We start from the raw sequence: 230686 nt of genomic DNA, 5'->3' as shown, positions 1-230686 counted from the left end.
AGAAAGTGGTTGTCTTATCTTTATATTGGCTTGATTTCTTAGCATTCTTCCTGCAGTTACGATTTCTCTTATTATTTCCATGTTTTCTTCTAAGGTAGTGTCAATTAGCTCATTTATTTCATTAGGATAATCACATAAGTGGACACTTTCAGGAGAGTTTTTCTCTGCTACTCTTATTACTTCTTGATAAATCTTTTCGGCTGTGAATGGTATAAATGGAGCTATTAACTTAGTAAGTTCTTTTATAACGGTGTATGTAACAGTATAAGCAGCCCATTTGTCTTTATCTTTTTCAGATTTCCAAAATCTTTCTCTATTCAAACGAATGTACCAATTACTGAGATCATCAATAACAAAAGATTGAATTGCTCTTGCTGCTTGAGTTGCATTGAAATTTTCCATATCATTTTTTACTTTAGCAATTAGAGAGTTTAAGCGGGAGATTATCCACTTGTCAGATAGATCTTCAAGTTCCTTTAGGGAGACAGAGTATTGATTAGGATCATACCCATCAATTTCAGCATAAATAGAGAAAAATGATACAGTATTCCATAAGGTTAACAAAAACTTCTTTAAAGCTTCATTTACGGCATCAGGAGCAAACCTTAACGGTACCCATGGAGGGCTTACGGTGAAGATATACCATCGGAGAGCATCAGCCCCGTATTTATTTAATATTAGCCATGGGTCTACTACGTTTCCTTTGTGTTTGCTCATTTTTTCGCCTTTTTCATCAAGGACCAGCTCTGTGACAAGAACGTTTTTATAAGCAGGTTCGTTAAACACAAGAGTCGATATAGCAAGTAAGCTATAAAACCATCCCCTGGTCTGGTCTATAGCTTCACATATAAAGTTTGCAGGGAAAGAAGCTTTAAATTCTTCTTCGTTTTCGAAGGGATAATGCCATTGAGCTACAGGCATTGCTCCTGAATCAAACCAGCAATCAATAACCTCAGGTACTCTATGCATTGTTCCGCCACATTTAGGGCATTTAAGAGTAATTTGATCTATATAGGGTTTGTGAGGATCAAAATTTTTAGTGTCTGTAATGCCTAATTCTTTAAAACTTCCAATACATTCTTGATGTCCACAAGAATCACATACCCATATAGGAAGAGGAGTCCCCCAATATCTCTCTCTTGATAAAGCCCAATCAATGTTATTAGCAAGCCAATTACCAAATCTTCCTTCTTTTATATGCTCTGGGTACCAGTTTATTTTTCTATTGTTATTGATCAAATCTTCTTTTACGGCTGTGGTTTTAATATACCAAGATGCTCTTGCATAATATATAAGAGGAGTATCACATCTCCAACAGAAAGGATAGCTATGAAGATATTTTTCTGCTTTGAATAGAAGATTTCTCTCTTGTAAGTTTTGAATAATTAAAGGATCTGCATTCTTTATGAACATTCCTGCCCAAGGTGTTATATCCTTGATAAATTTCCCGTTTTGGTCTACTGGTTGTAGGAAGGGAAGATCATATTTCTTGCCTAACTGAAAGTCTTCATCTCCAAAGGCCGGAGCAATGTGTACTATTCCTGTACCATCTTCTAAGGTGACAAAATCTCCTAAGACTACGTAATAGGCATCCTTATCTACAGGGATAAAACTAAATAAAGGCTCATAATAGGTTTTTTCAAGCTCTTTTCCTTTTTTCTTCTCTATTATTTCATAGCTTCCTTCTTCAAATACGTGTGGTAATCTTTTTTCTGCAAGGATATAGTATTCATCAGAGTATTTAATTTTTACGTAATCTTCATCAGGGTGTACTGCGAGAGCTACATTAGAGATCAGAGTCCATGGAGTAGTAGTCCATGCAAGGAAGTATGTGTTTTCCTGATTTCTAATTTTGAACTTTACAAAAATTGATGGATCTTCTGTCTCTTTGTAGCCTTGAGCTACTTCGTGATCCGAGAGAGCTGTTTCACATCTCGGGCACCATGGTACAATTTTATAACCTTTATACAATAAACCTTTTTCCCATATTTTTTTAAGAAGCCACCAAACAGATTCAATATAATCATTACTTAGAGTAATGTAGGGATTGTCCATATCTATCCAAAATCCGATTCTTTCTGTAAATCTTCTCCATTCTTTCTCATATCTAAATACGCTTTCTTTGCATTTTTTGTTAAATTCCTCTATACCGTACTTTTCTATATCCTGTTTACTATTAAGTCCAAGTTCTTTCTCTACTTCTAATTCTACAGGTAAGCCGTGAGTATCCCATCCTGCTTTTCTTGGTACGTAATACCCTCTCATGGTTTTGTATCGAGGGAAAAGATCTTTGTATATTCTGGGTAAAACGTGTCCAGCATGGGGTTTTCCATTGGCAGTTGGGGGGCCTTCGTAAAAGTTAAATCTTGGAGAACCCTTTCTTATCTCTAAAGACTTTTTAAAGGTATCGTTGTCTTTCCAGAATTTTAGGATCTCTTCTTCCATTTGTGGAAAATTTATCAATGATGGAAGTTTCTTAAACAAATTATCCCTCCTTCCAATATTTAAATGCTGTTAACTTAGGTTAAGTATATTACAAACAGGTCCTATGTCAAGCTTTACAATTTTCTTAAAAAATAAAAAAAGGTGAGGGACTATAAAAATCCCTCACCTTTCAATTATATTTTGGTCTAATGGAAGAAAATAGGTAAGAAAACTAAGGAGATAACAGCCATGAGCTTAATCAAGATGTTGATAGAAGGACCAGCTGTGTCTTTAAATGGATCTCCTACTGTGTCTCCTACTACTGCTGCTTTGTGAGCATCGGATCCTTTTCCACCAAATTTGCCATGTTCTATGAGTTTTTTAGCATTGTCCCATGCTCCACCGGAATTTGCCATAAATATAGCAAGAAGACCACCTGATATGGTTGCACCGGTTAGCATTCCACCAAGAGCTTCTTTTCCTAGAAGGAAAGCAATTATGAATGGAGAGAGGATCATGATTAAGCTTGGTAGAACCATTGCTTTTAAGGCTCCTCTTGTACTTATATCAACACATCTTGCATAATCTGGTTCTGCTTTTCCTTCTAGTAAACCTTTAATTTCTCTGAATTGTCTTCTTACCTCTTCTACCATGTGAGTTGCAGCTTCTCCTACAGCTCTTAATGCCAAGGATGAGAATAGGAATGGTAACATTCCTCCTATAAGCGCACCTGCAAGGACACTTGCCTTTGATACATCAATATAGTTTATTCCTGCCCACTCTTTAAATGCAGCAAATAGGGATAGAGCTGTAAGTATTGCTGATCCAATTGCAAAGCCCTTTCCCATTGCTGCTGTTGTGTTTCCATAAGCATCAAGAGAACTTGTTATTTCTCTTACTTTTTCTCCTTGATGGGCCATCTCAGCTATACCTGATGCATTATCTGCAATAGGGCCATAAGCGTCTACAGACAGAGTAATACCTAAGGTTGCAAGCATTCCAACACCAGCTATTGCTATTCCCCACATACCATTGGCAAGGTAAGCGAGGTAAGTTCCAATTGCAAGGACAATTATAGTCAAGAATGTACTTTCCATTCCAACAGCAAGTCCAGTTATGATGTTTGTGGCTGGTCCTGTAGTACTTGCATAAGCTATTCTCTCTATGGGTTTATTAGAAGTATAGTACTCACTTATTAATCCTACTCCAATTCCTGCAAGGACACCTATGAGAGATGCCCAGAAAGGTCCTAGGTTCCCTACTAAACTTTGAGAGAGAAAGTAAGATCCAATTATGGTTATTCCTGCGGCAAGAAAGGTCCCATTTCTTAACGCGCTAGCTGGATCTGCGTTCTTTCTTGATGCATAAACTTTTGTGAATATTATACCAATTATGGATGAATATAAACCTATCACTGCTAAAAGGAATGGGAATAATAGTCCTTTTAAGTCCATATATGCAAATCCCAGCACTGCTCCTGCATGGATTGCTCCTACATAAGATTCATATAAGTCTGCTCCCATTCCTGCCACGTCTCCCACGTTATCGCCTACATTATCTGCTATAACTGCGGGATTCCTTGGGTCATCCTCAGGGATTCCTGCTTCTACTTTACCTACTAAGTCTGCTCCTACATCGGCAGCTTTAGTATAAATTCCACCACCTACACGGGCAAAGAGAGCAATGAAGCTTGCTCCTAATGCATATCCACTGATAATTTCAAGTTTTAATCTTGGATCTGGCATGAATCTGCTAAGAATCAGATAAATCAAGCTTGATCCAAAGATTCCTAAACTTGCTTCCATAAGTCCCATAACAGATCCGCCGGAGAAAGCAATGTCTAATGCTTTTCCAGGACCGTATTTGGCTGCTGCATAAGTGGTTCTACCATTGGCTCTTGTGGCTATTTTCATACCAATGTATCCTGTAAGCATTGAGAAAGAAGCACCTATAACAAAGGAGAGGCCTAAAAGAGGTTGTAAAACTATAGCCATAAAGATTCCAAAAAGGATAACAAAAATTGCTACAGTTTTAATTTCGCGATTTAGGAATGCATCTGCGCCTTGCTGTATTGCCCTCATGATTTTTCTTATTTCCTCTGGTCCTTCTTCTTCTTTCAGGATACCACGAGCAATAATATAGGCTACTATAAAGCCAATGACACCTGAGATGGGGACAATCCAGAGTAGATTTTGCATTTTTCAACCTCCCTTTAAAAAAATTTCTCCTTAGTTTATGATAAGTTTAGATATTTTAATGTCAAGTTAAAATTAGTTTAAAGTAAGATTAAGTTCTTTAATAATATTTGTAAATTCTTCTAATAAATCCTGTGATTCTTTAAGAGTAGGTGATTCTGCATAGACCACAAAAGAAGAGTCCTCCGGGTGCGGTAAAATTAATACCCAAGAATGGTCAAAATATATTTTTATTCCATCGATATATTCAATTTGTTTTTCGGCGAATCTTTCTATAAGCTTTCTCATTATTTTACCTTTATTTTCCCAAAAACAATCTACTATACTACTTACTTTGTAGTATCTGGGCATACTCTCAACAATTTCAGTTATGGGCACATTGACTATAGAAGATAATTCTAAAAATTTTATCAAGGCAAAAATACCGTCAAAGGACAATTGGAATTCGGGGAAGATAAATCCATCTTCACTTGCACCAAATTTTGCTTCAGATCTCAATATGGTTTTTGTTATTTCTGCCGGGGCCGTTTTACTACGTATTATACTTCCTCCTAAATTTTCGGCTATTTTTTCTACTGATTTTGAAATAGTTACTGGTATTACGATTTGAGCTTTAGGATCTCTTTTGAGAACAAGATAGGTCATTACTGCAATTAAGTCATCTTTTGATATAACTTTGCCCTCGTTAGTTATCAGAGAAAAACTTTCGCTATCGTTGTCAATTACCATTCCAAAATCAGCTCTTACTGATTGAGTTATTTTTAATACCTCTTCTTCAGGGATTAGAAGTTTTTTGGTTTCTTCTCCATATAAGTTTAGTGCTATATTTTCTATCCCGAGTCTCGAAAAGATATTTGGTAGAAATAGAGATGCACTATTACCTTGGTAATCTATTACAATTTTAAATTTTCTTTTTCTAATTAGAGAGGAATCTATTTTGTTAAGTAATCCTTCCACATAGTATTCGATTATGTGAGGAGGAAACCTTATGACTCCTATATCTTCGGCATAAGTTCTTCGAAAATCTTCACGGAAAAAGATATTCTCTATTTTTCTCTCAGTATTTTTGTCAATGTTTGTGCCTTTTTTATCTAAAAACTCAATTAATATCTTTTCAGAATTATAAGGGGATATCCTTATATGTACTCCAGCAACAGCATGTAGATTTTCTATGGAATATCTAGATACAGGGATAGGTAGGGTTCTAATGTCGAAGACGTTAACTCCAGTAGATAATATTCCTGTGAGAATTGCTCTCTTTATCATTCTGCAAGCAGGCTTTTCGTCTCTACTCATTACTACAAAGGAATTTTTAGGAAGTATAGTTCCAAAGGCAGCACCAATCTTAGTAGCGATCTCTGGCGTTATATCTATGTTTATCTTGCCTGAAATTCCTCTATATCCAAATAGAGTTTTCTTCCATTGGCTCCCCCATATTATGCTAGTATTTACAATAGTTCCCGTTTCAATGACTTTATTAGGCCATATTTTTACCCCACTGTTTATAAATACTCTTTCTCCAATGTTGGTATTGTCGCCAATGGTAACTCCCTCTTCGATCTTAGTAGAGTTTTTAATATTGCATTTGCTTCCTATTATGGAAGAATAAATTGTAACTTTTTTACCTATATAAGTATTGTTAAAGATTACACATCTTTGTAGTTTTGATTCATTGTCTATGTAAACGGAATCCCCAATAACGGTAGGTCCTAATATGGTAGTATTGTTACTGATTTTAGTAAATTGTCCTATATATACTGGAGGTCTTATAAAAGCTGAGGTGGCAATTTCCACCTCTTCATTGGTATAAATGCCAGGTAAAATCTCTCTTCCTGGGATTTTGATTTTTACTTTTTTATTCAAAGCGTCAAAGTTAGCTTGTAAAAACTGTTCTAAATTTCCAATATCACACCAATATCCTTGTGCCAGGTATCCATATAGGGGGGCGTTTTTTTCAAGGAGCATTGGAAATAGATCTTTACTGAAGTCGAAGGGTTGGTTATCTGGGATATAGTCTAAAACCTCTGGTTCAAGAATATATATTCCTGTGTTTACACTGTCACTAAAAACCTCTCCCCAGCTTGGTTTTTCAAGGAATTTTATTATCTTTCCATCTTCCTTTGTTATCACTACTCCATACTCTAATGGGTTTTCTACACTGGTTAATACAATGGTAACTAAAGCTCCATTTTCTTCATGGAATTTTATGGCTTCTCTAAGATTAAAATCAGTAAGAGCATCACCACTTATTATTAATATGCGATCTTTAGGTTTATTTTTTAAGGCATATTTTACACTTCCTGCTGTTCCTAAGGGGGATTCTTCTATGGAGTAGTCTAAGTTTACATTCCAATTTGAACCATCATCGAAATATTCTTGTATTATTTCGGGAAGATAATAGAGAGTGGCTGTTAACTCTCTAAATCCTTGTTCAGAAAGAAGGTTAATTATATGTTCCATTATGGGTTTTCCTACAATATAAGTCATTGGTTTAGGGCGAGTTAGGGTAAGGGGTCTTAATCTCGTCCCTTCACCTCCAGCCATTATTACAGCTCTCATTAAATAATACCCCCTTTACCAATCGGTTTTTAAATATTCTGTATAGACTTTAAAATATAGATTTTTAGTCTCTTCAGCTATTTTCTCCCAGAGGTATTTTTCTTTCACTTTTTTTATGGCATTATTTTTGATAATTTGAATATGATCCTCATTTGTCAAAGCCCAGATTATCTTCTCTGCTAGATTTTGGACATTTCTAGGTTCAAAAAGAATACCATCTTTTCCGTCCTCGATTATCTCAGCAAATCCTCCAAGGTTACTTGCTATTACAGGCTTTCCAAGAGCCATAGCTTCTAAAGCTACTATTCCAAAAGGCTCATAAATACTGGGGAATACACATATATCTGCAATATTTAATAGGGCATTTCTTAGGTTGTCATCTATAAAACCTGTAAAAATAACTCTCTCATTTATACCTAAGTATTTAGACTCTTCTATTAGGCTGTTGAGTTGAGGACCTGTTCCCACAAATATAAATTTTACATTTTGAAATTTTTGAAGAACAATAGGAATACTTCTTAGAAGATATTCAGCACCTTTTTGAGGATGCATGCGTCCAATAAATAGGATAATTTTCTCCCCATTAGGAGCGTAGATCTTTCTTAGTTCTTCAACATCAATAGTTGTTCTTAAGTTTTCAGTGTCAATTCCATTGGGAAGAACAATTATCTTATCTTCAGGTAAACTAAATAGATGTTTTACTTCTTCTTTCATATTAAGACTACATACAATAACTTTCCAAGATTCGTAAGTAAGCCACCATTCCACATTGTGGATAAATCTTTGCTCATCGGTATAAATGCCCTGGTTTCTTCCGTATTCTGTTGCGTGGATAGTAGAGATTAAAGGTTTTTTTAATGTATGCTTTAAAGTGTAAGCCGAGAAAGTTGTTAGCCAGTCATGAGAATGGATAATATCAATAGGCTCTTTTTTGTTTACTTCCATTGCTTTAACTATCATAGATATATTAAGAAGATAAATCCAAGAGATAAAATTGTAAGAATCTATTAATTTTTCAGGTACTCTATATATGGATAAATTGTCAAAATGCTCTTCAAAAGGTGTATCTGGAGCTTCACAGGTTATCACAGACACTTTTATATTTTGTTTTGCTAAGTGCTTACTTAAATCATAAACATGTCTACTAAGTCCTCCTACAATTCTTGGAGGATATTCCCAGGTTAACATTAGAATATGCAGCTTCTTTTCTTTATTTCTTATGAGATATAAATCATATGCTCTTCTTAGAATTTCTCTTTCTTGATCAAAAGTAAGAAAATTATATGCTTCACGGAAATTAAAAAATCTTCCCTCTAAAAAAGTATCTTCCTCTACCTTAATGTGCTCTTCCTCAGTTTCCATTAGAAACCATATTACAGTTTTTTCTTCCTCGGGATGTTTTTCGGTGGCAGGGGCAAAATAATGGGTTTTTCCAATATAATCTATTATTTTTACATTTAAACCTGTCTCTTCTTTTACTTCTCTGATAGCTGTTTCTTCTGGGTTTTCACCTTCTTCAACATGACCTTTTGGAAGTACCCAATTACCGTTTTTCTTTTTAAGGAGAAAAATTTCTTTAGATCTCTTGTTTATTATTACCCCGCCGGATGCCAAGGCTTTTTTCATAATTCTTCTCCTGTAATGTCTCTAAGAAATCTTTCTAAGAGATCCTTAGGAAGATTTGTTTTGAGAAGTTCATTTAAGATTTCTTCTTTGCTTAATCCCTTGGATTTTAAACTTTCGTACATTTTTTGTACAAATTCTTTTCTTTCCCAGGGAAAGACTATCCAAGCTTCTGTTTCACTTATATAAAAGTCAGGTTTTATTATAGACCAAGGTTTATAATAAATAGTTGCTATCTTCACTTGTGAGGCACCACACTGTTCAAGATGTTCTTTGGCTACTTTAAGACTCTTTCCACTATCTGCCACATCATCGGTGATTAATACTTTTTTACCTTCTACTATCGTGGAGATGGTCTGAGTTATTACTGGCCTATCTTTTGTTTCTCCGACTCCTCTGTAAAAGTCAATTTTTAAGTTTGCAGTATAAGAGTTGCCAAGGAGATCAGAAAGAATCCTTGCGGGGATCCACCCACCTCTTGCTATTCCTACAATTATTTCAGGTTCATATTTTTGTTGTTTTATCCTATCTGAAAGGTCAAGACATAGATTGTAAATCTCTTCCCAGCTTGGTGCTATGAATTCCATTTTTAACCTCCTTTCAACCTTTTTTGTTTTAATTCTATTCTATCTTAATAGAAATAAATTTAAAAGAAATTTTAAAAAATAAAGTTTTCTTTAATGTTATAATACTTCTGTGAGTTCATTTAAAAAGATAAATAAAAAAGCTAAATCAGGAGGTGTAAAGATGCCTGCGATTTTAGATGTTCGTGGAAGAGAAGTGTTAGATTCACGAGGAAATCCCACTGTAGAAGCAGAAGTATATTTAGAAGATGGTTCTGTTGGTAGAGCAATCGTACCTTCTGGAGCTTCTACTGGCAGTAGAGAAGCTCTTGAATTAAGAGATAATGATCCTAAGAGATATAAGGGGAAAGGGGTTCTTCAGGCTGTAAAGAATATTAATGAAATTATAGCTCAAGAACTAATAGGGCTTGAAGCCCTCGATCAATATACCGTGGATAAGACTATGATTGAGCTTGATGGGACTGAAAATAAATCAAGACTTGGAGCCAATGCAATCCTTGCTGTTTCTCTCGCAACGGCGAGAGCTGCTGCTGCATCTTTAGGAGTACCTTTATATCTTTATCTTGGGGGAGTTCAAGCTAGAGAACTTCCTACTCCTCTTATGAATGTAATAAATGGTGGAAAACATGCTGATAACCCATTAGATTTTCAGGAATACATGATTGTTCCTCTTGCCTCTACTTTTAAAGAGTCTTTAAGATGGGCAGTTGAAGTATTTCACACCCTGAAAAGCATACTTAAAAGTAAAGGTCTTAATACTAATGTGGGTGACGAGGGAGGTTTTGCTCCTTACCTCGAGAAGAATGAAGATCCTCTTGCAATACTTGTAGAGGCAATACAAAAGGCAGGTTTTGAGCCTGGAAAAGATGTTGCATTAGCTTTAGACCTTGCTGCAAGTGAGTTTTATGAGAATGGTAAATACATATTGAAAGCTGAAGGAAAAGAATTAACTTCTGATGAGATGATTTCATTCCTTGAATATCTCTGTGATAAATATCCCATTGTGTCTATTGAAGATGGTTTATCGGAAAAAGACTGGGATGGTTGGAAGAAGTTAACGGACAAGTTAGGAAAAAGGGTACAGCTTGTAGGTGATGATATTTTTGTGACGAATCCCAAGATTTTAGCTGAAGGAATCGAGAAAGGAATAGCTAATGCTATTTTAGTAAAAGTTAACCAGATCGGATCTCTTACTGAAACATTAGATACCATAAGAATAGCTCACCAGGCAGGGTATAGGACTGTTATCTCCCATAGATCAGGCGAAACTGAGGATACCTTCATAGCAGATCTTTCTGTGGCAGTAAATAGTGGGCAGATAAAGACAGGATCTCTAAGTAGAACAGATAGAATTGCAAAGTATAATCAGCTTTTAAGAATTGAAGAGGAACTTGGTGAGGCAGCATTATATAGAGGAATATTGAACTTTAAGAGATAAGTTAATATAATTGAATGAGGTCTCGTATAATCCCGGGAATATGGCTCGGGAGTCTCTACCAGGCAACCGTAAATTGCCTGACTACGAGCGGAAGCGCTCCTTAGGGTCTAAGGATCCAAGCGGAGCGGGCAAGATTGTGAAATCTTGCTACACCGAAGGGATAAAAGCCCAGGCGGGTAGGTTCCCTCGTAAGGAGAACCTATAGGCCTGGGCTTTCATTTTAAGGAGGTATAAAAAGTGTTATTAAGGTATAGCAGGAAAGAGTTGAGAGATTTATGGTCAGACGAACATAGGTATGCTCTATGGTGGAAAGTAGAAGAAGCAGTGTTAGAGGCAAGAGCAAGGTTAGGAGAAATTCCATTTGAAGTTTTGAAAAATATAAAAGAGAGAGTAAGGTTTAGTGTTGAGGAGATAAGGGAGATAGAAAAAGAGAATAACCATGAGATGATAGCTTTTCTTACTAATGTGGCCCAATATGTGGGTGAGGGTTCAGAGTATATTCATCAAGGATTAACCTCTTCTGATGTTATGGATACTGCCTTCTCTTTGCAAATTATTGAGGCTTTGAATTTTATAGAGGATGATCTGATAAAGTTGATGGAAGAAGTTAAAAAGAAGGCTATAAAGTATAAAGATCTTCCAATGATGGGAAGGACGCATGGAATGCATGCAGAACCTATAACTCTAGGTTTTAAATTTTTAGGATGGTGGGCAGAATTAAAGAGGGATTTAGAGAGGTTGAAAAAAGCTAAAGAAAATATTAGTTTTGGAAAGTTTTCTGGAGTTGTTGGTACTCTTGCCCATTTGTCTCCAAAGGTAGAAGAAGAAGCATGTAAAATATTAGGTCTTAGACCAGAGCCTGTGGCAACTCAAGTTATACCAAGAGATCGGCATGCAGAAGTTATTTATGCTCTCTCTATGATCGCTTCCACGTGTGAGAGGATGGCTTTAGAAATAAGGCATCTTCAAAGAACGGAAGTTGGAGAGTTAGAAGAACCTTTTAGGGAAAAACAAAAAGGATCTTCTGCTATGCCTCACAAGAGGAATCCTGTTCTTTCTGAGAGAATTTGTGGTCTGTCAAGAGTAATAAGAGGGTACATAAGTTCAGCCTTAGAAAACATTCCATTGTGGCATGAGAGAGATATAAGTCATTCATCGGTTGAAAGAGTTATATTTCCTGATGCTACTTCTCTGACAGATTATATACTTAACCTTCTTATTGGTATTGTTAGAGATTTGAGGGTAAATGAGGAAAGAATTAGGGAAAATATGATGATGAACTATCGTATTTACTATTCTCAGAATGTCCTCTTAGCCCTCACCGAAAAGGGGGTTTTAAGAGATGTAGCATATGTTTGGATACAAGAAGATGCTTTTAAGGCTATGGAACAGAAGAGAGATTTTATGGAGATTGTTTTAGAGGATAGTCGTATTAGGGAATATTTAAGTAGAGAAGAGATTGAGCGTTGTTTTTCTCCTGAAATTTTTCTTAAGAATATTGATGTAATTTTTGAAAGGTCAGGAATATATGATAGTTAAAGTTGTATAAGGAGGATTTAAAAAGTGAAAAAGTGGACGGTAATTTTAGAAATATTTCTGAAAGAAGGTATATTTGATCCACAAGGAAAGACTGTTAAGAATGCTTTATATAATTTAGGTTTTGGGGAAGTAGAAGACGTAAGAATAGGAAAAGTACTCAAGATAGAGATCTTAGGGGAGAATAAAGAAGAGGTTGTGGGTAAAGTAAGAAAAATGAGTGAAATATTTCTTGTGAATCCTGTTACTGAAGATTTTAGCATAAGGGTGGAAGAATGATGAGGGTAGGAGTAGTAATTTTTCCAGGTACTAATTGTGATATGGATACTTATCATGCTTTAAAAGTTGTAGGGATTGATCCAATTTACTTATGGCATAAAGAACATGATTTAAAAGATTCGGAGGTAATTATTCTTCCAGGAGGTTTTTCTTATGGAGATTACTTAAGAGCAGGTGCTATTGCAAGATTTTCTCCCATAATGAACGAAATAATAGATTTTGCAAAAAGAGGCGGTTATGTTCTTGGTATATGTAATGGTTTTCAAATTCTTCTTGAAGCTGGTCTTCTTCCTGGAGCTATGCTTCCTAATGAGACTAACTCCTTTATATGTAAAGAAGTTTTGTTGGAGGTAGTAAATAACAATACTCTGTTTTTAAAGAATTACAGGGTGGGAGAAATTCTTAAAATGCCCATAGCGCATAAAGAAGGAAGATATTATATTCCTGATAGAGGTCTTGAGGAATTGAAGGAATATAATCAAATAGTTCTTAAGTATCATGGAGAGAATCCTAATGGATCGGTGGAAAATATTGCTGGGATCATAAATAGAAAAGGAAATGTGATGGGGCTTATGCCTCATCCTGAGAGGGCTGTAGAAGAGATTCTTGGTAGTACTTCAGGCTTAAATTTATTTTTATCTTTACTAGAAAAAGTTTAAGGAGTGAAAAGAAAAATGGGTGTATTTGGACTTAAGGAAGAAGAAATAAAACATGCCATTGAGCTTTTAGGTAGAGAACCTAATGATGTGGAATGGTCTGTGATATCAGTTATATGGTCCGAACATTGTAGCTATAAGCATTCAAGAAAATATTTAAAAGATTTTCTTACAAAGGCAGAATGGGTAGAACAGGGCCCAGGGGAAAATGCAGGAATAATAAATTTAGGTGATGGATATAGGGTGGTTTTTAAAATAGAAAGTCATAACCATCCCTCTGCGGTAGAGCCTTTTCAAGGAGCAGCCACAGGTGTGGGAGGAATAGTAAGAGATATACTTGCTATTGGGGCAAGACCTATAGCTTTACTGGATTCTCTTAGGTTTGGTCCTATAGAAAAAGGAAGGAATAAGTATCTATTTGAGGGGGTTGTAGGGGGAATTAGTTTTTATGGAAATTGTATAGGTGTTCCTGTTGTTGGTGGAGAAATCGTCTTTGAGGATTGTTATTCTTCAAACCCTTTGGTTAACGTCATGTGTGTTGGTTTATTGGGTCCTGAACAGAAATCTTATAGGGGAAAAGCTGAAGGCAAGGGAAATCTTTTACTTCTTGTGGGAGCAAGAACGGGGAGAGATGGCTTGCAGGGTGCAAGTTTTGCTTCTGAAAAGTTAGATGATGAGGTGCACAAAAAGAGGCCTTCTGTACAAGTTGGGGACCCATTTTTAGGAAAACTCCTTATTGAGTCTTGTTTAGAGGCAGCTTCTACTGACGGTGTAGTTGGAATTCAAGACCTTGGTGCTGCTGGACTTGTTAGTAGTCTTTCAGAATCTGCAAGAAGGGGAAGAAGTGGAGTAAAGGTATATTTGGATAAGGTTCCTCAAAGAGAAGAGAATATGACTGCTGAGGAAATCTTACTTTCAGAGTCTCAGGAGAGGATGCTGCTTGTTATAAGGCCAGAGAAAGCAGAAGAGATAATAAGTATATTTAAGAAATGGGATCTTGAGGCAGAGATTATAGGAGAAGTAATAGAAGAGGAAAAATTTATTGTTTACTTTAAAGGAGAAAAAGTGGTTGACCTTCCTACAGAGCTTCTTGTAGATGGATCTTTAATATTTGACCCTCCTTATAAGGAATATAAGGTTCCAAATTTATCCTCTGATCTTAGGTCATTAATAAAAAAAGAACATATAGAGAAATTTATGAATAATGCTATTAATGATCTATCTTTGAAAGAAAAAATATATAGGCAATATGATTACTCAGTGCAAACTAACACAGTTCTTCCTCCTGGATTTGGTGATGCTTCTGTATTAAGAATAAAAGGAACCAACAAAGGTATTGCAGTGGTTACCGATGGAAACGGAAGATATTGCTATCTTAACCCTAAAAGAGGTGCAATGTATGCTGTTGCAGAAGCTTGTAGGAATATTTTATGTGTTGGGGGTAGACCTTTAGCAATTACAGATGGACTTAATTTTGGTGATCCTGATGAGCCTGAAGTCTTTTATCAGTTTAGGGAAGTAGTTAAAGGGATAAATCTTGCCTCAAGGACTCTTGAAATACCAGTCGTAAGTGGAAATGTTAGCTTTTATAATGGCCAAGGAGAAAAGAAGATATTTCCAACACCAATTATAGGAATGGTTGGGGTTCTTGAAGATTTGAGTTATCTAATAAAGCCTGGCTTAAAGGTTGTTGGAAATCGTCTTTATTTAATTGGTGACTTTTCTTGGCTCTCTTTAGAAGGTTCTAGATTTATAAAAGATGTTTTTGACAAGATAGAAGGAGAAGCACCCTATGTAGATCTTATATGGGAAAGAAAATTAAAGTTATTTATGGAGGAAATAAGGAAAGAAAGAGACATAATTGTATCAGCCCACGATGTGAGTGAGGGTGGTATATTGGTTGCTCTTCTTGAAATGGCTTTTTGGGGAAATAAAGGGGTAGAAGTTAGCCTTCCTTCAGAGAAACTGGATAACTTGGTTGGAGAAGGATCTGGATTGATAATAGTTGAGGTTAACAAAGATAGGGAAGATGAATATATGGAATTTATAAAGAAATATGAGTTAAAAACTCACAAAATGGGAGAGGTTGTAGAAAAAGATTTCATCATAGAGCCTTTTATTAAAGAGGATATTAATGAATTTTATCAAAGAAGGTGAAATCTATGAAGCTAAAAGAGGAGTGTGGGGTTGTAGGTGTATTAACTAGGGATAAAGTACAAGCAAGTTTTATAGCATATAGAGGCCTTTTGAAACTCCAACATCGAGGTCAAGAAAGTGCAGGAATTGTCACTTTTTCTGGGAATGAGTATTACTTATATAAAGATTTTGGCCTTGTATCTCAGATTTTTAACGGAGAAAAATTAAAGAAATTGAAGGGTAAAATAGCTGTAGGACATGTAAGGTATTCTACTTCTGGAAAAACTGAAAAAGAAAACATTCAACCTTTCCTAGTAAATTTACCAAGATATGGATATGTTGCTCTTGCTCACAATGGGCATATTTCAAATGCGGTTTCTTTGCGAAGGGGTTTAGAGAAAGAGGGTGTTATTTTTCAGAGCACCTCTGATACAGAGGTTATTTTACATTTAATAGCTAAATCTAAGATGAGTGATTTAAAAGAAAGAGTAAAGGAAGCACTCTCTAAGGTGGAAGGTAGTTACTCTTTGGTTATAGGATCTCACGAAGGAGTATATGGAATAAGAGATCCTTACGGATTTAGGCCTCTTTTTTTAGGAAAATTGGAGGATGGAAGTTATATCTTTGCTTCAGAGACTTGTGCCCTAAAAGAGTATCCTCTTTCCGAATTGGTAGAGGTAAAGCCTGGAGAAATGATTTATATTGATAAGGATGGAAGAGTAAGCAGAGAAAGCTTTGCAGAAAGCAATATTTCGCGGTTTTGCCTTTTTGAATTCATCTATTTTTCGAGACCTGATAGCATATACGACGGAAAGACTGTATATCACTACCGAAAAGAGATGGGAAAAGTTCTTGCTAAAGAGGCTCCTGTTGATGCAGACTGGGTTGTGCCAGTGCCTGATTCGGGTATTCCTGCAGCAATAGGATATGGTGAAGAATCAGGAATCCCTCTTCAGATGTTACTAATGCGAAGTCACTATGTAGGGCGAACTTTTATTCAGCCTAAGCAGAAAGAGAGAGAATCTGGAGTTAGAATGAAGTTTCTTTTTATCAGTGATCTGATTAAGGGAAAGAGAATTGTTTTAGTGGATGATTCCCTGGTTAGAGGTACTACTGGAAAGATTCTTGCTGAGAAGCTTAGGGAAGAGGGTGCAAAAGAGGTACATTTGAGACTTTCTTCTCCTCCTCTTATTCATCCTTGCTATTATGGTGTTGATATTCCCAATACTAAAGAATTGATTAGTTATTACTACTCTCCTGAGGAGATCTCAAGAATTTTGGGATTTGATTCGGTGGCCTTTTTAAGTATAGAAGGGCTTTTGAGTATTCTTCCAGAAAGGGGATATTGTGGAGAATGTTTCGGAAAGAAAATAGTAAAAAAAGAAAAGGGAAAAGTATTACTTATAGTTTGAGTGGGGTAAGTATAAGTAAAGTAGAAAAAGCTCTTAGTGAGGTTAAAGATTTTATTGTTTCTACATATAAGCCTTATGTTTTTAGTTTTTGGAACAGTTTTGCAAGTATGCTGAAAATTCCTCTTAAGGAATATGAAAATCCAATTCTTGTGGCAAGTACTGATGGAGTAGGAACAAAATTAATGATAGCTCTAAAATACAAAAAATTGGATACTATTGGAGAAGATCTTTTGGCAATGAACGTTAATGATATTCTTACGGCTGGAGCAAAACCTTTGTTTTTTATGGATTATTTTGCAGGAGGCAGGATAGATCCAGAGGTATATAAAAAAGTTCTTGTAAGTATTGCCAATGCATGTAAAAAGGCTGATTGTAGCCTTGTTGGAGGAGAAACTGCAGAAATGCCTGGTGTGTATAAAGGTAAGGAGATAGATCTTGCGGGTTTTGTGGTTGGAATTGTAGAAGAAGAAAATCTACTTCCTAAAATGGGTAAAATCCAGGAAGGGAATATTTTAATAGGAGTTTCTTCCTCAGGGCTACATAGTAATGGGTATTCATTGATTAGGTATATCTTAAAGAAAAAGAGAATTTCTATTAGGAAGAAAATAGATGGTCATGATTTACTGGAGGAACTATTGAAACCCACTAAAATATATTCACCTGTTATTCTGCCATTACTAGAGAAGTATAGGGATAATATCTTAGGTATAGCTCATATAACTGGTGGAGGAATACCTGGAAATTTACCAAGGATTTTGCCTGGGCATATCCAGGCAGAAATTGATCCCTCTTTATGGGAGATTCCTTGGATTTTTAAGTTTCTCATTAAAAAAGGAAATTTGACATGGAAAGAAGCTTTTAAGGTGTTTAATATGGGAATAGGTCTAATACTTATTGTATCGGAAAGAGAGAACGAGATTTTAGAAGACTTAAAGAATTCAGGTGAAAAGGCGTATGTTATTGGTTCATTAAGTAAAGGAGAAAGAAGTGTGAAAATCAGATGGAAAGAAAGCGTCTTGGAGTCTTAGTTTCAGGAAGAGGGTCAAATCTTCAAGCTCTTATTGATGCTTCTAAGGATAAGGATTATCCTGCGGAAGTTGTTGTGGTTATAAGTAATAATCCTTCTGCTTATGCCATAGAGAGGGCAAAAAGGGAAAATATTCCCGTTTTTGTAGTGGAGAGGGAAAATTATAAAAATAAAAAGGAGTATGAAGAAAAGATAAAAGAAATTTTGCAGAGTTTTAGGGTCGATTTAGTAGTTCTTGCTGGATATATGAAAATTGTAGGAAAAACTTTGCTTGAGGCTTTTCCTAATAGGATCATAAATATTCATCCTTCACTCCTTCCTTCTTTTCCTGGGCTTGAGGCGCAAAAACAGGCCTGGGAGTATGGAGTTAAAATATCGGGTTGTACTGTCCATTTTGTAGATGAGGGGATAGATTCGGGACCCATTATTGGTCAAAGAGCTGTTCCTGTTTATGACGATGACACTCCAGAGACTTTAGCAGAAAGGATTCTTCAAGAAGAGCATAAGCTTATAGTGGAGTCAGTTAAGAAAGTATTAACAGAAGAATACGAAATAATTGGAAGAAGAGTAGTTTTTAAAAAGAGGGGGTAAAAACATGAAAGTATTAGTTGTAGGAAGCGGAGGTAGAGAACATGCTATTTGTTGGAAGCTTTCACAAGATAAGAACATAGAAAAGATATATGCAATTCCTGGTAATCCAGGTATAAGTGATATTGCTGAGTGCATACCTTTTAGAGTTGATGATATTGAGTCCATAGTAAGGTTTGCTAAAGAAAATAAAATAGATTGGACTATAATAGGGCCTGAACTACCTCTTGCCCTAGGGATAGCCGATAAGTTCAAAGAAAATGGTTTAGAAATATGGGGACCTATCAAAGATTTGGCAAAATTCGAATCTAGCAAGGCTTTTGCAAAGGAAGTTATGAAGAGGGCTGGAATACCAACCGCTGATTTTAGAATTTTTGATGATTTTAATGATGTAAGAGAATTTTTGAAAAAAGAGAGGTATCCCTTGGTGATAAAGGCGGACGGACTTGCAGCTGGGAAGGGAGTGTTTATTGTAAATAGCGAAGGAGAAGGATTGGATATAGCAAATAAGCTTTTAAATGAAGGAATACTTGGGGAGGCAGGGAAGAAGGTAGTTATTGAGAAATTTCTTGAAGGTAAGGAGTTTTCTCTCATAGCAGCCATCAAAGGTGAAAAGATTTATTATCTTCCGCCTGCTCAAGATTATAAGAGAGTAGGAGAAGGTAATACTGGACCAAATACAGGAGGAATGGGATCTTACGCTCCTGTACCTTGGATAGATGAGAAACTTATTAATGTATGTGACAAAAAGATTTTTAAACCTCTTATGGAAGAGATTTACAAAATGGGTTTTAAATATGAGGGATTTTTATACGGTGGGCTTATTTTGGTGAATGGTGAACCTTATGTTTTAGAGTTTAATGTGAGACTTGGGGATCCAGAAGCTCAAGTAATTTTACCACTTTTAGATTTTTCTTTACTCTCTTTTAGAGAAGAAGTTTGGAGAAATCAGAAGGTAAAAGATAAAAAGGCTGTGTGTGTGGTAATTGCTTCAAAGGGATATCCTGATAAGTATGAGGTTGGGAAAGAGATTAGTATAAGAGAGAGCAAAGAAGTAATAATATTTCATGCTGGAACTAAAGTTATGGATGGAAAATTAGTTACTGCTGGCGGAAGAGTTCTTAATGTGGTTGCTCTTGGAGAAAGCTTTAAAGAAGCCAGAGAGAAAGTATATAGAAATATTAACAATATCAGTTTTGAGAATATGTATTACCGCAGGGATATTGCTATTGAAGTCGAGAATCTATAAAAATTTTTCCCAAAATTATTGACATAGGGGTCTAATTGTATTATATTTAGCGTTGAACATAATTTTGAAGAAAGGGGAAGTAAGGAGAAGAGATGTTAGGACCGCATTTAGTTTTAGATTTATATGGTTGTCCTAAAGAGAAGTTAGAAGACGTAAAATTTATTTATGATCTTCTGGACGAACTTCCAGAACAGATCGGTATGCAGAAGATCATGCCTCCATATGTTATGAGGTATGTTCCAGAGGATGATCCTTTGGATTGGGGAATTTCAGGTGTAGTATTAATTGCGGAAAGTCATATAGCAATTCACACATGGCCAGATCTTAATTATGCAAGTGTGGACATCTTCTCCTGTAAGACCTTTAATATTGACCTTGCTAAAGAAATTATTGAGAAAAAATTATCTGCAGAAAAGACAGAATGGGAAATATTAGTAAGAGGTAGAGAATTTCCTATTAATCTCCTTAAAAGAGGAAGGAATGCAACAATATAGACCACTGCCATCTTTTGGGGGCCTTCCTTTTACCAATCCTGAAAAAGCAAAAGTACTTATTATTTCTTATCCTCTCGAAGTAACAACTACTTATAAAAAAGGCACAAAGGAAGGCCCCCAAGCAATTTTATCTGCTTCTTATAATTTAGAACTCTACGACGAAGAGCTTGATGATATTCCAGCAGAAATTGGTATATATACCTATCCAGATCTTTTATTATCTTTGGGAAATGTTGAAAAAGTTCTTGAAGAGATAGAAGAACTTACTTTTAACATTATTGATTACGATCATTTTCCTATTTTTATAGGCGGAGAGCATACAATTACTAAGGGAATATTAAGGGCTTACAATAAGAAATACAAGCATTTTTCAGTATTACATCTTGATGCCCATTCAGATCTAAGGAATGAATATGAGGGGACTAAAAATAATCATGCTTGTGCTTTGCGAGAAGCCTCAGAGACATTAGATATAGTTCAGGTTGGTATAAGAAGTATGTCAGAAGAAGAGAAGAAATATGTAAAGGAAAGAGATAACATAAAGGTATACTTTGATTATAAGTTTCAGGAAAGGTTTAATACAACCTTGATTGAGGATATTTTAAAAAGTCTGAAGGATGAAGTTTATATAACTCTCGATTTTGATGTGTTTAATCCTGCTGAAATGCCTGCAGTAGGTACACCAGAGCCAGGTGGTCTTTCTTGGTATCAAGTTCTTTCATTGCTAAGAGAAGTTTTCAAAAATAAAAAAGTCATAGGGATTGATCTGGTAGAGTTTTCTCCAATTCCTGGACTTATATATCCGGATTATATGGCAGCAAGGTTAATTTATAAGATCATAGGATATTATAAGAAATATTCTTTAGAGAAAAGACTATGAAGAAGAAAATTTCTCTTGTATTTGGTACAAGACCTGAAGCTATAAAGATGGCTCCTGTTGCAAAGATCATAAAGGAATCAGAATTCTTTGATTTGCAAATTATACTTACAGCTCAGCATAGAGAGCTTTTAGATCAGGTAATTGAGATATTTGGTTTAAAAAGTGATTATGATTTGAATATTATGCAAGAGAAACAAACTCTTACTCACATCACAGTAAAGGTTCTGCAAGGTCTTGATATTATTTGGCAGAAGGATCCTCCTGATATGGTTCTTGTTCATGGTGATACAACTACAACTTTTGCAGCAAGCTTAGCAGCATTTTATAAAAAGTTACCTATAGGACATGTGGAAGCAGGTTTGAGAACTTATAATAAATATCAGCCTTATCCTGAAGAGATGAATAGACATCTTACTGGTGTTCTTGCTGATTTACATTTTGCTCCAACACAAAGAGCGAAAGATAATTTAATAAATGAGAGGGTACCTAAAGAGAATATATTTATCACAGGAAATACTGTTATAGATGCGTTGCTTTTTGTTCATAGGAATATGAATCAACTAAAACCTCAAGATTTAGTTAAAAATCTTCCCGAAAAATTTATTCTTGTTACAGCCCATCGTAGAGAGAATTGGGGTGAACCTCTTAAAAATATTGTACTGGCTTTAGATGAGATTTTGAAGGAATTTGAGGATTTTTACGTAGTTTTTCCAGTTCATCCCAATCCCTTGGTTAGAGAACAAGTATATTCAGTCCTTAAAGATAACAAGAGGGCTATATTGATTCCTCCTGTAGACTATGTAACTATGGTATACCTCTTAGATAAGTGTTATCTAGTCTTAACGGATTCTGGGGGATTACAGGAGGAGGCTCCTTCTTTAGGAAAGCCTGTGCTTGTTTTAAGAGAAGTTACAGAAAGGCCTGAGGCAGTAGAAGCAGGAACTGTGAAGATTGTAGGTACTTCTAAAGAGAGTATTGTAAGAGAGGTGAGAAGACTTATTCTTAATAAGGAAGAGTACGTAAAAATGTCTAAGGCGATAAATCCTTATGGTGATGGAAAGGCAAGTGAGAGAATAAGAGATATTCTTCTTTATTATTTTGGGTTTATTGATACTCCACCCTCAGAGTTTAATCCATGAGTTTTTTTCTAAAAGATCTACTTTTTGAAATCCTATTTCCGACACGATGTATATTTTGCGGTAAATATTCTGAGGGTTTTGTGTGCAAGAGTTGTTTTGAAAAGTTGAAGTTTCCTAAGAATTATTGTGGGATGTGCGGAAGGCCTCTTACTGGTAGTTTAGAAATTTGTTATAATTGTAGTAAAGAGAAAAAAGTGTGGGATAGTTATGAGTTTGTAGCCTATTATGATGGCATGTGGAAAGAGATTATAGCTTCCTTTAAATTTAAGAATAAACCTTATTTAGCAGATTTTATTTCTCAAATAGGAAAAGAAAAAATCTTAAAAAGAGAGTGGAGAATTGATTATATAACTTATGTACCGCTGAGTTATAGGGCTTTAGTATATCGAGGATATAATCAGTCCGAATATATTGCTCATTTCTTAGGTAAAAATTTGAAAATTCCATACGGACCTTTACTTTATCTAAAAAAAGATATAAAACCTCAGAAGAGTTTGAATCTGAGAGAAAGAGAGAAGAATGTTTTAAATGCTTTTGGAGTAATTGAGGATAAAAAAGTTAGTGGGAATATACTTCTGGTGGATGATGTCTATACAACTGGGGCTACTTTAAAGGAGTGTGCAAAAACTTTAAGAGAAAATCTTTCTCTAAATAAGATTTATGTTTTTACAGCTGTGAGGGCTCTTATTTAAAAATTTTGTAGGGAGGTTTTATTATGCAAATAAATTATGTGTCTAAAAATGTTAACATTACTGATAATCTTCAGCAATATGCTGAAAAGAAGCTTTCTAGATTATCCAGATTTTTTGACAATATTGAAAATATCGAGGTTTTATTTTCAGAAGAGGATTGGAAAGACGGTAGTAAGAGACATAGAGTTGAAGTTACGATAAAGGCTAATGGAAGAATAATAAAAGCTTCAGAAGCCAATCAAGATTTTAGAACTAGTATTGATCTCGTAGTAGATAAGCTTGAGACTCAATTAAAGAGATTAAAAGAAAAGTTAGTAGATAAGGGCAGAAGAGCAGAGAGTATTAGAGAGATTTTGGCAGAAAAAGAGGTAGAAGAAAAACCTCAAGTAGTTAAGGTAAAGAGGTTTTTATTAAAGCCAATGGATGTTGAAGAAGCTATTTTGCAAATGGAACTCTTAGGCCATGACTTCTTTATTTTTAGAGATGCAGAGACAGACAGAATAGGAGTAGTGTACAAGAGAAAAGATGGAAAATATGGTTTAATCATAGGAGAGGAGGAATAATGGGCTTTTTATCGAAGCTATTTGATTCTAACGCTCGTACATTGAAAAAACTAGAAGAATACGTTAAGAGGATTAACGCCTTAGAGCCTGAGATAAGTAAATTATCTGATGAAGATTTAAAGAGAAAAACACCTGAATTTAAACAGAGATTAGAAAGAGGCGAAAGTCTGGATGACCTATTAGTTGAGGCTTTCGCGGTTGTAAGAGAAGTGGCTAAGAGAACCATAGGAATGAGGCATTTTGATGTGCAGCTTATGGGAGGTATTGTACTTCATCAGGGAAAGATTGCGGAGATGCAGACAGGAGAAGGAAAAACTTTAGTAGCAACTCTGCCAGCTTACCTTAATGCTTTGGAAGGAAAAGGAGTTCACATAGTTACAGTAAATGATTATCTGGCTAAAAGAGATAGGTATTGGATGGGGCCTATCTATGAATTCTTAGGTTTGGAAGTAGGCCTTTTGCAGAATGACACTCCTACTTTGGAAAGAAGAAAGGCATATATGGCTGATATTACCTATGGTACTAATAATGAATTTGGTTTTGATTATCTAAGAGATAATATAGCTTTATCTCCTGATCAACTTGTTCAAAGAGAGCTTAATTATGCTATTGTGGATGAGGTAGATAGTATATTAATAGATGAGGCAAGAACACCTTTGATTATATCTGGACCTGCAAAGGGTGAAAGTCATATTTATAAGCTTGCTATAAGGGCTGCAAGGTACTTAAAGAAGGACATAGATTATACAACTGATGAAAAAACAAGGACTGTATCCTTAACTGAGGAGGGTTTGAGAAAGGCTGAGAAATTCCTTGGGGTTAAAGATCTTTATGATTTCAAAAATATGGATCTTGCCCATGCCCTTCTTCAGTGTTTAAAGGCTTTGAATTTTTATCATAGGGATAGAGATTATATTGTGAAAGATGGTGAGGTAATAATTGTAGATGAGTTTACGGGCAGATTAATGTTTGGAAGAAGATATAGTGATGGATTACATCAGGCAATAGAGGCAAAGGAAGGGGTAAGAATAAGAGAGGAGAATGTTACTCTTGCTACTATTTCTATCCAAAACTACTTTAGAATGTATAAAAAACTTGCGGGTATGACAGGTACAGCTGCTACGGAAGAAGAAGAATTTGTTAAAATATATGGCTTAGAAGTGGTAGTAATACCTCCTAATAAACCCCTAAGAAGAATAAATTATCCTGATGTTATCTTTAGAACGGAAGAGGAAAAGTTTGAAGCAGTGGTAAAAGAAATTGAAGAGATGTATAAAATAGGTAGGCCTGTTCTGGTTGGTACTACTTCTATTGAGAAATCTGAAAGGCTGAGCAAGATGCTTAAGAAAAAAGGAATTCCTCATAATGTACTAAATGCTAAGTATCATGAGAAAGAGGCTGAGATTATAGCTAAGGCAGGACAAAAATATGCTGTAACTATTGCTACCAATATGGCTGGAAGAGGTACAGATATAGTTCTGGGAGAAGGAGTAGCGGAACTTGGAGGACTTCATGTGATTGGAACAGAAAGACATGAAAGTCGAAGAATTGATAATCAGTTGAGGGGTAGAGCAGGAAGACAGGGAGATCCAGGTTCGTCAAGATTTTATCTTTCTCTTGAGGACGATCTTTTGAGACTTTTTGGAGGAGATCAGATAAAGGCTTTAATGGAAAGATTAGGAATGGAAAGAGGACAGCCTATTGAGTCACCGCTTCTTACTAGGATTATTGAGAATAGCCAAGCAAAAGTGGAAAGAATGAATTTTGAAATAAGAAAACAATTGCTCGAATATGATGATGTACTAAATACTCAAAGAGATATTGTTTATAAAGAGAGAAGAAAAATATTACTTATGGAAAATCTAGAAGATATTGTACAGAGGATAATGAATAGAGTACTCGATAGATTTTTCAATGTTATGTTTAATCAAGAAGATAAAAGCAGTTGGAAGAACATGTTTTTAGAAACTTTTGGTTTCTTGCCTTTTGATTGGGAAGATATAATTAACGAAGATGACCCTGAAAAGATAAGGGAAAAATTAGAGAATAAAATAAGAGAGAGATATGAAAGGAAAAAAGAAGAATTTGGAGAAGAAATGTGGAAAGAGATACAGAGAATTGTTCTTCTTTATGTAATTGATAAATTATGGATAGAACATCTTAATGATATGGATGCATTAAGAGATGGTATTGGACTCAGAGCTATAGCTCATCACGATCCTTTGGTAGAATACAAAAAGGAAGCTTATCAAATGTTTCAAGATATGGTAGAGAGCTTTGAATGGGAGAGTATAAGATACTTATTCAATATTCATATCTCTACTCAAGAAAGTAAAACTACAGCAAAAGGGAGGAGAACTTAATTGGTAGTATCTATAAATGAGTTAATAGCCAAATACGAAGAACTAATTGATATATTTAATAAGTTAGGGGGGTATCTTTGACCTTGAGGACAAGAAAAAAGAACTTAGAGCACTTGAAATGGAGATTGCTAATCACAGATGGGATGATGCAGAGAAAGTAAAGCCAATTCTTACTAAATATAATAAACTTCAAAAAGAAATTGAAAATTGGGAAAAATTAAAGGCTGATATAAAAGAGCTGTCGGAGTGGAAGGACCTATTAGAAGAGGGAGATGAATATAAAGAAGAATTTGAAAAAAAATTAAAAGAAGTAGAAAATAGTTTAAAAGAGTTTGAGATTGAGATGATTCTACAAGATCCTCATGATGAGGCAAATGCTATTTTATCTTTGCATGCAGGAACAGGTGGTACTGATGCTCAGGATTGGACTGAAATTCTTCTAAGAATGTATATAAGGTGGGCGGAAAGAAAGGGATATCAGGTAAAAATACTTGATATATCTCCTGGCGAGGAGGCAGGGATAAAGAGTGCTACTTTATTGATTGAAGGAGACAAAGCCTACGGTTATCTTAAGGGTGAAAAAGGGGTACATAGGTTAGTTAGAATTTCGCCTTTTGATGCTAATCATAGAAGACATACATCTTTTGCCTTGGTAGAAGTAATTCCAGAACTTCCTGAGAGTACCATTGAAATAAGGCCCGAAGATTTGAAAATAGAGACTTTTAGAGCTGGAGGAGCGGGTGGACAACATGTGAATAAGGTGGAATCAGCAGTGAGAATTACTCACATTCCAACGGGTATAGTAGTTCAATGCCAAAACGAAAGATCTCAACACGCTAATAAGGAAATGGCCTTAAGGGTTTTAAAAGCAAGATTAGAAGAGCTTGAAGAAAAGAAGAGAAGGGAGAAGATTGCATCTTTAAAAGGGGAAGTTCAGGAGATAAGCTGGGGTAATCAGATAAGATCCTATGTTTTCCATCCTTATACCTTGGTTAAAGACCACAGAACAGGTCTTGAAATTGGAAATGTGCAAGCTGTTATTGATGGTGAAATAGATCCATTTATAGAAGCTTATCTTTATAGTGAGTTTAAGAAAAAGAGTAAGGCTTAAAATGTTAAAGTTACTCCTTTTTGGATATTATGGAGAGGGAAATTTGGGTGATGAACTGCTTTTAAGGAGTTTAATTTCTGTTTTTAGAAAAAATCATAAGGTTGGAATTTTGACAAATAAGGTAAACAAAGGTCAAAAAGATGACATTGTAGAATTCAACAAATTTTCTATCGAAATTTTGAAAGGAATAAGATGGACTGACGTGGTTATAGGTGGAGGAGGAGGTATATTTCAAGATAAGACTAGCAGTAAATCTTTTTACTATTATCTTTTTATTATTTTTTTATCTCTGCTTTTCAAAAAAAAAGTTTATTTAATTGGTCAAAGTTTTTCTCCTTTAAAAAAGAGAATAAACGGGTTTCTCCTGAGATTTTTTCTTAACAATGTAGAGAAAATATATGTGAGAGATTCCTTTTCAAAAAACTATCTTGAAAAACTCGGGGTTAGGTCTGACAAGATAATACTTTCTACAGATCTAGCCTTCTTATTAGATATACCCTTTCCTAGTAGAGAAGAAGATAAAAAAATATTAGGTATTAATCTTAGAAAATGGGGTAATTTAAATTTAGAAAACCTAAACTCTACTCTTGAGACTTTAATATCAAAATATGACTCTTTTTATTTTTTTTCTTTCCAGCAAGAAGACTCACAATTCTATGAAATCTTAAAAGATAAATTTAAGAAAATTGACTTGATAGAGCCTCAAGATCCTAATTTTTATGATTATTATTCTTCTTGTAGATTGTTTATAGGAATGAGGCTTCATAGTTGTATCCTGAGTGTTCTTTCAGGTATTCCTTTTATTGCGATATCCTATGATGAAAAGGTAGAGGCCTTTTGTCATGATATAGGATGGAAATTTATAATTAAGGACTTTTCATGGGATAAAATTTTGTGCTATGTTAATGAAATAGAAGAGAATTATAAAGACTACAAGGATTATTTGCTCTCAAAAGGGAAGATACTGAAAGAAAAAGCTAAAGAGGATATTGCTAATTTTGAAGAGGTGTTATGCAGATTGTAAATATATTAGGCATTAGGTTTTATGCTTTTGATAGTACAGAAGAATTTAAAAATGAGATTACAAAGTTCTTTGTAGGAGATAAGTGCATAAGTATTTTTACTCCTAATGCTGAAATGATTGCAAGGGCTACGGAAGATGAGAATTTTAGAGGGATCCTAATGAGATCTGAAATTAATTTACCTGACGGGGTTGGAGTTTTACTTCTTAGTAAGAAGATGGGATTTAATGTGAAAAGATTTCCTGGAATTGAAGCTATGCTTGAAATTTTGACTTTGGCAGAGACTTTAAAAGTGCCAGTTTACTTTTTAGGGGCAAAGAAGGAAGTAGTAGAGAGTATGGTAGATAGGTTGAAGTTGAGGTATCCTAATTTAGTGATTGCGGGTTATAGGGATGGATATTTTAAGGAGGAGGAAGAAGATAGTATTATTGAGGAAGTTAATAACTCAGGAGCAGGTATATTGTTTGTAGCTTTAGGTTTCCCTAAGCAAGAGATTTTTATCGATAGATATAAAAATAGATTAAATGTTAAAATAGCAATGGGAGTTGGAGGGAGTTTTGATGTTCTTTCCGGTAAAAAAAAGAGAGCACCTGAAATAATAAGGAAATTAAATTTAGAATGGTTATATAGGATATTACAGGATCCGAAAAGGATATTAAATAGAGTTCCAAACCTTATAAAGTTTATAAAATTTTATTTTAAGTATGAGTATTATGAGAAAAACAATTGAATTCTTAGGAATTTCTTTTGGAGCTTTTCTTATAGCTCTAAGTATAGATATCTTCTTAGTGCCCAACAAGCTTGTTGGAGGTGGAGTTAGTGGTATCGCCATTATTTTATATCATGTTTTCAAAACCCCTGTTGGTATTGTAATGCTTCTTTTAAATATTCCTATATTTTTGCTTGGTGTAAAAGTTTTGGGGCTTCATTTTGGGATAAAAACTATCTATGGTACGGTGATCCTTTCTTTATTTATTGATCTCTTAACTCTTTTTGGGCTTCCTCAAGTAAAAGATCCTATCCTTGCTACTGTATATGGAGGTATATTGGGGGGTATTGGGCTTGGAATTGTTTTCAAGTATGGAGGATCTACAGGAGGAACTGATATACTGGCTCAAGTGTTATCTCATTTTACAGGACTTAATCTTGGACAAGCTTTACTTATTATTGATGGTATAATTGTTCTTTCTGCTGGTTTTATTTTTGATTTTGTCTTAGCTCTTTATGCCTTACTTGTAATTTTAATTCAAGGTTATGCTATTGACCTAGTGCAACAGGGTCTATCTTATACGAAAGCGGCTTTAGTTTTCTCTGACAACCCTAGAGAAATCGGTGAAAAAATACTTAAGGGGCTTGGAAGAGGAGTAACAATTTTTTATGGTAAAGGTATGTATACTGGAAAAGATAGGGAAATTTTGTATTGTGTAGTAAGTCAATCTGAGGTTGGCAAATTAAAAGAGATAATTCATAGTTGTGATCCGAAGGCTTTTGTAGTGATTTCTCCAGCTCACGAAGTATTAGGGGAGGGATTTAAGTCTTTTCAGAGATGAAGAAAGAGATAATATTAGCATCTAATTCGCCAAGAAGAATTGATCTATTAAAGCATATGGGTGTTGATTTTAAAGTTGTTTCTCCAAATGTTGAAGAAGAGGGTAATGGAGAAAAAAGGTCTCCTGTTGAAGTAGTAAAAAAGAATGCCATAATGAAGGTTCAAAAAGTAGCTGAAGATTATAGAAATGCAATAATAATTGGAGCAGATACAGTGGTGGTTATTGATGGAGAGATAATAGGAAAACCTACTAATGAAAAGGATGCGAGGAGAATTTTAAGAAAATTGAGAGGTAGGTATCATTTTGTTTTTTCAGGTGTTGCTGTTATGGAAACGCCAGAAGATAAAGTATTAGTTTCGGTGGTAAGAAGTAAGGTGAAGATGAGAGATTACTCTGAGGAAGAAATAGAAAGATATATAGCTACTGGTGAACCTATGGATAAAGCTGGTGCCTATGGAATACAAGGGAAAGGTGCACTTCTCGTTGAAAAAATAGAAGGTGATTACTATAATATAGTTGGATTGCCTTTAGTAAGATTAAATTCTCTTTTAAATAGGTTAGGTTATAGCCTTTTATAGTTAGTCAAATTCTAAAAGGGAAAGAAGGAGGAGTTATGGCATTTAATTTTTTATCAGGACTTTTTTCAAAAGACTTAGGAATTGATCTTGGAACTGCTAATACAGTGGTATATGTAAGGGGAAAGGGAATTGTGGCTTTTGAGCCCTCTATGGTGGCTATAAGAAGAAGTGACAAGAAAGTTGTTGCAGTAGGGGAAGAGGCAAAAAAGATGTTGGGAAGGACCCCTGAAGAGATAGTTACTATAAGGCCATTAAAAGATGGTGTAATAGCTGATTTTGATGCAGCAGAAAAAATGATTCGTTATTTCATTGAGAAAGTACATAATAAGAGAGATTTTTTAGTGAGTCCTAGGATGGTTATAGGAATTCCTTCGGGTACAACGCCTGTTGAAAGGAGAGCTGTTATTGATACAGCATATTCAGCTGGAGCAAGAGATGTTTTGCTAGTTACTGAGCCTATAGCTAGTGCTCTTGGAGCAGATCTCCCTATTTGGGAACCATCAGGAAATATCATTGTAGATATAGGTGGTGGAACCACAGAGATAGCAGTAATTTCTTTAGGGGGAATAGTAGTGAGTACATCCATAAAAGTTGCAGGGGACGAAATGGATGAGGCAATAATTCATTATGTTAAGAAGAAGTACAATCTTTTTATTGGTGAGCGTACTGCTGAGGAAATTAAGATTAAGCTTGGTAATGTTGCTTTTGGAGAAGAAAATAAGGATTATATGGAAGTAAAAGGGAGAGATCTTTTGACAGGTGTCCCAAGAAATATTGAGCTTACATCAGAGGAGATAAGGGACGCTTTAAAAGATACTGTTGATATTATTGTAGAGTCTATAAGGGAGACTCTTGAGAAAACTCCTCCAGAGCTTGCTGCAGATATAATCGATAAGGGCATAGTACTTGCAGGAGGAGGAGCACTTTTGAGGGGGTTAGATAGTTATATCTCTGAACAGATAGGTGTATCAACTATAGTAGCAGAGGATCCACTTTTATGTGTAGTAAAGGGTACAGGAAAGATTATTGAAGAATTTGAGAAGTATAAGCAAGTTTTATCTAATGCGTCGGAAAACTATTAATGAAGAAAGATAAGAATATATGGAGACTATTTTTATTCCTTGTTTTTTTGTCCATAATTCTATGGGGTGCTGGTTATTTAGAAAATTTAGCTTTTTGGGTACAGTACTCTTTTAATCATTTTTTTACCAGTTTAGAAGATTTTTGGAAGGATTTTAAATCTTATATTACTGTTACTGAAAACTTGCAGAAAGAAATCTCGGATCTGCAAAAAGAAGTACTTAACTTATATAAAGAAAATCAAAATCTCAAACTTATTTTAGAGAATATAAAAAAGAGAGAAGATTATCTTCCATGGCTGAAAGACTTAGTTGATAGAAGAATTGAGATAGTTTATGCAGATGTTGTAGGTAGGGATCCTGTTAAGTGGAACTTGGAGTTAAAGATAAATAAAGGATATGCTGATGGAATAAGAGTAGGAATGGTGGTTTTATATAAAGATCAGGTGGTTGGTAGAATTATAAAGACGGAAAAATATTATTCCGTAGTAAGAACCATCTATGATCCTAATTTTATAATCGGTGTCACTGTTTTAGAAACTAAAGATCAAGGTATACTGAGGGGTGGGTATGACCATTTAGAGATGTCTTATCTTTTTTCTGATCATGGTATAGAGAAAGGAAATACTTTGATAACTTCTGGTACCGAGGATAATATTCCTTATGGCTTAAAAGTTGGCTACATAGCTGATCTAAGGGAGAAGGCAATATTATCTTTTTCTAGTATAAGAATACTACCTTTCGAAGATGTATCAAATATAAAGGGGGTTGCGGTTTGTCTAAGATTCTAACCTTTATTCTTGTTTTTTTGTTGGGAATTTTCCAAACTCAATTTAAGATTGGCAACGTGGTACCTGATTTATTGTTATTATTTTTCGTTTTTTTAGTTTTCAAGAAAATATATTTTCAAGGGATTTCTTTATTATTTATTCTGGTTTTGATGGCGCTTTCCTCAGCCTCTACCATCAGTATAATTCTATACTGGATAATCATAGAGATTATAATAAACATGTGGAGAAGAAGTTTTATATCTATCCATAAAAGTGCCTCCTTCTTTTTGATAATAAGTCTAAGTGTTTATTCTTTTATATTTTGGAGAACAGGTTATGCATTAGGTTTTAACTATTGGCTGGATTTATTAAAGTTCTTGAGTTTTAATTTATTGTTTTTTATTCCTTTTTATTTCTTACTTCCTGAGATATATTCTAATGAAGAACAAAAATGAGTAAAGAATTAGTGTTTAAAAGAATTATAGAGTTGGGATTAATACTGATCTTATTACGTCTTTTCTATCTGCAAGTGTACAATAAAGATTTCTATGCAGATCTTTCTGAAAGAAATTATTTAAAATCAATGGTGCTTCCAGCTCCTAGAGGTATCATTTATGATAGGAATAATAACATTTTAGCTGAAAATAAAATAGTTTATTCTTTATATTTGATTCCTCCTTATAAATTTGAAAAGAGTAAGATTAGTAAATTATCTGAAATAGTAGGGGTTAAGATCGAGGATATTCAAAAAATATACGAAAAAATATCTCCCTATATGCCGGCTTATTTATTAAAAAGGAAGCTTACTCCTAAGGAAATTATTTTATTAGAAGCGAATCGAGATAGTTTACCTTCTTTTACCATAAATATGGAATTTGATAGGTCTTATCCTTACGGAACTATTGCGGCTCACGTCTTAGGTTATATGGGAGAGGTTAGCAAAGAAGAATTAGAGAGTGAAGAGGCAGATTATTCTTTAGGAGAGAAAAGCGGAAAATATGGTTTAGAGGCAAGTTACGAGAAGGTATTAAGAGGAAAAAAAGGGTTTAGGGGAGTTTCTTTATATGCATCTAAGGATAAAAGAATCATTACTGCACAAAAAGATCCTATTCCTGGTAAATCAATTGTAACAAGTATTGATATTGAGCTTCAAAGGGTTGCTGAAGAAGCATTAGGAGAAGAAAAGGGAGTAATAATTGTTTCTAACCCATGGACTGGAGAAATTTTGGCTCTTGTTAGTCATCCCTCTTTTGATCCTAATAAGTTTATTGAGGGGTTTACCAAAAAAGAATGGGAGGATTTGATTAAAAACCCTGATAATCCCTTAAATAACCGTGCTATATCCTCTCTGTATCCGCCTGGTTCAATTTTTAAATTGATAGTTGCGCTTTCTGCTCTTGAAAATAAAAAAGTCTCTCCTGATGATAGGTTTTTTTGTCCTGGAGAATATTGGATGGGAAAGTATATATTTAAATGTTGGAAAAAGGGAGGCCATGGTCGTTTAGATTTCATTGATGGAATTGCTCAATCTTGTAATGTGGTATTTTTTAATGTAGGATTAAGGGTTGGTGACAGAGTTATCGAAGATTATGCCCGTAGATTTTTTTTAGATTCTAAGACAGGAATAGATCTGCCTGGAGAGTTAAGGGGTTTTATTCCTTCTCGAGAATGGAAAGGGAATAAACTAAAGGAACCTTGGTATCCAGGTGACACCCTTAATCTTTCTATTGGTCAGGGGTATGTACTTGTCACGCCTATAGAGATACATGCAATGATGAGTATTATCGCAACTGAAGGAATGCTGTATAAACCTCATTTAGTCTCTAAGATTATAGGGGTAGATGGGAGTGAGGAGATCGTCAAACCTGAATTAATAGGAAAAGTGAACATAAGCCCAAGCTCTTGGTCTGTATTAAAAAAGGGCATGAGAAAAGTAGTAGATGAAGGGACGGGTTTGGCTACTCGCATACCTGGAGTTAATATTTCGGGAAAAACTGGAACCGCAGAAAATCCTCATGGTGAAAGTCATGCTTGGTTTTCTTGTTTTTTCCCTTCGGAGAATCCTCAATATGTGGTTACTGTGTTTGTAGAACATGGCAAGAGTGGTGGAGGTAGGGCAGCACCTATAGCTAAAAAAGTGATAGAATACATAGTCAAGGGGGGAATAAAAAATTGAGTAAGATATTTTTTAAAGGCGATTTAAAAGAGGGAATAAAAATTGTTCTTGATCCAAGTCTTAATTGGGATGATATAAGAAGTTTAATTATTGCTGAAATAGAAGAAAAGAGTAGTTTTTTAAAAGGTAGTAGTATATATGTGGATTTTCAAGGTAAGGAAATAAAAGAAGAAGATTGGCAAGAATTTAGAAAAGAAATCTACGATAAATATGGTATAATGTTAAGCAAGGAACTTTTTAAGTTAAAAATTTCCAATTCTAATACTGCTAAGATAGTTTTAGGTCCTATAAGAAGTGGAAAACTTTTAAACGTTAAGGATAGCCTGCTTATTATAGGTGACGTTAATTCAGGATCAGAGATAATTTGTAACAGGAATGTTTTTGTTTTAGGAAAAGTTAGAGGGTCTATCTGGGCTGGATATGAGAATAACGATAAAGCTACGATTTTTGCTCTTGAGCTTGAGCCTGAAAAAATACAGATAGCAGGTTATATTCTAGACCTTTCTAAATTAAAAAAGAAAAACAATGAATTTGGATATTGGGTTTATGTGGAGGATGGAGAGATAAAAATAAGTAAATATTCAGGGGGTAAAAGGGATGGGTAAGGCTATCGTAATAACTTCAGGAAAAGGTGGTGTTGGAAAAACAACCGCGGTGGCAAATATTGGTACTGGACTTGCTATGAGGGGGTTTAAAACGGCTCTTGTTGACACTGATATTGGGCTAAGAAATCTTGATTTATTGCTTGGTCTTGAGAATAGAATAGTCTATAATCTTGTAGATGTGGTGGAGGGAAGGTGTAATTTAAGGCAAGCTCTTGTAAAAGATAAAAGATTAAACAATCTTTATCTTTTACCAGCAGCTCAAACGAAGGAAAAGGAAGCAGTAAGCATAGATCAGATGAGATCTCTTATTAATGAATTAAAGAGAGACTTTGATTTTGTCCTAATAGATTCTCCTGCTGGTATTGAACATGGATTTAGATCTGCTATATCTGGAGCTGATGAGGCTATAGTTATTACTACCCCAGAGGTTTCCTCTGTGAGAGATGCTGATAGAGTTATTGGCCTATTGGAAGCTAACGGATTTGGAGAGCCAAGGCTTATAGTGAACAGGGTAAGGTTTGATATGGTAAAAAATGGAGAGATGCTTGGTGTTGATGATCTTTTGGAGATATTGTCTATAGAGCTTTTGGGTATTATTCCCGAGGATGAGAATCTAATAATTAGTGTAAATAAGGGGGAACCTATAATATATGGTGCTGATAAATATAAATCTGGACTTGCTTTTAGTCTCATAGTAAAAAGGCTTCTGGGAGAAGATGTGTCTTGGGATGAACTTGAGAAAAATGAGACGTTCTTAGAAAGAATTTTTAAGTTCTTTAGAGGGTAAGAGGAGGGTGAGATGTTGCTGAGTACAATTTGGGGAAAGAGGGTTACCTCAAAAGATGTTGCAAAAGAAAGGCTTCAAGTTGTGTTAGTGTATGACAGGGCTAAAATCGAGCCCCAGCTTGTTGAGAAGTTGAAAGAGGATCTTATGAATACAGTGTCTAAATATTTGACCTTCGATTCAGATAACATAAAAATAGAACTGTCTAGTGAGGATAATAAATCAATTCTTAGGATAGATATACCACTTAAAGATTAGGAGTATGGATTTTCTTAAAGAACTAAATAAGGAACAATTAGAGGCTGTTCTTGAGATAGAAAGACCTGTTCTAATTTTAGCCGGTGCTGGATCTGGAAAGACCAGGGTTATTACCTATAAGATAGCTTACCTAATCAAAAATAATATTGCGAAGCCAGAAAATATTGTTGCACTAACTTTTACAAATAAAGCCGCAGAAGAGATGAAAAAGAGAATAAATAACATGTTAGGAGCAAAGGATGCCGATAAAGTATGGGCGGGTACTTTTCATGGATTTGGTCTATACCTCTTGAAGAATTTTGGAAAATATTGGAGTTTATCACCTTATTTTGTTATTTACGATGAGAATGATCAAGAAGATTTAATAAAGGATATTCTTAAGGATCTTAATAGAGCTAAAGATTATAATGCAAGAGATATAAAGGAGAAAATATCTCGTCTTAAAGATCAATTAATTACCCCTCAAGAATTTTCCAGTCTTATTTCCAATTCTTTTGATGAAATAGTTTTAGAAGTCTATAAAAGATATGAAAAAGAGTTGAGAAGGAATAATGCTTTGGATTTTGCTGATCTGCTTTTATATTCCATTAGGTTATTGCAGGAGAAACCGGCTATATGTGGCTTTTTACAAGATAAGATAGAATATGTACTAGTAGACGAATATCAAGACACTAATAAGGCTCAGTATGAGTTATTTAAAATTATTGTTCTTGATAAGCAAAAATTTTCTGTAGTAGGAGATGATGACCAAAGTATATATAGCTTTAGAGGAGCGGATTATCAAAATATCTTTAGACTTGAAAAGGATTTTAAGAATTTAAGAGTTATTTTTTTGACAAAGAATTATAGATCAACCCAACAGATTCTTGAAATTGCAAATGTGCTTATTGCTAACAATGATAAAAGATATCCAAAAGAACTTTGGAGTGACAAAAAAGATGGTACTTACCCTGTACTTTTTAGAGCATTAAATGAGGAAGATGAGGCTAATTTCGTTGCGCGTCAGATAAAACTTGAGGTGGCAAAAGGTAGAAGATGGTCTGAGATAGCTGTTTTATATAGAACTAATCGACAGTCAAGATCCTTTGAGGAGGCATTAATAAGGAATAATATACCCTATAAAGTTATAGGAGGAATGAGTTTTTTTGATAGGAAAGAAGTAAAGGATATAGTTGCTTATTTGAATGTTATATATAACCCTAATGATATAGTGAGTATGAAGAGAATAATCAATGTTCCACGTAGAGGAATAGGAGATGCTACGTTTAACATGATAAGGGAATATTATAATAAGGGCTATTCTCTGTTAGAGGCTGTGAAAGAAGTTTCAAAAATTAAAAAAGAAGTCAAATCTTTTTATGAGCTTTGGACTTACCTTTTAGTGTTAAAAGATAGTCTAACTTTAAGGGATCTAATTTCTACAATTATTAACAAGACAAATTACTTGTCGGAATTTGAGAACCAGGAGAAAAAAGAATTAGAAAATAGAATGGAAAATTTAATGGAACTTATGGATTTTGCAGATAATTTTTCAGGTAAAGCCCAAGATACTTTGGGAGAGTTCTTAACTCATTTAAGTCTAACTAATAGCAAGCTTGAAAGTACTTTAGAAGAAGGTAAGGTATCGCTGATAACTCTTCATAGTGTAAAAGGTCTGGAATTTGAGGTAGTTTTCTTGGTAGGTATGGAAGAAGGAATATTACCTCATTATAATGCGACCACAAAGGAAGAGATACAAGAAGAGAGAAGATTATGTTACGTGGGAATAACCAGAGCAAAAGAGAAGCTTTACTTATCTTATGCTGCCAAGAGATACAGCCGTTATCAGGAACCATCAAGATTTCTTGAAGAAATTTACCATCTTTTAACTGTTAAAAAATAGATAATTTATGGTATAATATTCCAAGAAAAGTCGGGGCGTAGCGCAGGGGAAGCGCGTCCGTTTGGGGTGCGGAAGGTCGCTGGTTCGAGTCCAGTCGCCCCGACCATTTTTTAATCGGGGCGTAGCGCAGTTGGCTAGCGCGCCTGCTTCGGGAGTAGGAGGTCGCTGGTTCAAGTCCAGTCGCCCCGACCACTTTCAGGGATGAAGAAATATTTTCATGCGTATATTTCAGGAATAGTACAAGGAGTGGGATTTAGATATTTTGCCTATAAATGGGCAAAGAGATTGGGTATTTCAGGTTATGTTAGAAATTTGAGAGATGGAAGAGTAGAAGTTGAAGCAGAAGGAGAAGAAGAAGCCTTAAAGGAACTTATTAAGAAATTAGAAGAGGGTCCATTAGGGGCTATAGTTGAAAGGGTTGATGTTAACTGGGGAGAGTATGGAAATAGATTTGTTGATTTTGAGATAAGGTGAGTAAAGATGCATGACTATGAATGGTATGTAGATTTGGTTGCTGAAGATCAGATGCATTGTTATAAGGTAGAAGAGGTGATAGTAGATCTTATATCCCCTTATCAAAAAATACAAATTATCAAAAACCCGACTTATGGTAAATGTTTAATAATAGACGGAAAAATGCAATCTGCTGAAAAAGATGAGTTTATTTATCATGAAACCCTTATTCATCCTGCTTTGATTTTACATCCTAATCCTAAGAATGTTCTTGTTATAGGTGCTGGCGAAGGTGCAACTTTAAGGGAACTTCTCAAATATGAAAACTTAAGTATCGTGGCAGTGGAAATAGATCCTAATGTAGTGGATTTTGCTGAGAAATATTTATGGGAATGGCATCAAGGTGCCTTTAGGAGTGATAGGGTGAGATTAGTTTTTGAGGATGGTTGGAATTTTGTTAGAGATACCAACGAAAGATTTGATGTAGTAGTTCTTGATTTGCCAGAACCTTATCCAGATACTCCAGCTTATAGATTATATACTGAAGATTTCTATAAGATGGTTTATAATATCCTTAACCCTTCAGGCATAGTGGTTACTCAAGCTGAAACTGTTCAATTAGGTCAAGAATACAAACATTTTAATATTAAAAAAAGTTTTAGTGCGGTATTTAAGAGTTCTTATTCTTATCAAACTTTTATTCCGTCTTTTGATGGAAGTTGGGGTTTTCTTATAGGTTCAAGGGATAATTTAGATCCTTTTAAACCTGTTGATGTTATTAATAAATTAATTAGTCAAAGAATAAAAGGTGAATTAAGGTATTACGATGGAGAAACCCATAATCATCTTTTCCATTTACCAAAGTATTTAAGAGGGGCTTTTTAAAGGCCTTGGATTTTAAAAAGTTTGATACTCCAGAGTATGAACATAAAAGAAGAAAATTAGTTGAGATTTTAAAAGACGAAGGTATAAAATCTCAAAAAGTGCTGAATGCTATCTTAAAGATACCAAGACATATGTTTGTTCCTCAAGAGTATTTGAGTTTGTCCTATGAGAATGAAGCTTTACCTATAGGATATGGTCAAACAATCTCTCAACCTTATATTGTAGCTTTGATGACAGAAGCTTTAAATCTTCAGGGAAACGAAAAAGTTTTAGAGATAGGAACGGGATCTGGTTATCAGACCGCTATACTTGCAGAGCTCGCTCTTGAAATCTATACCGTTGAAAGAATAAAAGAATTATTAGAGGAAGCAAAGAAAAGGTTAAGAGTATTAGGTTATAATAATGTTTACTTTAAACTGGGGGATGGTACTTTAGGATGGGAAGAGTTTGCTCCCTATGATAGAATTATAGTTACAGCAGCTTCTTATGACATTCCAGAACCTTTGAAAGAACAACTAAAAGATGGTGGGATAATGGTTATTCCCATAGGAGGAAGAGATTTTCAGTATCTTTATAGGATAACGAAGAAAGGTGATAACTTTTATAGGGAAAATTTAGGAGGTGTAAGATTCGTTCCATTGAAAGGGGAATATGGATGGAAAGATTAACTAAGATTGATGAGTTGGAGATTTTAAGAAGAGAAGCTGAAAATTGTAAGAATTGTTCTCTATGGCAGCAAAGAACCAACTTGGTTTTTGGAGAAGGGAATCCAAATAGCTCTATAATGTTTATAGGTGAGGCTCCAGGGTTTCATGAAGATCAACAGGGAAGGCCTTTTGTAGGAGCTGCTGGAAGGCTTCTTACAGAACTCATAGAATCGATGGGCTTGAAAAGAGAGGATATATACATAGCAAATGTTTTAAAATGTAGGCCTCCTAATAATAGAGAGCCTCTTCCTGAAGAGATAAAAGCATGTTTTCCCTTTCTGAGACGTCAGATTGAGATTATAAATCCGAAGGTTATATGCACTTTGGGTAGATATGCTGCTTATGCCATATTAGGACACTCGGTAAATATCTCTAATTCTCACGGTAAGGATTATGTTGTTGATGGGAAGAGGATTTTTGTTACTTATCATCCTGCTGCTGCTCTTTATCATGGAAAACTTCTTGAAAATATTAGAAAAGATTTTGAAAAATTAAAAGAATTATATGAATTAACGTTGAAGTCAGAAGAAGAGCAAAAGGAGACAAATAAGAAAGAGAAAGAACAGCTTTCCTTTTGGTAAATTCTTAAAAATTTACGAAGGGAGATGATCTTTGTCATGGATAAGGAAGCAATATTAAAAGGATTAGATGGTTTTTCAAAGTTAGCAAAACAGGATATGCTTATGAGTATTCATACAAAAGATCCTGAGTATTGGAAAAAAAACGCTGAGGCAAGACATGATAAATATAAGGAATTGTATAAGCTTGTAGAAGAATTAGGATTAGAGGCAGCTATCGAGAAAACGGTTGAAGAATATAAAAGTCTTAAAGATGAAAGTGATCCTGTTGTAAGGGGAAAAAAGAGAGCTTTAGAGAGTTTCTTTGTTTTGGTTGGGATAGATCCCTCACAATTATAATTTAATTTTTCAAGGTGATTAGGGTATATGAGTTTTGTACATCTTCATGTACATACAGAGTATAGTTTGCTTGATGGAGCTTGTCGCATTGATGAATTGATAGATCAAGCTCTTGAGTTTAATATGCCTGCTGTAGCCATCACTGATCATGGCGTAATGTATGGAGTTATAGATTTTTATAAGAATGCTAAAGAAAAAGGAATAAAGCCAATTATTGGATGCGAAGTCTATGTAGCTCCAGGATCAAGATTTGATAAGAAACAAAGGACTGACCTTTATCACTTAATACTTCTTGCAAAAGATTTTGAGGGGTATAAAAACTTAATAAAGATTGTAAGCTTGTCTTTCTTAGAAGGATTCTACTATAAACCAAGGGTTGATAAGGAGTTACTTAGAGAATATTCAAAGGGTATTATTGCTTTATCAAGTTGCTTAGCGGGTGAGATACCAAGTTATATCTTGCAGAATAACTTAGAAAAAGCAAAAAATGCGATTAAGGAGTATTTGGATATATTTGGGGAAGATTTTTATTTAGAGTTACAAAACAATGGAATGGAAGAACAAGAATATGTGAACAGTTATTTAATAAAACTTTCAAGAGAACTTAATGTTCCACTTGTAGCTACAAACGATGTTCATTATCTTAGAAAGGAAGATGCCGAGATCCACGATATACTTCTCTGTATACAAACGGGGTCCAAGTTAAATGATAAAGATAGGTTAAGATTTAAAACTAATGAATTCTACTTTAAGTCTCCAGAAGAGATGAAAGCTTTGTTTAAAGATGTTCCTGACGCTATAGAAAACACCCTAAAGATAGCTGAAAAATGTAACGTTGAGATTCCTCTTAATAATGTTATTCTTCCTGTGTTTGAGGTTCCCGAAGGGGAGACCTTAGATTCTTATTTTGAAAGATTATGTTGGGAAGGGGCGAAGAAGAGGTTTGGCGAGGATATACCTGAAAACATAAGAGAAAGACTATCTTATGAGATCTCAGTTATAAAGCAGATGGGTTTTTCGGGGTATTTCCTTATTGTTCAAGATTTTGTTAATTATGCAAAAAGCAGAGGAATACCTGTAGGCCCTGGAAGAGGATCCGCAGCAGGTTCTCTAGTCTCTTATGTTTTAGGTATAACAAATATAGAACCTACAAGATGGGGATTAATTTTTGAGCGATTTTTGAATCCTGAGAGAGTGACGATGCCAGATATAGACATTGACTTTTGTTTTGAGAGAAGAGAGGAAGTAATTGAATACGTTAGGAATAAGTACGGTAAAGAACATGTGGCACAAATTATAACTTTTGGAACAATGGCTGCAAGAGCATCGGTAAGAGACGTAGGAAGGGTTTTGGATGTTCCATATAATGAAGTAGATAGGATAGCAAAGCTTATACCTCCTAATACAAGTATTGAAGAAGCCTTAAATACATCTGAGGAGTTGAGAAACTTAGTAGAAAATAATCCACAGGCAAAAAGAATTATAGAAATTGCGAAAAGAATAGAAGGAAATGCAAGGCATGCATCAATTCATGCTGCTGGGATAGTAATTTCAAAGGATCCTTTGATGGAGTATGTTCCTTTACAGGTTATGAACGGTACTGATGTGGTTACTCAACTTCCAATGACTAATCTCGAGGAATTGGGACTTTTAAAGATGGATTTTTTGGGACTTAGAACTCTTACTGTAATATACGATACTATTAAGAAAATCAAAGAAAATTATGGTATTGAAATAGATATAAACAATATTTCTTTAAGTGACGAAAAAGTATATGAACTTTTACAAAAAGGAGAAACTATTGGGGTGTTCCAATTGGAAAGTAGAGGCATGAGAAATCTTCTACGAGATATTAAGCCTGAGAAGTTTGAGGATCTTATAGCAGTCCTTGCTTTATATAGACCTGGTCCTCTTGGTAGATTAGAAAGTTATATAAAAAGGAAAAGAGGAGAAGAGAAAGTTGAATATATGCATCCTGCCTTAGAGCCTATCTTGGCTGAAACTTATGGAGTAATAATTTATCAAGAACAAGTTATGGAAATTGCCCACAGACTTGCAGGATTTACTCTGGGGCAGGCCGATGTATTGAGAAGAGCCATGGGGAAGAAAAAGCCCGAAGTTATGGAGGAACAGAGAGGTATTTTTGTAAAGGGAGCTGTAGAAAGAGGTATTCCTGAAAATGTAGCTATAGAGATTTTTGAGGACATGGCAAAGTTTGCAGAGTATGGTTTTAACAAATCTCATAGTGCAGCTTATGCTTTTGTCTCTTTTCAAACGGCTTATCTTAAGGCCTATTATCCTAAAGAATATATGGCATCTCTTCTCACAAGTGTCAAAAATAGTACTACTAAATTGAGTAAATATATAGCTGAAGCTAAAAGAATAGGTATAAAGATTTTGCCACCTGACGTTAATGAGAGCGTAGTAGACTTTACTGTTACTCCTCAAGGCATAAGATTTGGATTATCTGCTATTAAAAATGTGGGTGAAAGTGTGGCCGAAGCAATAGTAGAGGAAAGATCAAGGGGTAGATTTAAGTCAATATTTGATTTTATAAAAAGATTAAGTTCAAAGGTTATTAATAAGAGAGCATTAGAAAGTCTTATAAAGAGTGGAGCTTTTGATAGTTTTGGTTATAGTAGAAGGGCACTTTTAGAAAATATAGACAAAATTCTTGAATCAGCTCAGGTGATGAAAAGGGCTCATATAGGCCAGGTTTCTCTTATTGATTTGGAGTCATTGCCTCAGGAGGAAATTATCAATAATATGCCTGAGTTTTCTATAGATGAGATTTTAGAGATGGAAAAAGAGATGCTAGGATTTTATGTATCTTATGATCCACAGGAGGAATTGAGAAAGATTTCAGAAAAACTTTTTGATTATACCATCGATGATCTGGTTGAGGTTGAATCTGGTTCTCAGGTGATTGTTCCAGGTATTTTAAAGAATGTAAGAGAAGTAATTGATAGGAAAAATCAAAAGATGTTGTTTGCCACACTTGAGGATTTTACTGGTGAGGCAGAGATTACAGTTTTTTCAAGTGTTTATGGTAACTACAAAGATATATTAAAAGAAGGTAAAAAAGTAATTATTAGTGGAAAGTTGGAGATTGATAGGGATGAATCTGAAGAGAGAATAAAAATAATTGTAGATCAGGTAGGAGATCTAGAGAGTAATATTTTAGTGATTCAATTGGATAATAAAATTGGTTATGAGGTGCTTTTTAAGGTGAGAGAAATTTTAAAAAACAAAAAAGGCCTTGTGCCTGTAATTATAAGATTTGATGAACACGCTATTCTTACTGCTCCGGATTTTTGGGTTTTTTATGATGAAGAACTCAGAAAAAATTTAGAGTCTCTAAGAAAGTATGGAATTGAGTGTAGAATTGAGAGTATAAATAAGCTTTTGTAGTTTATGGTAAAATAATTGAAATTTGAATTTCTGTGAGGAGGGGATATGTTCAAGGACTGGTTAAAAAAAGATGATAAGAATAAGTATCGAGATATTCCTGATGGTTTATGGATAAAATGTCCTCAATGTTCTCAGATAATTTATTCGAAAGACTGGAATGAAAATTATAAAGTTTGTATTAAGTGTGGTTATCATGATCAGCTGAATGCTTATGAGAGAATAGATTTGCTAATAGACTATGGTACTTTTAATGAATTAGATAAAAATATTGTTCCGATCGATATTTTAGGATTTACAGATACAAAGTCCTACACTCAGAGACTTAAAGAGGCCCAAGAGGCAACAGGTTTAAAGGATTCTATTGTTACTGGTAAAGGTGAGGTCAATGGAATTCCTGTTTACATTATGGTAATGGATTTTAGGTTTATAGGCGGAAGCATGGGGTCAGTGGTTGGGGAAAAGGTCGTAAGGATTGCGGAAAGAGCGATTGTTGATAAAATTCCAGTAGTAGCTGTGATTGCTTCGGGTGGTGCAAGAATGCAAGAAGGATTATTTTCACTATATCAAATGGCAAAAACAAGTGCTGCTATAGGAAGACTTGGAAAAGCAAAAGTGCCTTATATAAGCATTCTTACTCACCCGTCTACAGCAGGTGTTCTTGCTAGTTTTGGTTCTCTTGGAGATGTGATTATAGCAGAACCAGGAGCGTTAATTGGTTTTACAGGTCCAAGAGTTATTGAGCAAACTATAAAACAAAAACTTCCTGAGGGATTTCAAAGATCTGAGTTTCTTTTGGAGCATGGTATGGTAGACATGGTTGTAGAAAGGAAAAAACTTAAAAGTGTATTGTATTTAATATTAAATCATCTTTGGAGGAAGGTATGGTAAAGCTATCACCATGGGAAAGAATTTTGATTGCCAGACATCCTAAAAGGCCTACCTTTATTGATTTTCTAAATGAACTTTTTGACAATTTTGTAGAACTTCATGGTGATAGACTTTTTGGGGATGATCCTGCAATAATTACTGGTTTGGGAACTTTTGAAAATGAAAGTGTAGTTATAATAGGGCAGGAGAAAGGAAAATCTATTCAGGAAAAAATGAAGAGAAATTTTGGTATGCCTCATCCAGAAGGTTACAGAAAAGCTTTGAGAGTTATGAAACTAGCAGAAAAATTTTCTTTGCCCGTTATATCCTTTATTGATACTGCTGGTGCTTATCCAGGGATAGGAGCAGAAGAGAGAGGACAAGCCTGGGCTATTGCTAATAATTTGAAGGAGATGTCGCTTTTAGAGACTCCTATAATAGTTGTGGTTTTAAGCGAGGGAGGAAGTGGTGGGGCTCTTGGGATAGGAGTCGGGGATTATATTATGATTCTCGAAAACGCTTACTACTCTGTCATATCTCCTGAGGGGTGTGCCTCTATCTTGTTTAGAGATTCTTCAAAGGCACCTGAGGCTGCGGAGGCTTTAAAGATTACATCAGAAGAACTTTTAAAATTAGGGCTTGTGGACGAAATCATTTCAGAGCCTAATGGTGGAGCTCACGAAGATTTTCGTGGTACTGTAGAGAATTTGAAAAAATCATTAAGTAAAATTATTAGGAAGTATAAAAATAAGGATGTAAAAACCTTACTTGAAGAGAGATGGATAAAACTAAGAAATTATGGAAGGTTCTTGGAGGAAGAGGAGAAATGATTAAGAGAATAGGTGTTCTTACAAGCGGGGGAGATGCTCCTGGAATGAATTCTGCTATAAGGGCTATTGTAAGGTTCGGAATATCTAAGGGAATAGAAGTTATAGGAATTGAACGAGGATATCAGGGATTAATTGAAGAAGAGTTTAGAGTACTTCATAAGGATGATGTGAGTGAGATAGTTCAAAGAGGTGGTACTATTCTGCGTACTGCAAGATCTGAGGAATTTAAAGAAGAGGAAGGACAAAGAAGGGCTATTGAAAATCTAAAAAAACATGGAATAGATGGTTTAATTGTTATTGGTGGTGAAGGTTCTCTTAAAGGCGCTTATGATCTATTTAAGAAAGGTGTCAATGTAGTAGGGATTCCTGGGAGTATTGACAATGATATATGGGGTACAGATTTTTCTATAGGTTTTGATACTGCATGCAATAATGTTATAGATGCAATAAACAAGATCAGAGATACAGCTGCTGCTCATGAGAGGACTTTTGTTATTGAGGTTATGGGAAGGGAATGTGGTTTTATAGCCTTTACTTCAGGACTTGTTAGTGGTGCAGATATAATTCTCATACCTGAGGTTCCTATAGATTTTCCTTATATTACTGAGAAATTGAAAGAAAGACAGAGAAAAAATAAAAAACACAATATTATTGTAGTTGCAGAAGGAGTAGGAAGTGCTTATTTTATTGGTAAGCAGATTGAGGATAGACTTGGAATATCCACAAGAATTGTAGTTCTTGGACATATCCAAAGAGGAGGTTCTCCCTCGGTCTTTGATAGGAGTATAGCTACCTTTATGGGGGTTGATGCAGTGAAAAGACTTCTTGCTGGAGAAAGTGGAGTGATGATAGGGTGGCAAAATAATTCTCCTGTTTCTGTTCCTCTTGAGGAAGTTGTAAAAAATAAAAAGCGAGTTTCACCAGAACTTTACTGGGAAGTGGAATCTTTATGGTAAAGTACTGGTGCCGAAGGCCGGAGTCGAACCGGCACGGGTGTCACCCACCCACCAGATTTTGAGTCTGGCGCGTCTGCCAATTCCGCCACTTCGGCACTCTTGATAAATGATAACTTTTAAAGTAATTTTTTGTCAAGATCTAAAATTTTTAGGGAAAGGGGAAATAATTAATGAAAAGATTATTTTGTCCTTGGAGAATAAAATATATCACATCTGAAAAAGAGAAAGAATGTATATTTTGTAAAAAACCCTCCGAAAACAGAGATGAAGAAAATCTTATTCTCCTCAGAGGGAAGTTCAATTTCATTATACTAAACTTGTATCCTTATAATAATGGTCATCTTATGATTGTGCCCTATGAACATACCAATGACATAACTAAGTTAAGTATCGAGGTTTTGACCGAGATGATGGAGCTCTTACAAATATCTGTGGAGGCCTTAAAAGAAACAATGAAACCTCATGGTTTTAATATAGGTTTCAATATAGGAGAGGTGGCTGGAGCTGGAATAGCAGAACATTTACATATGCATGTGGTCCCAAGATGGAGTGGAGATACTAACTTTATGTTTGTTTTTGGGGAGACAAAAGTGATTCCAGAAGATTTGCAAAGTACGTATAAAAAGTTAAGACCAGCATTAGAAAAATTGTATGAAGAAAAAAAGAAGAGATCTTAAAAGCCTTTTCAAGTATATTTATCTCAAGCTCTTAAGGTTTAAAGATTCTCCTGAGAAAATTGCTTTAAGTTTTAGTATAGGTGTTTTTATAGGAATTTTTCCTACATTTGGTATTGGAGGAATTTTAGTAATACTAATCTCTTATATCTTCAAGCTAAATTATATAGCAGGATTATTAGGAACTTTTATTATGAATTATGTTACATCCCCGTTTTTTTGGGTTTTGAGCTACTTTGTGGGGGAATTTATTGTCAGTGGAAAACTTGAATGGAAAGGATTTGAAAGAAGTAGCTTAAAAGGCTTTGCCATATCTTATTTAATTGGAAACCTCTTTGTATCTACTGTTTTTTCGATAATCTCTTATTTTGTGGTAAAGAATATAATAATAGCTTATAGAAAAAGAAAAAAAAGAGGAAGGCAAACGCCTTCCTCTTCTTGAGTTTTCTTACTTATTAAAGAAAGTTTTTACGCTTTCATAAAAGGCAGGATCAACATTCTTTGTTTTCCCTTCAATTAAAGTTATATCTACTGGTACTAATTCGTTTCCTTTTACAGCAACAAATAATCCAGATTTTCCTTCATGTACTAAGTCTACAGCCTTCTTGCCAAGGAGAAGCCCCATGATTCTATCTCTTATCGATGGACTTCCTCCTCTTTGTAGGTGGCTTAAGATTACTGCTCTGGTTTCAATTCCCAAGTTTTTCTGTATTTCTTCAGCCAGTACATTACCTACACCACCTAAACGAATGTGACCAAAGGCATCTACCATTCCCTCTTGTCCTTTTTGATAAGTAAATCCTGGTAGTTGTACTCCCTCAGCGATAGCTACAACTGCGTGATTTCTTCCTCTTGCGTATAGTTTTCTTATGTGATTGTAAAGATCCTCAAGATTAGGTTCTACTTCAGGGATTAAGATATAATCTGCTCCTCCTGCAAGTCCCCCATAAAGAGCTAACCATCCTGCATGTCTTCCCATTATTTCTACTACGATAACTCTTGCATGAGATCTTGCAGTATCTCTAAGTCTTTTAATTGCATCTACCACTACTTCAACAGCAGTGTCAAATCCAAGAGTATAGTCAGTTTCTTCTAAATCTTTATCAATAGTTTTTGGAACTCCGATCATTGGAAGACCAAGTTTGCTAAATTTTGATGCAACTCCTAGAGTGTCTTCTCCACCTATAGCAATTAAGGCATCTAAGTTTAACTTTTTGAAGTTCTCAACACATTTCTGAACATCTTCTTCTTTTTTGAATGGGTTTGTTCTAGAACTTCCAAGAATTGTTCCGCCGATTTCAAGAATATCTTCTACCATTTCTAAGGTTAAAGGCATAGTATCTGCCTTAAGAAGACCAGCCCATCCATACTTCAAACCTATAACTTCGTCTCCATAATCTAACGCTCTCATGACAATACCACGGATGGCTGGGTTTAGACCTGGGCAATCGCCTCCACCTGTTAATACACCAATACGCATTTTACTCATTTTTCCTCCTCCTTCTTAGATTTTGTTTTTGGTTAATTATGATTTTATTATTTAGAGTAAAAATTGACAAGCTTTTTAAGGATTGTTAGACTTTATAGTCGTAGATTAATAAATATTTGAGGGGTAGAAGGTATGAGGAAAAATCTTAAGCGTGATAATAAGCATGGTTTTTTGGATCATTATTTTAGATTGTTTGTTTTTGCCTTTTTACTTCTGATGATTTTTTTAGTTCCAATTGCACAACCTAGTTTTTTAAAACTGCATGACATATCTGAAATTCCAAAAGTTACTCTTATTAGGGTACTGACAGGCTTTGCTTTATTACTGTGGGCGATTTGGGTTTATGTTTCAAGAAAAGAATTGAATTTGCCTCCTAAGGTCATTTCAGCTAGTGTTTTTCTTTTTTTAATTTCTTGGATTATATCTACCATATTTTCTACTAACTTTTATTTAAGCTTTTTCGGTTCTTACATGAGGCAGATGGGTTTTTTGACTTATTTTTTTTATTTTGTGATTTTCTTTCTTCTTTATAATGTGGTGGAAAACTATACGGAGCTTAAATATTTTTACTGGACTGTTTTTATTACTACAGTTATTGTCGATTTTTTTGGAATATTACAGCTTTATAGGTTAATGCCTTGGTATGAGAGGGTTAGGACAGAATCTAGAATAATCGCTACATTAGGTCATGCTGATTTTTTGGGGCATTTCTTAGTAATGGTTATGCCAATAATTTTGTCTTTCATTTATTATGTAAAGAACAATGTTTTAAGGGTTTTACTTTATGTTTTATTTTTAGCTTCTTTTTTAGTTTTACTTGGAAGTTATACTCGTGGTTCTTGGGTGGCTTTTTTGGCTGGAATTATAATTTACTATGTTTTTGTTCTGTGGAAGGAGAAAGGCTTTTTTACTAAAAAGAATAAGATTATAACTTTAGCTCTGGTTTTAGGATTAGCCCTTACAGTGGGCATTTTTTACATAACCGAGAATAAACTATATATCGAGAAAAAGGATGTAGGTTTATTTTCTCTTAAAGAGAGATTTGAGAGCATAGGGGCAGGACTTAGAGTAACTCAACAAAATCCAAGAATCTTGACTTGGAGGGATAGTATAAGGCTTTTTGAAGATAAAATTTTAAAATCACCAAGAATAATATATGGTTTAGGTCCTGAAACCTTCTCCTTTAATTTTACTCCCTATAAGTCTTTAGATTTGGCAAGATATGATGGTGGAAAAGGCTATCCCGATAGAGAGCATAATGAATTTCTAGACATATTATTCCCTCAAGGTTTATTGGGGTTGTTGTCGTTTATTTTTGTTTTATTAAGTGTTTTTCTCTACAGTATTAAGAATTACAATAAAATTGGAGCAGAAAATAGAATTCTCTTTTTAGGAACCCTTATTGGGTGGTTATCTTTCTTAATACAAGGTCTTGTGCTTTTTGGATTGTCAGCAACATATTTATATTTTTGGATGCTTACTTCTTTTATTATGCTATTTTTTAAATTGGAAAAACCAGATTCTATATGGAAGATATCTATTTCCTTCCTATTCAGAGTTTTTATTCTGATAATCTTTACCTTTATAAGTATTTTCAGTATATGGATTTCTCTAAGATTCTTTAGAGCAGAGATCTATTATAGATATGGACTTGACTATTTAAATAGTGGAGAGGTTGGAAAAGCAGTGGCTGTGTTAGAGGAGGCAATAAAACTAAGACCTCAGGAGACAGCTTTCCACGAGGCAGTAATAAAAGCATATTTAGGAGTTATGGGAGGAGCAGAAAATGAGGATATAAAGATGGAGGCGTTTAGAAAAGGAGAAAGTCATATTAATGGACTTTTGAAAAATGATTATTATAAATCTTTAAGTAATAACCTTGTCGGAGCTTTTTATGCTCAAGCTTACCATTATTTGGGCCAAAAAGATAAGAGCTTAATAATAAAAGCAGAGGAGTACCTGAAAAAAGCATTAACTTATGATAGGTATTGTGTTCCTCCTATGGAAAACTTATTAAAGATGTATTCTACAGACTTAGTAGATGAGAAAAAGGCTCTTGAAATGGCTAATAGGATTCTTGAAGTAGATCCTTATCATTCTCAAGCAGCAAATTATGTTGCTAGAGTTTATTTTCAAGAAGGAAAATTTGATAAGTCTAAAGAGATTTATGAAAGACTTTTAAGTAGAAATTCAAATGATAAAGACACTTTGTATAATCTTGGGGTGGTAATGTATAAATTAGGTGATTTAAATAAAGCAGAGGAATATCTTTTGAAAGTTATTAATCTTGATCCTACTTACGAGAGTGCTCTTAATCTTTTAAGAGTTATTTACAAGCAGCTTGGAAAAGAAGATAAGATTAAAGAAATTCCACTAAATGATAAAGTTTATGTTCAAAAGGGCCTTGAGGCTTATAACAATAAAAATTATAGTATAGCTATTGAGTATTTTAAAAAAGCTCTATCTTATAATCCCAATTCTCCTGAAATTATGAACAATATAGGAGCCTGTTTATTTATGCTAAATAAATACGATGAGGCTATAGCTTGGTTTAAAAAGGCTTTAGAACTTAAGAAGGACTATGTTCAAGCTTATGGAAATCTTACTTATGCTTATATTCAAAAGGGTGATCTTATTTCTGCGGAAGACACAGTAAATGAAGGATTGAAATATGCTCCTAACGATGAAAATTTAAAGGAGTTAAAGAAAAAAATAGAAGAGCTTAAAAGGAGATGAGATCAATGAGAAAAGTGGAATTAACTGAACAAGCCTTGATGATCCTTGAGAAAAGATACTTAAAAAAAGATGAAAAGGGTAATGTTATTGAAACTCCAGAGGAGATGTTTGAGAGGGTAGCAGAGACTATTGCTAAAGTAGACTTAATATACAATCCTAAGGCTGATTTAGAAGCCATAAAAAATACATTTTATGATATGATGGTTTCTCTTGAGTTTTTGCCAAACTCTCCAACTCTGATGAATGCAGGAAGACCTTTAGGACAACTTTCGGCTTGTTTTGTGATACCCATAGAAGACTCATTAGTGAGCATATTTGATGGGTTAAAATATGCTGCTCTGATACATCAGTCAGGAGGAGGTACAGGTTTTTCTTTTTCTAAACTTCGTCCTAAAGGAGATATTGTTAAGACTACAGGAGGAATAGCATCAGGACCTGTAAGTTTTATGAAGGTTTATGATGCAGCTACGGATACTATAAAGCAAGGTGGAGTTAGAAGAGGAGCCAATATGGGAATTCTAAGAATAGATCATCCTGACATTGAGGAATTCATAACGTGTAAAGATCAAGAAGGAGTTCTTTCCAATTTCAATATTTCTGTTGCTATAACCGATAGCTTTATGGAAGCGGTCTTAAAAGATGAGGATTTCCCTCTTATAAATCCTAGGAATAAGGAAGTAGTTAGAAAAGTAAAAGCAAGGGATCTTTTTGATCTTATAGTGAAGCAGGCGTGGAAAAATGGAGAGCCAGGTGTGGTTTTTATTGATGAAATAAATAGAAAGAACCCAACTCCTGAGGTTGGAGAGATTGAGTCTACCAATCCTTGTGGTGAGCAACCTTTGCTTCCTTTTGAGTCTTGCAACTTAGGTTCTATAAATCTTGGCAAGATGTTAAAAAGGGTAGGAGAAAAGTACGAAATAGACTGGGATAAGTTAAAAATCACAGTACATAATGCGGTACATTTTCTGGATAATGTTATCGACGCTAATTTTTATCCATTAAAACCTATCGAGGAAATGACAAAGGCAAATAGGAAGATTGGGCTTGGAGTAATGGGTTTTTACGATTTGTTGGTGAGGCTTGAAGTACCTTATAATACTAAAGAAGCAAGGGATATAGCAGAGAATATAATGAGTTTTATTCAAAGAGAAGCAAGTGAGGCATCCCAGAAACTTGCAGAAGAAAGAGGAGTATTTCCTAATTGGGATAAGAGTATTTACAAAGATATGGGACTGAAGCTTAGAAATGCAACTTTGACGACTATTGCTCCTACTGGAAGTATAAGTATTATTGCTAACTGTTCCTCTGGAATAGAACCTATCTTTGCTCTTGCTTTTAAGCGAAAAATAAGTCTTGGAGAATGGAATGAGGTATATCCGTTATTTAAGGAAGCTTTAATCAAGGAGGACATTTATTCTGAAGATTTAATAGAAAAGATAGTTCAAGAAGGAACTATACAGCATATGGATGAAATTCCAGAAAGACTCAAAAGACTTTTTGTAACAGCTTTAGATATTGATCCTGAAGATCATGTATTAATGCAGGCAGCTTTTCAAAAATATGTAGATAATGCAGTATCTAAAACGGTAAATTTAAGAGAGAGTGCTACTTTAGAGGACATAAGAAGAGTATATTTAATGGCTTATGACCTAAAGCTTAAAGGTATAACAGTATATAGAGATAAATCAAGGGCTTCACAGGTTTTGTCTGTTGAAAAAGAGAAAAAAGAAGAAGGTAAAGAAGAAAGAGAGCCTCACAAATTAATCCCTAGACCAAGGCCTATAATAACCAAGGGGGCGACTATAAAGATAAAAACTGGATGTGGAAATTTGTATGTTACCATAAATGAAGATGAATTTGGTATATGTGAGGTTTTTTCAACCCTTGGAAAGGCTGGAGGGTGTGCAGCCTCTCAGACAGAAGCTATATCCAGATTGATATCCCTTGCATTAAGAAGTGGTGTTGATGTAAGAGCTATAGTTAAGCAGTTAAAGGGAATAAGATGTCCTAATCCAGCAAGAACTGAGGACGGTGACTTTATCCTTTCTTGTTCTGATGCCATAGGAAAGGCAATAGAAAAATATCTTGATATAAAAGAAGGCAAAAACAATACCATTAATAACTTTGTTGTAAAGAATAAAGATAACATAGAAAAGGATGAAAGTTACTCTGGAATGCCTTGTCCTGAATGTGGTTCGCCATTGCAAGTTGCAGAAGGATGTTTGACTTGTAGAGTTTGTGGCTATTCAAAGTGTTATTAATCATAAATTAAAATAGGGAAGCCTAAAAGGCTTCCCTATTTTTTTGGTTTAATTTCAGAGATACCAATATAGGGTTGAAGAACTTTAGGTATTAATATACTTCCATCTTCTTGTTGATAGTTCTCCAAGATTGCAATTAAAGCTCTTGAAATGGCAATGGCTGTTCCATTTAGCATATGTACATATTCTACTTCGCCTGTAACTCTTCGGAAGCGGATATTTAGTCTTCTTGCTTGATAATCAGTGCAATTTGAACAACTTGTTACTTCTCCAAAGTCTCCTCTTCCTGGCATCCATGCCTCAATATCAAATTTTCTTGCGGCAGGAGCCCCAAGATCACCTGAACATATGTCTACTACTCTATATGGAATTTCTAATTTTTGGAAGATTTTTTCCTCAAGGCTTAATATGTATTCGTGCATTTCTTCGGAATCTTCAGGCCTACATATTATAAAGATCTCTGCTTTACTAAATTGATGCACTCTATACAATCCTCTATTGTATCTACCGTAGGCACCAGCTTCTGTTCTAAAACAGTGAGAAAATCCCAAATATTTTAAAGGTAAGTCAAGTTCATCAAGAATTTCGTCCTTATGATATCCTCCTAGAGTGATTTCTGCTGTAGCAATTAGCCCTAAATCTGTATCTTCCACTCTATATATTTGGGCTTCAGGTCCTCTAGGTTGGAAGCCAATTCCATCTATTATTTCCATTCGTGCCAAATCAGGGGTTATGAACAATTTAAAGCCTTCAGGAAGGAGGGTATCTATTACCAATCTAAAAAGAGCAAATTCTAAGAGTACAGCTTCATTCTTTAGATAATAAAAATTGGATCCTGTAACCTTACTTCCTCTCTCAAAGTCTACTAGGTCATTTAATAAGGCAAGATCTAAATGGTCTTTAGGAGTAAAGGTAAAAGTTTTTATATTTCCCCATCTTTTTATCTCTATATTGTCTTTTTCGTCTTTTCCTTTTGGGGCTTTAGGAGACAAAAAGTTAGGAAGTTGCCATAATTTTAAGTATAGCTCTTTCTCTATTTTTTCATATTCTTTCTCCAATTCTTCTATTTTCTCTTTTAGGGTTTTAGCTTTTTTAATTAATTCTTCTCTTTCTTCACCTTTGCGTTTCCCTATTTCTTGTGATATTTTATTTCTTTGAGCTTTTAAAGTGTCCAATTCTTTTTGTAAAGATCTTCGTTTTGCGTCTAATTCTAAAATGTAGTCTACATCATATTTATTAGGATCTAGGTTTCTTAGTACTATATTTTCCTTCATGAGCTCAGGATTCTCTCTTAGAACTTTAATATCAATCATTCTTGTACCTCCTTCTTTTATTGAAGTATATTTTTTAGAAAAAGAACAAAATTTGCAAGGTTTAATATGTAAAATAAAATTTTTTCTTGAGGAGAGTTAGTTCTAAATATTTTTAAGGATAGTCTCCATTTAGCGGGATAAAAGGGCCTTATCCCTTGATAGGTAAAGGAATCTCCAATAATGTGTCCTATATATCCTATATTTATACCTACATAGAAACCATTGTATAATTTTACAAAATTTATCGGCAAGTTTTTGAGATTGTTTATATAGAATATTAAGAACAATATATTTAGAAAAATTAAACCCGTCAAACTGTGTAAAAACCCTCTATGTTCAAATAATGGTTTTAGTAATATATTAAAGAGCAAGTTTAGTAAAGCCACTATTATCATAAAGAGCATTAAGAAAGTAATTGATTTTCCTTCCGTAGTTGTCAGTTTAAAACTTTGGTGTAAAAAGGTGAAGATAGAAAATGTTAGGATAATGCTTAACAATGGAATGAATAAATTTAACAAAGTTTTAGCTGGTAAGAGTCTTTTAGATATTTCAGATTTTGGAGCATCAATGTCGGGAATGAAGCTTCCTACAATTGTCCCAGAAAGTATTCCAATGCCCCAAGGTGTCATTATTTCTTGAAGCTGAACATTAGATGTTCTTAAAATTACTTGTAGAAACAATATATTTAATGATATGTGGGTTTTGTATATCATAATTATTTACTATTGCCTCCCTATGTGCTATATTTATAAAGTATAACAGGAATTCTATAAAAAATCATGCTTTATATTGGGGGGAGGATAATAATGGTAATAAATATAGCGAGAATCTTGGATTTTGTTATTTTTGGAGTAATAATAGTGTTTCTTATTTTCTTATATAGGCTTTTAAGTTCTTCGCAAGGAAAAATTGCTGATATTTATGAGATTCATAAAAAAATAGATGAGCTCTCAGAGAAAGAGGAATATTTAAGAAAGGAAATTAGAGAAATAACAGATCTTATTAGGAGTCTTAGAGCTCAAGAAAATGCATTGTTAGAAGAGGTTAAAAAAGTTACAGAGAAACAAAGTACTGGTGTAAATTTACAAGAATTGGAACAGAAGATAAACCTATTAGATAAAAAACTTACAAGAATCTTGGAATTGTTAATGTCTAAGTAAGAATCCCCCTCTTTTGCTCTTGAGTTTTGTAATAAGAGGGGGATCCTAATGCATTCTACTCATTATTTTTTAGCTTTAAAAGCTCACCTAGAGTCAATGGGGGTGGAGCATATTCACTTAGATATTTTTTCATTTCTTGATCAAGCTTTTCTTTTATTAAAGCTTTAATTGAGAGGGTTATTCTTCTAAACCTTGGATTTATTTTAACTATTTTTGCTTCGACCTCTTCATTTTCTTTAAATCCTTGTATTTCATTTTCTTTTTCAAAGTTGATTTGAGTATAAGGTAAAAATCCTTCTATTCCAGGTTCCAATTCCACGATATACCCATCTTTTAATTTTTCTATTATTCTTCCCTTAATATTTTGTCCTTCTCTATATTTTTCATCTATATCTTCCCATGGATCTTTTAATAAGTCTCTTCTACTAAGAGTTAGCTTTTTATTCTCTTTGTCTATCTCTATAATTTTCGCTTCTATAAAATCTCCAGGTTTAAATATGTCTGAGATATTGCTTATCCTTTCCCAAGAAATTAGTTTTCTAGGTATGAGTCCTTCAAGCCCTGGCTTAATTTCGATAAATATTCCAAAGTCGGTGATATTGGTTACCTTTCCTGAAACAATCTCACCAATCTTATAATTTTGATCTATTACTTCCCATGGATTCGGTTCTACTTGTTTTATACTTAGAAATATTTTTTGGTTTAAGTCATCTACACTAAGAACTTTTGCTTTGACCTTGTCCCCGACTTTTAAGCTATTTTTAACATCCTGAGGTCTTCCCCAAGATATCTCACTCATGGGAACATATCCTATAAGGTTATCTACTTTTACTACAATACCTCCAGATATTTTTATTATTTCGGCCTTTATAATAGAACCTTCAGGATATTTTTCCTTGAATAATGACCATGGATTTGGTTGTGCCTGTTTTATACTTAGTTGAGCTGTTCTACTATTCTCATCTAAAGATAGTACTCTTGCTTTTACTATGTCTCCGGTATTGTAATATCTTCTTATGTTTTTAATAGGAAACCAAGATATTTCATCTTTTTCCACTATACCTATAATTCCTAAGCCTAAGTCTACAGTGAGTTTATCTTCGTCAACTTTTATTATTCTGCCTCTTACGATCTGAGAATTTTTTATTTTTTCCCAAAGGTTTGATCTTTCTTCTTCTTGTTTTTGTTCAAGGAGTTCTCTTGCAGAGATTATTAACTGATTCTTTTCAGGATTTATCCTCTTAATTTTTCCCTCTATTCTTCTGTTTATATAGTATTTAGGAGGTTTAATAGGAGGGACATCAATTTCTTTTGCAGGAATAAAACCTTCTACTTCGTTGTTGATCTCCAGGATAAAACCCCTGCCATTATAATTGATAACTTTCCCTTGAATAGGTTGATTATTTTCATAAGCCCATAAGAGTTCTTCCCATATTTTATTTTCTACCGCCTTTTTATTTGAAACGGTGATGACTCCATCCTTATAATTTACATGTTTAATGACTACGGGAATACTATCAATTTCTTGCTTTTTTTCAAGTTTTGCCTTAAGTTCCTTAGATAATTCATTGTAAGGTAGAAAGGCATCATATTTTTTCCCAATGTCTAACCATAGTCCATCTTTGGTTATGTTGAGGATATTCCCATATACAAGGGTATCAATAGAAATTGATAAATCGGTTTCTTCAAGTTTTATGTCTGAGAGTTCTTCCATGTTTTTCCCTCCCTTTTTTATAAAGATAATTAATTATGAAAAAGTACTTTTCAAATTATAACATAAAATGTTTGTAAAGATAAAAAGATAGATCTTGACTTAGTATAGATTTATGTATATACTTTTCAATGGTTAGCCGAGGTAGCTCAGAGGCAGAGCAGCTGATTTGTAATCAGCGGGTCGTGGGTTCGAATCCCTCCCTCGGCTCCATAATAGTAGTTGGGGAGGTACCCAAGTGGCCAAAGGGGGCAGACTGTAAATCTGCTGGCGGGTGCCTTCGGGGGTTCAAATCCCTCCCTCCCCACCATTGTGATCGCGGGGTAGAGCAGCCAGGTAGCTCACCGGGCTCATAACCCGGAGGTCGAGGGTTCAAATCCCTCCCCCGCAACCAATTGGGCCCACGTAGCTCAGTTGGCAGAGCGTACCCTTGGTAAGGGTAAGGTCACCGGTTCGATCCCGGTCGTGGGCTCCATTTGATTATCATCTCTTTTTTATTTATTAAATTTAGGCTATAATCTTTAGAGATTTTTTAAAATATATTCTTTAGGAGGAGATAAAGGATGGCGAAGGAGAAATTTGTAAGGACGAAGCCACATGTGAATATAGGTACGATAGGGCACGTAGACCATGGAAAGACGACATTAACATCAGCGATAACGATGACGCTAGCGGCTGAAGGATTAGCGAAGCCCTTGAAGTATGAAGACATAGACAAAGCGCCAGAGGAAAGGGCAAGGGGAGTGACGATAAACCTTGCGCATGTAGAGTATGAGACGCACAACAGGCATTATGCGCACATAGATGCGCCTGGTCATGCTGACTACATAAAGAACATGATTACTGGTGCTGCACAGATGGACGGAGCGATACTAGTAGTATCAGCTGCGGATGGTCCGATGCCTCAGACGAGGGAGCACATATTACTTGCGAGGCAAGTCAATGTGCCATACATAGTAGTATTTTTGAACAAGATAGACATGGTAGATGATCCTGAGATAGTGGACTTAGTAGAGATGGAGGTAAGGGATTTATTAACGAAGTATGGATATCCAGGGGATGAGGTACCGGTAGTAAGGGGGTCAGCATTAAAGGCATTAGAGGCGTTATTCCAGAACCCTCAGATAAAGAGAGGGGAGAACCAGTGGGTAGATGCGATATGGGAGTTAATGGATGCTGTAGACAATTACATACCGATACCGGAGAGAGATGTAGACAAGCCATTTTTGATGCCGATAGAGGACATATTTAGCATAACAGGGAGAGGAACAGTAGTGACGGGTAGAGTAGAGAGAGGAAGGGTGAAGGTAGGGGACGAAGTAGAGATAGTAGGATTAAGTGATGAGATAAAGAAGAGTGTAGTGACGGGAGTAGAGATGTTCAGGAAGCAATTAGATGAAGCGATAGCTGGTGACAACATAGGGATACTATTAAGAGGGATAGACAAAGATGAAGTAGAGAGGGGTCAAGTAGTAGCTGCGCCAGGTACGATAAAGCCGCACACACATTTCAAGGCGCAGGTATATGTATTGAAGAAGGAAGAAGGTGGAAGGCACACGCCATTTTTCAGTGGATACAAGCCACAATTTTACTTTAGGACGACAGATGTAACAGGGGAGATAAAGTTACCAGAGGGAGTACAGATGGTTATGCCAGGTGACAACCTAGAGATGGAGATAAAGTTAATCAAGCCTGTAGCGTTAGAGGAAGGTTTAAGGTTTGCTATAAGAGAAGGTGGAAGAACAGTTGGTGCAGGCGTCATAACTAAAATTATTGAATAAGGATAGTGAGGTGTTATAATAGTTATGAGAGTAGTAATTACGTTAGCTTGTACTGAGTGTAAGGAAAGAAATTATACTACGGAGAAAAATAAGAAGAATGATCCAGATAGGTTAGAATTAAGAAAATATTGTCCTAGGTGTAGAAAACATACTATTCATAGGGAAGTGAGGTAGGCCCGTAGCTCTAATAGGGAGAGCACCGGACTCCAAATCCGGGGGTTGCAGGTTCGAGCCCTGCCGGGCCTGCCAAAAATTTTTATATTAATGGGAGATGGCTTATTATGAATAAGAGAAGATCTATTATAGACAAGATAAAAGATTTTTGGGCTGAAGAAAAATTAGAGTTAAAAAAAGTTATGTGGCCCGATAGGAAGAAGGTTTTACAACTTTCTTTGGCTTTAGGTATAACTTTAATTTTATTGATATTGATCATATCTCTTTATGATTTTGTGTTTGTTTTGTTAAGTAGATTGATTCTTGGAAGCTTTACTGGTTAGAAAATGGAGGTAATTCAAGTGGCTGAGCCAAAGTGGTTTGTAGTACATACTCTTGCAGGGCATGAGCATAAGGTTAAGGCTATATTGGAGAGGCAAGTAAAACTTAATCACTTGGAGGATAAGGTTTTTGAGATAGTGGTTCCTGAAGAAAAGGTGATGACTGTAAAAGGAGGAAAAAAGAGGATACAGGTTAAAAAAGTGTTCCCTGGATATTTATTTATAAGGATGGTAGAGGATGAGGATGTGATAAGATTAATCCGAAATACTACAGGGGTGACGGGATTTGTAGGTACACCTGGTAGGCCAAGTACCTTAAATCCACAGGAGGAACACTGGATAAAGAGATTCTTAGAACAGAAGGAAATAAGACCAGAGCTTAAAGTTAAAAAAGGTGATAGAGTATACATAAAATCTGGTCCATTTATGGGATATGAAGGTTTTGTAGATGAGGTATATCCTGAAAAAGGAACTGTAAAAGTTTTATTGTCTATTTTTGGAAGAGAGACTCCTACAGAGATAGATCATACCCAAGTAGAGAAGACTGATTAGAAAGGGAGGGAATATAATTGCCTAAAAAAGTTGTAGGAAAAGTAAAACTTCAATTGCCTGCAGGTAAGGCGACACCTGCCCCACCAGTTGGACCAGCATTAGGTCAGTATGGGGTTAATATTATGGAGTTTTGTAAAGCTTATAATGCTGCTACGGCTGGTCAAGAGGGAATGATAATACCTGTTGAGATAACTATTTATGAGGATAGATCTTTTACTTTTGTGACTAAGACTCCCCCTGCTTCTGATCTTTTAAAGAAAGCTGCAGGAGTGGAAAAAGGGTCTGGAGAGCCTAATAAGGTAAAAGTAGGAAAGGTAAAAAGGAGTAAAATAAGAGAAATCGCAGAACTAAAGATGAAAGATTTAAATGCTAATGATATAGAGGCAGCTATGAGAATGATTGAGGGTACAGCAAGGAGCATGGGTATTGAAATAATTGAGGGTTGATGAGATGGTGGGAGAGGCTTCCCCTCGTTAATACCACTTAATTAAGGAGGAATTTGGGCATGGCAAAGAGAGGAAAAAGATATCAACAATTGCTTTCATTAATTGAGAAAGGAAAACTGTATTCTCCAAAAGAGGCTGTAAGTTTAGTTAAAAAGCTTGCAACTGCAAAATTTGATGAGACAATAAATTTAGCAGTTAGGCTTGGGGTAGATCCAAGACATGCTGATCAACAAGTAAGAGGTACGGTGGTTTTACCTTATGGTACGGGTAAAGAAAAGAAAGTTTTAGTGTTTGCCGAGGGTGAAAAAGCTCAGGAAGCAAGGGAAGCTGGAGCGGATTATGTGGGTGGAGAGGATTTAGTAAAACAGATTGAAAGTGGCTGGCTCGATTTTGATGTGGCAATAGCTACTCCTGATATAATGGGAACTTTGAAGATACCCTCTCGTTTAGGTAAGATTTTAGGTCCAAGGGGACTAATGCCTAATCCTAAGACAGGTACGGTTACTAATGATATTGCTAAAGCTGTTAAGGAATATAAGGCTGGAAGAGTAGAGTTTAGAACAGATCGATACGGAATAGTACATGTTCCAATAGGAAAAGCATCCTTTTCAGAAGAGGCATTATATAAAAACTTGATGACTGTCTTAGGTACACTTTTAAGATTAAAGCCTGCTGCAGCTAAAGGGCAATATTTCAAGAGTATTTATATATCTCCGAGTATGGGACCAAGCGTGCCAATAGATACTAAGAATATTGCAGATCTTATAAAACAAGAGGAGGCTGCATAAGGCAGAAGGAAAAGTAAAAAGTTAATATAAATAGGGCCGAAGACCGTAGGTTCTTAAATTTCCTACGTAGGCCTTACTGGTTTTCGAAAATTAAATAAAAGCAATTACTTAAGGGAAAGCCAGGAGGCTTTCCCTTATTTTTGAATAATAGGGATAAGGAAGGAGGTGAAAAGATTGCCAAAGCCAGAAAAGGTACAGAAGGTTGAAGAACTGTATCAAAAAATGTTAAATGCTAATGCCTTGATTTTTACAGAATTTAAGGGATTATCTGTGGCTGATTTGACCCAGTTAAGAGGCAAGATAAGACCTTTAAATGCAGAATATCGAGTAGTAAAGAATACTTTAGCTCTTCTTGCAATCCGTAAAATTTATCCTGATAAGGATTTGGAGAAATTTTTTGTGGGGCCTACTGCTATAACCTACTGTTATGGTGATCCTTTTGGAGTTTTAAAGGCTCTTGTAGATTATGCTAAAGAGCATGAATTGTTAAAATTTAAAGGTGGAATAATAGAAGGAGAAGTATACTCTGCTGATGAGGTTAAGGAATTAGCAAAACTGCCACCAAAAGAAGTTTTACTGTCTCAAGTTGTTGGTGCTATATCTGCACCTTTGTCATCTCTTGTTTGGAGTTTAAAATGGCCTGTTAATAAATTGGTCTGGACTTTAGATGCTATTGCTAAAGAAAAAGAAAAAATTTCAATAAATCAATAAAAGGAGGTAATGTGAAATGAATAAAGAGGAAATTATTCAAGCTATAAAAGAGATGAAAGTAACTGAACTAGTTGAGTTAGTAAAAGCTCTCGAGGAAGAGTTTGGAGTTAGTGCGGCAATGCCTGTTGCAGCAGTGGGATCTCCTGTTGCTGGCGCAGCGGCAGCAGCTCCAGTTGAAGAGAAAACTACTTTTGATGTAATTTTGAAGGATGCAGGAGCAAATAAGATAAAGGTACTTAAAGTTGTAAGGGAAATAACAGGACTTGGCTTAAAAGAGGCAAAAGATCTTGTAGACTCTACTCCAAAACCCATTAAGGAAGGAGTATCTAAACAAGAGGCAGAAGAGATTAAGGCTAAATTAGAAGCAGAGGGAGCAGTAGTAGAAATTAAGTAAAAAAATTTAAAAGGGGGAGGGGATTATTCCTCTCCCCCAAGATTAAACCCTTCATGTAATGCCTTCACTGCTTTTTCTACTAGATCTCTCTTTATTATACATGTGATTTTAATCTCAGATGTTGTTATCATCTCTATATTTATGCCTTCTGAAGCTAAAATACCAAACATTTTTGCAGCAATTCCTGGAGTACTTTGAATTCCCCATCCAACGATAGACACTTTTCCTACGTTGTTATCATATATTACTTCTTTAGCTCCAATTTCCTTAGCAGTTTTTTCAACTATTTTTAGGGCTTCATTTAATTCCTTTTCTGATACAGTGAAGGAGAGATCAGTTATTCCATCTTTGCTTACGTTTTGTACAATGTCATCCACATTTATTGATTTTTCTCCAAGAGGCGCAAATATCTTGTGAGCTATACCAGGTTTATCAGGTACACCTACCACTGTTATCTTAGCTATACTTTTATTATGGGCTATTCCCTTTACTTTTTGTTTGGATTCCACTTCTTTTACCTCCCCTATTAGAGTCCCAGAATTTTCATTAAAACTTGATCTTACTACTACTGGTACATGGTGTGTGGCTGCAAGGTCTACAGAGCGGAGCTGCATCACTTGTGCACCTTGACCTGCCATTTCAAGCATCTCCTCATAAGAGATAAAATCAAGTTTTTTAGCATTTGGTACAACCCTTGGATCAGCTGTAAAAATACCATCTACGTCAGTATATATTTCACAAATATCTGCTTTTAGTACGGCTGCAAGAGCTACAGCAGTAGCATCAGAACCTCCTCTTCCAAGGGTTGTTACATCTCCTTTTTCAGGTTCGTATCCTTGAAAGCCTGCTACGATGACAACATTTCCTTTTTCCAATTCTTCTAATATCCTTTTAGGTTCTATTTTCTTTATGTTTGCCTTTGTGAAAATAGCATCAGTCATGATTCCTGCCTGTTTTCCAGACAGTGCTATAGCAGGAATTCCTAAGCTTTGCAAAGCCATTGCAGTAAGTGCTGCAGATATTCTTTCGCCAGAAGATAATAGGAAGTCCATCTCTCTGGGGTTGGGATTAGGATTTATTGCTTCTGCCATTTCTATAAGATCATCAGTAGTGTCGCCCATAGCAGATACTACTACAACTAATTTATGCCCTTCTTTGTAATACTTTGCTATTCTCTGAGCTACGTTTTTGATTCTGTCTATAGATCCCACAGAGGTTCCGCCATATTTCTGTACTATTAAGCCCACTTTTTGATCTTCCTCCTTATTTGTTATTTATCATATATTCAAGAATTTGTACTGCATTCAAAGCGGCACCTTTCCTAATGTTGTCCGATACAACCCACATATTTAGGGCTTTAGGTTCAAATAAGTCTTTACGGATTCTTCCCACAAAAACCTCGTCTTTTCCGTCGCAAAATAGAGGCATTGGATAAACTCTATTTGATGGATCATCTAACACTTTTACTCCAGGTGCGTTGGATAATACCTCAAAGACCTCCTTTAATGTAAACTCCTCTTCAAATTCGGCATTAATGACTTCTGAGTGTCCTCTTAATACGGGGACTCTTACACACGTTGGAGAGACCTTTATAGTTGGATCATGTAATATTTTATGGGTTTCTCTTACCATTTTCATTTCTTCTCTTGTATAGTTTTCATCTTCAAAACTATCAATGTGAGGAATTAGATTAAAAGCAATGGGGTATGGAAAAACTTTAGGAGAATAATCTTCTTTTTTGAGGAAAGAAGAAGTTGCTGTTAAGAGTTCGTCTATAGCATCTTTTCCTTTTCCGGATACCGATTGGTAAGTGGCTACAAATATCTTTTTGAGCCTCCATTTTTTATGTAAAGGGTTTAAAGCTACAAGCATTTGAATGGTTGAACAATTAGGATTTGCAATTATATTTTTGTGGTTCTTTAGATCTTCTGGATTTATCTCTGGTATTACAAGAGGCACATCAGGATTCATTCTAAATGCGTTGCTATTATCTATAATTATTGTTCCTCTTTTTGCAATCTCAGGTGCAAGCTCGAGACTAATTTCTTCTCCAATGGAAAACAGTGCAAAATCTGCTTTTGAAATTCCATCTACAGTAGCTTTTTCAACCTTTATTTTTTCATCTCCAAACTCTACATAGGTTCCTTCTGATTTTGCAGAAGCAAAAGCGTATATTTCTGAAACAGGAATTTTTCTTTCATAAAGTATTTTTAACATTTCTTGACCTACAAGACCTGTTGCTCCTACTACAGCTATCTTATATCCCATTCAATTACCTCCCTATTTACAGACTTTCTATTTCAATACCTTTGTTATTAAGTTTTAAGATCCTAAAGGTTCCTTCAATTTCATTTCTTAAATTATTTTCTAGATTTTTCAAAATTTCAAGAGCTTTTTGGTAAGATAAAGTTATGGTTAGCAACGATGGTCCAGCACCACTTAATACTACTTTCTTCTTAAACTTACCATTTAGTAACTCACTAATTAAGGTATACTCTTTTATCAAGTTAAATCTATAAGGTTGATGAATTTTGTCTTCCATTCCCATATCTATTAAATCTTCGTCTCCTTTAACTAAACCTGTGATTAAGAAACTAAGTTTCTGTAGGTTAAATATCACGTCTTCTTTGGGATAGTTTAGAGGTAGGATTTTTCTTGCAGATTCTGTGGCTATAGTATAAGTTGGAATATATATAACTCCATAGATATCACATTTTATAGGTAATCTAGTAAATGAAAGTTCATTTTCGTTTTTTAAGCATGTTACAACGCCTCCCTCTAAACAAGCTGATAGGTTATCAATATGATTCTCGAAGTTTAGGGCAATTTTTATTTTTTCAATTTTGTCAACTTTTTTTGTTGAAATTATTTCTGCTGTAGATATTCCTCCTAAAATTGCAGCAGCACTACTTCCAAGTCCCTTTCCTATGGGAATTTCAGAGTCTAATTCTATTTTGTAGAATTTATTTGGAATATTGAGATACTCTAAGGTATAGTTTAAAGCTTGAATAAATAAGTCGTTCTTTTTTATCTCTTGCTTGTTTTTGTTAATGACTACTTTTTCATTAGAGTTTAAATCCACATATATCTTTAGAAAAAGATCCCAGCAAATACCAAGGGTATCAAAACCAGGTCCTAAATTAGCAGATGTAGCTGGAACTTTAATAAGATATTTCATTTTTCTATTATTTTTTGAAATTCTTCTATTTTAGGTTCAATGGAGATATCGATTTTGGCTTGTTTTATAGCTATGTCTGGATCCTTTAAACCGTGCCCTGTGAGAACACATACCACTTCTTCTCCTGGAAATCTATTTTCTTTTAAAAGTTTCTTTACTCCTGCCCATGAGGCTGCCGAGGCTGGTTCTACAAATACGCCTTCTTTTGAGGCTAACTCTTTTTGGGCTTCTAATATTTCTTCGTCAGAAACTGTATCGATTAAACCTGAAGATTCTCTAACTGCATTTATAGCCTTGTCCCAACTTGCAGGATTTCCTATTTTTATCGCAGTGGCTATAGTTTGAGGATTGGGGATAGGATGACCTTTCACTAGAGGTGCAGCGCCTTCTGCTTGAAATCCAAGCATTTTAGGTAATTCCTTTATTTTTCCTATTTTATAATATTCCTTAAACCCCATCCAATAAGCTGAAATGTTTCCAGCATTTCCTACAGGAATAGCTAAGTTTTCAGGATTTCTTTTTAGAACATCGCAGATTTCAAAAGCTGCTGTTTTTTGCCCTTCCAACCTATAGGGATTTATAGAGTTTACCAAGGTAATAGGAAACTTTTGAGAAATCTCTCTTACCAATTTAAGAGCATCGTCGAAGTTACCTTTGACGCTGATTATCTTTGCTCCGTACATTATGGCCTGGGCAAGCTTGCCTAAGGCAATTGCTTTTTCTGGTAGTACTACAAAGGCTTTTAGGTTTGTAAGAGCAGCATAAGCGGCTGCAGAGGCAGCAGTATTTCCTGTCGAGGCGCATATGACCATCTCACTTTTTTCTTCTAAGGCTTTAGCGATTGCTACAACCATACCCCTGTCTTTAAAAGACCCTGTAGGATTCATACCCTCATATTTAAGCCATACATCTATTCCATATTTCTTTGATAGATTGTTAGCGTATATTAATGGTGTATCTCCTTCGTGTAGGGTTATCATAGGTGTATTTTCGGTTATAGGAAGAAGCTCTTTATATCTTATTAATACGCCACTCATTTTTACCCCTCAATTCTTATAAGACTTCCCCATTCTTCAAGAATAGGTAATAATTTTATCTCTTTTATTGCTTTTATCATATTCTTTTCGTACGTTTTATGGGTTAGAATTACTAATTCTGCCTTTCCTTCTTTTTCCGATGTTTCTTTCTGGACTACCGATGAAATACTTATATTATTTTCTCCTAATATTTTTGCTATTTGGGCAAGTACCCCCGGCTGATCTTTTACCCATAGTCGCATATAATATCTTGTATATATTTCATCGCTTTTTTTAATCTTTGATGGATATAGATAAGCAAAGGAATAATATCTAGGAACAGAATATAATATGGTATGGCTTGCTTCTAATATATCAGAGAGAAGTGCCATTGCAGTAGGATAAGGTCCTGCACCTTCTCCATAAAGAAGTACATCTCCTCTTTTTTCTGCTTTTAGTAATATGGCATTGTATACTCCATTTACAGAAGAAAGGGGAGAGGATAAGGATATCATAGTAGGATGAACTCTGACCTCTATTTCCCCATTATAAAACTTACTTATTGCAAGAAGTTTTATTTTATATCCCAGCTCTTTTGCATATTGAATATCTCTTAAAGAGATTTTTTCAATTCCTTCTGTGTAAATATCATTTGGCTTTATAGTAGTGTGATGAGCAAAAGAAGAAAGTATTGCTAATTTGAACCTTGTATCAAGTCCTAGTATGTCTTTTGAAGGATCAGGTTCGGCATATCCTAATTTTTGAGCCTCTTTTAATACTTCCTCAAAGTCTCTGTGCTCTTCTTCCATCTTTGTTAATATATAGTTGGTAGTTCCATTTACAATCGCCCATATTTCCTTGACTTTATCTACGGCCATAGCTTCTTTAATGGTTTTTATCAAAGGTATACCTCCTCCTACACTTGCTTCAAAGGCTATATCAACGCCTTTTTTCCTTGCTATCTTATAAAGTTCATCTCCATGGAGGGCAATAACCTCCTTATTAGCAGTAACTATAAATTTTTGTTCTTCTAAAGCTTTTTTTATATAAGTATGAGCAGGTTCTTCTCCTCCCATTACTTCAACTACAAGAGATATTTCTTTATCATAAATTATCTCATCAGGATTATTAGTTAGAAAGTCTCTTGGTATATCTCTTTTTTTATTCAAGTCCCTAACAAGTACTTTTTTAATCTCTAAAGGTTCACCAAGAATATTTAATATGTTTTCTTTCTCCGCATAAATAGTATTCCAAAGGGCTTGGCCTACTTGTCCTCCTCCTAAGATTCCAATCTTCATAGTTGTCCCCTCAAAAGATCTTCATAATTCTCTCTTTTTACTATAAGTTTTTCTTTTCCATTTTCTACCAAAACAACAGCAGGTCTTAGGGTAGCATTATACCATGTATACATAGAAAAATTATAAGCCCCAGTGGTAAAAGTTATCAAATAGTCTCCAGGATTAGGCCATGGTCCCTTAAAGTCTTTTATTAATATATCTCCTGATTCACAATGTTTTCCAGCTATAGAAAATATTGTTTCTTTTTCGTTTTTAGTGATGACTAAGGCGGAATATTTTGCTCCGTATAGTGATGGTCTTATGTTATCTGACATTCCCCCATCTACTGAGACATATTTTCTTATGTTAGGTAATTCTTTTCTACTTTCAATTCTATAAAGAGTTATTCCTGCTCTACCTACAAGAGACCTTCCTGGTTCGCAAATCAGGGTAAAATTGTGTCCAATAGTTTCTTTAAATTTATTGGATACTTCTCGAGCAAGGTCTTCTATATTTGGCGGATTGTCTTCTTCAGTATAGGCTACTCCTAAGCCACCTCCTATACTCATTTCTTCCACAGCTATATTTTGACTTTTTAGTTCGTTATAAACCTCACTCAATACCTCAGAAAGCTTTACATAAGCAGAGATATCAAATATTTGAGAGCCTATGTGAGAGTGAATTCCTTTAAAAATTATGTTCTTCTCCTTTTTAATCTTTTGTATAAGTATGAGGGCTTGATCTATAGGTAGCCCAAATTTAGTGTCGGTTTGCCCTGTACGTATGGATCTATGAGTATTGACCTCTATGTTGGGAATAATTCTTACTAGGACATTTATTTTTGCATCCTTTTTAGATAACAAATATTTTATCTTTTCGTACTCATCAAAGTTATCTATAATCAATGCGCCTATGTTTTGATCTATGGCATATTCGATTTCTCTTAGAGTTTTTGCATTCCCGTGGAAATATATATTCTCAGGTGATACTCCCGCAGAGAGAGCTATATATAGCTCTCCTCCTGTAGAGACTAGGGCTCCTAAACCATGATTTTTGAATATTCTAATTACTTCTAAAATTGGTAAGGCTTTTATTGCAAAAAGTACTTTATAATTGTTTTTATAATATTTCTTCCAGGAGTCCATATACGTATTAGCTTGGAATGAGAGAGTTGATTTATCTAAGATATAAAGGGGAGTATTGTGCTTTTCTCCTAAATATGGAATACTTACTCCCCCTATTTTGTAGTCTTGATCGTCTTTGCAAAAGGTTATAGGATAAACTTTACTTTCCATATACAGGGCTCCCTGCTACACCCGAGTTTGCATAATCATGGAAAACCCTTCTTATTTTTTGAGTAATCTCTCCAGGTTTCCCATTTCCAATAATTCTCTCATCAATTTTTATAACAGAAATTATTTCTACAGCGGTACCAGTTAAGAAAACCTCATCAGCATTATATAGATCATATCTTGTAAAGAACCCTTCTACTACTTCGAGTCCAAGTTCTTTTTGGGCAAGTTCCATTACTGTAGCTCTTGTTATACCTGGAAGAGCTCCTAAAGTTACTGAGGGAGTAAACAATATACCTTTTTTTACAAAAAAGATATTATCAACAGTTGCTTCTGTTACGTATCCCTGATGGTTTAACATTATTCCCTCTGCAGCTCCAGCAATTCTTGCCTCTATCCGAGCAAGAATGTTACTCATATAATTTAATGATTTTATCCTTGGATCTAAGACATCAGTAGGAGCTCTCCTTGTAGCAACAGTAACAGCATTTAGACCTGTTTGATAGAATTCTTCAGGGAAGACTTTTATCTTATCTGCAATAATTATCACAGTACCCTCTTTACACTCCCAAGGATCAATTCCAAGTCCGTATTGTCCTCTTGTGACAATGAGCCTGATATAGGAATCTTTTAAGTTATTTACTCTTACCGTTTCTATTACCGCCTCTTCCATCTCTTTAAAGGATAAAGGTATGTTAAGCCATATTGCTTTTGCAGAAGCATAAAGTCTTTCTAGATGTTCTTTTAGTTTAAATACACTGCCATTATAAGACCTTATACCTTCGAACACTCCATCTCCATAAAGCAACCCACGATCAAAAACAGAAATTTTTGCATTTTCTGTTGGAACAAATTCTCCATTAATATAAACTAACCCCATTTTGCCTTTCCCTCCTTTTTTTAAGGTAAAATTATACATTTATAATGAAAATTTTTCAATTGAAATCTCTTGGCATTTTGTTAAAATAATAGTATAATTTTTGAGCTAATCCTGCTCCATACATAAAGGTATGGGGCCGAAAAAGTCCAAAGGAGGTAGGAGATGCGTAAGTACGAGATTATGTGTTTAATGAGTCCTGAATTATCGGAGGAAGAGTTTAAAACTCTGTATGAAAGCATTCACCAAGATATTCAAAGTTTAGGTGGAGAAGTGCAAAATGTAGATGTGTGGGGTAAGAGAACTCTTGCTTATCCTGTGAAAAAATTTACAGAAGGTTATTATGTGGTTATGAACTTTTTATTTCCTCAGAACCAGCTTCCAGAATTTGAAAGAAGGTTGAAACTGAGAGAAAAACTTCTGCGATATATGATTACTCTTTTAGAGAAAGAAGAATGAAAAATGCTGAACAAAGTTTTACTTATTGGACATTTAGTTAGAGATCCTGAGATGAGGTACACTCCGTCAGGTGTACCTGTGACCACATTTAGAATTGCTGTTAACAGGCCAAAGAACAGCAAGGGTGAGTCTACTGCAGATTTTATTGATATTGTAGCATGGAGAAGATTGGCAGAAATATGTGGTGATTATCTTAAAAAGGGTAGGCTTGTAGCTGTCGAGGGAAGACTTAGAACAAGAACTTATCAAACTCCTGATGGTCAAAGAAGAAGAGTTGTCGAAGTAGAGGCAATAAATGTCCATTTCTTGGGAAGAAAAAGTGAAAATACTGAGAGCATCTCAATAGAAGAGCCTATTGAGGAGATTCCTGATGTAGATATAGAGAATGAGGAGGAGATATTAAACGAAATATTAGAGGAAAGCGAGGAGGAAGATAATGAGTAACGAAAAGACTTCAACAAAAGCTCCTAAGTTTACTTATTCATCCAAAAAGAAATTTTGTGTTTTCTGCAGTGAGAAAATAGACTATATTGACTATAAAAATGTAGAAAGATTAAAGAGATTTATGACAGAAAAAGGAAAAATAATCCCTCGTAGAATTAGCGGAAATTGTGCAAGGCATCAAAGACAATTAAGTACAGCAATTAAAAGGGCAAGATATATGGCCCTTCTACCTTATGTGGTTAAGTAATTTAGAAGAATTTTTTAAGAATTTTTAAGGGAGGGCATATATGCCCTCCTTGTTTTTTGTATTAATAATTATTTGGAGTGAGGTTTATGAATAAAAAACTTCAAGGATTAGTTGAGGGAAGTCTGATCACTGCTATAAATGTTGTTCTTGCGTGGCTATCTTATTGGTTTTTTCCTATAACCTATTTTATTCCTCTGCCATCTTTGATTTTGACTTATAGAAATGGTTTAAGAATATCTTTTTTATCTTTAATTATATCTATTATTATTCTTTCTCTGGTATTAAGCCCTTTTAGTGCTGTTTTTCTTATTCTACCCTCGGGGTTGCTTGGATTATATTTGGGATATGGATTATCTAAGAGATTTAATTTGAAATTGCTTCTTGCAGGGAGTTTTATTTTACTTCTTGCTCTTCAACTTTTAGGTATATATCTCTCTATGGTTCTTTTTAAAATGCCCTTTGAAAAGATTATAGGAATTGATGCTATGAGAGAGGGCTGGAAAAAGTCTTTGGAGATATTTAAAAATTATTTGGGTAATACCCAAAATGAATATATCGAGATGCAAAATAAATTTATGGAGAATTTACATCTTTTTGTGCCTTCTTTCTTAATAATGTCTGCTTTGTTTCAGGTTTTTCTCAATTATGTAATTATAGAGAAAGTATTAAAGAGATTCAGAATAGAAGCTCCATCTTTACCAAAGCTTGAAAATTTAAGAGTACCCAAAAAGTTAGTTTTCATTATTTTTATTTTATATATCTTGTTTGCTTTCATTAATATTCCTCTTAGAGATGTAATTCTTTCAAATTTGTCTCTATGCTTGCAATTTTTTATACTTATAAATGGCTATATTTTGGCTTGGATTTTGTTGAGATATTTTATAAAAAATATAGTTTTAAGAATACTTCTTTTCATAATTTTTGTCTTGAATCCTATTTTTGGGAGTATAATATTTATAACAGGTTTTATTGATATATTTTTTCCTTTAAGAGAAAAAATAATACCAAAAGAGGGGTAGTTTTATGAAGAAAATAAAAGTTCTACTTCTAAAGGATGTAAACAATCTAGGTAAAAAAGGGCAGATAATAGATGTAAGCGATGGGTATGCAAGAAATTATCTATTCCCAAAGGGATTAGCTCAGGAAGTTAATGAAGGAATGCTTGAACATTTAAGATTGCAGGAAGCTTCTCAAAGAAAGAAGGAAGAAAAATTATTAGAGAGATTTAGAAAAGAGAAAGATAATATTGAGAAAGAAACTTTTGTAATTAAGGCCAAGGTAGGAGAAAGAGGGAAACTTTTTGGATCTATAACCAGTAAAGATATTGCAGAAATAATTTCTAAAAAGCTAAAGATAGAAATAGATAAAAGGCAGATAAATCTTGAAGAACCTATAAAGTCTTTAGGAGAATATAGTGTTGAGGTGAAATTACACCCACAAGTTGTAGCTAAAGCGAAAATTTTAGTTGAGGCTGAATAATTATGAAAAATAAGGAGGATATTCTTGGAAGAGTACCCCCTCATAATGAAGAAGCGGAGCAGGCTGTACTTGGGGCGATGCTTCTTTCAAGAGATGCTATAGCTAAGGTTATCGAAATATTAAATCCTGATAGCTTTTATTATGAGCATCATGGAATAATCTTTAGAGTTATTGTAGAACTTTTCGAGAAAGGTCTTCCTGTAGATTTAGTTTCTGTGACTGAGGAACTAAGAAGTAGAAATCTTTTGGAAAGGGTAGGAGGGAATGTTTATATTGCTTCTTTGCTTGATGTGGTTCCAACTGCTGCGAATGTAGAGTACTATGCTAATATTGTGGCAGAAAAAGCACTTTTAAGAAGACTGATCTCAGCTGGTACTGAAATAGTTTCTTTAGGATATAGGGAAAATGAAAACCCAGAATTATTGGTTGATAAGGCAGAACAATTGATTTTTGATATAGCTCAGCATCATAGATTTAGGACCCTGGTTCCGCTGAGAGATGTGCTTGCAAAAAGTTTTAAAGAGATAGAAAGAATTCATCAAACAGGAAAGCCTTTTACAGGTATTCCTACAGGATTTTGGGACTTAGATAGAAAGACAGGAGGTTTTCAGCCTTCAGATTTGATTATAGTCGCGGCTCGCCCTGGAATGGGTAAAACTTCTTTTTGTTTGAATATTGCACAGCATGTGGCTTTAGAAGAGCATTTACCAGTAGCAATATTTAGTCTTGAAATGTCTAGTTTTCAGTTGGCTTTAAGACTTTTAGGTTCTGAAGCTCAGATAGACATTCATAGGCTGAGAACGGGACAAATTCGGGAGCAAGAATGGCCAAAACTTGCTAGAGCTTTTGGGAAGTTAGCAGAGGCGCCTATTTTTGTGGACGATACGCCTGACTTAAATGTTATTGAGATGAGGGCAAGAGCAAGAAGGTTGAAGGCAGAAGTAGGGCTTTCTCTTATTATTGTGGATTATCTACAGCTGATAAGACTTTTAGATAGGGATAAGAGTGAACATCAACAAATTTCTGAAATTTCTAGAGGGCTTAAGTCTTTGGCGAGAGAACTTGAGGTTCCAGTTATTGCTATATCTCAGTTATCAAGAGCTGTGGAGACCAGAGCTGAAAGGAGGCCTCAACTTTCAGATTTAAGAGGTTCAGGTGGGCTTGAACAAGATGCAGATGTGGTGATATTTATCTATAGAGAAGGATATTATAAGGCTCAAGAGGCAGAGGTGGAGTCTGATTTACCTGAAGAGGTGGAGATAATAATAGCTAAACAGAGGAATGGTCCTACTGGAACAGTTAAGTTATTATTTATGAAGAATTCTACTTCCTTTAAGTCTTTAAGTCTAAGAGACGAAGTCTAATGAAGTTTGACTATATTTTTTTAAAGATTTATAATTTTTTTCAAGTTAAGAAGTGACAAAATTTTAAATTTTTTTAAGGAGGGTTATTAATGGACGAAAGAGAACAGATTTTATCACTAGTAATTTCATTGGAGGATCAGGAAGAGATAGAGAGATATCTTGGTCAATTTCTTGCGGAATCTAAAGCTAAAGCTGCTCTTTTAATAGATAAAAGCGGTACTGTTATTGGCGGAAGAGGAACGGCTTCGCAGTTTGATTTTGTGACTATATCTGCTTTAGCTGCAGGAGCTTTTTCTGCTACTCAAGAGCTTGCAAAACTCTTGGGTGAGGAAGAATTCTCATTAATTTTCCATCAGGGGAAGAGGAATCACCTTCATATCTCTCATATAGAGAAGCAAGTCTTGTTGCTTGTGATTTTTGATGATTCTACTACTCTTGGTATGGTAAGACTCTTTGCTCAAAAAGCTTGTGAGAATCTTGCAAAGATAATAAAGAAGATTAAGGAAAAACAAAAGGATATACCTAAAGCAGAGTTTAATTTTAGCGATATAGAGGATTTCTTTAAAAAGTAAAAAATAAAAAAATATAGAAAGGTGAAGAAAAATGGCGGTTTTAAATTATGCTGCAAGGGAGATCACTTGTAAAATTGTTTATTGTGGCCCAGGTTTGAGCGGGAAAACAGTAAATTTACAACAGATTTATAAGATGGTCTCTCCTGATAGACGTGGAGAGCTTGTTTCTCTTGCTACTGAAACAGAGAGAACTTTGTTTTTTGATTTTTTGCCATTAGATCTTGGAACAGTACAGGGATTTAAGTTAAGATTTCAATTATATACTACACCAGGGCAAGCTTTATATGAGGCAAGTAGAAAATTGATCTTGAGGGGTGTTGATGGTCTTGTCTTTGTGGTGGATTCTCAAAAGTCGAGATTAGAAGAGAATGTAAGGATATTTGAGGCTCTAAAAAAAGAACTTGCTGCTGTGGGTTATGATTTTAACACTCTTCCATTCGTTTTTCAATATAATAAGAGGGATCTACCGGATATTGTGAGTGTTGAAGAGCTTAACCAAAGGTTGAATCCTGAAGGAAAGTATAAATATTTTGAAGCTGTTGCAATCGAAGGAAAAGGAGTAATGGAAACTTTGAAAGCTATATCTCAGGAGGTATTATTAAAGCTTACCCGTGGATAGAAAAGGTTTAATTCTTGTAAAAATTGGTGGTAATACTTTAAGTAAACTTTCTCTTTTTTTGTCGTTTATTAAAACCCTTTATGAATTGGGTTATGATTTTGTTTTATTGCATGGAGGGGGAAATGAGATAAATTCTTGGATGGAAAAACTAGGTTTTGAACCAAAGTTTGTAAAAGGTAGAAGAATAACTGATGAAAACACATTAAAAATAGTTGAGATGGTCCTTTCAGGAGATATACAAGGAAAAGTTATATCTGAAGTAAAAAAAGCAGGGTTAAAAGTTTTGGGATTAAATGGAAAATCCATATTTAAATGCAAGAAATTAATTATTGATAATATAGACTTAGGATATGTAGGAGAAGTTGTAGAAGTAGATGTCTTACCTATTAGAAGGCTCCTTGAGGAAAGATATGTTGTAGTTACCACGTCTTTAGGAATGGATGAGAGTGGTGTTTCTTATAATATAAATGCTGACTCTGCTGCCTTAGCTTTGGGTATTTCTCTCAAGGTAGACAGATTAATATTTTGTACCGACGTTCCTGGGGTTATTTTGAGAGAAGATGATAAGGATAAGGTGTTGAATAAGTTATCTATAGAGGAGGCTAAGAAATTAATTGAGGAAGAAAAAGTTTTTGGTGGAATGATTCCTAAACTTGAGTCCGCAATTAGAGCTATAGAAAATGGGGTAAAGACGGTACAAATATGGGGAGGAGTAGATTTTTCAAGGGCATGGAATATGGAGGAAGGAACTTTGGTGTATAAAGCTTTGTAAATAAAATAGGGGGAAGTTATGAACGAAGAAAAAATGTATGAGGATGAAATTAGCTTGGCTGAGCTTTTTTACATTATATGGAAGAGAAGGGTTTTAGTTATCATATTATTTATAATCTCTGTACTAATAGCATTGGTTTATAGTTTATTAGCCCCCAAAATTTATGAGGCTAAGACTGTGATTTTAATTCCTCAACAATCGGGAACTTCCTCTACTTTGAGTGCTCTTCTCCAAAATTTACCTATTCCAATTGGAATCACATCTTCAACTCCATCAGCAAATATGGTTGCTATTCTGAAGAGTAGATCTGCTGCTGAGTATGTTTTTAAAAAACTAAAACTTGATGACTATTTTAAAGCAAAAACCTATGAGGATGCTTTAAAACAATTGATGGACAGTATAAAAGTAACAACTAATGAGAAGGAAAACACCATTACTATAACTGCAGAGGCTAAAGATCCTAAGTTGGCTGCTGATATTGCTAATACTTATGTTGAGGCTTTGAGTACTATAAATGCTTCTCTTGGAGTATATACTGCAAAGAGAACAAAGGAGTTCTTGGAAAAACAGATAGAGAGAGTTAAAAAAGATTTAGATCAAGCAGAAAATAAACTGAAGGAATTTCAGGAGAAGAATTTAATATTTAGCATTGATGATGAGGCAAAAGCCATAGTAGATGCTCTTGCAAAACTTGAATCGGAAAAACAGATGACAGCTATAACTTTGAAAGTATCAAAAGATAATTTTGAAAATTTAAAGAAAGAACTTGTTAATCAACAAAGAATTCAACAAAAGGATTTGCTTGCTATTACCTCTCTTACTGCTACCTCTACTGTTCTTTCTGACCTAAGAAATAAATTGATTTCTCAGGAATCAGAACTTGCTCTTCTTTCTATTGATTATGGTCCAGAACATCCAAAAGTTGTTTCTATGAAGTATGCTATTGAGGAGACAAAAAAGGTGATCAGGGAGGAACTTGATAGGGTTTATAAGGCTATTAATAACTCCTCTTTATATGATCTATTCAATCTACAGATGAGTATCTTAGTAAATGAGTCTAAACTTAAGGCTCTTTCTGATGTTATTGATCAGTATCAGAGTAAACTTTCTAAATTACCGGAGCTTGGTCTTACATTATCTAAACTTCTGAGAGATGTGAAAGTTCAGGAGACTATTTATACTATGCTTCTTTCTCAATATGAGCAAGCAAAAATTGATGAAACTAAAGAAGTAGCTGTAGTTTCAGTTCTTGATCCTGCTGTGCCACCTTTAAAAAAATCAAAACCTTCCACTGTTTTGAATGTTCTTATAGCGGGAGTGAGTAGTGTATTTTTAGGGGTATTTTTAGCCTTTTTCCTTAATTTTTGGGAAAATTTTAAGAAGGAGTGGCAGAGAATAGGAGGATAAAATGAAAATTCCAGCCTTTGATTTGACTAGACAGTATAAGAAAATTTCGAATGAACTTTTGCCTCTTTTAGAACAGACATTTTCAAAAGGTCAATTTATCTTAGGGGAGAATGTTAGTTTGTTGGAAAAAGAACTGGCTAATTATTGTAATACAAAATATAGTTTGGGTGTTGCGTCGGGTACTGATGCTCTGCTTATATCTTTAGAAGCTTTAGGAATAAAAGAAGGGGATGAGGTCATAACTACTCCCTTTACTTTTTTCGCTACTTCAGAGGTAATATCCTTGTTGAAGGCGAAACCAGTTTTTGTAGATATCGATCCTGTTACTTATAACATAGATCCAGAGAAAGTTGAAGATGCTATTTCTCCTAAGACAAAAGGGATAATCCCTGTACACCTCTTTGGTCAAATGGCTGAAATGGATGATTTAACTTATCTTGCAGAAAAATATGATCTTTTTATTGTTGAAGATGCTTGCCAAGCAATAGGTGCGGAGTACAAAGGGAAAAAGGCGGGTAGTATTGGAGATACTGGTTGTTTTAGCTTTTTTCCTACAAAAAATTTAGGTGGCTATGGAGATGGTGGTCTTATTACTACTAACAACGAAGAAGTTTATGAAAAAGCCAAACTTTTGAGGGTACATGGTAGTTCTAAGAAGTATTATCATGAAATGATAGGTCATAATAGCAGATTGGATGAAATTCAAGCAGTAATATTAAGAGTAAAATTAAGGTATTTAGATTCTTGGATAGAGAGAAGGAGAGAAATTGCAAGAATATATTCTGAAAACTTGAAAGAGTTGGACATAATAGTTCCAGAAGAAAAGCCTTATTTAAAACATGTTTATCATCAGTATGTAATAAGGGTAAAAAAGAGAGACGAACTTCAAAATTATTTGGCTTCTAAGGGTATTGGAACAGCAATATACTATCCATTGCCATTACATTTGCAAAAATGCTATGAGGATTTAGGATACAAGAAGGGTGATTTTCCTGAGGCAGAAAAGGCAAGTGAAGAGGTATTAGCACTACCCATGTGGCCTGAACTTACTGATGAAGAGGTATATTATGTAATCGAATCTATAAGAGAGTTTTATAAGAAAAATGGAGGGTAGTTATGGGAGTTATACTCGTTACAGGTGGAGCAGGATATATAGGAAGTCATGTGGTAAAAGAGCTACTTAAAAAAGGTTATAAAGTTGTAGTGCTTGATAACTTACAAAAAGGTCATAAAAAAGCAGTTCTAACACCTTATTTTGAAAACGTAGACCTAAAGGAAAAAAATCTTTTGAAAGGTGTTTTTGAAAAATATGAGATTGATGCGATAATGCATTTTGCTGCACTAAGTACTGTAGGTGAGTCTATGAGAGAGCCTTTCAAGTATTACGAGAATAATATATTGGGCGGTTTAAATCTATTAGAACTAATGAAAGATCATAACATAAAATACTTTATCTTTTCTTCTACCGCTGCTGTTTATGGGGAACCTCAAGTAATTCCGATACCCGAAGATCATCCTAAGAATCCTACTAATGTCTATGGTTCTTCTAAGTTAATGTTCGAAGAAATACTTAATTGGTATGACAGAATATATGGCATTAAATACGTTTCTTTGAGATATTTCAATGCTGCAGGAGCAGATCCTGAAGGAGAGCTTGGTGAAGATCATAGACCTGAAACTCACCTAATACCTATAGTTTTGAAGACTGCGTTAGGTCAAAGGGAGTATGTGGAGATATATGGAACTGATTATCCAACTCCTGATGGTACATGTATAAGAGATTATATTCATGTAGTAGATCTGGCTGAAGCTCATATTCTTGCTTTAGAGGCGCTCTTTGATGGGATGAGCTCAGAAATTTTTAATTTGGGCAACGAGAGAGGATATTCGGTGAGGGAAGTAATCAGTATTGCTGAAAAAGTTGTAGGACAAAAGATCCCAGTTAAGGAAGGACAGAGAAGACCAGGGGATCCTGCGGTACTTATTGCGAGTTCTAATAAGATAAAAAAGAATCTTAAATGGAAACCTAAATTTAATGATTTGGAAACCATGATTTCAACTGCTTGGAATTGGATGAAAAAGCATCCTTTTGGATATTCTGAATAAAATTTGATATAATTAATATCGGAAATGGCAAAGGGAAAAAAGATTGTAGCGGTTAATAGAAAAGCAAGACATGATTATTCCATCCTAGAGACCTTTGAGGCTGGAATAGCTCTGACGGGTACCGAAGTTAAATCTCTTAGGAACGGTAAGGTGAGTTTGCAAGATAGTTATGCAGATGTTAAAAATGGTGAGGTTTGGATTTATAATTTGCATATAAGTCCTTATGAACATGGAAATATTTATAATCATGATCCTAAGAGACCGAGAAAGCTTCTTCTCAATAAAGATGAGATTGCATATCTGGTAGGGAAAGTAAAAGAAAGAGGCTTGACTTTGATACCACTTTCTATATACTTTAACGAGCGGGGTTGGGCAAAGGTAGAATTGGGTCTTGCAAAGGGTAAGAAGCTTTACGATAAAAGAAGAGATATAGCAGAAAGAGAAGAAAGACGTGAATTGGAGAGATTATATAAGTTAAAATATTAGTGGGGGCGATTGGTTTCGACAGGGAGTACAAGGATCAAAAGCTGCAAGCCGAGGTGCCGTTACCTCGTAAAACAACGGCAAAAAAGAAGTGCCAACACAAATTTAGCATTAGCTGCTTAATTTAGCAGCTACGCTCTTCTAACCCGGGCTGGCAGGGTTAGAAGGGTGTCATAATGAGCCAGCTGCCCCTTCCGACTCCCCTAAGGAAGGGAAAGATGTAGGGGATAGGTGCTTACAGAATCCTGCGGGAGGGAGTCTGTAAGTGCCGAAAAGTTAAAACTCCCGCTAAGCTTGTAGAGGCTTTTGATTCTTGCTCTCTGGACGCGGGTTCGACTCCCGCCGCCTCCACCAAAAATATTAAAATGAAGTTTATAGTGGGAAAGGAAGCGTTATTAAGAGAATGCACTGTAGGAAATGGTCATTTGTTTTGTTTTTTATTTTGTTTTTACTAGTTAGCAATTATATCCTTGGTAATGAATTATCCTTTCTCGAAATCGACTATTTAGGAGAAAGAGTTAAAATTCTTACCACCCTTAAGGAGATAAATAACGATATTTATATTCCTTTACCCTTATTCTCTTCAACTTTTGGCTATTTTTATAAACAAATTGATGATAAAGTTTATTTCTACGAGTCTAATAATGAATTTTTCGTAGCTAAAATAGGAGAAAAAAAAGTATCTTTGTATGGAAAATCTGCAGCTCTGATAAATCCTCTTTTAAAAGAAGATAACACTGTCTATTTTCCTCTTTCTTCCTTCTATAGGCTTTTGGGATATAGAGTTTATCTGAAAAATAACATTCTTTACATAGTAAACGAATTATCTGGCGTGAAATATTCAAAGGGCGTATTAACGATAAATCTGAGAGGAAAATCCAAGATAAACTTTAACACTTTAAATTTAGACTCTCCTCCACGCTTTGTGTTAGATCTCCAAAGTGTAGTTTTTATTGACAACAAAGGAGAAGTGAAGTTAAATGATCCATACATAAAAAGTATAAGATATTCTCAGTTTACTGTGGCTCCATACGTAGTAAGAGTAGTCATCGAATTCAAGAAACAAGTTTTAGAACCGAATATAAAAAAGGAATTAGGAAAACTGATATTAGAATTTCCATTAAAATATGGGGGAGATGAAGAAAAAAATGATAGTAAAAATTTCGTGAAACTTTCTGATATGACATGGAAGGAGGAAGATAATACTTTAAATTTTTTTTTGATCTTTTCTGATACCTTTACCTATACTAAAAATTTCCTTCCTAACCCTCCAAGGTATTACTATGATGTCTTAGATGCTGAATCAGCACTAACATATACTAGTATCTCTATTCAGAAAGAACCTGTTAATTTAGTAAGAATCGGGGAAAAATTGGAAGATTCCCGTAAGCTGAGGATTGTTTTTGAAACATATACTGACACTGTTTATTTAACCGAAGAGGTATATTCAAATACGTTGAAGATTTCTTTTAGGATTCCTAAAAAAGAAGAAAACCTATCAAATAATAACTCCTTAACAGAGAAGAATTCTACTAGATATACGGTTTTTATTGATCCTGGACATGGGGGATCGGATCCTGGAGCAATATATGGAGATATTAAAGAGAAGGATATAAATCTCAAGGTTTCTTTAAAGCTTGCAGAAAAGCTAAGAAATAAAGGATATATAGTGTATATTCTTAGAGAAAATGATATTAGCTTATCTTTAGATGATAGAGTTAGTTTTATCAATAAGAAAATAAATTTGGATAATGTCCTGTTAGCTTCGTCAATTCTAATAAGTATACATACTAATGCTGCTTTTTCGTCTGATGTAAGAGGTATAGAAGTATGCTATGCTAATGATCTTTCGGAGGGTTTGGTAAAGACTATTGTTGATATTTTTAATTCTAATGGATTTGTAGTACGAAGGGCTATTAAGGGTAAGTTTTATGTTCTCTCTCGTGTGCCTATTCCTTCTGTTATTATTGAGATGGGATTTATTACTAATGATGTTGATAGAAGTTTATTATTAAATGAGGATTATCAAGACAAATTAATAGATAAAATAATAGAAGCAGTAGAAAAATATTTCGAGGGAGGTAAAAATGAGTAAAATAGGTATTTTAGATTCTGGTGTTGGTGGCCTTTCGGTTCTTAAGGAGGTTTACTTCAATAATTTAGCCGATGAAGTCTATTTTTTAGGGGATACAAAGTATTTTCCTTATGGGATTAAACCTGTAGAGTTTATTCAAGAAAGAGTTTTTGAAATAGTAAGTTTTTTTAAAAACTTTGGCGTGGAAGAGGTGATTGTGGCTTGTAATACCGCATCCTCAGTAGCTTATGATTTTCTGGTAGATAATTTTAGAGATATAAAAATTCATAGTATTGTGTTAGGAGCTATAGAGGGTATTAAAAGTTATACTTTTAAGAAAGTAGGAGTGTTAGCTACAAAAAGAACAAAAGAAAGTAATATATATCCTAACTTAATTCATGAAAGAATTTCAAAAAATGTTGAGGTTTATGTTCAGTCTTGCAGTGAGGGGCCTCTATTAGAAACTATTGAGAAAGGTATTGTAGAAGGTGAAATTATTGAAAAAGAAATAATAAAATGTACTGATCCTTTAGTAGAGAATGGTATTGAAGGACTTATTCTAGGATGTACTCATCTTCCCTTCATAAAAGGAGTAATTAAAAATCTGTACCCAAATCTCTTTATAGTTGATCCCTCTTTAGAGGTAGTAAGATTTTTAAGCAAAACTAACAGTATTGATGAGAAGAATGTGGAAATTTTTGTAACTGGCGAGGCTGAGGAATTCCAGGCTATTCTTAATAAACTCCTGGGGACTAACTGGACTGTTAAGAAAGTGTCTTTAGACAGGAGGGATATAAGTGTTATCAAAGGATAGATTAATTAATACTTTTATGGATTTGGTTAAGATTTCTTCTCTTTCCTTAAAAGAAGGAGATTTTTCCTCTTTTCTGAAAAGTAAACTTGAAGATTTAGGATTAAGAGTTGTGGAGGATAACGCTGGAAAGATTCTGGGTGGAAATTCTGGAAATTTATATGCTTATCTTGAGGGAGATGGAGATCCAATTCTAATTTCGGCTCATATGGATACTGTTTCTCCTGGAGAGAATATAAGTCCAAAGATAGCTAATGGATATATTGTGAGTGATGGAAATACGATCTTAGGGGCTGATGATAAAGCGGCAATATCAGCAATAATAGAAGCTTTACAAACTATAAGAGAAAGAAGTGAGAATACAAGAAGGGTTGAGTTTCTTTTTACCATCGGAGAGGAGATTGGGCTTGTTGGAGCTAAAAATGTAGATCGTTCTTTAATAAAGTCGCAAGAGGGTTATGTGTTTGATGGGGAAGGTGAAGTTGGGACTCTTATACTAAGGGCACCAACTCATGATAGGTTTTATCTTACTATTTATGGTAGAGCATCTCATGCAGGAACTTCGCCTGAGAAGGGTATAAATGCTATATTATTAGCCTCTGAATTTTTGCTTAAATTTTCTTGGGGAAGGGTCGATGATTTTACTACTGCGAACGTAGGGATTATAAGAGGTGGTAGAGCTACAAACATAGTGCCCGATGAGGTATATTTGGAAGGTGAATTTAGAAGTCTTAATGAGGATAGAATTTACTCTTTGTGGCAAGAATTTGAAGAAAAACTTCGTAAAATGATAGAAAAAGGTGCTAAATATGATTTAAGGAAAGAAAATCTTTACAAGGGATTTAGTATTGATGAAAATGAAGAGGTTGTAAGAAGGATAGTAAGAGTTTTAAATAACATGGGAAAGAAAGTTGAACTAACTTATACTATGGGTGGAAGTGATGCTAATATTTTAAACTCTTATGGAATAAGAACGATAAATGTAGGTATAGGAATGGAAAATGCACATTCTAAGGAAGAACGTATTAGTATAGATAATCTCTATGATACAGCAGTACTGATCTATAATCTTATAAGAGGGTGATTTATATGGGGGAGAGAACTGTTGTTTTAGGGGTTATTGGAGCAGATGTTCATGCTGTGGGATTGAGGATTCTTGATTATGTTTTAAGGAACGCAGGATTTGATGTGGTCAATATCGGAGTTCTATCTTCCCAAGAGGATTTTATAAAAGCTGCCATAGAATCTGGGGCGAGGGCTATTTTAGTCTCATCTCTTTATGGTCATGCAGAACTTGATTGTAGAGGATTTAAGGAAAAATTAAAAGAAGCAGGACTTGAAAATATAATTCTTTATATAGGTGGCAATCTTGGGGTAGGGCAAAAGGATTGGAGTGAAGTAGAAAGGAAGTTCAAAGATTTGGGATTTCATAGGGTTTATCCTCCCAAAACTTCTCCCGAAGAAGTAATTAGAGATTTGAAAAAAGATTTAGAATTGGAATAAAGATATGAAGGCATTAATATTTGATATTGGTAGTACCTTCACAAAAGGTGTGGCATACGATCTTGATAAGGGTGAAATTATAGGTAAAGCGAAACATCCTTCTACTGTGAATGAGGATGTGAATATAGGTTTAAGTAAAGTAATAGATGAAATAAAAGTCCAGACAGGATATGATATTAGAGACTTTGAGATAAAAAGAGCTACTAGTAGTGCTGCTGGAGGTTTAAAGATAGTTGCTATTGGACTTGTTCCTGATCTAACGGCTGAAGCTGCTAAAAAGGCTGCGCTTTCTGCAGGAGGAAAAGTATTAAAGGTGTATGCTTACGAACTTACTAAAGCTGATCTTGAAGAAATTTCCTCTTTAAAACCTGACATAATAATCCTTTCAGGTGGAACAGATGGTGGAAATCGCTATTATCCCCTGATAAATGCTAAAAAACTCTCTACCCTACCCTTAAATGTACCCTTTATTTATGCTGGAAATAAAGATTTAAGGGATGAGATAGAAAAAATTTTTAAAGGAAGTAATAAAGAAATATACATTACAGAAAATGTAATGCCAGAGTATGGTGTGATCAATATTGATAAAGTTCAAGAGCTGATTAGGGAGATTTTTCTTCGAAATATCATTCACGCAAAAGGACTTGATAAAGTTAAAGAAATTATCGAGGGTGTAGTAATGCCTACCCCTCTTGCAGTTTTAAAAGGTTTAGAAGTATTTGCGGATATTTATGGAGAAAGTTTACTTGTAGATGTAGGAGGAGCCACCACTGATGTTTGTTCTGTAGCTGAGGGAGCACCGACTCAGGCAGGAGTTGTGTGGAAGGGATTAAAAGATCCAAGAGTAAAGAGAAGTGTAGAAGGAGATCTTGGTGTAAGAGTTTCTGCTTTATCTCTATTGGAAGTAGTTGATGAGAAGGAGTTAAAGAGATTTTTAGATACATCAAGAATAAATCCTAAAGAGAAGGCATATTTCCTGACTAAGAATACTGGGTTTATACCTAAAGACAATGAGGATTTGTATTTTGACGCAGTACTTGCCTATTTTGCTGTAAAAATAAGTGTGGAAAGGCATGTGGGGCATATAGAAGTGGTCTATACTCCTATGGGGACTTTATATTTTCAATATGGAAAAGATTTGAGAGAAGTGAAAAATTTATTATTTACTGGTGGACCTTTAATCTATAATCCTCATAAAAAAATGATAATAAAAGGAGCTGTTTATTCCAAGGATGAACCTTTTGTTTTAAAACCTGTTTCTTCAGAGATATTTATTGATAAAGAATACATATTGTTCTCTATAGGTGTAATTTCTGAAATTGATAAAGAGAAGGCTAAAGAGCTTATTTATAGATATGTAGAGAAAATGGGGGATTATTATGGTTTTGAAGAACAAAAAATGGGATCATAATTATTTTCTAAAAATGAGAGAGGAAGTCTTAAATTCTTGGGAGACTGGAAAAGAGGTGAATTTTGAAGAAGCAGTATCATATTTAAAGTCATTACCTAAGGAGAAATATGCAGATTATGTTTTGAAAAAGGCTGATGAAGAAAAAAGAACCTTGTTACAACCTAGGGCAGGAGTTCCTATATTGAGAGAGCATATTCTTCTACTGCAATATCTTCAAAAAGAGGGTGGTGCAGATATATTACCTACTACTATTGATAGTTATACTAGACAAAATAGGTATAGGGAGGCTCAGATTGGCATTGAGGAAAGTTTAAGAGAAGGCAAGTCATTACTTAACGGTTTCCCAGCGGTAAATTATGGAGTTAAGGCCTGTAGAGAAATAATAGAAAGCGTTGATGTACCTGTAGAGATTAGACATGGAACGCCAGATGCAAGATTACTTGCAGAGATTACCTTGGCGGCTGGATTTACCTCTTTTGAGGGGGGCGGTATTACATACAATATTCCTTATGCTAAAGATGTCTCTTTAGAGAATTCTATTCTATATTGGCAATATGTAGATTACCTTGTGGGACTTTATGCTGAGAATGGTGTAATAATAAACAGAGAATCCTTTGGACCGTTGACAGGTACTCTTGTGCCTCCATCTATTTCTATAAGTATTGGGATTATAGAGGCTCTTTTTGCTGCTGAACAAGGGGTAAAAAGCTTTAGTGTAGGGTATGGGCAATGTGGAAATGTTATTCAGGATGCTGCTGCTATAAATGTGCTCGATAGATTAACAAAAGAGTATTTGGCAAGTTTTGGATATTATGATGTACATATTACTACCGTTTTACATCACTTTATGGGCGGTTTTCCAGAGGACGAAGCTAGAGCATATGCAGTAATAAGTTTGGGTACAATTCCTGCGGTATTATCAAAAGCTACAAAGATCATAGTAAAAACTCCTCAAGAGGCAGTAGGAATTCCATCAAAGGAAGCCAATGCGGCAGCTTTAAGGAATACAAGGCAGGTTCTGCAAATGTTAGATTGTCAAGATTTTATTGATAAAAATAAAGTTCAAGAAGAAGAATATATTATTGAGAGAGAAGTGAGAAGCATATTAAATACAGTATATTCTGTTGGAGAAGGGGATTTTGTATTAGGTACTGTGAGGGCTTTTGCTTCTGGTTTGCTTGATGTTCCCTTTGCTCCAAGTAGATTTACTCTTGGAAGAGTAATGCCGGTGAGAGACAACGAAGGAGCAGTAAGATTTTTTGATTTTGGAAATCTACCTTTTGATGAAGAGATAAAGAGTTTTCATAGGAAGAAACTGGAAGAAAGAGCTAAGTATGAAAAAAGGGAGATTAGTTTTCAGATGGTTTTAGATGATATATATGCTATAAGTAAAGGCAGACTTGTAGGAAGGCCTAGATAGTTAGGAGAATTGTCATGATTAAAGATGCTTTTTATTCGATAGGACTTTCAGGATTTTATTTTGATGATCAGAGGGCTATAAAAGCAGGAGCTAAAGAGGACGGTTTTGCTTATAGAGGAGTTCCTTTAACCTCAGGATATGAGGCTGTAAGGCAAAAAGGGGAGAGTATATCAGTAATGTTATTTCTTGATGATGGTCAAATTGCTTTTGGGGATTGTGCTGCTATTCAATATTCAGGAGCAGGAGGAAGAGAACCACTATTTAAGGCAAGGGATTTAGCAAAAGATTTGGAAAAAGTGGTTTTTCCGTTTCTTATGAATGAGAAGTGGAGTAGTTTTAGAGAGATGTGTCAAAAATTAGAGGATTTGAGGGTTAATGGAAAGAAGCTTCATACTGCTATAAGATATGGGGTTTCCCAAGTTATTCTTGATACTTTTGCAAAATATTACAAGAAAACAATGACAGAAATTATTAGAGATGAGTATTCACTAAATTTTGAAATTAAAAAAGTTCCAATCTTTGCTCAGTCAGGAGATGAGAGGTATATCAATGCAGATAAGATGATCCTTAAGCGGGTAGATGTTTTACCTCATGCTCTTATTAATAATGTAGAGACAAAATTAGGATGGCGAGGGGAAAAATTGATTGAATACTTAGGATGGTTAAAAGAAAGAGTAAGAATTTTAGGAGGCGATAATTATTATCCTGTATTTCATATAGATGTTTATGGGACTATAGGAATTGCTTTTCAATACAATGTAGATGAGATAGCGGAATATCTTGGTAGACTTGAAAAAATTTGTTATCCTTATAAGTTGAGAATTGAAGGCCCTGTGGATATGGAAAGTAAAGAGTTGCAAATAGAATTTTTAAGCAAACTTAGAAAAAAATTAAAGGAGAAAGGTATAAAGGTAGATATTGTGGCAGATGAATGGTGCAATAGTTTGAATGATATTAAAGATTTCATAAAGGCAGAAGCTGTAGATATGATCCAGATAAAGACTCCTGTATTAGGTAGCATACACAACTCTATTGAGGCTGTTCTTTATTGCAAGGAAAACAATATAGGGGCATATTTAGGCGGTAGTTGTAACGAAACTGATAGATCTGCTCAAGTTTCTGTCCATGTTGCATTAGCAACTCAGGCGGACCAAATATTGGCAAAGCCAGGAATGGGTGTAGATGAGGGGCTTATGATTGTTTACAATGAGATGATGAGAACTTTAAGGATATTGAAGAGGAAAGGACTAAATGTAATAGATGATTAAAATATTCTCTCCTACAGCTATTTTAGGCTACGGTTTTCCTGAAGAGACTTACTATAAGGCTTTTTCAGAAAAGCCAGATGTTATAGCTGTGGACGCAGGTTCAACGGATCCTGGGCCTTATTATTTAGGAAAAGGCATTTCTTTTGTTGACAGAGAAGCTACCAAAAGAGATTTAGAGTATTTAATAAAAATGTCTTTAAAACTTGATATTCCATTACTAGTTGGAAGTTCGGGGGGATGTGGTACAAAGTCTTCCTTAGATTGGACCTTTGATATAGTCAAGGAGATTTTAGAAGCTAATAATCTTAAGGCTAAAATTGCTAAAATATATAGCGATGTTGATAAAAATATTGTCAGAAAAGCCATATTAGAAAATAAAATTAGAGAACTTGATGGATCATCAAAGCTGACTTTAGAAGGTCTTGACGGTATAACTAATATTGTAGCGCAAATAGGTATTTCACCTTTTATCGAAGCTTATGAAAAAGGTGTAAATATTATCTTAGCTGGAAGAAGCTACGATCCAGCACCCTTTTCCGCAATTCCAATTTATAAAGGATATTCAAAAGGTCTTTCATATCATTTAGGAAAAATTCTTGAGTGTGGAGCGATTGCTGCCGAACCTGGTAGTGGAAGGGATGGACTTATGGGGGTCATTTTTGAGGACCATTTTGAGGTTTATCCTTTGAATGAAAATAGAAGATGTACTGTTCTGTCAGTTGCTGCTCATACTTTATATGAAAAGAGTGATCCTTATCATCTGGTCGGTCCTGATGGAATTATTGATCTTACCCAATCAGTGTTTATACAGAAAGATGATAGAACTGTTTTGGTAAAAGGATCGAAATTTGTAGAGTTTGAAGAAAAATGGATTAAAATAGAAGGAGCGAAGTATCTTGGTATAAGAGGAGTATGTATAGCAGGTGTTAGGGATCCTATCATGATTTCTCAAATAGATGAGGTCTTAGAAAAACAAAAAATTCTTTTAAAAGAAAATTTTAAAACCCTAAATGAAGATTATAATATATTTTTCCACGTTTATGGAAAAAATGGTGTTATGGGGGATTGGGAAAAAGAAAAAAAATTGTCTCATGAGCTTGGTATTGTCATTGAAGTTGTTGGTAAAGATCAAGACCATGTGAAAACAATAGTTGGTTTTTTGAGGTCTTCGCTTCTTCATTATGGGTATGAAAATAGAATTTCTACTGCTGGAAATCTTGCTTTTCCTTTCTCTCCCTCAGAGACTATTTGGGGGGAAGTCTATGAATTTGGAATCTACCATCTCATAAAACCTGAAGATTGTGAATTTCCCATAAAGATTGTAGAGGTTTAGTTATGAGATATAAGTTAATGGATTTAGCAAAAGTAATACGTACTAAAAATAGTGGTCCTTTCATATTGACTATAGATATCATCTTCAAGGATCCCCATATATATCACAAGCTAAAAGAGCTAGATTATTTTTCAAAAAAGTGGTGGGCTGAGATTTATGGAATAGATATAGAAGATGTTATTTCTGTAATATATTTTGATCCTGTAAATGCTGTGAAGGCTAATATAAAAAGGAAGGTTCCGTCAGGAAGTCCAGGTGATACTGACGTATATGGTGCGCAGCAACATGCTCCCCTTTTAGGGGTGGAATTAGATGTTTAGAGTAATCACTCAAGAAGAAATCTATAAAGAGCTGGTGAAGTTAATAGAAGAAATAAATTTTTCCCTTCCTAAGGATGTAGAGAGCGCTTTGGTAGAGGCAAGGAAGAAAGAAGATAACAAAAATGCTCAGATCGTTCTTGATATTCTTATAGAAAACTCGAAAATTGCAAAAGAGAAGAAACTTCCTTTATGTCAGGATTGTGGAATGGTGGTAGCATTTGTAGAAATTGGTAGAGAATTATGTATTAGTGGGAGTATAGAAGATGTTATAAATAATGCGGTAAGAACGGTTTATGTGAATGATTTTCTTAGAAAATCTGTAGTTAAGGATCCTTTAAGAAGGATTAATACAGAAGATAATACTCCTGCTGTTATTCACTATGATATAGTTAATGGGAATAAGTTAAGGATATACGTATTGATTAAAGGTTTTGGTAGCGAGAATGCAAGCGCGGTAAAGAATTTGCTTCCTACCATATCAAGAGAAGAGTTAATGGATGAGATCGTAGACCATGTAAGGTTATTTGGTCCTAATGCTTGTCCACCTTTAATTGTTGGGGTTGGAATAGGTGGTACTTTAGAAAAGGCTGCAATTTTATCTAAAAAAGCATTGTTAAGACCTATTGGAGAGCATAATCAAGATCCTTTTTGGGCTTCTTTTGAGGATGATCTCTTAGAGAGAATAAATGCTCTCGGTATAGGTCCTGGTGGACTTGGGGGTAAAACTACGGCATTAGCGGTAAATGTAGAGATTTATCCTGTGCACATTGCAGGATTTACTCTTGCTATAAGTCTTCAATGTTGTGCAGTAAGGCATGGGTGGATTGAGCTATGAAAAAGATTCATCTTCCTGAAGATATTGGTAAGTTAGAGGAAATTAGCGTAGGAGAGTGGATATTGTTAAACGGAGCATTGTATTCTGCAAGAGATCAGGCTTGTAAGAGGATCGTAGATATGCTAGAAAAGGGGCTGAAGCCTCCTATTAATCTAAAAGATATTATTATTTACCATATGGGACCTTCGCCTGCACCTCCTGGTAGGGTGGTTGGATCTGCAGGTCCTACTACGAGTAAAAGAATGGACCCTTTTGTGGCAAAGCTTATGAAAAATGGAGTGAAAGGTTTTATTGGGAAAGGCTTAAGGGGTAGAGAAGTAATAGAAGCAATCAGAAAATATAAGGGTTTTTATCTTGTAACAGTAGGGGGAGCTGGCGCTTATTTAGGGGATAGAATCAAAAGTATGAAAGTTGTGGCTTTTCCTGAACTTGGTCCTGAAGCTGTTTACTATTTAGAGGTTCTTGATTTCCCTGTTTTGATGGCTATTGATTCTAAAGGGAATTCTTTCTGGGAGATTTGATGATACATCCTAAGGTTCTACTGAGGGAAGCAGTTTATTATGCTCCAAGAGGGGAAGCTCGTCTTCAGCTTCTTGGGTCTGTTATTGGTCAAAATTTTCTATCCCACGAAGATAAATTGATAGGATTAATAGGTGATTCTGGTTCAGGCAAATCTCTTTTAATTAGAGGAATGTTCCCTGGGCTTAATTTAACAAATGATGATGAGGGAGTATATAGAAGACCTTTACCTCTTCTTGAGGATTATGAGAGGGGAAAATTTTATGAATATATATATCATGTCGATATAAGATTCGAATTGGCCTTTTATCCTATATATCTCATAGCCGAGGCAATTTTGAAAGCATTAGAGGAAGATAAAAAAATTGTCTGTGAACATTTTGAGTTGATTTATCCTTATATAAAAAGAAATGCGGATCTACTTATAGGTATAGGTGAGGAAGTTATTGTCTCAAGGCCAAATATTTTTGGTCCTTTACCAGAAGATATTGTTAAAATTGTTTTTACTTCTTTGAAGTATAGGTTACAAGCCCATACTGCTGAGGATCTAACGGGAATGGTCTTAGAAGATCATGGGTATTTTCGTTATATTGAAGGGCATAGCGATGTTAGACATGGATTTGTAATAAGATTGAGAGAAAAAATTAAGATAGATCCCTCTGAAATAGAAGAAGAGGTTAAAAAATACATTGAGAGTGGTATAGAAGTGTCTTATGTGGATAGGCAGCATATTAAGATAGGTGATCGTATTATATCCTGTACAGGTCCAAGACTACATGTAAAAAATACGAAGGAGATAAGAGAGTTTTGTCTATATCCTGATCTTATCTTTGATGAAGAAGAGGGAGATTACTTGCTCGTTGGATTCGTTGATATAGAGGAATATGATAAAATAGTTAATAAACTTAAAGAAAGGGAAGGTAGATATGATAAGGATTGATAAAAGATCTAATGTAGATTTAAGGCCTGTAAAGATAACGCGAAAATATTTGAAATACCCCTTAGGTTCTGTCTTAATTGAGATGGGAGAAACAAAAGTTATATGCACGGTCTCTATGGAAGAGAAGGTGCCTCCGTTTCTCAAAGGTACAAACCAAGGTTGGCTAACAGCTGAATATGGAATGCTTCCTGGCTCAACCCCAGAGAGAAAAGTTAGAGATGTAGTTAAAGGAGTAATTAATGGAAGATCTCAAGAAATTCAGAGACTCATAGGTAGGTCGTTAAGGGCAGTTATTGACTTTAGTAAGCTTGGTGAGAGAACAATATGGATTGATACTGATGTAATTCAAGCAGATGGAGGTACAAGAACTGCTGCTATAACAGGTGCTTTTGTAGCCCTTTATGATGCTTTAGAGAAACTAAAGAGAGATGGAGTTATAAAAGAGATACCTATAAAAGAATTTGTGGCTGCTGTGAGTGTTGGAATTGTAGATGGTGAAATACTTCTTGACCTTTCTGCTAATGAGGATATGAGAGCAGAAGTTGATATGAATGTAGTTATGACAGAGAGTGGTAAGTTTGTTGAAATTCAAGGAACAGCTGAAAAGACTCCTTTTACTTACGAGCAACTTCAGCAGATGCTTAACCTTGCTAAACAGGGTATTATGAAGTTAATTGAGATACAAAAGAAGGCTCTTGGTCTTTTGTAGGTATGGATAAGAGAATTATTGTATTAGCAACAAAAAATGAAGGTAAAGTGAGAGAGATATTAGAGATTCTTTCTGAATATAAAGATCAAATAAAAACTTTGAAAGAATTGGAATTTGATATGGATCTTCCTGAAGAAACAGGAAAAAGTTATGAAGAGAATGCTTTTATTAAAGCAAAATATGTTGCTGAGATTACGGGCTATCCTGTAATTGCTGAGGATTCAGGTCTTGAAATTGACGCTCTACAAGGGGAATTAGGGATTTATTCCGCAAGATTTGGTGGAAATGTGGGATATAAAGAAAAGATAAGTCTGGTTTTAGAGAAGATGAAAGATACTCCTTGGGAAGATAGAAAAGCAAGATTTATATGTAAAGCTGTATTTTATGATATGAAAGAGGATGTAAAAATCATCACGGGAGGAAAAGTAGAAGGATATATTGCCTATGAGCCAAAAGGTGAAAAGGGGTTTGGTTATGACCCTATATTTTATTTTCCGCTTCTTGATAAAACTTTTGGAGAAATAGACAAGTCTGAGAAAAATAAATACAGCCATAGATTTTTGGCTTTTAGTAAGTTAAAATTATTTTTAGATGCTTATTGTAAAGGGGGTAAAATATGAAAGAGATAATTTCAACTTCTAAGGCTCCTGCTGCTATTGGTCCCTATTCTCAAGGAGTGAAAGTTGGAAATATGGTTTTCATTTCTGGGCAAATTCCTATTGATCCAGAAACAGGAAATATAGTAGAAGGGGGGATAAAGGAACAGACAAGGAGAGTTTTGGAAAATATAAAGGCTATATTAGAATCTATAGGTGGAAGTCTAAACAATATAGTAAAAACTACCGTATTTATGGTGGATTTATCAGAATTCTCTGAGATGAATGAGGTTTATAAAGAATATTTTTCCAGTAATTTTCCGGCAAGATCAACTGTACAAGTTTCCGCTTTACCTAAGAATGTAAAAATTGAAATTGAAGCAATAGCGATTTTTTAAGTTTGCTAAGCTTTATTGAAGCGAGGTTAAAATAAGACAAATGATTCCTTTAAAAGATGATGTTCCATCAAGAAGGTATCCTATAGTTAATACAATTCTTCTTATTTCAAATATTCTTGTATTTTTATGGGAAATCTCTTTGCCACAAAGGGTTTTGGAAAACATAATATTTAAATATGGTGTGATACCTTATAGGTTTTTTAACATAGCTCTGCTTCCGCATGGTATTTTAACCCTTTTTACTTCTATGTTTCTACATGGTGGGTGGTCTCATGTTATTGGTAATATGCTTTATCTGTATATCTTTGGAGATAATGTGGAGGATGCTATGGGACACTTTAGATATTTAATTTTTTATCTTTTGTCAGGAATTTTAGCAGGAATAACTCAGGTCTTTTTCAGTAGTAATCCTTATATTCCCGCTATAGGAGCAAGTGGAGCAATAGCAGGGGTTTTGGGAGCCTATATGAGATATTTCCCTTTAGCAAGAGTTTTGACCATTACTTTCTTTATTTTCTTTATTGATTTTATTTACATTCCTGCATTTTTGTATATAGGACTTTGGTTTTTACTTCAGGTTTCCTCAGGTTTATTTTCGCTCTTAATTGATATTAGCGGGGGTATAGCTTGGTGGGCACATATTGGGGGGTTTGTGTTTGGTTTTATTTTAGCGAAATATTTTAGAAGAAGAAAATATTGGTTTTATTATTACTTAGGTTAGAAGAGGAGGTGTTTTTGAATGGGTTTTTGGGATATTTTTTGGATCATATTTATATTAAGCAGTCTTTCTCCGATAGTCAGACAAAGAGTGATAGAGGCTGAAAGGTTTCGTCTAATTCAGACTCTTGAGAAAAAAAGAGGATCAAGGGTTATAACCCTTATACATAGGCAAGAAACTATGAACTTTTTAGGTATTCCCATCGCAAGATATATTAATATTGAGGATTCAGAAGAAGTTTTGAGAGCTATAAGATTGACTCCTGAGGATATGCCTATCGATTTAATTTTACATACTCCAGGTGGATTAGTCTTGGCGGCTGAGCAGATAGCTCATGCATTAAAGAATCATAAAGGTAAAGTTACTGTTTTTGTACCTCATTATGCTATGTCAGGAGGTACATTTATAGCTCTTGCAGCAGATGAAATTGTAATGGATGAGAATGCAGTTCTTGGTCCTGTGGATCCTCAACTTGGAGAGTATCCTGCTGCATCGATTTTAAATGCTATTAATAAAAAAGGAGTGGAGAAGGTTGAGGATAAGACCCTAATTCTTGGAGATGTGGCAGAAAAGGCAATTAGACAAGTGAAGGAATCGGTTTTTGAATTGTTAAAAGATAAAATGTCTGAAGAAAAAGCAAAAGAGATTGCAGAAATTCTTTCTACAGGTACCTGGACTCATGATTATCCTATAACGGTTGAAGAGGCTCAAAAATTAGGTCTTCCAGTAAAAGTTGGTTTGCCAAAAGAAATTTATGCTCTTATGAGTTTGTATCCTCAATCTCCTGGAACAAGACCTTCTGTTCAGTATATTCCTGTACCTTATCAACCTTATAAAGGAGGTAGTACACCTAAACAAAGTACATAATTTTTAAAATTTATAACTATTATCAATTACTATTGACATATAGTAAAATTAAGTGCTAATATTTTATTGGATATTTTAGCAATTGAATAAGGAGAGTGCTAAATTTGTTAGACGAAAGAAAAAAGATTATATTAAAAATAACTGTAAAAGATTATATAGAATCGGCTCATCCAGTAAGCTCAAGGGTACTAGCTAAGAAGTACCTATTGGGGTGGAGTCCAGCTACTATACGTAATGAAATGGCAGATCTTGAGGAAGAAGGGTACTTGATACAGCCTCATACTTCGGCTGGAAGAATTCCTTCAGATAGAGGTTATAGGTTCTATGTGGATTTTTTGCTGGATGGGTACGAATTACATGAGGAAGATGTTAAGATCGCAAATAGTATAATCTTTTCGGTTCTTGATTGGGAGAGTCTTCTTAGAAAAGTGGCTGAATTAATGTCTGAAAGGACGTCTTTTATTGGGGTTGTTTTGTACCCACAATTAAGGGAGGCAACTCTTAAGAAGATAGAGTTCGTAGATTTGAGAGAAGAGACTGTAGTTATTATCGTAACCACCTCAACAGGTGTAGTTAAGGAAAAAATTATAAAATTATCAACTCCTATTACGGAAGATGAGTTGCAAAAGGTAAAGTTAGAGTTGAATAGAAAATTTGGAAATAAAGAATTACAAAAAATATATTGGGATTTAGATAGAGAGAGTAAAAAACTTAGCATTCCTTCCGAGATTATTAAAACATTAAAAGATATATTAAAAGAGCTAATTTATGCAGGAAAAGAAGAAGGAGTATTTGTAGCTGGACTTTCTAAAATCTTAAATCATTTAGAATTTCAGGATATTAACAAAGTAAAAACTTTAGTAGATGTATTAGAAGAAGAAAAAACTCTATCATCTTTATTGTTCACTGCTTTTTTGAATAAGGGGCTTACCATACTTATTGGACAGGAGATAAATATTCCAGAGCTCAGTGATTGTAGTGTTATAACTACGATTTATTCCTTAGGCGAGAATATTACTGGGTCTATAGGGATGATAGGACCTAAGAGAATGAAATATGAAAGAATGCTTGCTTTTGTAGAATTGATCGGTAAGACTCTATCAGAGAAGCTTACGCAGATTTTGGGTGAATGATTGATAGTATGTCACCTACGTTTTTTGCCACTTCTTTTAAAGAACCAGACTTACTTTATATAGAGGACAAAGAGGATATTTTTCATCTTGTTAATGTTTTAAGAGTAAGAGAAGGAGAAAAAATCAATGTAAATTACAACTTAAAAATATATGAGACTTATGTAGAAAGAATAGAAAAAGACAAGATAGTATGCAGAATTATAGGGGAGTTGGAGGATAAAGAATCTAATGTTGAGGTCTATCTGTGTCAAAGTCTACCTAAGAGAGAATCCTGGGAAATTATTTTAGAAAAATGTACCGAAATTGGAGTTGTAGGTTTTATTCCTTTACAAACTCAAAGGAGTATTGTAAACTTATCAAAAGACGGCTTAGTCAAAAAATATGAAAGATGGAATAAGATCATAAGAGAAGCAGTTAAACAGTGTGGAAGGAATAGGTTGCCATTATTGTATCAAGTTAAGAGTTTGGAAGAGTGTTTAAGTTTAGCAAGGGAAAAAGATTTTGATATAGTGGTTGCGTGGGAAGGGGCCGAATTAGGTTTAAAAGATATTATGAATAGGAGAGAAATTAAAGATAAGATTTTTCTTTTTATAGGTCCAGAGGGAAGTTTCGCTGATGAAGAAATTGAGCTCATGAAGAAATACGGAGGTATTTTTTTTAATATGGGACCGAGAATACTGAAGGTTGAAACAGCCGCAATCGTAGCTTCAGCTCTCCTTCTCTATGAGAAAGGAGGCTTAGGCTTAATTTAATATCTTGAGAAAGATTGCTTTTTATACTTTTGGGTGTAAGGTAAATCAATATGAAACTGAGCATTTAAAAATATTGGCAAGGAATTTAGGCTTCGAAGTTGTTCCATTTGGACAAAAAGCTGATTTAATATTCATAAATAGTTGTGCTGTAACTCATGTAGCTGAGAGAAAAGCAAGAAGGCTAATTAATTTTATTAAAAATCATTTCCCTGAGGCTAAAATTATCCTTGCAGGATGTTATTCTGAAAGACTCAAATTATCTTCAGAAATTATTCCTGTAGATTTAATACTGGATAATAAAGAGAAATGGAGATTTTTTGGGGGAGATGAGAATTCAGGTTTTGTTAGTTCAGAAGATCGAGCGAGGGCAATTCTGAAGATTCAAGATGGTTGTAATAATTTTTGCTCATACTGTATAGTGCCCTATTTAAGAGGTAGAGAGAGGAGTAAACCCTTAGATAAAGTAGTTGAGGAAGCAAAGAAACTTGTTGAGAGTGGTTTTAAGGAAATTATTCTAACAGGTATAAGATTGGGGACTTATGGAAGCGATTGGGGAGATAAGGATGCTCTTTATAAACTTCTTTTAAATCTTTTTGAAATAGATGGATTAGCAAAAATAAGATTGAGTTCTATAGAGCCTATGGATATCACAGAAAATCTTATAGAACTTGCAGATCATCCTAAGTTGTGTAAACATTGGCATATACCTCTCCAAAGTGGTGATGATGATATTTTGAAAAAGATGAATAGAAGATATGATACAAAATATTTTGAAAATATTATCTATAAACTAAGAGAAAAGGTGCCTAATATAGCTATCACTACCGACATAATAGTAGGTTATCCTGAGGAGAGTGAAGAAAATTTCAACAATACTTATCTTTTTGCGGAAAAAATAGGTTTTATGAGAATACATGTATTTCCTTTTTCGCCACGTCCTTTTACTAAGGCGTATGATCTTAAGCCTTTGCCTTATGAAATAATTACAAAAAGAAAAGAAAAATTGATAAAATTAAGTAGCAAGTTATGGAAAACATATGTAAGTAAATTCTTAGGTAAAGAAATAGAGGTGATGGTTGAGGAAAAAGAAGGAGATGTGTACAGGGGTACCACTGAAAATTATATAAAAGTAGAGTTTAAGAGTAATCTGTTATTGAAAGAGGGTGATTATACAAAGGTAAGATTATTGACGATAGATGAAGAGAATGAGAAAGTGTTAGGTGAGCATTTAGAAAGCAAAGTAAAAGCTAAATTATAAGAAAGGAGGGAAGATTGTGACTGAAGTAAGAGTAGGAAAAGATGAAAGCCTTGATAGTGCATTAAAAAGATTTAAGAAAAAATTGCAGGAAGATGGTGTTCTTGCAGATATTCGCAGACACGAGTATTATGAAAAACCTAGCGAAAAAAGAAATAGAAAAAAAGCTCAATCTAAAAAAAAGAAGTAAATAAATTTTTATGGAGAGAGCATTAACAAGGACAGAGATAGTAATTCCAAAAGAGGTAGCAATTTATAAAGAAGATATATTGAAAAACCTCGAGTCATTAGAAGAAATAGATAATGTAAAAATTAAGTTAGAAGACAATAAGGTAGTGATTTACGGAGAGCCAGAGTCCGTAAAAAGGGTGGAAGCTTTTCTTTTGGATCAAATATCTGTTTCTAAGAAAGGTGAAACTTTTCAAAGTCATAGGGTATTTGTTTTTGATAAGAAGATAGTAAGGATACTAACCCCAGGGCAGAAAAGATATGTAGAAGAAATTGAAAAAAATCATATAGTGTTGGCAAAAGGTCCTGCAGGCACAGGAAAAAGTTTTCTTGCGATAGCAGTAGGCTTGAATATGTTAAAGAATAATCTTGTACAGAAGATGATCTTAACAAGACCAGTAGTAGAAGCAGGGGAAAAGTTAGGTTTTCTCCCTGGGGACATTCAGCAGAAAGTAGATCCTTATATAAGGCCTCTCTATGATTTCTTAGAAGAGTTGTTGGGATTTGAGAAACTTACTAAGTATGTAGAGAAAAATATAATTGAAGTTGCCCCTCTTGCTTATATGAGGGGAAGGACTTTTAAATATTCTTTTATACTTTTGGATGAGGCTCAAAATACTACTCCTATGCAGATGAAAATGTTTCTTACAAGATTTGGAGAAGGCAGTAAAATGGTTGTTACAGGGGATATAACACAAACAGATCTTGATATAGGTAAAACTTCTGGATTGAATCATGCTTGGGAAGTATTGAAAGGTATAAAAGGTATAGGTTTTGTGGAACTTACTGAAAAAGATGTAGTAAGACACGATATAGTGAAGGAGATCATAAAAGCTTACGAAAGATGGGAGACAAAATAAATGAGTGTTAATGTATTTGATTTAAATGGGTATTTTGAAAAGAAAGAGAATGAGAGGATTAAAAATTTTGTTAAGGAAGTTTTAAAGAAGAAGGGACTTCTTCCTAACAAGTATGATATATCAGTAGTTTTCGTGAATAATGAAAAGATAAGAGAGCTTAATAGTAAATATAGGAAAAAAGATGTGCCTACCGATGTTCTTTCTTTTTCTCTTGGAAAGGATCCTAAGGGGAGAATAATTGGAGAAATCTATATATCTATAGATACTGCTCGCGTTCAATCGGAGGAAAATAATAAAAATCTTATAGATGAAGTTGCTTTTTTGACCTTACATGGACTTTTGCATATACTTGGTTATGATCATGAAAAGGAAGAGGACTATAGGGAAATGGAAAAGGAAACTAAAAATCTGATTTCTCTTTGGAGATAATGAGAAATAGAAATCTTATTGAAAGTGTGTCAAAAGCTATAGAGGGTTTAGTTTTTGGCTTGAAATATGAAAGAAATATAAAAATTCAAGCATTTATAGCAATAATTGTCATAATTTTATCAATAGTTTTAAATTTTGATTCAACAGATAAGCTATTAATAATTATGTGGTGTGGTGATTAGTGCTGAGTTTTTTAACTCATCTATTGAAAGGGCAATGGATGTTCTCTCCGAAGAGTATTCTCCTAAAATAAAGGTAGTTAAAGATCTCTCTGCTTCTGCTGTTTTTATTTTGGCTTTGATGGCATTGGTATCAGGGTTATTAATATTCTTTAGATATATCTCCAGATTAATTTAAAGGGGCGTGAGGTTAAACTGGAATATTTATCACTTTTTATTTTATTAGTTATTTCAGGATTTTTATCGGCTCTTGAAACTTCTCTACTTTCTCTTCCAAAAATTAGACTCCATCATTTAGCAGATAACGGAGATAAAAGAGCACTTAGACTTATTAAGCTTATGGAAGACAGTCAAAAAGTGCTTAGTACAATTCTTATTGCCAATAATCTTGTAAATGTTTTGATCTCAGCAATAGCGACCAAGATAGCTCTTTCTGCATTTAAAAATTTTGGTATTGCGATTGCTACAGGATTAAGTACTTTTTTCATTGTAGTATTTGGAGAGGTAATTCCTAAGAGTTTTGGTTTGAAACTAAAAGAGAAATATGCTTTGAGGGCAATTAATATTTTCTATCCTTTTTATATAATTTTTCTTCCGATAACAAGATTAATTCTAGGTTTTAGTAATATCTTTTATAAATTTATGGGTAAAACTCGAGAAAATATATCTCCTTTTGCAACTGTGGATGAGTTTTTAACCCTTGTAAATGTAGGAGAAAAGGAAGGTATTATTGAGAAGGAAGAAAAAGAGCTTATAAGTAATGTTTTAGAATTTACTGATACTGAAGTTCATGAAATCATGGTTCCTAGAATAGATATGGTTTGTGTTAGTGTGGATAGTCCTCTTAAAGAAGTTTGGAAGAAAATTATAGAAGAAGGACATTCGAGAATTCCAGTTTATGAGGGTAGTATTGATAATATAGTAGGAATAGTACATGCAAAAGATGTCTTGAAGGCTCTCGCAGAAAAAGATCCTAATGTAAAAATAAAAGATATTCTAAGAGATGTAATATATGTTCCTGAGAATATGAAAATAAATGAGCTTTTTAATGAAATGAGAAAAAAGAAGGCTCATTTAGCGATAGTAGTAGATGAGTACGGTGGTACTGCTGGACTTGTAACTCTTGAAGATGTGTTAGAGGAACTTGTTGGTGAAATAGAAGATGAGTATGATAAAGAAGAAAACAAGTTTAATTTTCTAGATGAAAATACGCTAATAGTGGATGCTAAAATGAATATTTATGAGTTAAATGATATCCTTGAGGAAACTTGGGGTATAACTTTACCTGAGACAGAATATGATACGTTAGGTGGGCTTATATTAGACTTATTAAATAGAGTACCATCTCGTGGAGAACAGATAGATCTTGGAGACTTGATTATAGTGATAGAAAGTGTTAGAAGACAAAGGATAGAAAAAGTAAAAATAATAAGAAAAACTAAAAAAGAAGGAGAAGAGGAGAAAAATGAGTAGTACTAAATTTATATTTGTAACAGGTGGAGTCATATCTTCTCTTGGAAAAGGATTAACTACTGCTTCTTTAGGAAGAATATTAAAAAGTAAAGGCTTTAATGTTACAGCTCTAAAGTTTGATCCTTATATAAATGTGGATGCTGGTACTATGAATCCTTATCAACATGGGGAAGTGTTTGTGACGGAAGATGGTGCTGAAACTGATCTTGACTTAGGACATTATGAAAGATTCTTAGATGTTAATCTTTCTGCAATAAATAATGTAACTACCGGAAAGATATATTCTTCGGTTATTAAAAAAGAGAGAGAAGGGAAATATCTTGGATCCACAGTACAGATAATTCCTCATATCACCGAAGAAATAAAAGAGAGTATTAAATTAGTGGCGAGAGAGACAAAAGCTGATATTGTTCTTGTTGAGATTGGTGGTACCGTGGGAGATATTGAGGGCTTGCCATTTTTAGAGGCGGCAAGACAATTTAGAAAAGATGTGGGAAGAGATAATGTCATATATCTTCATGTAACTCTGGTACCATCTCTTTTCCCTACAGGGGAATTGAAGACGAAACCTACTCAGCATAGTGTAAAGGAGCTTAGAAGTATTGGCATACAGCCAGATATAATTTTATGTAGGGCAAGAACCAAACTTCCAAAGAGTATTAGAGAAAAGATTGCTCTCTTTACCGATGTAGAACCAGAGGCGGTGATTACAGGAGTGGATGTAGAGGATTTATATGCCATTCCTCTTTATTTTGAAGAAGAAGGATTAGGGGATTTAGTGTGTAAATTGTTGGGTTTAGAAAATAGAAATAGCGATCTTGAAGATTGGAAGAAAATGGTTAATAAAGAACTCGATGGAGAAGTGAATATTACGATTCTTGGAAAGTATGTTACTTTACCTGATGCTTATATAAGTGTTGTACAGGCTCTAAAGCATGCTACAAGATTTTATGGGGTAAAACTGAATATAAGATGGGTAGAAAGTGATAAAGTTAATGCTGAAAATGTAGAAGAGGTTCTTAAAGGGACTGAAGGTTTATTGGTTCCTGGAGGCTTTGGAGCTCGAGGAGTAGAGGGTATGATAGAAGGTATTCGCTGGGCACGAAAAAATAATATACCTTTTTTAGGTCTATGTTTAGGACTTCAATGTGCTGTAATCGAGTTTGCGAGAAGTATAGGACTAAAATATGCTAATAGTAGTGAGTTTGACGAAAATACTCCGGATCCTGTAATTGATTTAATGCCTAATCAAAAAAATATCAATGAAAAAGGCGGAACTATGAGACTTGGTGCTTATCCATGTGTATTAGATAAATCATCTCTTTCTTATAAATATTACCAGCAAGAGTTAATATATGAGAGACATAGACATAGATATGAGGTAAATAATAAATATAGGGAAATCTTTGAGAAACATGGATTAAAAATCGTAGGAACATCTCCCGATGGTGAATTGGTGGAAATTATCGAGATACCTAGTCATCCCTTCTTTGTGGCTACACAGTTTCATCCAGAATATAAGTCAAGACCTTTAAATCCTCATCCTTTATTCAAAGGTTTTATAGAAAATGTAATAAAAGAGAAAGAGAAGAGAAATGGATAATAAGAAACTTTACGAATTAGCAATGAAGGCTTTAGAAAATTCATATTCTCCTTACTCTAATTTTCCTGTAGGAGCTGCTTTGCTTACTAAAGATGGAAATGTATATCTTGGAACTAATATTGAAAATGCATCCTATGGTTTAACAATTTGTGCAGAAAGGTTAGCTATATTTAAGGCAGTGAGTGAAGGTAAAAGGGAGTTTTCAAAAATAGTCATAGTAGGAAAAGATGGAAATGGAGTTCCACCCTGTGGAGCGTGTAGACAGGTAATGTTCGAGTTTTCACCTGAAATGGAGATTTTACTTTATAACAAGAAGGAAGATACATTTTTGATCTATAAAGTAAGAGATATTTTACCTTTAGGATTTAATTTGGAGGTTGACAAGTAATGGCAAATACAAAACTTGCTTACATAGGAATAGTGGGTAAACCTAACGCCGGAAAATCAACTTTGATTAATCTCTTGGTAGGGGAAAAGGTCTCTATTGTAGCTGACAAGCCTCAAACAACAAGACAAAGAATTCTCGGTGTTCTCACCCTTGAAGATGCACAATTTATTTTTCTTGATACTCCTGGTTGGTTTCCTCCTAAACACTTGTTGGGAGAATATATGCAGAAAACAATTAAGAAAACAATCGAAGATTCTGATATTGTTCTTTATGTTATTGACTCATCGGTAGAACTAGATGAGGATAACAGAACTTTACTAAAATTTGTTAAAGATCAAGGTAAACCTTATTTAGTATTGTTAAACAAGATAGATATGGTATCACCAAAGGTTCTCGAAGAAAGAAAGAAGGAGGTTATTTCTTTAGGGGTTGAAGAAGAAAGGATTATGGAAATCTCAGCACTTTATGGTACTAATAAAGAATTGCTTATAGAAAAACTTAAAGAAATTGCTCCTGAGGGTGATTTTTTATATCCTCCCGATATGTTAACTGATCAAACCGATAAGTTTTTTATTTCGGAGATAATAAGGGAGAAAATAATTCATCTAACTTATCAAGAGGTTCCTCATTCAGTAGCGGTTTACGTAGATGAGATTGAGGAAAGAAAAAATGGTAATTTACTATATATTAGAGCAACTATTGTTGTGGAAAGGCCAACTCAAAAAGCAATTATTATTGGAAAAGATGGTCAGATGCTCAAAAAAATAGGTACTTTAGCTAGAATGGAGATTGAAGCTTATTATCAAAAGCAAGTTTATCTTGATCTCTGGGTAAAGGTAAGAGAGAAGTGGAGAAAAAAACCAGAAATGTTAAGAGAGTTAGGATATGAATGAGGTGAAAAAAATGAATAAATATGAGCTTGCTCAAAAGATAGACCATACTCTTTTGAAACCAAATGCTTTATTATCCGATATTGAAAAATTGTGTAAAGAGGCAAAAGAATATGGCTTTTATTCTGTGTGTATAAATCCCTATTATATTTCTTATGCAAGGGAGTTTTTGAGAGGTTCTAATGTTAAGATATGTACGGTTGTTGATTTCCCCTTGGGAGCAGGAACTATTAACATGAAGGTATGCCAAGTACAAGAAGCCCTTAAGCTTGGAGCTGAAGAGTTTGATATGGTTATAAACATTGGAGCTTTGAAAGATCGAAGAAAAGATTATTTGGTTTCTGAGGTTAAAGAAGTTATGAAAGCGGCAGAAGGTAGAATAGTCAAGGTGATAATTGAAACATGCTATTTGACAGACGAAGAAAAGATATATGCTACAGAAATAATAAAAGAAGCAGGTGCTCATTTTGTAAAAACATCTACTGGGTTTGGTCCTCAAGGAGCCACAGTCCAAGATGTTAGATTATTAAAATCTGTGGCTGGAGATAAATTAAAAGTAAAGGCTGCAGGGGGTATCAGGACCCTTGAACAGGCTTTAGAGATGATAAATGCAGGAGCAGACAGGATTGGTACTTCTAGCGGAGTGAACATAATAAATGAGCTTAGAGAGTAGATATTACTATGAAGAAGGGATAATCTTGTTCAAGAAGAAAATAGGAGAAGGTGATCTTTTATTGACAATTTATGGTAAAGAGAAGGGAAAATTTTTCGCAATTGCAAAAGGGGCTTTGAAAATCAAAAATCGTTTGAGGGGAAAAGTAAGTATTTTTTCTGTTGGAAGAGGGCATTTCGTAAAGAGAAGAGAAGTTGATTTACTAATTTCCTGGGAATCTTATGAGAAATTCTTAGAGATATTAGAAGATGTAGACAAGTTCATTTTAATATCTGACTATATTAGAAGGGCTGATAAATTTATACCTTTAGAGGTTAAAGATTTAGTTATTTATAGTTATTTTTATGATTTTTTAAAAAGTTGGCGACTTATAGATAGATATTTAGGGGATGTCTTTTTAATAAAGCTTTTACAAAGGTTAGGATATATGGGTAAGTTGGAATTGAAATGCAAAAAATGTGTAAAAGATCTGTCAAAGAATGATTATATGTATTTTAATCTTAGAGATAATGTAGTTTATTGTGAAGAATGTAAGGACATAGGTTCTGTAAAAGTAGATCTAAGAGAGGTTATGGAATTTAATGAAATCCTCGATAAAACTTTTGATGAAATAGTAAGAGAAAAGTATATAAATAGTCTTGATAACTTGAACTTAATAGGTAGGATGATAGAAAGAATTGAACAGGAGGTATAATTATGCTTTTTCAGGAAATTATATTCAAGCTAAATGAGTTCTGGCATAAGCAAGGATGTATTATTCAGCAGCCTTACGATATAGAAGTGGGCGCAGGGACTATGAATCCTGCTACTTTCTTTAGGGTATTAGGTCCTGAGCCTTGGTATGTTGCTTATGTGGAACCGTCTAGGAGACCTACCGATGGTAGATATGGAGAAAATCCTAATAGACTCCAACATTATTATCAATACCAAGTAATCTTAAAGCCTTCTCCTGCTAATGTTCAGGAAATTTATATTGAAAGTTTAGAGTATCTTGGAATAGATATAGAAAAACATGACATTAGATTTGTAGAAGACAATTGGGAGTCTCCAACCTTAGGTGCTTGGGGAATAGGATGGGAAGTTTGGCTTGATGGGATGGAAATTACTCAATTCACATATTTTCAGCAATGTGGTGGATTTGATCTCTTTCCAATTTCAGCTGAAATTACTTACGGTCTTGAACGTATTGCTATGTATATCCAAGGTATAGATGATTTCAAGGATATAAAATGGCAGGACGGTATAACTTACGGGGACATTCATCTTCAAAGCGAGGTAGAGAATTGTATTTATAACTTTGAGTTGGCAGATGTAGAAAGGTTAAGACTTCTGTTTAATGAATATGAGAAAGAGGCAGAAAGACTATTAAATGAAGGTTTGACTTTTCCAGGTTATGACTATGTATTAAAGTGTTCTCATACTTTTAATTTACTTGATGCTAGGGGGGCTATAAGTGTAGTACAAAGAAGCCAGTATATATCTCGCATCAGACGCCTTGCTGCCAAGGCTGCTGAGAATTATTTAAAGAGTAGAGAGGCATTAGGTTTTCCTCTTCTTAACAAGGCATGGAGAAAGGAGGAAGCTCAAATTGGGTAAGAATTTTCTGTTAGAGATAGGAACTGAAGAGATGCCTGCTCATTTTATTGATCCTGCTATAAGGCAAATGTATGACTTCTCGTTGGAGTACTTTAAGAATAAAAAGATAAGTCTTGAAAGTGTTAAAATTTGGGCTACTCCAAGACGACTTGTGGTTTATATAGAAAATCTCGGTGAAAAACAAGAGGCTCAAGAAGAAGAAATTAGGGGACCAGCAGCTCATATTGGTTACAAAGATGGAATGTGGACTGAAGTTGCAAAAAGATTTGTGGAACAGTATGGAGCATCTTTAGAGGATCTTCATATAGAAGAGACACCAAAAGGTAAATATATTTTTCTAAGGAAAGTTAAAGAGGGAATGAATACCTTAGAGATACTTCCAGATTATATAACATCTCTTCTAAAAAGTATAAGATTTCCTAAAATGATGAAGTGGGGAGATGTGGACTTCTATTTTGGCAGACCCATAAGATGGATTGTAGCTTTATATGGGGACACTGAAATAGAAGTTGAGATTGCAGGGGTTAAATCCTCTAGGTACTCAAGACCGCCAAGATTTCTGCCACAGATTCCTATTGAGATAAGAGATGCTGACTCTTACCTTAATGTAATGAGAGAAAATTATATTATTGTAGATCAAGAAGAGAGAAAGAATGAGATTTTAAAGCAAATTAATAAAATTGCTAATGAAAATTCTTTTATCCTTGATTATGAAGATGATCTTCTAAAGGAGGTTAATTATTTAGTAGAATATCCTACAGCACTCTTAGGGGAGTTTGATAAAAAATACTTAGCTCTGCCTGAAGTTGTACTTATTATTACCATGGAAAAAAAGCAGAGATATTTCCCTTTGAGAGATGCTGATGGAAATTTGACTAATAAGTTCATTGTGATAAGAAATGGTACTGACAATTATAAAGATATAGTAATACAGGGTAATGAAAAAGTTTTGAAGGCAAGACTTTCAGATGCGGAGTATTATTATCACGAGGATACTAAGCATCCTTTGGAAAAGTATACTGAAAAGCTATCAGGGATTATATTTCAGGAACAATTAGGGACTATAAAAGATAAAGTAGAAAGGGTAAGAATTCTTGTTAGAGAAATAGCTAATATTTTAGGTTTAAGTTCTGAGGAAAATAAGATTTTAGAAAGATCTGTAAACCTTTACAAGGCTGACTTAGGTACTTTGATGGTTAGTGAATATCCTGAACTGCATGGTATTATGGGAAGAATATACGCTAAAATTAGCGGGGAGAAGGATCCTATACCTGAAGTAATAGGAGAGTACATTTATCCCCGCACATTAGATGATAGGCTTCCTAGTAATTTTCTTGCCTCTATTTTAGGCATAGCCGACAGAATAGACAGTCTTACTGGATATTTTGCATTAGATCTATTTCCCACAGGATCTGAAGATCCTATAGGGTTAAGGAGGATAAGTGGAGGGCTTTTGAGGCTTCTTTTAGAGAGCAGTCTTAAATTAAACTTGAGAAATCTTTTTGTTAAATCTTTTGAGATTTACAACTTTGGGGAGAAATATCCTTTATCTCAAATTGATAAAGGTATGGGTTTTATTGGACAAAGGTTAAGAAATCTATTATTAGATAGGTATTCTATTGATATAGTGGACGCTGTAATGGAAGTGGGATATGACGAGATGTGGAGATTAAAAAGAAGATTAGATTTTATAAGTAAGTTTAAAGAAAAAGAATCTTATGAGAAACTAAAGAAAGCATTAAATAGGCTTTATAGGATACTTCCAAAAGATTTTACCCCTAAAGAAGTTAGTGAGAATTTGCTTAGCTCTCCTTTTGAGAAAAAACTTTATGAAGATTATTTAAAAATAAAGAATGAGATCTTCAACGATATATTAGAAGGTAATTACGAAGTACTTCTCAGTTATGACTTCTTAAATGAGTTTTCCGACGATATTGAAAAATTCTTTGACAATGTACTTGTTATGTCTCCTAACGAAGATGAGAGGATTAATCGATTGTCACTTTTGTCCTTAATAAAATTGTTATTTTGGGAAATTTTAGATTGGAGTAGGTTGAGTTAGTTTTTTAAAGTTTTATTAAAATAAGTTCCATAAGGATTATGGTATAATTCTTTAAGATAAATTTAAAAGTCTTAAAAAATAAAAAATATAAAAGGTAAGGAGGATGGAATATGTCAAAAAAGAGGGTATATTTATTTGAAGAGGCTGATGGTAAGAATCGTTTGCTTTTTGGTGGTAAAGGTGCTGGATTAGCTGACATGACCAAAGCAGGCCTTCCTGTCCCTCCAGGGTTCATAATCACCACAGAAGTGTGTAAAGAATATTATGAGAATGGCAAAAAACTTCCTGAAGGATTAATGGAAGAAGTATTAGAAGCGATGAAAAAATTAGAGGAAAAGACAGGAAAGAAATTTGCTGATCCTGAGAACCCACTTCTCGTTTCGGTAAGATCGGGAGCACCAGTCTCTATGCCAGGTATGATGGATACCATTTTAAACCTTGGCTTGAACGATGAGACTGTAAAAGGATTAGCCAAGAGAAGTAATAATGAGAGGTTTGCCTATGATTCTTATAGAAGATTCATTCAGATGTTTGGTAATGTGGTTTTAGGTATTCCTCATGAGAAATTTGAGGAAATTTTAGATCACTATAAAAAGGAGCAAGGTGTTAAACTCGATAGTGAACTTTCAGCAGAGACTTTGAAGAAAGTAGTAGAGGCATATAAAGAACTTGTAAAGAAGGAGACAGGAAAAGATTTTCCACAAGATCCTTATCAACAATTAGAGATGGCAATTAGGGCAGTCTTTGATTCTTGGAATAACGAAAGAGCAATTATTTATAGAAAACTCCACAATATTCCTGAAGATTATGGTACTGCAGTAAACATTGTCACTATGGTATTTGGAAATATGGGTAATGATAGTGGAACAGGTGTGGCATTTACTAGAAACCCATCCACAGGAGAGAAGGAATTTTATGGTGAGTACTTAACCAATGCTCAGGGAGAGGACGTAGTAGCAGGTATAAGAACTCCACAACCTATCTCTAAGCTTGCAGAAGAGATGCCCGAAGTATATAAACAGCTCCTTGAAGTAAGAGACCTTCTTGAAAAATACTATAGAGATGTTCAAGATATCGAATTTACAGTTGAAAAAGGTAAGTTATACATGCTCCAGACAAGAAATGCGAAGAGAACTGCAAGAGCAGCAGTGAAAATTGCAGTAGATATGGTTAAAGAAGGATTGATTACTAAAGAAGAGGCTATTTTAAGAGTATCACCTGATCAAATAAATCAATTACTCCATGCTCAGATAGATCCAAAGGCGGAGAAAAAGGTAATTGCAAAAGGACTTCCAGCCTCTCCAGGGGCTGCATCAGGTAAAGTGGTATTCTCTTCTCGTGAGGCTGAAAAGAGAGGAAAAGAAGGAGAGAAGGTTCTACTTGTTAGACCTGAGACAACCCCCGATGATATCGGAGGACTCGCTGCCGCTCAAGGTGTTCTAACAAGTAGGGGTGGAATGACAAGCCATGCTGCAGTGGTAGCAAGAGGAATGGGTAAACCTGCTGTAGTAGGATGCGAAGCCATTAAGATAGACTTAGAAAAAGAACAATTTGTAGTGGGAGACGTAGTAGTAAAGAAAGACGATGTTATAACTATAGATGGTTCTACTGGAGAGGTAATACTTGGAGAAGTTCCAATGATTCCACCCACATTAAGTGATGAGCTTAAGGAGCTTCTTTCCTGGGCTGATGAGATAAGAAAGATTGGAGTAAGAGCTAATGCTGATACGCCTGAGGATGCTAAGAAAGCCTTTGAATATGGAGCAGAGGGTATTGGACTTGCGAGAACCGAGCATATGTTCCTTGGAAATAGACTTCCTCTTGTTCAGGAAATGATTCTTGCAGAAACAGAAGAGGATAGAAGAAAAGCTCTCGATAAACTTCTTCCTGTACAAAGAGAGGATTTTATTGGGCTCTTTAAGGCAATGCAAGGTAAGCCTGTAACTATAAGATTGATTGATCCTCCCTTACATGAATTCTTACCACCACTTTTAGATCTTACTGTTGAAGTAGAGGTAATGAAGGCAAAAGGCATCACAGGTAAAGAGTTAGAAGAAAAAGAAAAATTACTCGCTGTGGTTAAGAGATTACATGAATTCAACCCAATGTTAGGATTTAGAGGATGTAGATTGGGTATGGTATATCCAGAAATATTTGAAATGCAAGTTAGAGCAATTATGGAAGCTGCAGTTGCAGTAGCTAAAGAAGGCTTACCTGTAAAGCCCGAGATAATGATTCCTCTCGTGGCTTTGGAATCTGAAATGAAAGTACTTGGAGAACTTATTCATAGAGTAGCAAAACAAGTAATTGAAGAAAGTGGAGTTAATGTTGAGTATAAGGTTGGTACAATGATTGAGGTTCCAAGGGCAGCTATAATAGCAGATAAACTTGCAAAGGTTGCTGAATTCTTCTCCTTTGGAACCAATGACTTAACTCAGATGACTTTTGCATTTAGCCGTGACGACGCAGAAGGTAAATTCTTAGGAATATATAGAGAAAAAGGATATATTGAGGAAGATCCATTTGAACATTTAGATGCTGAAGGTGTAGCTGAACTAATGAAGATCGGAATTCAAAAGGGCAGAAGTACTAGACCAGATCTAAAAGTAGGTATATGTGGAGAGCATGGTGGAGATCCTAAGTCTATTGAATTGTGTTATATCCTTGGTCTTGATTATGTAAGCTGTTCTCCATTCAGAGTTCCTGTAGCAAGATTAGCAGCAGCTCAAGCTACATTGAAGCATCAAAAGAAGATGGAATTTGTAGACAGAACTGCATAGAGAGGTGATAGTGGAAGGGGAGGGAGGTTCCCTCCCCTTAAGGATGACTATTAGGGAAAAATTAGAAGAAAGAGAAAGATTATTCTTATCCCCTTATGCAACTCTAAGTTGTAACAGTAAAGGTAGATCTTCTTTTGAGGAAGAATGTCCTATAAGAACTCGTTTTCAAAGAGATAGAGATAGAATCATCCATTCGAAAGCTTTTAGAAGACTAAAACATAAAACCCAAGTATTTCTTGCGCCTGAAGGAGACCACTATAGAACTCGTTTAACTCATACTCTTGAAGTCTCTCAAATAGCAAGGACTATATCAAGGGCTTTGTTTCTAAATGAAGATCTAACAGAGGCTATAGCTTTGGGGCATGATCTTGGCCATACTCCCTTTGGACATATGGGAGAGGATGTTTTGGATGAAATATCTAAAGCTTACGGTCTTTCAGGTTTTTCTCATGCAGAGCAAAGTTTGAGGATTGTGGATAAACTTGAAAATAACGGTAAAGGACTAAATCTAACTTATGAGGTGAGGATGGGTATCCTTCAACATAGCAAGGGACAGCAAGATTTTAGAAAATGTTTTAGTACTCGAGTATGTGAAACTTTGGAGGCTGAAGTTGTGAGATTCTCTGATGTTATTGCATACTTAAACCATGATCTTGATGATGCGATAAGGGCTGGTGTTATTAGAGAGAAGGATATTCCTAAAAAAGTTTTAGAGGTTTTAGGAAGGACTCATAGAGATAGAATCAATACTATGGTACAAAACCTTGTGGCAAATAGTACAGATAAAGATAGGCTAATGTTTGACTATGAGATATTAGATGCTATTGAAGAAATGAGAGCCTTTTTATATGAGACGTTATATGTAAATCCTCATGTGAAATCTGAGAATGAAAAAGTTAAACTTTTATTGACAGGACTTTTTGAATACTTTATGAAGAATCCTCAAAAACTTCCCAAAAATCTTCCCGAAGAGGAAAATATTATAATAAAAATAAGAGACTTTTTGGCAGGAATGACCGATAGATATGCTATAGAACTTTACGAAAGTATATTCATACCAAAACCGTGGAGGTTCTTTTAGATGGGTTTAGTATGGGAAGATTTTGTGGATGAGGTAAAGCAAAGAGTTAATATAGTTGATGTTATATCAAGGTATGTCAACTTAAAAAAGACAGGGAAAAATTATGTAGGCTTATGTCCTTTCCATCAGGAAAAGACACCATCTTTTTATGTTAGCCCTGATAAGGGACTTTATCACTGTTTTGGATGTGGAGCGGCTGGTGATGTTTTTACCTTTCTCATTAATTATAGAAATCTTACTTTTCGTGAAGCTCTTGAAGAACTTGCCCGTGAGGCTGGTTTAGAAATTCCAAAGAAAGAAGAGCAGATCTCTACCGAAGCTAATATTGTTTTAGAGATAAACAAAGCTGTAGCAACCTTTTATCATATATATCTTAATAGTAAGTATGGTGCGGAGGGTAAATTATATCTAAAAAAGAGAGGAATCTCTTCAGAGATTCAAGAAAAATTCTTGTTAGGCTATGCTCCTTTAAATCCAACTTTACTATTGAGGTATCTTGAGAAAAAGGGTTTTTCTAAGGATGATATTATTAAGGCGAAGGTGCTTTATTTTGTAAGAGATGAGTGGAAAGATCCTTTTGCTGGGAGGGTAATTTTTCCAATAGTAAATCCTAGGGGAAAAGTAATAGGTTTTGGTGGTAGGAGTCTAACTGGTGAAGAGCCGAAATACTTAAATTCTCCAGAAAGTGAGTTCTTTAGTAAAGGGAAGAATTTATATGCTTTATATCAGGCTAAGGAGAGTATTAAAAAAGAAGGAGAAGCTATTTTAGTTGAGGGATATATGGATGCTATTTCTTTGCATCAGGCAGGTATTACTAATGTGGTTGCCTCGTTGGGTACTGCGTTTACTTCTCACCAGGCTAAATTATTAAAGAGTTATACTAACAAAGTTATATTGAGTTATGATCAGGATTCTGCGGGATATCAGGCGGGAAAGAGAGCTTTATCTTTGCTTGAAGTAGAAGGTATTGAAGTTTATTGGCTTTCTTTACCTAAGGATGTAAAAGATCCTGATGAATTTATTCATAAGTATTCAAAAGAAGAATTTTTAAAATTTGTTAAAGAGAGTAAACCTTCTTTGGATTTTTTAATTGAAAATACTTTAAGCCTTCCTATGAATTTTAAAGAAAGATTAGAAGAAATTATAGAAATATTGACATCTTCCATTCTTCGTAGTAAAAATATACTAGTCCAACAAGAAAAAATAAAGCAATATCTTCCGTTAATAAGTAAGAGGTTAGGAGTACCGGAAGAAGGTATTCAAAAAGAGATTCAGAAAAGAATTTTTTCTGATAGGAGTTATAAGAGTAATGTTAAAATTGAGATAACGCGCTATTTTGGAGTATCAAAGACTGAAGAGGTATTATTAGGATTGATTTTATTAGGTATAAATAATTCTCAAATTAAAAATATGAGTCCTGAAGATTTTTCTTTTCCTTTGTATCAGGAAGTTTTAAAGAAGTGGAGGGTTTGGGAAGGAAGTTTGGAAGAGTTTTTGAATTTGTGGGATGAAGATAAGAGGGTACTTATAGATAGAGCTATATCTTCAGGAGAAGAGTTTATTAATCAGGAAGATATTATTCCTTTTTTGTGGGATCATTTTCAAAAGTTAAGAATTAAGAAGGAGATTAATAGGTTGATAGAAGAATTGTCTAAGTTGGATGATCCTATAAAAGAAAAAGAATTAATGGAAGAAATTTATTTTCTGAGGAGTCTTTTAGAAGTAAAAGGATAAAAATTTTTAAGGAGGAGATGATTTTCATGCCTAAAAAGAAGGTTAAAAAAGTAACTCCCGAGGAGGTCCTTGCGGAGTTCCCATATCCTGAAGAAAGTATAGAAGAAGTTGAAGAATTTCTTGAAGATCATGAACTTGTGGATAGTGAAGATCTTTATGTAGATATTAAAGAAGATAAGATTCCTGAAAATATTGAGGAAGAAGTTGAGATTCCCGAAGATATTGAACTGGATGATCCCGTTAAGATGTATCTAAAAGAAATAGGGAAGATTCCTTTATTAACTCCGGAGGAGGAAATAGAACTTGCTAAAAGAGTTGAGCAAGGAGATGAGGAGGCAAAGAAGAAGCTTATAGAAGCAAACCTTAGGCTTGTAGTAAGCGTGGCTAAGAGGTACATTGGAAGGGGTTTATCTTTTCTTGATTTAATTCAAGAGGGTAATCTTGGTCTTATAAAAGCTGTAGAGAAATTTGATTGGAGAAAAGGATATAAATTTTCTACTTATGCTACTTGGTGGATAAGACAGGCAATAACTAGGGCTATTGCTGATCAGGCGAGGACTATACGTATTCCTGTTCACATGGTTGAGACAATGAACAAGATTCATAAAATAACTAGGCTTCTTACTCAAAATTTAGGTAGAAAGCCTACAGAAGAAGATATAGCAAAATTTTTGGTTATACAGCAGAAATTGCAAGAGTTCGGAGTATATCAAGAATCGGGAGAGAAAATTTCTGATGATGAAATTATTGAGATAAGTAAATTATCTTTGGAAGAAATAGCTAAAAAACTTGTGGAGATGCATCTTAAGGCAAAAAATAATAAGGTACCAACTAAAGAGGAGATAAATGAAAAAGCTAAAGAACTGAAGCATGTGCTTGAGGAAGAAATAAGGCAACAAACTGAAAAAGTAAGAGAAATAAGCATGATGGGACAAGAGCCTCTTTCTTTAGAGATGCCTGTAGGTGAAGACGAAGACAATAGATTGGCTGATTTTGTAGAGAATAAAGATTTAAGTCCTGCAGATATTGCTGTTCAAAAATCTCTAAAAAAGGATATAGAAGAACTATTAAATGAGCTTTCCGAGAGAGAGAGGGAGATATTGAAGTTAAGGTTTGGGTTAGAAGATAATCAGCCAAGAACTTTAGAAGAAGTTGGTAAACTTTTTAATGTGACTAGGGAGAGAATAAGACAAATTGAAGCTAAGGCTTTGAGAAGACTCCGTCATCCAAGTAGAAGTAAAAAGATAAAAGATTATTTAGAAGATTAAAATTTTTTCAAGGAGGTGTTTTTCAATAGACAAAGATTATAGAGTTAATGAGAAAATAAGAGCAAAGGAGGTTAGGGTGGTTGATGAGGATGGAAAACAACTAGGTATAATGTCAGTGAGTGAGGCTTTAAAAATTGCAAGGGAGAAAAACTTAGACTTGGTGGAAGTAGCTCCAAATGCTAATCCTCCTGTATGTAGAATAATGGATTTTGGTAAATTTAAATATGAACTTGCAAGAAAAGAAAAGGAAGCAAAGAAAAATCAAAAGATAGCATCAGAGGTCAAAGAGATAAAGATAAGACCTAATATTGAAGAACATGATTATCAGGTTAAGCTTAGAAAAATAAGAGAATTTCTTGAAAAAGGATATAAAGTACGTTTAATTATACTTTTTAAAGGAAGGCAATTGATTTATAATGAATGGGGTGATAAACTTTTAGAAAGAATTTTGCAAGACATATCTGATTTAGGCACAGCTGAAAAGAAAGGACAGCAAGTTGGTTCTTCTTTAATTACTATGTTGGTTCCAGGAAAGAAAACTTCTACAAAAAAAGCTGTATTAGAGGAGGTAAAAAATGAGTAAATTAAAGACAAGATCTTCTGCTGCAAAAAGATTTAAAGTTACTGCGACTGGTAAAATTTTGCACAAGAAGGCTGGTAAAAGGCATAATTTAAGTAAAAAGTCAAAGGCAAGAAAAAGAAGACTTGATATTCCTGGTGAAATTAAAAGTGTAGATCGCTGGAAGGTTGAAAGAATGCTTCCATACAATCTATAAGATAGGGAGAGATGAGAGATGAGAGTAAAGGGTGGAACAATAACAAGAAAGAGACATAAGAAGGTATTAAAATTAGCAAAAGGATACAAAGGAAGAAGAAGCAGGATTTTTAAAATTGCAAACCAATCTGTAATTAAAGCATTATATCGTGCTTATATAGACAGAAGAAGAAAGAAAAGAGAATTTAGAAGACTTTGGATTGTAAGAATAAATGCAGCTTTGAGAAATTATGGTTTATCCTATAGTAAGTTTATGGGATTACTTAGAAAGGCAAACATAAAACTTAATAGAAAAGTTCTTGCAGATTTATGTGTAAATGAGCCTAAAGCCTTCGAGGCATTGGTGAACAAAGTAAGATGAGATGAAATTTATCTCCAGTCCTTCTAATGAAGTAATAAAAGAAGTAATAAAGCTCCATGATAAGAATAAGAGAAAAAAATTAAATAAATGTCTAGTAGAAGGCTGGAGATTGATACAGGATGCTAAAGAAAATGGGATTTCCATTGAAAAATTAATAATCTCAAAAAGTTTATGGAATAAAAAAAGAGAAGAAATCTTAGAAAAATTTTCTTCTTGCGATTTATATATTGTAGAAGATAACTTAATGAATAAGATCTCTCTTATGGAAACACCCCCGGGAATTATGGGGGTGTTTCCATTATTTTTATCTCCTAAGTGGGAGATTTTGAAAAATAAAGATAATAAAATAGTGCTTTATTCCGATGATATACAAGATCCTGGAAATTTGGGAACCATTATTAGAGTAGCCGATGGTGTTGGTGTAGATGCCTTTATTCTTAGCGAGAATACGGTTGATCCTTACAATTATAAGGTTATAAGGGCTTCAACAGGTTCTATCTTTAGGGTTCCTATATGGATTTCAGATGATAAAACTTTTGTAGAATTTTTTAAGGATTGGAAAATAGTTATTGCGGATCCTAAAGGTAGTAAGCTATATTTTGAGGAAAATTTTAAAGAAAGTTTTGTCCTTATTCTTGGAAATGAGGCATGGGGAATTAAAAAAGAGAAGTATTTAGATTTAAATCCTATATTATTAAGAATTCCTCTGAGAAAGGGTGTGGACTCATTAAATGTTTCTGTTGCAGCCTCGGTTTTCCTTTTTGAAGCTCAAAGACAAAGATATATTACGAAGGAGGAATAAAGGATGAGCGAAGAGTATACTGAAAAATTTAAGGAAGCGAAGGATAAAATCTTAAAAGCTCAGAGTTTAAATGAGCTAGAAGAGGTTAAAAGGATTTATTTAGGAAAGCAGGGTTTTCTAACTCAAATCTTGAGATCTATAGGTAAAATGCCTCAAGAAGAAAGAGCCAAATGGGGAAGACTTGCTAATGAGTGGAAGGAAGAACTTGAGACTTTATATGAAAATAAAGAAAGAGAATTAAAATATTTGACATTACAGAAAAAACTTGAGGGGGAAAAAATTGATATAACTTTGCCAGGAAGACGGAAGATTCTCGGAAGGATTCATCCTATAAATCAGGTTATAGAAGAAATAGTTACAGTTTTTAAAGAGATGGGTTTTCAAGTAGTTTATGGACCAGAGCTTGAGACTGATTATTATAATTTTACTGCTCTAAATATTCCTAGTGATCATCCTGTGAGAGAATCTCATGATTCTTTTTATATAGATAAAGAGCACTTATTAAGGACTCAAACCTCTCCTGTACAAATAAGAGTTATGGAAAAAAAGAAACCTCCTCTTAGGGTTGTGGCTCCAGGAAAATGTTATAGAAGAGATATGCCTGATGCGACTCACAGTCCAATGTTCCATCAAATTGAAGGGCTTGCGGTGGATACTGATATAACTTTTGCTGAGTTAAAGGGAGTTCTTACTATTTTTGCTCATAGATTGTTTGGTAAAGAGAGAAAAGTTTATTTTATACCTAGTTATTTCCCATTTACAGAACCAAGTGCAGAGATGTACGTAGAATGTGGTGTTTGTAAGGGTGTTGGGTGTAAGGCCTGTGGATATTCGGGAGTCTTAGAAATTCTTGGATGTGGCATGGTTCATCCAGAGGTATTTAGAATTGTAGGAATTGATCCAGAAAAATATACGGGCTTTGCCTTTGGTATGGGGCCCGATAGGATAGCAATGCAAATCTATGGTATTGATGATATAAGGCTTTTCTATGAAAATGACATAAGATTTCTAAAACAATTCTAAAGGGGGTATAAAATGTTAGTCTCATATAGATGGTTAATGGATTATTTAGAAGAGGAAATTCCAGTTAAAGAAGTTATAAATGCTTTAAGAAATCTTGGTCTTTATGGTACTATTCAAAAAAGTATAGGAGCAAATTGGGATAAAATCATAATTGGGGAAATTAAATCTATTGAAAAGCATCCTCATTCTGAAAATCTTTTGATATGCAAGGTAGATGTAGGAGAAAAATTACTAAACATTGTAACAGGAGCAAAAAATGTTTTTGTGGGAGCAAAAGTACCTGTGGCTTTACCAGGGGTAGAAATATTAGGAGAGGTAATAGGAATAAGAGAGTTTAATGGAATAAAGTCTGAAGGTATGCTCTGTTCTGAGTATGAATTAGAGTTTTCTGAAGATAAGGAAGGTATTATGATCCTTCCCGAAGATTTTAAGATTGGTTCTACCTTTGATACCTATTTTGGAAAAGGTGACTTCTTAATAGATGTTGAAGTTCCTTCAAATAGAGGAGACTGTCTAAGCTATTTAGGGATAGCTAGGGAAATTTCAGGATATTTTGGGGTTCCTTTGAAATTTGAATTTAAAAAGGCCCAAGAGAAGGACGATATTAGTATAAAGGATTTTGCTTCTTGCGAGGTGCTTGATTTTGACTTATGTCCAAGGTTTACTTTGAGATTTATAAAAGATGTAAAAATTGGTCCATCGCCTCTATGGTTAAGATGGAGACTTGAAAGAGTTGGTTTGAGATCTATAAATAATGTGGTTGACATTACTAATTTTATAATGCTTGAGACGGGTCAACCTCTTCATGCTTATGATTTTGATCTTTTAAAGGGTGGTAAATTAATTGTTAGGAGAGCAAAAGAAGGCGAAAAAATAGTTCTAATAAATGGTGAAGAGAAGATATTAGATAATGACATACTTGTAATAGCAGATGCAGAAAGGGCGGTAGGAATAGGTGGAATAATGGGAGGTAAAGATACTGAAATAAACGATAATACTAAGAACGTTCTTCTTGAAGCAGCATATTTTTCTCCCGTTAATATACGAAGAAGTGCAAGAAAACTTGGTATTCGTACTGACGCATCGTTAAGATTTGAAAGAAATGTAGATATTCATAGAACAGCAGATATTCTTGATTATGCTGCTGAGATGATAAGATTAGTCGCAGGAGGAGATATCGCAAAAGATAAAATTGATATTAATAAGGGATTACCAAGCTTAACAAAGGTATTTTTACGCCCAGAAAGGGTCAACAAAATTCTTGGAACTAATTTAAAAGAAGACGAGATTGTAAGAATTCTCTCAAAAATTGGATTTGATATAAAATCAAGAAATCCTGTTCTTGAAATAGAAGTTCCTTCTTATAGACAGGATATAAAGGAGGAAATAGATCTTATTGAAGAAGTTGCAAGATTTTATGGGTACAATAACATACCTTCAGTTCCTCTTCAGAAAGGGCATATTGTAGATCCTCCATTAACAGAAGAGATTATAGAAAGAAGAATTAGGGAGACTTTACCAAGTTTAGGTTTGTACGAAGCTATAAATTACAGTTTTATGTCAGTTAAAGATTTAGAAAAGGCTGGTATTTTAAATACAGAGCCATTTAATCTCTTTATTCAAATTTCTAATCCCTTAAGTGAGGAAAATAGTGTATTAAGAACATCGCTTTTACCTTCTTTATTGAATGTTGCTCAGGTGAACAGTAATAGGCAACAAAAGGATGTTTTTGTTTACGAGATTGGAAAAGTTTTTTATAAGGGAAAGGATGAATATATAGAAGAGAAACACTTAGGAATACTTATGACTGGTGAGGCTTATAAAGATCCTTGGAGTGTTCCTTATGAGATAAGAAAAGTAGATTTTTATGATCTCAAGGGTATTGTTGAAACCATTTTTGAGAGGATATGGAAAGAAGAACCTACTTTTAAGAAGAGTAATTTTGAGTTTATGCATCCTTCTAAACAAAGTTATATTGCCTTTAGAGATGAAATTGTAGGATTTATGGGAGAAGTTAATCCCTGGATAACTCAAAATTTAGATATAAGAGAGAGAGTATATTTTGCAGAAATTAACCTAGATAAGTTAAATTTTGAGAGTCCAAAGCCTAAATATAAGCCTCTTCCTATATATCCTGGAATAAGAAGAGATCTTGCTTTAATCATTCCTGAAGATATGCCAGTAGAAAATGTGGAAAAAGATATTCTTGAGACTTCAGGTGAATTATTAAAATGGCTGAGAATCTTTGATTTATATCAGGGTGAAAAGATTGAAAAAGGATACAAGAGTATAACTTTTTCTCTCTTCTTCCTTGCTGAAGATCATACTCTTGAGGATAAGGAAGTAGATGAGATAATTAATAAGGTACTAATCAAATTATCTGAAAAAGGAGTCTATCTGAGACAGAAGTAATGGAGAAGGCATTAAAAACCCTTGAGTGGGAGAAAATAATAGATGAGATAGAAAAAAAGGCTGAAACAGAAGGCGGTAAGATAAGAATCCGTTCTCTGAGGCCTATAACTGATTATCAGATTATAGAAAGATGGCATCTGTTAAATGATGAGGCTTTTAAAACTGTATCCTCTTTTGGATATCCTTCTTTTTCGGGGATTAAAAATCTGGAGATTTATATTGATAAGGCCGAAAAGGGTGGTATTGTATATCCCGATGAATTTGAAGAAATAGTAAGAACTATAGAAATATGGAGCAAATTAAGAGATTACCAAGAAAAAGTTAGAAAGATAGCACCTAATTTATGGAGGAATACTTTACACAACCTTCATGACCTTTACATTCAAATAAGGAGGTGTATTCAAGATGGAGAGGTGGTAGATTCTGCCTCTCCTGAACTTAAGCAGATAAGGCAAAAGAAGGAGAGACTTAATCAAAAAATAAAAGAGACTTTGGAGAATATAATTCAAAAAGAATGGCGAAGTTATTTACAAGATCAAATAATAACTATAAGGCATGGAAGATATGTAGTTCCTATAAGGCAGGAGTTTAGAGGAAAGATTCAAGGGATTGTACATGATCAGTCCACATCTGGCCTTACTGTTTATGTAGAACCTCAAGTAATTGTGGAGTTAAACAATCAAATAGCTCTACTTGAGAGTGAGGAAAAAAGAGAAATTGAGCGAATACTAACAAGGCTTACTTCCATATTGCTTAGTTATAAAGAGGAAATATTAGAAAATTTAAGAACTTCCTTTGAGCTTGACTTTGTTTATGCAAAGATAAAATGGGCAGAAAAGCATAAGGCTATTACTCCTATTCTTGAAAAAGAGAAGCCTTTAATAATATTAAGAGAAGCAAGGCACCCTTTTCTTGGAGAAAAGGCGGTACCTATTAGTCTTGAGGTAGGTCGCACTTTTAATACTCTTGTGATCACAGGTCCCAATACTGGTGGAAAGACTGTAACCTTAAAGACTATTGGACTTTTTGTTCTTTTGAATCAGGCTGGAATTCCTGTACCTGCTAAGGAAGGTACAGTTTTAGGTATTTTCAATCAAGTATTTGCTGACATAGGAGATGAACAAAGTATTGAACAAAATTTAAGTACTTTTTCCTCTCATATGACAAATATCATCTCTTTTATAGATTATTTGGAAAGAACGGGAGATAAAAGAGTACTTATTCTTATAGATGAATTAGGTGCTGGAACTGATCCTCAAGAGGGTGCAGCTCTTGCTGTAGCTCTTTTAGAATATTTTCATGAAAAAGGAACTATAAATGTTATTGCTACTCATTTTCCTCAGTTAAAGGTGATTGCTTCTAAATATCCAGGTATGGAGAATGCTTCTATGGAATTTGATGAGATTTCCTTAAAACCCTTGTATAAAGTAGTCATGGGGATTCCTGGAAAAAGTAATGCTATATTGATATCCAAAAGGTTAGGTCTTCCTAGAAAAATTCTTGATAGATCTCTAAGCTTACTATCCGAAGATGAGATAAAACTAGAAGAAGTAATAGGAGAACTTCAGAGGGATAGGAGAAGATATGAGGAAGAGATTGAAAAGATTAATAAGTTAAAGAGAGATTTGCAGGAGGAAAAAAGAAAGATTCAAGAGGAAAAGGAAATGTTGGAAAAAGAAAAAGCGCAGTTGAAGGCTAAATATAAGGAGGAATTATTCAGGGATATATCAAAGGTGGAGGGTAAAATTAGGGAAATTATAAGAAAACTGCAAGAAGAAAGCTTAACTATGAAAGATGCACAGAGTTTGCAGGAGGAATTAAGAAACCTTAGAAAAGAATTAACTATAGAGGAAAAAAGAGAGCCTGAGAACTTAACCTATATTCCTCATATAGGTGATAGGGTACTGTTAAGATCTACGAAAAAAGAGGGTTATGTGATTGATGTGGATAATGAGAAAAAGACTGCTTTAGTACAAGTAGGGCTTTTGAAGATAAATGTTCCATGGGCAGAGCTTGCTCCCTCATTGAAAGAAGAGATATCAGTTCCTTCTTATGTTAAAGTTGAAAGGGTAAATCAGGAAGATGTACCCAGGGAGATAAGTATAAGAATGATGACTGTAGATGAAGGGTTAGAAGAGGTTAAGAAGTATCTTGAAAAAGCCTTTTTGGCAGGATTAAAAAGAGTGAGAATAGTTCATGGGAAAGGTACTGGTAAATTAAGAAATGCAGTTCATGAATATTTATCTAAAGTACCCTATGTAAAGGAATATTATCTTGCTCCTCCTAATGAAGGGGGAGAGGGTGCGACAATTGTAATTCTTGACAGTCCAGTTTAAAAATTATGAAGATAATTTCTAAATATTTTCTCCAAAATTTTATACCTGTTTTTTTTGTAGGGTTATTACTTTTTACCACAATCCTACTGGTTTCTCCTCTTTTCATTATAATGGATCTTGTAGTTGCAAGATCTATCCCTTTAAAGGTTGCTTTTGAGCTTTTTTTAACTAAGATTCCTCCTTATTTAACTTATACTTTTCCTATGGCAATATTCCTTGCAGTAGTTTATGTTATAGGGCAGTTTAGTGAACATGGCGAGATAATGGCAATGAAAGCTTCTGGAGCATCTATAAAGTATTTTTTGCCTGCTATACTTGTATTTTCTTTTTCTGTCCAATTAATTATGTTTTACGTGAACGAATTTGTTGCTCCTAAAGCCTATGAAAGGGAAAAGTTTTTGTTAAGTAAATCTTACAATAACATTGCTGTACAAAGTAGAGAAAATGTGTTTTTTAATGAAAATAATAATTTTTATTTCTTTAGGAAAGTTGATCCTAAGAATAAGAGATTTGAAGAGATTCTTTTAATAGAACTCCTTGAGAGAGGAAATATTAAATTAATAATATATGCCAAAAAAGCAACGTGGGATGAGATTAAAGGTTGGACTTTTATGGATGGAGAGGTTTATTCCTTAAATAAGGAAGGAGATATGATTTTCCAAGGAAGATTTAAAGAATACAAAGTGGTGTTAGATAGAAATCCTTATCAATTAGTTCCATCCTCAAAACCTATAGAGGAGATGAGCATATTTGAGATAATAGATCAAATTAGACTCTTAGAGGGTACAGGATTAAATTTGAACAATTTGAAGACTGAATTTCATATTAGAATTGCATTGCCATTTACTTGTCCTATATTTGCAATTCTTGCTCTTGGTCTTGGATTGAATATGGGAAGGGGAGGAAGATCACTAAGTTTTGGTTTAAGTGTTATATCTATTTTTGTATATTATGTTCTTTTCTCTATAGGAAGATCTCTTGCAAAGGCAGGCATTGTTTCTTATTTTTTAGGCGCTTGGTTAGGGAATATTATCTTTCTTATAATTGGTATTTATCTTTTAAATAAAAAGCGATAATCAATAGTGATAAGGTTCATTTCTCTGTATCTTAAGGGCTCGGTAGATTTGTTCTAACAAGATTAAAAGAGCAAATTCGTGGGTAAAAGTCATAGAAGATAAGGATAGAATAAAATTTGAGCTCTGTTTAATCTTTTCTGATACTCCGTATATGCCCCCAATTATAAAGGTGATCTGTGAATTTTGTGAGATTGGAAGTTTAAAAAGCTTTTTTGAAAATTCCTCAGAAGATATCTTCTCTCCATCTTTGTCTAATGTGATTATAAATTCACCATTTCTTAGGTTTTTAAGAATAATTTCTTCTTCCTTTAATAGAGCTATTTTTTCGGAGAGTTCTGAGAAACTTGGTAAGAATTCAATTTTTATATTTATAAAAGGCAGGAGTCTTTTCAGATACTCATTGACTCCTGCCTTTATGAATTCGTTTCTTATCTTCCCTATTACTATAATTTTAATGTTCAATTTTATCCACTTAAATCTTCAGGCATTGCCTCTAATTTTACTTTTACAGTATATTCTTTTCCACCTCTTATGTATGTAAGGACTACAGTATCTCCAACCTTTCTCTTTTGAATTTCTGCTCTCAGTTCTTCCATACTTTCTACAGGTTTTCCATCGATTTTAGTGATGATATCTCCACCTACGATAATTTGGGTACTATCCACATATATGACTCTGTTTCCTCCTTTTAGTCCTGCTTTGTCTGCTGGACTCCCAGGTACTACTTCGGCTATTACAACACCTTTATTTACTGGAAATTTAATATAATCAAGCATATCAGGAGTAATAGCATATCCACGTATTCCTATCCATGGATAAGTTATTTTTCCTTCTTTTATCAGCTTATCTGCAATTTGTTTTGCCTTGTTTATAGGAATAGCAAATCCAATTCCTTGGGCATCGCTTTTTATGGCTGTGTTTATTCCAATGACCTCACCTTTGATATTTATTAGTGGACCTCCACTGTTTCCAGGGTTAATTGCTGCATCAGTCTGAATAAGATTTTCAAGTCTTACACCGTTGGGTTCTACAATAGTCCTATTAAGAGCACTCACAATGCCAAGGGTTACTGTTCTGTTTAGCCCATATGGGTTTCCAATTGCTATAGCAAATTGACCAGGTTCTAATTTATCGGAGTCTCCCAAAGGTAATGCTGGTAGATTTTCGGCATCAATCTTTATTACCGCAAGGTCAGATCTCTTATCATATCCAACTACTCTTCCTGGGTATTTTTTTCCTTCAGATAAGGTTACATCAATTTTTTTTGCTCCTTCTACTACATGGTAATTGGTCAAGATATATCCCTTAGGATCGATAATGAATCCTGAACCTACCCCTGAAGATGGGTATACTCCAAAAAAGAAATCCTCAACTAAGGTTATGGTACTTATATTTACCACTGCAGGCATTGATTTCTTAATTACCGTGACAATGTCCTTTTCAAAGGCTCCAAGAGAACTTGGTATATATACCTCTTGGGTAGGAACTACATTGTTTATTTTCGTTTCACTTGATGCAAAAGAATTTTTATGTAAAAAATAATAGCCTCCTACGCTTCCAATAAAACCTCCTATCAGGGCTCCCAATATAAATATAATCAATAAAACTTGCCATACTCCCTTTTCTCTATTCATAATTCTCCCTCCTCTAAATTTTTGCTTATTTCTTCGCCTCTCAATTTAGCTGACGTTATTGCTTCCATAATTATTCCCGTTACTCCTTCTTTATAAAGTACTTCTAAACCCATAATAGTTGTACCAGCTGGAGAACTTGTCATTTTTATAACATCTTCAAAAGATAAATTTTTCTCTTTTATGTATTCAATTACACCTTCAAAAAGCTTTAACACCATCTCTTTTGAAGTATCGTAGGGGATTCCTCCTTTTACACCTGCTAAGGTAAATCCTTGTAAAATTGTAGAAACAAACGCAGGACCACTTCCAGTTAATGCTGTTATAGTATTAAAATATTTCTCTTCAATAATCCAAACATCACCTATGGTAGAAAATAGATTTTTTACAAATTCCACGTCTTCTTTTTCATATTTATCGAAAGTTAAAGCAATAACACCTTTTTTTATAGTGCAAGATAGATTAGGCATTACTCTTATAACACATCTGGAATTATTTAAGTATTTTTTTATTAGAGATATTTTAACCCCTGCGGCAATTGAAATTATGGTTTTGCTTTCATCTACATAAGGACTAATCTCTTTTAAGACTTCTTTTATATTCTGAGGTTTTACAGCAATAAGAATATATTTAACCTTTTGAGCAAGAGATTTGTTATCTGTAGTAACTTCTACATTATACTTTTCTCTTAAATGATCTTTTCTTTTTTCTATCTTCTCTGACACTATTATTTCATCTTTTTTTAGGAAATTGCTCTCAATTATTCCAGCAAGTATTGCTTCCCCCATCATTCCTCCACCAATTATTCCTAGTATCATAAAGGGTCCTCCTTATTCGCGTATTTGCCCCTCTCCAAAGATTACATATTTTGTTGTAGTTAATTCTTTTAGTCCCATAGGGCCTCTTGCATGTAATTTCTGAGTAGATATTCCTATTTCCGCACCTAAACCGAATTCTCCTCCATCAGTGAATCTTGTAGAAGCATTTACATATACAGCTGCAGCATCCACCATTCTTAAAAATTTTAATGCCTTATGATAGTCTTTTGTAATAATTGCTTCTGAATGTTTGGTGTTGTATTTATTGATGTGCGCAATGGCCTCATCGATAGAATCCACAACTTTTATGGCAATTATGTAATCCAAGTACTCCGTATACCAATCCTCCTCAGTAGCAGGTATGGCATCTTTTACGATTTTTAATGTTTTTTCACATCCTCTTATCTCTACGTTGTATTCTCTCAAATCCTTTACTATTACTGGTAAAAATTCTTCTGCAATATTTTTGTGTACTAGTAGTTTTTCAATAGCATTGCATACTGAAGGACGTTGAACTTTTGCATTTATTATTATCTTTCTTGCCATTTCAAAGTCTGCATCTTCTTCCACATAGATATGGTTATTTCCAGCTCCAGTCTCAATTACAGGGACTTTAGAAATATTCATGACATGTTTGATGAATTTTGCACTTCCTCTAGGTATGGCTACATCAATATAATCAGTCATTTGTAGAAGCTCTTCTACTACAGAATGTTCTGGAGATTCAATTATTTGGACTGCATCTTGAGGAATTTTTGTATTTGATAGAGCTTCTTTCATAATGTTTGTAAGAATAATATTTGAGTTCAAGGCGTCAGAACTTCCTCTTAAAACAATAGCATTTCCTGATTTCAAGGCAAGAATAGTAGCATCAACAGTAACATTTGGCCGTGCCTCATAGATTATAGCAATAACTCCAATAGGTACTCTCATTTGTCCTACAAGAATTCCATTGGGTCTTTTTTGCATGGACACTATTTCTCCTACAGGATCTGGAAGTTTTATAACATCTTCTATACTCTTTACTATATCTTTAAGTCTTTTTTCGTTAAGGAGTATTCTATCAAGAATTGCTTTACTTAAACCTTTTTCTTCCCCTCTCTTAATATCTTTTTCATTTTCTTTTATGATCTTATCTATGTTTTTCTCTATATTATTTGCTATAGCGCGTAAAGCTTCATTCTTTTCGTTAGTATTTAAGAGTGATAGAATATAAGTCGATTCTTTAGCTTTTTTAAGCTTTTCTACGAGATTCTCCACTCTTAATCACCCCTATTCTTCAAAATTTTGACTTTCAAGTAGTTTTTGAGCTTCTTCAAATTCTTCCTCAGGAATTATGATGTAGACGGGTAATCCTCTTCCCATGTAAACAGGATCTGTATAGGGAAAAGCAGAGGAAATTATCTGGGGGTGGAAACCTTCGGTTAACAGCAAATTATATATAAGTTCTCCTATTATGTAATTAGGAGCTACTTTTAGTACTTTATACCCTTGTGGGGGAGTAAATTCTTTAAACAATTTTTTTTGCCACGGGAATAAATTTTTGTTTTTTGGAAAGCCGCTTATAGATAAGCCTTATTAAAGGATAACTCATGAGAGTAAAGAGTAAACCTATTATAAAGCCTAAAAGCTGTGGATCAAAATTATATCTTTCTCCAGTTAAGTATCCTAATATAACTCCAAGAATAAAGGCAATTAAAGGGAACAAATATATTAAAAAAGTAGCTTGGAAGAAGTCTTTTCTTTCTACTTCCACTACCACAAAGTCTCCTAAATTAGCATTGCATTCATCTATAGCATTGAGGGTTAAATTATCTTCGTCTACTTTGCATAAACCACAACTATGGCATGCTTCTGAAGAGCTAAACTTTATTTTTAAAATCTTTCCATTTTTCTCAATGACTTGACCAATTTCTTTCATGTATAATACACCTCTTAAGTTCTTTCCAATTGGAGCCGGAGGCCGGACTCGAACCGGCGACAAGCCGATTACGAATCGGCTGCTCTGCCACTGAGCTACACCGGCCCCAACGTTTCAAAGTAATTATAGCTTTAATTAATACTTTAAGTCAAATTTGTTCTTGAAAACTCTTATTTTTCACTCTAAGGTAAATGTATGCATCTCAATTTATTCCTTTAATTTTTTAAACTTTAGACCTCTATATAATCAAGCGAGTTCAAGAGGAGATTATTTATGCTGTAGTTTTAGTCGATCAAAGGGAATTGATGTGTGATTTGTAAGAATGAGAGTTTAAGTGAAGAGTACAAGGTTAAAAATACCTTATCGTAATATAGAAAACATAGTTTAATAGGCTAAGTATATAAATTAAAAAATGAAGAGTAAATTCATTAAAACTAAGATTTTACTTTTTTGGCGGGGTCGACGGGATTCGAACCCGCGATCTCCTGCGTGACAGGCAGGTGTGTTAAACCGGGCTACACCACGACCCCGCATTATTTATTATATCACATTTTTAGTGGTGGGCGGAGCAGGACTTGAACCTACGACCTCCTGCTTGTAAGGCAGGCGCTCTAACCACTGAGCTATCCGCCCACTTATGGCGCCCTCAGGGGGATTCGAACCCCCGTCACCGCCTTGAAAGAGCGGTGTCCTAGGCCGGGCTAGACGATGAGGGCATCTTATCTGGTGAGCCGCACAGGAATCGAACCTGTGACCCCCTGATTAAAAGTCAGGTGCTCTACCGACTGAGCTAGCGGCTCACACGAGTATTTTTATATACTATATTTATCTTGTTTTGTCAACAATTTCAAGGTACAAAATTCACCTTACATTCTCCGTCAAGTATTCTATCAAAAAAAAGCATAATTTTCAATAACTTGCTTTTTGTTATAATAAACTTGATTTTAAAAGGTAGGAGGATAATAAAGACATGAAAGTATGTATAATTGGCTCCTCAGGACATGTGGGATATGCAATTGAAGGAATAAAAGCTGCGAAGGATTGTGAGATAGTGGGGGTTGCTCCTGGCTCTGAAGGGGAGAGTATGGACAAAGTTTTGAGTATGCTTAGGGATAATTTTAAGGGTAAAATCTATGATGATTATGAATTAATGTTAAAAGAGCTTTCTCCAGATATTGCGGTGGTAGCTTGCCATTTTGGAGATATAGCTAAGGTAAATATTAAAGCATTAAGTTATGGCTGTCATGTTTTCACAGAAAAGCCTCTGGCTACTACATTAGAAGATTTAGAAAAATTGAGGAAAGTTTATGAGAATTCTGGAAAAAGACTCTGCGCTATGTTTGGTATAAGATATAGACCTTGGTTTTTTACTGCCCATAAACTTGTAGAAAGTGGAGCTATAGGAGAGATAAGATTAATAAATACTCAAAAATCTTATAAATTAGGTAAAAGAGAGGAATTTTATAAGCAAAGAGAAAGTTATGGGGGAACTATTCCTTGGGTAGGTATTCATGCCATAGACTGGATTTATTGGTTTACTCATAAAAAATTTAAGAGCATATATGCAACTCATTCAAGAAAATATAATAAAGATCATGGAGATCTTGAAGTAACAGCTCTTTGTCATTTTACTTTGGAAGATGAAATCTTTGCCTCTTTAAGTATAGATTATTTACGTCCTGAGAATGCTCCATCTCATGATGATGATCGGATGAGAATTGTGGGAACTAAGGGCGTGATAGATGTTATATTCAATAAAGTGTTTCTAATCAATAAAGACTATAGTGGGCAGGAGATTCCTCTTGAAGATGGAGGAAATATATTTGTAGACTTTTTGAAAGATATAAAAGGAGAAGGAAGCTGTATGGTTACAGCAGAGGAGTCTTTTTATGCCACGGAGATAGCTCTTAAAGCAAGAGAATCTGCAGATGAGAATAAGATTATTTATCTTCCATAATTTTCTTTATAGCTTGTTTAGCCATATTAGCTCTTGGGGGACATCCTTGTACATATAGTCCTTTATCTTTATATGGGAAAGTACAATTACCAAAAAGTATTATTTTATCTGTAAGTTTATGTTTATTAAGCTCTTCTACAGGACCAATTACTAGAGTTATATCTTTTAAATCAGCCTTAGGGTTTTCTTCAAAAATACCTGCAATTCCACTTGCCATTGCTCTTTTACAACCTAAGCAGTTTTTCGATGGATCAATGATATTAATTTTATCCCTGAATTCTTCGTAGTCTAATACTGGCCTTACAATTTTCTCCCGCCATTCAAGAGATTCTATAGGCACTCCTGATAGTTCTATCTCAGGGAGATCTATAGGGCCAAGACCTAATTTATTAGCAAGGGTTAAATGTCTTATTTCATAAGGATCTACCTTTAATATCTTAGCAGCTATTGCATCTACAGCGACCACGTTATCTCCTACAATTAAAGTATTACTTTCTATACCGTAACCACTGACAGGAAAGTTTCCAACAAGAGTATGTATAGCTGTAGTTACCACAAGATCGCTTTTTCTAAATCGATTTAAGTCCACTATAGCATCTTCCAATCCTGACACATGTATCAATAAAGTGGTTTCTTTGGGCATGATTCCCATCATATTTTTCATTCCATTTGAGATTATGGTTAAGGCATGGAATCTTAGGCCAGGAACATTTATAAAAACATCACATTCTTCTACGATTTTAGGAATAGGTACGGCAGATTTGATTACTTCTGCTTCAGGTAAAGTCCTTAAGTTATGAGGAGGATCATCAAAACATACTATTTTTGCAAAGTTTATATCTTCTTTTTTATACCACTTGAAGACTGTAGGGGTTCTCTCTCCAATATATACCTCTTTTGCTCCTTGCTCTTTACAAAGCTTAGCAAGGGATAGCACAACTTTAGGATCAGATATAAATCCTTTTTCTTCCTTATTGATAAAGGCGTTAGGTTTTATTAAAACTGTGTCTCCTTTTTTTACATATTTTCCTATTCCACCTATTAAATCAATAGCATCACCTACTGATTTATATAGGTCTTCATTTGTTCTTGTTATAGCAACCTTACTCATGGAAGACCTCCTATTTTTGATATTATGCAAAATATATGCACTATATTAAACCAACAGTAAAGTATAATGCTCTATTTTATAAGTGTCAATCTTATAGAATTTCCTCTTATTTTTTTATTAATGCTTGACAAAAGCAGTGATAAAGTGATAAATTGTAGTGTTGATTAAATTTTAAAAATTATTCCTTAGATATTATAGGAGGTTGTTAGAAAATGTTTGTGGTAGTAGAGACAGGAGGAAAGCAATACAAATTAAGTGTTGGAAGTACTGTAAGAGTGGAGAAATTACAAGCAAATGTTGGTGATGAAGTGGTTTTAGATAAGGTACTTTTAGTAGGAAAGGATGATGAAGTGCTTATTGGTCAGCCTTATGTAGAAGGAGCAAAAGTTATAGCAGAAGTGGTTAAACAAGATAAGTATCCTAAAGTGATTGTTTTCAAATTCAAGAGAAAGAAGCATTATAGAAGAAAGTATGGCCACAGACAACCTTACACTCAACTCTCTGTTAAAGAAATAGTTCTACCTCAGTAAGGAGAAAAGGAGGTGAAATTTTATGGCTCACAAGAAATCAGGTGGTGCAAGTAGGAACGGAAGAGATAGTAATCCTAAGTACTTGGGTGTTAAAAGATTTGAAGGGCAAATAGTAGATGCAGGTAATATTCTTGTAAGGCAGAGAGGTACAAAAATTTATCCTGGTATAAATGTAGGGCTTGGTAGAGACTTTACTCTTTATGCTCTAAAACCTGGAATAGTAAAATTCTCTATAAAACACGGTAAAAAATACGTAAACGTACTTCCTATTCAATAGATTAGTCGATGTTTATTGATAGAGCAAAGATATATGTAAAAGCTGGAGATGGGGGTAATGGGTGTGTAGCTTTTAGAAGGGAGAAATTTGTACCAAGAGGTGGTCCTGCAGGTGGTGATGGAGGCAAGGGTGGAGATGTAATAATCGAAGCCGATGAAAATTTAGATACTCTTCTTGATTTTCATTATAAAAGGCATTATTACGCTGAGAGAGGAGAACACGGCAAAGGGAAAAATCAAAAAGGAAAAGATGGAGAAGATCTTATTATCAAAGTCCCTACGGGGACTTTGATTTTTGATGCTGAGACAGGAGAACTAATTGCAGATTTAGTGAGTCATGGGCAAAGGGTTGTAGTAGCACGTGGGGGAAAAGGGGGAAGAGGTAATACTCATTTTGCTACCTCTACCCGTCAAGCCCCTTATTTTGCTGAAAAGGGAGAAAAAGGAGAAGAAAGGTGGCTTTATCTTGAATTAAAACTTCTTGCTGATGTAGGCCTTGTAGGACTTCCTAATGCTGGTAAATCTACTCTTCTTTCAAAAATTTCTAATGCAAATCCGGAGATAGCTCCATATCCCTTCACTACAAAAACTCCTAACTTAGGTGTGGTAGAAAGAGAAGACATTACTTTCACTGTTGCTGATATACCAGGGCTTATAGAGGGAGCCCATGAAAACAAAGGAATGGGGGACGAGTTCTTAAGACATATAGAAAGAACTTTGGTATTGGTTTTTGTAATTGATGCTGCAGATTTAGTAACCCCTCCACAAAAGGCTTACGAGATCTTAAAGAAAGAGTTATACCTTTATAGTCCAAAGCTTTTAGAGAAACCAAGAATAATAGCAATTAACAAAATAGATCTTCCAGAGGCTCAAGAGAGGCTTCCTGAGATAGAAAAATGGTTAAAAAATGAGGGGGTTCCGTATGTTTTTATATCAGCTAAAGAAGGTATTAACATAGACAAACTTTTAGAACTCATGGAGAAATATGTAAGAGAGAGAAAGGAAAGCATTCCAGTGGTTGAAGTGGATAAAGAAATACAAGAAACAAAGGAAGGTAGGGTAGAGACAGAAGAAATTCCAGAGGTTATAAGGGAAAAAGATCTTTGGATATTAAAGGATAAGAAGACAGAAAGCCTTGCTAATAAACTTGATTTATATAACCCTCAAGCCTTTTCTTATTTTTCAAACTATATCAAGAGACGAGGTATAATAAAATTAATAAACAGAGCTAAAGTGAAAGATGGTGAGAAAATAAAAATAGGAGATTATATATTTAAATACAATGCAAAAACTAATTCATTGGAGATTTTAGAATGAAAATAGGTATTTTAGGAGGAACTTTCGATCCCATACATTATGGACATCTCTGGTTTGCAGAATATGCCAGAGAGAGATTCAAACTGGATAAAGTTTTCTTCATACCTAATAAGATACCTCCCCATCGAGAAACACCTCTGGCTACATCAAAACAAAGGTATGAAATGGTTCTTTTAGCTACTCTTAGCAATCCTTGTTTTGAGGTTCTTCCTATTGAACTTGAAAGAGAAGGTATTTCATATATGGTGGATACTATTAGAGATTTATCCTCGTGTTTTTCTTTTGATGAACTTTATCTTCTTTTAGGTAATGATGCTTTTAGAGACTTCTTGAAATGGAAGGAGCCATATAAGATCATTGAAAAAGCTAGTATTATAGTTGGAAGTAGAGGGATAGAAGATTATTCTTCTGATTTAAAGAACTTTATTAAGAATTTTGAAAATAAAATATTTTTCTTAGATTTTCCCTATTATCCTATATCTGCAAAGGAGATAAGAGAAAGAGTAAAAAGAGGGTTATCTATAAAATATCTTGTCCCTGAGAGTGTAGAAGATTATATTATTAAGAATGGGATATATTTATAAGGAGGATAGTGATAAAGATGTCGAATGAGATTTTAGGTACTGATGTGGTGGTTCAAATTGGTATTATTGTAAAGGATATAGAAAAAGCTGTAGAGGAATTTTCGAAAATTTTTAATGTAGAAAAACCAGAGATAATAATTACTGATATTTATGAGAAGGCTCACACAGAATATAGAGGAAATCCTACTCCTGCTAGGGCAAAGCTTGCATTTTTTAAAAATTTTAAGAATGTGGAGATAGAATTTATAGAGCCTGATGAGAATCCATCCACTTGGAGAGAGTTTTTAGATAAGCATGGAGAAGGCGTTCATCATTTAGCCTTTTTTGTAAAAGGAACTGATGAGGTTGTGGAAAGATTTAAAAATCATGGAATTGAGGTAGTGCAAAAAGGAGATTACACAGGAGGAAGATATACTTATCTTAACTCCTTTGAAAAATTAAAGTTTATAATTGAACTTCTGGAGAACTTCTAAAATATGATGAAAAAAGTTCTTGCTATTCTTGGAGATTACTACCATCCAGAGGAAAAAATTAGAGAGACTTTGGACTTTATTTTAAGGGATATTTACCAGGTTGAATATGTATCCCATGAAAACTTTTTAGAATCACTTAGAAGAAATCCTTATTTAGTTATTATAGGGAGAGAAAATAAGCTTAATCCTCAAGGTGAGAATTCTCCTGTTTGGATGAGTGATGGAATTGAAAACGTATTGGTAGATTATGTCATAAATGGTGGAAAACTTTTCGTTTTGCATTCTGGACTGGCATCTTATAATGTAAATGGAAAATATGTAAGAGAACTTACGAGGGGTTATTTCAAATATCATCCTGAGAGGAAGATAGTTAAATACTATGGAAAATACCCTGAGAAAGATGAGGAAATATGTTTTGAAATTTTTGATGAACATTATTTTGTAGAGGTCGATAAAGAGAATACTAATATCTTTCTGTATTCTAGCTCTTCTGACGGAGAGTCTATTGCAGGATGGTATCATAATTATGGCAAGGGAAAGGTATTATGTTTTACTCCTGCCCATAATGAGGCTTTAGAGGATGAAAAATTAAGAAGGTTCTTGAGGGATCTGATATTATGGATGTAAATGAGATTCAAAAATTTTTATTAATAATAGAGAATAAACTTCAAGAGAATTGGTCTAAGTTTTCTACTAATATTCCTATTCATTTAATTACAGCCTATCATATGGGATGGGTCGATGAAGATCTAATTCCTATTACAAACATCAGACGTGGGAAAAGACTGAGGCCTCTTTTTTGTGTTTTAGTAAATCAGACCTTGAATGGGGTTTTGGATGACGCATTAGAGATAGGATCTGCTATTGAATTTTTGCATAATTTCTCTTTAGTACATGATGATATTCAAGATCAAGATGAGAAAAGACATGGAAAGTGGACTGTCTGGAAAATATGGGGAGAGGCTCAGGCAATAAATGTAGGGGATCTTCTTTTTAATATGGTTTTTCAGGTACTCACTAACCTTAAATCTCCTCTTTTGCTTTCTAAATCCTTAAAAGAGCTAACCGAGACTATAAGGGAGCTCATTGAGGGACAATATTTAGATATTTCCTTTGAGAAGAGAAAGGATATAAGTCTCAAAGAGTACTTAATGATGATAGACAAAAAAACTGCTAAGCTTTTCTCTACGAGTTTTTATCTTGGGGCTTTTTCTGCTACTTATAAAGAAGAGATTTCTAAACTTTTTCAAGATATAGGCAGAAATTTTGGATTATTCTTCCAGATTGCTGATGATGCTATGGGAATATGGGGTGATCCTGAAAAGACAGGAAAAAATGCCTTTGCGGATTTATGGAGAAAGAAGAAAACTTATCCTATTTTGTATTTGTATTCCGAAGCTTCTGATAAAGAAAAACGCATGATAGAAGAAATATGGGGTAGGGATATTGTTACCGAGAAAGACATTGAATATCTCTTAGATCGTTTGGAGAAGAAAAGAGTTAAAGAGGCAACATTTAATCTTGCAGAGAAGTATTTTGGTGAAAGTTATAAAAAGCTCTTATCTTTTCAGGATTTATACAATATCTCTCTTTTGAGAAAACTCTTTGAAGATTACTATAATTTGATTTTCTCTTTCCAAAGATCATAAACATCTCTACCTATAATCTTTAAATAGGTTTGCAATTCACGGGAGAATGAGGATTTTTCATAGGCCCATCCCCATTTTTGAGGTTCATACCTGGTAAGCATACTTAGAAGAAAAAGAATTAGGTAATGGATAGCTAAAGTATCTAAAGAGGTTCTCTTGTTAAGGAATAAAAATAAATCTCCTAAAGTATATTTTTCACCTTCTGGAAGGGAGTAAGTAGAGATAGTTTTATAAAAAGTAGGAAAAAGTCCTTTTTCTTTTACAAGCACTGTCTCAATTCTTGGATCATAATCTTTTGTCCAATCTACAGATTTCTCTCCTGCTATTCTTACCGTTAATCCATGAAGTACTTCTCTTGGAATTGTTTTTGTCTTAATTAAAATTATAATTTTGGAAAGAGCCACTAACCCATAAAAGAAGAGTAGAGGAGAAACAAAATAATCAGAATTTTCTGCAACTTCTAAGTTGCTTTTTGCCTGGATTAAAGTGTAGTGGAGAAAAAGACGCTCTCCTTCTCCTAAATCTTCTGATAGGATCTTCTCATACTTCATTAGATCTTTATAAGGAGAGCGTCTTATCATAGCTTAATTTACAGAGTTTTTAAGAATTGAATGAATTTTTCTAATCTTTTTAAGGTTTTTTCTTTTCCAAGTACTTCGGCAATTTCGTAGAGCCCTGGACCTACTGTTTTATTAGTTAAAGCCACACGAATTGGATGTACAAGATTCTTTGTGGGAATTTGATTCTCTTCAGCCAATTTTTTTAGTGATGCTTCTAAGTTTTCTGCAGTGAATTCGCTTAACTGACTCCATACATCTTTTATTTTTTCAAGATAAAGGGGAGTATCAGGATGTTTACATACTTTCTTTACTGTTTCAACATCATAGTCAAGATCATCTACAAAGAAGTAATCTGCGTATTCTTTAATTTGAGCAAGAGTTTTTAATCTTTCCTGAAGAAGGCTAAGAACTTTAAGATAGTATTCTTTGTTAAAATTCTCTTCTTTAAACCATTCTGCTTCCTTTAAAAAAGGATAAGTGAGATCTGCAAGCTCTTCTAAGGATAATCTTCTTATATGTTGAGTATTTATCCACTCAAGTTTTGTTACATCAAATATTCCTGGATTCTTAGTAACTCTTCTTAAGTCAAAAAGCTCTATCAATTCTTCTACAGTGTATATTTCTCTATTCTCTTCAGGGGTCCATCCTAAGAGAGCAAGATAGTTTACTAAAGCTTGTGGAAGATATCCCATTTTTTTGTATTCAGTAACCGAGGTTACACCATGTCTCTTGGATAGTTTTGAGCGATCAGGACCAAGAAGTAACGGAAGATGAGCAAATTCAGGAGGAGTCCAACCAAAAGCGTTATAAATAAATAGTTGTTTTGGAGTGTTTGATATGTGATCTTCTCCTCTTATAACGTGGGTTATTCCCATGGTGTAGTCATCAATTACTACTGCAAAATTGTAAGTAGGTATTCCATCGGATTTCATAATTACAAAGTCTCCAATATCTTCGTTGTTAAACTCTATTTCTCCCCTAATGATGTCATTAAACACTGTCTTTCCTTCTGGTACAAGAAGTCTTATGGCAGGTTTTCTTCCCTCTCTTTCATATCTTGCTCTCTCTTCGTCGGATAGGTATAGACATTTTCTGTCATATCTTGGCGGTTTTTTCTGAGCAAGGGCTTCTTTTCTTCTTTCTTCTAATTCCTCAGGGGTACAATAGCAATAGTAGGCAAGACCTTTTTTCAGAAGTTCATCGGCATATTTTCTATATAGGTCTAATCTCTGAGTTTGATAATAAGGTCCTTCATCCCAATAGAGTCCTAACCATTTTAGTCCTTCAATTATGTTCTCTTCGTATTCTTTTGTAGATCTAGCAAGGTCCGTATCTTCTATTCTTAAAATAAAGGTTCCTTTATTATGTCTTGCAAAGAGCCAGTTAAACAAAGCGGTATGTGCTGTACCTACATGTAAATAGCCTGTAGGACTTGGCGCAATTCTTACTCTTACATTATCCATTAAGTTTTATCACTCCCTTCTTTGGGATTTTACAGAATTTTATAAGAATAAGTTACTTCAGCTGTTCCTCTTAATATGGCAGATACTGAACAATATTTATTTTGAGAAAGCTCTATAGCCTTTTTAATATTTTCCTCGTTAAGATTCTCTCCTTTAAAGATATATTCTATATGCACTTTAGTGTAAACCTTAGGATGTTCTGTAGCTCTTTCTGTGGTAATTCTCATTTCAAAATGTTCCACTTTTTCTTTCATTTTATTTAAAATAGAGATAACATCCATTCCAGTACATCCTCCAAGGGCTACAGGGATAAGCTCCATAGGTGCTGGACCTTTATTCTCTCCTCCATGTTCAGGAACTGCATCCATAACAATGGTGAAATTTGATGGAGTAGTACCTACAAATTGCATTTTTCCGTTCCATACTACTTTTGTTTCCATTTTTATCCCTCCTTGAAATTTTATTTTTATAATACTTTTAAAAGTATACAAGCTAGTAAATTATTGTCAATGCTTTAATTATAAGATAAAATATCTTGATAAATAAAATACTTTTAGGGAGGATCAGAGATGGTAGAAAAATTAGATCAGATTGAGGAAGTTAAGAAATTAGATCCAAAAGATATGTACTCTGCTGTTTATAATTTACCTGAACAAATTGAGAAGGCAGCTGAAGTTGCTTACAAGGCAGAAATTAAGAATATATCTGACAAAATTGACAAAGTTCTTGTACTTGGAATGGGTGGATCTGCAATAGGGGGAGATGTTTTACAAAGCGTACTCTTTAAAGAGGCAAAATTTCCTGTTTTTGTAAATAGAGACTATGATTTACCTAATTGGGTTGATGAGAGAACATTGGTTTTTGCTGTTAGTTACTCGGGACATACAGTAGAGACTGTAAATTCAGCAAAGCTTTCTTATAGTAGAGGTGCATCAGTTGTTGCCGTAACTAGTGGTGGGGTATTAAAAGAGTTTGCAAAAGAAAAGAATCTTACTTTAGTGGAAATACCTGGAGGTATGGCTCCAAGGGCAGCTATTGGATATGTAACTATTCCCTCTTTTGCAATCCTTGAGAGATTAGGTCTTATTTCTCCTAAGAGAAAGGATATAGAAGAAACAGTTTCATATTTGAAGAAAAAGAGAGAAGAATTTAAAATTGAAGTTCCTACAGAACAGAATGTGGCTAAAAAAGTTGCTAAAATGATGTTCAAACACATTCCTGTCATTTATGCTGTTGAGGAAAAATGGAAGGTTGCTGCCTACAGATGGAAATGTCAAATAAATGAGAATTCTAAATATCCTGCCTTTTATCACTTCTTCCCTGAACTAAACCATAATGAGATTATGGCCTGGGAAGCTGTAGATGATGTGATAAAACCATTAACTTTAATCTTTCTTTACACATCCCTTGAAGGAGAAATGAAGATAAGGGTTGAATTTATGCAGGAGAAGATCTCAGCAAGAGGTGTTCCCATCTTTCTTTGGCAAGCAGAAGGGAATAATCCATTAACTCAATTTTTCTCTCTTACTTATCTTGGAGATTTTGCTACCGTTTATCTTGCATATCTTGCTGATAAAGATCCTTTCTCTATAGGTTATATAAACGAATTAAAGTTAAGAATTGGTCAAGCTTTGAGTTGAAGATTTTAGCCCTTGCAGATATAGAATCTCCTAATTTTTACGAAAGATTTGATATAAGCCCATATAGAGGGGTGGAGGGGGTAATATCTTGCGGGGATGTTATGCCCGAGCTCTTGACCTATATTGCTACTATGCTTAATGTCCCTGTTTTTTATGTCCATGGAAATCACGATGAGATTTACTTAAAACGTGCTCCTGAGGGTTGTGAAAATATTGATGGGAGATTAGTTGAATTTAAAGGTAAGAGAATTTTAGGGCTTGGAGGTTCTATTAGGTATAGTGAGGGTAGATTTCAATTTACAGAAAAGGAGATGGAGAAAAGGATAAGAAGGCTTTATTTTAAACTGAGGAAAGGCGTAGATATCGTAGTTGCTCATTCTCCCCCTGCTGGAATTCATGAAACAGGAGATTTTGCACACAGAGGTTTTAAGGCTTTTCTTCAATTAATTATGAAATACCAACCAAAATATTTTTTGCACGGTCATACTCATATGAATTACGTTTATAATTCCAAAAGAATCACCGAAGTTGGAAAAACTAAGGTTATAAATTGCTCTGGAATAATATTATTGGAGCTTGAAGAATGAGATTTTTTAGAGGAATATTTAGAAAAAGACATTTAAAAAGTTTTGATGAAAAGTTAAAAGAGGAAAATTTCATAGGTTGGAGAGATCTTGGTTATCAAACCATTGAGGTTGATAAAATTGTGGGAAGTGTGGGAAGATATAGAGATTTTGACGAGGAGTTCAGGCCATTAAAGGGAAGTTCAAAAAGTAGATTGCAAGAGCTTGAAAATGCTATATTAAGAGGAAAAATTCTTCCTCCAATTGAGGTTTACAAAATAAAAGATGAGTATTATGTGGTTGATGGAAACCACAGGGTGGCTGTGGCGAAAAAGTTAGGGCAAAAAGAGATAGATGCTCATGTAATAGAATATATTCCTGCAGAGACCAACATGGAGAATATATTGTATCGTGAGAGATCAGACTTTGAATTAATAACAGGTTTAAAAGGTATAGTTCTTACAGAGATAGGGCAGTACAGAAAGCTTCTTAATCAAATTTTAGAACATAAGTATTATATGAGTGAGAAGAGGGGAGAGGAAGTTGGTATTAAAGAGGCTGCAAGAGATTGGTATAAAAATATATATCTACCAATTGTGGAAAAGATTAGAAAAGAAAAACTCCTTGAAGCTTTCCCAGGAAGAACAGAAGCGGACTTATATGTTTATATATCAGATCATAAGTGGCTTGAGAGCCAAAAGAAAGGGTATGATATAGGTTTTGATAAAGCAATAGAAGAATTTAAAAATCTTGTTCCTGGTACTACTCTTAAAGATAAGATTCTTGATCTTTTTAGGATTTAGTTTTAGAAGAGGGAAATTTGTCTTTCCTCATTATTAAATATTTCTATTTTTCCATATACTCCATCATATCCTGGTTTTATAGAGATTTTTTTATCTCTCATGAGTTTTATACCCATAGCTACCCTTTCTGATACTTTAGCAATATCTGAAATATCTCTATAAAGAAGGATACTCAATTCATCGCCAAGATTTTCTATTAATCTCATGTATTCCTTCTGAACATATGGGGAAGATGGATCTTTATTTATAGCTTGAGCTATGATTTCTTCCAAGGGGACTAAGTTAACATAAGGAATTCTATTGGGAGGTGTAAATCCTTCCTCTCTGTCTGCAAGAATCTCTATTCTATGTAGTACTCCTATGGTGAGAGTTTTCTTGCATACTGGACATATGTTTTTTAGTTTTATACTTTCTTTTGGATGTAAGGATATATTACAGTTCCTATGTCCATCATAATGGTATTTACCTTCTTCAGGAAAAAACTCAATAGTGAACAAAAACCTGTTTTTATCTTGGCTTTTTATGGCATCAAAGATCTCTTTATAATTCATGTTACAGTCAAACATATTTGCCTCTCGCCCAATTTTGCTTGGTGAATGAGCGTCAGAATTCGAAATAAGAGATATCTTATCAAGGGAGCTTAATCTCCAATTCATAGGAGGGTCACTACTTAAGCCTGTTTCAATGGCAAAGATTTTATCAGTATATTCTCCAAAAGCCTCTTCAATAGAGTCAAATCCTGAATTAGAACCAAAGAGAGAGAACCAAGGAGTCCAGGCATGGGCTGGAATGATATGAATATCCTCAGAGATCTCCCAAAGTAGTGGTAAAACTTCTAACATTGATTTTCCGATAGTAGGTCTTCCGTCCACAGAAAGATCAGAAAATTTGCCTAAGATCTTATTAATTTTAAATGCAATCTCTAAGCTTGGAGCAAAGATTATTAAGTGAATTCTCCTTAGCTTTTTGTTTTGAGAATATATAAAACTTATTTCAGAAGTTAATATAAAGTAGGTATGGTTATAAGAGTAAATTCCATAATTTTCTTCTTTTAGATTTTCTTTTAATTCTTGAAACCATAAGGGATGAGTAAAATCTCCAGTTCCAAGAAGGGAAATACCTTTTATCTTTGCCCATTTTGAAAGCCCTTCTAAGTTCATATCTTTACTTGTGGCCCTACTATATCTTGAATGTATATGAAAATCTGCTATGAATCTCAATTTCCACACCTCTGATGTAAGTTTAGTTCTAATTAGTTTATAATAAATCATCTAAGTTGTTAATATTTTCTCAGGAGGGCTTTTATGGATTTCAAATATTTCTTGAAACTCTATGAGAAGGAAAGAAAATATGAGTTCAAAGCGAGGACTTTTGAGGAATGGGAGGATTGGAGAGTAAATTTTAGAAGGGACTTGATTAACATTTTAGGGGATTTTCCTGAGAAGTCTGATTTTGATTTAAAAATTCTTGAAAAGAAAAGCTTTAAGGATATTTCCATTGAGAAAATAAAGTTTAACTCCTCAGAAGATATAGAAGTAATAGGTTATTTGCTAACTCCCAATGTAGACTTTCCTGCTCCTTTTGTTATAGCTGTACCTGGGCATGGAATTGGAGCAAAGGATGCAGTTTTTGGATCTTCCTCTTCTTATATGAAAAATTTTGGACTCATCCTTGCTCAAAATGGTTTTTTGACCTTTGTTATAGAACAGCTTGGATTTGGAGAAAGAAGGGAGAAGAAAGATATAGAGGAAAGGGAAGATAAAAGCTCTTGTAGAAGTTATGCTTTTTGGGCTTTGATGCAAGGTAAGACTTTAATAGGGTTAAGGGTTTGGGATGTCATAAGGACTATAGATCTTTTTCTAGAAAATTTTGAGATAAAAAAAGAAGCTATCGGGATTTATGGGATTTCTGGTGGAGGAACAACAGCATTATTTGCGTCAGCTATAGATGATAGAATAAAGGCTACAGTAATCAGTGGATATTTGAATACTTTTAAGGATAGTATTTTATCTATACATCACTGTGAATGTAACTATGTTCCGGGAGTTTTAAATTATGGAGAGATGTATGATATAGCCTCTCTTATTGCTCCAAGATTTTTATTTATTGAGCATGGGAAAAAAGATCCTATTTTTCCTATAGAAAGTACTATTAAAGCTTGTGAAAAAGTCAGAGCTGTTTATGAGTTTTTAGGAGTTCCTGAAAATCTGGATTGGGAGTTTTTTGATGGAGGGCATGAGATCTATGCTAATAAGTCTATTGCCTGGTTAAAGAAGATTTTACAAAAAGCTTAATAATTTGACTTTTTTAGTATATAAATGTAAAATAAGTCTAAAAAAGTATGAATTAAGAGGTGTAGAAGAAAATGAAATTGTCAACAAGATCAAGATATGGTTTGAGAGCTCTAATCTATATTGCTAAGAATCAAAAAGAGGATAGTCCGGTGAGTGTTAGAAAGATAGCAGAAGCAGAAGAAATACCCTTAAGATATTTAGAGAGGATTATGCGTATTCTTTCTCAAAAAAATTATGTTAGGGCAGAGGTAGGGGCAGAAGGAGGATATTATTTAAATATATCTCCTGAAAATATTAGAATACTTGATGTTGTAGAGGCTCTTGAGGGTAGAATTAATCTTGTGGACTGCCTTCATGGGGTAAAGTGTAAAAGAATGCCAAGTTGTCCTACAAGGCCTTTATGGATAGAAATGACAAAAAGCTTAAAAGAAACTTTGGCTAAATATACTCTTGCGGACTTTTTAAAAGAAGAGGAGAAAATTAAATAATTTATACGTGGAATCTGATGTAGATTACATCTCCATCTTGAACAATATAATCTTTCTTTTCAATTCTTACTCTTCCTTCTTGGTAGGCTTTTTTCCAATCTCCTATCTGTACAAGCTCATCCCATCTTATTACTTCCGCTCTTATGAATCCTCTCGCTATATCTGAGTGGATAACTCCAGCAGCCTCTAAAGCAGTGCTTCCTTTTTTCAATTTCCAAGCTCTTGCATCCTTTTCTCCTGCAGTAAAGAAGGAAATTAGATTATTATATTCAAAAATCTTATCAAGAACTTGGTTTCTCACTGAATTTTCAATACCATAAATAGACAAATATTCTTTAGACTCTTCTTCGGAAAGGTCTATAATTTCTTCTTCTAATTGGGCAGGAAATATGAAATATATTTTGTCTTCCAGCTTATTTTTTATTTCTTTTATTAAGTTACTGTCTTCTAACTGGTCATTAGAAACGTTTACAACATAGAAGATTGATTTTGTAGATATAAAATTCCAAGAAGATATAATCTTTAGTTCGTCTTCTCTAAAATCGACTTTATTTAAAGGTTTTTCCTCTAAAAGATTTTTCTGTATTTTTTCTAACACACTCTTTTCTGCCATACTAAGTTTTTTATTTTTTAATAATCTTTCGCATATCTCAAGGTCTCTTAATATCATCTCGCTTTGTTCATTATTTATATATTCTTCTATATCCACATCTCCCTTAAAAAGGGGTATAACATGAAAGAGTATCTCAGATTTTTGAATTCTTTCATACAGCTGTGGAGTAAGAGAGGACAGTTTAGTATTTCCAGGAAGATCAACAAAGTCTATGTTTATAAAATTAATAGCTTTACTATTAAAAGTTTTCCAAAGTTGAATTAACCTGTAGTCCTCTTTAGGGACAGCGCATACGTTAACATCGGAGAATTTTAAATGGGCTTTCCCCTTTGAGAGCACCTTTAAAAAGGTAGTTTTTCCAGATTGAGATTCACCTATGATTAAATTTCCCATGGCTATATGTCAAATACCACCTGTATTATCCATTTGTCTTCTCTTTGTTCTATTTTGAGAAGATTATAAGTTACTGCTTTTATTTCTCTTGTTATCTCGTGTTTTTTAGGATCAAATTTTTCCCCATAACAGTGACTTATGAGTTGATTGTTTCCAATAAGAGTTACTTCAAATCTTTTAAACAAAAGTTTTTGAACCTCAAACACATATAGGAGTTCATTTAGCCATGTTACTAATAGGGATTCCAAATCTTCTCCGTCTACTTCAATATCGAAACTTTCCTTTTCTTGAATTTTTTCTAAAGGACACATAAGGTCGAACATTGCCTCAGCGGCTGCCTCAAAGGCTTTTTCTTTTGTTTCTCCATATACTATTATCCCTATATCTGCAGTATGATCTAAAAGCTCATAGTTTTTCATGCTTCATTCTCCACTAAATCTATACTAACTACATAATCATCTTCGTTTAGCTTAACTAGTTTTACTCCTTGAGAATTTCTTGAGAGTATAGGAATATTATTAACAGGAATTCTTATGATTTGACCCCTTTTTGTACTTATTAGTATTTCATCATTTTCTGACACATTTTTAACTCCTACAAGATCTCCTGTTTTAGGGGTTATTTTTATTGCTCTTACTCCCATACCACCTCTTTTTTGTACTGAAAACTCATTAGGGTTAACTCTTTTTCCAATTCCATATGTGGTTACGAGTACTATTTGTTTAGACTCTTTGAATATTACCCCTCCTATTACAGAGTCATCTTTTCTTAGTTTTATACCTATAACTCCTTGAGCTATTCTACCCATCTCTCTTACATCTTTTTCGTGGAATCTTATGGCATTACCTTTTTTAGTGAATATCATTATCTCATCATTTCCTGAGGTAAGAAATACATTTACTAAGTAATCTTCTTCTCCAAGCTTTATAGCATATATTCCTGATTTTCTTACATTTTCAAATTCTTCTATACTAGTCTTTTTGACAATTCCTTTGGAGGTTACAAAGAAGAAATAAAGATTCTTAGGAAATTCATTAACAGATATAATTTCTGTTATCTTTTCATCGTTATCTATATTTAGATATTCTTTTATAGGTACACCTTTACTTTGTCTTGAGGTTTCATCTAATTCGTAAGTCTTTAGAGCGTAGACTTTACCTTTGTTGCTAAATAGGAAAAGCGTACTTCTTGTAGATGTTACTACAAAGGAAGTTATTACATCATCATTATTATTGGCAAGAGTGTTTAAGCCTTTTCCTCCTCTTCTTTGCAACTGATATGTAGATAAAGGAAGTCTCTTTATATAACTATCTTGAGTTATACATACTACCTCGGGATTGTCAGGAAGTATATCTTCAATAGTAATATCACTTTTTTCTTCTTCCTCAATTAGAGTTTTTCTTTCATCTGCATATTTTCTTTTTATCTCTTTTAGCTCTTCAGAAATAACACGCCAAAGTTCCTTTTCATCTTTTAATATCTTTTCAAGTTGTGCAATATTTTCTTTTATTTGGTTCATCTCTTCTAATAGTTTTTCTTTCTCAAGTCTTGTGAGTTGATGCAATCTCATATCTAATATTGCTTGAGCTTGAATTTGGGTTAACTTAAATTTAAGCATTAATTTTTCTCTTGCTTTTTCTGCATTTTCTGACTGCCTAATAATGGCAATTACTTCATCAAGGTGGTCAAGAGCTATGAGTAGACCTTCTAATATATGAGCTCTTGCTCTTGCTTTTTCTAAGTCATACTTAGTTCTTCTTGTAACTACATTTTTCCTATGCTCAAGGAATATATTGAGTAGTTCTTTTAAGTTGAATACTTTTGGTTGTCCATCTAATATGGCAAGCATTATAACTCCAAAAGTTGTTTGAAGTTGGGTATGTTTGTATAGCTGATTTATAACAATTTGGGGATCAACGTCCTTCTTGAGTTCAATAACAACTCTTATTCCATGTCTGTCAGATTCGTCTCTTAGATCTTTTATTCCAGTTATCTTCCTTTCTTGGACTAATTCTGCTATCTGAGTAAGCAGGTTTGATTTGTTTACCATATATGGTATTTCTTTGATTATTATATTTTTATCACCCTTTTTGGTTTCCTCAATTGCTATTTTTCCTCTTACTATTAATTTTCCTTTACCTGTTAAATAACTTTCCCTGATTCCTTTAGTACCAATTATTGTTCCACCAGTAGGGAAATCAGGCCCTTTTATGAAGTTAAGAAGTTCTTCTATTTCTGCCTCAGGTTTTTCTATGAGATATAAAAGAGCATCTATCAATTCCCCTAAATTGTGTGGCGGGATATTTGTTGCCATTCCTACGGCAATTCCCGAAGATCCATTCATTAAAAGTTGAGGTATTTTGGTGGGAAGTACTACAGGCTCTTTTAAAGAGTTGTCATAGTTGGGTATAAAATCAACTACATCTTTTTCTATATCTGCTATTAGTTCAGAGGCTATTGGAGATAGCCTTACTTCAGTATACCTCATTGCTGCAGGTTCGTCTCCATCTATGGAACCAAAGTTACCATGACCGTCTATAAGGGGATATCTAAAGGAGAAATCCTGGGCCATTCTTACTAGAGCTTCGTAAACTGCTGCGTCTCCATGAGGATGATATCTTCCTAATACATTACCTACAACGTGAGCACTTTTTCTATAGGGTCTGTTATGAAGTATTCCTGACTCATACATTGAGTATATGATTCTTCTTTGTACAGGTTTTAAACCGTCCCTTGCATCGGGCAAAGCCCTACCCACAATTACGCTCATGGCGTAATCTAGGTAGGAACTCTCCATCTCTCTCTCTAAACCAACTAAGATAATCTTGTTTTTTTCAGCCATAATTTTTACCTTTTTGTTTAAGATTATTTAAAAAATAAAAAGTAAACTCAACAATTCTTAATTTTAACACAAAAATTAGGTTTGGTATAGATGTATTACTAATAAGGTTCCTTTTTGTATACTAATTTTAGCTTGGTAACTAATAAACATATTACTTATGCCACGAGTAAGATTTCTATAAAGAGGTTCGTAATTAAGACCATATTTTAAGCCTTCTAAATAGATTCCCTCTACCACATCTGATAGAGGAATAAGGGAGAGAGTGTCTCCCTTATTCCCCCAAATAACTTTTTCCTCTTCTCCCTTCATAATATAAATTCTTAATTTCCTATCAACAACGTATGGTTCTATATTTAAATCTTTTAATCGTTCAAGAAAAAATATGTTTGCGAGGGTATGATCTATACGCCCTCCTAAAAGCCCTACAAAGTATATTGAATTAGGCTTAAATTTTACTGCTTCTTTTACTGCAAGTTCTAAATCAGTTTCATCTTTATCAGTAGGATAAATTTTCCACTCTACTTTGTGTTTGGTAAGTCTTTTCTCAATATCTTCTGTGATTGAATCTAAATCTCCTACAATAATATCGGGAAATATTCCAAGTTTTAGAGCAATCTTAGTTCCTCCGTTGGCACATATTACCTTGTCTACTGGGAGGATTTCCTCAAGCTCAAAATCAGTTATTTGACTTTCTCCATTTACAAAGATAAGTATTTTTCCAATGTTGTTATTCATTTTCTTTTAACCTTTGTACAATTATTAAGACAAAGGGAAGACACACGAAAGTACTGGGTACTACCACAAAAAGATTGTAGATAAGAGAGTAGATCCATGCTGGAGTTCCTGGGGGAGCATACTGGGAAAAGAAGATTACTCCAGATAGGAAATGAGCAAAAAGCCTTCCTAAGCCTCCAATGAATACACCAAGCTCTATTGGTTCTTGAGTTTTTCTAATATATCCTCCATATATAAGTAGAACGGTTCCTAATATACCTGCTATTATCAAGACGATCCTTGATACTGGATACCATTTAAGTTTAAATTCTAGATCTTTAATATCTTCTTCTATTTTGGTTTTGTCCTCTCCTGTGGCAGTTTGTAATTTTACTTTTAGATCTTCAAGGGTTTTTTGGGCTTGTGGAAGTTCCGAGGATATATTTATTACAAAACCTATGGTTCCTAAGAGAAAAACTATAGCAATAATATATGTAATAATTTTGGATATTTTTATATTTTTTACTACTCCAGAAAGTCCAATCAAACCAAAAGCTATTGGGTAATCAAGTAGGTATTGAAGCCAATGTACTACATACATGTCTTGTAAAGAGTGGATTACGCCATAAGTGAGTCCTACAAGTATACCAGGAATCGCTCCCCATCTTAGAGCAAAGACAAATAAGGGAAGCATCTGTAAGCTTATACTTCCTCCTTGGGGCATGGCACCGATTCTTAGATACCAAAGTAAAAGGGATAAGGCAATACTCAGGGCACCTTCTGTAAGCATTCTTATAGATCTTTTTTGCATCTTATAGGCACCTCCTCTAAAAAAATTTAAGGTTCCCTGCCAGCTATAAGGAGGGAACCTTAAATTTTTTTAATCCCTTCCCTACGCTGGCATTACCCAGATCAGGTTCAAAGGGTCGGTAGCTCCTGCTACCCTCTCAGCCTCGGATCAGAGGCTCCCCCGGGAACCTCAATATCTAATTTTTTTAAAATTATATCACATATCTCTCAATTTTTCTTTGATGAGATTTTCTAAATAATCTATTCTTTGCTCAAGATTTTCTATTCTTTTGTTTAACTCTTCTATTAGTTTTAACTCTGGATCCGGAACATTACCATGCTCGAGCATTTCTTTTGGAGTTAATTTTTTACCTTCTTGAGATACAATCCTTCCAGGAACACCTACTACAGTACAATTAGGAGGTACTGATTTTAATACTACTGAACCTGCACCGATTCTTGTATTATCACCTATAGTAATAGGACCTAGTACCTTTGCCCCAGCTCCTATAACCACATTGTTTCCTATGGTTGGATGTCTTTTTCCCTTTTCTTTTCCAGTGCCTCCGAGGGTAACTCCCTGATAAATCAACACATTATCGCCTATTTCTGTGGTTTCACCTATTACTACTCCCATACCATGGTCTATAAAAAATCCTTTACCTATTTTAGCCCCAGGATGTATCTCTATACCTGTTAAAAATCTATTTAAATGAGAAATAAGTCTTGGAATTACCGGAATTCTTAGATTCCATAAGAAGTGAGCAATACGATGTAAAAGAATAGCGTGAAACCCAGGATAACATAATATCACTTCTAAAAAATTTCTTGCTGCTGGATCTTTTTCAAAGACAGCTTTATAATCCGCAATTATGGTTTCTATAATTTTTTTCATCCTATTCACCCCAATTTATACTTCTTTGGTATAAAAATAACATATGGTTTTAAAATTATCAATAGTATATCCACTTTTAAAATCTTGTAGTATAATATCAAAAAAGTTAAAGATTTGTTAAAGGCGAAGAAGGGAAGAGTAGCCACAAGAACCAGGATCTCAGAGAGGTTAGCCTTAGGCTGAAAGCTAACTATCCTGGCTGTGGTGAATGGGCCCCGGAGCCTTGAGGCGAAATATATAAGTAGCCGAGACGGTTCTGCTTCCGTTATAGGGCAGAAAGTGAGGTCTTTTCAGACCTCATTAAGGTGGTACCACGAGAATAAGCCTTCTCGTCCTTTAAAGGATGGGAAGGCTTAAATTTTTATATAGGGAGGTATAATGATGTCGCAGGTTAAGTTTCTCCTTGATGAATCCAAGATACCAAAGGACTGGTACAATATTATTCCTGATCTACCTTTTCCGCTTCCCCCGGTTTATCACCCTGTTACTTTGCAACCTGTAAGTCCTGAAGATCTTGCTCCTATTTTCCCTATGGAACTCATAAAACAAGAGGTAAGTACAGAGAGATATATTGAAATTCCAGAAGAAGTGAGAAAGATATATAAGCTGTGGAGACCAACACCTTTATTTAGAGCTGTCAATCTTGAGAAGTATCTGGATACCCCAGCTCATATATATTATAAATATGAAGGAGTAAGTCCTCCAGGAAGTCATAAGCCAAATACTGCTGTAGCTCAAGCCTTTTACAATAAACTTGAGGGGGTAAAAAGATTAACTACAGAAACGGGAGCGGGGCAGTGGGGTTCAGCTCTTGCTATGGCTTGTAATTTCTTTAAGCTGGAATGTAAAGTTTATATGGTTAAGGTGAGTTATTATCAAAAACCATACAGAAGGTCTTTAATGGAGATTTGGGGAGCTAAGGTAGTACCAAGCCCAAGTCCCGATACTGAAGCTGGAAAAAAAATATTAGAACAGGATCCTGAATCTCCAGGTTCTTTAGGAGTTGCCATCAGTGAGGCAGTGGAGGATGCAGTTAAAAGGGATGACACAAAATATTCTCTTGGTAGTGTTTTGAATCATGTTTTGTTGCACCAGACAGTAATAGGTGAAGAGGCTTTATTACAAATGGAAATGGCAGGAGAGTTTCCTGATGTGGTTATAGGATGTGTTGGTGGAGGAAGTAATTTTGCAGGACTCTCTTTTCCTTTTATAAGAGAAAAGTTTAAGGGCAAAAAGATAAGGGTTGTTGCTGTAGAGCCAGAATCTTGCCCATCTTTGACTAAAGGAGTTTATACTTACGATTATGGGGATGTAGCAAAGATGACTCCTCTCCTTAAGATGTACACTTTAGGGCATAATTTTATACCTCCTGCTATACATGCAGGGGGACTTCGTTATCATGGTATGGCTCCCCTTGTAAGTGCTTTATATCATAACGGATATATTGAAGCTGTAGCTTATCCTCAAACAAAAGTATTTGAGGCAGGAGTTATATTTGCAAGAACTGAGGGTATTGTACCTGCACCAGAATCTACTCATGCTATTAGGGCTGCTATAGATGAAGCTTTGGATGCAAAGGAAAAAGGAGAAAAGAGGGTAATACTATTTAATCTAAGTGGACATGGATTTTTTGATCTTTCTGCTTATGATCAGTATCTCTCTGGAAAACTTGAAGACTATTTCTATCCAAAAGATAAGGTTGAAGAGGCTTTAAAAGAGCTTCCGAAGATTTAGAGTTTTAAAATGGGGGAGATGGTTCTTTACCACTCCCCCCAACAAGTTTGTCTATATAGCACTTGAATTTTAGCTAAGAATATATTATAATTTTTCTCGATGGTTGGGCCCGTAGCTCAACGGCAGAGCAGCCGGCTCATAACCGGTTGGTTCTAGGTTCGAATCCTGGCGGGCCCACCAAATTTTTTTATATAGAGAAGGCTCATCAAGGTGGGCGGATGGCTCAGTGGTTAGAGCGCCTGCTTCACACGCAGGAGGTCGCAGGTTCAAATCCTGCTCCGCCCACCATAATAGTAAAATTCCAGTTTTGATGAATTCAACCCTCTTTTCTTTTTTAAAATTGTCTACCTGACTCACTGAAAACTATTTTTATCCATGTTATTTACTACTTAAACTTTCATTCTTGCTCTTAATAAAAAAAGTAGTACTTGAAGAAGGGAAAAGAGCTGTAATTAGGGTATAAACTCCTCTAAAGATGGAGGGGGAAGTATGGGCAGGACAATAAAAATCAATCTTACTTCTTTTAACTCTTGTTATTGCTCAAGAAGTTCCAAAATTAACTCCTGCAAAGGTGATTAGAGTAATTGATGGAGATACTTTTGAGGCTCAAGTTGGGAATAAAATTGAAAAGATAAGACTTATAGGAGTAGATTGTCCAGATTTATTCTGAATTTTCTCCAAACCAATTTATGTCTTTTTCTAAATTTATTAATTTCTTGTAGGGTTGATACAGTATTAAATATAACAAAATAAAACTGATTGCTAAAGGTATAAGGTTTTTCACAATAATAGATGTAATAGTAAAAATCAGCATCATGCCAAAGGAAATTTTTTTATTTTCCTCATATTCTTTCTTAACTTCGCCATATTTATTAATTAGATCTTGGGGTAGAGGGTATTTTGTAAGGAGGTTTTTTGTAATAACTAAAGAGTAGTAATATGCACTGTTTATTACTGAAGTGGGTGATCTTTTAGGAGTGATAGAGTAAATTAATCTTTCAAAGTCGCTATATGTTCTAAGCTCTTTGACTTTAGGGTTTTTATTCTTTAAAGAAACATTTTTGAGTAATTCTTCTCTTTCATTATGAAGTCTTCCACTACACATGCAGATATCTTGAATATAGTGTAGAACTATACCTAAATATCTCATGGCTGACTTATAGTCAGATGCTAAAAAACATATTCTTGCCTTCCACAGGTAATCTAAGATCTTTTCTTTGTTGACTTTATGATGGTTCTCGTGTCTCCAGTATACTTTGTTTTTTCCGAATTCTAATATATTTTCTCTGTGTTCATCTGGAATTATTACCGATTTTAAGAGAATCTCTTTTAATTCTCCGGAGATGTTTAAGACATTACAAATTTCACTTGTTATGCGTTTATGTGTATTCTTATACATTTTTGTTTAAGTTTTTAGTTCTAATACATTTTTTATAAATTTCCCTTTTAATTATATATCCTAATGATTATAGTGTTCTACTGTATAGACAGAGATAATAAGAATTGGTAGAAGCTTTTATAGTTTTTGTGTATAGAAATTTTAACTCACATTTTTATTTAGGCAAATTATAAATGACACAATAAATTTTTAATTTTATTTAGAAAGAATATTCTGATGACTCCTATTTGTAATGGAGACTAAATGAAGAAAAAATGTAAATATTCGAAAAATAGGGAAAATTTAAATAACTGGGCTCTATTAATTTTGAAATACAAGTTCTGTACAGTTCTTGATCTGAATAAGAGTAAATAACTTCGGATTCTACAATTATAGTCTTTATAGGATATATAACTTTGTTTTCAATCTTTAAATAACCAGAAAAATTCTGAGGAAACTCGTTATTGGTATGTACATAATAACATCTTACTTTCGACTATTTTTAGGAATGGAGTATAAATACAGATCATATTACAATTTCCAGGATACTCTTCGCTAATCTCATAAATAGTGTGAAAACTTTTCTCAAAAAACAAAGTTTGCAAATGTTTCCATTAAGCCAAAATTCTGCCAAAGTTTAAGACATCTTCTATATCTTCTTCTGAGAGTTCCCCAATCTTTAGAATAGTCTATTTTATGCTAAGAAAAATTAATATTGATAAGAAGCAAAATTAAAATTATCAAAAATAAGGTTTTTTCATATATCGGAATCAACTCCTTGAGATATGGGTCTAGCCTTTCATCATTTATAACTAAATAAAAGCCTCAAAAATGTGGTTTGAGAATTAAATTAGAACGTTGTCAAGTTAAGTCTTTCATTCTCCAAGTATTTTCTTTTTTGCTTTTTGATACTCTTCCTCAGTAAGAATTCCAGACTTATATAGGTTTACTATTTTCTCAAGCTGAGTTGCAATGTCATCCTGAGTAGATGTTTTTATTTCTTGGGGATTTTTTGCTTGTTCTATTAATTCTCTTAACTTATCCAAATAAGGTTGGAACACTGGGAAATCAGTTTTAAGTATGGGAATGCAATTTGATAATTTCCAAATATCTCTTGTGTCATCATTGTTCTTTGTGCCCCACCAACTTCGTTCCTTAGTTGCTTCATAACTTGGGGTTGAAATTTCTATAACACCAGTTACAAAACCCATATTGACTTCAATTCCTGTAATATCTTTATAGAAGAAACTTGAAACCTTAGCTCCAAAGGTAGCACCAGCCAAAAAACCAGGCTTAATTATTAATAGCCTTTTCTCAAGGGCAATTATACTCTGATTTCCCTGACCTACAATACAAAATAGAACTTCTTCATCTTTTCTTTTATTTCTTTCAAGGTACTTTCTTACTTTTTTGCTTAGGATTTCGACTCCTCCTACTTTACCCATTTTTTCCTCCCAAATTGTCAATATTTTTATATTGTGAGCATTAAAAATATCAAGTATTCCACTTTAGTAGGTAAAAACAGAATTGGAGACTTTGTTTTTGACAATGAAAAGATTACTATAAATATAGGTTTAGCTCTGCTTATTTAAAGTTTTATGTGAAAGGTTGAGACTTATGAGTATGAACATACTCTCTGTCAAATTTAAGTTATAAATATAGTTTCTGTCTCAGGAGTTATCTTTTTTCTCACCTTCTCTTATAGTTATAAGAACGCTTTTTAGATCTAATATTCACTAAATCCTCAAATATTTTGCTACAGGTATCTTTGCTCTTTTCTTATTTCACAGTTGTAATCATCTATTATTAAAGCAAATTACTTTTTGGGGAAGTTTTCTTTTCTGAATAGTGCTAGTTTTTCTTACTCTCAAAGTGAGAGTTTGAAACCATAAATTATTTAGAGTCCTCACCAGCTATAGGACAAGATGGCACTATCTATGTGGGAAGTAAGGATAAATATCTTTATGCAATAAACTCCAAAAGTAAAGGTTTAGCAAATTCACCATGGCCTAAGTTCCATCATGATAATCAAAATACTGGAAGAGTGAAGTAATAATTGGGATAAGTCAATATTGACGGAGGAGCAGGGAGAAAACCCCTGCTCCTTTTTTGTTTTTAATTTACTTACCTTAACTTCTCAGGTAGTGAAAAAAGCTATCTAAGTTGAGGATTAAAAGGTTTTTAAACATAATCTCATAAGAAAAGATTTATTAGTCTTGCAAATTCGCTACATTGACGGGTAGGACAGAGTAAAAGATAATATAGAAAGGGTGATTTTTAAAGATCAGAGTCAGAGTGTAAGACCTTACAACTTATCCCTTAAAGGGGGTTTAAGTATGGATGATAAAGAGTTATTTCAGAAGATTTTAGAAGAACTTGTGGGGATAAGGAAAGAATTAAAAAGAATTGCAGATTATTTAGAAGTTATGGCTGAAAAATTAAAAGTTGAAATAATTAAAGTTTATGCTTTTCTTTTTGTCCTATTTTATCTAAAATAAAACAAGATATTTATTATATCCTTAGGAAGGGAGTTATTATGAAGAGAGAAACAATTCCAAAATTGTTAGAAGTACAGGATCTACAGTTAAAATACAGAGAGTTTGAAAAAAATTTAAAAAATCTTCAAATAGAGTTTGATACTTTTAAGAGCGAAAAGTTGGAAGAAATAAAACTGAAAGAAGAAAGTCTTAATGATATTAAAGGACAGATTAAAAAGTTAAGAGATCAACAGAAAGAAAAAGAGGACCAACTTGTACTATTAAGAGAAAAGCTTAAGAATGAAGAAAGAAGAATATTGGTTTTGAAGAGTCCTAAAGAAGTGATGCATATGGAAAAGGAGATAGAAAATCTAAAAAATTTGATTTCGAAGATCGAAGATGAGGTTTTAAATCTAATGATCGAAGTTGAAGAGAAGGTGAAAATTGAGGAAGAATTAGAAAAAGAATTGAATGAGCTTAAGGCAGTATTTGAAGGAAAAGTAAAGGAATATGAAAAGGGCATAGAAGAAATAGAAAAAGAAATGGAAAATTTAAGTATAGAGATCGAAAATAGAAAAAAGGAAATTCCTAACAATGATTTGGAAGAATTTGATAAATTGTCAAAGCAAAAAAATTATAGGGCAATAGCAAGGATTACTAATAAAGATGTCTGTGAAGGATGTAAAATAGCAGTTCCTAAATTGGTTCTTGAGAAAGTAAAGAAGGGTGAGATTGTAAATTGTCCAAATTGTGGTAGAATTTTATGGATGGAGTGACATAGAGTATGGAAGCTATTCTTATTATAGTAGGTGCTCTATTAATATTGTACTTTGCAGATAGGCTAATAAAATATCTTACTACGCCTAAATGTCCTAAGTGTGGAAAAATTTTGCTTACAAGATATAAGTTATTAAAGGCACCAACTCCTTTTGAAAATGGGCTTGAAGAAAAGATTATGTACTGCGAATGTGGTTACGAGAAAAGAATCACCTATGAAGTTCCTTACTGGAAAATTGTTAGAAAAGAAGGTTTAAGAGGATTTGAAGTTGTACCTTGGACCAAATTATACGAGGAGGAAGAAGTAGATCAGGCAACCGCGGAATCGAAAGATTCCGAGGAAAGTCCGAACACCACAGGGCAGGGTGCTGGGTAACACCCAGTCAGGGCGACCTGAAGGAAAGTGCCACAGAAAACAGACCGCCTAGGGTTCTTTACCCTGGGTAAGGGTGAAAAGGTGAGGTAAGAGCTCACCAGCAGGAAGGGTGACCTTCCTGGCTTGGCAAACCCCACCCGGTGCAAGGCCAAATAGGAGGGGTTGAGGTGGCCCGCCGACCCTCGGGTTGGCCGCTTGAGGCAAGAAGTAATTCTTGCCCTAGATAGATGGTTGCCGCCCCTATATGGGGAACAGAATTCGGCTTATGATCTGCTTCTTCCTCCTCTTTTTATTAAACAAAAATTAAACAAAAGTTAAATCAGCTTACCCCCTGTTATTTAAAACATAGATTAATCCTTAAAAAACTCGTTTTTTTATTTGTTAAGTATTGTGATATACTCGTGGTAAAAGGTGGTAAAAAGTGGTAAAAAGTGGGGGAAATTTAATTGTTTGTTGGGGAATATTATCATTCGCTTGATGAAAAGGGAAGGCTAATTATCCCTAATGATTTTAGACAGCTTTTAGGGGAGACCTTTTATCTTACCCGTGGTTTTGAAAGATGTCTAAATATTTATACTATTACAGACTGGAATAATTTTTCTCAGATAATCAGTAGCTTTTCACCTACAGACAATTTAATGAGAAAGCTTTGTAGATTCTGGTTTTCTGGATCTATTCAAGTTACCACTGATAAGTTAGGTAGAATTCTTATTCCATCTTTTTTAATTGAGTATGCAGAGCTCTCCAAAGAGGTAGTAATTATTGGTGCTGGTAAGCATATAGAAATTTGGGCAAAAGAAAAGTGGGAAGAGTTTAATAAAGAGGAGAACATTTTAGAGAATATGAATGAAATAAATTCTAAGGTGGCAGAGTTATGGAAGAAGTAGAAAGCATTCATAAACCGGTAATGTTAAAAGAAGTTATTCACTATTTAAATCTATCTCCAGGGAAGATAGTTGTAGATGCTACTCTGGGTCTTGGAGGACACAGTAGTGAGATTTTAAGAGAATTGAGAGGAGAAGGACTTCTTATAGGTATAGATAGAGATGAAGAAGTGCTTAAATTGGCAAGGGAGAGATTAAGTAAGATAGCAGGTAATTTTGTATTGTTCAATACAACCTATGATAATCTACAAAATATTTTAAAAGAATTGAATTTATCATTCATTGATGCAATCTTATTTGATCTTGGTTTTTCCTCTTTTCATATAGAAAAGAGTGGAAGAGGGTTCTCTTTTATGAGACCTGAAGAACCTTTGGATATGAGATATTCTAAAGATACTGCTCTAACTGCAGCAGATATATTAAATACTTTTAGCGAATCAGAACTTTCAAACCTCTTCTGGGAGTATGGAGAGGAACCTTTATCAAAAAAGCTTGCAAAGAAAATAGTTGAAAGGAGAAAAGATAAAAAGTTTGCATATGTTGGAGATCTTTTAGAAGTAATTGATGAGGTTATACCAAGAAGAAGAAGACACGAAGCCACAAAGGTATTTCAAGCCTTAAGAATTGCAGTAAATGATGAGTTGAATATCTTTAAAAGAGCTTTGGAACAGGTTCCTTTTATTTTGTCCATAGGAGGAAGAATTGTGGTAATAACTTATCATTCTTTGGAAGATAGGATTGTTAAAAATTTCTTTAAGTCTTATTCAGACAAAATTCTTCCCGTTAGTAAAAAGGTGATAAAGCCATCTATAGAAGAGATAAAGGAAAATAGAAGGGCAAGAAGTGCCAAATTAAGGGTGGGGGAAAGGAGGGAAAATTCTTGAAACAAGTTTTAGGTATTATTTTCTTTTTTCTTCTTTTTCTAAGTACAGTTTTATTAAATGTAAAAGTTTCAGCACTAAGAAATGAGATAAGGAAAGTTAGTAGTGAAATCGATATGTTGGAGAGAGAGAAAACCTATCTTGAGAATTATATACAATCTAACTTAGATCTCAAAAAGATAGAAAAGGAAGCTTTAAAGATGGGTCTAACTTATCCCAAAAATGTGGTAGAATTTAGAATTTATGATGGAAAGATATCAGAAATAAGTAAAGAAAAATATTATGCGTCAAGCTTAGAGAGATAGTAATGAACTGAATGAGCGTATTAAGATTAAGAATATTTTTTACGTTATGGATTTTGGTTTTGATTTTTATAGAGGGATTTATTATTTATTCTCAAGTTTTCGGATCTGAGAATAAACTCTTTTTGCGTCCGACTCTTGAGAGGGGGCTTATCTTGGATAGGAATGGTTATGAGCTGAGTTTTAATGTAAAGCGAAATTCTATTGCTGCAAATCCTTCTCTTTTTAATGCTTTAGAAAGAAATAAGATCGCAGATATATTGTCTAAGGGATTAAATTTATCTAAAAATGATATTCTAACTAAATTAAGTTCAAAAACAACCTTTGTTTGGATCAAAAGAATTCTTTCTGAAAGTGAGTATAACAAGGTAAAAAAATATATAGATGGAAAGAAAATTTTTGTAATAGAGGAAAATTATAGGTCCTATCCATTAAAGATTGGAACTTCCAATCTTTTAGGTTTTGTAGGAGTAGATTCTCAGGGATTATATGGATTAGAGGCTTTATTAGATAACTATTTAAACCAAGGAAAGAATGTTTATCTTACCATAGATAAAAATCTTCAAGAAATAGTTTCAATATATCTTAGGGATTACATTAGAGAATATGAGGCTAAAGGTGGATTTATAGGGATAATGGATCTTAATACAGGGGAAATCTTAGCTCTCTCTTCTTTACCTGATATAGATGTAAATGCAAGTTTATCAGATATAATAAAAAGTTCTCAAAATATTAGATCTCCTCTTTATTCTCTCTACGAGCCCGGATCTTTATTCAAAATTATTACTTCAGGTATTGCTATAGAAGAAAGAATAGTAAATCCTTTGGAAACTATTTATTGCGGTGGTGAGGAGATTACTAAAGAGGGATATAGAGTGAGGTGTACAGAACCTCACGGAATAGTAAACTTAGAGAACGCATTTGTTAAATCTTGTAACATATATTTTTATCATCTTGCCCAAAAAATTCCTTTCTCGGTTTGGAATAAGTACTTTGGATTAATGGAAATTAATAATCCTATTCCTATGGATATTAAATTTATGGATAAGGATTCGATAGTTCCAGACATTGAAAGAAGTATAGTAAATAGGGGAACAATTGGTTTTGGACATGGTCTTGCTATAAATCCTATAAAAATGCTTTGGGTTTTTAGTGTTTTTGCTAATGAAGGGAGTTTGTTAAAGCCAAGATTGATAAAGGGCATAGGAGAGAATATGGAAGATTCTAAAAAGGAGGTATTAAGGCAAGTATTTTCTAAAGAAACTTCAGAAGAGGTATTAAAGTTAATGACAGAGGTAATTAAAAAGGGTACAGCTAAGAGGCTCTCTAATTTAAAATACTATATTGCAGGTAAAACTGGTACTGCTCAGGTCTCTACAGCAAAAGGTTATTTAGATGTATATAATCATTTTTTCATAGGTTATCTCTTTTTAGAGGATAAAAAATATAGTATTCTAATTATGTTAGAAGAGCCCAAGAGAGGTAGATTTGCGGCAGAGACAGTGGTGCCACTTTTTGGAGAGATAGTTAAAAGACTGGCAATATATGGGAGGATGATAAATTGAAGAAACTGAAAGAAATAGTTGAATACATAAAAGACCATGTTATTGAAGTTATTGGTGATGTTGATTTAAATATTACGGGTATAGCTACAGATTCAAGAAAAGTTAGAAAGGGCAATATCTTCTTTGCTCTTCCAGGGACAAAAGATGATGGAAAGAATTATATAAGTGATGCTATCTCAAAAGGAGCAAGTGCAGTATTTCTTGAGGGAGAAGTTAATAATATTTATGGTGTACCTTTAGTAAGAGTAAGAGAAATATTGGATGTGCTTAGTAAGGTTTCTTCTTATTTTTATGATTTTCCCTCTAAATATCTAAATATCATTGGAGTTACAGGTACTAACGGAAAAACTACTACTACAAACCTGTTATATCATTATTGGAAAAGTAAAGGTATAAGGTCTGGTTTAATTGGTACTATTGAGTATAAAATAGATGATGAGTCTTATCCTTCCAATTTTACCACTCCTCAACCTCAGGACCTTCAAGAAATTTTAAGGAAGATGGTAGATAGAGAAGTTAAGTTTTTAGCCATGGAGATTTCTTCTCATGCATTGGCTTTGAAAAGAGTCGATGGGATATCCTTAAAGGGAGCAGTGTTTACTAACTTGACTCAAGATCATCTTGATTTTCATAAGACTATGGAAGAATATTTTCAGGCAAAGTTAAAAATTTTTAATTACTTGGAGGATGGAGGATTTGCAGTAATAAATAGAGACAATGAATGGACAGGAAGAATTTCTCTTCCAAATAGAAGAGTTTTCTGGGTATCTCTTAAAAATGGAGATCTATATTTAAAAAAGCATGAAAATACTAATAATGGAATGCTTCTTGAGATAGGTACTCCTTTAGGTGATCTGATAATTGATACAAAATTAAAGGGAAAGTTCAATATATATAACATTCTTTTTGCAGTAGGCGTACTTATTGGATTAGGAGAGCCTTTAGAGGATATTTCTAAATTTCTTTCTACTTTTAAAGGTGTAAAGGGAAGACTTGAGCTTATAAGAGAAGGACAGAATTTTGATGTGATTGTAGATTATGCTCATACTCCTGATGGGCTTTTTAACGTTTTACAGACTGTTAAAGAATTTACAAAAGGTAGAGTTATAGTGGTTTTTGGTTGTGGAGGAGATAGAGATCCTACAAAGAGAGACAAAATGGGGGAGATATCCGCAAGGCTTGCAGATATAGTCATAGTTACTTCTGATAATCCAAGAACGGAGGATCCTTTAAAAATTATAAGGCAGATTGAAGAGGGTATAAGGAGAGTAGGAAGATCGGATTACTTTGTGATTGAAAATAGAGAAGAAGCAATAAAGAAGGCTATTGAGATAGCTGGAGAAGGAGATTCAGTATTAATAGCGGGTAAGGGACATGAGGATTATCAAATAATTGGGAACACAAAGATTCCTTTTAGTGATCAAGAAGTAGCCAAGAAATATATTCTAGAGAGGTTAAAAAATGAGTCTTAATTTAACTGTAGAAGATATATTAAAGGCTACTAAAGGAATTTTAATAAAAGGAAATTTTAAAGATAAGGTAGATTCTATAAGTACTGATAGCCGTAATATTAAAAAGGATGACGTTTTTATTGCATTGAAGGGAGAGAAGTTTGATGGACATGAGTTTGTGAAAGACGCCATATTAAAGGGAGCAAAGGGAGTAATAGTAAGTAGAGATGTTAATTTAGAAGATAAGGCTTTTATAATAAAGGTTCAAGATACTTTAAAGGCCTTGCAGGATATTGCTAACTATTACTTAAAAACATTAAACGCTAAAGTTATTGGGATTACTGGCAGTTCTGGAAAGACTACTACTAAGAACTTAGTTGGTAGACTTTTGAAGTTAATTGGTAAAGTTTATGTAAGTAAGGAGAATTTTAATAACGAAATTGGAGTTCCCTTAAGCATCTTAGAGGCAGAAAAAGATGTGGATTTTTTAGTGTTGGAAATGGCTATGAGAGGTAAAGGTGAAATAAGCTTGCTTAGTAAAATTGCAGAACCCGATATTGGAGTGATAACTAATATTGGGTGGGCTCATATAGGTAGATTGGGGTCAAGAGAAGCTATTATGGAGGCAAAGGCAGAAATTTTTGATTATATAAAAGAGGATGGTATCGCAATTTTAAATAGAGATGATTCTTTTTCTATGAAAATTTATGAAAGACTGCATATCAAGAAATATACTTTTGGTTTTGAAGAGGGAAGCGATCTTAGAGGATTGATTTTGGACAAAGGTAAAGAAAGTTACACTTTAGGATTATATTTTCCTGATGGGAAAAGATTGACTCTTTCTCTTCCTGTTTATCCTCTTAACATATATAGGAATCTTCTTTCTGCTTTGTTGGTTTTGTGGAGTATTTCTCCAGAAAGTATCTATAGAGTAAAAGAAGATTTTGATTTTACTTTACCAAAACAGAGACTTGATGTTAAAAGAAATAAGGATGGTTTGGTGATTATTGATGATACTTATAATGCTAATCCTGACTCTATGAAGACTGCTATAGAGTATCTTGAACTTTTAGATGTTCCGGGGAGAAAAGTAGCACTTCTTGGTGATATGCTTGAGCTTGGAAATTATAGTATTGAAGGGCACAAAGAGGTGATAGAGGAAGTTTTAAAGAGAAATATTGATGTGATTGTACTTTACGGACAAGAGATGAAAAAAGCGTTAGATGAATTTGAAAAAATTGATTGGTCGAAGGTTCACTGGTCTGATAATCCAGAAGAAATAAAGAGCATATTAAGAAGGAGTCTACAACCAAAAGATACTGTTCTTATAAAAGGTTCTAGAGCGATGCGCATGGAAGACTTTGTTAAGTTTTTGGAGGATGAGTATGATTGCTCTGTTAAGTATTAATTTTGTTGCATTTTTTGTGTTTTTGTTAATTCTTAAGTATTGGATAAATTTTCAAAGAAATAAGGGTATTGGCAAATATATTAGAAAAGAGGGACCTTCATCTCATTTTCAGAAATCAGGAACTCCTGTTATGGGGGGTATAGTATTCATATTGGCTGTTTTTCCCTTTTTATTTTTTAAAGAGACATTTTTTATTTCTCTTTCCACGATTTTGTTTGGTTTATTGGGACTCGTTGATGATTTAAAACTTATGGAAAATAAAGATTATGGTATAAGACCTCTAAGGAAAATCTTTCTTTCTTTTATAATAACTTTGATTCTATATGTTTTTTCTCCTCATGACTATAAAATTTATTGGGGGTCACATCTTATTATAGATTCAAGTATTTTATACATTTTTCTCTTCTTTATAATTCTTATTGCAGTTCCTAATGCTATAAATCTTACTGATGGGCTTGATGGCCTTGCAGGAGGCACCTCTCTGGTAACTCTTATATTTCTTCTTGTTTACAGTTTTCATTTTAAAAAAATTGCTCTTGAAATTTCTTTAATGATTACTGCTTTGTTGGCCTTTTTATGGTTTAATTCTCATCCTGCAGAGATATTTATGGGTGATGTAGGGGCTTTTGCTTTGGGAGGATTTATTGCTTCTCTCTCTGTGGTTAATAAAGTGGAACTCTTGCTTATATTCCTAAGTGGTATATTCTTGATTGAGTCATTATCTGTTTTCATTCAGGTTTTCTTTTATAAATGGAAGAAGAAAAGAATTTTTTTAATGAGTCCTATTCATCATCACTTTGAGCTTAAAGGATGGAAAGAGACTAAAATTGTCTGGCGATTTTATATTATTCATTTATTGATTATTATAGGAGGATTGGTTCTATGGTATTGGAGCTAAAAGGGAAAAAAGTATTAGTCCTTGGGCTTGGAGAAAGTGGAATAAGTACTGCAAAATTTCTTAAGGATGAAGGGGTAAAAGTTATAGTAAATGACTATAAAGAAGAGGAACATTTTAAGAACTTAATAAATTACTTTAAGGAGAATGATATATCATATATATTTGGAGGACATCCTACGGAAATATTAAGTGATGTGGATCTCATTGTGATAAGCCCAGGTATACCTAAGACAAATCCTATTTATATCGAGGCAAAAAGAAGAGGTATTAAAGTTATAAGCGAGATTGAACTTGCCTATTGGTATTCTGAAGTTCCCATAATAGCTGTAACTGGAACTAAAGGAAAATCTACAACTACTACTTTAATTGGAGAAGTCTTAAAAAACGCTAATATACCTAACATAGTTGCTGGAAATATTGGTCTACCTTTTGTCAGTGTAGTAAAAAACTTGAAAGAGGGGTACTTTGTGCTTGAAATTAGTAGTTTTCAGCTTGAGGACATTGAGGAATTTAGGCCTTTTATATCTTTATTTATTAATATTTATCCTGACCATTTAGACAGATATTCAAATATGGATGAGTATATCTTGGCAAAAGCACGTATATTTATGAATCAGAAAAAAGAAGATTATGCGATTTTAAATCATGATCAAGAGGAAATTGTTAAATTAGCTAAGCACTATGAAGTTAGAAAATTATTCTTTGGATTTAATAAACATGAGGAAGAAGGTTTATTCTATGAAGAAGATAAAAATAAAATATTTTACAATCTTTCTGATAGAAGGGGATTTTTAAATATTCCAAAGGGTATTTGGAATAGGATATTGGTAAACAATTTCATGGCTTCCGCATTAGTTGGACTATTATTAGGAGTGAGGGAAGAGGTTATTGAAAAAACGGGAGAGGAGTTTCAAGGTATTCCTTTTGCCCTTCAGAAAATTGGAGAAATTAATGGAAGGATTTTTGTTAACGATTCAAAGGCAACAAATCCCATATCCACAATTTCGGCTATTAAGAGCATAAATTCTCCTATATTGCTTATTCTTGGGGGAAGAAATAAGAATTTTGATTTTCAAGAGCTTTTTGAAAATATAAAGAAAACTACAGTTAAGGCTCTGATATTAATAGGCGAGACTAAAGAGGTTATGAAAAATCTTTCTGAAGAATATGATATTCCTTACGTACTTTCTGATTCTTTAGAAAGTGCTGTAAAGAAGGCCTATGAGATGTCACAACCTGGAGATGTGATATTGCTGTCTCCTGCCTGTGCTAGTTTTGATATGTTTAGAAATTATAAAGAAAGAGGTAAAGTTTTTAATGAGGTTTTTGAGAGATTAAAACATGAAAAGATATGATAGATTAATATTTATTTTAGCACTTATTCTATCATTACTTAGTCTTCCCATTATCCATACGGCAAGTTGGAAATGGGCAAGTATGATTTTAAATAATCCTTCTTACTTTTTCCAACATCAACTCATTTATTTACCTCTTGCTATTGGGATTTCTTTCATCATAAGTGGTTTTCCTTTAGCATTTTGGCGTAAAAATTCTCTTTTGCTTTTAATTATCTCTATTTTCCTTCTTACTTTAGTATTTGTACCACCTTTTGGAAAGGTTTCAAGGAATGTTGCAAGATGGATTGAGATAGGTCCTATTCAGATTCAGCCTGTGGAAGTTTTAAGATTTTCCTGGATAATATTTCTGGCAAGTTTCTTGTCTTCAAATAGTGAAAAGAACAAGATTGAAGATGTGAGATTTTTTTGGATTATTCTATTTCTTTTTGTTATATCTGTAATTCTTTACTTCCAACCTAATATGAGTATGGTGGTTCTCTTTTTTATTTCTACTTTTGTTATACTTTTTATTTCAAAAATGGATATAAAGCAAACTTTAATAATGTTGTTGATAATATTTTTGATATTCGCTTTTGGAGCATTAACAGGTGAATATAGAAAAGAGAGGTTAGTTTTTAACAAGGGAATTCCTTTTTTTAAAACTTTCCAACAAGAACAGGCTTTAAAGGCCATAAAGGATGGAGGATTTTTTGGTAAAGGATGGGGGAGAGGGTTATTGAAATTTTATATTCCTGAAGCTTATAATGATTTTTTATTTCCAGTAATATTTGAGGAAGGAGGCTTAATGGCAGGTACAGTGATCTTGATATTATATTTTCTCCTTATGTTAAGTGTTTTTAACCTATCTTTAAAGGCTGTAAAAATCGATACCTTTTATGGACTTTTAAGCATGGGTATATTAGTTTATTGGTGTGTTGAAATATCATTAAATATATTGATGAATTTAGGTTTTTTACCCGTGATGGGATTACCGCTACCTTTTTTAAGTTTTGGAGGATCTTCGATGATGATTAATTGGGCACAAGTTGGACTTCTTATGAAAATTGCAATTTCGGGTGATAAAAAATGATCAGTATTTTGTTTGTAGCTGGTGGCACTGGAGGACATGTAATTCCTGCTTTAAATATGGCTGATTATATAGCTCAAAAAGCTCCTCATTGGAAAATAAGTTTTGTGGGGAGAAAAGATAGTTTTGAGGAAGGCTTGATAAGAGGTAAATACGATTTTTACGGCTTGAATATTTCAAGAAGCTCCGATGTTAAAAAGCTAAGTTACTATTTAAGTATAAGTGATGCTATAAAGATATTAAATGAGGTTAAACCTGATATTTTAGTGGTTTTTGGTAGTTATATAACAGTGCCTGTAATTATTGCCTCTATTGTTAAAAAATATCCCTTCTTTTTGCATGAACAAAATGTTGTTCCAGGGAGAGTAACAAAACTTTTTTATGAGTTTTCAGAAGGAGTTGCTATCTCCTTTCCTGAAACAAGGGAGTATTTTAGAGATAAAAGTAAAGTTTACCTTACTGGAAACTTTGTAAAAACTGAGTTATTGACAATGGATAAGGCGAGTTGTAAAAAGGAATTAGGTTTTGATGAGAATCGGAAATTGCTTCTCATAACTGGAGGAAGTCAGGGGGCAATGAAAATAAATTATGAGGTTAAAAAAATTATACCCTATTTATTAGATAAGGGATGGCAAATTTTACATCAGATAGGGGAAAAAAATTATGTAAGGTACATAGAAGAGATACCTATAGAGGAATGGATCCAAAAAGGATATAATCCAGTTCCTTTTATTAGAAATATGGAGCTTGCGATATGTGGTGCTGATTTTGCTATAAGTCGAGCAGGTGCTACTACGATTTCTCAATTTCTGATAGCTGGACTTCCAGCCATATACATACCTTATCCATATGCAAAGGACAATCATCAAAAATATAACGCTGAATTGGTGGTTAAAGTAGGGGGTGGGGAGCTACTTTTGGAAGATCAGTTAAGTTCTCAGAAATTATTACATTTATTAGATAAATGGAATGATGAAAAAAGACTTGCTGAGGCTTCTGAAGCATGTAAAAAGATCTCTATTGCCACAGGAAGAGAAAATTTTTGGAATCTTCTTTTAGAAAAATTAGAAGGGAGGAATTAGATTGCTAAATGGTAAGAGAATCCATTTTATTGGAGTTGCGGGTACTGGGATGAGTGCTTTGGCGTATATATGTGCAGAAAAGGGATACGAAGTATCTGGTTCTGATATCCAAGAGAACATTTCTACCATAAGACTCAAGTCAAAAGGAGTCAAAATTTATAGAGGACATAGTCCTGAACATATAAATGATGTAGATGTAGTAGTAGTATCTTCAGCAATTCCTCCCGATAACGAAGAGTATGTATATGCTAAGAGTAAGAATATTCCCATATTACATAGAAGTGATCTTCTGGCAGAATTAACTAAAGAAAAAAAGTCCATAATTGTTGGGGGAGCTCATGGTAAAACTACAACCACATCTATGATAGCTTTAGTCTTGGAGAATAATAAAACAGATCCAACAATAATAGTAGGAGGAGAGCTTGAAGATATAGGGGGAAATGCAAAACTTGGAAGTGGAGAATATTTGGTAGCTGAGGGTGATGAAAGTGATGGATCTATTTTAAAATTAAATCCTTATATTTTAGTAGTAACTAATATAGATAACGATCATCTTGACTATTATGAGAACATAGAAAATATTAAAAGCACTTTCTTAAAAGTGATTGAAAAGGTGCCTGAAGACGGGTATGTGCTTTTGAATTTAGATTGTAAAAATATAAGGGATATAATTGGCAAAATAAAGGATAAAAAATACTACACCTATGGTTTTTCTAATGCTGATTTTACAGCAGATAATATAGTCTTAAACTCATCAGGCTCGGAGTTTGATGTTTATTTTAGAAATGTAAAATTGGGTAGAGTGAAATTAAAGGTTCCTGGAAGGCATAATATATTAAACTCTCTTTCTGCTATTGGCATATCTTATATTCTAGGATTAGATTTTGAGCAAACCATTAAAGCTCTTGAGAAATTTCATGGGGTTCAAAGAAGAATTCAGTTTAAAGGTGTGATTGAAAATGATGTTTTAGTCTTTGATGATTATGGCCATCATCCTACCGAAATATTAGCTACGTTGGAAACCTTACGACTTTACAACAGAAGACTAGTGGTAGTCTTTCAGCCTCATAGATATACAAGAACATATTTTTTGAGTAAAGAGATTGCCGATGCTCTATCTTTAAGCGATGTGGTTATATTAATGGAGATTTATTCTGCAGGAGAAAAGCCTATTCCTGGGGTTAGTAGTAGGAATATTTATGACGAGATAAAAAAGAAGTATCCTGAGCTTGAAATATATCTTGTGAATGACATTGTTGAGGCAGCCACAAAAGTAAAAAGTGTTTTGAGAGATGGTGATCTGCTACTTACTCTTGGGGCTGGTAATGTATGGAAAGTAGGAGAAGCTTTACTGGCTCAAGGCAAAAAAGATGTTAATGTGGAATATTCTCAATAGATATAATTTTAAGTCTAAAATTTATAGAGATGTTGATTTATCCTCCTATACTTCCTTTAAAATAGGGGGAAAAGCGGACTTATTTATCGTACCTTATTCTTGGGAAGAACTTATTTTTATTATTCAAACTCTTAAGGAACACAATTTTCCAATAAGGATCATGGGACAAGGTACTAACATTCTTGTTCCCGATGAGGGAATAAGGGGAGCAGTTATTAAGTTAAATCAAAAACTCGGAAAAATTGAGGTAATTGATAGTGAGCATGTGGAAGTAGAATCTGGATGTTTAATTTCTACTTTACTTTCTTTTGTGCTTGAGAAGAACATGGGGGGACTTGAGTTCATGATAGGTATTCCTGGGACCTTAGGAGGAGCGGTAATGGGAAATGCTGGAGCTTTCAGAAGATCAGTAGGCGAGTTTGTGGAAGGAGTATACGTGATAGATGAGAATTTAGAAGAGAGATTTTTGGACAAAAAAGAACTTACTTTTAATTATAGAAGCTCAAACATTCCTAGAAATTGGATTCTGAAAAAGATAATCTTAAAATTGGAAAGAAAAGCTAAAGAAAGTGCTTTAAAAGAGATCAAATTTTTTATCCAAGAAAGAAACAAAAAACTTCCAAAATATCCCTCAGCTGGTAGTGTGTTTAAGAATTCAAAAGAAGGGCCTGCGGCATATTTTATTGATAGTTTAGGTTTTAAGGGTTTTAGGATTGGTGATGCTATGGTTTCTCATGAGCATGCAAACATAATAGTCAATCTCGGAAGGGCAAGAAGTAGGGATGTATTAAATATTATTGATATTGTAAAAACTAAGGTAAAGGAGGTTTATGGAATAGATTTAGAGCCAGAAATTATCTTTTGGTAGCATGAGAAAGTTTTCATTTCTTTTTATTATTTTTTTGTTTTTCTTAATAATTTTATCTTCAACTTGGATTTTTTATGTAAGTTTAGATAAAAGGAATAGTGATTTGTTGAATAAAATGGTAAATGATTTGAGGTTTAAAAATATTTTGTTTGTTAAGTCAATAGTCCCTAAAATAGAGAGAAAATATAATCTCGTTATTACTAAAGCACATTATATACCCTGGGGAATATATATAAAATATGAAGATGCAAAAACTCTTTTGGATGTTGAGTTTGACAATAAGAACTATTATTATAATCAAAAGTTTGTAATAATGGAGAAATATTTGCCTTTTGATGATACAATAAAAGTAGAAGGAACAAACAATATAGGTATTATTAAGGATATTCTAAATAATTTTAATTTTATTAAAATTCGAAGAATCAAATTTTATGATAAATATTTTGAAATTTATGGAGATCAGTTTATCTTGAAACTTAATATTAAAGATTATCAAGAAAAGAAAAAATATGTCATTTACCTTATAAAGAACTTTGATTTAAAAGGTAAGAGCTTAGATTTTAGGTTTCGTATTCCTTTTATTGGAGGAAATTAAATGTCAGATTTAATAGGAGCTATTGATCTTGGATCTACAAAAATCGCAGTAGTAATTGCCAACTTAAATGATAAAAATGAGGAGTTAGAATTAATTGGTTTTTCTATGATACCTTCAAGAGGTATCAGCTATGGAGTTATTAATGATATCCAAGAAGCTAGTAATTGTATAAAGGAGGCAGTGCAAAAAGCAATAAAAATAGCAGGAATAAGAGTTCCTCCAAGAATGATAGCTACTATAAGTGGTGAAAAAATTACAGCTGTACCCAGTAGAGGGATGATTATTGTTAAAAGTAGAGAACAAGAAGTGACAGAAGCTGATGTTAGAAGGGCTATTGAAGCAGCAAAGGCAACCTCAATTCCAGATGATAGAGAAGTTATATATCATGTAGTAAGAGGTTTTAGGCTCGATGGACAAAATGGTATTATTAACCCTGTTGGAATGGTGGGGACTCGACTTGAGTCGGATTTATTATTGGTAACTCATGATAAAGTTCAACTTAGGAATGTTATAAATGCCTTTCAAAAAGCAGAGGTAAATATAGAGGGTTTTATTCCACAGGAGATAGCTGCTTCAGAGGTGGTACTTACTAATGAAGAAAAAAAACTAGGTGTGGTTTTAGTGGATATTGGTGGAGATTTGACAAATCTTGCAGTCTTCAGGGAAGGTTATCTATATGCAACTGGAATATTAAAATTAGGAGGGGAAAGAATTACGAAAGATATTGCAATAACCTTGAAAATACCAACAGAAGAAGCTGAGAGAGCTAAGAAGATATTAGGTACTCTTAGACAAGATAGAGAAGAGTCTTTAGAAGTGTTATCCCTACAACAAAGAAGAATTAAAATTACCACATCTCAGGTTAGAGAAATTATTCAACCAAGAGTTGAAGAGATTTTGGATTTTATTTTAAAAAAATTAGAGGAGCTAAACTCTCCCATAGAGTTAGTTCCAGGTGGAATTGTAATTACAGGGGGTACTGCATTGTTGGATGGGTTAGAAGAATTTGCTCAAGAATATTTAGGGGTACCTGTGAGGGTTTGTCGTACACTCAAGACTTATAATATTTTTGAAGAAAAAGATGCTGTTTTTTATTCTTCTGCTGTGGGAGCTTTGGAAAGGGCTGTAAAAACAATCACTATAGATGAAGGTAGTAAAAAGTTTCTTGACTATTTAAAGGAAATATTTAAAAATATATTTAGTCCTTTTAAAGAATAATGCAGGGGAAGGTGGTGTATTACCTTGTTCTCAATTTTATCAAATGATTTGGATAGATTTGATGAGGTTAAAGCTAAGATTAAGGTAATTGGAGTTGGCGGAGGGGGAGGAAATGCTATTAACAGGATGATTGAGGCTGGAATTCAAGGAGTTGAATTTATTGCAGTAAATACTGATGTTCAAGTTTTGGCATTGAATAAAGCTCCTCATAAAGTTCAAATTGGAGAACAAATTACACAAGGTCTTGGCGCAGGTGGTGATCCTAAAATTGGTGAGAAAGCTGCTATTGAAAGTAGAGACATAATTAAGGATGTACTTCAAGAAGCTGATATGATTTTTATCACAGCTGGAATGGGTGGTGGTACAGGTACAGGTGCATCTCCCATAATCGCAGAGATAGCCAAAGAAATAGCTAAGCTTGTAATTGCAGTAGTGACTTTACCTTTTAGTTTTGAAGGAAGAAAAAGAAGAGTTAATGCGATGGAAGGTATCGAGAAATTAAAAAATAAAGTAGATACTTTACTTATCATTCCTAATGATAAGTTATTAAAAATTGGAGATAAAAATACTCCAATACTTGAATCTTTTAAAAAGGCAGATGAGGTACTAAAGCAAGCAGTACAGGGTATAACTGAGCTTATCACTGTTCCAGGACTTATTAATTTAGATTTTGCAGATATTCAAGCTATAATGGCAAGAGCTGGCACAGCTTACATGGGTATAGGTATTGGTAAAGGAGAAAATAGAGCTAAAGAAGCTGCTCAAAATGCACTACAAAGTCCACTTTTAGATTTTTCCATTAATGGAGCTAAAGGAGTAATATTTAATGTTACTGGTGGCTTAGATTTATCAATCCATGAGGTAGAAGAGATAGCGGAGGTTATAACTCCTAGGGTAGATCCTGAAGCAAATATAAAGTTTGGAGCAGTTATAGACGAAAATATGAAAGATACAATAAAAGTTACCTTAATTGCTACTGGTTTTGATCATCAAGAAGAAACCTTGTATCAAGGAGAAAGCGAGGCTAAAAGAAAAGACTATACAAGTATTTCGGAAGAAGATCTGGATATACCTGCAATTTTGAGGAGAAAGAAGTTAATTGAACTGGAACATAAAAAAGGAGATAATCAGTCTTAGAGAAAAAGAAAAGGGTTTTAAGTTAACAAAGAAGGGCGGAGATATAAGTATACTATTAATATACCCAAATAAGTACTCTGTTAGTTTAAATAATCTTGGGTACATAGGTATTTATGAGATCTTTAATAGGTGCAAAGGAGTAATCTGCGAAAGAGCTTACATCCCTGAGGATTGGAAAAAGAGAAAGGATTTTAGAGTATATTCCATAGAGAGTTTTAAGTCCCCATCTGAATTCGATGTTTTAGCCTTTTCTGTAAGTTTTGAACTCGATTTCCTAAATGTTATCTATATTTTAAAGAATGAAAATATACCTTTATTTTCTTATGAGAGAGATGATTCTTACCCTCTAATTGTAGGTGGAGGAATAGCTTTAAGTGCAAATCCCGAATCACTTGCAGATGTTTTTGATATTCTTTTTATAGGAGAGGGAGAAGAGCTTGTAAGAGAGTTTTCAGATTTTCTCATTTTGAAGAAGGAAAAGGGACTAACTAAAAGAGAGTTTTTTGAATTATTAAAAGATATAGAAGGAATTTATATTCCATCTATAGATCAAAAACTGCCTATTAAGAGAAGGATTTATCTCAATTTTGAAAATGATCCTATGGTTTCTCCTATAATATCGGAAAATGCTGTTTTCTCAAACATGGCTTTGTGTGAGTTGGTGAGAGGTTGTAGATATCAATGTAGGTTTTGTCTTGCTGGTTATTTCTATAGGCCATATAGATCTTCTTCGATGGAGATAATAAATAAGAAACTGAGGAATTTTTATGATTTTATGCCTAGAATTGGTATTATAGTGCCTGCTGTTGATCCTTCTTTGAACCTCAAAGACTTCGTTAATAATTCGGATAATGAAGAATTAGTTTTTTCCTTTTCCTCGCTAAGGCTCGAGGATATTAATCAAGATTTGCTTGATTTAATTAAAAGATCAGGACAAAAGACTGTAACTATAGCTCCTGAGGCAGGAACTGATCGCTTGAGGAGGGTTTTAAATAAGGGATTTACAAATGAAGATATTTTGAATTTTGTAGATAAGTTAAAAGGTTACGGAGTTCAGACCTTAAAGTTATATTTTATGCTTGGACTTCCTACAGAGAGTGGAGAAGATATAGAAGGGATCTATTCGTTAATAAAGGAAATAAGAAGCTTAAATCCTAAGTTGGAAATAACAGCAAGTTTTTCTACTTTTATACCTAAACCCCATACTCCATTCCAATGGGAAAGTATGAAAGACAAAGATTATATTGTAGAAAAACAAAGATTTCTGTTAAAAAAACTACGGGAAATAAAAAAGGTAAAAATAGAGATGGAAGATTATTTCTGGAGTTTTTGGCAAGGAGTATTTAGTAGAGGAGATAGAAATTTGAATACTCTTTGGAGAGAAGTATACGAAAATAAGGAGATTTCAGTTAAAATTCTTAATAAGATTTTGAGAAACAATAAAGATCTTTTGTTAGGTTATCTTAAAGAAAAAGGTAGGAGTGATAAATTATCCTGGGATGTTATAGATACGGGAGTAAAAAGAGATTATTTGTGGCGAGAAAGAGAAAGAGCTTATGAGGGTAAATTGACTATGGCTTGTAGTAAAAATTGTAAGGTTTGTGGGGTATGTATATGATATGGAGATCAAGACTCTTAAATAGTTTTCCCGAGATATCTCATGGCTTTGTTTCTTACCCCTTTTCTTTTCCTTTTAAAATTAGTTTTCGTTACCTCCCTAATTATTTTAGTTTTTTCTATCTAATAAGGATGCATCCTAAAAATTGGGTTTTTGCAGACCAAGTACATGGCGATGGAATATATTTAGTTGGGAAAGAGAAGAACAAATTTTTCCCTAAGATTGCATATAAAACTGATGCATTACTTACTCAAGAAAGAAAGAGACCTTTAATTATGTTTTTTGCAGATTGTATGCCTATTTATATTTATGTTCCCAAAATTAGGCTTGTAGGTTTAGTTCATTCAGGGTGGAGAGGATCAATAAGAGATTTCCCTTTGAAGGTTATTAGGTTTATAAAAAATTCTTATAATGTAGAAAGTAGAGAGATCTTTTTGAGTGTAGGTCCAAGTATTCATGCTTGTTGTTTTGAAGTAAAGGAAGATTTCATAAATCAGCTTCCAAGGGAATATAGCAATTTTATAATAAAAAGGGAGAATAAAACCTTTTATGATCTGATAGAATTGGTTAAATATCAATTTGGTAAAGAAGAGATTCCAAATTCAAACATAGAGATTTCAGATATATGTACTTTTTGTAACTCAAAATTTTACTCTTTTAGAAGGGATAAAACTTTGAATAGAAATTTAGGATACATTTTTATTAGATAGCTATGTATAGAGAGGATTTTTATAAAATCCACAACAGAAAAAGAAGAAATAAGTTTAAAGGAATTTTACTTTTATTATGTGCTTTCCTAATTGTTTTTGGTATTGTTTTGGTGCTAAGGAATAGAGACGATAATGAGATTGTTGGAATATTCATTTTTGATGAACAGATCCTCCAAGCCCCCTCTGATGGGATTTTTAGATCAAAGCTTGCAGATATGGAAAAAATAAGAATAGGCCAAGTTGTGGGATATATTGAAAATAGTTCGAAAGAGAATTATTCTGAGATAAGTTTGTTAGAAAACAAATACAAAGACATTTTAGAGAATTTAGATGATATAGGCGAGAAAATAAATCTTTATATAGATGAGTTGCGAATAAAAGCCTTTAAGGGAAATTTTGATGAGTATAATGATATTGTAAAGAAGATAAAACAATTATCAGATATGAGGAAGGATTATTTAAATAAGTTGGATAATATTTCTAAGGAAATTCAAAAGCTTAACCAGGAAAAATTCCAGAATTTAGTTGTGTCCCAGAAATCTGGTTATATAGTTTTTGATGTAGATAATTTTGTTAGAAGGGAGATCTCCCTAGAAAATTTAACTATTAATGATTTAAAAAAGACAAAATATGCAAACTATTTGAATAAGAAAGTGAGAAAAGGAGAAATAATTGGGGTTGTTAGGGATTTTCCACCAAATTCCTTTGTTTTTTTCTCTAAACTCCCTTTCGAGAAAGGTAAATACTTGGTAATTAATTGTGAAGATAAATTTGTAATTAAAGTAAAAGTAATGGAGATAGAAGTTTTAAAAAATTTTTACAAAATAAATACTTTACCAATTGGAGTTAACAATATAATATTAAAAGAGAGAATAATTAGAGGAAGGGTAGTAAAAGTCCTTTAGTATGAATGAGTTCTCTTTCATAGCAGAAAATTGGAAAAAAGTTCAAGAAAGAATAATTAAAAAGGCTGAAGAGTGCGGGAGAGATCCCTCGGAAATTAATGTGGTTGCTGTTTCTAAAGGGGTTCCTCCCGAAGGTATAAGAGAGGCTGTAAAAGTTGGGATAAAGGCTATAGGAGAGAATAGGGTTCAGGAAGCAGAGAAGAAAATTTCTCTCCTTTCAGATCTTAGTTGTGAATGGCATATGGTAGGACATCTACAGAAGAATAAGGTTAAAAAAGCGATAAATTTATTTTCTCTTATTCATTCGGTAGATACCTTTGAGCTTGCTGAAGAGCTCAATAAATATGCAGAAAAAGAAGAAAAAGAAGTGGATGTTCTAATACAGTTAAATCTTTCTGAAGAGCCTACTAAGTACGGTTTTAAAGAAGAAGAATTTTGGAAAGTATATGAAAAGATTTTTGAGCTTAAGAATCTAAACGTTAAAGGGCTTATGACTATAGGACCTTTAACAGGTGATAAAAATGAGGTAAGAAAAGTTTTTAGAAAATTGTACACTATATGGGAGAAACTTAAAGAAAATACTAAATTAAGCCTCCCCTATCTTTCGATGGGAATGTCTGAAGATTTTGAGATAGCTATTGAGGAGGGAGCTAACCTTTTAAGGTTAGGTAGAATAATATTTCAAAAAGACTTTGAGGTGAGAAGATGAAAAAGATTCTTTTAGTAGAGGATGATAAGGGCATTGTTAATTCTCTATCTCTCCTGTTAAACAAAGAGGGATATGAAGTAGAAGTTGCCTATGATGGAGTAGAAGCTTTAAACAAATTTAAATTGTTTAATCCAGATCTTGTACTACTGGATATTATGCTTCCAGAAAAAGACGGTTGGGAAGTATGTAAAGAAATAAGAAAAATAAGTAATGTTCCTATTATTATGCTCACTGCTAAAGATGAGGAAGTGGATAAGGTATTAGGATTAAAAATGGGGGCAGATGACTATATTACTAAACCTTTTGGGGCTAAGGAACTTTTAGCAAGAATTGAAGCAGTACTTCGTAGATACCAATCAGATTTATCAAAAAGCCAGAAGATTGTAGCTCCTCCTTTTGAGATGGATCTTGTTAAGAGAACAGTAAAAGTAAAGGGAAAAGAAGTTAATCTATCCTATAGAGAGTTTGAGATTTTAAAACTTCTTCTTTCTTCTCCAGGAAGAGTGTGGACTAGAGATATGATAATAAAGCACATATGGGGCGAAAATTTCTGGGGTGAGCCTAGAGCGGTGGATGTTTACATAAGATGGTTAAGAGAGAAGGTTGAAGATGATCCAAGTCATCCCAAATATATTATTACAGTTAGAAATTTAGGTTATAAATTCCAGGAGGGAAATGAAGATAAGCAAGATTGAAGAAAGATGGAAAGTACTTACTGAGAATGTTCAGATTGGTATCCTTATTGTGGATAAGGATGGACTTGTAATTTTTGCAAATAATAAGGCAAAAGAATTATTTGATATAAAAAATAACAAAAACAACAATAAAAAGCTTATTGAGCTGATACCAGATTATGAGATCGATGATCTATATAAGAAAACTCTCCAAAACAAAAGTTATAACAAAACTAATTTAAATTTTTGGGGAAAAGAGAAAAAATATTTGGAAGTTGAGGCCTTTTATCTTAGTGGAAATCAGGAAGTTTTATTGATTATTAATGATTATACACCTCTTTACAGGTTGGAAGAAAATTTTAAGGAATTTCTTGGAAATGCTTCTCATGAGTTAAGGACTCCTTTAACCTCAATTCAGATATTAATTGACTTATTTTCGGAAAGAAAAATTACTCTTGATGAAATATATAATGAGTTCTTTCCATATTTAAGAAAAGAAGTTGAACGAATGTCAAAACTTGTAAGTAACCTGTTAAATTTATCACGGCTTGAGGCTGGAGTAATAGATTTACAACTTAAAGAGGTAAATCTTACCGAGATAATAATGGAGATTGTAGATAGATTAACTCCTCATATCTCTAAGAAAAATTTAGAGATAAATCTAAAAATACCAGAGAAGGTTATTGTAAGTGCAGATCCGCAACATGTTGATACTATAATCTTCAATATAGTAGAAAATGCTGTAAAATATACTCCTCCTAGTGGGTCAATAGAGATAGGAATTAATGAAGATAGTGACAATGTGGTCCTTTGGGTTAAAGATACAGGTATTGGCATACCCGAGAAAGATTTAAATAGAATATTTGATAGATTTTATAGGGTAAATAAATCTAGAACTAATGAGGATGGTTTTAGTACAGGATTAGGCCTTTCTATAGTAAAAAAGCTCATTGAAAGACATGGATGGAGTATCACGGTAGAAAGTAAGGTTAATAAGGGAACAAAATTTGAGATTATAATCCCTAAAAGAAAGGAAGGAGTAAAAGATGGTTAAAGTTCATCCTTTTAGTGCATTGAGGTTCAATTCAGAACTTCCTATTAATTCTTTAATTGCTCCTCCTTATGACGTAATTCCCAAAGAGGAAAGAGAAAAGTATCTAGGGATGCATCCCTATAATATCACTCATCTAACTTTAGGAGATTCTTTACCAGTTAATTACGAGGAAATAAAAGAGCTATTTTTGAAATGGATCGATTCTCAGGTGTTAATTACCGAGAGTCCTGGTTTTTATTTATACAAACAAGAATTTCAGTGGGGAGATAGATATGAGTATAACTATGGACTGATTGCCTTGTTGGAACTTGAACCACTTGGTGAAAACATATTACCTCATGAACATACTTTTTCTGGCCCGAAGCTTGATAGGCTTGAACTTTTGAGGAAACTAAGAGCTAACTTAGAACCCATCTGGGGGATATATGAGGATAAAGATAGTATCTTGCGTAGTATTTGGAGAGAAGTGGAAAAAGAAAAGCCTATAATTAAAGCTCATGGTTGGGATTACAGAATTCATACTGTTTGGAAATTAGATAAAGATAATTATGTTAATCTTATTGAGAATTTCTTCTTGGATAAGAAAGTTTTGATCGCAGATGGACACCATAGGTATGAAGCCTCATGGCTTTATTATGAAGAGAGTAAAGATCCTAATGCTAAATATATTATGATGTTGATGACTGATTTGTATGATCCAGGCATTAAACTTCTTCCCACTCATAGGGTTTTAAAGAATAATATTGGGATAGAGCTTAATGCGTTTAGAAAATATTTTGATCTTTATCTGGAAGATAACAAAATTGAAAATTTAGATCTCTCTTTTAAACCTAACAATCCATATATATATTATGCAGTAGATAATAAACTCTTTAAATTGGTTCCAAAAGCTGATTATATAAATGAAAACAAGGAGCATTCAGAATTGTGGTGGATTTTACCTACTACTATTTTACATAAAGGTGTATGGGAAGGAATCCTTGGTAAAACAGAAAATGAGTTGCAAGAAAAAGGAGTAATTAGATTTTCTCATGATATAAAAGAGGTTAAAAGTTTGTTGTACAGTAGTGATTATAAATCAGCTTTTGTTTTACCCTCTATACCTATAGAGATTGTGTATACTCTTGCTGTTAATAGAGAACGGCTTCCTCAAAAATCTACTTATTTTTATCCAAAGCCTGTTTCTGGATTAATTATTTGGAGAATGAATGGTTGATATAAATGAGAAAAAAAGACATAAAGTTAATATTAATTGTCTTAGTCTTAACTTTTATAGGTTTCTTCTTCATATATGACACTACAGCCACACGTCTTATGGCTAAGGAACTATCTCCATATATTTTTGTACAGAGGCAGTTTATTGCCTTTTTAATAGCTATAGCCTTTTTTCTCTTCTTTGTAACTACCCCTTACCGAGTATGGGAAAGACTTTGGAGGTTTATTTATGGTTTTAATTTATTACTTTTAATCTTAGTTTTATTCTTTGGAAGGGAAAGCTTAGGTGCGCAAAGGTGGTTTTCTATATTTGGTTTTTCTTTTCAACCTTCCGAACTTTCAAAACTTTTGATTGTAATATCTCTTGCTGGATTTCTATCTGAATTAGATTACAAAAGAAAAAAACTTGGATTTAAAGAATTTGTTTTTACCATTATATTAATCCTCATTCCTTTTTTAGCTGTGATGGTGCAGCCTGATTTAGGGACTGCAATAGTGATTTTTGTAACAGGTATTTTTATTTTGTTTTTATCCGAGATTTCATATAAATATCTTTTGAGATTGATCTTACTAGGTTTTTTGTTGCTTCCTTTTCTTTGGTTGATTTTGAAACCTTATCAACAACAAAGAATACTTACTTTCTTAGACCCAATGAAAGATCCTCTCGGTAGTGGGTATCAAGTGATACAATCTATAATTGCAATTGGGTCTGGAGGCATTTGGGGTAAAGGATGGTTTCAGGGTACACAAACCCATTTAAATTTAATACCCGAGCAACACACAGATTTTATATTTTCGGCTATAGGAGAGGAATTTGGGTTTTTAGGATGTGCTTTTATAGTCCTTCTGTACTATCTGCTTTTTAAATATACTTGGGAGATTGCAAGAAGTATTAAGGATAAATTTGGTAAATATGTGATAGAAGGAATACTTTTTTGTTGGTTTTTTCAAACTTTTGTAAATTTGTGTATGGTGATGGGGATTTTTCCAGTTGTGGGTATCCCTTTGCCATTTATAAGTTTTGCAAGAACTTCTCTTATTGTTAATTATGCTATGTTGGGATTGATCATAAATATCTATACAAGAGGGGAAAGACAAGCAATATGATCGATATAGATAGCTTACTTTCAGATATAGAAAAACCTTCAAGATATATAGGGAATGAACATAACATAATAATAAAGCCTTGGAATGAGGTTAAACTAAGAGTTGCCCTTGCTTTTCCAGATTTGTACGAGATAGGGATGTCTCATTTAGGTTTTCAAATAATATATTATCTCTTAAATAGAAGAGACGATGTTTTGTGTGAGAGAGTATTTGTTCCTGGAATAGATCTCGAGAAAAAACTCAAAGATAAGAGATTACCACTATTTACCTTAGAAAGTAAGAAACCTGTGAATATGTTTGATTGGGTTGCTTTTAGTCTTGCCTATGAATTGACCTATTCGGGTGTGCTTACCATATTGAATTTGGCTAATATTCCTCTTTTTTCAAAAGATCGTGATGAAAAATATCCTCTTGTAATAGCAGGAGGGCCTACGGTTTTAAATCCTGAGCCTATTGCAGATTTTTTTGACATAATTTTTATTGGAGAAGCAGAAGAAGCGTTAGATAAGATAGTAGATACTTATATAGAATGGAAGGAAGAAGAGAAGAAGTCAAAGATAGAATTTTTTAGGAGTGTTTCTAAGATTGAAGGAGTGTACATACCCTCTTTATATGAGGTTGAGTACAAGAATGGTAAGTTTTATAGCATAAATCCCAAATATGACTGGGTCCCCAAAATAGTTAAGAGAAGGATTGTCTACGATCTTGATAACGCTTTTTTCCCTACAAAGCCTATTGTTCCTATTCAACAAGTGGTACATGATAGAGGTTCTGTTGAAATTATGAGAGGGTGTCAGAGGAATTGTAGGTTTTGTTTAGCTGGGTATATATACAGACCTAAAAGATACAGAAGCGTAGAAAAAGTAATAGATTATACTCGTGAAATAATAAAAAACACAGGTTATGAAGAAATAAGCTTACTATCTTTAAGCAGTAGCGATTATCCAGAAATAGAAAGACTTGTAAATTTACTTACGGAAGAATTTTCGAAAAAGATGGTAAATTTTTCTTTACCTTCTTTGAGGGCTGATAACTTTTCTTTATCTCTTGCCGAAAAAATATCGAAAGTAAGAAAGTCAGGCCTTACTTTTGCAATAGAATCTGGAAGTGAAAGGCTAAGAAGAGTAATAAATAAAGGATTAAGAGAAGAAGATTTTTTGAAAACTCTAGAAGTTGCTTTTCAAAAGGGTTGGAATAACATTAAGTTATACTTTATGCTAGGTCTTCCTACCGAGACCAATGAGGATATTTACCAAACTGTAGATTTGATCTATAAGATACTTAAACTTAATAAAAGTGCAAAATTACATTTAAGTTTCTCGGTTTTTATACCTAAGCCTCATACTCCTTTCCAATGGGAAAAGTTTGAAGAAAAGAGTGTAATAGAAGAAAGAAAACAGATACTTTTTAGACATTTGAATAAAAAAAGAAATATCACTATAGATGTGCATGACTATAATATGAGTTTTCTTGAGGCTGTATTATCTCGGGGGGATAGGAGGTTAGCTAAAGTAATATTTGAGGCATGGGAGAAGGGGAGTAGATTGGAAGGATGGAAAGAATATTTGAATTTACAATATTGGAATAATGCTTTTAAGGAAACTGGAATTAGTCCTACAGTTTATACAGGAGAATTAGATATAGAGGAGAAACTACCTTGGGATCATATTTTTGCTGTCTCTAAATACTATCTCATGAAAGAAAGAGAAAGAGCATATAAAAATATAGAGAGTGGAGCTTGTGAATGGAGAATTTCTTGCGATTTTTGTGGGGTAGACCATGGAGAATAGATATTTTTATAGATTGGTTTTTTCTAAATTAGGTCTTTTAAAATATTTAGGGGCAAATGATTTCCTTATCTTTTTAGGTCGAGCTCTAAGAAGAGCAAATATTCCTATTAAATATTCTGAGGGTTATAATCCAAGACCTCTTATCTCCTTAGGATTTCCTTGTCCTGTAGGAGTAGAGAGTAGAAGGGATTATGTAGATATGACACTACATGAGGAGATTGAGGAGAGAGAGATTATAGAAAAGATCAATAAAGAGCTTCCGCCCGACATAAGGTTTTATGAGGGTTATAAAGTTAAAAAGTCCTCCTTAATAGAGGATACTTATGGTATTAATTACGAGTTACATCTGTTTGTACATAGAGAAAATTGGTTTGTTTCCGAAATAGAAAATATTAATTCTTTAAGGGATACTAAAATTTTGGTGAGAAGAGGGAATAATATTAAAGAGATAAAGCCTTTTGATTATATAAAGAGTGTCTCCTATAGAAAAACTAAAGACAATATATTTTTGGTATATTTAGAGACTATTAAGTTAGATAATACAATACTGAGAGGGGAAGAATTCCTTGACCTTTTCACTGTAAAACCCTTATTGATGAGGCAAATAAGGGAAGTGATATTAAATGTATAAGCTTTTTATTACCGATTTAGATGGCAGTATAATTGATGAATCAGAAGTCATCTCTTCTAAGAATGTTGAGGCTATAAATCTATTGAGAAAAAACAATATTGAAGTAACCATAGCGACAGGAAGAAGATGGTCGTCTATTACTAAGATTGTGGAACCTTTAAATTTAAATATCCCTGTAATAATTTATAATGGTGCAGGAATATATGATCCGGTAAAGAATTCCTACTTGTACTTAAAATATCTTTCAAAAAAAGAAGTAGCTGAGTCTTTGACTGTTATATCAGAGTACTGGGACTATATTAAACTTGGAGTTTATTGGGATGATAAATTAATCGAAGATAAAGAAGCGTTAGGTTTGTTGAAGCAAAATAAAGAGGGTATAATTAAGATTTTTATAGAAGGTGAAGAGAAGTTTCTTAAGGAATTAAAAAACAAAATACTGCAGGATAAAGATTGTTTAAATGTGGTTTTTTCGTCTTATAAGTATTTAGAAATTTTGCCCAAAGGTGTCTCAAAGGGAAAAGCACTTAAAGAGTTAGTTAAATTTTTGGGAATAAAATTAGAAGAAGTAATAGCTTTAGGAGATTATGATAATGACGAAGAGATGATAAAATGGGCAGGATTAGGTATAACTTTGGAAAACGCTTCTATTAGATTGAAAAAAGTGGCAAATTATATTATCGAAGCTTCTCCAAAAGAATCTGTTTACTATATAATACAAGAGGTACTTAATCTTAAAAAGGAGGTAAGTATCAATGATTCTTGCTATAGTGACCATTGATACCTGGGAAAATGCAGAAAGAATATCAAATATACTTCTGGATGAAAAGCTCTCTGCTTGTATAAACATAATTCCAGGGGTGAAATCTATTTATATCTGGCAAGGTGAGAAAAAATCTGATGATGAAGTGATTATGTTAATAAAAACCGAAAAGAACAAATTTCCAGACCTTGTTAAGCGCATAAAAGAATTACATCCGTACGAGTTACCAGAAATAATAGGAATTCCGATAAATTATGGTCTTCCAGAATACTTGGAATGGGTGAAAGACTCTCTTCAATAGATAGTTTTTTTATGCATGAAGCAATAAAGGAAGCCGAGAAAGCTTTAAAAAAGGGAGAAGTACCCGTAGGTGCGGTGGTAGTTTTTAATGAGAAAATAATAGGAAGAGGTTATAATTTAAGAGAAACCAAAAAAAGTCCGATCCTTCATGCAGAAATTATTGCTATAGAGAAGGCAGTCAAAAAAATAAATGATTGGAGACTTTATAATTGCACTTTATATGTGACTTTGGAGCCTTGTATAATGTGTTTTGGGGCTATTTTAAATTCACGTATAGATAGATTGGTTTATGGAACTGAAAACCTTGAGGAGGGCTTTACTAAATTTTTGAATGTTGATAATTATAGAAAGTGGCAACTTAGAGAGATAATATCTGGAGTTGAAAAGGATAAGTGCGAGGCTTTATTAAAGGAATTTTTTAAGAATGTGCGGAGTTCACGTTTATAGAATTTTATGATAAAATAATATGTAGACGGAGAGGTGGCTGAGTGGACGAAGGCGCTCGCCTGGAGAGCGAGTAGACCGCGAAAGCGGTCTCGTGGGTTCGAATCCCACCCTCTCCGCCATGTTTTTATAAAAGAGGAGAAAATGGGTAATATTAGAGAATTATTGAGTACTTCTAGTGTAATTGTTAGTTTCATTGTTGGCTTTTTGGCTGCATATGCAGTCATCAAGGAGATTGATTTTTCTAAAATTTTCAAAAATGAAAAGAGTATAGGAGCATTTGTTGGAAAAGTAATATTGTTCTTTTTTATAGTATCCTTTGTTTGGGTACTTTTAAGTTCTTTATTTATACTTTTGAGAATCCAAGAGTAAACCCAGGGCTATGCTTAGGTGGGGAGCTAGCGGTGCCCTGTACCTGCAATCCGCTATAGCAGGACCGAAAGGCCACCCGAGGTATAGTCTTGTGGGAGCAGAGGGAGATAAGGGAGCTATGAAGGTCAGGAGCTGTGCACTAAGAGTGCCTCGAACCCCGCCAGGTCCGAAAGGAAGCAACGGTAAGAGGTTGCTCTTAGGTGCCGCAGTAAGCCTGGCTGGAGCTTACCTGTCTTCTTCTACCCGTAAGGCTATATCGACGGTGGAGGCATAGCCCTGGACTTTGGTAGAAATATGTGGATAGATACTCATGTACATCTTAATGACGAAAGGCTTTATCCTCAATGGATGGACTATGTAAAGAGAGCCAGAGAAAATAGTGTTATCTCCTTTTTTGTGGTAGGATATGATTGGGAGTCTAGTTTAAGAGCTGTCAATTTAAGTGATTTTGATGGTATATACTCGATTGTTGGAGTACATCCTCATGAGTCTTCAAGTCCTGATATAGATAATCTTAATTGGAAAAGTTTAATCACCGAAAAAACTCTTGCTGTGGGAGAAATAGGACTTGATTATTATAAGCTTTATTCTCCAAAAGATAAACAAAAAGAAGTTTTCTCAAAATTTATCCAGTTTGCTAAAGAGGTGAAGAAGCCTATTGTTATCCACTGCAGAGATGCATGGAAAGATCTCATTGACGTAATGAAAGCTGAAAGGGTTTGGGAAATTGGGGGGATAATGCATAGTTACAGTGGAAGTTACGAAGTATTTAAAATCATCTGTGAATGGAATTTCTTGTTTAGCTTTTCTGGACCTATAACTTATCCTAATGCCAATAACCTTAGGGAAGTGGTAAAGAAAATTCCTCTTGATTATCTTATTATAGAAACAGACGCTCCATATTTGCCTCCTCAGTCCCATAGGGGCAAGATGAACGAGCCTGCTTACTTGCCTGAAATTGCTCAAAAAGTTGCTGAGTTAAAGAATACAAGTATGGAAGAATTATCAATTAAGTTTCGAGGGAATTTAAATAGATTATTTAGAAGAGATTTATGAGTGAAACTGTATATCAGTTAGGCAATAGTTTATACTTAAACATAACTAATAGATGCACTAATAGGTGTGTTTTCTGTATTAGAAATTTCACGGACAGAGTTGGAGATAAAAAGTTAGTACTTCATAAGGAACCTTCCTCTTTGGAAATAATAGAGTCCCTTAAAAAAATAGATTTAAGACTTTATAAAGAAGTCGTATTTTGTGGGTTTGGTGAGCCGCTTATTAGGGTGGAGGTTGTAAAAAAAATATCGAGTTTTATTAAGCATAGTTATCCTTCTACTCCGATAAGGATAGATACAAATGGACATGGGAATATATTCAATCAGAGGAATATTGTGCCAGAAATTTCTCCTTATATAGATGCGATTTCTATAAGTCTTAATGCTGAGAGTAAAGAAAAATATAACCGTTTATCTAGACCCATCTTTAGTGATGCTTACGAGGCTGTGATTGAATTTATTAAAGTTTCAAAAATGCATATTAAGGATGTAACTGTGTCAGTAGTTAATTTACCTATTGTTGATATAAAGAAATGCGAGAAAATAGCTGAGGATTTAAAAGTAAATTTTAAGTTAAGGGATTTTGTGAGATCTCTATAAAATATGATTCCTTCATATATAAGTCTTTACAAATCTGGGGAACTTGAGAGAAGGGTTATTTTATTAAAAGATGTTTTGAAAAGTTGCTCTTTATGTCCAAGAAAATGCAAAGTAAATAGAAAAATTGGTGAGTTGGGTTATTGCAAAGCACCTTACAATCTTGTAGTTTCCAGTTATTTCCCTCATTTTGGTGAGGAAAAAGTTCTTGTGGGTAGAAATGGTTCAGGCACTATATTTTTTACTTTCTGTAATTTAGGATGTGTATTTTGTCAAAATTATACTATAAGTCATTTGGGAATTGGGGAGGAGATATCAACTGAAGAACTTGCTGGTATAATGTTGCATCTTCAAAGGCTTGGTTGCCACAATATTAATCTTGTTACTCCTACTCATTTTGTTCCTCAAATAATAGAAGCTTTATTAAAGGCAATAGAACAAGGTCTAGAGATTCCAATTGTATATAATACTAGTGGATACGAAAATTTGGAGATTCTTAGGTTATTAGATGGAATAATTGATATATACATGCCAGATATTAAGTTTTATTATCCGGAAACCGCAAAGAAGTTTGCAAACGCGGAGGATTATCCTGAGGTTACAAAGATTGCAATAAAAGAAATGTATAGACAAGTAGGAAACTTGATAGTAAATGAAGAGGATATTGCTATAAGAGGGTTAATTATAAGACATCTTTTGTTACCTAATCATTTACCGGAATTAGAGGGATGGCTAAATTTTATTAAGGAAGAGTTATCTATTGAGGTTTTCCTCAACATAATGGATCAGTATAGACCCTTATACATGGCGTATAAATACCCTGAGATAAATAGAAGAATAAGACCTAAAGAATATGAAGAGGCAATTAGTATTGCTAAAAACTTGGGGTTTAAAAACTTATACTTAGGTTAAAAAAAAGTCAGGGTACCCTCTTGCAAAGGGTAAGGGGTTTGTGATAGAATTTAAAGCGCCCGAGGGAAAGGGCGGATGAACCTTAGACAAAGGGAGAGAGAAGGAAGAAGGGAAAAGAGGAAAGGGAAGCGGTCGGACAGATAAAGAGCGAGGATTAAACCTTCCGAGAGGAAGGTTATATTTATTATAACCGGATGGAGGGTTTGATCCTGGCTCAGGACGAACGCTGGCGGCGTGCCTAAGGCATGCAAGTCGAGCGGTAGCTCCTATTGGTTTATGCCGATAGGAGTGAGAGCGGCGCACGGGTGAGTAACACGTAGGTAACCTACCCCAGAGAGGGGGATAACACCTCGAAAGGGGTGCTAAACCCCCATATACTTACCGAGCGATATGCTCAGGTAAGGAAAGAGTATAGAGGGGTAACCCTCTATGCTGCTCTGGGATGGGCCTGCGGCCTATCAGCTAGTTGGTGGGGTAATGGCCCACCAAGGCTAAGACGGGTAGCCGGCCTGAGAGGGTGGTCGGCCACACTGGGACTGAGACACGGCCCAGACTCCTACGGGAGGCAGCAGCCGGGAATCTTCCGCAATGGGGGAAACCCTGACGGAGCGACGCCGCGTGAGGGAAGAAGCCCTTCGGGGTGTAAACCTCTTTTCTCGGGGAAGAATACTGACGGTACCCGAGGAAAAAGCCCCGGCTAACTACGTGCCAGCAGCCGCGGTAAGACGTAGGGGGCGAGCGTTGTCCGGATTTACTGGGCGTAAAGGGCGTGTAGGCGGCTTAGCAAGTCAGATGTGGAAGCCCTGAGCTCAACTCAGGGAGGTCATCTGATACTGCTAAGCTAGAGGGCAGGAGAGGAGAGCGGAACTTCCGGTGTAGCGGTGAAATGCGTAGATATCGGAAGGAACGCCGGTGGCGAAGGCGGCTCTCTGGACTGACCCTGACGCTGAGGCGCGAAAGCTAGGGGAGCGAACGGGATTAGATACCCCGGTAGTCCTAGCCGTAAACGATGGGCACTAGGTGTGGGGAGTTAGACTCTCCGTGCTGCAGCTAACGCGATAAGTGCCCCGCCTGGGGAGTACGGCCGCAAGGCTAAAACTCAAAGGAATTGACGGGGGCCCGCACAAGCGGTGGAGCGCGTGGTTTAATTCGATGCTAAGCGAAGAACCTTACCAGGGCTTGACATGCAGGCTGTAAGCTCACTCGAAAGGGTGAGTGCCAAATAGGGGGGTTTCCCCTATTTGGAGCCTGCACAGGTGGTGCATGGCTGTCGTCAGCTCGTGTCGTGAGATGTTGGGTTAAGTCCCGCAACGAGCGCAACCCCTGCCCTTAGTTGCCAGCGGGTAAAGCCGGGCACTCTAAGGGGACTGCCGGCGAAGAGCCGGAGGAAGGTGGGGATGACGTCAAGTCAGTATGCCCCTTATGCCCTGGGCTACACACGCGCTACAATGGGTGGTACAGAGGGGAGCGAAGCCGCGAGGCGGAGCGAATCCCTAAAGCCACCCCCAGTTCAGATCGCAGGCTGCAACTCGCCTGCGTGAAGGCGGAATCGCTAGTAACCGCAGATCAGCCACGCTGCGGTGAATACGTTCTCGGGCCTTGTACACACCGCCCGTCACACCACGAGAGTCCGCAACACCCGAAGTCAGGCGAAGAGCCTGCCGAAGGTGGGGCGGATGATTGGGGTGAAGTCGTAACAAGGTAGCCGTACCGGAAGGTGCGGCTGGATCACCTCCTTTCTTACGGAGAATTTAGGATAAGCTTTCCTTTTCTCACCTTCTTCCTCTCCTCCCTGAATTTTTGAAAAGGGCTCTTAGCTCAGGTGGTTAGAGCGCACCCCTGATAAGGGTGAGGTCCCTGGTTCGAGTCCAGGAGGGCCCACCAATTTAAGTTTGAAATTGAGGGTGGGGCTGTAGCTCAGCTGGGAGAGCACCTGCTTTGCACGCAGGGGGTCACCGGTTCAAGTCCGGTCAGCTCCACCATTTGTACCTTAGACAAAAGAAGATTAGGGAGAGATCCAAGAGGGATGATACAGTAATCAGCCGGGCGTCAAAGTAGAAAGGGCGTACGGTGGATGCCTAGGCACCAAGGGCCGAAGAAGGACGCGGCAGGCGGCGAAACGCCCCGGGGAGCTGCGAGCAAGCTATGATCCGGGGGTGTCCGAATGGGGAAACCCACTCCGGGTAATGCCGGAGTATCCCTAAGGGGAAACTCTTAGGGAGGGGAACCAGGGGAACTGAAACATCTTAGTACCCTGAGGAAAAGAAAGAGAAATTCGATTCCCTGAGTAGTGGTGAGCGAAAGGGGAGGAGCCTAAACCTGTGTGGTGTAGAAGCTCGCGGGCGTTGCCACACAGGGGTAGAGGGATAAGGTCGGGGAAAGCCGCGACTTTCCCGTAGGCGAGGTACACATAGCCGAATGGTCTGGGAAGGCCAGCCAGAGAGGGTGAGAGCCCCGTAGGCGAAATGTGTACTAAGCCTATGGACCTTACTCCCGAGTAGCGTGGGACACGGGGAATCCTGCGCGAATCTGGGCGGACCACCGCCTAAGGCTAAATACCCTTGGTGACCGATAGCGCATAGTACCGTGAGGGAAAGGTGAAAAGAACCCCGGAGAGGGGAGTGAAATAGAACCTGAAACCGTACGTCCACAAGGGGTAGGAGAGCTATGCTCAAAGAGGGTTTCCCTTTTTGAGCAAGGCTCGACTGCGTGCCTGTTGAAGAATGAGCCGGCGAGTTAATGCGTGTGGCGAGGTTAAGGGAGTGCAGTCCCGGAGCCGAAGTGAAAGCGAGCCTGAATAGGGCGCTTAGTCACACGCATTAGACCCGAAACCAGGCGAGCTACCCATGGCCAGGATGAAGCGGGGTTAACCCCCCGTGGAGGTCCGAACCCGTTAGCAGTGAAAAGCTATGGGATGAGCTGTGGGTAGGAGTGAAAAGCTAATCGAGCCTGGAGATAGCTGGTTCTCCCCGAAATAGCTTTAGGGCTAGCCTCAGCCGATGAAGCCCAGGGAGGTAGAGCACTGGTTGGGCGAGGGGCGGGGATCCGCTGCCGAGTCCAGTCAAACTCCGAATGCCCTGGGTGGATGGCTGGGAGTCGGACCGTGGGGGATAAGCTCCATGGTCGAGAGGGGAACAGCCCAGATCAACAGCTAAGGCCCCAAAGTCCGGGCTAAGTGGTAAAGGAGGTAGCTTGGCGAAGACAGTCAGGATGTTGGCTTAGAAGCAGCCATCATTTAAAGAGTGCGTAATAGCTCACTGATCGAGCCAAGCTGCGCCGAAAATACACGGGGCTAAGCCCGGCGCCGAAGCTTTGGGTTCTACCTATCTTCGGATAGGTAGAGCGGTAGGGGAGCGTTCCGCTGTAGGGAGAAGGCGGACCGGAAGGACCGCTGGACGAGGCGGAAGTGAGAATGCCGGCATGAGTAGCGAAAAGGAGGGTGAGAATCCCTCCCACCGAAAGCCCGAGGTTTCCTGGGTAAAGCTCGTCTTCCCAGGGTTAGGCGGGAGCTAAGCCGAGGCCGAAAGGCGTAGGTGATGCACAGCCGGTTAATATTCCGGCCCCACCTACTGACCGTTAATACCGATGGAGGGACGCAGGAGGGTAGGTGCGCCTGGTGGTGACATACCAGGTCCAAGCCCCAAGGGAGGGAGTGTAGGCAAATCCGCACTCCCGTTGAACTGAGGGGTGATGGGGAGCCCTCGTGAGAGGGCGAAGGCATCGAGCTCACACTGCCGAGAAAAGCTCCTAGGGAGGTCAGTGGGTGCCCGTACCGCAAACCGACACAGGTGGGCGAGGTGAAGATCCAAAGGTGCGCGGGATAACCCTCGTTAAGGAACTCGGCAAAATGGCCCCGTACGTTCGCAAGAAGGGGTGCCCGAGTAAGGTGAATAGCCTGAAAGGGCCGCAGTGAAGTGGCTCTGGGGACTGTTTACCAAAAACACAGGTCTCTGCTAAGGCGTAGAAGCCGATGTATAGGGGCTGAGGCCTGCCCGGTGCTGGAAGGTTAAGGGGAAGGGTTAGGGTGAATAACCCGAAGCCCTGAACCGAAGCCCCAGTGAACGGCGGCCGTAACTATAACGGTCCTAAGGTAGCGAAATTCCTTGTCGGGTAAGTTCCGACCCGCATGAAAGGCATAACCACTGGAGCGCTGTCTCAACGAGGGGCCCGGTGAAATTAGAGTGTCCGTGAAGATACGGACTACCCGTGGCAGGACGGAAAGACCCCGTGAAGCTTTACTGTAGCCTGGCATTGAACTCTGGCACTGCATGTAGAGGATAGGTGGGAGGCTGAGAAGCGGGGGCGCCAGCCTCCGTGGAGCCGCCGGTGGAATACCACCCTTGTGGTGTTGGGGTTCTAACCCCAAAAGAAGAGCCTTTTGGGGGACAGTGCTTGGTGGGCAGTTTGACTGGGGCGGTCGCCTCCTAAAAGGTAACGGAGGCGCCCAAAGGTAGGCTTGGCACGGTTAGAAATCGTGCCTGAAGTGTAAGGGCGTTAAGCCTGCCTGACTGTGAGGCCGACGGGCCGAGCAGAGACGAAAGTCGGGCCTAGTGATCCGGTGGTCCCGAGTGGAAGGGCCATCGCTCAACGGATAAAAGTTACTCCGGGGATAACAGGCTGATCTCGCCCGAGAGTCCACATCGACGGCGAGGTTTGGCACCTCGATGTCGGCTCACCGCATCCTGGGGCTGGAGAAGGTCCCAAGGGTTGGGCTGTTCGCCCATTAAAGCGGTACGTGAGCTGGGTTCAGAACGTCGTGAGACAGTTCGGTCCCTATCCGCCACGGGCGGAGGAAACTTGAGGGGAACTGCTCCTAGTACGAGAGGACCGGAGCAGGCGGACCTCTGGTGTACCAGTTGTGCCGTCAGGTGCAGGAGCTGGGTAGCCAAGTCCGCACGGGATAAGCGCTGAAAGCATCTAAGCGCGAAGCCCACCCCAAGATAAGGTTTCCCACGGGGAAAGCCCGGTAAGGCACCTCCGAGAAGAGGAGGTAGATAGGCCGGAGGTGGAAGCGCAGCAATGCGTGGAGCCGACCGGTACTAATATGCCGAGGCTTTGACGCCTGGCTGGTTACTGTATGATCCTTCTTGGAGGAGTTATGGAGAGTATAGAGGGAGGAAGGCTACTGGTGATTAGAGCGGAGGGGAAACGCCCGTTCCCATTCCGAACACGGAAGCTAAGCCCTCCAGCGCCGATGGTACTGCCCTGGCAACGGGGTGGGAGAGTAGGTCATTGCCAGAGAGCCTTCCTCCCTTTTTTTTGCTTTTTTGGTGATCTTTATGTGTTTTTAAAAATTATGTTAGGAATATTGACAAAAATTTTTTTATATTGTATGATTTTTATCAAAGATAGTTTGTTAATAAAACTTCCAGGCGAGGGTCCCCTTCCCCCCTCACCCATCACCCCCTACCTCGCCTGGAGGTTTTATTTTATAAGGAGGTGAAAATTTAGAGATGAGAAAAATTTTTAAGTTAAGAATCATCTTTATATTGGTATTTATGGTTATTCTTTCATCAACACTAGTATACTCTAAACAGCCTCAAGTTTCCGAAAATTCCCCAGCTGTTGATTTTACACTTCCTGATATTAAAGGTAAGAAATATACTCTTTCTTCTTTTAAAGGTAATGTAGTATTATTAAACTTTTGGGCCACATGGTGCCCACCTTGTAGATATGAGGTACCTATGTTAGATAGGATTCAAAAAGAATATAAAAATGAGAAATTTAAGGTAGTTGCTGTAAGCCTTGACAGTGATGTAAACTCTCTCAAAGAGTATTTAAAAAGTGTAAGTATAAGTTTTCTTGTCCTTTCTGACAGTAAGGGAAGTGTAGGATACATTTATAATATATTAGCCATTCCGACGTCCTTTTTAATTGACAAAAAGTTTATAGTGAGGAAAATATATTTAGGAATACTTCCTGAGAAAGAATTTAAAAAGGATTTGGAGAAATGGCTAAAAGATTAATCTTAAGAATCTTACTTTTGATCTTGATAATAGTTTTTATTTATGTTGGAATCTTAAAAAGTGAAATATTAGAAATTTTCAGAAATAGTACTTTATTATGTCTATCTTGCATAGGTATCCAATAGTTTAGGTTTTAATTATTCTTTTTTCGGTTATTACAATGTCAACCTTTTGATCGTGATCTTCATAAGGCAATTCTTCAAATAGAAGATCATCAAAAGTCAATCCTATTTTGATTGTTTCTTTCATTTTATTTAAAAATTTATCATAATAGCCTTTACCATATCCTATTCTATACCCTCTTTTATCAAAGGCTATTCCAGGAACGATTATTAAATCAAAGTGTTTTACTATAGTAGATTTTTCTGGTTGAAGGATTCCTAATGGGCCTTTTTTAAGGTCATTAAAAGAAAAGATTTCTCCAAATTTTAGATCGTCCTTCACAATAATAGGGCAAAAGATTCTTTTTCCTTCTATTAGTCCATGATAAATTATAAACCTGGTATCTACTTCGTCTTCTAAGGATACATAAGTGTTTATAATTTTGGCGTTCTTCCATATTGTTAATTTTTGGAGATTATGAAATATTTGATGGGATTTTTCTTCTTTTTCTTCTATTTTTCTTCTTTTTTCTTTTAATTCCTTTCTCAATATTTTCTTATCCAAATTCATCTTTTAATCCTCCTTGAATTTTGACTATATATTTATTATAATGTCTTCAAATAAAGCCTGCAGACCTAAAGGTCGCAGGACTGTAAGTTTAGGGAATTTTTGACGAGTTAAATCAAAAAACGGCATCCCTTTTAGGGAGCCGGAAGGGAGGTTTTAATTAAATGAATTCTAAAAAAGTAGCCCTTTCATCTATCTTTCTTGCTTTAACCCTTTTAATGGGTATTTCTCGTATTGGTTATGTTGCTGTTCCCACACCGGCTGGCGCTGCTACTCTTATGCATATCCCTGTAATTCTTGCTGGTATTCTATTAGGTCCATGGGTTGGAGCATTGGCTGGTTTAATGTTTGGGTTTTCAGCTGTTTTGTATTTCTCTCATATAGCACCTTTTTGGGTACTTTTACCCGCAAGACCCTTTATAGGTATAGTTTCTGGTTTAGTTTATGCCTTCTTTCTAAGGTATACGAATTACCAAAAAAAGATTAGAAATTATGCTCTTGTTATTATTGCGATTGCAATATTTTCCTTTTTGTATCTTTCAGGATTATTTATACTTAACGAGTGGTTCTCAGATCTGCTAGTTACGTATCCTATAGAGTATAGTTTTCTAGTGTCAATTGTTGCTTTTGTAATTTCCATTTCTATTATATTTCTTATTAAAGAAAAAGAAATAAAGATAATAGGTCTTGGAATAGCATCCTTCTTAGGAAGTCTTACCAATACAATCGGTACTTTAGGTCTTGCAGCAATGGCTAAGATTTTCCCTATTCAAGTAATTATTACTATCGGAATTGTTCAAGGAATTCCTGAGGCAGTGTTAGCCACAATTATATGCCCTCCTATTGTACTAGCTATAGAGAAGTTTGTTAAGAGGGAGTGATAAGGTTTGATTCTTACTATTGATATTGGTAACTCAAATATTGATCTAGCTTATTTTGATGATAATAAAATAATATCAAGTTATGAATTTGAAACAAAAAAATTTTCTACAAGTTATGAGTATGCGTTAATGATTGAATGGACTCTTAAAAGGGAAAGATTGCAAGAAAGAGAAGTTTCTGGTGTTGCACTTTCTTCAGTGGTTCCCTCTTTAACTTCTTCTTTCATAGAGGCTATAACTTATCTTTTTGGAAATCCTCCCTTTGTTGTAGAACCAGGAATAAAAACAGGAATATCTATTGAGACAGAAAATCCTAAAGAAGTAGGTGCAGATCTAATTTGTAATGTTGTTGCTATAGATGAGGAATATGGTGAGTGTGGTATTGCAATAGATTTTGGAACAGCGACTACTTTTTCTGTGATAGAAAAGAAAAAATTTCTTGGAGTTGCTATAGCTCCTGGAGTAGGTACTGCAACTTTTGCACTTTTTGAAAAAACAGCAAAACTTCCTCAAGTAGATATAAGAGCTCCTGAGACTTCTCTTGGTAGAAATACAATATCTGCAATACAAGCAGGTATTGTTTATGGTTTTGCGGGATTAGTGGATGGTATTATTGAAAGACAGATTAAAGAATTGAAGCATAAGCCAGTACTTGTAAGTACAGGGGGATGGGCAAAAAGGATCGTTCCGCATTCAAAATATTTAAGAGACAAGATTATCGATCCATTTCTTACGTTAAAAGGATTGTATTATCTCTATCTGAAGAATTTATGATATAATTAAAATTGGTTTAATAAAACTTTAAAATTGAGGTGAAAAGAAAATGATTAAGAAAATCTTAATCTTTATTTTAATTTTTTTTAGTATTCTACCAACTTTAGCCTTCTCTCAAGATTCTTCAAAAACAAGAGTAGCCATAATTACATATATAAAGGGGAATGTATATGTAAAAAAGCTAAAATCAGAGTTGTGGATTCCTGCCAAAGTAAAAATGGAACTTGCTTCGGGAGACAAAGTATGGGTTCATCAAAATTCTCAGGCTATATTACAATTTTCTGATAGATCTACGCTAAAGCTTGGATCAAATACTCAACTTGATATTTTAAATTTGGACTATGATAAAGATACCAAAAAAGAAGTTTCTATATTTAAACTACTTATAGGAAAGATATGGGCTACAATTGACAGACTGCTATCACAAGGAGAAAGGGTAGAGGTTCAAACTCCTACTGCTGTAGCAGGAGTAAGAGGAACTGAATGGATTCAGGAAGTCTTAGAAGATGGTACCACAAAAATCTGGACTTTGAGAGGAGTTGTTTTATTTACTGCTAAGGATAAAACTATAGAAGTAAAAGAAGGATTTAAAAGTATTGTAAAACCTGGTGAGTCTCCTGAGGAGCCTTCTAAAATAACGGAAATAGAAAAGTTTGATGAGGAAGAAAAGAAGGAGGAAAAGAGAGAAGAAGATAAAGGAGAAAAAGAGAGAGTTACTCCCTCAGGCGCTAAGAGTTCACAAAAAGGATCAATTTTTGCTAACAATAGCTTAGATTATGGAATTTTCAAGAAGGGTGACTTGACCTTAGCAAAATTGTCCTTCACTCCTGAACTTGCCTTAGGACCGATAAGGTTAGGCTTAGACCTTTCTCTTTATACTAATGCCGAGGATGTAAGTTACATTCAAGCAAGGGTTAAATATGGGGAACTAAATCTTCCATGGCTTGGCGTCAGATATGGAAATATTGATAATTTCAATTTGGGTTATGGGCTGATTGCTAATAGATATTCTACCTATGATATGGATGGCATAGTCTTAAGGTTAGAGAATCCTAAGAAAGGTGGCATTATAACCTTGCTCCCATCACCTTTTAATAGAGATGAAAATATAACTACCACTTATGCCCTAAGATTGTTCTATAGGCCATTAAATAAATTAGAAGTTGGGCTGAATGGAATGTTTGATTTGGATAGTGATATTTCTAAGAGGCAAGGAATTGTAGGAATAGATGCTGGATATTATTTTACAAGGAACCTTGTTGTTTTTGCGACTTTTGCTCAAAGAGTCATTCACGATGGAATTTCCTTAGAAGATAGCAGGGTACTTTCTGAAAATGGATTTGCTTTAGGATTACAGATGTCTGTCCCTATTATTAATTCAGTACTATATCTTCAAGCATTGAATTACTCTGATAATTTTGTTCCAAGTTACTTTAATGCCTATTATGAGAAAAATAAAATTCTAAATTTACTACCATCTATAGAGGAATCGAATAATAGAATAAGCGGAGCTATCTTAGGTTTTGATACAAACATCTTAAATATTATCTCATTAGGTATGAGGTATGAATCTTATAACTTTAAGATGCCTGCTTTGTATGGACAATTTAATCTTAAGCTTGGAGAAAGATTGGCTATAAGTTTATCTTACGAGCAAGATAATATTTCTTTGCCTTTTCAATTTATAAACAACAATACTATTTCTGTTTTAAATATGGTGTATCCTATTGCTCAAAATGTAGATGCTATTTTAACTGTTGAAAGAACCTATGATTTATATGGAAATCCTAAGGATGTGTATTATTTAACTACAAAAATAAATTTGTAATAAAGAGAAGTGTTCAAGATTGGACATAGCTTTAAGAGTAAAAAACTATACAAAAAGCTATCGATAATAGTACTTAGTATACTCTTGGTAATTGCTATATTTAAAATCCATTGGTTGTACAACTTAGAGTTAAGTTCAATTAATTTGAGATTTTCTTTAAGGGGCGAGGAAAAGGTAAGAGATCCTATAGTAATAATAGGGATAGATGATTCTTCTATAGAAGAACTTGGTAATTTCCCTTGGGATAGAAGAATTTACAAGGCTTTGATAGATAAGTTAGGTAAATATCCTAAAGTCATTGCTTTTGATTTATATTTTGATGTTAAATCTAGTGAGGACGCAGACAAAGTTTTCTCCGATTTATTGAAAAAGGATAAGAGGATAGTTATTGCTGCATTTTATACTGTAACTGATAATCCTAAATTTGGTTCTATAAAAAGATTATTTCTTCCATTAGATATTTTTTCAAAGAATTCTAAGGTTGGGCTTGTAAATCATGAGTATGATAGTGACGGGTTCATTAGACGTTTTGCTTTGACCGATAATGTTTTTGAGGTTAATTGGTATTCTTTCCCATTGTTAGTAGCTGCCGAATTTTTAGGGATTAGTCCTGAAAAGTATATAACTTATCTTGGTGATTCTTTTAAAAAAGAGAGTAAAATTTTAATCAATTATAGAGGGGGTCCTTATTTATATCCTTATTTTTCCTTTGTAGATGTGCTCAATGGCAATTTTGATCCTATGCTATTTAAAGATAAGATTGTATTAATAGGTGCAACAACTGAAGCACTACATGATACTTATTTTGTTCCTTTTTCTGGATATGTGAGAATGGGTAGCAAGGTTAGATTGGGTAAGATGCCTGGTGTAGAAATTCACGCAAATTCTATTGGCACATTGATTAGTAGAGATTTTATATATCCATTGTATAATGATATCCTAGTTTTTTTAATCTCTTTGATTTTGAGTACTTTTTTGCTAATTTTTTTAAATAATCTCAGCAATTTTGCGAAATTCATTATGATGTTATTTATAGCAATTTTATATTTAACCTTTGCAAATTTTATTTTCTCGAAACATAACATCCTTTTGCCTTATTATATCCCTGTATTTGGAATGTTTGTTTCTTATTTTTCAAATCTCGTTCACGATATTACATCTGAGGAAAGAGAAAAAAAGTTATTAAAAAATTTGTTTCAAAGGTTTGTATCCCCTAATGTGGTTGAAGAATTGATAAAACTAGAAGACAAGAATATTATTTACTCGAAAAGAAGTAATATAAGTGTACTTTTTGCAGATATAAGAAACTTCACTTACTATTCTGATCTCAGAGAACCAGAAGAAATGGTAAAGATATTAAATGAGTTTTTTGCTTTAGTAATAGAAATAATATTCAAATATGGTGGAACAGTGGATAAATTTATGGGAGATGCAGTTATGGCCATATTTGGTGCTCCCTTATATCATGAGGACTTTGCAGAAAGAGCAGTTTATTCTTCTTTAGAAATTCAGAGTAAATTGAGGGAATTACAGAGAGAATGGGAACTTAAAGGATATCCTAAATTTGAGGTTGGTATAGGGATAGCTACAGGAGAAGCCTTAGTAGGAATTGTTGGCCCTTCCCAAAAGATAGAGTATACAGCTATAGGTAGCACTGTTAATTTGGCTTCTCGTCTTGAGGGTATTGCTAAAGGAGGAGAGATTCTTATTTGTGAAAATACTTATGAAAAAGTAAAGGATAAATTCATTATAGAAGACTTGGGTTACGTAAATATAAAAGGGAAAGAAAAACCAGTTCATATTTACAGAGTGATAGGTATTTTAAAAGATGGCGAAAAGTATTAAGTATTTTGAGAACAAAGTAAAAGAGCTATCCCTATTATTAAATATTAGTTATAAAATTAATTCAAAACTTAATATTCATGAGCTATTGGAGCTTATTATGAACCTAGTGAAAGAAAATTTAAATGTTGAGGCGTGCTCTCTTATGTTGTTGAATAGAAACAAAGAAGAATTATATTTCGAAATAGCCTTGGGAGAAAAGGGAGAAAAAATAAAGAGGTATTCTCTAAAAGTAGGAGAGGGGATAGCAGGAAAAGTAGCGGAAACAGGAATACCAATTATAGAAAATGATGTAGAAAATAATCCCTTTTTTACCAGCAAGTTCGATTCTTTAACTTCTTTTAAAACAAAATCTTTGCTTTGTGTGCCCCTGGTATATCAAGATGAGATAATTGGAGTGATAGAAGTGATTAATAAAAAAGGCAAAAGTAAATTTAGCAAGAATGATTTGAAACTTTTGCAAGCAATTGCAAATCAAGCCTCTATAGCTATAAAGAACGCCCTGCTATATCAAGATTTAAAAAATCTTTTTTTTGATACTATAGAGTCTTTGGTAAGTGCTATTGATGCAAAAGATCCTTATACTCATGGTCATTCAAAGAGGGTCTCAGAAGTTGCTGTAATGATTGCTAAAGAGATTAATAATTCTGAAAGTTTTTTAGAAAAAGTGAAATTAGCCGGCTTATTACACGATATAGGGAAGATTGGTATTGATGAAAGAATACTTACAAAGAAAGATAAACTTACTCAGGAGGAGCGAGAGATTATTAAGAAACATCCAACTATTGGTAGAAGGATTTTAGAACCTATTGAGCTTTTAAAGGATATAATTCCTGGGGTGGAAGAGCATCACGAAAGATATGATGGGAGTGGATATCCAAAGGGTTTGAGAGGAGATAGAATCTCTCTTTTGGGTAGGATAATCTCGGTTGCAGATGTACTTGACGCGTTAACTTCTGATAGACCTTATAGAAAAGGTTTAGAGGTTGAATTGGCTGTTTTAGAAATTAGTAAGCTTTCTGGAATAGAGTTTGATCCTTTTATTGTAAGTATTCTTAATGATTTATACAAAAGGGGGAAATTAAATTGTTTTGGTTCTTAAGGTTGTTTTTAGCGCACTTAATTGCAGATTTCCCACTTCAAACTAATAAGATATTTGAGTTCAAGAAATCTACTCCCTATGGAATTCTGATTCATACTGGGATTTATTTTTTGATTTCTGTTGTTTTATCTATTCCCTATCTTAAAAATTTGGATGCATTGATTTTTCTAATATTTCTCTTTTTAGTTCATACTTTTATAGATATTTCAAAAATTAGAAAAGCTTCCTCTAAAGATGGTTTAAAAGAGTTTTTGTTGGATCAGGTTAAGCATTTTTTATCCTTAATTTTAGTTTTTTTATTACCCTCTAGTAGAGAAGTAGCCTATCTAAGTCTTCCAAGAGGTTTAGAAATTATAGAAAGAGTATATAATAGTGATTATTATATACTTCTTGGAATAGGGTATTTTTTTGTAAGTTTCGCAGGGACGATATTTTATTTTTATATAGTGAAAACTTTTGGAATTAAGAATTTTTTTAGCAAGAGTGGTATTTCGGTAAAGTCCAAATATTCAGAGGTCTTGTTAAGATCTATTATATTTTTCGTTTATTATCGATTTTCTTTTGCTGCATCTTTGTTTATCTTTGTTGCGTTAAGGGTTTCTGAAATATTAATTAATAAAAACTATAAAAGTGCACTATCTGCTTTTTTGATAACATTGTATGATTTTGTGTTTATATTTTCTATGATTTATTTTTTAAACACTCTTTTAGGAACATAGTTAGTTCCTTTAGATTTTCAAAAACAAAATCTGGTTTTATCTTACTTTTTGATATATCTTCTTTTTTTGAAATTCCAGTAAGAACAAGAAAAGTTTTGGCTTTAAGTCTTTTCCCCAAAAGTATATCGGTATCAAGTCTATCTCCAATTATTCCAACTTCGCTACTTTTTAATCCTAATTTTGATAAAGCAATCTTTCCCATATAAAGAGAAGGTTTACCAATTACAATAGGCTTTTTTTCTGAAGCAGCAGAAACAGCTGCTACCAAAGAGCCAGCTCCTGGATCTATACGATTTTCCATTGGAAATGTCTTGTCAGGATTTGTAGCAATAAATTTTGCTCCATTTCTTATTAGGTAATTTGCTTTTCTAAGTTTCTCGAAGTTGAAACTTCTATCAAGCCCTACTACTACTGCGTCTACATAGTCAGTTTCTTCAGTGATATCCCAATCTACATCTTTTATAGCTTTCTTTAATGCCTCTTCTCCAATTACATAGGATTTTCCGTTCTTTTTTAAATTTGATAGATATATAGCGGTAGCTACTCCAGAAGTTAAGATTTCATTCTCATCAGATTCTATATTCATACTTTTTAATTTCCTTACATACTCAATGGGAAGCTGAGTAGAATTATTTGTGAGAAATAAAAATTTTATACCTTGCTCTCTCAGGAATTCAATAAACTCCTTGCTATAAGGTAATGGCATATTTCCTCTGTATATGGATCCATCTAAATCAATTAGAAATCCCTTCAAATTCAAGGCTAACTCCTCCCCATTCATATCTTTCTATTTTTTTATTAATGGATAAAACTATTCCTCCATCTTCCGTTATATCTATCACCTTAGCTTTTGAATTTTTGTTTTTTATAATTGCTTCTTTACCAATATAGGGAAACTTATTTTTATAAAATTCAAAGATTGCTTTCCAATTATTAGGGAAATTATCCAAATTTTTTTCTAACTCTTTAAGTATCTCTAAGAGAAGGATATTCTTGTCAGGTATTGTTATGTAATTCTTAAGAGAAAATGCTTTTAGATCTTTTATTTCCTCAGGATCTACTTGTAAATTTATTCCAATTCCAGCTATGATATATTCTAACTCTTTTTCATACACGCTTTCTAATAATATGCCTGCTACTTTTTTGCCTTCATATTCAATATCATTTGGCCACTTGAAGTTTAGTTTGATATCCTTTAGAAAACTTTCTAAAGTTTTCAAAACTGAAAATCCTATAATTATTCCTAAAAAACCTGCTTTGATTGTTTTTAAATTTTCAGGCCTAAATATTATGGAAAACCATAATCCTCCTTTAGGAGAATGCCACTTTCTTTTAAATCTTCCTCTTCCTTGAGTCTGCTCTTCCGCTACTATAACAGTTCCGTGGGGATATCCTTTGTTCGCAAGGATGTGAGCAATGTCCATTGTGGAACTTATTTTATCAAAATAAAAGATCAATCTCATAAAGCTTTTAAATAAAGAGATAATATTTTATCGTAAACTTCTTCTATACCAATATCAGAATTATCAATAAAATATCCTTGGTTAGGGAACCTTAATGGAGCAATATCCCTATTTATATCTTGTTTATCTCTTTCAATTATATACTTTTTAACTTCGTCAATACTGATATTTCCCAAGTCTTTTGCTCTTCTTTCTGCTCTTACGTTTATATTTGCATTAACAAAAAGTTTTAAATTTGCGTTAGGGAATACAATTGTACCACTATCTCTTCCCTCAAGCACAAGACCTTTTTTTACATTTTTCAAATACTCCCTCTGAGATGAGGTCAAAATTTCTCTTACTTTTAGCATTTTCCCTATCATTGAAGCATATTTTCCTATCTCCTCTGTTCTAATAAGAGAAGTTAATTCTTTATCAGAAATAAAAACTCTAAATGTATTTTTATCAAAGGTGAATCTTATTGGATTCTTGGATAGGAATTCTACGATTTCATCTTCTCTTAGGAGATTTTTCTCCTTAGCAATAAATCCCACAGCTCTATATAAGGCACCACTGTCAATGTAGTCAAAATCAAGTTTTTGGACGATAAATTTAGCAATGGTGGTTTTGCCTGAGCCTGCGGTACCATCTATAGTTATAATTTTTACTTTTGACTCTTCTTTAATTAAATCTCTTATCACTTCTAAGTCTTTTTGAATTTGAGCTCTAAGTTTATCTGTAGAGTCAAACTTCTGATCAGATCTTACATAATCCTCTAAAACTATTTCGACTTTCTCACCATACAAGTGATCATTAAAATCTAATATATATGCCTCAACTCTTGTTTCTTTTCCTCCGAAAGTTGGTCTTGTACCTATATATATTGCCGCATTATAGATATCTCTTCTTACTTTAACTTTTCCTTTATATATTCCTGTTTTAGGTATTAATTTTTCTTTTTCATACTTTATGTTTACTGTAGGAAAACCTATTTTGGATCCTAGGTTATCTCCCCTTTCTACAATTCCATTAATAAAATATTTATAACCCAAAAGTTTATTTGCAATATTTATTTTTCCTTCCAGAAGTAAATTTCTAATATAACTACTTGAGACAATATTAGAATCCTCTTTTTCTAAAGGCACTATTTTTAAATTAAAATTATACTTTTCCCCAAGTTCTCTAAGAGTATTGACATCTCCTGATCGGTTTTTACCAAAAAAGAAATTACTTCCTACGCATAAACATGAAATTGGAATAGTATTAACAAGTAGTTCAATAAATTTCTCAGGAGATAAGCTTCTGATCTCTTCACTAAAGGGTAGGATAAAGGAGTAATCAACTCCCTTTAAAGAAAAAAAATTTAATTTTTCATCAGAGGTTAATAAAAAAGAAGAGATATTTTTAAGATTTTGAGGAAAAGCGTTTTCAAAAGTTATTACTCCAGAATTAAGATTGTTAATTAAGGCTGTATTTACGAGTTCATCTATGATAGAAGTATGCCCTAAATGTAAACCGTCAAAAACGCCAATAGTGATGGCAAAACCTTTTTTATCTTCTAATTTATTTAACTTAATTTTCTTTATGTGATCTCCAAGCATATCTTCAAACCTCATTTTGTGGAAAAACTTTATCAGGTTTTATAATATTACCTGAAACTTTACCCACTGCTATAAATCTACCTTGTGAGTTTATAATTGAAATGTAAGGAGATTCTATTGTTGAAAGTCTTGCTTCTATAGCATTTCCGTTTAAGATTTTTTTCTCCTCTTCCTCAGAAGTTTTATAGACAGGAAAGTCTAATACCTCTAAGGGTGATAATAATTTTTTTGTAATTCCTTCTTTTATCTTATTATAGGGAATACTATCATTTACTGAAAGATGACCTATATCAGTTCGAACTAAGAATGAAACTAATGTTTTTGTATTTAATTTTTCACCAATATCATGTACAAGGCTTCTTATATAAGTGCCTGAGGAGACTTTAAATCTAATTAAAGCTGTATTTCTTGTTTTATCAAAGTTAAGAATCTCGGATTCATATATAGTAACTTTCCTTTTTGGAAGACTTACTGAGATGTTTTTTCTTGCCAAATTATAAGCTCTTTCTCCTTCGATATGAACAGCAGAGTAGGGGGGAGGTGTTTGCTCTATTTCGCCTGTGAAATATTTTTTCAAAGTTTCTTCCAATATTTCAGTATTCACTGGTTTTTCTTCTTTATCGTAAAAAAATCTGTAGGATTCTCGGTCATAAGTATCGCTTGAAACGCCAAATAGTACCTCTACAATATAAGTCTTAGGGAGTTTCAAAAGATATTCTTCTAACCTTACATATTTTCCTAATCCAATTATTAACAGGCCACAAGCTCTGGGATCTAACGTTCCCATGTGTCCTACTTTTTTTTCTTTCGAAAGCTTTTTTACCCTTCTTACTACTTCAAAAGAGGTTATTCCAGGTGGTTTATTTATAAGTAAAAACCCATTCATCGGAGTTTATATATTCATCGATTTTTTTAATAAAATCTTGATATGAATTTATTTCATTTCTATTTATTTGAAAACCTGCTGCCTCCTTATGTCCTCCGCCACCAAACTTAAGAGCTAATTTACCCACATCTATTTTATCTTTTTTAGATCTTAGGCTTACTTTTACTCTTTCTTTGTTATAAGGATAAAATAGTACTACAATATCTGCTTCTCTTAAAGTTCTTAAAAGATCTATTATTCCTTCTATGTCCTCATGAGAGGCATTGTTATTCTTTAGATCTTCTTCTTCAATAAAACTCCAACCTATGTTTTTATATAACTGCAACCTAGATAAAGAAATTCCCATAAGCTTTAAAGATGACATTCTCCTTTTTTCATATATTTCTTTTGAGATTTTAGATATATTAGCTCCTTTTTTTACAAGTTCACTTGCTATTTTTAGGGATTTGTAGCTCGTATTTGAAAATCTAAAACTCCCAGTGTCGGTTATTAAGCCAGTGAGAATACATTCAGCAACATTGAGTGAAATTTCGTATTTTAGCTTTCTTATGATTTCATATAATATCTCAGTAACAGAGGCCGCTTTGGGATCGACAATATTTATATCACCAAAATTATTGTTGGTGGGATGATGATCTATATTTACAAGAATTTCTACTTTTTCTTTTACATCAAAGGTCTCACTAATTCTATTTTTATCGCCAGAGTCAAAAACTATTCCTACTTTATATTTTCTGTTTACATCTTTCACAAGTCTAAGCTCTTTCTTAATCAAAAACTCATAAAAATAAGGAAGAGGGGTATTCATATAAATTGTCGGATTTTTATTTAGTTCCTCAAGAAGATAATAAAAGGCTAATATAGAGCCTATAGCATCCCCATCAGGATTACTATGAGTAAATAGAATAAAATCCTGATTATTTTCAATTATTGCTTTTAGCGATGTTAGTAATTTACTCTGAGTCTTGTTCATCTTCAAGCCCCAACTCTTTAAGTTTCCTTAAAATCCTATCGCCTTTTTCAAGAGAATCGTCGAGTTCAAAAAATATTTCGGGGACAAATCTTATTCTTAAATCTTTTCCAAGTTCACTTCTTATAAAGCCTTTTGCACTCTCCAACCCTTGCATTGTTTGTTTCTTTTCCTCTTCAGATCCGTATACGCTCACATATATATGTGCATATCTTAAATCTTTACTCATCTTTACCTCTGTTATTACTAAAAAGGAAGATATTCTCGGGTCTTTTACTCTCCTAAGTAAAATTTCACTTATTTCCTCTCTTATTAGGGCACTCAATCTTTCTTGTCTCTGTCTCATTGGAATCACTCCCTGCCTCATAAAATGTCAATTTCGTAGTCTATTAGTTCTGTATCTTTTTGCTCTTCTATTAATTTTATTATTTCTGACATTACCTCATAGATATATTTTGATTCTGTTGAAACTATACTTATTCCAAGGACTAATTCATTCCATATCTCCTGAGAGTCTACTTCTGCTATAGAGACATTAAATTTTGATCTTACTTTGTCCACAATACTCCTTTTAACTTTTCTCTTTTCTTTTAGAGAGAAACTCTCGGGTATTGATATGATGACTCTACAAACTCCTATCAACATTTTTTATTGAACTTGCTGTAAAACATAGACTTCTAAAATGTCTCCAGGTTTGATATCTCCAAAATTCTCAAGACCAACACCACATTCGAAATTAGTTAGTACTTCGTTGACGTCGTCTTTAAATCTCTTCAACGAGGCTATTCTTCCATCGTAGATTATTTTTCCATCCCTTATTAATCTTACTTTAGCATTTCTTTGAATCTTGCCTTCTCTTACAAAAACTCCAGCTACTGTTCCTACTTTAGGCACATTGAAGGTTGCTTTAACCTCTCCTCTTCCAATGACAACTTCTTTAATTTGAGGTTCTTTGAGGCCTTTAATATAATTTTGGAGATCCTCAATTATTTCATAAATTATTCTGTAGGTTTTAGCTATTACTTTTTCTTTACTTATAGCCTGTTGAGCTTTTGAGTCAGGTCTGACATTAAATCCTATGATCATTCCTTTTGAGGCTGAGGCAAGCATAACGTCGCTTTCTGTTATTCCACCAACACCAGAATGAATAACTTTTATTGTAATATCCTCTGTGTGCATTTTATCTATAGTTTGTAATATTGCTTCTAAGGAACCCTGAGTGTCAGCTTTAACAATTATTGGGAGAACTTTTTCTCCAAGGCCCCAGACTTCTATGTTTGAAGTTTCTTTCTTTTGCTTTCTTTCCTCAAGAATTCTCTTTGCAGTTTCTTCGTCCTCAACAACTTCTAATATATCACCAGCTTGTGGTAGTTCATCAAATCCTGAAACTTCTACTGGCCATGAAGGGAAAGCTTCCTTTAATGGTCTACCTTTATCGTCAAACATCGTTCTTACTCTTCCCATAACATCCCCAGCTACAAATACATCTCTTAATCTGAGCGTTCCCTCTTGAATTATAACGGTAGCAACAGGACCTCTACCTTTGTCCATCTTTGTTTCTATTATGGTTCCTTTTGCAGGTTTATCTGGATCTGCTTTTAGTTCTAAAATATCAGAAAGCAATAAAATCATTTCTAAAAGCTGATCTATTCCTTGCTTCTTTTTAGCAGAGATAGGAACCATTATTGTATCCCCACCCCATTCTTCAGGGATAAGACCATATTCTGATAGTTGTTGTTTCACCCTTTCTGGATTTGCCTCAGGTTTATCAATTTTATTTATAGCTACAATTATAGGAACATCAGCTGCTTTAGCATGGTTAATAGCCTCTACCGTCTGAGGCATGACCCCATCATCAGCAGCAACTACAAGAACGGCTATATCTGTAACTTGAGCTCCGCGAGCTCTTAAAGCTGTAAAGGCCTCATGGCCTGGAGTGTCAAGAAAAACTATTTTTCTTCCATTATGTTCGACCATAGACGCACCTATATGTTGAGTAATTCCACCGTACTCTTTCTCTGCAATTTTTGTTTGTCTTATAGCATCAAGAAGAGTTGTCTTACCGTGGTCTACATGTCCCATTACCACCACTACCGGTGGACGTGGTTTTAATTTTGCCTCTTCTTCTGGTGATAAAGTTTTTTTCTTTAGACTTACTCGAGGTTTGATCTCCTCAACTTTATAACCATATTTTTTAGCTATCTCTTTTATTATATCTGGATCAAGCATCTGGTTTACATTTGCTAAGATTTTCATATTTAGAAGCTCCATTATAAGCTCTGTGGGAGATATGGAGAGAGCTTCGGCTAGATCTTTTACTCTCATGCTACCTTGTATTGTAATAACCTTCTCTTTCTTTTCTTCTTTTGGCTTCTCCATTTTAGGTTTTTCCGCCACTTTTTCAGTTTCCTCTCGTATTTCCTCTAAGCTTTTCACCTCTTCTTTTTCTACGGGGGGAGTTTTAGGCTCTTCCTTTGAACCTTCAGCTTTCCCTAAGACAAGCTCTCGGACAATTTCCTCGACCTCTTCATCGATAACATTTAAAGCTGATTTTACATTAATTCCTAAATCTGATAATATCTTCAATAAATCTTTATTGTCGATGCCTAATTCTTTGCTTAATTCGTATATTCTTTTCTTCATACTACCATCTCCCCCCGTCTTGTAATTTCTTTTTCTAATTCTTCCTTAAGTCTTTCAAGACTTTCTCTTGAAATTTCGCATTTTAATGCATAAGAAAAAGCCTTCTTTTTAATAGCGAGTTCTAGACATTCCTTCTTAGGACATATATAAGTACCTCTACCAGAGGCTTTTCCTTTTGGATCATATGAAATCGAATTATCTTCTGTACGAACTATCCTTAATAATTCTCTTTTAGGTTTTTTTTCTCCACATCCTATACATGTTCTTAAAGGGATATGTTTACCTTTACTCACTCTTCTCTACCACCTTTTCCTTCTCTTTTTCTTTCTCTTCTTTTTCTTTAGCGTACTGCTCTGGAGTTCTTACATCAATTCTCCAAGAAGTAAGTTTAACAGCCAATCTTACATTTTGACCATCCTTACCTATTGCAAGAGAGAACTGATCGGGTGGTACTATCACAATTGCTTTGTGTTCTTCTTCTCTTATTTCCACAGAGATAGGTTTTGCAGGACTTAGACTTCGAGCAACAAATTCTGCAGGATCTTTACTCCATAGAACAATATCTATTTTTTCTCCGTTCAATTCATTAATAATATTTTGTATTCTAACACCTTTATATCCCACACATGCTCCAATAGGATCGACCTCTGGAAGATGAGAATAAACTGCAACTTTAGATCTCATTCCAGGTTCTCGAGCTATACTTACAATCTCTACAGTACCCTCTCTAATTTCTGGAACTTCTAATTCAAAGAGCCTTTTTAGAAAACCAGGATGACTTCTAGAAAGAATTACTAAAGGATCTTTTGTAGTTTTTCTTACCTCCAAAAGATATGCTCTGAGTCTTCTTCCTATCCAATATTCTTCTCCTGGTATCTGTTCTTTTACTGGTAGAACTGCCTCAATATCGGGAAAACGTACGTATACGTTTCCTTTTTCAATTCTTACCACAGTACCATTGACTAGTTCTCCTTCTTTTGCTTTATATTTTTCGTAAAGAATTCTTCTTTCTGCTTCTTTGAGACTCTGCATTATAACTTGCTTTGCTACCTGAACAGCGATTCTACCAAATTCTTGAGGTTCTATTTCTATCTCTATCTCATCTCCAAGTTTTGCATCAGGTTTGAGGCTTTTAGCTTCTTCAAGACTTATCTCTGAAATGTTGTCATTAACCTTTTCCACTACCTTTTTAACAACAAATATGCTAATCTCCTGCTTATTGAAGTTGATCTCTACTCTTGCTCCTTTACTAGTACCATATGCTTTTTTAAAAGCAGACAGTAGAGCTTTTCTTAAAGCTTCTAGAACTACATTCTTATCAAGCTTTTTTTCTGTAATTATTTGCTCTAATACAACCCAGAAATCTTCTCCTAACTTCATAAAATATCATCCTCCTTAGAATTCTACAATAAGCATAGCTTTCTTTATCTTTTCCAGTGGAATAGTAACGAAGGAGTCATCAATTTTTAATGTAACACTAGACTCGTCTACCTTAAATATCTTACCCTCAAATTTCTTTTTACCTTCGATTTCCTCTAAAAGAGTAATATTAACTTTCTCTCCCATATGTCTTTCAAAATCTCTTTTTCTCTTTAAAGGTCTATCTAATCCTGGAGATGAAACTTCAAGAATATAAGAATGTGGAATTGGATCTTTTATATCTAACTCTTTGCTTATTTTTTCACTGAGATAAGCGCAGTCCTCAACTGTAACTCCGCCAACTTTATCAATATATACCCTTAGAACCCATCCATGAGGTTCTCTTCTGTATTCTAAATCTACAAGTTCGTAAGAATACTTTTCACAAATAGGTTCTACAATTTCTTTTAGTTTTTTGTAAAACTCCATATATATTTGATTTTTCATCTTTTCATCTCCTTAGTGTAAAAGTCTATATTAAAAATAAAAAGTGGGTTTTCCCACTTTTTATTTATTTCTCTTCAAACTTTTATGTACTAAATAAGTATACCTTAAATATTAATAAAAAGCAATAAAAATTTTGTTATACATACCACCAAAAAGCCTATCCATCACCACTAAAAATTTCTTTGGGAACTTCGTAAAGCTCTATGATCTTCATCTTGGAAAGTAATTTTAAGAAAGACAAAAGTTCCAAGTTATGAGTATCGTAACCCATTTTTTCAGCATAACTTTTATATTCTTGAAAAAATTCATTAATGGTAGACTTAGGAGCTAATATTCTTTGGCAAAGTAATATAATTTCTCTCGGATTACCTATGGCAATTATGGGAAGGTCTAACTTATCTATGCTACTATCTTTTTTCCATATATATACAACATATATAGGAAAATTTATCAATTTTGAGCCTCATCTCCTTTAAAATAACTTTAAAGAGTATATCACAAATTGAAAATTATTAAAATAGTATTGTAAATCCTTATTCTTCGTGGTATACTTTTTTCTGAATGTTTTAAAACTCACCCTTCTGGATTCTCTTGGTGGTGCTTCTTAAAGAAGTCCCAAGGGAAGATGAAGGAAGGGGAGGAAAAACCAAAAATGGAGGTGTAATATGGCACATATTTTAATGAAACAATTACTAGAAGCTGGAGTTCACTTTGGGCATCAGACTAAAAGATGGTGCCCTAAAATGAAAGAGTACATTTTTTCAGAAAGAAACGGTATCCACATTATTGATTTACAAAAAACGTTGGTTAAGCTTGAGGAAGCATACGAATTTGCAAAAGAACAAGCAAAGGAAGGGAAAACTTTTCTTTTTGTTGGTACCAAGAAGCAGGCTCAACAGACAATAGAGGAAGAAGCTAAGAGATGTGGAGCATTTTATGTTAATCAAAGATGGTTAGGAGGTATGTTGACAAACTTCACCACTATAAAATCTAGAATTGACTACATGGTAAAGCTTGAGGAATTAAAGAATAATGGTTATTTTGAAAAGCTTCCTAAAAAACAGGCAAATAGACTAAACAGGGAGCTAGAAAAATTAGTAAAAGTATTTGATGGCTTAAGGGGTATAGAGAAGCTTCCAGATGTATTATATATAGTTGATCCTAAGAGAGAAGAAATTGCTGTAAAAGAAGCCAATAAACTAGGTATTCCAATTATAGCTATTGTAGATACAAATTGTGATCCTGAATTAATAACATATCCTATTCCAGGAAACGATGATGCTATAAGGTCAATTAAGCTTATCACCTCCAAAATAGCAGATGCTATTTTAGAGGGTAAAGATTTGAGAGAAAAAGAAGCAGACTTACAGCTAAAAGATGAAGATCTTCAGTCTGAAATATCATAAACTTTAGGAGGTTGAAGTAGTATGGAAATTACCATTGAAATGATAAAGGAATTGAGAGAGAGAACAGGCGCAGGTGTTATGGAGGCTAAGAAAGCCCTTGAAGAGGCAAATGGCGATATGGAAAAGGCGGTTACAATTTTGAGAGAAAAGGGAGTAATAAAGGCTGCTAAGAAGGCAGGACGTGTTGCCAAAGAAGGTATTATAGAGGCTTATATTCATACTGGAGATAAACTAGGGGTTTTAGTAGAGGTTAACTGTGAGACAGATTTTGTAGCAAGAACTGATGAGTTTAGAAAACTTGCTAAAGATATTGCTCTTCAAATTGCAGGTATGAATCCCCAATATGTAAGTAAAGAGGATGTGCCACCTGAAGTTATCGAAAAAGAGAAAGAGATCTATAGAACTCAGTTAAAGAATGAAGGAAAACCTGAGCATGTAATAGAGAAGATTATTGAGGGTAAGTTAGAAAAATTTTACGAAGAGGTTTGTTTGTTAGAGCAACCTTTTGTTAGAAATCCAGAAATTAAAGTTAAGGATCTAATTACAGAAGCCATATCTAAATTAGGAGAGAATATAGTGGTAAGGAGATTTGCTCGCTTTGTAGTAGGAGAAGATTAATAATGGAACTCAAACCAAAATATAAGCGAATTCTTTTAAAAATTAGTGGAGAGTCCTTTAGCGGAGAGCAGGGATTTGGTTTAAATCCGGATTGTATAAAAAGTATTGCCGAGGACATTAAAGAGGTTCATGATTTAGGTGTAGAAATAGGTGTAGTCGTAGGTGGCGGTAACTTTTTCAGAGGTAGGGAAAGTAAAATCTTAGGTATAGATAGAGTTACAGCTGACTATATGGGAATGCTTGCAACTACCATAAATGCTCTTGCTCTTCAGGATATGTTAGAAAAATTAGGAGTAGTCACTAGGGTACAGACTGGAATTGAGATGAGGCAAATAGCGGAACCTTTTATAAGGAGAAGAGCAATAAGACATTTAGAAAAGGGTAGGGTAGTTATATTTGCTGCAGGTACAGGAAATCCATTTTTCTCTACTGATACAGCAGCAGCACTAAGAGCTGCAGAGATAAAAGCAGAGGTTATTCTAAAAGAAACTAAGGTTGATGGTGTTTATAATAAGGATCCTTTGAAATATCCCGATGCTGAGAAGTTTGAGACTATTGAGCCTATTGAATTTTTAAAGTTGAGACTTCAAGCTCTTGATGCAACAGCAGTCTCATTATGTATGGATAATAAGATACCTATTATTGTCTTTAATATGTCTGTTAGAGGTAATTTAAAGAAAATTATCTTGGGTGAAAAAGTGGGAACTTATATTGGGGATTTGGAAATCATCTCGGATAAGGGGGGAGAAGATGGGTAAAGAACATTTCAAGGAAATAGAAGAAAAGATGAAGAAGGCTGTAGAAGTGGTTAAAAAAGAATTTCAAGGTATAAGAACAGGAAAACCTTCTATTGGCATATTCGACGAAATAAAAATCTCTTATTATGGAAATATGATGCCTTTGAATCAGGTTGCAACCTTGAAGATTGCGGAGGGTAGAACGGTTTTAATTCAGCCGTGGGATAAAAGCATCATTGGAGAGATTGAGAAGGCAATTCTTAAATCTGAATTGGGTTTGACACCTCAGAATGATGGTCAAGTTATAAGAGTAGTCTTTCCACCTTTGACAGAAGAAAGAAGAAAAGAGCTTGTTAAGGTAGTACATAAAGAGGCAGAGAATGGTAGGGTTGCTATAAGAAATATACGTAGAGATTATTTAGAGATATTTAAGAAGGAAAAGCAGGAAGGAAAAATCTCCGAAGATGAGTTTTATAGACTTCAAGAAGAATTGCAGAAAATGACGGATAAGTTTATAGAAGAGATAGAAAAACTAATTGAAATGAAAGAGAAAGAAATAATGGAAGTATGAGAACTTACATTGGTATGAGGTTTAAAGATGTGCTTAAAGAGTTACCACCAGATAGAGTTGATTATGAACTAAACTATATATCTGATTCAAATGAGGCTTTTGGTGATTTAAGAATTATTTCTGAGAAATATGACGGAATAAAATGGTTCTTTATCCTCACTTATGAGAATTATGAGGAAAGAAGAATAAAAGATGGAAGAGATTGAAATTCCAAAAGAGAAATTACCTAAACATATAGCATTTATAATGGATGGCAATGGAAGATGGGCGAAAGAAAGAAACCTTCCAAGATTGATGGGGCATCGAGAGGGGGCATTGGTAGTTGAGAAAATTTCAGAAATTGCTTTTAATTGGGGAATTAACTATTTAACTTTTTTTGCTTTTTCTACCGAGAACTGGAAAAGACCAAGGGAAGAAGTTGAAGGTTTGATGAAACTTCTTGATGAAAGCATAGATAAATTTAAAGATAAACTCATAGAAAATAAAATCAAGTTAAAGGTAATAGGTAATATTGAAGAACTTCCGAACTATCTTCAGAGAAGAATCAAATATGTAATTGAAGAGACGAAAACAGGCGAAGACAAAGTTCTGACTATTGCTCTCAATTATGGTGGAAGATGGGATATCTTGCAGGCAGTAAAAAGAATTGCTTTGCAAGTAAGAGATAACAAACTGCAAATTGAGGATATAAATGAAAGTTTATTTTCTTCCTTTTTATCTACTTTTGATTTACCAGAACCAGACCTTTTAATAAGAACAAGTGGAGAATATAGAATAAGTAATTTTCTACTTTGGCAGATAGCGTATACTGAGTTATGGTTTACACCTAAGTATTGGCCTGATTTTAATGAGGAAGACTTAAAAAAGGCTTGTTTAGATTTTGCCCAAAGAAAAAGAAGATTTGGTGGATTAGAAAATAATGCTTAAAAGAATTTTGACTGCACTTTGGGGAATTCCTCTAATACTTTGGTACATCCATCTTGGGGATCAAATATTTTTTATTTTAGTTGAAGTAATAGCTTGTTTTGGACTATATGAATTTTATAATCTCTTAGAGAAAAGAGGTTATAAGACACTAAAATTAGAAGGAATAATTTCTGGATTTTTGTATCTTCTTTTTCTATATTTAGAGAGTAGATGGGCAATGAGAATTTTTCTTCCATTATTAATTCTCTCCACTCTCATCTATGAGTTGATTAAGAAAGAGCATTCAATAATAGAAGTTTCTTTAACTTTTTTGGGCTTTTTCTATATACCTTTATTATTAGGATACTTAATTATTCTGAGGAACCTACCTTTAGGAGAACAAATTACCTACTTCATAATAATAATCACTTGGGTAAGTGATTCGGCTGCTTTCTTTATTGGAAAATTTTTTGGAAAACACAAATTGGCACCTTCTATAAGCCCTAATAAGACTATAGAAGGTTCTATTGCTGCTATAGTGGCATCAGCAATTATTAGCTTAATCTTCGGTGGTATTTATTATGAGCGGTATTTTCTACCCACAATACTTGGTATTACTCTCGGTATAATGGGACAGTTAGGAGATCTTGTAGAGTCTATGCTAAAGAGAGAAATTGGTATTAAAGATTCGTCCCCTCTTTTGCCAGGACATGGTGGGATTTTAGATAGGTTTGATAGTCTTATGTTTATAGCACCAACAGCTTACTATATGTTATATTTATTAAGAATGTTATGAAAAAAAGAATTGTAATATTTGGCGTAACTGGATCAATAGGAACCCAAACTATTGAGATTATAGAGAAACATAAAGATAAATTTGAGTTAGTCGGTGTAGCTTCAAAAGGAAATATAAATAAGCTAAAAGAGGTTGCAGAGAAATTCAAAGTACCCTATGTTTCTTTGTTCGATAATACTCCATTTTCTTTGTCTTACAATGCAAAGATTTTTCACGGCAGAGAGGGATTAGAATATATTGCAAATTTAGAGGTAGATCTTGCGGTAATGGCTATATCTGGTATAGAGGCGATTTACCCTCTAAAGATCTTGATAAGTAGAGGAATAAATGTTGCTATTGCTACTAAGGAGATTATTGTAGCATGTGGGGACTTAATTAAAAAATGGCTAAAAAAATCAAAATCGAAACTTATACCAATAGATAGTGAACATAGCGCTCTGTTTCAATTAATAAATTCTTTCAAAAGGAAAGAAATTGAGAGTATATACTTAACAGCATCGGGTGGACCGTTTTGGAACAAATCTAAAGATGAAATGGAGAAAACAAATATAGAGGAAGTATTACGACATCCTACTTGGAATATGGGGTATAAAACTACTATTGATTCGGCTAATTTAGTAAATAAGGGATTAGAGGTAATCGAAGCTCATTTCTTTTTTAACTTTGACTACGACTCAATTAAAGTATTAATTCATCCTCAGAGTATTGTGCATGGTATGGTAGAACTTTTAGATGGATCTATTATAGCTCATATGGCTTATCCAGATATGAGGATACCAATCCAATATGCATTGTTTTATCCTAAGAGATCTGGCATAAAGTGGAATCTTTTAAGTTTAAGTAATAGGAGTCTTGATTTTTATGAGGTAGATTATGACAAATTTCCAGCCTTAAAACTTGCTTATGAAGTGGGTAAAAAGGGTGGGGTATATCCTGCAATATTCGCCATATCTGATGAGTTTTTGGTAAATTTTTTTATAAAGGGCATTATTAAATTTAAAGAAATTGTACCCTTAATTGGATATGTTTTAAGTTCTTGGAAGGAATTCAAAAAGATTGAGGAACTTGATCAGCTTGAATATATTAAAAAATGGGTTGAGAATACATTGCAAAATAAATTGGGGGGTTGTTAACTATGAGAAAGTGGAAAATGATAAAGAGAATCGAAATTAAAGAGGATGGTCGCTTAATGTATTATTATGATTTCGAGTTGGAAGGAGAGGTTGAAGATGAGCAGTGAACTACGTTGGCATCCATTTCTAAAAGAATGGGTAATAGTTGCCGGTAAGGTTCAGGAAAGACCTGTTCTTCCTGCGAGAAATGCCTGTCCTCTCTGTTATGGAGGAGTGGAAGTACCTAAACCCTTTGATATAGCAGTCTTTGAAAATAGATATCCATCTTTGACTAAAGAAACTCCTGATATTTCTGAGTGGGAGGATGAAATATATAAAGTAAGAGGTGGGAAGGGAGTCTGTGAAGTAGTATTGTATACTATGGATCATGATTCCTCCATGTCTAGAATGCCTCTTGAGCAGATAGAAAAATTAATCTTGGTCTGGGAAGATAGGTATAAGGATTTAGGTGGCTTGGATTTTATTCAATATGTTTTTATTTTTGAGAATAGGGGAGAGATTGTTGGAGTAAGTTTACATCATCCTCATGGACAGATTTATGCACTTCCTTTTATACCACCTATAATTGAAAAAGAAATAAAGGCCAATGATGAGTTTTATTCAGAACACAAAAAATGTTTATTTTGCTCTATATTAGAGAAAGAGCTAAGAGAAGAAAAAAGAATCGTGTACGAAAATAAATACTTTGTGGCTTTCATGCCTTTTTATGGCAAATATCCTTTTGAGCTTCATATTTATTCGAAAAGACATTTAGGATCTCTTCCTGATATGACTTATGCTGAGAAAATGTATCTTGCAGAAATCATTCAAAAGATAACAAAAGCTTATGATAACATATATGGGTTTAATTTCTCTTATATGATGGTATTTCATCAAAAGCCAGTTAAAGGAGAATATCCTAATTATCACTTCCATGTAGAGTTTTACTCTCTTCATCGAGCAAAAGATAAAATAAAATATCTTGCAAGTGTAGAATCAGGTGCTGGAACATTTATAAACCCTTTGCCCCCAGAGGAGTCTGCTGAGCTTATGAGAGAGAGCTTAAGGAGGATTTCTGAGAAATGATGGCTAATATTGAGAGAATTTTTAAAGATAAAGAGGGATTTAGGGGTTTTAGAGCCCCCGGAAGAGTGAATCTAATCGGTGAACATACTGATTATCATTATGGTTTTGTTTTACCTGTAAGTATAAACAAGTTTTTTTACTTTTATCTAAGACAGAATAGAGAAAATAAGTTTAGGGTTTTTTCAGAGAATTTTAATGATTACTATGAATTTGATTATTCAAATTTAATTTTTAATAGAGAAAAAACATGGATAAATTATTTGATGGGAGTGATAAGTGAAATCAAGAAGTTAAGAGGAGAGATACCCTATTTCGATGCTTATTTATATGGAGAGGTCCCTATGGGAGCTGGACTTTCAAGTTCAGCAGCCTATGAAGTATCAGTTGCTTATGGAATTAATGAGTATTTTGATCTTAAAATTGACAAAAAAGAGATAGCAAAACTTTCTCAAAGAGCAGAAAATAATTTTGTGGGGGCTCCTTGTGGAATTATGGACCAATTTATTGCTACTTTTGGAAGGGAAAAAACTGCGCTTCTTATTGATACTTTAACTTTAGACTATGAACATATTCCTTTTGACATAAAGAGTAGGGGACTAAGACTTGTAGTGGTAGATACAAAGGTGAAACACTCAATAGCAGGAGAAGGTTATTCTACTAGACGAAGAGAGGGAGAGGAGGCTCTTAGGATATTACAAAAGTATTTAAATATAAACTCTCTAAGGGATCTTGATGAAGAAGGATATGAACTCTCTCAAAAAATTCTACCATCCCCATTAAAGGAAAGAGTTGCTCATGTTTATAACGAAAATAGGAGAGTGTTGAATTTTGTTAACGACCTGAAAAATGATAATTGGGAAAATCTACCTAAATATATGTTAGACTCTCACCTTAGCTTAAAAAACTTGTATGAGGTAACTTGCGAAGAATTAGACTTTTTAGTTGAAAAAGCATTAGAATATGGTGCCTTTGCCTCCAGAATGACAGGTGGAGGATTTGGAGGATCCACTATAAATCTTGTTCCGGAATCGATCATTGATAATTGGATTGAAAAAATTACTGTGAGTTACGAAAACAAATTTGGTTTCAAACCTGATGTATTAGTGTTAGAGACTTCAGATGGGGTGCGGGAGATTTAATTCTCCCGCATTTTCATTATTCCATATTCGATACTCTGCACTAAAGACTGCCAGCTTGCCTCTATAATATTTGTAGAGACTCCTACAGTACTCCAAGTATCACCTTTATCATTGGTTGAATCAATTAATACTCTGACTTTTGCAGCTGTACCCGCATTTCCATTTATAACCCTTACTTTAAAGTCGGAAAGATGAATATTCTTTAGTTCGGGGTAGAATTCGACAAGAGCTTTTCTTAAAGCTTGGTCTAAAGCATGCACAGGCCCATCACCTTCTGCAGCTACATGGACAATTTGATCCTTTACTTTGAGCTTTAATGTTGCTTCTGTAATTGTTTCGCCAGAGTCTCCTATTTTCTCAATAAGTACTCTTAAACTTATTAAATCAAATAGCTTTGTCTCTTGGCCCAAAAGATGCCTTACTAGGAGTTCAAAAGAAGCCTCAGCACCCTCAAAGTAATAACCCTCGTTTTCTAAATGGGCAATCTTATCCAATATTAGTTTAGCTAAAGGTGAATCCCTATCAAGATCTATATTGAATTCTTTCACCTTTGAGACTATAGTACTGGTACCAGAAAGTTCTGAGACAAGTATTCTTCTTTTGTTACCCACTTTAGTAGGATCTATATGTTCATAAGATCTTGGATTTTTGAGAACAGCATTAACATGAACACCACCTTTATGAGCAAAGGCACTTCTTCCTACAAATGGAGAAGATGGATCAGGAGGTAAGTTAGCAATCTCAGAAACCCAATTTGCAAGATCTGTAAGTTGAGATAGTTTTTCTTCAGATATGACCTCGATATTCATTTTTAACTGAAGAATAGGGATTATGGTACATAAATTTGCATTTCCACATCTTTCCCCATATCCATTTATGGTGCCTTGAACTTGTGTTGCTCCTTTTCTTACTGATACTATGGAATTTGCTACAGCAAGACCTGAATCATTATGAGCATGTATTCCTATTGGTTTTTTAATCCTTTCCATTACTTTTTCCATAATCTCTTCTACTTCCCAAGGAAGAGTACCCCCATTTGTATCTGCGAGTACGATCCAATCAGCACCACCTTCTGATGCAGCTTCTAAGGTTGAAAGAGCATATTCTGGATCTGATTTGAAACCATCGAAGAAGTGTTCTGCATCGTATATTACTTCTTTACCGAAACTTTTTAGATATTTTATAGAATCATAGATCATCTTTAGGTTGTTTTCCAATGTGGTTCTTAATACCTCTGTAACATGTAAATTCCAACTTTTACCGAAAATAGTAACTACTGGGGTTTCACTTTCAAGTAAAGCTTTCAAGTTAGAGTCATCTTCAGGTGCTACTTGTGCTCTTCTTGTACTTCCAAAGGCTGCTATTTTTGCGTGTTTTAAGGGAATTTCTTTGATTCTTTTGAAGAAGTTTAAATCCTTAGGATTAGACCCTGGCCATCCTCCCTCAATGTAGTCTATTCCAAACTCATCCAGTTTTTGTGCTATTCTTATTTTATCTTCAAGAGAGAATGAGATTCTTTCACTCTGGGCACCATCTCTTAAGGTGGTATCATACAAAAAAACTTTTTTCATTAATAATCAGGCACCTCCTTCAATTGCACTGCATATTAGGTCTCCCATTTCCTCTGTGCTTACTAACTTCTTAGCGTATGGATTATTATTGAATAAATCTTTTGTGAAATAACCAAGGCTCAATATTTTTCTCACAGAATTTTCGATAAGCTTAGCTTCATTCTCAAGATCAAAAGAATATCTAAACATCAAAGCAACTGACAAAATAGTAGCAATAGGATTTGCTATGTTTTGACCCGCTATATCAGGTGCTGAACCATGTATAGGCTCATATAATCCTTTTTTAGTTTCACCAAGACTTGCGGAAGGTAACATTCCAATAGAGCCTGTTATTATTGCTGCTTCATCGCTTAGTATATCACCAAAAGTATTCTCGGTGAGTATTACATCAAACTGTTTTGGATTTCTTACTATTTGCATTGCACAGTTATCCACATACATATGTTCAAGAGTTACATCTATATATTCTTTTGACACTTCTTCTACTATTTTTCTCCATAATCTTGAACATTCAAGAATGTTTGCTTTATCTACAGATGTTACTTTTTTCTTTCTTTTTTGAGCCATTCTAAAAGCTACATGAGCTATTCTTCTAATCTCAGAGGCTCGGTATATCATAGTATCAATTGCTACTTCTTCTCCATTTTCTATTCTTGTTTCTTTTGGTTTTCCAAAATAAAGACCCCCAGTAAGCTCTCTAACAATTACAAAATCAACACCCTTTAAGTAATCTTCTTTAATTGGGGAAGAAAAAATTAGTTCATCAAAAATGGGAATAGGTCTTATATTGGCAAAAAGATTAAAACCTGATCTCAGTCTTAGTAGAGCTTTCTCAGGTCTTTTGTCTCCAGGAAGATTGTCCCACTTTGGTCCTCCCACAGCCCCTAACAGTATGGCATCACTTTCTTCGCATATTTTCCATGTTTCTTCAGGTAATGGATCTCCAAAATTATCTATGGCAATTCCTCCCACAATTCCTTCTTTTATTTCTACTTCATGACCAAATTTCTTAGAGATTACATTGATAACCTTTATTGCTTGCCTTACTACTTCAGGGCCTATTCCATCCCCAGGAAGTACAGCAATTTTTAGTTTCATAGGCTACCTCCTTTTACCCTCTCTTTTGCAAAGTTAATCAATCCACCTTTTTTAATTATCTCCTGAATAAGGGGAGGGAAGGGGAAGGTATTAAAACTTTCACCTGTAGTCAAGTTCTTAACAATTCCGCGGTCGAAATCAACTTCTAGCTCATCACCCTCGTTAATTTTATCTACTGCTTCTGGAACCTCAAGTATAGGTAATCCTATATTTATAGCGTTTCTGTAAAAGATTCTTGCAAAAGATTTTGCAATTATACACTTTACTCCTGAAGCCTTAATTGCTATAGGGGCGTGCTCTCTTGAGGAACCACAACCAAAATTTTCTCCTACTACAAGGATATCTTTTTCTTTTACTTTTTCTTTAAAATTTAAATCCAAATCTTCCATACAATGTTCTGCAAGCTCTTTTGGATCTGTTGTATTTAAATATCTTGCAGGAATAATAACATCAGTATCTATATTATCACCATATTTTAAGGCTTTTCCTCTATATATCATTATTCTTTCACCTCCACTTCCCAAGGGGCAGCTATTCTTCCTAAAATAGCTGAAGCAGCTGCAACGGCTGGATTTGATAAATAAACCTCACTCTTAGGATGTCCCATTCTCCCCACAAAATTTCTATTGGTTGTAGCTACAGCCTTTTCACCTTCCGCAAGAACCCCTAAATGACCTCCTAAGCATGGACCACAGCTTGGAGGAGTAATAGAGGCACCAGCTTCAAGGAAAATTTCTATTAAACCTTCTTTTAAGGCCTGCATGTATATGTTAGGTGTTGCAGGGGTTATTATTAACCTCACATCTTTATGTACTTTGTGTCCCTTTAAAATTTTTGCTGCAATTCTTAAATCTTCAATTCTTCCATTAGTACAGGAACCTATGTAGACTTGATCTATATAGATGTCCTTACTTATTTCAGAGATTTTCTTTATATTACTTGGCAGATGAGGGAAAGCAACAATTGGTTCTAAATCTGAGACATCCCACTCATAGACCTCTTTATATTGAGCATCTTCATCGCTCTTATATATTTTAAAATCTCTTTTGGCTCTGTTTCTTACGTAGTCTAAAGTTATTTCGTCAGGCTCAATTATACCATTCTTTGCTCCAGCTTCTATTGCCATATTGCATATAGTAAGTCTATCAGACATAGGAAGATTTCTTATAACTTCGCCAGTAAATTCCATAGCCTTGTATCTTGCACCATCTACACCTATGTTGCCTATGGTGTAAAGAATCAAGTCTTTTCCAGTAACCCATTGAGGTAGTTTTCCATAGTATACAAACTTAATACTTTCAGGTACTTTTAACCATATTTCTCCTGTAGCCATAGCATAAGCAAGATCTGTACTTCCAACCCCAGTAGAGAAAGCTCCAAGAGCTCCATAGGTACAGGTATGAGAGTCTGCTCCAATTATTGCATCACCAGGAAGAACAAGCCCCTCTTCGGGTAGTAATGCATGTTCTATTCCAACTCTACCTACCTCATAATAGTATTCTATTCCTTGTCTTTTTGCAAATTCTCTAAGCATTTTACTTTGCATAGCAGATTTTATGTCTTTATTAGGGGTAGAATGGTCTGGTATCAATGCAATCCTTTCGTTGTCAAAGACTTTTTCTACTCCAATCTTCTCAAATTCTTTTATAGCAAGAGGTCCAGTTATATCGTTGGCGAGTATAAAATCGAGCTTAACAAATATTAATTCTCCAGGAAAAACTTCTTTTTTGCCAGAATGGTCTGCTAATATCTTTTCTGTGATGGTCATTCCCATAGAATTCATACCTCCTTTAACCCTTTCCCTTCAACATTACTAATTGGTTCAGGGCTCTTAAGTAGGCTAAAGCACTAGCTTCAACAATATCAGTACTAGTGGCTCTTCCTACATATATATTTCCATCTTTGTCAGATAACTTTACCATAGCTTCACCAAGTGCGTCAGTTCCACCTGTCACAGATTTTAAAGAGAAATCTTCCAGAGAATGAGGTATTTTTATAGCTTTGGCTATAGCTTTATAAACAGCATCTACTGGCCCATTACCAATTTCTACCGTTTTTATTTCTTCCCCATCTTCAGAGATTATTATGGTAGCGGTAGGAACAATACCGATACCGCTTACTACTTGCAGGTGGACTAATCTGTAGTATTCAGGCACTAACTTTATCTGATTAGATACTAAAGCCTCTATATCTTTGTCAGTGATTTCCTTCTTTTTATCTGCAAGCTCTTTAAATTTTTTAAAAGCCTCTTCTAATTGTTCAGGAGGAAGAGAATATCCAAGCTCTTGTAGCCTTTTTTCAAAAGCATGTTTACCAGAATGTTTACCAAGTACAATCTTGCTTTCAGGAATTCCAATCATTTTAGGGTCAATTATCTCATAGGTGCTTGGATCTTGAATTACTCCATGTTGATGTATGCCTGATTCATGGGCAAATGCATTCTCACCTACAATTGCTTTATTAGGTTGTATCACTATGCCAGTAAGATTGCTTACGAGTTTACTTGTCTTATAGATTTCTTCTGTCTTGATACCAACCTCAAAAGGAAGTCTTCTTACCTTTATTGCCATTACAATTTCTTCCATAGCTGCATTTCCGGCTCTTTCTCCAAGTCCGTTTATAGTACATTCAACTTGCTCGGCTCCATTTACAATTGCTGAAAGAGAATTGGCAGTAGCTAAGCCTAAATCGTTATGACAATGAACACTCACTATAGCTTTATCAATATTCTTTATATTCTCTTTTAATCTCCTTATTAAGTCTCCAAATTCCCAGGGTAGGGCATAACCGACTGTGTCAGGTATATTTATAACTGTTGCTCCAGCGTCAATAACTGCTTCAAAAATCTTTACAAGGAAGTTGAAGTCACTTCTTACTGCATCTTCTGCGGAAAATTCCACATCACTGCAGTATCTTTTTGCATATTTTACAGCAGAGACAGCCTGTTCTAAAACTTCGTCTCGAGTTTTCTTTAATTTTTTCTCAATATGAATGTCTGAAGTAGCTATAAAAGTATGTATTCTTGGAGATTCTGAATATTTAATAGCTTCCCAAGCTCTGTCTATATCCATAGGAATAGCTCTTGCTAAAGCTGCAATAACAGGTCCTTTTACATTCTCGGCAATAGTTTTAACGGCTTCAAATTCTCCTGGAGAAGCAATTGGAAATCCTGCCTCGATAATATCTACATTAAGCTTTGCAAGTTGCTTTGCAATTTCCAATTTCTCTTCTTTATTTAAATTCACTCCAGGAGTTTGTTCTCCATCTCTTAGGGTTGTGTCAAAAATATACAACTTAGTCATTTAATTCACCACCCTATTTTTTAGGTTTCAACCAAGGCATCATCTCTCTTATCACTTTTCCAACCTTTTCTATTAAGTGATCCTCATCTTTCTTCAATAGTGCGTTAAATACTGGTCTCCCTACTTGATTTTCTAAGATCCATTCTTTAGCAAATTGACCATTTTGAATTTCGTTCAATATCTTTTTCATCTCTTTTTTAGTTTCTTCATTCACAATTCTTGGTCCTCTTGTGACATCTCCATATTTTGCTGTATCAGATATGGCTTTTCTCATAAAACTTATTCCGCCTTGATTTATAAGATCCACAATGAGTTTCATCTCATGGAGACATTCGTAATAAGCAACCTCTGGTTGATAACCTGCCTCTACAAGGGTTTCAAAACCAGCCTTAATAAGGGCTGTTACTCCCCCACAAAGTACTACTTGTTCTCCAAAGAGGTCTGTTTCTGTCTCTTCTTTAAATGTAGTTTCTAGAACTCCGGCACGGGTTGCACCGATTCCTTTTGCATATGCTAAAGCTATATCTCTACATTTCTGAGTATAATCTTGATATACAGCAAAAAGGGCAGGGACTCCCTTTCCTTCAACATATAGATCTCTTACTAATGGACCGGGACCTTTAGGGGCTACCATGAATACATCTACAAAAGGTGGAGGAACAATTTGGGAGAAGTGAATATTAAAACCATGAGCGAAACCTAAAGCTTGATTAGGTCTTAAATAGGGGAGGACTTTTTCTTTATAAATTGCTGGTTGTTCAGTATCAGGTATCAAGAACATTATGATATCAGATTTTTGTACAGCATCTTCTATCTTTTCTACAGTCATGCCTTCTTCAAGAGCTCTTTTCCAGGATTCTCCATTAGGTCTTACAGCAACTATAACCTTCATTCCGCTATCTTTTAGGTTTAAGGCATGAGCTCTTCCCTGGCTTCCATAACCTATAATTGTGATGACCTTATCACTTAAAACCTCAAGACTGACCTCTAAATCATGGTAAATCTTAGCCATTTTTTTTACCCTCCTTAATTAAAGTTTTAGACCTCTTTCCATAACAATCTTTCCGGTTCTCACCATTTCTTTAATCCCATAAGGTTCCAAATTCTTTTTAAAAGCATCAATTTTTTCACTATCTCCTGTAACTTCAATTATTAAATCTTTATCACTAACATCTACAATATTAGCTCTAAAGATTTCTACAAGATCAATAATAGCCCTCCTATTTGTAGCATCTGATTTAACTCTAATTAGAGCTAATTCTCTTTCGACTACAGGCACTCCGGTAAAATCATTAACCTTTATAACTTCAATTAACTTATAGGCTTGTTTGGTGATTTGCTCTAATACTTTCTCATCCCCCTTAACTACAAGGGTTATTCTTGAGAGATTTGGAACTTCGGTAGTATTAACAGCAAGACTTTCAATGTTGTATCCTCTCCTACTGAATAGACCAGCTATTCTTGCAAGTACTCCTGGCTTGTTTTCCACAATCAAAGAGAGAGTATGTTGCATGGTATCGCCTCCTCTTAATCAATAAGCATTTTATCTATAGATCCACCTGCTGGAATCATAGGAAATACATTTTCTTCTCTATTGACTTTAATATCTACTATTACAGGAGAATCATTAATGTTTAAAGCCCATTCAATAGCTTCGTCTAATTCTTCTATTTTTTCAACTCTTCTTCCATATGCGCCGTAGGCTTCTGCAAGTTTCTCAAAATCTGGAGCAACATCAAGTAGAGTACAAGAATATCTTCTTTCGTAGAACAGTTCTTGCCATTGTCTTACCATACCAAGACAGCTATTATTGAGAATAAATATCTTCACTGGTAATTTTTCTGAAGCTGCTGTTGCGAGCTCTTGAATATTCATTTGGATACTTCCATCTCCAGCTATGTCAATAACAACTTTATCTTTATTTCCAATTTGGGCTCCGATAGCTGCTGGAAAACCAAATCCCATGGTACCAAGACCTCCAGAGGTAATGAACTGTCTCGGTCTTTTTACCTTATAATATTGAGCAGCCCACATTTGATTTTGACCTACTTCGGTTACAACAATTGCTTCTCCTTTTGTAAGTTCATAGATTCTTTCTATAACATACTGAGGTTTAATTACTTCGTTGCTCATCCTGTATCTTAATGGATACTTGTTTTTCCAATCCTTTATTTTCTCCCACCAAATAGGATTTGTCTTAGGTTCTACTACTTCTATTAGTTTTTCTAGAGCTCTCTTTGCATCAGCTACAATAGGAACATAGGGCTGAACATTTTTACCTATCTCGGCAGGATCAATGTCTATATGTATTATTTTTGCATTGGGAGCAAAAGTTTCTACTTTTCCTGTAGATCTATCAGAAAATCTCACTCCTATTGCAATAATAAGATCACTGTCGTTTATGGCATAGTTTGCATAAGCTGCTCCATGCATTCCTATAAAACCACAAGATAACTCATGAGTTTCTGGAATTGCTCCTTTCCCCATTAGAGTTGTAACCACAGGAGCATTTATCCTTTCTGCAAATTTTATTAGTTCTTGAGAAGCTTCCGAAGCTATAACTCCTCCTCCAGCAAGGATGATTGGTTTTTCGGATTCTTTAATAAGTTGGGCAGCTCTCTTTATTTGTAGAGGATGGGGTTCATAATTAGGTTTATAGCCTAAGAGTTCAACTTTGGATGGAACAGAATATTCTATTTTGGATAGAAAAATGTCAGATGGTATGTCTATAAGAACAGGGCCTTTTCTGCCTGTTTTAGCAATGTAAAAGGCTTCTTTTACAATTCTTAGAGCCTCATGAGGGTCAGTAATGAGATAATTGTGTTTTGTAATAGGCATGGTTATTCCTCTCGTATCTACTTCTTGAAAAGAATCCTTTCCTATGGCTGAAGTTTTAACTTGCCCTGTTATGGCTACAATTGGCACCGAGTCCATGTAGGCTGTGGCTATGCCAGTAGTAAGGTTTGTAGCGCCAGGACCAGATGTAGCAACACAGACTCCAACTTTTCCTGTAGATCTTGCATAACCATCTGCAGCATGGGCTGCTCCTTGCTCATGTCTTACTAAGACATGTTTTAGAGAAGAATTGTAAAGAGCATCATAAAATCCTATAACGGCTCCTCCTGGATATCCAAATATGACCTCTATTCCTTCTTCTTCTTGCATGTACTTTATGATTGCTTCCGCAACAGTCATCAACATTTTTTAAACCTCCCTTCTTAAAATAAAAGCTTCTCAACCATAAAGGGTGAGAAGCTTCCCACGGTACCACCTTCCTTGCCTTAAGTCCAAATAGATTTAAGGCAACTCTAACCTTTAACGCAGGTATACGGAGATCCCTACTTCCTAATTCAGGATCTCAGCTCTGAGGCGAGTTCCGTAACCCCATATTGCCAGCTCTCACCTCTTGGCTGGCTCTCTGTAAATATGGGAAATTACGTACTACTCCTCTTC

227 protein-coding genes, 18 tRNA genes, 3 rRNA genes, 3 other RNA genes, 1 pseudogene, 2 riboswitches and 2 other annotated features (2 of these 256 running past the window's edge) are annotated in these 230686 nt (G+C 34.5%); of the genes and pseudogenes, 190 read left to right on the top strand and 62 right to left on the bottom strand.

What is annotated here, in order from left to right; all coding sequences use genetic code 11:
* From ileS to DICTH_RS06365, 5 genes are all read right to left on the bottom strand, one after another.
* On the bottom strand, positions 1–2484 hold the 5' portion of the coding sequence (ileS, locus tag DICTH_RS06385; RefSeq protein WP_012548118.1) for an isoleucine--tRNA ligase. 444 nt of this gene lie to the left of the window's left edge; only the first 2484 of its 2928 coding nucleotides appear in the window; its start codon is at positions 2482–2484; the stop codon falls past the left edge of the window.
* 146 nt (positions 2485–2630) lie between these two features.
* Positions 2631–4622, bottom strand: coding sequence for a sodium-translocating pyrophosphatase (locus DICTH_RS06380; RefSeq protein WP_012548610.1), 1992 nt, complete (start codon positions 4620–4622; stop codon positions 2631–2633).
* A 72-nt stretch (positions 4623–4694) separates the two neighbouring features.
* On the bottom strand, positions 4695–7178 hold the full coding sequence (locus tag DICTH_RS06375) for a mannose-1-phosphate guanyltransferase (RefSeq protein WP_012548037.1): 2484 nt from the start codon (positions 7176–7178) through the stop codon (positions 4695–4697).
* A 15-nt stretch (positions 7179–7193) separates the two neighbouring features.
* The gene (locus DICTH_RS06370) at positions 7194–8804 is read right to left on the bottom strand and encodes a glycosyltransferase (RefSeq protein WP_012548790.1); all 1611 of its coding nucleotides are present in this window, start codon (positions 8802–8804) and stop codon (positions 7194–7196) included.
* Positions 8801–9388, bottom strand: a complete 588-nt coding sequence (locus tag DICTH_RS06365) for a phosphoribosyltransferase (RefSeq protein WP_012547674.1) — start codon at positions 9386–9388, stop codon at positions 8801–8803. The genes DICTH_RS06370 and DICTH_RS06365 overlap by 4 nt, the downstream gene beginning before the upstream one ends.
* 160 nt (positions 9389–9548) lie before the next feature.
* On the opposite strand from DICTH_RS06365, the gene eno reads away from it, so the two are divergent.
* From eno to pfkA, 39 genes are all read left to right on the top strand, one after another.
* Positions 9549–10823 (top strand): phosphopyruvate hydratase, encoded by a 1275-nt coding sequence (gene eno, locus DICTH_RS06360; protein ID WP_012547473.1) that lies wholly within the window; start codon positions 9549–9551, stop codon positions 10821–10823.
* A 2-nt stretch (positions 10824–10825) separates the two neighbouring features.
* Positions 10826–10927: riboswitch (purine riboswitch) on the top strand.
* A gap of 133 nt (positions 10928–11060) precedes the next feature.
* On the top strand, positions 11061–12362 hold the full coding sequence (purB, locus tag DICTH_RS06355) for an adenylosuccinate lyase (RefSeq protein ID WP_012548700.1): 1302 nt from the start codon (positions 11061–11063) through the stop codon (positions 12360–12362).
* Between the two features lie 24 nt (positions 12363–12386).
* Positions 12387–12638 carry a phosphoribosylformylglycinamidine synthase subunit PurS gene (gene purS, locus DICTH_RS06350; RefSeq protein ID WP_012548165.1) on the top strand — a complete coding sequence of 84 codons (252 nt, stop codon included), beginning with the start codon at positions 12387–12389 and terminating at the stop codon, positions 12636–12638.
* Entirely contained in the window at positions 12638–13297 is a 660-nt protein-coding gene (gene purQ / locus DICTH_RS06345) for a phosphoribosylformylglycinamidine synthase subunit PurQ (protein WP_012548456.1), read from the top strand. The genes purS and purQ overlap by 1 nt, the downstream gene beginning before the upstream one ends.
* A 15-nt stretch (positions 13298–13312) precedes the next feature.
* On the top strand, positions 13313–15451 hold the full coding sequence (purL, locus tag DICTH_RS06340; RefSeq protein WP_012547310.1) for a phosphoribosylformylglycinamidine synthase subunit PurL: 2139 nt from the start codon (positions 13313–13315) through the stop codon (positions 15449–15451).
* Positions 15452–15456: 5 nt separating this feature from the next.
* On the top strand, positions 15457–16842 hold the full coding sequence (gene purF / locus DICTH_RS06335; RefSeq protein WP_012548168.1) for an amidophosphoribosyltransferase: 1386 nt from the start codon (positions 15457–15459) through the stop codon (positions 16840–16842).
* Positions 16785–17870: a phosphoribosylformylglycinamidine cyclo-ligase gene (gene purM, locus DICTH_RS06330; protein WP_012547159.1), complete on the top strand. Its 1086-nt coding sequence runs from the start codon at positions 16785–16787 to the stop codon at positions 17868–17870. The genes purF and purM overlap by 58 nt, the downstream gene beginning before the upstream one ends.
* The gene (gene purN / locus DICTH_RS06325; protein WP_012548286.1) at positions 17843–18460 is read left to right on the top strand and encodes a phosphoribosylglycinamide formyltransferase; all 618 of its coding nucleotides are present in this window, start codon (positions 17843–17845) and stop codon (positions 18458–18460) included. Before purM ends, purN begins: the two co-directional genes overlap by 28 nt.
* Before the next feature lie 4 nt (positions 18461–18464).
* Positions 18465–19706 carry a phosphoribosylamine--glycine ligase gene (gene purD, locus DICTH_RS06320; RefSeq protein WP_012547070.1) on the top strand — a complete coding sequence of 414 codons (1242 nt, stop codon included), beginning with the start codon at positions 18465–18467 and terminating at the stop codon, positions 19704–19706.
* Between the two features lie 92 nt (positions 19707–19798).
* Positions 19799–20200 carry an adenosylmethionine decarboxylase gene (gene speD / locus DICTH_RS06315; RefSeq protein ID WP_012547791.1) on the top strand — a complete coding sequence of 134 codons (402 nt, stop codon included), beginning with the start codon at positions 19799–19801 and terminating at the stop codon, positions 20198–20200.
* Positions 20187–21080: an agmatinase gene (gene speB, locus DICTH_RS06310; RefSeq protein ID WP_012547330.1), complete on the top strand. Its 894-nt coding sequence runs from the start codon at positions 20187–20189 to the stop codon at positions 21078–21080. Before speD ends, speB begins: the two co-directional genes overlap by 14 nt.
* On the top strand, positions 21077–22219 hold the full coding sequence (gene wecB / locus DICTH_RS06305; RefSeq protein ID WP_012547863.1) for a non-hydrolyzing UDP-N-acetylglucosamine 2-epimerase: 1143 nt from the start codon (positions 21077–21079) through the stop codon (positions 22217–22219). Before speB ends, wecB begins: the two co-directional genes overlap by 4 nt.
* Positions 22216–22911: a ComF family protein gene (locus tag DICTH_RS06300; RefSeq protein ID WP_012547505.1), complete on the top strand. Its 696-nt coding sequence runs from the start codon at positions 22216–22218 to the stop codon at positions 22909–22911. The genes wecB and DICTH_RS06300 overlap by 4 nt, the downstream gene beginning before the upstream one ends.
* Positions 22912–22934: 23 nt before the next feature.
* Positions 22935–23474: a ribosome hibernation-promoting factor, HPF/YfiA family gene (hpf, locus tag DICTH_RS06295; RefSeq protein ID WP_012548091.1), complete on the top strand. Its 540-nt coding sequence runs from the start codon at positions 22935–22937 to the stop codon at positions 23472–23474.
* Positions 23474–25837 carry a preprotein translocase subunit SecA gene (gene secA / locus DICTH_RS06290; RefSeq protein ID WP_012547673.1) on the top strand — a complete coding sequence of 788 codons (2364 nt, stop codon included), beginning with the start codon at positions 23474–23476 and terminating at the stop codon, positions 25835–25837. Before hpf ends, secA begins: the two co-directional genes overlap by 1 nt.
* Positions 25838–26948 (top strand): peptide chain release factor 2 gene (gene prfB / locus DICTH_RS06285; protein ID WP_143707875.1). Its coding sequence is split into 2 segments (ribosomal slippage): positions 25838–25915 and positions 25917–26948, totalling 1110 coding nucleotides; the frame shifts between segments, so codons are not numbered across the junction.
* Position 26949: 1 nt separating this feature from the next.
* Complete coding sequence (gene csaB, locus DICTH_RS06280; protein WP_012547940.1) at positions 26950–27972, top strand: polysaccharide pyruvyl transferase CsaB; 1023 nt, start codon at positions 26950–26952, stop codon at positions 27970–27972.
* The gene (locus tag DICTH_RS06275) at positions 27960–28700 is read left to right on the top strand and encodes a WecB/TagA/CpsF family glycosyltransferase (RefSeq protein ID WP_012546907.1); all 741 of its coding nucleotides are present in this window, start codon (positions 27960–27962) and stop codon (positions 28698–28700) included. The genes csaB and DICTH_RS06275 overlap by 13 nt, the downstream gene beginning before the upstream one ends.
* Positions 28684–29520 carry a YitT family protein gene (locus DICTH_RS06270; RefSeq protein ID WP_012546980.1) on the top strand — a complete coding sequence of 279 codons (837 nt, stop codon included), beginning with the start codon at positions 28684–28686 and terminating at the stop codon, positions 29518–29520. The genes DICTH_RS06275 and DICTH_RS06270 overlap by 17 nt, the downstream gene beginning before the upstream one ends.
* The gene (locus DICTH_RS06265) at positions 29517–30098 is read left to right on the top strand and encodes a Maf family protein (RefSeq protein ID WP_012548209.1); all 582 of its coding nucleotides are present in this window, start codon (positions 29517–29519) and stop codon (positions 30096–30098) included. The genes DICTH_RS06270 and DICTH_RS06265 overlap by 4 nt, the downstream gene beginning before the upstream one ends.
* A gap of 35 nt (positions 30099–30133) precedes the next feature.
* Positions 30134–31180 carry a rod shape-determining protein gene (locus DICTH_RS06260; protein WP_012547186.1) on the top strand — a complete coding sequence of 349 codons (1047 nt, stop codon included), beginning with the start codon at positions 30134–30136 and terminating at the stop codon, positions 31178–31180.
* Positions 31180–31968, top strand: coding sequence for a rod shape-determining protein MreC (gene mreC / locus DICTH_RS06255; protein ID WP_012547431.1), 789 nt, complete (start codon positions 31180–31182; stop codon positions 31966–31968). The genes DICTH_RS06260 and mreC overlap by 1 nt, the downstream gene beginning before the upstream one ends.
* Positions 31953–32402 carry a hypothetical protein gene (locus DICTH_RS06250; RefSeq protein WP_012548747.1) on the top strand — a complete coding sequence of 150 codons (450 nt, stop codon included), beginning with the start codon at positions 31953–31955 and terminating at the stop codon, positions 32400–32402. The genes mreC and DICTH_RS06250 overlap by 16 nt, the downstream gene beginning before the upstream one ends.
* On the top strand, positions 32399–34123 hold the full coding sequence (mrdA, locus tag DICTH_RS06245) for a penicillin-binding protein 2 (RefSeq protein WP_012547701.1): 1725 nt from the start codon (positions 32399–32401) through the stop codon (positions 34121–34123). Before DICTH_RS06250 ends, mrdA begins: the two co-directional genes overlap by 4 nt.
* Positions 34120–34728 carry a septum site-determining protein MinC gene (locus DICTH_RS06240; protein WP_012547670.1) on the top strand — a complete coding sequence of 203 codons (609 nt, stop codon included), beginning with the start codon at positions 34120–34122 and terminating at the stop codon, positions 34726–34728. Before mrdA ends, DICTH_RS06240 begins: the two co-directional genes overlap by 4 nt.
* Positions 34721–35515 carry a septum site-determining protein MinD gene (gene minD, locus DICTH_RS06235; RefSeq protein WP_012548796.1) on the top strand — a complete coding sequence of 265 codons (795 nt, stop codon included), beginning with the start codon at positions 34721–34723 and terminating at the stop codon, positions 35513–35515. The genes DICTH_RS06240 and minD overlap by 8 nt, the downstream gene beginning before the upstream one ends.
* A 12-nt stretch (positions 35516–35527) precedes the next feature.
* Complete coding sequence (minE, locus tag DICTH_RS06230; protein WP_012547453.1) at positions 35528–35770, top strand: cell division topological specificity factor MinE; 243 nt, start codon at positions 35528–35530, stop codon at positions 35768–35770.
* Between the two features lie 4 nt (positions 35771–35774).
* The gene (locus DICTH_RS06225; RefSeq protein WP_012547125.1) at positions 35775–37652 is read left to right on the top strand and encodes an ATP-dependent helicase; all 1878 of its coding nucleotides are present in this window, start codon (positions 35775–35777) and stop codon (positions 37650–37652) included.
* A 31-nt stretch (positions 37653–37683) separates the two neighbouring features.
* Positions 37684–37758 (top strand) — tRNA-Pro (locus DICTH_RS06220).
* 9 nt (positions 37759–37767) lie between these two features.
* Positions 37768–37844 (top strand) — tRNA-Pro (locus tag DICTH_RS06215).
* Positions 37845–37853: 9 nt separating this feature from the next.
* Positions 37854–38126: an acylphosphatase gene (locus tag DICTH_RS06210; protein WP_012547838.1), complete on the top strand. Its 273-nt coding sequence runs from the start codon at positions 37854–37856 to the stop codon at positions 38124–38126.
* Between the two features lie 6 nt (positions 38127–38132).
* Positions 38133–38990 (top strand): polyamine aminopropyltransferase, encoded by an 858-nt coding sequence (speE, locus tag DICTH_RS06205; RefSeq protein ID WP_012547113.1) that lies wholly within the window; start codon positions 38133–38135, stop codon positions 38988–38990.
* Between the two features lie 5 nt (positions 38991–38995).
* Positions 38996–39658, top strand: coding sequence for a protein-L-isoaspartate(D-aspartate) O-methyltransferase (locus tag DICTH_RS06200; protein ID WP_012548097.1), 663 nt, complete (start codon positions 38996–38998; stop codon positions 39656–39658).
* Positions 39646–40278, top strand: coding sequence for a uracil-DNA glycosylase (locus DICTH_RS06195; RefSeq protein ID WP_012548389.1), 633 nt, complete (start codon positions 39646–39648; stop codon positions 40276–40278). The genes DICTH_RS06200 and DICTH_RS06195 overlap by 13 nt, the downstream gene beginning before the upstream one ends.
* 36 nt (positions 40279–40314) lie before the next feature.
* On the top strand, positions 40315–40614 hold the full coding sequence (locus DICTH_RS06190; protein WP_012547563.1) for a hypothetical protein: 300 nt from the start codon (positions 40315–40317) through the stop codon (positions 40612–40614).
* A 27-nt stretch (positions 40615–40641) separates the two neighbouring features.
* Positions 40642–44025: a DNA polymerase III subunit alpha gene (locus tag DICTH_RS06185; RefSeq protein WP_012548635.1), complete on the top strand. Its 3384-nt coding sequence runs from the start codon at positions 40642–40644 to the stop codon at positions 44023–44025.
* 45 nt (positions 44026–44070) lie between these two features.
* Positions 44071–44913 (top strand): acetyl-CoA carboxylase, carboxyltransferase subunit beta, encoded by an 843-nt coding sequence (gene accD / locus DICTH_RS06180; protein ID WP_012547890.1) that lies wholly within the window; start codon positions 44071–44073, stop codon positions 44911–44913.
* Complete coding sequence (locus tag DICTH_RS06175) at positions 44907–45722, top strand: acetyl-CoA carboxylase carboxyltransferase subunit alpha (protein ID WP_012546929.1); 816 nt, start codon at positions 44907–44909, stop codon at positions 45720–45722. The genes accD and DICTH_RS06175 overlap by 7 nt, the downstream gene beginning before the upstream one ends.
* Complete coding sequence (pfkA, locus tag DICTH_RS06170; protein WP_041723563.1) at positions 45722–46678, top strand: 6-phosphofructokinase; 957 nt, start codon at positions 45722–45724, stop codon at positions 46676–46678. Before DICTH_RS06175 ends, pfkA begins: the two co-directional genes overlap by 1 nt.
* A 5-nt stretch (positions 46679–46683) precedes the next feature.
* Here the strand turns inward: pfkA and DICTH_RS06165 are convergent.
* Positions 46684–46773, bottom strand: a tRNA-Leu gene (locus DICTH_RS06165).
* Between the two features lie 75 nt (positions 46774–46848).
* Between DICTH_RS06165 and DICTH_RS06160 the strand changes: the two genes are divergently transcribed.
* The gene (locus DICTH_RS06160) at positions 46849–47355 is read left to right on the top strand and encodes an HIT family protein (RefSeq protein ID WP_012547155.1); all 507 of its coding nucleotides are present in this window, start codon (positions 46849–46851) and stop codon (positions 47353–47355) included.
* A complete protein-coding gene (locus tag DICTH_RS06155) occupies positions 47330–47794 on the top strand; it encodes a DUF2062 domain-containing protein (protein WP_012548643.1) in 465 nt (154 codons plus the stop codon). Before DICTH_RS06160 ends, DICTH_RS06155 begins: the two co-directional genes overlap by 26 nt.
* A 6-nt stretch (positions 47795–47800) precedes the next feature.
* On the opposite strand, the gene DICTH_RS06150 is transcribed toward DICTH_RS06155, so the two are convergent.
* The gene (locus DICTH_RS06150) at positions 47801–48841 is read right to left on the bottom strand and encodes a 6-phosphofructokinase (protein ID WP_012547106.1); all 1041 of its coding nucleotides are present in this window, start codon (positions 48839–48841) and stop codon (positions 47801–47803) included.
* A 132-nt stretch (positions 48842–48973) separates the two neighbouring features.
* On the opposite strand from DICTH_RS06150, the gene DICTH_RS06145 reads away from it, so the two are divergent.
* Positions 48974–51577 carry a tetratricopeptide repeat protein gene (locus DICTH_RS06145; protein ID WP_012547292.1) on the top strand — a complete coding sequence of 868 codons (2604 nt, stop codon included), beginning with the start codon at positions 48974–48976 and terminating at the stop codon, positions 51575–51577.
* 5 nt (positions 51578–51582) lie between these two features.
* Positions 51583–53838: a vitamin B12-dependent ribonucleotide reductase gene (locus DICTH_RS06140; protein ID WP_012547568.1), complete on the top strand. Its 2256-nt coding sequence runs from the start codon at positions 51583–51585 to the stop codon at positions 53836–53838.
* 35 nt (positions 53839–53873) lie between these two features.
* On the opposite strand, the gene serS is transcribed toward DICTH_RS06140, so the two are convergent.
* Both serS and DICTH_RS06130 read right to left on the bottom strand, forming a co-directional pair.
* Positions 53874–55151: a serine--tRNA ligase gene (serS, locus tag DICTH_RS06135; RefSeq protein ID WP_012548396.1), complete on the bottom strand. Its 1278-nt coding sequence runs from the start codon at positions 55149–55151 to the stop codon at positions 53874–53876.
* Between the two features lie 17 nt (positions 55152–55168).
* Positions 55169–55864 carry a metal-dependent hydrolase gene (locus DICTH_RS06130; protein WP_012548314.1) on the bottom strand — a complete coding sequence of 232 codons (696 nt, stop codon included), beginning with the start codon at positions 55862–55864 and terminating at the stop codon, positions 55169–55171.
* A gap of 93 nt (positions 55865–55957) precedes the next feature.
* Between DICTH_RS06130 and DICTH_RS06125 the strand changes: the two genes are divergently transcribed.
* Entirely contained in the window at positions 55958–56311 is a 354-nt protein-coding gene (locus DICTH_RS06125) for a hypothetical protein (protein WP_012547537.1), read from the top strand.
* 55 nt (positions 56312–56366) lie between these two features.
* Here DICTH_RS06125 and DICTH_RS06120 read toward each other — a convergent pair whose 3' ends face one another.
* Positions 56367–58025 (bottom strand): S1 RNA-binding domain-containing protein, encoded by a 1659-nt coding sequence (locus tag DICTH_RS06120; protein ID WP_012548394.1) that lies wholly within the window; start codon positions 58023–58025, stop codon positions 56367–56369.
* A 135-nt stretch (positions 58026–58160) separates the two neighbouring features.
* Here DICTH_RS06120 and DICTH_RS06115 point away from each other — a divergent pair.
* The 13 genes from DICTH_RS06115 to rplL all read left to right on the top strand — a co-directional run bounded on the left by DICTH_RS06115 (position 58161) and on the right by rplL (position 63188).
* Positions 58161–58235: transfer RNA gene (locus DICTH_RS06115), tRNA-Thr, on the top strand.
* Positions 58236–58246: 11 nt separating this feature from the next.
* Positions 58247–58332: transfer RNA gene (locus tag DICTH_RS06110), tRNA-Tyr, on the top strand.
* Between the two features lie 7 nt (positions 58333–58339).
* Positions 58340–58416: transfer RNA gene (locus tag DICTH_RS06105), tRNA-Met, on the top strand.
* Positions 58417–58421: 5 nt separating this feature from the next.
* A tRNA-Thr gene (locus DICTH_RS06100) sits at positions 58422–58497 on the top strand.
* 88 nt (positions 58498–58585) lie between these two features.
* Positions 58586–59803 (top strand): elongation factor Tu, encoded by a 1218-nt coding sequence (gene tuf, locus DICTH_RS06095; RefSeq protein WP_012547745.1) that lies wholly within the window; start codon positions 58586–58588, stop codon positions 59801–59803.
* Between the two features lie 24 nt (positions 59804–59827).
* Positions 59828–59977 (top strand): 50S ribosomal protein L33, encoded by a 150-nt coding sequence (gene rpmG / locus DICTH_RS06090; protein ID WP_012547040.1) that lies wholly within the window; start codon positions 59828–59830, stop codon positions 59975–59977.
* Positions 59976–60052, top strand: a tRNA-Trp gene (locus tag DICTH_RS06085). Before rpmG ends, DICTH_RS06085 begins: the two co-directional genes overlap by 2 nt.
* A 32-nt stretch (positions 60053–60084) precedes the next feature.
* The gene (gene secE, locus DICTH_RS06080; protein ID WP_012548377.1) at positions 60085–60300 is read left to right on the top strand and encodes a preprotein translocase subunit SecE; all 216 of its coding nucleotides are present in this window, start codon (positions 60085–60087) and stop codon (positions 60298–60300) included.
* 18 nt (positions 60301–60318) lie between these two features.
* On the top strand, positions 60319–60849 hold the full coding sequence (nusG, locus tag DICTH_RS06075) for a transcription termination/antitermination protein NusG (protein WP_012547166.1): 531 nt from the start codon (positions 60319–60321) through the stop codon (positions 60847–60849).
* A 17-nt stretch (positions 60850–60866) separates the two neighbouring features.
* Positions 60867–61295, top strand: coding sequence for a 50S ribosomal protein L11 (gene rplK, locus DICTH_RS06070; RefSeq protein ID WP_012548197.1), 429 nt, complete (start codon positions 60867–60869; stop codon positions 61293–61295).
* Positions 61296–61354: 59 nt separating this feature from the next.
* Positions 61355–62083 (top strand): 50S ribosomal protein L1, encoded by a 729-nt coding sequence (rplA, locus tag DICTH_RS06065; RefSeq protein ID WP_012546908.1) that lies wholly within the window; start codon positions 61355–61357, stop codon positions 62081–62083.
* Positions 62084–62257: 174 nt separating this feature from the next.
* Positions 62258–62794 (top strand): 50S ribosomal protein L10, encoded by a 537-nt coding sequence (rplJ, locus tag DICTH_RS06060; RefSeq protein WP_012548075.1) that lies wholly within the window; start codon positions 62258–62260, stop codon positions 62792–62794.
* Positions 62795–62810: 16 nt separating this feature from the next.
* Positions 62811–63188: a 50S ribosomal protein L7/L12 gene (gene rplL, locus DICTH_RS06055; RefSeq protein ID WP_012548674.1), complete on the top strand. Its 378-nt coding sequence runs from the start codon at positions 62811–62813 to the stop codon at positions 63186–63188.
* 23 nt (positions 63189–63211) lie between these two features.
* Here rplL and DICTH_RS06050 read toward each other — a convergent pair whose 3' ends face one another.
* The 7 genes from DICTH_RS06050 to ilvE are packed head-to-tail and all read right to left on the bottom strand — an operon-like array spanning position 63212 to position 70831.
* Entirely contained in the window at positions 63212–64435 is a 1224-nt protein-coding gene (locus tag DICTH_RS06050; protein WP_012547385.1) for an aspartate kinase, read from the bottom strand.
* Positions 64436–64451: 16 nt separating this feature from the next.
* Positions 64452–65456, bottom strand: coding sequence for an aspartate-semialdehyde dehydrogenase (locus DICTH_RS06045; RefSeq protein ID WP_012548174.1), 1005 nt, complete (start codon positions 65454–65456; stop codon positions 64452–64454).
* A gap of 16 nt (positions 65457–65472) precedes the next feature.
* Positions 65473–66366 (bottom strand): homoserine kinase, encoded by an 894-nt coding sequence (thrB, locus tag DICTH_RS06040; protein WP_012547547.1) that lies wholly within the window; start codon positions 66364–66366, stop codon positions 65473–65475.
* A complete protein-coding gene (thrC, locus tag DICTH_RS06035; RefSeq protein WP_012548373.1) occupies positions 66363–67403 on the bottom strand; it encodes a threonine synthase in 1041 nt (346 codons plus the stop codon). The genes thrB and thrC overlap by 4 nt, the downstream gene beginning before the upstream one ends.
* 2 nt (positions 67404–67405) lie before the next feature.
* On the bottom strand, positions 67406–68680 hold the full coding sequence (locus tag DICTH_RS06030) for a homoserine dehydrogenase (protein WP_012547902.1): 1275 nt from the start codon (positions 68678–68680) through the stop codon (positions 67406–67408).
* Positions 68677–69954 carry a diaminopimelate decarboxylase gene (gene lysA / locus DICTH_RS06025; RefSeq protein WP_012547198.1) on the bottom strand — a complete coding sequence of 426 codons (1278 nt, stop codon included), beginning with the start codon at positions 69952–69954 and terminating at the stop codon, positions 68677–68679. The genes DICTH_RS06030 and lysA overlap by 4 nt, the downstream gene beginning before the upstream one ends.
* Entirely contained in the window at positions 69944–70831 is an 888-nt protein-coding gene (gene ilvE / locus DICTH_RS06020) for a branched-chain-amino-acid transaminase (protein ID WP_012548287.1), read from the bottom strand. The genes lysA and ilvE overlap by 11 nt, the downstream gene beginning before the upstream one ends.
* Positions 70832–70993: 162 nt before the next feature.
* On the opposite strand from ilvE, the gene rpsF reads away from it, so the two are divergent.
* From rpsF to DICTH_RS05730, 58 genes and pseudogenes are all read left to right on the top strand, one after another.
* Entirely contained in the window at positions 70994–71287 is a 294-nt protein-coding gene (rpsF, locus tag DICTH_RS06015; RefSeq protein WP_012548432.1) for a 30S ribosomal protein S6, read from the top strand.
* A gap of 3 nt (positions 71288–71290) precedes the next feature.
* Positions 71291–71731 (top strand): single-stranded DNA-binding protein, encoded by a 441-nt coding sequence (locus DICTH_RS06010; RefSeq protein WP_012547487.1) that lies wholly within the window; start codon positions 71291–71293, stop codon positions 71729–71731.
* Complete coding sequence (rpsR, locus tag DICTH_RS06005; RefSeq protein ID WP_012548629.1) at positions 71724–71978, top strand: 30S ribosomal protein S18; 255 nt, start codon at positions 71724–71726, stop codon at positions 71976–71978. Before DICTH_RS06010 ends, rpsR begins: the two co-directional genes overlap by 8 nt.
* 86 nt (positions 71979–72064) lie before the next feature.
* A complete protein-coding gene (locus DICTH_RS06000) occupies positions 72065–72997 on the top strand; it encodes a DUF2232 domain-containing protein (RefSeq protein WP_012547065.1) in 933 nt (310 codons plus the stop codon).
* 4 nt (positions 72998–73001) lie between these two features.
* Positions 73002–73457, top strand: a complete 456-nt coding sequence (gene rplI / locus DICTH_RS05995) for a 50S ribosomal protein L9 (RefSeq protein WP_012547905.1) — start codon at positions 73002–73004, stop codon at positions 73455–73457.
* A 2-nt stretch (positions 73458–73459) separates the two neighbouring features.
* Positions 73460–74821, top strand: a complete 1362-nt coding sequence (gene dnaB / locus DICTH_RS05990) for a replicative DNA helicase (protein ID WP_012547282.1) — start codon at positions 73460–73462, stop codon at positions 74819–74821.
* Between the two features lie 89 nt (positions 74822–74910).
* Positions 74911–75393: a roadblock/LC7 domain-containing protein gene (locus DICTH_RS05985; protein ID WP_012548117.1), complete on the top strand. Its 483-nt coding sequence runs from the start codon at positions 74911–74913 to the stop codon at positions 75391–75393.
* Positions 75394–75424: 31 nt separating this feature from the next.
* Positions 75425–76012: a GTP-binding protein gene (locus DICTH_RS05980; protein ID WP_012548460.1), complete on the top strand. Its 588-nt coding sequence runs from the start codon at positions 75425–75427 to the stop codon at positions 76010–76012.
* Entirely contained in the window at positions 76005–76784 is a 780-nt protein-coding gene (gene argB / locus DICTH_RS05975; RefSeq protein WP_012547270.1) for an acetylglutamate kinase, read from the top strand. The genes DICTH_RS05980 and argB overlap by 8 nt, the downstream gene beginning before the upstream one ends.
* Positions 76785–76802: 18 nt before the next feature.
* Positions 76803–78191, top strand: coding sequence for a GumC family protein (locus tag DICTH_RS05970; RefSeq protein ID WP_012548345.1), 1389 nt, complete (start codon positions 76803–76805; stop codon positions 78189–78191).
* 1 nt (position 78192) lies between these two features.
* Positions 78193–79305: a DegT/DnrJ/EryC1/StrS family aminotransferase gene (locus tag DICTH_RS05965; RefSeq protein WP_012547500.1), complete on the top strand. Its 1113-nt coding sequence runs from the start codon at positions 78193–78195 to the stop codon at positions 79303–79305.
* Between the two features lie 2 nt (positions 79306–79307).
* Positions 79308–80297, top strand: coding sequence for a UDP-glucose 4-epimerase GalE (gene galE, locus DICTH_RS05960; protein WP_012547062.1), 990 nt, complete (start codon positions 79308–79310; stop codon positions 80295–80297).
* 24 nt (positions 80298–80321) lie between these two features.
* Positions 80322–80783, top strand: a complete 462-nt coding sequence (gene smpB, locus DICTH_RS05955) for an SsrA-binding protein SmpB (RefSeq protein WP_012547662.1) — start codon at positions 80322–80324, stop codon at positions 80781–80783.
* Position 80784: 1 nt separating this feature from the next.
* Positions 80785–81134, top strand: a transfer-messenger RNA (tmRNA) gene (ssrA, locus tag DICTH_RS09840).
* 49 nt (positions 81135–81183) lie between these two features.
* Entirely contained in the window at positions 81184–82875 is a 1692-nt protein-coding gene (locus tag DICTH_RS05950; RefSeq protein ID WP_041723258.1) for an N-acetylmuramoyl-L-alanine amidase, read from the top strand.
* A complete protein-coding gene (gene murI, locus DICTH_RS05945) occupies positions 82868–83668 on the top strand; it encodes a glutamate racemase (RefSeq protein WP_012547944.1) in 801 nt (266 codons plus the stop codon). Before DICTH_RS05950 ends, murI begins: the two co-directional genes overlap by 8 nt.
* Positions 83652–84749, top strand: coding sequence for a M20/M25/M40 family metallo-hydrolase (locus DICTH_RS05940; RefSeq protein WP_012547527.1), 1098 nt, complete (start codon positions 83652–83654; stop codon positions 84747–84749). The genes murI and DICTH_RS05940 overlap by 17 nt, the downstream gene beginning before the upstream one ends.
* Before the next feature lie 5 nt (positions 84750–84754).
* On the top strand, positions 84755–85168 hold the full coding sequence (glmS, locus tag DICTH_RS05935) for a methylaspartate mutase subunit S (protein WP_012548245.1): 414 nt from the start codon (positions 84755–84757) through the stop codon (positions 85166–85168).
* 4 nt (positions 85169–85172) lie between these two features.
* A complete protein-coding gene (gene glmL / locus DICTH_RS05930) occupies positions 85173–86579 on the top strand; it encodes a methylaspartate mutase accessory protein GlmL (RefSeq protein ID WP_012547843.1) in 1407 nt (468 codons plus the stop codon).
* A complete protein-coding gene (locus DICTH_RS05925; RefSeq protein WP_012547019.1) occupies positions 86548–87999 on the top strand; it encodes a methylaspartate mutase subunit E in 1452 nt (483 codons plus the stop codon). Before glmL ends, DICTH_RS05925 begins: the two co-directional genes overlap by 32 nt.
* Positions 88000–88013: 14 nt before the next feature.
* Complete coding sequence (locus tag DICTH_RS05920; RefSeq protein ID WP_012547215.1) at positions 88014–89267, top strand: methylaspartate ammonia-lyase; 1254 nt, start codon at positions 88014–88016, stop codon at positions 89265–89267.
* Positions 89260–90600 (top strand): acyclic terpene utilization AtuA family protein, encoded by a 1341-nt coding sequence (locus DICTH_RS05915; protein ID WP_012547846.1) that lies wholly within the window; start codon positions 89260–89262, stop codon positions 90598–90600. Before DICTH_RS05920 ends, DICTH_RS05915 begins: the two co-directional genes overlap by 8 nt.
* Positions 90601–90602: 2 nt before the next feature.
* Complete coding sequence (locus DICTH_RS05910; protein WP_012548438.1) at positions 90603–90920, top strand: DUF4387 domain-containing protein; 318 nt, start codon at positions 90603–90605, stop codon at positions 90918–90920.
* On the top strand, positions 90913–91755 hold the full coding sequence (locus tag DICTH_RS05905; protein WP_012547573.1) for a fumarate hydratase: 843 nt from the start codon (positions 90913–90915) through the stop codon (positions 91753–91755). Before DICTH_RS05910 ends, DICTH_RS05905 begins: the two co-directional genes overlap by 8 nt.
* Positions 91752–92276: a FumA C-terminus/TtdB family hydratase beta subunit gene (locus tag DICTH_RS05900; protein ID WP_012547821.1), complete on the top strand. Its 525-nt coding sequence runs from the start codon at positions 91752–91754 to the stop codon at positions 92274–92276. Before DICTH_RS05905 ends, DICTH_RS05900 begins: the two co-directional genes overlap by 4 nt.
* The gene (locus DICTH_RS05895; protein ID WP_012548380.1) at positions 92276–93214 is read left to right on the top strand and encodes a hypothetical protein; all 939 of its coding nucleotides are present in this window, start codon (positions 92276–92278) and stop codon (positions 93212–93214) included. The genes DICTH_RS05900 and DICTH_RS05895 overlap by 1 nt, the downstream gene beginning before the upstream one ends.
* Complete coding sequence (gene rph / locus DICTH_RS05890; protein WP_012547707.1) at positions 93201–93923, top strand: ribonuclease PH; 723 nt, start codon at positions 93201–93203, stop codon at positions 93921–93923. Before DICTH_RS05895 ends, rph begins: the two co-directional genes overlap by 14 nt.
* A 2-nt stretch (positions 93924–93925) precedes the next feature.
* Complete coding sequence (gene rdgB / locus DICTH_RS05885; RefSeq protein WP_012548051.1) at positions 93926–94543, top strand: RdgB/HAM1 family non-canonical purine NTP pyrophosphatase; 618 nt, start codon at positions 93926–93928, stop codon at positions 94541–94543.
* Positions 94540–94917, top strand: coding sequence for a RidA family protein (locus DICTH_RS05880; RefSeq protein WP_012547454.1), 378 nt, complete (start codon positions 94540–94542; stop codon positions 94915–94917). Before rdgB ends, DICTH_RS05880 begins: the two co-directional genes overlap by 4 nt.
* Positions 94918–94957: 40 nt before the next feature.
* Positions 94958–95638, top strand: a complete 681-nt coding sequence (locus tag DICTH_RS05875) for a rhomboid family intramembrane serine protease (RefSeq protein WP_012548693.1) — start codon at positions 94958–94960, stop codon at positions 95636–95638.
* Between the two features lie 18 nt (positions 95639–95656).
* The gene (locus tag DICTH_RS05870; RefSeq protein ID WP_012547327.1) at positions 95657–96502 is read left to right on the top strand and encodes an SDH family Clp fold serine proteinase; all 846 of its coding nucleotides are present in this window, start codon (positions 95657–95659) and stop codon (positions 96500–96502) included.
* 95 nt (positions 96503–96597) lie between these two features.
* Entirely contained in the window at positions 96598–97635 is a 1038-nt protein-coding gene (gene hrcA, locus DICTH_RS05865; protein WP_236608253.1) for a heat-inducible transcriptional repressor HrcA, read from the top strand.
* Complete coding sequence (locus DICTH_RS05860) at positions 97632–98387, top strand: RsmE family RNA methyltransferase (RefSeq protein ID WP_236608252.1); 756 nt, start codon at positions 97632–97634, stop codon at positions 98385–98387. Before hrcA ends, DICTH_RS05860 begins: the two co-directional genes overlap by 4 nt.
* 4 nt (positions 98388–98391) lie before the next feature.
* Complete coding sequence (locus tag DICTH_RS05855; RefSeq protein ID WP_012548439.1) at positions 98392–99645, top strand: MiaB/RimO family radical SAM methylthiotransferase; 1254 nt, start codon at positions 98392–98394, stop codon at positions 99643–99645.
* Positions 99646–99661: 16 nt separating this feature from the next.
* Positions 99662–99832 (top strand): 30S ribosomal protein S21, encoded by a 171-nt coding sequence (rpsU, locus tag DICTH_RS05850; RefSeq protein WP_012547397.1) that lies wholly within the window; start codon positions 99662–99664, stop codon positions 99830–99832.
* A 10-nt stretch (positions 99833–99842) separates the two neighbouring features.
* On the top strand, positions 99843–100730 hold the full coding sequence (locus tag DICTH_RS05845) for a PhoH family protein (protein WP_012548686.1): 888 nt from the start codon (positions 99843–99845) through the stop codon (positions 100728–100730).
* A complete protein-coding gene (gene ybeY / locus DICTH_RS05840; protein WP_012547613.1) occupies positions 100731–101159 on the top strand; it encodes an rRNA maturation RNase YbeY in 429 nt (142 codons plus the stop codon).
* Positions 101159–101516 (top strand): annotated as a pseudogene (locus DICTH_RS10415) (diacylglycerol kinase). Before ybeY ends, DICTH_RS10415 begins: the two are co-directional and overlap by 1 nt.
* Positions 101495–102811, top strand: coding sequence for a hemolysin family protein (locus DICTH_RS05825; protein WP_330216908.1), 1317 nt, complete (start codon positions 101495–101497; stop codon positions 102809–102811). The pseudogene DICTH_RS10415 and the gene DICTH_RS05825 overlap by 22 nt, the downstream one beginning before the upstream one ends.
* Positions 102804–104414: a CTP synthase gene (locus DICTH_RS05820; RefSeq protein ID WP_012547271.1), complete on the top strand. Its 1611-nt coding sequence runs from the start codon at positions 102804–102806 to the stop codon at positions 104412–104414. Before DICTH_RS05825 ends, DICTH_RS05820 begins: the two co-directional genes overlap by 8 nt.
* On the top strand, positions 104407–104802 hold the full coding sequence (cdd, locus tag DICTH_RS05815; RefSeq protein ID WP_012548098.1) for a cytidine deaminase: 396 nt from the start codon (positions 104407–104409) through the stop codon (positions 104800–104802). The genes DICTH_RS05820 and cdd overlap by 8 nt, the downstream gene beginning before the upstream one ends.
* Positions 104802–105695 carry a GTPase Era gene (gene era / locus DICTH_RS05810; protein WP_012548491.1) on the top strand — a complete coding sequence of 298 codons (894 nt, stop codon included), beginning with the start codon at positions 104802–104804 and terminating at the stop codon, positions 105693–105695. The genes cdd and era overlap by 1 nt, the downstream gene beginning before the upstream one ends.
* A 10-nt stretch (positions 105696–105705) precedes the next feature.
* Positions 105706–106365 carry a deoxyribose-phosphate aldolase gene (gene deoC / locus DICTH_RS05805; protein WP_041723559.1) on the top strand — a complete coding sequence of 220 codons (660 nt, stop codon included), beginning with the start codon at positions 105706–105708 and terminating at the stop codon, positions 106363–106365.
* Positions 106349–107059 carry a DNA repair protein RecO gene (gene recO / locus DICTH_RS05800; protein WP_012548750.1) on the top strand — a complete coding sequence of 237 codons (711 nt, stop codon included), beginning with the start codon at positions 106349–106351 and terminating at the stop codon, positions 107057–107059. The genes deoC and recO overlap by 17 nt, the downstream gene beginning before the upstream one ends.
* 2 nt (positions 107060–107061) lie before the next feature.
* Positions 107062–107961 carry a glycine--tRNA ligase subunit alpha gene (glyQ, locus tag DICTH_RS05795; protein ID WP_012547456.1) on the top strand — a complete coding sequence of 300 codons (900 nt, stop codon included), beginning with the start codon at positions 107062–107064 and terminating at the stop codon, positions 107959–107961.
* The gene (gene glyS / locus DICTH_RS05790) at positions 107954–110023 is read left to right on the top strand and encodes a glycine--tRNA ligase subunit beta (RefSeq protein WP_012548016.1); all 2070 of its coding nucleotides are present in this window, start codon (positions 107954–107956) and stop codon (positions 110021–110023) included. Before glyQ ends, glyS begins: the two co-directional genes overlap by 8 nt.
* 110 nt (positions 110024–110133) lie before the next feature.
* The gene (gene ppdK, locus DICTH_RS05785; protein ID WP_012548733.1) at positions 110134–112803 is read left to right on the top strand and encodes a pyruvate, phosphate dikinase; all 2670 of its coding nucleotides are present in this window, start codon (positions 110134–110136) and stop codon (positions 112801–112803) included.
* Positions 112804–112846: 43 nt separating this feature from the next.
* Entirely contained in the window at positions 112847–113884 is a 1038-nt protein-coding gene (locus tag DICTH_RS05780) for a deoxyguanosinetriphosphate triphosphohydrolase (protein ID WP_041723557.1), read from the top strand.
* Positions 113885–115618 (top strand): DNA primase, encoded by a 1734-nt coding sequence (gene dnaG, locus DICTH_RS05775; protein ID WP_012547716.1) that lies wholly within the window; start codon positions 113885–113887, stop codon positions 115616–115618.
* Positions 115619–115644: 26 nt separating this feature from the next.
* Positions 115645–116886, top strand: a complete 1242-nt coding sequence (locus DICTH_RS05770) for a sigma-70 family RNA polymerase sigma factor (RefSeq protein ID WP_012548654.1) — start codon at positions 115645–115647, stop codon at positions 116884–116886.
* A 25-nt stretch (positions 116887–116911) separates the two neighbouring features.
* Positions 116912–117469, top strand: a complete 558-nt coding sequence (infC, locus tag DICTH_RS05765; protein ID WP_081428032.1) for a translation initiation factor IF-3 — start codon at positions 116912–116914, stop codon at positions 117467–117469.
* On the top strand, positions 117462–117662 hold the full coding sequence (rpmI, locus tag DICTH_RS05760) for a 50S ribosomal protein L35 (protein ID WP_012548347.1): 201 nt from the start codon (positions 117462–117464) through the stop codon (positions 117660–117662). The genes infC and rpmI overlap by 8 nt, the downstream gene beginning before the upstream one ends.
* Positions 117663–117680: 18 nt before the next feature.
* The gene (gene rplT / locus DICTH_RS05755) at positions 117681–118022 is read left to right on the top strand and encodes a 50S ribosomal protein L20 (protein ID WP_012547794.1); all 342 of its coding nucleotides are present in this window, start codon (positions 117681–117683) and stop codon (positions 118020–118022) included.
* A 1-nt stretch (position 118023) separates the two neighbouring features.
* On the top strand, positions 118024–118824 hold the full coding sequence (locus DICTH_RS05750) for a TrmH family RNA methyltransferase (protein WP_012547128.1): 801 nt from the start codon (positions 118024–118026) through the stop codon (positions 118822–118824).
* Positions 118825–118827: 3 nt separating this feature from the next.
* On the top strand, positions 118828–119847 hold the full coding sequence (gene pheS, locus DICTH_RS05745) for a phenylalanine--tRNA ligase subunit alpha (RefSeq protein ID WP_012547498.1): 1020 nt from the start codon (positions 118828–118830) through the stop codon (positions 119845–119847).
* A gap of 12 nt (positions 119848–119859) precedes the next feature.
* Positions 119860–122259 (top strand): phenylalanine--tRNA ligase subunit beta, encoded by a 2400-nt coding sequence (pheT, locus tag DICTH_RS05740; RefSeq protein ID WP_012547028.1) that lies wholly within the window; start codon positions 119860–119862, stop codon positions 122257–122259.
* On the top strand, positions 122259–124595 hold the full coding sequence (locus DICTH_RS05735) for an endonuclease MutS2 (RefSeq protein ID WP_012547874.1): 2337 nt from the start codon (positions 122259–122261) through the stop codon (positions 124593–124595). Before pheT ends, DICTH_RS05735 begins: the two co-directional genes overlap by 1 nt.
* Before the next feature lie 5 nt (positions 124596–124600).
* Positions 124601–125671 (top strand): LptF/LptG family permease, encoded by a 1071-nt coding sequence (locus tag DICTH_RS05730; protein WP_012547305.1) that lies wholly within the window; start codon positions 124601–124603, stop codon positions 125669–125671.
* On the opposite strand, the gene DICTH_RS05725 is transcribed toward DICTH_RS05730, so the two are convergent.
* The 11 genes from DICTH_RS05725 to DICTH_RS05675 form a co-directional block, all read right to left on the bottom strand.
* Complete coding sequence (locus DICTH_RS05725; RefSeq protein ID WP_012547894.1) at positions 125672–126133, bottom strand: 23S rRNA (pseudouridine(1915)-N(3))-methyltransferase RlmH; 462 nt, start codon at positions 126131–126133, stop codon at positions 125672–125674.
* Between the two features lie 2 nt (positions 126134–126135).
* Entirely contained in the window at positions 126136–127305 is a 1170-nt protein-coding gene (locus DICTH_RS05720) for a S1C family serine protease (RefSeq protein ID WP_012547105.1), read from the bottom strand.
* Positions 127302–128120: a pyrroline-5-carboxylate reductase gene (gene proC / locus DICTH_RS05715; RefSeq protein WP_012547798.1), complete on the bottom strand. Its 819-nt coding sequence runs from the start codon at positions 128118–128120 to the stop codon at positions 127302–127304. Before proC ends, DICTH_RS05720 begins: the two co-directional genes overlap by 4 nt.
* Positions 128121–128132: 12 nt before the next feature.
* The gene (locus DICTH_RS05710; protein ID WP_012547831.1) at positions 128133–129380 is read right to left on the bottom strand and encodes a glutamate-5-semialdehyde dehydrogenase; all 1248 of its coding nucleotides are present in this window, start codon (positions 129378–129380) and stop codon (positions 128133–128135) included.
* 12 nt (positions 129381–129392) lie between these two features.
* Positions 129393–129638 (bottom strand): hypothetical protein, encoded by a 246-nt coding sequence (locus tag DICTH_RS05705; protein ID WP_012548336.1) that lies wholly within the window; start codon positions 129636–129638, stop codon positions 129393–129395.
* Complete coding sequence (locus DICTH_RS05700; RefSeq protein ID WP_012547589.1) at positions 129631–130041, bottom strand: SoxR reducing system RseC family protein; 411 nt, start codon at positions 130039–130041, stop codon at positions 129631–129633. Before DICTH_RS05700 ends, DICTH_RS05705 begins: the two co-directional genes overlap by 8 nt.
* A gap of 30 nt (positions 130042–130071) precedes the next feature.
* A tRNA-Thr gene (locus DICTH_RS05695) sits at positions 130072–130146 on the bottom strand.
* 346 nt (positions 130147–130492) lie between these two features.
* A tRNA-Asp gene (locus tag DICTH_RS05690) sits at positions 130493–130571 on the bottom strand.
* A 27-nt stretch (positions 130572–130598) separates the two neighbouring features.
* Positions 130599–130674, bottom strand: a tRNA-Val gene (locus tag DICTH_RS05685).
* Positions 130675–130679: 5 nt separating this feature from the next.
* A tRNA-Glu gene (locus DICTH_RS05680) sits at positions 130680–130757 on the bottom strand.
* Between the two features lie 8 nt (positions 130758–130765).
* Positions 130766–130841 (bottom strand) — tRNA-Lys (locus tag DICTH_RS05675).
* A gap of 170 nt (positions 130842–131011) precedes the next feature.
* On the opposite strand from DICTH_RS05675, the gene DICTH_RS05670 reads away from it, so the two are divergent.
* On the top strand, positions 131012–131998 hold the full coding sequence (locus tag DICTH_RS05670; protein ID WP_012548171.1) for a Gfo/Idh/MocA family protein: 987 nt from the start codon (positions 131012–131014) through the stop codon (positions 131996–131998).
* Here the strand turns inward: DICTH_RS05670 and DICTH_RS05665 are convergent.
* Positions 131982–133109 (bottom strand): DUF362 domain-containing protein, encoded by a 1128-nt coding sequence (locus DICTH_RS05665; RefSeq protein WP_012548099.1) that lies wholly within the window; start codon positions 133107–133109, stop codon positions 131982–131984. The genes DICTH_RS05670 and DICTH_RS05665 overlap by 17 nt on opposite strands.
* 212 nt (positions 133110–133321) lie before the next feature.
* Here DICTH_RS05665 and rplU point away from each other — a divergent pair, with 212 nt between their 5' ends.
* The 7 genes from rplU to DICTH_RS05630 are packed head-to-tail and all read left to right on the top strand — an operon-like array spanning position 133322 to position 137938.
* Positions 133322–133639: a 50S ribosomal protein L21 gene (rplU, locus tag DICTH_RS05660; RefSeq protein ID WP_012547320.1), complete on the top strand. Its 318-nt coding sequence runs from the start codon at positions 133322–133324 to the stop codon at positions 133637–133639.
* A 22-nt stretch (positions 133640–133661) separates the two neighbouring features.
* On the top strand, positions 133662–133916 hold the full coding sequence (rpmA, locus tag DICTH_RS05655) for a 50S ribosomal protein L27 (RefSeq protein WP_012548565.1): 255 nt from the start codon (positions 133662–133664) through the stop codon (positions 133914–133916).
* A gap of 8 nt (positions 133917–133924) precedes the next feature.
* The gene (gene obgE, locus DICTH_RS05650; protein WP_012547025.1) at positions 133925–135232 is read left to right on the top strand and encodes a GTPase ObgE; all 1308 of its coding nucleotides are present in this window, start codon (positions 133925–133927) and stop codon (positions 135230–135232) included.
* The gene (gene nadD, locus DICTH_RS05645; RefSeq protein WP_012546975.1) at positions 135229–135816 is read left to right on the top strand and encodes a nicotinate-nucleotide adenylyltransferase; all 588 of its coding nucleotides are present in this window, start codon (positions 135229–135231) and stop codon (positions 135814–135816) included. Before obgE ends, nadD begins: the two co-directional genes overlap by 4 nt.
* A 17-nt stretch (positions 135817–135833) precedes the next feature.
* Positions 135834–136289: a VOC family protein gene (locus DICTH_RS05640; protein WP_041723248.1), complete on the top strand. Its 456-nt coding sequence runs from the start codon at positions 135834–135836 to the stop codon at positions 136287–136289.
* A 3-nt stretch (positions 136290–136292) separates the two neighbouring features.
* Positions 136293–136916 carry a ThuA domain-containing protein gene (locus DICTH_RS05635; protein WP_012548511.1) on the top strand — a complete coding sequence of 208 codons (624 nt, stop codon included), beginning with the start codon at positions 136293–136295 and terminating at the stop codon, positions 136914–136916.
* Positions 136907–137938, top strand: coding sequence for a polyprenyl synthetase family protein (locus tag DICTH_RS05630; RefSeq protein ID WP_012547471.1), 1032 nt, complete (start codon positions 136907–136909; stop codon positions 137936–137938). The genes DICTH_RS05635 and DICTH_RS05630 overlap by 10 nt, the downstream gene beginning before the upstream one ends.
* On the opposite strand, the gene DICTH_RS05625 is transcribed toward DICTH_RS05630, so the two are convergent.
* The 3 genes from DICTH_RS05625 to DICTH_RS05615 are packed head-to-tail and all read right to left on the bottom strand — an operon-like array spanning position 137905 to position 140401.
* The gene (locus DICTH_RS05625) at positions 137905–138519 is read right to left on the bottom strand and encodes a YaaC family protein (protein ID WP_012547399.1); all 615 of its coding nucleotides are present in this window, start codon (positions 138517–138519) and stop codon (positions 137905–137907) included. The genes DICTH_RS05630 and DICTH_RS05625 overlap by 34 nt on opposite strands.
* An 8-nt stretch (positions 138520–138527) precedes the next feature.
* Positions 138528–139961 (bottom strand): glutamate--tRNA ligase, encoded by a 1434-nt coding sequence (gltX, locus tag DICTH_RS05620; RefSeq protein ID WP_012548798.1) that lies wholly within the window; start codon positions 139959–139961, stop codon positions 138528–138530.
* 29 nt (positions 139962–139990) lie between these two features.
* The gene (locus DICTH_RS05615; protein WP_012547641.1) at positions 139991–140401 is read right to left on the bottom strand and encodes an OsmC family protein; all 411 of its coding nucleotides are present in this window, start codon (positions 140399–140401) and stop codon (positions 139991–139993) included.
* Positions 140402–140530: 129 nt separating this feature from the next.
* Here DICTH_RS05615 and DICTH_RS05610 point away from each other — a divergent pair, with 129 nt between their 5' ends.
* Genes DICTH_RS05610 through DICTH_RS05600 form a run of 3 tightly spaced genes read left to right on the top strand, consistent with a single transcriptional unit; the run spans position 140531 to position 142967 of the window.
* Positions 140531–141601 carry a bifunctional phosphoglucose/phosphomannose isomerase gene (locus tag DICTH_RS05610; RefSeq protein WP_012547991.1) on the top strand — a complete coding sequence of 357 codons (1071 nt, stop codon included), beginning with the start codon at positions 140531–140533 and terminating at the stop codon, positions 141599–141601.
* Positions 141598–142188, top strand: a complete 591-nt coding sequence (locus DICTH_RS05605) for a metallophosphoesterase family protein (protein WP_012547891.1) — start codon at positions 141598–141600, stop codon at positions 142186–142188. Before DICTH_RS05610 ends, DICTH_RS05605 begins: the two co-directional genes overlap by 4 nt.
* The gene (locus DICTH_RS05600; RefSeq protein ID WP_012547754.1) at positions 142185–142967 is read left to right on the top strand and encodes a DUF4032 domain-containing protein; all 783 of its coding nucleotides are present in this window, start codon (positions 142185–142187) and stop codon (positions 142965–142967) included. Before DICTH_RS05605 ends, DICTH_RS05600 begins: the two co-directional genes overlap by 4 nt.
* 2 nt (positions 142968–142969) lie before the next feature.
* Here the strand turns inward: DICTH_RS05600 and DICTH_RS05595 are convergent, their stop codons facing one another.
* On the bottom strand, positions 142970–144187 hold the full coding sequence (locus tag DICTH_RS05595; protein ID WP_012548172.1) for an endonuclease Q family protein: 1218 nt from the start codon (positions 144185–144187) through the stop codon (positions 142970–142972).
* 84 nt (positions 144188–144271) lie between these two features.
* On the opposite strand from DICTH_RS05595, the gene DICTH_RS05590 reads away from it, so the two are divergent.
* Positions 144272–145261 (top strand): alpha/beta hydrolase family protein, encoded by a 990-nt coding sequence (locus DICTH_RS05590; protein ID WP_012547102.1) that lies wholly within the window; start codon positions 144272–144274, stop codon positions 145259–145261.
* 71 nt (positions 145262–145332) lie between these two features.
* Complete coding sequence (locus DICTH_RS05585; protein WP_012547393.1) at positions 145333–145749, top strand: RrF2 family transcriptional regulator; 417 nt, start codon at positions 145333–145335, stop codon at positions 145747–145749.
* A gap of 1 nt (position 145750) precedes the next feature.
* On the opposite strand, the gene DICTH_RS05580 is transcribed toward DICTH_RS05585, so the two are convergent.
* The 6 genes from DICTH_RS05580 to cysE form a co-directional block, all read right to left on the bottom strand.
* Positions 145751–146755 (bottom strand): DUF933 domain-containing protein, encoded by a 1005-nt coding sequence (locus tag DICTH_RS05580; RefSeq protein WP_012547349.1) that lies wholly within the window; start codon positions 146753–146755, stop codon positions 145751–145753.
* 2 nt (positions 146756–146757) lie between these two features.
* Positions 146758–147174: an archease gene (locus DICTH_RS05575; RefSeq protein ID WP_012547651.1), complete on the bottom strand. Its 417-nt coding sequence runs from the start codon at positions 147172–147174 to the stop codon at positions 146758–146760.
* Positions 147171–149597, bottom strand: coding sequence for a DNA gyrase subunit A (gene gyrA, locus DICTH_RS05570; protein ID WP_012548447.1), 2427 nt, complete (start codon positions 149595–149597; stop codon positions 147171–147173). Before gyrA ends, DICTH_RS05575 begins: the two co-directional genes overlap by 4 nt.
* Before the next feature lie 75 nt (positions 149598–149672).
* Complete coding sequence (locus DICTH_RS05565) at positions 149673–150332, bottom strand: thiamine diphosphokinase (protein ID WP_012547080.1); 660 nt, start codon at positions 150330–150332, stop codon at positions 149673–149675.
* Positions 150325–151122 carry an energy-coupled thiamine transporter ThiT gene (locus tag DICTH_RS05560; protein ID WP_012548690.1) on the bottom strand — a complete coding sequence of 266 codons (798 nt, stop codon included), beginning with the start codon at positions 151120–151122 and terminating at the stop codon, positions 150325–150327. The genes DICTH_RS05565 and DICTH_RS05560 overlap by 8 nt, the downstream gene beginning before the upstream one ends.
* Positions 151123–151183: 61 nt before the next feature.
* Positions 151184–151293, bottom strand: a riboswitch (TPP riboswitch).
* A 24-nt stretch (positions 151294–151317) separates the two neighbouring features.
* The gene (gene cysE, locus DICTH_RS05555; RefSeq protein WP_041723553.1) at positions 151318–151986 is read right to left on the bottom strand and encodes a serine O-acetyltransferase; all 669 of its coding nucleotides are present in this window, start codon (positions 151984–151986) and stop codon (positions 151318–151320) included.
* A gap of 126 nt (positions 151987–152112) precedes the next feature.
* Positions 152113–152335 (top strand) — a binding site (T-box leader).
* Positions 152336–152376: 41 nt separating this feature from the next.
* Between cysE and DICTH_RS05550 the strand changes: the two genes are divergently transcribed.
* The 3 genes from DICTH_RS05550 (at position 152377) to DICTH_RS05540 (ending at position 154017) form a co-directional block, all read left to right on the top strand.
* Positions 152377–153729, top strand: a complete 1353-nt coding sequence (locus DICTH_RS05550; protein WP_041723244.1) for a TrpB-like pyridoxal phosphate-dependent enzyme — start codon at positions 152377–152379, stop codon at positions 153727–153729.
* Positions 153730–153834: 105 nt separating this feature from the next.
* Positions 153835–153909 (top strand) — tRNA-Ile (locus tag DICTH_RS05545).
* A gap of 32 nt (positions 153910–153941) precedes the next feature.
* A tRNA-Val gene (locus DICTH_RS05540) sits at positions 153942–154017 on the top strand.
* 373 nt (positions 154018–154390) lie between these two features.
* Here the strand turns inward: DICTH_RS05540 and DICTH_RS05535 are convergent.
* Positions 154391–155128, bottom strand: coding sequence for a phospholipase C/P1 nuclease family protein (locus tag DICTH_RS05535; RefSeq protein WP_041723242.1), 738 nt, complete (start codon positions 155126–155128; stop codon positions 154391–154393).
* Positions 155129–155982: 854 nt separating this feature from the next.
* Positions 155983–156552, bottom strand: a complete 570-nt coding sequence (locus DICTH_RS05530) for an SHOCT domain-containing protein (protein WP_012548381.1) — start codon at positions 156550–156552, stop codon at positions 155983–155985.
* 891 nt (positions 156553–157443) lie between these two features.
* Here DICTH_RS05530 and DICTH_RS10060 point away from each other — a divergent pair.
* The 43 genes from DICTH_RS10060 (at position 157444) to DICTH_RS05315 (ending at position 195668) form a co-directional block, all read left to right on the top strand.
* Positions 157444–157605, top strand: coding sequence for a hypothetical protein (locus tag DICTH_RS10060; protein WP_012546988.1), 162 nt, complete (start codon positions 157444–157446; stop codon positions 157603–157605).
* A gap of 38 nt (positions 157606–157643) precedes the next feature.
* The gene (locus DICTH_RS05525; protein WP_012547371.1) at positions 157644–158360 is read left to right on the top strand and encodes a zinc ribbon domain-containing protein; all 717 of its coding nucleotides are present in this window, start codon (positions 157644–157646) and stop codon (positions 158358–158360) included.
* Positions 158361–158662: 302 nt separating this feature from the next.
* Positions 158663–159018, top strand: an RNA gene (rnpB, locus tag DICTH_RS09760) — RNase P RNA component class A.
* 165 nt (positions 159019–159183) lie between these two features.
* A complete protein-coding gene (gene mraZ, locus DICTH_RS05515) occupies positions 159184–159624 on the top strand; it encodes a division/cell wall cluster transcriptional repressor MraZ (RefSeq protein WP_012547095.1) in 441 nt (146 codons plus the stop codon).
* Complete coding sequence (gene rsmH / locus DICTH_RS05510; RefSeq protein ID WP_012548650.1) at positions 159612–160505, top strand: 16S rRNA (cytosine(1402)-N(4))-methyltransferase RsmH; 894 nt, start codon at positions 159612–159614, stop codon at positions 160503–160505. Before mraZ ends, rsmH begins: the two co-directional genes overlap by 13 nt.
* Complete coding sequence (locus DICTH_RS05505) at positions 160502–160807, top strand: hypothetical protein (protein WP_012547614.1); 306 nt, start codon at positions 160502–160504, stop codon at positions 160805–160807. The genes rsmH and DICTH_RS05505 overlap by 4 nt, the downstream gene beginning before the upstream one ends.
* 11 nt (positions 160808–160818) lie before the next feature.
* Positions 160819–162369: a peptidoglycan D,D-transpeptidase FtsI family protein gene (locus DICTH_RS05500; protein WP_012548630.1), complete on the top strand. Its 1551-nt coding sequence runs from the start codon at positions 160819–160821 to the stop codon at positions 162367–162369.
* Entirely contained in the window at positions 162366–163841 is a 1476-nt protein-coding gene (locus DICTH_RS05495) for a UDP-N-acetylmuramoyl-L-alanyl-D-glutamate--2,6-diaminopimelate ligase (RefSeq protein WP_012547717.1), read from the top strand. The genes DICTH_RS05500 and DICTH_RS05495 overlap by 4 nt, the downstream gene beginning before the upstream one ends.
* Entirely contained in the window at positions 163831–165228 is a 1398-nt protein-coding gene (locus DICTH_RS05490) for a UDP-N-acetylmuramoyl-tripeptide--D-alanyl-D-alanine ligase (protein ID WP_012547953.1), read from the top strand. Before DICTH_RS05495 ends, DICTH_RS05490 begins: the two co-directional genes overlap by 11 nt.
* A complete protein-coding gene (gene mraY, locus DICTH_RS05485) occupies positions 165206–166126 on the top strand; it encodes a phospho-N-acetylmuramoyl-pentapeptide-transferase (RefSeq protein ID WP_012548103.1) in 921 nt (306 codons plus the stop codon). Before DICTH_RS05490 ends, mraY begins: the two co-directional genes overlap by 23 nt.
* Positions 166111–167481, top strand: a complete 1371-nt coding sequence (gene murD / locus DICTH_RS05480; RefSeq protein ID WP_012547007.1) for a UDP-N-acetylmuramoyl-L-alanine--D-glutamate ligase — start codon at positions 166111–166113, stop codon at positions 167479–167481. Before mraY ends, murD begins: the two co-directional genes overlap by 16 nt.
* Positions 167468–168553: an FtsW/RodA/SpoVE family cell cycle protein gene (locus tag DICTH_RS05475; RefSeq protein ID WP_012548775.1), complete on the top strand. Its 1086-nt coding sequence runs from the start codon at positions 167468–167470 to the stop codon at positions 168551–168553. The genes murD and DICTH_RS05475 overlap by 14 nt, the downstream gene beginning before the upstream one ends.
* Entirely contained in the window at positions 168550–169632 is a 1083-nt protein-coding gene (locus DICTH_RS05470) for a UDP-N-acetylglucosamine--N-acetylmuramyl-(pentapeptide) pyrophosphoryl-undecaprenol N-acetylglucosamine transferase (RefSeq protein WP_012547088.1), read from the top strand. The genes DICTH_RS05475 and DICTH_RS05470 overlap by 4 nt, the downstream gene beginning before the upstream one ends.
* Position 169633: 1 nt before the next feature.
* Complete coding sequence (gene murC / locus DICTH_RS05465; RefSeq protein ID WP_012547911.1) at positions 169634–171028, top strand: UDP-N-acetylmuramate--L-alanine ligase; 1395 nt, start codon at positions 169634–169636, stop codon at positions 171026–171028.
* Complete coding sequence (gene murB, locus DICTH_RS05460) at positions 171009–171896, top strand: UDP-N-acetylmuramate dehydrogenase (RefSeq protein WP_012547126.1); 888 nt, start codon at positions 171009–171011, stop codon at positions 171894–171896. Before murC ends, murB begins: the two co-directional genes overlap by 20 nt.
* A 145-nt stretch (positions 171897–172041) precedes the next feature.
* Complete coding sequence (locus tag DICTH_RS05455) at positions 172042–172491, top strand: hypothetical protein (protein WP_236608250.1); 450 nt, start codon at positions 172042–172044, stop codon at positions 172489–172491.
* Complete coding sequence (ftsA, locus tag DICTH_RS05450; RefSeq protein WP_012546979.1) at positions 172492–173709, top strand: cell division protein FtsA; 1218 nt, start codon at positions 172492–172494, stop codon at positions 173707–173709. It begins immediately after the preceding gene.
* A 24-nt stretch (positions 173710–173733) separates the two neighbouring features.
* Positions 173734–174846, top strand: a complete 1113-nt coding sequence (gene ftsZ / locus DICTH_RS05445; RefSeq protein WP_012548060.1) for a cell division protein FtsZ — start codon at positions 173734–173736, stop codon at positions 174844–174846.
* Entirely contained in the window at positions 174809–176464 is a 1656-nt protein-coding gene (locus DICTH_RS05440) for a radical SAM protein (RefSeq protein ID WP_012548632.1), read from the top strand. The genes ftsZ and DICTH_RS05440 overlap by 38 nt, the downstream gene beginning before the upstream one ends.
* Positions 176461–177174: a polyphenol oxidase family protein gene (locus DICTH_RS05435; RefSeq protein WP_012547546.1), complete on the top strand. Its 714-nt coding sequence runs from the start codon at positions 176461–176463 to the stop codon at positions 177172–177174. Before DICTH_RS05440 ends, DICTH_RS05435 begins: the two co-directional genes overlap by 4 nt.
* A gap of 2 nt (positions 177175–177176) precedes the next feature.
* Positions 177177–178079 (top strand): hypothetical protein, encoded by a 903-nt coding sequence (locus DICTH_RS05430; RefSeq protein WP_012548436.1) that lies wholly within the window; start codon positions 177177–177179, stop codon positions 178077–178079.
* Between the two features lies 1 nt (position 178080).
* Positions 178081–178788: a YggS family pyridoxal phosphate-dependent enzyme gene (locus DICTH_RS05425; protein WP_012547335.1), complete on the top strand. Its 708-nt coding sequence runs from the start codon at positions 178081–178083 to the stop codon at positions 178786–178788.
* Positions 178785–179483, top strand: coding sequence for a response regulator transcription factor (locus tag DICTH_RS05420; protein ID WP_012546906.1), 699 nt, complete (start codon positions 178785–178787; stop codon positions 179481–179483). The genes DICTH_RS05425 and DICTH_RS05420 overlap by 4 nt, the downstream gene beginning before the upstream one ends.
* Positions 179464–180516, top strand: coding sequence for a sensor histidine kinase (locus tag DICTH_RS05415; protein WP_012547921.1), 1053 nt, complete (start codon positions 179464–179466; stop codon positions 180514–180516). Before DICTH_RS05420 ends, DICTH_RS05415 begins: the two co-directional genes overlap by 20 nt.
* Entirely contained in the window at positions 180509–181732 is a 1224-nt protein-coding gene (locus tag DICTH_RS05410) for a DUF1015 family protein (protein ID WP_012547731.1), read from the top strand. The genes DICTH_RS05415 and DICTH_RS05410 overlap by 8 nt, the downstream gene beginning before the upstream one ends.
* Before the next feature lie 5 nt (positions 181733–181737).
* Entirely contained in the window at positions 181738–182838 is a 1101-nt protein-coding gene (gene rodA / locus DICTH_RS05405) for a rod shape-determining protein RodA (protein ID WP_012548613.1), read from the top strand.
* Positions 182835–184628 (top strand): TIGR03960 family B12-binding radical SAM protein, encoded by a 1794-nt coding sequence (locus DICTH_RS05400; RefSeq protein ID WP_012547245.1) that lies wholly within the window; start codon positions 182835–182837, stop codon positions 184626–184628. The genes rodA and DICTH_RS05400 overlap by 4 nt, the downstream gene beginning before the upstream one ends.
* Positions 184618–185259, top strand: coding sequence for a TIGR03936 family radical SAM-associated protein (locus DICTH_RS05395; RefSeq protein WP_012548532.1), 642 nt, complete (start codon positions 184618–184620; stop codon positions 185257–185259). Before DICTH_RS05400 ends, DICTH_RS05395 begins: the two co-directional genes overlap by 11 nt.
* Positions 185252–186040 carry a Cof-type HAD-IIB family hydrolase gene (locus DICTH_RS05390; RefSeq protein WP_012547029.1) on the top strand — a complete coding sequence of 263 codons (789 nt, stop codon included), beginning with the start codon at positions 185252–185254 and terminating at the stop codon, positions 186038–186040. Before DICTH_RS05395 ends, DICTH_RS05390 begins: the two co-directional genes overlap by 8 nt.
* A complete protein-coding gene (gene cutA / locus DICTH_RS05385; protein WP_012548283.1) occupies positions 186015–186323 on the top strand; it encodes a divalent-cation tolerance protein CutA in 309 nt (102 codons plus the stop codon). The genes DICTH_RS05390 and cutA overlap by 26 nt, the downstream gene beginning before the upstream one ends.
* Positions 186299–186769, top strand: coding sequence for a nucleoside deaminase (locus tag DICTH_RS05380; protein ID WP_012548737.1), 471 nt, complete (start codon positions 186299–186301; stop codon positions 186767–186769). The genes cutA and DICTH_RS05380 overlap by 25 nt, the downstream gene beginning before the upstream one ends.
* Before the next feature lie 27 nt (positions 186770–186796).
* Positions 186797–186888 (top strand) — tRNA-Ser (locus DICTH_RS05375).
* Between the two features lie 22 nt (positions 186889–186910).
* The gene (locus DICTH_RS05370; protein ID WP_012547515.1) at positions 186911–187138 is read left to right on the top strand and encodes a hypothetical protein; all 228 of its coding nucleotides are present in this window, start codon (positions 186911–186913) and stop codon (positions 187136–187138) included.
* An 8-nt stretch (positions 187139–187146) separates the two neighbouring features.
* Positions 187147–187412, top strand: an RNA gene (gene ffs, locus DICTH_RS05365) — signal recognition particle sRNA large type.
* Positions 187413–187432: 20 nt separating this feature from the next.
* Positions 187433–188194, top strand: a complete 762-nt coding sequence (locus DICTH_RS05360) for a TatD family hydrolase (protein WP_012547301.1) — start codon at positions 187433–187435, stop codon at positions 188192–188194.
* The gene (locus DICTH_RS05355; protein WP_012548402.1) at positions 188191–188793 is read left to right on the top strand and encodes a TatD family nuclease-associated radical SAM protein; all 603 of its coding nucleotides are present in this window, start codon (positions 188191–188193) and stop codon (positions 188791–188793) included. Before DICTH_RS05360 ends, DICTH_RS05355 begins: the two co-directional genes overlap by 4 nt.
* A gap of 3 nt (positions 188794–188796) precedes the next feature.
* A complete protein-coding gene (locus tag DICTH_RS05350; RefSeq protein WP_012547558.1) occupies positions 188797–189702 on the top strand; it encodes a radical SAM protein in 906 nt (301 codons plus the stop codon).
* A gap of 191 nt (positions 189703–189893) precedes the next feature.
* Positions 189894–191441, top strand: a 16S ribosomal RNA gene (locus DICTH_RS05345).
* A 68-nt stretch (positions 191442–191509) separates the two neighbouring features.
* A tRNA-Ile gene (locus DICTH_RS05340) sits at positions 191510–191586 on the top strand.
* 22 nt (positions 191587–191608) lie between these two features.
* Positions 191609–191684, top strand: a tRNA-Ala gene (locus DICTH_RS05335).
* A gap of 65 nt (positions 191685–191749) precedes the next feature.
* Positions 191750–194765, top strand: a 23S ribosomal RNA gene (locus DICTH_RS05330).
* Between the two features lie 61 nt (positions 194766–194826).
* Positions 194827–194943: ribosomal RNA gene (gene rrf / locus DICTH_RS05325) — 5S ribosomal RNA — on the top strand.
* Together the 16S, 23S and 5S rRNA genes with 2 tRNA genes alongside form the textbook arrangement of a ribosomal RNA operon.
* 212 nt (positions 194944–195155) lie before the next feature.
* The gene (locus DICTH_RS05315) at positions 195156–195668 is read left to right on the top strand and encodes a TlpA family protein disulfide reductase (protein ID WP_041723236.1); all 513 of its coding nucleotides are present in this window, start codon (positions 195156–195158) and stop codon (positions 195666–195668) included.
* A gap of 126 nt (positions 195669–195794) precedes the next feature.
* Here DICTH_RS05315 and DICTH_RS05310 read toward each other — a convergent pair whose 3' ends face one another.
* Positions 195795–196340 carry a 5-formyltetrahydrofolate cyclo-ligase gene (locus DICTH_RS05310; RefSeq protein ID WP_012548776.1) on the bottom strand — a complete coding sequence of 182 codons (546 nt, stop codon included), beginning with the start codon at positions 196338–196340 and terminating at the stop codon, positions 195795–195797.
* Positions 196341–196501: 161 nt separating this feature from the next.
* Here DICTH_RS05310 and DICTH_RS05305 point away from each other — a divergent pair, with 161 nt between their 5' ends.
* From DICTH_RS05305 to DICTH_RS05280, 6 genes are read left to right on the top strand one after another with little or no spacing between them, the layout of a single operon-like run.
* Positions 196502–197218, top strand: a complete 717-nt coding sequence (locus DICTH_RS05305) for an ECF transporter S component (protein WP_012547971.1) — start codon at positions 196502–196504, stop codon at positions 197216–197218.
* 6 nt (positions 197219–197224) lie between these two features.
* Complete coding sequence (locus tag DICTH_RS05300; protein WP_012547518.1) at positions 197225–197992, top strand: type III pantothenate kinase; 768 nt, start codon at positions 197225–197227, stop codon at positions 197990–197992.
* A gap of 49 nt (positions 197993–198041) precedes the next feature.
* Positions 198042–199820, top strand: a complete 1779-nt coding sequence (locus tag DICTH_RS05295) for a FecR family protein (RefSeq protein ID WP_012547959.1) — start codon at positions 198042–198044, stop codon at positions 199818–199820.
* A 9-nt stretch (positions 199821–199829) separates the two neighbouring features.
* Complete coding sequence (locus DICTH_RS05290; RefSeq protein WP_143707871.1) at positions 199830–201665, top strand: CHASE2 domain-containing protein; 1836 nt, start codon at positions 199830–199832, stop codon at positions 201663–201665.
* Positions 201649–202764 carry an HD-GYP domain-containing protein gene (locus tag DICTH_RS05285; RefSeq protein ID WP_041723234.1) on the top strand — a complete coding sequence of 372 codons (1116 nt, stop codon included), beginning with the start codon at positions 201649–201651 and terminating at the stop codon, positions 202762–202764. The genes DICTH_RS05290 and DICTH_RS05285 overlap by 17 nt, the downstream gene beginning before the upstream one ends.
* Positions 202749–203483 (top strand): DUF3307 domain-containing protein, encoded by a 735-nt coding sequence (locus DICTH_RS05280; protein ID WP_012547358.1) that lies wholly within the window; start codon positions 202749–202751, stop codon positions 203481–203483. The genes DICTH_RS05285 and DICTH_RS05280 overlap by 16 nt, the downstream gene beginning before the upstream one ends.
* Here DICTH_RS05280 and DICTH_RS05275 read toward each other — a convergent pair.
* From DICTH_RS05275 to DICTH_RS05220, 12 genes are all read right to left on the bottom strand, one after another.
* Entirely contained in the window at positions 203446–204243 is a 798-nt protein-coding gene (locus tag DICTH_RS05275) for an HAD-IIA family hydrolase (RefSeq protein ID WP_012547922.1), read from the bottom strand. The genes DICTH_RS05280 and DICTH_RS05275 overlap by 38 nt on opposite strands.
* On the bottom strand, positions 204218–204946 hold the full coding sequence (locus tag DICTH_RS05270; protein WP_041723232.1) for a biotin--[acetyl-CoA-carboxylase] ligase: 729 nt from the start codon (positions 204944–204946) through the stop codon (positions 204218–204220). The genes DICTH_RS05275 and DICTH_RS05270 overlap by 26 nt, the downstream gene beginning before the upstream one ends.
* The gene (locus tag DICTH_RS05265; RefSeq protein ID WP_012548549.1) at positions 204943–206526 is read right to left on the bottom strand and encodes a bifunctional riboflavin kinase/FAD synthetase; all 1584 of its coding nucleotides are present in this window, start codon (positions 206524–206526) and stop codon (positions 204943–204945) included. The genes DICTH_RS05270 and DICTH_RS05265 overlap by 4 nt, the downstream gene beginning before the upstream one ends.
* A 4-nt stretch (positions 206527–206530) precedes the next feature.
* Positions 206531–207412, bottom strand: a complete 882-nt coding sequence (truB, locus tag DICTH_RS05260; RefSeq protein WP_012547434.1) for a tRNA pseudouridine(55) synthase TruB — start codon at positions 207410–207412, stop codon at positions 206531–206533.
* A complete protein-coding gene (locus DICTH_RS05255; RefSeq protein ID WP_012546932.1) occupies positions 207387–208385 on the bottom strand; it encodes a DHH family phosphoesterase in 999 nt (332 codons plus the stop codon). Before DICTH_RS05255 ends, truB begins: the two co-directional genes overlap by 26 nt.
* A complete protein-coding gene (gene rbfA / locus DICTH_RS05250; RefSeq protein ID WP_012547700.1) occupies positions 208366–208728 on the bottom strand; it encodes a 30S ribosome-binding factor RbfA in 363 nt (120 codons plus the stop codon). The genes DICTH_RS05255 and rbfA overlap by 20 nt, the downstream gene beginning before the upstream one ends.
* Before the next feature lie 17 nt (positions 208729–208745).
* Complete coding sequence (locus DICTH_RS05245; RefSeq protein ID WP_012547511.1) at positions 208746–209027, bottom strand: DUF503 domain-containing protein; 282 nt, start codon at positions 209025–209027, stop codon at positions 208746–208748.
* Between the two features lie 3 nt (positions 209028–209030).
* Positions 209031–211025, bottom strand: coding sequence for a translation initiation factor IF-2 (gene infB, locus DICTH_RS05240; protein ID WP_012547131.1), 1995 nt, complete (start codon positions 211023–211025; stop codon positions 209031–209033).
* Positions 211022–211318: an RNase P modulator RnpM gene (rnpM, locus tag DICTH_RS05235; protein ID WP_012547746.1), complete on the bottom strand. Its 297-nt coding sequence runs from the start codon at positions 211316–211318 to the stop codon at positions 211022–211024. The genes infB and rnpM overlap by 4 nt, the downstream gene beginning before the upstream one ends.
* Complete coding sequence (nusA, locus tag DICTH_RS05230; protein WP_012548417.1) at positions 211311–212405, bottom strand: transcription termination factor NusA; 1095 nt, start codon at positions 212403–212405, stop codon at positions 211311–211313. Before nusA ends, rnpM begins: the two co-directional genes overlap by 8 nt.
* Before the next feature lie 15 nt (positions 212406–212420).
* Positions 212421–212891, bottom strand: coding sequence for a ribosome maturation factor RimP (locus DICTH_RS05225; RefSeq protein ID WP_012547608.1), 471 nt, complete (start codon positions 212889–212891; stop codon positions 212421–212423).
* A 157-nt stretch (positions 212892–213048) separates the two neighbouring features.
* On the bottom strand, positions 213049–213345 hold the full coding sequence (locus DICTH_RS05220) for a hypothetical protein (RefSeq protein ID WP_012548446.1): 297 nt from the start codon (positions 213343–213345) through the stop codon (positions 213049–213051).
* 211 nt (positions 213346–213556) lie between these two features.
* Here DICTH_RS05220 and rpsB point away from each other — a divergent pair, with 211 nt between their 5' ends.
* The 10 genes from rpsB (at position 213557) to galK (ending at position 221262) form a co-directional block, all read left to right on the top strand.
* Positions 213557–214297 carry a 30S ribosomal protein S2 gene (gene rpsB / locus DICTH_RS05215; protein WP_012547097.1) on the top strand — a complete coding sequence of 247 codons (741 nt, stop codon included), beginning with the start codon at positions 213557–213559 and terminating at the stop codon, positions 214295–214297.
* 21 nt (positions 214298–214318) lie between these two features.
* Positions 214319–214915 carry a translation elongation factor Ts gene (gene tsf, locus DICTH_RS05210; protein ID WP_012548710.1) on the top strand — a complete coding sequence of 199 codons (597 nt, stop codon included), beginning with the start codon at positions 214319–214321 and terminating at the stop codon, positions 214913–214915.
* Positions 214916–214917: 2 nt separating this feature from the next.
* Positions 214918–215673: a UMP kinase gene (gene pyrH, locus DICTH_RS05205; RefSeq protein WP_012547315.1), complete on the top strand. Its 756-nt coding sequence runs from the start codon at positions 214918–214920 to the stop codon at positions 215671–215673.
* A complete protein-coding gene (gene frr / locus DICTH_RS05200; RefSeq protein ID WP_012546974.1) occupies positions 215666–216223 on the top strand; it encodes a ribosome recycling factor in 558 nt (185 codons plus the stop codon). Before pyrH ends, frr begins: the two co-directional genes overlap by 8 nt.
* Entirely contained in the window at positions 216220–216429 is a 210-nt protein-coding gene (locus DICTH_RS05195) for a hypothetical protein (protein ID WP_041723229.1), read from the top strand. Before frr ends, DICTH_RS05195 begins: the two co-directional genes overlap by 4 nt.
* Complete coding sequence (locus DICTH_RS05190; protein ID WP_012547684.1) at positions 216416–217150, top strand: isoprenyl transferase; 735 nt, start codon at positions 216416–216418, stop codon at positions 217148–217150. Before DICTH_RS05195 ends, DICTH_RS05190 begins: the two co-directional genes overlap by 14 nt.
* Entirely contained in the window at positions 217143–217925 is a 783-nt protein-coding gene (locus tag DICTH_RS05185) for a phosphatidate cytidylyltransferase (RefSeq protein WP_012547923.1), read from the top strand. The genes DICTH_RS05190 and DICTH_RS05185 overlap by 8 nt, the downstream gene beginning before the upstream one ends.
* Positions 217922–219058, top strand: coding sequence for a 1-deoxy-D-xylulose-5-phosphate reductoisomerase (dxr, locus tag DICTH_RS05180; protein WP_012547764.1), 1137 nt, complete (start codon positions 217922–217924; stop codon positions 219056–219058). Before DICTH_RS05185 ends, dxr begins: the two co-directional genes overlap by 4 nt.
* Positions 219059–219154: 96 nt before the next feature.
* Positions 219155–220123, top strand: coding sequence for a galactose-1-phosphate uridylyltransferase (galT, locus tag DICTH_RS05175; protein ID WP_012547553.1), 969 nt, complete (start codon positions 219155–219157; stop codon positions 220121–220123).
* Positions 220120–221262, top strand: coding sequence for a galactokinase (galK, locus tag DICTH_RS05170; protein WP_012548382.1), 1143 nt, complete (start codon positions 220120–220122; stop codon positions 221260–221262). The genes galT and galK overlap by 4 nt, the downstream gene beginning before the upstream one ends.
* Here galK and cimA read toward each other — a convergent pair.
* From cimA to ilvB, 8 genes are read right to left on the bottom strand one after another with little or no spacing between them, the layout of a single operon-like run.
* Complete coding sequence (gene cimA / locus DICTH_RS05165) at positions 221259–222833, bottom strand: citramalate synthase (RefSeq protein ID WP_012547583.1); 1575 nt, start codon at positions 222831–222833, stop codon at positions 221259–221261. The genes galK and cimA overlap by 4 nt on opposite strands.
* A 6-nt stretch (positions 222834–222839) precedes the next feature.
* Positions 222840–223931 carry a 3-isopropylmalate dehydrogenase gene (gene leuB / locus DICTH_RS05160; RefSeq protein ID WP_012548280.1) on the bottom strand — a complete coding sequence of 364 codons (1092 nt, stop codon included), beginning with the start codon at positions 223929–223931 and terminating at the stop codon, positions 222840–222842.
* Positions 223928–224431: a 3-isopropylmalate dehydratase small subunit gene (leuD, locus tag DICTH_RS05155; RefSeq protein WP_012548272.1), complete on the bottom strand. Its 504-nt coding sequence runs from the start codon at positions 224429–224431 to the stop codon at positions 223928–223930. The genes leuB and leuD overlap by 4 nt, the downstream gene beginning before the upstream one ends.
* Complete coding sequence (gene leuC / locus DICTH_RS05150; RefSeq protein WP_012548119.1) at positions 224431–225705, bottom strand: 3-isopropylmalate dehydratase large subunit; 1275 nt, start codon at positions 225703–225705, stop codon at positions 224431–224433. The genes leuD and leuC overlap by 1 nt, the downstream gene beginning before the upstream one ends.
* Positions 225706–225721: 16 nt before the next feature.
* On the bottom strand, positions 225722–227233 hold the full coding sequence (locus DICTH_RS05145; protein WP_012547536.1) for a 2-isopropylmalate synthase: 1512 nt from the start codon (positions 227231–227233) through the stop codon (positions 225722–225724).
* A 13-nt stretch (positions 227234–227246) separates the two neighbouring features.
* Positions 227247–228245 (bottom strand): ketol-acid reductoisomerase, encoded by a 999-nt coding sequence (gene ilvC, locus DICTH_RS05140; RefSeq protein WP_012548681.1) that lies wholly within the window; start codon positions 228243–228245, stop codon positions 227247–227249.
* Between the two features lie 18 nt (positions 228246–228263).
* Complete coding sequence (ilvN, locus tag DICTH_RS05135; RefSeq protein ID WP_012547617.1) at positions 228264–228746, bottom strand: acetolactate synthase small subunit; 483 nt, start codon at positions 228744–228746, stop codon at positions 228264–228266.
* Positions 228747–228760: 14 nt separating this feature from the next.
* Positions 228761–230434 carry a biosynthetic-type acetolactate synthase large subunit gene (gene ilvB, locus DICTH_RS05130; RefSeq protein ID WP_012547768.1) on the bottom strand — a complete coding sequence of 558 codons (1674 nt, stop codon included), beginning with the start codon at positions 230432–230434 and terminating at the stop codon, positions 228761–228763.
* A gap of 39 nt (positions 230435–230473) precedes the next feature.
* Positions 230474–230686 (bottom strand) — a binding site (T-box leader) (it continues 11 nt past the right edge of the window).

Origin of the sequence: Dictyoglomus thermophilum H-6-12 (assembly GCF_000020965.1) — a bacterium.
GTDB classification, from domain to species: Bacteria; Dictyoglomota; Dictyoglomia; order Dictyoglomales; family Dictyoglomaceae; genus Dictyoglomus; species Dictyoglomus thermophilum.
The sequence above is the reverse complement of the archived record's forward strand: the minus strand, read 5'-3'. Positions and strand labels throughout refer to the sequence as shown.

Excerpts from the sequence above, each read along its gene's own strand:
- DICTH_RS06260 (WP_012547186.1), top strand. The coding sequence starts at position 30,134 with ATGGCATTTAATTTTTTATCAGGACTTTTTTCAAAAGACTTAGGAATT.
- DICTH_RS05875 (WP_012548693.1), top strand. The coding sequence starts at position 94,958 with ATGATTCCTTTAAAAGATGATGTTCCATCAAGAAGGTATCCTATAGTT.
- DICTH_RS05920 (WP_012547215.1), top strand. The coding sequence starts at position 88,014 with ATGATTAAAGATGCTTTTTATTCGATAGGACTTTCAGGATTTTATTTT.
- DICTH_RS10060 (WP_012546988.1), top strand. The coding sequence starts at position 157,444 with ATGGATGATAAAGAGTTATTTCAGAAGATTTTAGAAGAACTTGTGGGG.
- DICTH_RS05185 (WP_012547923.1), top strand. The coding sequence starts at position 217,143 with ATGCTTAAAAGAATTTTGACTGCACTTTGGGGAATTCCTCTAATACTT.
- DICTH_RS06375 (WP_012548037.1), bottom strand. The coding sequence starts at position 7,178 with ATGAGAGCTGTAATAATGGCTGGAGGTGAAGGGACGAGATTAAGACCC.
- infB (WP_012547131.1), bottom strand. The coding sequence starts at position 211,025 with ATGAAGAAAAGAATATACGAATTAAGCAAAGAATTAGGCATCGACAAT.
- DICTH_RS05880 (WP_012547454.1), top strand. The coding sequence starts at position 94,540 with ATGAAAGAGATAATTTCAACTTCTAAGGCTCCTGCTGCTATTGGTCCC.
- secE (WP_012548377.1), top strand. The coding sequence starts at position 60,085 with ATGAATAAGAGAAGATCTATTATAGACAAGATAAAAGATTTTTGGGCT.
- DICTH_RS05925 (WP_012547019.1), top strand. The coding sequence starts at position 86,548 with ATGGTTTTGAAGAACAAAAAATGGGATCATAATTATTTTCTAAAAATG.
- DICTH_RS05245 (WP_012547511.1), bottom strand. The coding sequence starts at position 209,027 with ATGTTGATAGGAGTTTGTAGAGTCATCATATCAATACCCGAGAGTTTC.
- dnaG (WP_012547716.1), top strand. The coding sequence starts at position 113,885 with ATGGGTTTAGTATGGGAAGATTTTGTGGATGAGGTAAAGCAAAGAGTT.
- purQ (WP_012548456.1), top strand. The coding sequence starts at position 12,638 with ATGAGGGTAGGAGTAGTAATTTTTCCAGGTACTAATTGTGATATGGAT.
- truB (WP_012547434.1), bottom strand. The coding sequence starts at position 207,412 with ATGAATGGGTTTTTACTTATAAATAAACCACCTGGAATAACCTCTTTT.
- DICTH_RS05730 (WP_012547305.1), top strand. The coding sequence starts at position 124,601 with ATGAAGATAATTTCTAAATATTTTCTCCAAAATTTTATACCTGTTTTT.
- purD (WP_012547070.1), top strand. The coding sequence starts at position 18,465 with ATGAAAGTATTAGTTGTAGGAAGCGGAGGTAGAGAACATGCTATTTGT.
- dxr (WP_012547764.1), top strand. The coding sequence starts at position 217,922 with ATGAAAAAAAGAATTGTAATATTTGGCGTAACTGGATCAATAGGAACC.
- DICTH_RS05380 (WP_012548737.1), top strand. The coding sequence starts at position 186,299 with ATGGGTGAAAGACTCTCTTCAATAGATAGTTTTTTTATGCATGAAGCA.
- DICTH_RS05190 (WP_012547684.1), top strand. The coding sequence starts at position 216,416 with ATGGAAGAGATTGAAATTCCAAAAGAGAAATTACCTAAACATATAGCA.
- DICTH_RS05965 (WP_012547500.1), top strand. The coding sequence starts at position 78,193 with ATGAAAATTCCAGCCTTTGATTTGACTAGACAGTATAAGAAAATTTCG.
- cdd (WP_012548098.1), top strand. The coding sequence starts at position 104,407 with ATGGATAATAAGAAACTTTACGAATTAGCAATGAAGGCTTTAGAAAAT.
- DICTH_RS05315 (WP_041723236.1), top strand. The coding sequence starts at position 195,156 with ATGAGAAAAATTTTTAAGTTAAGAATCATCTTTATATTGGTATTTATG.
- DICTH_RS05575 (WP_012547651.1), bottom strand. The coding sequence starts at position 147,174 with ATGAAAAACTATGAGCTTTTAGATCATACTGCAGATATAGGGATAATA.
- DICTH_RS06190 (WP_012547563.1), top strand. The coding sequence starts at position 40,315 with ATGGATAAGGAAGCAATATTAAAAGGATTAGATGGTTTTTCAAAGTTA.
- DICTH_RS06275 (WP_012546907.1), top strand. The coding sequence starts at position 27,960 with ATGCAGATTGTAAATATATTAGGCATTAGGTTTTATGCTTTTGATAGT.
- DICTH_RS05950 (WP_041723258.1), top strand. The coding sequence starts at position 81,184 with ATGCACTGTAGGAAATGGTCATTTGTTTTGTTTTTTATTTTGTTTTTA.
- DICTH_RS05770 (WP_012548654.1), top strand. The coding sequence starts at position 115,645 with ATGCCTAAAAAGAAGGTTAAAAAAGTAACTCCCGAGGAGGTCCTTGCG.
- gltX (WP_012548798.1), bottom strand. The coding sequence starts at position 139,961 with ATGGATAATGTAAGAGTAAGAATTGCGCCAAGTCCTACAGGCTATTTA.
- DICTH_RS06150 (WP_012547106.1), bottom strand. The coding sequence starts at position 48,841 with ATGAGTAAAATGCGTATTGGTGTATTAACAGGTGGAGGCGATTGCCCA.
- dnaB (WP_012547282.1), top strand. The coding sequence starts at position 73,460 with ATGAAAAATAAGGAGGATATTCTTGGAAGAGTACCCCCTCATAATGAA.
- DICTH_RS05780 (WP_041723557.1), top strand. The coding sequence starts at position 112,847 with ATGACTATTAGGGAAAAATTAGAAGAAAGAGAAAGATTATTCTTATCC.
- leuB (WP_012548280.1), bottom strand. The coding sequence starts at position 223,931 with ATGAAACTAAAAATTGCTGTACTTCCTGGGGATGGAATAGGCCCTGAA.
- purM (WP_012547159.1), top strand. The coding sequence starts at position 16,785 with ATGTTTCGGAAAGAAAATAGTAAAAAAAGAAAAGGGAAAAGTATTACT.
- DICTH_RS05550 (WP_041723244.1), top strand. The coding sequence starts at position 152,377 with ATGTCGCAGGTTAAGTTTCTCCTTGATGAATCCAAGATACCAAAGGAC.
- speE (WP_012547113.1), top strand. The coding sequence starts at position 38,133 with ATGCATGACTATGAATGGTATGTAGATTTGGTTGCTGAAGATCAGATG.
- DICTH_RS05970 (WP_012548345.1), top strand. The coding sequence starts at position 76,803 with ATGAACGAAGAAAAAATGTATGAGGATGAAATTAGCTTGGCTGAGCTT.
- DICTH_RS06155 (WP_012548643.1), top strand. The coding sequence starts at position 47,330 with ATGAAGAAAAAAAGAAGAGATCTTAAAAGCCTTTTCAAGTATATTTAT.
- frr (WP_012546974.1), top strand. The coding sequence starts at position 215,666 with ATGGGTAAAGAACATTTCAAGGAAATAGAAGAAAAGATGAAGAAGGCT.
- DICTH_RS05980 (WP_012548460.1), top strand. The coding sequence starts at position 75,425 with ATGGCGGTTTTAAATTATGCTGCAAGGGAGATCACTTGTAAAATTGTT.
- DICTH_RS06120 (WP_012548394.1), bottom strand. The coding sequence starts at position 58,025 with ATGGAAGAACTCTCAGACATAAAACTTGAAGAAACCGATTTATCAATT.
- DICTH_RS05295 (WP_012547959.1), top strand. The coding sequence starts at position 198,042 with ATGATTAAGAAAATCTTAATCTTTATTTTAATTTTTTTTAGTATTCTA.
- rplT (WP_012547794.1), top strand. The coding sequence starts at position 117,681 with ATGAGAGTAAAGGGTGGAACAATAACAAGAAAGAGACATAAGAAGGTA.
- mraY (WP_012548103.1), top strand. The coding sequence starts at position 165,206 with ATGATTGCTCTGTTAAGTATTAATTTTGTTGCATTTTTTGTGTTTTTG.
- DICTH_RS05750 (WP_012547128.1), top strand. The coding sequence starts at position 118,024 with ATGAAATTTATCTCCAGTCCTTCTAATGAAGTAATAAAAGAAGTAATA.
- DICTH_RS06145 (WP_012547292.1), top strand. The coding sequence starts at position 48,974 with ATGAGGAAAAATCTTAAGCGTGATAATAAGCATGGTTTTTTGGATCAT.
- minD (WP_012548796.1), top strand. The coding sequence starts at position 34,721 with ATGGGTAAGGCTATCGTAATAACTTCAGGAAAAGGTGGTGTTGGAAAA.
- DICTH_RS06000 (WP_012547065.1), top strand. The coding sequence starts at position 72,065 with ATGAATAAAAAACTTCAAGGATTAGTTGAGGGAAGTCTGATCACTGCT.
- purL (WP_012547310.1), top strand. The coding sequence starts at position 13,313 with ATGGGTGTATTTGGACTTAAGGAAGAAGAAATAAAACATGCCATTGAG.
- DICTH_RS05265 (WP_012548549.1), bottom strand. The coding sequence starts at position 206,526 with ATGCTTGGAGATCACATAAAGAAAATTAAGTTAAATAAATTAGAAGAT.
- DICTH_RS05915 (WP_012547846.1), top strand. The coding sequence starts at position 89,260 with ATGATTAAAATATTCTCTCCTACAGCTATTTTAGGCTACGGTTTTCCT.
- DICTH_RS05370 (WP_012547515.1), top strand. The coding sequence starts at position 186,911 with ATGGGTAATATTAGAGAATTATTGAGTACTTCTAGTGTAATTGTTAGT.
- rph (WP_012547707.1), top strand. The coding sequence starts at position 93,201 with ATGATAAGGATTGATAAAAGATCTAATGTAGATTTAAGGCCTGTAAAG.
- era (WP_012548491.1), top strand. The coding sequence starts at position 104,802 with ATGGCAAATACAAAACTTGCTTACATAGGAATAGTGGGTAAACCTAAC.
- gyrA (WP_012548447.1), bottom strand. The coding sequence starts at position 149,597 with ATGGCTGAAAAAAACAAGATTATCTTAGTTGGTTTAGAGAGAGAGATG.
- DICTH_RS05565 (WP_012547080.1), bottom strand. The coding sequence starts at position 150,332 with ATGAATAACAACATTGGAAAAATACTTATCTTTGTAAATGGAGAAAGT.
- DICTH_RS05145 (WP_012547536.1), bottom strand. The coding sequence starts at position 227,233 with ATGACTAAGTTGTATATTTTTGACACAACCCTAAGAGATGGAGAACAA.
- DICTH_RS06185 (WP_012548635.1), top strand. The coding sequence starts at position 40,642 with ATGAGTTTTGTACATCTTCATGTACATACAGAGTATAGTTTGCTTGAT.
- DICTH_RS05415 (WP_012547921.1), top strand. The coding sequence starts at position 179,464 with ATGAAGATAAGCAAGATTGAAGAAAGATGGAAAGTACTTACTGAGAAT.
- cutA (WP_012548283.1), top strand. The coding sequence starts at position 186,015 with ATGATTCTTGCTATAGTGACCATTGATACCTGGGAAAATGCAGAAAGA.
- ybeY (WP_012547613.1), top strand. The coding sequence starts at position 100,731 with ATGAGTGTTAATGTATTTGATTTAAATGGGTATTTTGAAAAGAAAGAG.
- leuD (WP_012548272.1), bottom strand. The coding sequence starts at position 224,431 with ATGATATATAGAGGAAAAGCCTTAAAATATGGTGATAATATAGATACT.
- DICTH_RS06195 (WP_012548389.1), top strand. The coding sequence starts at position 39,646 with ATGGAAAGATTAACTAAGATTGATGAGTTGGAGATTTTAAGAAGAGAA.
- speB (WP_012547330.1), top strand. The coding sequence starts at position 20,187 with ATGCAACAATATAGACCACTGCCATCTTTTGGGGGCCTTCCTTTTACC.
- pyrH (WP_012547315.1), top strand. The coding sequence starts at position 214,918 with ATGGAACTCAAACCAAAATATAAGCGAATTCTTTTAAAAATTAGTGGA.
- DICTH_RS05535 (WP_041723242.1), bottom strand. The coding sequence starts at position 155,128 with ATGTATAAGAATACACATAAACGCATAACAAGTGAAATTTGTAATGTC.
- DICTH_RS05610 (WP_012547991.1), top strand. The coding sequence starts at position 140,531 with ATGGTAGAAAAATTAGATCAGATTGAGGAAGTTAAGAAATTAGATCCA.
- minE (WP_012547453.1), top strand. The coding sequence starts at position 35,528 with ATGTTGCTGAGTACAATTTGGGGAAAGAGGGTTACCTCAAAAGATGTT.
- DICTH_RS05700 (WP_012547589.1), bottom strand. The coding sequence starts at position 130,041 with ATGAAAGAAATTGGTCAAGTCATTGAGAAAAATGGAAAGATTTTAAAA.
- ilvE (WP_012548287.1), bottom strand. The coding sequence starts at position 70,831 with ATGGGGTTAGTTTATATTAATGGAGAATTTGTTCCAACAGAAAATGCA.
- DICTH_RS05735 (WP_012547874.1), top strand. The coding sequence starts at position 122,259 with ATGGAGAAGGCATTAAAAACCCTTGAGTGGGAGAAAATAATAGATGAG.
- DICTH_RS05285 (WP_041723234.1), top strand. The coding sequence starts at position 201,649 with ATGGCGAAAAGTATTAAGTATTTTGAGAACAAAGTAAAAGAGCTATCC.
- DICTH_RS05590 (WP_012547102.1), top strand. The coding sequence starts at position 144,272 with ATGGATTTCAAATATTTCTTGAAACTCTATGAGAAGGAAAGAAAATAT.
- DICTH_RS05600 (WP_012547754.1), top strand. The coding sequence starts at position 142,185 with ATGAGATTTTTTAGAGGAATATTTAGAAAAAGACATTTAAAAAGTTTT.
- DICTH_RS05585 (WP_012547393.1), top strand. The coding sequence starts at position 145,333 with ATGAAATTGTCAACAAGATCAAGATATGGTTTGAGAGCTCTAATCTAT.
- DICTH_RS05470 (WP_012547088.1), top strand. The coding sequence starts at position 168,550 with ATGATCAGTATTTTGTTTGTAGCTGGTGGCACTGGAGGACATGTAATT.
- murB (WP_012547126.1), top strand. The coding sequence starts at position 171,009 with ATGTGGAATATTCTCAATAGATATAATTTTAAGTCTAAAATTTATAGA.
- DICTH_RS05905 (WP_012547573.1), top strand. The coding sequence starts at position 90,913 with ATGTTTAGAGTAATCACTCAAGAAGAAATCTATAAAGAGCTGGTGAAG.
- rpsB (WP_012547097.1), top strand. The coding sequence starts at position 213,557 with ATGGCACATATTTTAATGAAACAATTACTAGAAGCTGGAGTTCACTTT.
- DICTH_RS06270 (WP_012546980.1), top strand. The coding sequence starts at position 28,684 with ATGAGAAAAACAATTGAATTCTTAGGAATTTCTTTTGGAGCTTTTCTT.
- nadD (WP_012546975.1), top strand. The coding sequence starts at position 135,229 with ATGAAAATAGGTATTTTAGGAGGAACTTTCGATCCCATACATTATGGA.
- csaB (WP_012547940.1), top strand. The coding sequence starts at position 26,950 with ATGTTAAAGTTACTCCTTTTTGGATATTATGGAGAGGGAAATTTGGGT.
- rpsR (WP_012548629.1), top strand. The coding sequence starts at position 71,724 with ATGAGTAACGAAAAGACTTCAACAAAAGCTCCTAAGTTTACTTATTCA.
- leuC (WP_012548119.1), bottom strand. The coding sequence starts at position 225,705 with ATGGGAATGACCATCACAGAAAAGATATTAGCAGACCATTCTGGCAAA.
- DICTH_RS05305 (WP_012547971.1), top strand. The coding sequence starts at position 196,502 with ATGAATTCTAAAAAAGTAGCCCTTTCATCTATCTTTCTTGCTTTAACC.
- rpmI (WP_012548347.1), top strand. The coding sequence starts at position 117,462 with ATGAGTAAATTAAAGACAAGATCTTCTGCTGCAAAAAGATTTAAAGTT.
- DICTH_RS06130 (WP_012548314.1), bottom strand. The coding sequence starts at position 55,864 with ATGATATACAAAACCCACATATCATTAAATATATTGTTTCTACAAGTA.
- DICTH_RS05895 (WP_012548380.1), top strand. The coding sequence starts at position 92,276 with ATGATACATCCTAAGGTTCTACTGAGGGAAGCAGTTTATTATGCTCCA.
- DICTH_RS05435 (WP_012547546.1), top strand. The coding sequence starts at position 176,461 with ATGATATGGAGATCAAGACTCTTAAATAGTTTTCCCGAGATATCTCAT.
- ilvB (WP_012547768.1), bottom strand. The coding sequence starts at position 230,434 with ATGTTGATGACTGTTGCGGAAGCAATCATAAAGTACATGCAAGAAGAA.
- DICTH_RS05720 (WP_012547105.1), bottom strand. The coding sequence starts at position 127,305 with ATGAATAGAGAAAAGGGAGTATGGCAAGTTTTATTGATTATATTTATA.
- DICTH_RS05225 (WP_012547608.1), bottom strand. The coding sequence starts at position 212,891 with ATGAAAAATCAAATATATATGGAGTTTTACAAAAAACTAAAAGAAATT.
- rbfA (WP_012547700.1), bottom strand. The coding sequence starts at position 208,728 with ATGAGACAGAGACAAGAAAGATTGAGTGCCCTAATAAGAGAGGAAATA.
- murD (WP_012547007.1), top strand. The coding sequence starts at position 166,111 with ATGGTATTGGAGCTAAAAGGGAAAAAAGTATTAGTCCTTGGGCTTGGA.
- mrdA (WP_012547701.1), top strand. The coding sequence starts at position 32,399 with ATGAGTAAAGAATTAGTGTTTAAAAGAATTATAGAGTTGGGATTAATA.
- rpmA (WP_012548565.1), top strand. The coding sequence starts at position 133,662 with ATGGCTCACAAGAAATCAGGTGGTGCAAGTAGGAACGGAAGAGATAGT.
- DICTH_RS05845 (WP_012548686.1), top strand. The coding sequence starts at position 99,843 with ATGGAGAGAGCATTAACAAGGACAGAGATAGTAATTCCAAAAGAGGTA.
- DICTH_RS06010 (WP_012547487.1), top strand. The coding sequence starts at position 71,291 with ATGCTGAACAAAGTTTTACTTATTGGACATTTAGTTAGAGATCCTGAG.
- ilvN (WP_012547617.1), bottom strand. The coding sequence starts at position 228,746 with ATGCAACATACTCTCTCTTTGATTGTGGAAAACAAGCCAGGAGTACTT.
- pheT (WP_012547028.1), top strand. The coding sequence starts at position 119,860 with ATGTTAGTCTCATATAGATGGTTAATGGATTATTTAGAAGAGGAAATT.
- rplA (WP_012546908.1), top strand. The coding sequence starts at position 61,355 with ATGGCAAAGAGAGGAAAAAGATATCAACAATTGCTTTCATTAATTGAG.
- DICTH_RS05390 (WP_012547029.1), top strand. The coding sequence starts at position 185,252 with ATGTATAAGCTTTTTATTACCGATTTAGATGGCAGTATAATTGATGAA.
- obgE (WP_012547025.1), top strand. The coding sequence starts at position 133,925 with ATGTTTATTGATAGAGCAAAGATATATGTAAAAGCTGGAGATGGGGGT.
- DICTH_RS06030 (WP_012547902.1), bottom strand. The coding sequence starts at position 68,680 with ATGAAGATTGGAATCTTAGGAGGAGGACAAGTAGGCCAAGCCCTTTGG.
- DICTH_RS05400 (WP_012547245.1), top strand. The coding sequence starts at position 182,835 with ATGATCGATATAGATAGCTTACTTTCAGATATAGAAAAACCTTCAAGA.
- rpsF (WP_012548432.1), top strand. The coding sequence starts at position 70,994 with ATGCGTAAGTACGAGATTATGTGTTTAATGAGTCCTGAATTATCGGAG.
- pheS (WP_012547498.1), top strand. The coding sequence starts at position 118,828 with ATGAGCGAAGAGTATACTGAAAAATTTAAGGAAGCGAAGGATAAAATC.
- murI (WP_012547944.1), top strand. The coding sequence starts at position 82,868 with ATGAGTAAAATAGGTATTTTAGATTCTGGTGTTGGTGGCCTTTCGGTT.
- cimA (WP_012547583.1), bottom strand. The coding sequence starts at position 222,833 with ATGAAAAAAGTTTTTTTGTATGATACCACCTTAAGAGATGGTGCCCAG.
- DICTH_RS05195 (WP_041723229.1), top strand. The coding sequence starts at position 216,220 with ATGAGAACTTACATTGGTATGAGGTTTAAAGATGTGCTTAAAGAGTTA.
- rpmG (WP_012547040.1), top strand. The coding sequence starts at position 59,828 with ATGAGAGTAGTAATTACGTTAGCTTGTACTGAGTGTAAGGAAAGAAAT.
- mreC (WP_012547431.1), top strand. The coding sequence starts at position 31,180 with ATGAAGAAAGATAAGAATATATGGAGACTATTTTTATTCCTTGTTTTT.
- galK (WP_012548382.1), top strand. The coding sequence starts at position 220,120 with ATGATGGCTAATATTGAGAGAATTTTTAAAGATAAAGAGGGATTTAGG.
- lysA (WP_012547198.1), bottom strand. The coding sequence starts at position 69,954 with ATGGAAAGTAAAGTTTATCCTATAACCTTTTGCAAAGACGATCAAGAC.
- DICTH_RS05420 (WP_012546906.1), top strand. The coding sequence starts at position 178,785 with ATGAAAAAGATTCTTTTAGTAGAGGATGATAAGGGCATTGTTAATTCT.
- rodA (WP_012548613.1), top strand. The coding sequence starts at position 181,738 with ATGAGAAAAAAAGACATAAAGTTAATATTAATTGTCTTAGTCTTAACT.
- proC (WP_012547798.1), bottom strand. The coding sequence starts at position 128,120 with ATGATACTAGGAATAATTGGTGGAGGAATGATGGGGGAAGCAATACTT.
- DICTH_RS05530 (WP_012548381.1), bottom strand. The coding sequence starts at position 156,552 with ATGGGTAAAGTAGGAGGAGTCGAAATCCTAAGCAAAAAAGTAAGAAAG.
- DICTH_RS06365 (WP_012547674.1), bottom strand. The coding sequence starts at position 9,388 with ATGGAATTCATAGCACCAAGCTGGGAAGAGATTTACAATCTATGTCTT.
- hpf (WP_012548091.1), top strand. The coding sequence starts at position 22,935 with ATGCAAATAAATTATGTGTCTAAAAATGTTAACATTACTGATAATCTT.
- ftsA (WP_012546979.1), top strand. The coding sequence starts at position 172,492 with ATGTCAGATTTAATAGGAGCTATTGATCTTGGATCTACAAAAATCGCA.
- DICTH_RS05615 (WP_012547641.1), bottom strand. The coding sequence starts at position 140,401 with ATGGAAACAAAAGTAGTATGGAACGGAAAAATGCAATTTGTAGGTACT.
- rsmH (WP_012548650.1), top strand. The coding sequence starts at position 159,612 with ATGGAAGAAGTAGAAAGCATTCATAAACCGGTAATGTTAAAAGAAGTT.
- DICTH_RS06300 (WP_012547505.1), top strand. The coding sequence starts at position 22,216 with ATGAGTTTTTTTCTAAAAGATCTACTTTTTGAAATCCTATTTCCGACA.
- recO (WP_012548750.1), top strand. The coding sequence starts at position 106,349 with ATGAGCTTAGAGAGTAGATATTACTATGAAGAAGGGATAATCTTGTTC.
- DICTH_RS05640 (WP_041723248.1), top strand. The coding sequence starts at position 135,834 with ATGTCGAATGAGATTTTAGGTACTGATGTGGTGGTTCAAATTGGTATT.
- DICTH_RS05310 (WP_012548776.1), bottom strand. The coding sequence starts at position 196,340 with ATGAATTTGGATAAGAAAATATTGAGAAAGGAATTAAAAGAAAAAAGA.
- eno (WP_012547473.1), top strand. The coding sequence starts at position 9,549 with ATGCCTGCGATTTTAGATGTTCGTGGAAGAGAAGTGTTAGATTCACGA.
- galE (WP_012547062.1), top strand. The coding sequence starts at position 79,308 with ATGGGAGTTATACTCGTTACAGGTGGAGCAGGATATATAGGAAGTCAT.
- DICTH_RS05985 (WP_012548117.1), top strand. The coding sequence starts at position 74,911 with ATGGACGAAAGAGAACAGATTTTATCACTAGTAATTTCATTGGAGGAT.
- smpB (WP_012547662.1), top strand. The coding sequence starts at position 80,322 with ATGGCAAAGGGAAAAAAGATTGTAGCGGTTAATAGAAAAGCAAGACAT.
- thrC (WP_012548373.1), bottom strand. The coding sequence starts at position 67,403 with ATGAGTGGCGTATTAATAAGATATAAAGAGCTTCTTCCTATAACCGAA.
- DICTH_RS05625 (WP_012547399.1), bottom strand. The coding sequence starts at position 138,519 with ATGATAAGACGCTCTCCTTATAAAGATCTAATGAAGTATGAGAAGATC.
- serS (WP_012548396.1), bottom strand. The coding sequence starts at position 55,151 with ATGATTGATATTAAAGTTCTAAGAGAGAATCCTGAGCTCATGAAGGAA.
- DICTH_RS05870 (WP_012547327.1), top strand. The coding sequence starts at position 95,657 with ATGGGTTTTTGGGATATTTTTTGGATCATATTTATATTAAGCAGTCTT.
- DICTH_RS06160 (WP_012547155.1), top strand. The coding sequence starts at position 46,849 with ATGAAAAGATTATTTTGTCCTTGGAGAATAAAATATATCACATCTGAA.
- glyQ (WP_012547456.1), top strand. The coding sequence starts at position 107,062 with ATGCTTTTTCAGGAAATTATATTCAAGCTAAATGAGTTCTGGCATAAG.
- ppdK (WP_012548733.1), top strand. The coding sequence starts at position 110,134 with ATGTCAAAAAAGAGGGTATATTTATTTGAAGAGGCTGATGGTAAGAAT.
- ilvC (WP_012548681.1), bottom strand. The coding sequence starts at position 228,245 with ATGGCTAAGATTTACCATGATTTAGAGGTCAGTCTTGAGGTTTTAAGT.
- DICTH_RS05580 (WP_012547349.1), bottom strand. The coding sequence starts at position 146,755 with ATGGGAAATTTAATCATAGGTGAATCTCAATCTGGAAAAACTACCTTT.
- DICTH_RS05665 (WP_012548099.1), bottom strand. The coding sequence starts at position 133,109 with ATGAGTAAGGTTGCTATAACAAGAACAAATGAAGACCTATATAAATCA.
- DICTH_RS06265 (WP_012548209.1), top strand. The coding sequence starts at position 29,517 with ATGAAGAAAGAGATAATATTAGCATCTAATTCGCCAAGAAGAATTGAT.
- glmL (WP_012547843.1), top strand. The coding sequence starts at position 85,173 with ATGAAGGCATTAATATTTGATATTGGTAGTACCTTCACAAAAGGTGTG.
- DICTH_RS05500 (WP_012548630.1), top strand. The coding sequence starts at position 160,819 with ATGAGCGTATTAAGATTAAGAATATTTTTTACGTTATGGATTTTGGTT.
- DICTH_RS06370 (WP_012548790.1), bottom strand. The coding sequence starts at position 8,804 with ATGAAAAAAGCCTTGGCATCCGGCGGGGTAATAATAAACAAGAGATCT.
- deoC (WP_041723559.1), top strand. The coding sequence starts at position 105,706 with ATGAATAAATATGAGCTTGCTCAAAAGATAGACCATACTCTTTTGAAA.
- DICTH_RS05350 (WP_012547558.1), top strand. The coding sequence starts at position 188,797 with ATGATTCCTTCATATATAAGTCTTTACAAATCTGGGGAACTTGAGAGA.
- DICTH_RS05475 (WP_012548775.1), top strand. The coding sequence starts at position 167,468 with ATGAAAAGATATGATAGATTAATATTTATTTTAGCACTTATTCTATCA.
- DICTH_RS05270 (WP_041723232.1), bottom strand. The coding sequence starts at position 204,946 with ATGAGATTGATCTTTTATTTTGATAAAATAAGTTCCACAATGGACATT.
- purN (WP_012548286.1), top strand. The coding sequence starts at position 17,843 with ATGGAAAGAAAGCGTCTTGGAGTCTTAGTTTCAGGAAGAGGGTCAAAT.
- DICTH_RS05395 (WP_012548532.1), top strand. The coding sequence starts at position 184,618 with ATGGAGAATAGATATTTTTATAGATTGGTTTTTTCTAAATTAGGTCTT.
- DICTH_RS06140 (WP_012547568.1), top strand. The coding sequence starts at position 51,583 with ATGAGAAAAGTGGAATTAACTGAACAAGCCTTGATGATCCTTGAGAAA.
- DICTH_RS05635 (WP_012548511.1), top strand. The coding sequence starts at position 136,293 with ATGATGAAAAAAGTTCTTGCTATTCTTGGAGATTACTACCATCCAGAG.
- wecB (WP_012547863.1), top strand. The coding sequence starts at position 21,077 with ATGAAGAAGAAAATTTCTCTTGTATTTGGTACAAGACCTGAAGCTATA.
- DICTH_RS05425 (WP_012547335.1), top strand. The coding sequence starts at position 178,081 with ATGAATGAGTTCTCTTTCATAGCAGAAAATTGGAAAAAAGTTCAAGAA.
- secA (WP_012547673.1), top strand. The coding sequence starts at position 23,474 with ATGGGCTTTTTATCGAAGCTATTTGATTCTAACGCTCGTACATTGAAA.
- DICTH_RS05410 (WP_012547731.1), top strand. The coding sequence starts at position 180,509 with ATGGTTAAAGTTCATCCTTTTAGTGCATTGAGGTTCAATTCAGAACTT.
- DICTH_RS05360 (WP_012547301.1), top strand. The coding sequence starts at position 187,433 with ATGTGGATAGATACTCATGTACATCTTAATGACGAAAGGCTTTATCCT.
- tsf (WP_012548710.1), top strand. The coding sequence starts at position 214,319 with ATGGAAATTACCATTGAAATGATAAAGGAATTGAGAGAGAGAACAGGC.
- glmS (WP_012548245.1), top strand. The coding sequence starts at position 84,755 with ATGGGGGAGAGAACTGTTGTTTTAGGGGTTATTGGAGCAGATGTTCAT.
- DICTH_RS06225 (WP_012547125.1), top strand. The coding sequence starts at position 35,775 with ATGGATTTTCTTAAAGAACTAAATAAGGAACAATTAGAGGCTGTTCTT.
- DICTH_RS05910 (WP_012548438.1), top strand. The coding sequence starts at position 90,603 with ATGAGATATAAGTTAATGGATTTAGCAAAAGTAATACGTACTAAAAAT.
- rplL (WP_012548674.1), top strand. The coding sequence starts at position 62,811 with ATGAATAAAGAGGAAATTATTCAAGCTATAAAAGAGATGAAAGTAACT.
- galT (WP_012547553.1), top strand. The coding sequence starts at position 219,155 with ATGAGCAGTGAACTACGTTGGCATCCATTTCTAAAAGAATGGGTAATA.
- DICTH_RS05255 (WP_012546932.1), bottom strand. The coding sequence starts at position 208,385 with ATGAACAAGACTCAGAGTAAATTACTAACATCGCTAAAAGCAATAATT.
- DICTH_RS05355 (WP_012548402.1), top strand. The coding sequence starts at position 188,191 with ATGAGTGAAACTGTATATCAGTTAGGCAATAGTTTATACTTAAACATA.
- DICTH_RS05820 (WP_012547271.1), top strand. The coding sequence starts at position 102,804 with ATGAGTAGTACTAAATTTATATTTGTAACAGGTGGAGTCATATCTTCT.
- rdgB (WP_012548051.1), top strand. The coding sequence starts at position 93,926 with ATGGATAAGAGAATTATTGTATTAGCAACAAAAAATGAAGGTAAAGTG.
- DICTH_RS06125 (WP_012547537.1), top strand. The coding sequence starts at position 55,958 with ATGGTAATAAATATAGCGAGAATCTTGGATTTTGTTATTTTTGGAGTA.
- DICTH_RS05490 (WP_012547953.1), top strand. The coding sequence starts at position 163,831 with ATGAGTCTTAATTTAACTGTAGAAGATATATTAAAGGCTACTAAAGGA.
- speD (WP_012547791.1), top strand. The coding sequence starts at position 19,799 with ATGTTAGGACCGCATTTAGTTTTAGATTTATATGGTTGTCCTAAAGAG.
- DICTH_RS05900 (WP_012547821.1), top strand. The coding sequence starts at position 91,752 with ATGAAAAAGATTCATCTTCCTGAAGATATTGGTAAGTTAGAGGAAATT.
- rplU (WP_012547320.1), top strand. The coding sequence starts at position 133,322 with ATGTTTGTGGTAGTAGAGACAGGAGGAAAGCAATACAAATTAAGTGTT.
- rplI (WP_012547905.1), top strand. The coding sequence starts at position 73,002 with ATGAAGAAAATAAAAGTTCTACTTCTAAAGGATGTAAACAATCTAGGT.
- DICTH_RS05525 (WP_012547371.1), top strand. The coding sequence starts at position 157,644 with ATGAAGAGAGAAACAATTCCAAAATTGTTAGAAGTACAGGATCTACAG.
- DICTH_RS06175 (WP_012546929.1), top strand. The coding sequence starts at position 44,907 with ATGGTAAAGCTATCACCATGGGAAAGAATTTTGATTGCCAGACATCCT.
- purF (WP_012548168.1), top strand. The coding sequence starts at position 15,457 with ATGAAGCTAAAAGAGGAGTGTGGGGTTGTAGGTGTATTAACTAGGGAT.
- DICTH_RS06045 (WP_012548174.1), bottom strand. The coding sequence starts at position 65,456 with ATGGGATATAAGATAGCTGTAGTAGGAGCAACAGGTCTTGTAGGTCAA.
- DICTH_RS05430 (WP_012548436.1), top strand. The coding sequence starts at position 177,177 with ATGTATAGAGAGGATTTTTATAAAATCCACAACAGAAAAAGAAGAAAT.
- DICTH_RS05860 (WP_236608252.1), top strand. The coding sequence starts at position 97,632 with ATGATTGATAGTATGTCACCTACGTTTTTTGCCACTTCTTTTAAAGAA.
- accD (WP_012547890.1), top strand. The coding sequence starts at position 44,071 with ATGTTCAAGGACTGGTTAAAAAAAGATGATAAGAATAAGTATCGAGAT.
- DICTH_RS05560 (WP_012548690.1), bottom strand. The coding sequence starts at position 151,122 with ATGCAAAAAAGATCTATAAGAATGCTTACAGAAGGTGCCCTGAGTATT.
- DICTH_RS06380 (WP_012548610.1), bottom strand. The coding sequence starts at position 4,622 with ATGCAAAATCTACTCTGGATTGTCCCCATCTCAGGTGTCATTGGCTTT.
- DICTH_RS05670 (WP_012548171.1), top strand. The coding sequence starts at position 131,012 with ATGAAAGTATGTATAATTGGCTCCTCAGGACATGTGGGATATGCAATT.
- thrB (WP_012547547.1), bottom strand. The coding sequence starts at position 66,366 with ATGAAATATCTTATTAAAGTTCCAGCTACATCTGCTAATTTAGGACCT.
- DICTH_RS06210 (WP_012547838.1), top strand. The coding sequence starts at position 37,854 with ATGAAGAAATATTTTCATGCGTATATTTCAGGAATAGTACAAGGAGTG.
- tuf (WP_012547745.1), top strand. The coding sequence starts at position 58,586 with ATGGCGAAGGAGAAATTTGTAAGGACGAAGCCACATGTGAATATAGGT.
- DICTH_RS05630 (WP_012547471.1), top strand. The coding sequence starts at position 136,907 with ATGGATGTAAATGAGATTCAAAAATTTTTATTAATAATAGAGAATAAA.
- nusA (WP_012548417.1), bottom strand. The coding sequence starts at position 212,405 with ATGAAGTTAGGAGAAGATTTCTGGGTTGTATTAGAGCAAATAATTACA.